208 protein-coding genes, 2 tRNA genes and 4 pseudogenes are annotated in these 225989 nt (G+C 74.0%); 91 read left to right on the forward strand and 123 right to left on the reverse strand.

What is annotated here, in order from left to right; translation table 11 throughout:
* Positions 1–81 precede the first annotated feature (81 nt).
* From OG989_RS01215 to OG989_RS01230, 4 genes are all read right to left on the reverse strand, one after another.
* On the reverse strand, positions 82–2313 hold the full coding sequence (locus OG989_RS01215) for an outer membrane protein assembly factor BamB family protein (RefSeq protein ID WP_327029454.1): 2232 nt from the start codon (positions 2311–2313) through the stop codon (positions 82–84).
* Positions 2314–2464: 151 nt separating this feature from the next.
* Complete coding sequence (locus OG989_RS01220; protein ID WP_327029455.1) at positions 2465–3016, reverse strand: DUF1772 domain-containing protein; 552 nt, start codon at positions 3014–3016, stop codon at positions 2465–2467.
* 392 nt (positions 3017–3408) lie between these two features.
* A complete protein-coding gene (gene ligD, locus OG989_RS01225) occupies positions 3409–4368 on the reverse strand; it encodes a non-homologous end-joining DNA ligase (RefSeq protein WP_327029456.1) in 960 nt (319 codons plus the stop codon).
* A gap of 31 nt (positions 4369–4399) precedes the next feature.
* Positions 4400–5197 (reverse strand): isocitrate lyase/PEP mutase family protein, encoded by a 798-nt coding sequence (locus tag OG989_RS01230; protein ID WP_327029457.1) that lies wholly within the window; start codon positions 5195–5197, stop codon positions 4400–4402.
* 155 nt (positions 5198–5352) lie between these two features.
* Here OG989_RS01230 and OG989_RS01235 point away from each other — a divergent pair, with 155 nt between their 5' ends.
* The 3 genes from OG989_RS01235 to OG989_RS01245 all read left to right on the forward strand — a co-directional run bounded on the left by OG989_RS01235 (position 5353) and on the right by OG989_RS01245 (position 8692).
* On the forward strand, positions 5353–5805 hold the full coding sequence (locus OG989_RS01235; protein WP_442791902.1) for a winged helix-turn-helix transcriptional regulator: 453 nt from the start codon (positions 5353–5355) through the stop codon (positions 5803–5805).
* Between the two features lie 98 nt (positions 5806–5903).
* Positions 5904–6449 carry a TetR/AcrR family transcriptional regulator gene (locus OG989_RS01240; protein WP_151452909.1) on the forward strand — a complete coding sequence of 182 codons (546 nt, stop codon included), beginning with the start codon at positions 5904–5906 and terminating at the stop codon, positions 6447–6449.
* Between the two features lie 38 nt (positions 6450–6487).
* On the forward strand, positions 6488–8692 hold the full coding sequence (locus OG989_RS01245; RefSeq protein WP_327029458.1) for an MMPL family transporter: 2205 nt from the start codon (positions 6488–6490) through the stop codon (positions 8690–8692).
* A 109-nt stretch (positions 8693–8801) separates the two neighbouring features.
* Here OG989_RS01245 and OG989_RS01250 read toward each other — a convergent pair whose 3' ends face one another.
* The gene (locus OG989_RS01250) at positions 8802–10058 is read right to left on the reverse strand and encodes an erythromycin esterase family protein (RefSeq protein WP_327029459.1); all 1257 of its coding nucleotides are present in this window, start codon (positions 10056–10058) and stop codon (positions 8802–8804) included.
* Between the two features lie 90 nt (positions 10059–10148).
* On the opposite strand from OG989_RS01250, the gene OG989_RS01255 reads away from it, so the two are divergent.
* The gene (locus OG989_RS01255) at positions 10149–10340 is read left to right on the forward strand and encodes a DUF2795 domain-containing protein (protein ID WP_132231166.1); all 192 of its coding nucleotides are present in this window, start codon (positions 10149–10151) and stop codon (positions 10338–10340) included.
* Between the two features lie 4 nt (positions 10341–10344).
* Here OG989_RS01255 and erm read toward each other — a convergent pair whose 3' ends face one another.
* From erm to OG989_RS01275, 4 genes are all read right to left on the reverse strand, one after another.
* Positions 10345–11142 carry an ErmE/ErmH/ErmO/ErmR family 23S rRNA (adenine(2058)-N(6))-methyltransferase gene (gene erm, locus OG989_RS01260; protein WP_327029460.1) on the reverse strand — a complete coding sequence of 266 codons (798 nt, stop codon included), beginning with the start codon at positions 11140–11142 and terminating at the stop codon, positions 10345–10347.
* A gap of 446 nt (positions 11143–11588) precedes the next feature.
* Positions 11589–12494, reverse strand: coding sequence for a Gfo/Idh/MocA family protein (locus OG989_RS01265; protein ID WP_327029461.1), 906 nt, complete (start codon positions 12492–12494; stop codon positions 11589–11591).
* A gap of 215 nt (positions 12495–12709) precedes the next feature.
* Positions 12710–13936, reverse strand: a complete 1227-nt coding sequence (locus tag OG989_RS01270) for a glycosyltransferase (RefSeq protein WP_327029462.1) — start codon at positions 13934–13936, stop codon at positions 12710–12712.
* Between the two features lie 90 nt (positions 13937–14026).
* On the reverse strand, positions 14027–15436 hold the full coding sequence (locus OG989_RS01275; RefSeq protein WP_327029463.1) for a glycosyltransferase family 2 protein: 1410 nt from the start codon (positions 15434–15436) through the stop codon (positions 14027–14029).
* 302 nt (positions 15437–15738) lie between these two features.
* On the opposite strand from OG989_RS01275, the gene OG989_RS01280 reads away from it, so the two are divergent.
* On the forward strand, positions 15739–16134 hold the full coding sequence (locus OG989_RS01280) for a hypothetical protein (protein ID WP_327029464.1): 396 nt from the start codon (positions 15739–15741) through the stop codon (positions 16132–16134).
* Positions 16127–16616, forward strand: a pseudogene (locus OG989_RS01285) (hypothetical protein). Before OG989_RS01280 ends, OG989_RS01285 begins: the two are co-directional and overlap by 8 nt.
* Here the strand turns inward: OG989_RS01285 and fabG are convergent.
* The gene (fabG, locus tag OG989_RS01290; protein WP_151456211.1) at positions 16589–17347 is read right to left on the reverse strand and encodes a 3-oxoacyl-ACP reductase FabG; all 759 of its coding nucleotides are present in this window, start codon (positions 17345–17347) and stop codon (positions 16589–16591) included. The pseudogene OG989_RS01285 and the gene fabG overlap by 28 nt on opposite strands.
* A 121-nt stretch (positions 17348–17468) precedes the next feature.
* On the opposite strand from fabG, the gene OG989_RS01295 reads away from it, so the two are divergent.
* Entirely contained in the window at positions 17469–19043 is a 1575-nt protein-coding gene (locus tag OG989_RS01295) for a DUF4139 domain-containing protein (protein ID WP_442791937.1), read from the forward strand.
* 49 nt (positions 19044–19092) lie between these two features.
* Here the strand turns inward: OG989_RS01295 and OG989_RS01300 are convergent, their stop codons facing one another.
* From OG989_RS01300 to OG989_RS01310, 3 genes are all read right to left on the reverse strand, one after another.
* Positions 19093–20745, reverse strand: a complete 1653-nt coding sequence (locus OG989_RS01300) for an alpha-amylase family protein (RefSeq protein WP_327029466.1) — start codon at positions 20743–20745, stop codon at positions 19093–19095.
* A gap of 152 nt (positions 20746–20897) precedes the next feature.
* On the reverse strand, positions 20898–22235 hold the full coding sequence (locus tag OG989_RS01305; protein ID WP_327029467.1) for a M23 family metallopeptidase: 1338 nt from the start codon (positions 22233–22235) through the stop codon (positions 20898–20900).
* A gap of 118 nt (positions 22236–22353) precedes the next feature.
* A complete protein-coding gene (locus OG989_RS01310) occupies positions 22354–23946 on the reverse strand; it encodes a class I SAM-dependent methyltransferase (RefSeq protein ID WP_327029468.1) in 1593 nt (530 codons plus the stop codon).
* Positions 23947–24149: 203 nt separating this feature from the next.
* On the opposite strand from OG989_RS01310, the gene OG989_RS01315 reads away from it, so the two are divergent.
* The 3 genes from OG989_RS01315 to OG989_RS01325 all read left to right on the forward strand — a co-directional run bounded on the left by OG989_RS01315 (position 24150) and on the right by OG989_RS01325 (position 26153).
* Positions 24150–24704, forward strand: coding sequence for a hypothetical protein (locus OG989_RS01315; protein ID WP_327029469.1), 555 nt, complete (start codon positions 24150–24152; stop codon positions 24702–24704).
* Positions 24705–24808: 104 nt separating this feature from the next.
* Positions 24809–25411 (forward strand): DUF1349 domain-containing protein, encoded by a 603-nt coding sequence (locus OG989_RS01320; RefSeq protein ID WP_327029470.1) that lies wholly within the window; start codon positions 24809–24811, stop codon positions 25409–25411.
* Positions 25412–25496: 85 nt separating this feature from the next.
* On the forward strand, positions 25497–26153 hold the full coding sequence (locus OG989_RS01325) for a DedA family protein (RefSeq protein WP_311412091.1): 657 nt from the start codon (positions 25497–25499) through the stop codon (positions 26151–26153).
* Positions 26154–26346: 193 nt separating this feature from the next.
* Here the strand turns inward: OG989_RS01325 and OG989_RS01330 are convergent, their stop codons facing one another.
* The 5 genes and pseudogenes from OG989_RS01330 to OG989_RS01350 form a co-directional block, all read right to left on the reverse strand.
* Positions 26347–27750, reverse strand: a complete 1404-nt coding sequence (locus OG989_RS01330; protein WP_327031090.1) for a chitinase — start codon at positions 27748–27750, stop codon at positions 26347–26349.
* 219 nt (positions 27751–27969) lie between these two features.
* Positions 27970–29394 (reverse strand): carbohydrate-binding protein, encoded by a 1425-nt coding sequence (locus OG989_RS01335; protein WP_327029471.1) that lies wholly within the window; start codon positions 29392–29394, stop codon positions 27970–27972.
* A 73-nt stretch (positions 29395–29467) separates the two neighbouring features.
* The gene (locus OG989_RS01340; protein ID WP_327031290.1) at positions 29468–29809 is read right to left on the reverse strand and encodes a hypothetical protein; all 342 of its coding nucleotides are present in this window, start codon (positions 29807–29809) and stop codon (positions 29468–29470) included.
* Between the two features lie 100 nt (positions 29810–29909).
* Positions 29910–30215 (reverse strand): annotated as a pseudogene (locus tag OG989_RS01345) (YidC/Oxa1 family membrane protein insertase); the annotation flags it as partial.
* 93 nt (positions 30216–30308) lie between these two features.
* The gene (locus OG989_RS01350; protein WP_311413083.1) at positions 30309–30602 is read right to left on the reverse strand and encodes a DUF6412 domain-containing protein; all 294 of its coding nucleotides are present in this window, start codon (positions 30600–30602) and stop codon (positions 30309–30311) included.
* Positions 30603–30918: 316 nt separating this feature from the next.
* Here OG989_RS01350 and OG989_RS01355 point away from each other — a divergent pair, with 316 nt between their 5' ends.
* From OG989_RS01355 to OG989_RS01380, 6 genes are all read left to right on the forward strand, one after another.
* Positions 30919–31389: a hypothetical protein gene (locus OG989_RS01355; protein ID WP_225852466.1), complete on the forward strand. Its 471-nt coding sequence runs from the start codon at positions 30919–30921 to the stop codon at positions 31387–31389.
* Between the two features lie 38 nt (positions 31390–31427).
* Positions 31428–31775, forward strand: coding sequence for a hypothetical protein (locus OG989_RS01360; RefSeq protein WP_192581567.1), 348 nt, complete (start codon positions 31428–31430; stop codon positions 31773–31775).
* A gap of 149 nt (positions 31776–31924) precedes the next feature.
* On the forward strand, positions 31925–33073 hold the full coding sequence (locus OG989_RS01365) for a carboxylate-amine ligase (RefSeq protein ID WP_327029472.1): 1149 nt from the start codon (positions 31925–31927) through the stop codon (positions 33071–33073).
* Positions 33074–33086: 13 nt separating this feature from the next.
* Entirely contained in the window at positions 33087–34466 is a 1380-nt protein-coding gene (locus tag OG989_RS01370; RefSeq protein WP_327029473.1) for an FAD-dependent oxidoreductase, read from the forward strand.
* A gap of 153 nt (positions 34467–34619) precedes the next feature.
* Positions 34620–36038 (forward strand): WGR domain-containing protein, encoded by a 1419-nt coding sequence (locus tag OG989_RS01375; protein WP_327029474.1) that lies wholly within the window; start codon positions 34620–34622, stop codon positions 36036–36038.
* A 178-nt stretch (positions 36039–36216) separates the two neighbouring features.
* Positions 36217–37101 carry an aminoglycoside phosphotransferase family protein gene (locus OG989_RS01380; RefSeq protein ID WP_327029475.1) on the forward strand — a complete coding sequence of 295 codons (885 nt, stop codon included), beginning with the start codon at positions 36217–36219 and terminating at the stop codon, positions 37099–37101.
* A 24-nt stretch (positions 37102–37125) separates the two neighbouring features.
* Here the strand turns inward: OG989_RS01380 and OG989_RS01385 are convergent, their stop codons facing one another.
* Positions 37126–37935: an Fpg/Nei family DNA glycosylase gene (locus OG989_RS01385; protein WP_327029476.1), complete on the reverse strand. Its 810-nt coding sequence runs from the start codon at positions 37933–37935 to the stop codon at positions 37126–37128.
* A 252-nt stretch (positions 37936–38187) separates the two neighbouring features.
* Between OG989_RS01385 and OG989_RS01390 the strand changes: the two genes are divergently transcribed.
* The 4 genes from OG989_RS01390 to rocD all read left to right on the forward strand — a co-directional run bounded on the left by OG989_RS01390 (position 38188) and on the right by rocD (position 43488).
* Positions 38188–40110 (forward strand): lectin, encoded by a 1923-nt coding sequence (locus OG989_RS01390; RefSeq protein ID WP_327029477.1) that lies wholly within the window; start codon positions 38188–38190, stop codon positions 40108–40110.
* Positions 40111–40286: 176 nt separating this feature from the next.
* Positions 40287–41120 (forward strand): UbiA family prenyltransferase, encoded by an 834-nt coding sequence (locus tag OG989_RS01395; RefSeq protein WP_327029478.1) that lies wholly within the window; start codon positions 40287–40289, stop codon positions 41118–41120.
* Between the two features lie 341 nt (positions 41121–41461).
* Positions 41462–42277: a dimethylargininase gene (ddaH, locus tag OG989_RS01400; protein WP_207913845.1), complete on the forward strand. Its 816-nt coding sequence runs from the start codon at positions 41462–41464 to the stop codon at positions 42275–42277.
* Positions 42274–43488 (forward strand): ornithine--oxo-acid transaminase, encoded by a 1215-nt coding sequence (rocD, locus tag OG989_RS01405; protein ID WP_327029479.1) that lies wholly within the window; start codon positions 42274–42276, stop codon positions 43486–43488. The genes ddaH and rocD overlap by 4 nt, the downstream gene beginning before the upstream one ends.
* A 65-nt stretch (positions 43489–43553) precedes the next feature.
* On the opposite strand, the gene OG989_RS01410 is transcribed toward rocD, so the two are convergent.
* A complete protein-coding gene (locus tag OG989_RS01410; RefSeq protein WP_151455680.1) occupies positions 43554–44705 on the reverse strand; it encodes an FHA domain-containing protein in 1152 nt (383 codons plus the stop codon).
* Positions 44702–44995, reverse strand: a complete 294-nt coding sequence (locus OG989_RS01415) for a 4a-hydroxytetrahydrobiopterin dehydratase (RefSeq protein WP_151455679.1) — start codon at positions 44993–44995, stop codon at positions 44702–44704. Before OG989_RS01415 ends, OG989_RS01410 begins: the two co-directional genes overlap by 4 nt.
* A gap of 199 nt (positions 44996–45194) precedes the next feature.
* Between OG989_RS01415 and OG989_RS01420 the strand changes: the two genes are divergently transcribed.
* Positions 45195–45968 carry a hypothetical protein gene (locus OG989_RS01420; protein WP_151455678.1) on the forward strand — a complete coding sequence of 258 codons (774 nt, stop codon included), beginning with the start codon at positions 45195–45197 and terminating at the stop codon, positions 45966–45968.
* A gap of 58 nt (positions 45969–46026) precedes the next feature.
* Here OG989_RS01420 and OG989_RS01425 read toward each other — a convergent pair whose 3' ends face one another.
* From OG989_RS01425 to OG989_RS01445, 5 genes are all read right to left on the reverse strand, one after another.
* The gene (locus OG989_RS01425) at positions 46027–47076 is read right to left on the reverse strand and encodes a fatty acid desaturase family protein (protein WP_151455677.1); all 1050 of its coding nucleotides are present in this window, start codon (positions 47074–47076) and stop codon (positions 46027–46029) included.
* A gap of 152 nt (positions 47077–47228) precedes the next feature.
* Positions 47229–50897: an SCO7613 C-terminal domain-containing membrane protein gene (locus OG989_RS01430; protein ID WP_327029480.1), complete on the reverse strand. Its 3669-nt coding sequence runs from the start codon at positions 50895–50897 to the stop codon at positions 47229–47231.
* A 47-nt stretch (positions 50898–50944) separates the two neighbouring features.
* Positions 50945–51265, reverse strand: coding sequence for a divalent-cation tolerance protein CutA (cutA, locus tag OG989_RS01435; protein ID WP_151455675.1), 321 nt, complete (start codon positions 51263–51265; stop codon positions 50945–50947).
* 9 nt (positions 51266–51274) lie between these two features.
* A complete protein-coding gene (locus OG989_RS01440) occupies positions 51275–52291 on the reverse strand; it encodes a 1-acyl-sn-glycerol-3-phosphate acyltransferase (RefSeq protein WP_132231133.1) in 1017 nt (338 codons plus the stop codon).
* On the reverse strand, positions 52291–53124 hold the full coding sequence (locus tag OG989_RS01445; protein WP_132231132.1) for a patatin-like phospholipase family protein: 834 nt from the start codon (positions 53122–53124) through the stop codon (positions 52291–52293). Before OG989_RS01445 ends, OG989_RS01440 begins: the two co-directional genes overlap by 1 nt.
* A gap of 224 nt (positions 53125–53348) precedes the next feature.
* Between OG989_RS01445 and OG989_RS01450 the strand changes: the two genes are divergently transcribed.
* Entirely contained in the window at positions 53349–54917 is a 1569-nt protein-coding gene (locus tag OG989_RS01450; RefSeq protein WP_327029481.1) for a serine/threonine-protein kinase, read from the forward strand.
* Between the two features lie 10 nt (positions 54918–54927).
* On the opposite strand, the gene OG989_RS01455 is transcribed toward OG989_RS01450, so the two are convergent.
* The 8 genes from OG989_RS01455 to OG989_RS01490 all read right to left on the reverse strand — a co-directional run bounded on the left by OG989_RS01455 (position 54928) and on the right by OG989_RS01490 (position 63163).
* The gene (locus tag OG989_RS01455; RefSeq protein ID WP_151457652.1) at positions 54928–55989 is read right to left on the reverse strand and encodes a glycosyltransferase family 4 protein; all 1062 of its coding nucleotides are present in this window, start codon (positions 55987–55989) and stop codon (positions 54928–54930) included.
* A 186-nt stretch (positions 55990–56175) separates the two neighbouring features.
* Complete coding sequence (locus tag OG989_RS01460) at positions 56176–56847, reverse strand: BON domain-containing protein (RefSeq protein ID WP_151457651.1); 672 nt, start codon at positions 56845–56847, stop codon at positions 56176–56178.
* 175 nt (positions 56848–57022) lie between these two features.
* Positions 57023–58828 (reverse strand): trypsin-like peptidase domain-containing protein, encoded by a 1806-nt coding sequence (locus OG989_RS01465; RefSeq protein WP_327029482.1) that lies wholly within the window; start codon positions 58826–58828, stop codon positions 57023–57025.
* Between the two features lie 62 nt (positions 58829–58890).
* Entirely contained in the window at positions 58891–60447 is a 1557-nt protein-coding gene (locus tag OG989_RS01470; protein WP_327029483.1) for a HAMP domain-containing sensor histidine kinase, read from the reverse strand.
* Complete coding sequence (locus OG989_RS01475; protein WP_151457730.1) at positions 60444–61145, reverse strand: response regulator transcription factor; 702 nt, start codon at positions 61143–61145, stop codon at positions 60444–60446. The genes OG989_RS01470 and OG989_RS01475 overlap by 4 nt, the downstream gene beginning before the upstream one ends.
* 75 nt (positions 61146–61220) lie before the next feature.
* Positions 61221–61901 carry a PadR family transcriptional regulator gene (locus OG989_RS01480; RefSeq protein ID WP_327029484.1) on the reverse strand — a complete coding sequence of 227 codons (681 nt, stop codon included), beginning with the start codon at positions 61899–61901 and terminating at the stop codon, positions 61221–61223.
* Positions 61898–62728, reverse strand: a complete 831-nt coding sequence (locus tag OG989_RS01485) for a DUF4097 family beta strand repeat-containing protein (RefSeq protein ID WP_327029485.1) — start codon at positions 62726–62728, stop codon at positions 61898–61900. Before OG989_RS01485 ends, OG989_RS01480 begins: the two co-directional genes overlap by 4 nt.
* Positions 62729–62824: 96 nt before the next feature.
* A complete protein-coding gene (locus tag OG989_RS01490) occupies positions 62825–63163 on the reverse strand; it encodes a hypothetical protein (protein ID WP_151457816.1) in 339 nt (112 codons plus the stop codon).
* 522 nt (positions 63164–63685) lie between these two features.
* On the opposite strand from OG989_RS01490, the gene OG989_RS01495 reads away from it, so the two are divergent.
* Together OG989_RS01495 and OG989_RS01500 are read left to right on the forward strand one after the other, a co-directional pair.
* Entirely contained in the window at positions 63686–64483 is a 798-nt protein-coding gene (locus OG989_RS01495; protein ID WP_151456608.1) for a helix-turn-helix domain-containing protein, read from the forward strand.
* Positions 64474–64674, forward strand: a complete 201-nt coding sequence (locus OG989_RS01500; protein ID WP_225852412.1) for a DUF397 domain-containing protein — start codon at positions 64474–64476, stop codon at positions 64672–64674. The genes OG989_RS01495 and OG989_RS01500 overlap by 10 nt, the downstream gene beginning before the upstream one ends.
* A 19-nt stretch (positions 64675–64693) precedes the next feature.
* Here the strand turns inward: OG989_RS01500 and OG989_RS01505 are convergent, their stop codons facing one another.
* The 3 genes from OG989_RS01505 to OG989_RS01515 all read right to left on the reverse strand — a co-directional run bounded on the left by OG989_RS01505 (position 64694) and on the right by OG989_RS01515 (position 66953).
* The gene (locus OG989_RS01505) at positions 64694–65560 is read right to left on the reverse strand and encodes a lysophospholipid acyltransferase family protein (RefSeq protein WP_327029486.1); all 867 of its coding nucleotides are present in this window, start codon (positions 65558–65560) and stop codon (positions 64694–64696) included.
* Positions 65557–66336, reverse strand: a complete 780-nt coding sequence (locus OG989_RS01510; protein ID WP_327029487.1) for a GNAT family N-acetyltransferase — start codon at positions 66334–66336, stop codon at positions 65557–65559. The genes OG989_RS01505 and OG989_RS01510 overlap by 4 nt, the downstream gene beginning before the upstream one ends.
* 110 nt (positions 66337–66446) lie before the next feature.
* Positions 66447–66953, reverse strand: coding sequence for a hypothetical protein (locus OG989_RS01515; RefSeq protein ID WP_225852411.1), 507 nt, complete (start codon positions 66951–66953; stop codon positions 66447–66449).
* 105 nt (positions 66954–67058) lie between these two features.
* On the opposite strand from OG989_RS01515, the gene OG989_RS01520 reads away from it, so the two are divergent.
* The 6 genes from OG989_RS01520 (at position 67059) to OG989_RS01545 (ending at position 75019) form a co-directional block, all read left to right on the forward strand.
* Positions 67059–67718 carry a hypothetical protein gene (locus OG989_RS01520; RefSeq protein WP_327029488.1) on the forward strand — a complete coding sequence of 220 codons (660 nt, stop codon included), beginning with the start codon at positions 67059–67061 and terminating at the stop codon, positions 67716–67718.
* 131 nt (positions 67719–67849) lie between these two features.
* The gene (locus OG989_RS01525; protein WP_151456604.1) at positions 67850–68785 is read left to right on the forward strand and encodes an ABC transporter ATP-binding protein; all 936 of its coding nucleotides are present in this window, start codon (positions 67850–67852) and stop codon (positions 68783–68785) included.
* On the forward strand, positions 68782–69594 hold the full coding sequence (locus OG989_RS01530) for an ABC transporter permease (protein WP_151456603.1): 813 nt from the start codon (positions 68782–68784) through the stop codon (positions 69592–69594). Before OG989_RS01525 ends, OG989_RS01530 begins: the two co-directional genes overlap by 4 nt.
* Positions 69595–69874: 280 nt before the next feature.
* Entirely contained in the window at positions 69875–73624 is a 3750-nt protein-coding gene (locus tag OG989_RS01535; RefSeq protein WP_151456602.1) for a multifunctional oxoglutarate decarboxylase/oxoglutarate dehydrogenase thiamine pyrophosphate-binding subunit/dihydrolipoyllysine-residue succinyltransferase subunit, read from the forward strand.
* 136 nt (positions 73625–73760) lie between these two features.
* Complete coding sequence (locus OG989_RS01540; protein ID WP_151456601.1) at positions 73761–73940, forward strand: DUF6104 family protein; 180 nt, start codon at positions 73761–73763, stop codon at positions 73938–73940.
* A gap of 32 nt (positions 73941–73972) precedes the next feature.
* Positions 73973–75019 (forward strand): glycoside hydrolase family 6 protein, encoded by a 1047-nt coding sequence (locus OG989_RS01545; RefSeq protein ID WP_327029489.1) that lies wholly within the window; start codon positions 73973–73975, stop codon positions 75017–75019.
* Between the two features lie 84 nt (positions 75020–75103).
* Here the strand turns inward: OG989_RS01545 and OG989_RS01550 are convergent, their stop codons facing one another.
* Together OG989_RS01550 and OG989_RS01555 are read right to left on the reverse strand one after the other, a co-directional pair.
* Positions 75104–77299: a bifunctional polysaccharide deacetylase/glycosyltransferase family 2 protein gene (locus OG989_RS01550; protein WP_327029490.1), complete on the reverse strand. Its 2196-nt coding sequence runs from the start codon at positions 77297–77299 to the stop codon at positions 75104–75106.
* On the reverse strand, positions 77292–78005 hold the full coding sequence (locus tag OG989_RS01555; RefSeq protein ID WP_327029491.1) for a hypothetical protein: 714 nt from the start codon (positions 78003–78005) through the stop codon (positions 77292–77294). The genes OG989_RS01550 and OG989_RS01555 overlap by 8 nt, the downstream gene beginning before the upstream one ends.
* A gap of 124 nt (positions 78006–78129) precedes the next feature.
* On the opposite strand from OG989_RS01555, the gene pta reads away from it, so the two are divergent.
* Both pta and OG989_RS01565 read left to right on the forward strand, forming a co-directional pair.
* Positions 78130–80202 (forward strand): phosphate acetyltransferase, encoded by a 2073-nt coding sequence (gene pta / locus OG989_RS01560; protein WP_327029492.1) that lies wholly within the window; start codon positions 78130–78132, stop codon positions 80200–80202.
* Positions 80199–81350: an acetate/propionate family kinase gene (locus tag OG989_RS01565; protein WP_327029493.1), complete on the forward strand. Its 1152-nt coding sequence runs from the start codon at positions 80199–80201 to the stop codon at positions 81348–81350. The genes pta and OG989_RS01565 overlap by 4 nt, the downstream gene beginning before the upstream one ends.
* Positions 81351–81376: 26 nt before the next feature.
* Here the strand turns inward: OG989_RS01565 and OG989_RS01570 are convergent, their stop codons facing one another.
* Positions 81377–81895 (reverse strand): hypothetical protein, encoded by a 519-nt coding sequence (locus tag OG989_RS01570; protein ID WP_327029494.1) that lies wholly within the window; start codon positions 81893–81895, stop codon positions 81377–81379.
* A 194-nt stretch (positions 81896–82089) separates the two neighbouring features.
* Positions 82090–82260 carry a hypothetical protein gene (locus OG989_RS01575; protein ID WP_192581597.1) on the reverse strand — a complete coding sequence of 57 codons (171 nt, stop codon included), beginning with the start codon at positions 82258–82260 and terminating at the stop codon, positions 82090–82092.
* A gap of 158 nt (positions 82261–82418) precedes the next feature.
* On the opposite strand from OG989_RS01575, the gene OG989_RS01580 reads away from it, so the two are divergent.
* Entirely contained in the window at positions 82419–83309 is an 891-nt protein-coding gene (locus tag OG989_RS01580; RefSeq protein WP_327029495.1) for an alpha/beta hydrolase family protein, read from the forward strand.
* Positions 83310–83678: 369 nt separating this feature from the next.
* Positions 83679–84674, forward strand: a complete 996-nt coding sequence (locus OG989_RS01585) for an alpha/beta hydrolase family protein (protein WP_327029496.1) — start codon at positions 83679–83681, stop codon at positions 84672–84674.
* 117 nt (positions 84675–84791) lie between these two features.
* On the opposite strand, the gene OG989_RS01590 is transcribed toward OG989_RS01585, so the two are convergent.
* The 3 genes from OG989_RS01590 to OG989_RS01600 form a co-directional block, all read right to left on the reverse strand.
* Complete coding sequence (locus OG989_RS01590) at positions 84792–85754, reverse strand: zinc-binding dehydrogenase (protein WP_327029497.1); 963 nt, start codon at positions 85752–85754, stop codon at positions 84792–84794.
* A gap of 95 nt (positions 85755–85849) precedes the next feature.
* Positions 85850–87025: an NAD(P)-dependent malic enzyme gene (locus tag OG989_RS01595; RefSeq protein WP_151457053.1), complete on the reverse strand. Its 1176-nt coding sequence runs from the start codon at positions 87023–87025 to the stop codon at positions 85850–85852.
* 140 nt (positions 87026–87165) lie between these two features.
* Positions 87166–87516 carry a S24 family peptidase gene (locus OG989_RS01600; protein WP_151457052.1) on the reverse strand — a complete coding sequence of 117 codons (351 nt, stop codon included), beginning with the start codon at positions 87514–87516 and terminating at the stop codon, positions 87166–87168.
* Positions 87517–87602: 86 nt separating this feature from the next.
* Between OG989_RS01600 and sodN the strand changes: the two genes are divergently transcribed.
* On the forward strand, positions 87603–88007 hold the full coding sequence (gene sodN / locus OG989_RS01605; protein WP_088998581.1) for a superoxide dismutase, Ni: 405 nt from the start codon (positions 87603–87605) through the stop codon (positions 88005–88007).
* A gap of 188 nt (positions 88008–88195) precedes the next feature.
* The gene (locus OG989_RS01610) at positions 88196–88603 is read left to right on the forward strand and encodes an ATP-binding protein (RefSeq protein WP_132231108.1); all 408 of its coding nucleotides are present in this window, start codon (positions 88196–88198) and stop codon (positions 88601–88603) included.
* Positions 88604–88645: 42 nt separating this feature from the next.
* On the opposite strand, the gene OG989_RS01615 is transcribed toward OG989_RS01610, so the two are convergent.
* Complete coding sequence (locus OG989_RS01615; protein WP_442791903.1) at positions 88646–89080, reverse strand: hypothetical protein; 435 nt, start codon at positions 89078–89080, stop codon at positions 88646–88648.
* Here OG989_RS01615 and OG989_RS01620 point away from each other — a divergent pair.
* Both OG989_RS01620 and OG989_RS01625 read left to right on the forward strand, forming a co-directional pair.
* Positions 89079–90029 (forward strand): diacylglycerol/lipid kinase family protein, encoded by a 951-nt coding sequence (locus OG989_RS01620; RefSeq protein WP_327029499.1) that lies wholly within the window; start codon positions 89079–89081, stop codon positions 90027–90029. The two genes, OG989_RS01615 and OG989_RS01620, sit on opposite strands and share 2 nt — an antisense overlap.
* 451 nt (positions 90030–90480) lie before the next feature.
* The gene (locus OG989_RS01625; protein WP_007072794.1) at positions 90481–90738 is read left to right on the forward strand and encodes a WhiB family transcriptional regulator; all 258 of its coding nucleotides are present in this window, start codon (positions 90481–90483) and stop codon (positions 90736–90738) included.
* Positions 90739–90827: 89 nt separating this feature from the next.
* On the opposite strand, the gene OG989_RS01630 is transcribed toward OG989_RS01625, so the two are convergent.
* The 4 genes from OG989_RS01630 to OG989_RS01645 form a co-directional block, all read right to left on the reverse strand.
* On the reverse strand, positions 90828–91589 hold the full coding sequence (locus tag OG989_RS01630) for a sirohydrochlorin chelatase (protein ID WP_327031091.1): 762 nt from the start codon (positions 91587–91589) through the stop codon (positions 90828–90830).
* A gap of 77 nt (positions 91590–91666) precedes the next feature.
* A complete protein-coding gene (locus OG989_RS01635) occupies positions 91667–92452 on the reverse strand; it encodes a phosphoadenylyl-sulfate reductase (RefSeq protein ID WP_151457354.1) in 786 nt (261 codons plus the stop codon).
* Positions 92449–92607: an IS1 family transposase gene (locus OG989_RS01640; protein ID WP_121399684.1), complete on the reverse strand. Its 159-nt coding sequence runs from the start codon at positions 92605–92607 to the stop codon at positions 92449–92451. Before OG989_RS01640 ends, OG989_RS01635 begins: the two co-directional genes overlap by 4 nt.
* Before the next feature lie 70 nt (positions 92608–92677).
* Positions 92678–94393, reverse strand: coding sequence for a nitrite/sulfite reductase (locus tag OG989_RS01645; protein WP_151457355.1), 1716 nt, complete (start codon positions 94391–94393; stop codon positions 92678–92680).
* A 431-nt stretch (positions 94394–94824) separates the two neighbouring features.
* On the opposite strand from OG989_RS01645, the gene OG989_RS01650 reads away from it, so the two are divergent.
* Entirely contained in the window at positions 94825–96249 is a 1425-nt protein-coding gene (locus OG989_RS01650) for a glycosyltransferase family 39 protein (RefSeq protein ID WP_327031092.1), read from the forward strand.
* 156 nt (positions 96250–96405) lie between these two features.
* On the opposite strand, the gene OG989_RS01655 is transcribed toward OG989_RS01650, so the two are convergent.
* Positions 96406–98013 carry a histidine kinase N-terminal domain-containing protein gene (locus OG989_RS01655; RefSeq protein ID WP_327029500.1) on the reverse strand — a complete coding sequence of 536 codons (1608 nt, stop codon included), beginning with the start codon at positions 98011–98013 and terminating at the stop codon, positions 96406–96408.
* A 25-nt stretch (positions 98014–98038) separates the two neighbouring features.
* Positions 98039–99070, reverse strand: coding sequence for an SIS domain-containing protein (locus OG989_RS01660; protein WP_132231368.1), 1032 nt, complete (start codon positions 99068–99070; stop codon positions 98039–98041).
* Positions 99071–99315: 245 nt separating this feature from the next.
* Between OG989_RS01660 and OG989_RS01665 the strand changes: the two genes are divergently transcribed.
* On the forward strand, positions 99316–101067 hold the full coding sequence (locus OG989_RS01665; protein ID WP_327031093.1) for a tetratricopeptide repeat protein: 1752 nt from the start codon (positions 99316–99318) through the stop codon (positions 101065–101067).
* Positions 101068–101085: 18 nt separating this feature from the next.
* Here the strand turns inward: OG989_RS01665 and OG989_RS01670 are convergent, their stop codons facing one another.
* Positions 101086–101595 carry a GNAT family N-acetyltransferase gene (locus tag OG989_RS01670; RefSeq protein ID WP_327029501.1) on the reverse strand — a complete coding sequence of 170 codons (510 nt, stop codon included), beginning with the start codon at positions 101593–101595 and terminating at the stop codon, positions 101086–101088.
* On the reverse strand, positions 101592–101807 hold the full coding sequence (locus OG989_RS01675) for a biotin/lipoyl-binding carrier protein (protein WP_088973021.1): 216 nt from the start codon (positions 101805–101807) through the stop codon (positions 101592–101594). The genes OG989_RS01670 and OG989_RS01675 overlap by 4 nt, the downstream gene beginning before the upstream one ends.
* A 277-nt stretch (positions 101808–102084) precedes the next feature.
* Between OG989_RS01675 and OG989_RS31895 the strand changes: the two genes are divergently transcribed.
* On the forward strand, positions 102085–102159 hold the full coding sequence (locus OG989_RS31895; protein WP_369700219.1) for a 50S ribosomal protein bL37: 75 nt from the start codon (positions 102085–102087) through the stop codon (positions 102157–102159).
* Positions 102160–102297: 138 nt separating this feature from the next.
* Here OG989_RS31895 and rsrA read toward each other — a convergent pair whose 3' ends face one another.
* The 5 genes from rsrA to OG989_RS01705 all read right to left on the reverse strand — a co-directional run bounded on the left by rsrA (position 102298) and on the right by OG989_RS01705 (position 105665).
* Positions 102298–102585: a mycothiol system anti-sigma-R factor gene (gene rsrA / locus OG989_RS01685; RefSeq protein WP_151457066.1), complete on the reverse strand. Its 288-nt coding sequence runs from the start codon at positions 102583–102585 to the stop codon at positions 102298–102300.
* A gap of 1 nt (position 102586) precedes the next feature.
* Entirely contained in the window at positions 102587–103426 is an 840-nt protein-coding gene (locus tag OG989_RS01690) for a sigma-70 family RNA polymerase sigma factor (RefSeq protein WP_327029502.1), read from the reverse strand.
* A 246-nt stretch (positions 103427–103672) separates the two neighbouring features.
* On the reverse strand, positions 103673–104287 hold the full coding sequence (locus OG989_RS01695; RefSeq protein WP_327029503.1) for an alpha/beta hydrolase family protein: 615 nt from the start codon (positions 104285–104287) through the stop codon (positions 103673–103675).
* A gap of 83 nt (positions 104288–104370) precedes the next feature.
* Positions 104371–104763, reverse strand: coding sequence for a WhiB family transcriptional regulator (locus OG989_RS01700; RefSeq protein ID WP_121399693.1), 393 nt, complete (start codon positions 104761–104763; stop codon positions 104371–104373).
* Positions 104764–104957: 194 nt separating this feature from the next.
* On the reverse strand, positions 104958–105665 hold the full coding sequence (locus tag OG989_RS01705) for an SOS response-associated peptidase (protein ID WP_151455369.1): 708 nt from the start codon (positions 105663–105665) through the stop codon (positions 104958–104960).
* 102 nt (positions 105666–105767) lie between these two features.
* Here OG989_RS01705 and aroA point away from each other — a divergent pair, with 102 nt between their 5' ends.
* The 4 genes and pseudogenes from aroA to OG989_RS01725 all read left to right on the forward strand — a co-directional run bounded on the left by aroA (position 105768) and on the right by OG989_RS01725 (position 110045).
* Positions 105768–107069, forward strand: a complete 1302-nt coding sequence (aroA, locus tag OG989_RS01710; RefSeq protein ID WP_151455368.1) for a 3-phosphoshikimate 1-carboxyvinyltransferase — start codon at positions 105768–105770, stop codon at positions 107067–107069.
* 165 nt (positions 107070–107234) lie between these two features.
* Positions 107235–108179, forward strand: a complete 945-nt coding sequence (gene rsgA / locus OG989_RS01715) for a ribosome small subunit-dependent GTPase A (protein ID WP_151455372.1) — start codon at positions 107235–107237, stop codon at positions 108177–108179.
* 24 nt (positions 108180–108203) lie between these two features.
* Positions 108204–109022 carry a histidinol-phosphatase gene (hisN, locus tag OG989_RS01720; protein WP_151455367.1) on the forward strand — a complete coding sequence of 273 codons (819 nt, stop codon included), beginning with the start codon at positions 108204–108206 and terminating at the stop codon, positions 109020–109022.
* Between the two features lie 26 nt (positions 109023–109048).
* Positions 109049–110045: pseudogene (locus tag OG989_RS01725) on the forward strand (hypothetical protein).
* On the opposite strand, the gene OG989_RS01730 reads toward OG989_RS01725, so the two are convergent.
* Complete coding sequence (locus OG989_RS01730) at positions 110000–111202, reverse strand: glycosyltransferase (RefSeq protein WP_327029504.1); 1203 nt, start codon at positions 111200–111202, stop codon at positions 110000–110002. The pseudogene OG989_RS01725 and the gene OG989_RS01730 overlap by 46 nt on opposite strands.
* Before the next feature lie 216 nt (positions 111203–111418).
* Between OG989_RS01730 and OG989_RS01735 the strand changes: the two genes are divergently transcribed.
* The 3 genes from OG989_RS01735 (at position 111419) to OG989_RS01745 (ending at position 113910) form a co-directional block, all read left to right on the forward strand.
* Positions 111419–112417 (forward strand): SDR family oxidoreductase, encoded by a 999-nt coding sequence (locus tag OG989_RS01735; protein ID WP_151455364.1) that lies wholly within the window; start codon positions 111419–111421, stop codon positions 112415–112417.
* An 86-nt stretch (positions 112418–112503) separates the two neighbouring features.
* The gene (locus OG989_RS01740; protein WP_327029505.1) at positions 112504–113232 is read left to right on the forward strand and encodes an ATP-binding protein; all 729 of its coding nucleotides are present in this window, start codon (positions 112504–112506) and stop codon (positions 113230–113232) included.
* A 105-nt stretch (positions 113233–113337) separates the two neighbouring features.
* Entirely contained in the window at positions 113338–113910 is a 573-nt protein-coding gene (locus tag OG989_RS01745) for a DUF5709 domain-containing protein (protein ID WP_151455362.1), read from the forward strand.
* Positions 113911–113964: 54 nt separating this feature from the next.
* Here the strand turns inward: OG989_RS01745 and OG989_RS01750 are convergent, their stop codons facing one another.
* Both OG989_RS01750 and macS read right to left on the reverse strand, forming a co-directional pair.
* Positions 113965–114627: a response regulator gene (locus tag OG989_RS01750; RefSeq protein WP_151455371.1), complete on the reverse strand. Its 663-nt coding sequence runs from the start codon at positions 114625–114627 to the stop codon at positions 113965–113967.
* Positions 114628–114641: 14 nt separating this feature from the next.
* Positions 114642–115772 (reverse strand): MacS family sensor histidine kinase, encoded by a 1131-nt coding sequence (gene macS, locus OG989_RS01755; protein ID WP_327029506.1) that lies wholly within the window; start codon positions 115770–115772, stop codon positions 114642–114644.
* A 120-nt stretch (positions 115773–115892) separates the two neighbouring features.
* Between macS and OG989_RS01760 the strand changes: the two genes are divergently transcribed.
* Positions 115893–116360 (forward strand): ATP-binding protein, encoded by a 468-nt coding sequence (locus tag OG989_RS01760; protein ID WP_151455360.1) that lies wholly within the window; start codon positions 115893–115895, stop codon positions 116358–116360.
* A gap of 29 nt (positions 116361–116389) precedes the next feature.
* Here the strand turns inward: OG989_RS01760 and OG989_RS01765 are convergent, their stop codons facing one another.
* A complete protein-coding gene (locus tag OG989_RS01765; protein WP_327029507.1) occupies positions 116390–117328 on the reverse strand; it encodes a ribose-phosphate diphosphokinase in 939 nt (312 codons plus the stop codon).
* Between the two features lie 93 nt (positions 117329–117421).
* Here OG989_RS01765 and glpK point away from each other — a divergent pair, with 93 nt between their 5' ends.
* Positions 117422–118906, forward strand: coding sequence for a glycerol kinase GlpK (gene glpK, locus OG989_RS01770; RefSeq protein WP_327029508.1), 1485 nt, complete (start codon positions 117422–117424; stop codon positions 118904–118906).
* A gap of 63 nt (positions 118907–118969) precedes the next feature.
* Here glpK and OG989_RS01775 read toward each other — a convergent pair whose 3' ends face one another.
* Positions 118970–119803 (reverse strand): phosphoribosylaminoimidazolesuccinocarboxamide synthase, encoded by an 834-nt coding sequence (locus OG989_RS01775; RefSeq protein WP_151455357.1) that lies wholly within the window; start codon positions 119801–119803, stop codon positions 118970–118972.
* Between the two features lie 166 nt (positions 119804–119969).
* On the opposite strand from OG989_RS01775, the gene OG989_RS01780 reads away from it, so the two are divergent.
* Positions 119970–121301, forward strand: coding sequence for an ABC transporter substrate-binding protein (locus tag OG989_RS01780; protein ID WP_225852276.1), 1332 nt, complete (start codon positions 119970–119972; stop codon positions 121299–121301).
* Positions 121302–121436: 135 nt separating this feature from the next.
* On the opposite strand, the gene OG989_RS01785 is transcribed toward OG989_RS01780, so the two are convergent.
* From OG989_RS01785 to OG989_RS01805, 5 genes are all read right to left on the reverse strand, one after another.
* A complete protein-coding gene (locus tag OG989_RS01785) occupies positions 121437–121688 on the reverse strand; it encodes a hypothetical protein (RefSeq protein ID WP_151455355.1) in 252 nt (83 codons plus the stop codon).
* Between the two features lie 293 nt (positions 121689–121981).
* A tRNA-Met gene (locus tag OG989_RS01790) sits at positions 121982–122058 on the reverse strand.
* A 746-nt stretch (positions 122059–122804) separates the two neighbouring features.
* Positions 122805–122881: transfer RNA gene (locus OG989_RS01795), tRNA-Met, on the reverse strand.
* A 622-nt stretch (positions 122882–123503) separates the two neighbouring features.
* A complete protein-coding gene (locus OG989_RS01800; RefSeq protein ID WP_327029509.1) occupies positions 123504–126551 on the reverse strand; it encodes a UPF0182 family membrane protein in 3048 nt (1015 codons plus the stop codon).
* Positions 126552–126729: 178 nt separating this feature from the next.
* The gene (locus OG989_RS01805) at positions 126730–127743 is read right to left on the reverse strand and encodes a YlbL family protein (protein ID WP_151456066.1); all 1014 of its coding nucleotides are present in this window, start codon (positions 127741–127743) and stop codon (positions 126730–126732) included.
* Positions 127744–127925: 182 nt separating this feature from the next.
* On the opposite strand from OG989_RS01805, the gene OG989_RS01810 reads away from it, so the two are divergent.
* On the forward strand, positions 127926–129164 hold the full coding sequence (locus OG989_RS01810) for a zinc-dependent metalloprotease (protein WP_132231360.1): 1239 nt from the start codon (positions 127926–127928) through the stop codon (positions 129162–129164).
* Positions 129165–129557: 393 nt separating this feature from the next.
* On the opposite strand, the gene OG989_RS01815 is transcribed toward OG989_RS01810, so the two are convergent.
* Positions 129558–130172 (reverse strand): hypothetical protein, encoded by a 615-nt coding sequence (locus OG989_RS01815; protein WP_327029510.1) that lies wholly within the window; start codon positions 130170–130172, stop codon positions 129558–129560.
* 489 nt (positions 130173–130661) lie between these two features.
* Positions 130662–131192: a M48 metallopeptidase family protein gene (locus OG989_RS01820; protein ID WP_132231076.1), complete on the reverse strand. Its 531-nt coding sequence runs from the start codon at positions 131190–131192 to the stop codon at positions 130662–130664.
* 547 nt (positions 131193–131739) lie between these two features.
* Between OG989_RS01820 and OG989_RS01825 the strand changes: the two genes are divergently transcribed.
* The 3 genes from OG989_RS01825 (at position 131740) to OG989_RS01835 (ending at position 134625) form a co-directional block, all read left to right on the forward strand.
* Entirely contained in the window at positions 131740–131907 is a 168-nt protein-coding gene (locus OG989_RS01825) for a DUF5679 domain-containing protein (protein ID WP_012014940.1), read from the forward strand.
* 219 nt (positions 131908–132126) lie between these two features.
* On the forward strand, positions 132127–133179 hold the full coding sequence (locus tag OG989_RS01830) for a TOMM precursor leader peptide-binding protein (RefSeq protein ID WP_327031094.1): 1053 nt from the start codon (positions 132127–132129) through the stop codon (positions 133177–133179).
* 78 nt (positions 133180–133257) lie between these two features.
* Positions 133258–134625, forward strand: coding sequence for an ABC1 kinase family protein (locus tag OG989_RS01835; protein WP_151456064.1), 1368 nt, complete (start codon positions 133258–133260; stop codon positions 134623–134625).
* 378 nt (positions 134626–135003) lie between these two features.
* Here OG989_RS01835 and OG989_RS01840 read toward each other — a convergent pair whose 3' ends face one another.
* The 3 genes from OG989_RS01840 to OG989_RS01850 all read right to left on the reverse strand — a co-directional run bounded on the left by OG989_RS01840 (position 135004) and on the right by OG989_RS01850 (position 138045).
* Entirely contained in the window at positions 135004–135369 is a 366-nt protein-coding gene (locus OG989_RS01840) for a WhiB family transcriptional regulator (protein ID WP_088998544.1), read from the reverse strand.
* Between the two features lie 128 nt (positions 135370–135497).
* Positions 135498–135755 carry a hypothetical protein gene (locus OG989_RS01845; RefSeq protein ID WP_327029511.1) on the reverse strand — a complete coding sequence of 86 codons (258 nt, stop codon included), beginning with the start codon at positions 135753–135755 and terminating at the stop codon, positions 135498–135500.
* 127 nt (positions 135756–135882) lie between these two features.
* The gene (locus tag OG989_RS01850) at positions 135883–138045 is read right to left on the reverse strand and encodes an ATP-dependent DNA helicase UvrD2 (protein ID WP_151456062.1); all 2163 of its coding nucleotides are present in this window, start codon (positions 138043–138045) and stop codon (positions 135883–135885) included.
* A 92-nt stretch (positions 138046–138137) separates the two neighbouring features.
* Here OG989_RS01850 and OG989_RS01855 point away from each other — a divergent pair, with 92 nt between their 5' ends.
* The gene (locus OG989_RS01855; protein WP_151456061.1) at positions 138138–138380 is read left to right on the forward strand and encodes a mycoredoxin; all 243 of its coding nucleotides are present in this window, start codon (positions 138138–138140) and stop codon (positions 138378–138380) included.
* An 84-nt stretch (positions 138381–138464) separates the two neighbouring features.
* Here OG989_RS01855 and OG989_RS01860 read toward each other — a convergent pair whose 3' ends face one another.
* On the reverse strand, positions 138465–139757 hold the full coding sequence (locus OG989_RS01860) for an MFS transporter (protein ID WP_442791904.1): 1293 nt from the start codon (positions 139755–139757) through the stop codon (positions 138465–138467).
* 226 nt (positions 139758–139983) lie between these two features.
* Between OG989_RS01860 and OG989_RS01865 the strand changes: the two genes are divergently transcribed.
* The 3 genes from OG989_RS01865 (at position 139984) to OG989_RS01875 (ending at position 141763) form a co-directional block, all read left to right on the forward strand.
* Positions 139984–140964, forward strand: coding sequence for a helix-turn-helix domain-containing protein (locus OG989_RS01865; RefSeq protein ID WP_327029513.1), 981 nt, complete (start codon positions 139984–139986; stop codon positions 140962–140964).
* A gap of 72 nt (positions 140965–141036) precedes the next feature.
* Positions 141037–141273 (forward strand): DUF397 domain-containing protein, encoded by a 237-nt coding sequence (locus OG989_RS01870; protein WP_132231069.1) that lies wholly within the window; start codon positions 141037–141039, stop codon positions 141271–141273.
* 214 nt (positions 141274–141487) lie between these two features.
* Positions 141488–141763 carry a hypothetical protein gene (locus OG989_RS01875; RefSeq protein WP_132231358.1) on the forward strand — a complete coding sequence of 92 codons (276 nt, stop codon included), beginning with the start codon at positions 141488–141490 and terminating at the stop codon, positions 141761–141763.
* Positions 141764–141934: 171 nt separating this feature from the next.
* Here the strand turns inward: OG989_RS01875 and nudC are convergent, their stop codons facing one another.
* The 3 genes from nudC to OG989_RS01890 all read right to left on the reverse strand — a co-directional run bounded on the left by nudC (position 141935) and on the right by OG989_RS01890 (position 145639).
* Complete coding sequence (gene nudC / locus OG989_RS01880; RefSeq protein ID WP_151456613.1) at positions 141935–142873, reverse strand: NAD(+) diphosphatase; 939 nt, start codon at positions 142871–142873, stop codon at positions 141935–141937.
* A complete protein-coding gene (locus tag OG989_RS01885; RefSeq protein ID WP_327029514.1) occupies positions 142870–144213 on the reverse strand; it encodes a M16 family metallopeptidase in 1344 nt (447 codons plus the stop codon). Before OG989_RS01885 ends, nudC begins: the two co-directional genes overlap by 4 nt.
* Before the next feature lie 115 nt (positions 144214–144328).
* Positions 144329–145639, reverse strand: coding sequence for a M16 family metallopeptidase (locus OG989_RS01890; protein ID WP_327029515.1), 1311 nt, complete (start codon positions 145637–145639; stop codon positions 144329–144331).
* A 263-nt stretch (positions 145640–145902) separates the two neighbouring features.
* Between OG989_RS01890 and OG989_RS01895 the strand changes: the two genes are divergently transcribed.
* Genes OG989_RS01895 through OG989_RS01910 form a run of 4 tightly spaced genes read left to right on the forward strand, consistent with a single transcriptional unit; the run spans position 145903 to position 149068 of the window.
* Positions 145903–146967 carry an ABC transporter substrate-binding protein gene (locus OG989_RS01895; protein WP_151456616.1) on the forward strand — a complete coding sequence of 355 codons (1065 nt, stop codon included), beginning with the start codon at positions 145903–145905 and terminating at the stop codon, positions 146965–146967.
* Entirely contained in the window at positions 146964–147743 is a 780-nt protein-coding gene (locus tag OG989_RS01900) for an ABC transporter ATP-binding protein (RefSeq protein ID WP_327029516.1), read from the forward strand. The genes OG989_RS01895 and OG989_RS01900 overlap by 4 nt, the downstream gene beginning before the upstream one ends.
* On the forward strand, positions 147733–148617 hold the full coding sequence (locus OG989_RS01905; RefSeq protein ID WP_151456617.1) for an ABC transporter permease: 885 nt from the start codon (positions 147733–147735) through the stop codon (positions 148615–148617). Before OG989_RS01900 ends, OG989_RS01905 begins: the two co-directional genes overlap by 11 nt.
* 1 nt (position 148618) lies before the next feature.
* Entirely contained in the window at positions 148619–149068 is a 450-nt protein-coding gene (locus tag OG989_RS01910; protein WP_151456618.1) for an RrF2 family transcriptional regulator, read from the forward strand.
* Between the two features lie 45 nt (positions 149069–149113).
* Here OG989_RS01910 and OG989_RS01915 read toward each other — a convergent pair whose 3' ends face one another.
* The 7 genes from OG989_RS01915 to OG989_RS01945 all read right to left on the reverse strand — a co-directional run bounded on the left by OG989_RS01915 (position 149114) and on the right by OG989_RS01945 (position 159932).
* Positions 149114–149302, reverse strand: coding sequence for a hypothetical protein (locus OG989_RS01915; protein ID WP_132231061.1), 189 nt, complete (start codon positions 149300–149302; stop codon positions 149114–149116).
* A gap of 178 nt (positions 149303–149480) precedes the next feature.
* A complete protein-coding gene (locus OG989_RS01920; RefSeq protein ID WP_327029517.1) occupies positions 149481–150812 on the reverse strand; it encodes a DEAD/DEAH box helicase in 1332 nt (443 codons plus the stop codon).
* A gap of 221 nt (positions 150813–151033) precedes the next feature.
* Positions 151034–151237, reverse strand: coding sequence for a transcription antiterminator/RNA stability regulator CspE (gene cspE / locus OG989_RS01925; protein ID WP_007464836.1), 204 nt, complete (start codon positions 151235–151237; stop codon positions 151034–151036).
* A 205-nt stretch (positions 151238–151442) separates the two neighbouring features.
* Positions 151443–154919: an ATP-dependent helicase gene (locus OG989_RS01930; protein ID WP_327029518.1), complete on the reverse strand. Its 3477-nt coding sequence runs from the start codon at positions 154917–154919 to the stop codon at positions 151443–151445.
* Entirely contained in the window at positions 154916–158452 is a 3537-nt protein-coding gene (locus tag OG989_RS01935; RefSeq protein WP_442791905.1) for a PD-(D/E)XK nuclease family protein, read from the reverse strand. The genes OG989_RS01930 and OG989_RS01935 overlap by 4 nt, the downstream gene beginning before the upstream one ends.
* Before the next feature lie 72 nt (positions 158453–158524).
* Positions 158525–159070, reverse strand: a complete 546-nt coding sequence (locus OG989_RS01940) for a TIGR00730 family Rossman fold protein (protein ID WP_132231057.1) — start codon at positions 159068–159070, stop codon at positions 158525–158527.
* 1 nt (position 159071) lies between these two features.
* Positions 159072–159932: a TIGR00730 family Rossman fold protein gene (locus OG989_RS01945; protein ID WP_151456227.1), complete on the reverse strand. Its 861-nt coding sequence runs from the start codon at positions 159930–159932 to the stop codon at positions 159072–159074.
* A 309-nt stretch (positions 159933–160241) separates the two neighbouring features.
* Here OG989_RS01945 and OG989_RS01950 point away from each other — a divergent pair, with 309 nt between their 5' ends.
* Positions 160242–160403, forward strand: coding sequence for a hypothetical protein (locus OG989_RS01950; protein WP_192581507.1), 162 nt, complete (start codon positions 160242–160244; stop codon positions 160401–160403).
* Between the two features lie 86 nt (positions 160404–160489).
* Here OG989_RS01950 and dapE read toward each other — a convergent pair whose 3' ends face one another.
* On the reverse strand, positions 160490–161563 hold the full coding sequence (dapE, locus tag OG989_RS01955; RefSeq protein ID WP_151456226.1) for a succinyl-diaminopimelate desuccinylase: 1074 nt from the start codon (positions 161561–161563) through the stop codon (positions 160490–160492).
* Between the two features lie 118 nt (positions 161564–161681).
* On the opposite strand from dapE, the gene dapD reads away from it, so the two are divergent.
* Positions 161682–162638: a 2,3,4,5-tetrahydropyridine-2,6-dicarboxylate N-succinyltransferase gene (dapD, locus tag OG989_RS01960; protein ID WP_327029519.1), complete on the forward strand. Its 957-nt coding sequence runs from the start codon at positions 161682–161684 to the stop codon at positions 162636–162638.
* Between the two features lie 51 nt (positions 162639–162689).
* Here dapD and OG989_RS01965 read toward each other — a convergent pair whose 3' ends face one another.
* Positions 162690–166055, reverse strand: a complete 3366-nt coding sequence (locus OG989_RS01965) for a S8 family serine peptidase (protein ID WP_327029520.1) — start codon at positions 166053–166055, stop codon at positions 162690–162692.
* Between the two features lie 98 nt (positions 166056–166153).
* On the opposite strand from OG989_RS01965, the gene OG989_RS01970 reads away from it, so the two are divergent.
* Positions 166154–166711: a sugar O-acetyltransferase gene (locus OG989_RS01970; protein WP_151456224.1), complete on the forward strand. Its 558-nt coding sequence runs from the start codon at positions 166154–166156 to the stop codon at positions 166709–166711.
* Between the two features lie 40 nt (positions 166712–166751).
* On the opposite strand, the gene OG989_RS01975 is transcribed toward OG989_RS01970, so the two are convergent.
* From OG989_RS01975 to fdxA, 5 genes are all read right to left on the reverse strand, one after another.
* A complete protein-coding gene (locus OG989_RS01975) occupies positions 166752–167399 on the reverse strand; it encodes a nucleoside/nucleotide kinase family protein (RefSeq protein WP_151456223.1) in 648 nt (215 codons plus the stop codon).
* Entirely contained in the window at positions 167399–168046 is a 648-nt protein-coding gene (locus OG989_RS01980; RefSeq protein ID WP_121399738.1) for an SIMPL domain-containing protein, read from the reverse strand. The genes OG989_RS01975 and OG989_RS01980 overlap by 1 nt, the downstream gene beginning before the upstream one ends.
* A 102-nt stretch (positions 168047–168148) precedes the next feature.
* Positions 168149–169174 (reverse strand): prephenate dehydrogenase, encoded by a 1026-nt coding sequence (locus OG989_RS01985; protein ID WP_327029521.1) that lies wholly within the window; start codon positions 169172–169174, stop codon positions 168149–168151.
* A gap of 19 nt (positions 169175–169193) precedes the next feature.
* Complete coding sequence (dapC, locus tag OG989_RS01990; RefSeq protein ID WP_327031096.1) at positions 169194–170300, reverse strand: succinyldiaminopimelate transaminase; 1107 nt, start codon at positions 170298–170300, stop codon at positions 169194–169196.
* Positions 170297–170623: a ferredoxin gene (fdxA, locus tag OG989_RS01995; protein WP_091422126.1), complete on the reverse strand. Its 327-nt coding sequence runs from the start codon at positions 170621–170623 to the stop codon at positions 170297–170299. Before fdxA ends, dapC begins: the two co-directional genes overlap by 4 nt.
* A gap of 79 nt (positions 170624–170702) precedes the next feature.
* On the opposite strand from fdxA, the gene OG989_RS02000 reads away from it, so the two are divergent.
* On the forward strand, positions 170703–171662 hold the full coding sequence (locus OG989_RS02000; RefSeq protein WP_327029522.1) for a GNAT family N-acetyltransferase: 960 nt from the start codon (positions 170703–170705) through the stop codon (positions 171660–171662).
* A 162-nt stretch (positions 171663–171824) separates the two neighbouring features.
* On the opposite strand, the gene OG989_RS02005 is transcribed toward OG989_RS02000, so the two are convergent.
* The 3 genes from OG989_RS02005 to mshB form a co-directional block, all read right to left on the reverse strand.
* Positions 171825–172292 carry a hypothetical protein gene (locus OG989_RS02005; protein ID WP_151455016.1) on the reverse strand — a complete coding sequence of 156 codons (468 nt, stop codon included), beginning with the start codon at positions 172290–172292 and terminating at the stop codon, positions 171825–171827.
* 78 nt (positions 172293–172370) lie between these two features.
* Complete coding sequence (locus tag OG989_RS02010; protein WP_327031097.1) at positions 172371–172808, reverse strand: hypothetical protein; 438 nt, start codon at positions 172806–172808, stop codon at positions 172371–172373.
* Between the two features lie 17 nt (positions 172809–172825).
* Entirely contained in the window at positions 172826–173752 is a 927-nt protein-coding gene (gene mshB / locus OG989_RS02015) for an N-acetyl-1-D-myo-inositol-2-amino-2-deoxy-alpha-D-glucopyranoside deacetylase (RefSeq protein ID WP_151455017.1), read from the reverse strand.
* A gap of 87 nt (positions 173753–173839) precedes the next feature.
* Here mshB and OG989_RS02020 point away from each other — a divergent pair, with 87 nt between their 5' ends.
* Positions 173840–175981, forward strand: coding sequence for a S9 family peptidase (locus tag OG989_RS02020; RefSeq protein WP_327029523.1), 2142 nt, complete (start codon positions 173840–173842; stop codon positions 175979–175981).
* A gap of 239 nt (positions 175982–176220) precedes the next feature.
* On the opposite strand, the gene OG989_RS02025 is transcribed toward OG989_RS02020, so the two are convergent.
* The 5 genes from OG989_RS02025 to OG989_RS02045 all read right to left on the reverse strand — a co-directional run bounded on the left by OG989_RS02025 (position 176221) and on the right by OG989_RS02045 (position 182332).
* On the reverse strand, positions 176221–177966 hold the full coding sequence (locus OG989_RS02025; RefSeq protein WP_327029524.1) for an ABC transporter substrate-binding protein: 1746 nt from the start codon (positions 177964–177966) through the stop codon (positions 176221–176223).
* A 109-nt stretch (positions 177967–178075) separates the two neighbouring features.
* Complete coding sequence (locus OG989_RS02030; RefSeq protein WP_151455020.1) at positions 178076–179062, reverse strand: ABC transporter permease; 987 nt, start codon at positions 179060–179062, stop codon at positions 178076–178078.
* A gap of 12 nt (positions 179063–179074) precedes the next feature.
* A complete protein-coding gene (locus OG989_RS02035) occupies positions 179075–180076 on the reverse strand; it encodes an ABC transporter permease (protein WP_151455021.1) in 1002 nt (333 codons plus the stop codon).
* Positions 180073–181161 carry an ABC transporter ATP-binding protein gene (locus OG989_RS02040; protein ID WP_151455022.1) on the reverse strand — a complete coding sequence of 363 codons (1089 nt, stop codon included), beginning with the start codon at positions 181159–181161 and terminating at the stop codon, positions 180073–180075. The genes OG989_RS02035 and OG989_RS02040 overlap by 4 nt, the downstream gene beginning before the upstream one ends.
* Before the next feature lie 115 nt (positions 181162–181276).
* Positions 181277–182332 (reverse strand): ABC transporter ATP-binding protein, encoded by a 1056-nt coding sequence (locus OG989_RS02045; protein ID WP_327031098.1) that lies wholly within the window; start codon positions 182330–182332, stop codon positions 181277–181279.
* Between the two features lie 275 nt (positions 182333–182607).
* On the opposite strand from OG989_RS02045, the gene OG989_RS02050 reads away from it, so the two are divergent.
* The 4 genes from OG989_RS02050 (at position 182608) to OG989_RS02065 (ending at position 187311) form a co-directional block, all read left to right on the forward strand.
* Positions 182608–183156 carry a Uma2 family endonuclease gene (locus tag OG989_RS02050; RefSeq protein WP_327029525.1) on the forward strand — a complete coding sequence of 183 codons (549 nt, stop codon included), beginning with the start codon at positions 182608–182610 and terminating at the stop codon, positions 183154–183156.
* A gap of 306 nt (positions 183157–183462) precedes the next feature.
* Complete coding sequence (locus OG989_RS02055) at positions 183463–184269, forward strand: hypothetical protein (protein ID WP_151455025.1); 807 nt, start codon at positions 183463–183465, stop codon at positions 184267–184269.
* 12 nt (positions 184270–184281) lie between these two features.
* Complete coding sequence (locus OG989_RS02060; protein WP_151455026.1) at positions 184282–186210, forward strand: fumarate reductase/succinate dehydrogenase flavoprotein subunit; 1929 nt, start codon at positions 184282–184284, stop codon at positions 186208–186210.
* A 3-nt stretch (positions 186211–186213) separates the two neighbouring features.
* Positions 186214–187311, forward strand: a complete 1098-nt coding sequence (locus OG989_RS02065) for a succinate dehydrogenase/fumarate reductase iron-sulfur subunit (RefSeq protein WP_151455027.1) — start codon at positions 186214–186216, stop codon at positions 187309–187311.
* 77 nt (positions 187312–187388) lie between these two features.
* Here the strand turns inward: OG989_RS02065 and OG989_RS02070 are convergent, their stop codons facing one another.
* Positions 187389–187829, reverse strand: a complete 441-nt coding sequence (locus OG989_RS02070; protein WP_327029526.1) for a (deoxy)nucleoside triphosphate pyrophosphohydrolase — start codon at positions 187827–187829, stop codon at positions 187389–187391.
* 183 nt (positions 187830–188012) lie between these two features.
* Here OG989_RS02070 and OG989_RS02075 point away from each other — a divergent pair, with 183 nt between their 5' ends.
* Positions 188013–188318, forward strand: coding sequence for a 4a-hydroxytetrahydrobiopterin dehydratase (locus tag OG989_RS02075; RefSeq protein ID WP_151455029.1), 306 nt, complete (start codon positions 188013–188015; stop codon positions 188316–188318).
* Between the two features lie 40 nt (positions 188319–188358).
* On the opposite strand, the gene OG989_RS02080 is transcribed toward OG989_RS02075, so the two are convergent.
* On the reverse strand, positions 188359–188751 hold the full coding sequence (locus OG989_RS02080) for a VOC family protein (RefSeq protein WP_327029527.1): 393 nt from the start codon (positions 188749–188751) through the stop codon (positions 188359–188361).
* On the reverse strand, positions 188748–189110 hold the full coding sequence (locus OG989_RS02085; RefSeq protein WP_327029528.1) for a DUF1801 domain-containing protein: 363 nt from the start codon (positions 189108–189110) through the stop codon (positions 188748–188750). The genes OG989_RS02080 and OG989_RS02085 overlap by 4 nt, the downstream gene beginning before the upstream one ends.
* Before the next feature lie 86 nt (positions 189111–189196).
* On the opposite strand from OG989_RS02085, the gene OG989_RS02090 reads away from it, so the two are divergent.
* The 3 genes from OG989_RS02090 to OG989_RS02100 are packed head-to-tail and all read left to right on the forward strand — an operon-like array spanning position 189197 to position 191249.
* Positions 189197–190081 carry a LysR family transcriptional regulator gene (locus OG989_RS02090; RefSeq protein WP_327029529.1) on the forward strand — a complete coding sequence of 295 codons (885 nt, stop codon included), beginning with the start codon at positions 189197–189199 and terminating at the stop codon, positions 190079–190081.
* 33 nt (positions 190082–190114) lie between these two features.
* A complete protein-coding gene (locus OG989_RS02095; protein WP_327029530.1) occupies positions 190115–190852 on the forward strand; it encodes a class I SAM-dependent methyltransferase in 738 nt (245 codons plus the stop codon).
* Between the two features lie 34 nt (positions 190853–190886).
* On the forward strand, positions 190887–191249 hold the full coding sequence (locus OG989_RS02100; protein WP_088998502.1) for a PH domain-containing protein: 363 nt from the start codon (positions 190887–190889) through the stop codon (positions 191247–191249).
* Here the strand turns inward: OG989_RS02100 and OG989_RS02105 are convergent.
* From OG989_RS02105 to OG989_RS02115, 3 genes are all read right to left on the reverse strand, one after another.
* Complete coding sequence (locus tag OG989_RS02105; protein WP_327029531.1) at positions 191242–192477, reverse strand: RNA polymerase sigma factor; 1236 nt, start codon at positions 192475–192477, stop codon at positions 191242–191244. The genes OG989_RS02100 and OG989_RS02105 overlap by 8 nt on opposite strands.
* Positions 192470–192805 (reverse strand): YciI family protein, encoded by a 336-nt coding sequence (locus OG989_RS02110; protein WP_132231031.1) that lies wholly within the window; start codon positions 192803–192805, stop codon positions 192470–192472. Before OG989_RS02110 ends, OG989_RS02105 begins: the two co-directional genes overlap by 8 nt.
* Before the next feature lie 76 nt (positions 192806–192881).
* Positions 192882–193145: a hypothetical protein gene (locus OG989_RS02115; RefSeq protein WP_311410715.1), complete on the reverse strand. Its 264-nt coding sequence runs from the start codon at positions 193143–193145 to the stop codon at positions 192882–192884.
* A gap of 189 nt (positions 193146–193334) precedes the next feature.
* Here OG989_RS02115 and OG989_RS02120 point away from each other — a divergent pair, with 189 nt between their 5' ends.
* A complete protein-coding gene (locus OG989_RS02120; protein ID WP_327029532.1) occupies positions 193335–193745 on the forward strand; it encodes a winged helix-turn-helix domain-containing protein in 411 nt (136 codons plus the stop codon).
* Between the two features lie 247 nt (positions 193746–193992).
* Here OG989_RS02120 and OG989_RS02125 read toward each other — a convergent pair whose 3' ends face one another.
* The 4 genes from OG989_RS02125 to OG989_RS02140 all read right to left on the reverse strand — a co-directional run bounded on the left by OG989_RS02125 (position 193993) and on the right by OG989_RS02140 (position 196483).
* The gene (locus OG989_RS02125) at positions 193993–195018 is read right to left on the reverse strand and encodes a hypothetical protein (RefSeq protein WP_327029533.1); all 1026 of its coding nucleotides are present in this window, start codon (positions 195016–195018) and stop codon (positions 193993–193995) included.
* Between the two features lie 31 nt (positions 195019–195049).
* Positions 195050–195463, reverse strand: a complete 414-nt coding sequence (locus tag OG989_RS02130) for a cupin domain-containing protein (RefSeq protein WP_327029534.1) — start codon at positions 195461–195463, stop codon at positions 195050–195052.
* 65 nt (positions 195464–195528) lie between these two features.
* Positions 195529–196035: a DUF3995 domain-containing protein gene (locus OG989_RS02135; RefSeq protein ID WP_327029535.1), complete on the reverse strand. Its 507-nt coding sequence runs from the start codon at positions 196033–196035 to the stop codon at positions 195529–195531.
* The gene (locus OG989_RS02140; protein ID WP_327029536.1) at positions 196022–196483 is read right to left on the reverse strand and encodes a hypothetical protein; all 462 of its coding nucleotides are present in this window, start codon (positions 196481–196483) and stop codon (positions 196022–196024) included. Before OG989_RS02140 ends, OG989_RS02135 begins: the two co-directional genes overlap by 14 nt.
* 323 nt (positions 196484–196806) lie before the next feature.
* Between OG989_RS02140 and OG989_RS02145 the strand changes: the two genes are divergently transcribed.
* Positions 196807–197433: a superoxide dismutase gene (locus OG989_RS02145; protein ID WP_151456643.1), complete on the forward strand. Its 627-nt coding sequence runs from the start codon at positions 196807–196809 to the stop codon at positions 197431–197433.
* Between the two features lie 46 nt (positions 197434–197479).
* Entirely contained in the window at positions 197480–197815 is a 336-nt protein-coding gene (locus tag OG989_RS02150) for a YnfA family protein (RefSeq protein ID WP_151456642.1), read from the forward strand.
* Between the two features lie 94 nt (positions 197816–197909).
* Here the strand turns inward: OG989_RS02150 and OG989_RS02155 are convergent, their stop codons facing one another.
* Positions 197910–198413: a hypothetical protein gene (locus OG989_RS02155; RefSeq protein ID WP_327029537.1), complete on the reverse strand. Its 504-nt coding sequence runs from the start codon at positions 198411–198413 to the stop codon at positions 197910–197912.
* 121 nt (positions 198414–198534) lie between these two features.
* Positions 198535–198990, reverse strand: a complete 456-nt coding sequence (locus OG989_RS02160; protein WP_151456641.1) for an Rv0361 family membrane protein — start codon at positions 198988–198990, stop codon at positions 198535–198537.
* 5 nt (positions 198991–198995) lie between these two features.
* Here OG989_RS02160 and OG989_RS02165 point away from each other — a divergent pair, with 5 nt between their 5' ends.
* Positions 198996–199496: a Uma2 family endonuclease gene (locus OG989_RS02165; protein ID WP_327029538.1), complete on the forward strand. Its 501-nt coding sequence runs from the start codon at positions 198996–198998 to the stop codon at positions 199494–199496.
* Positions 199497–199536: 40 nt separating this feature from the next.
* On the opposite strand, the gene ychF is transcribed toward OG989_RS02165, so the two are convergent.
* From ychF to OG989_RS02180, 3 genes are all read right to left on the reverse strand, one after another.
* Positions 199537–200622 (reverse strand): redox-regulated ATPase YchF, encoded by a 1086-nt coding sequence (gene ychF, locus OG989_RS02170; RefSeq protein ID WP_327029539.1) that lies wholly within the window; start codon positions 200620–200622, stop codon positions 199537–199539.
* A 162-nt stretch (positions 200623–200784) separates the two neighbouring features.
* Entirely contained in the window at positions 200785–201519 is a 735-nt protein-coding gene (locus OG989_RS02175) for a peptidase E (protein ID WP_327029540.1), read from the reverse strand.
* Positions 201520–201655: 136 nt separating this feature from the next.
* Positions 201656–202159 (reverse strand): MarR family winged helix-turn-helix transcriptional regulator, encoded by a 504-nt coding sequence (locus tag OG989_RS02180; protein WP_311410725.1) that lies wholly within the window; start codon positions 202157–202159, stop codon positions 201656–201658.
* Positions 202160–202252: 93 nt separating this feature from the next.
* Here OG989_RS02180 and OG989_RS02185 point away from each other — a divergent pair.
* Positions 202253–203020 (forward strand): annotated as a pseudogene (locus OG989_RS02185) (EamA family transporter); the annotation flags it as partial.
* Between the two features lie 170 nt (positions 203021–203190).
* Here OG989_RS02185 and OG989_RS02190 read toward each other — a convergent pair.
* Positions 203191–203673 (reverse strand): hypothetical protein, encoded by a 483-nt coding sequence (locus OG989_RS02190; RefSeq protein WP_225852416.1) that lies wholly within the window; start codon positions 203671–203673, stop codon positions 203191–203193.
* 141 nt (positions 203674–203814) lie between these two features.
* Here OG989_RS02190 and OG989_RS02195 point away from each other — a divergent pair, with 141 nt between their 5' ends.
* The 5 genes from OG989_RS02195 to valS all read left to right on the forward strand — a co-directional run bounded on the left by OG989_RS02195 (position 203815) and on the right by valS (position 212276).
* Positions 203815–205353, forward strand: a complete 1539-nt coding sequence (locus OG989_RS02195; RefSeq protein ID WP_327029541.1) for a DNA-3-methyladenine glycosylase 2 family protein — start codon at positions 203815–203817, stop codon at positions 205351–205353.
* Positions 205350–205850: a methylated-DNA--[protein]-cysteine S-methyltransferase gene (locus tag OG989_RS02200; protein WP_311410727.1), complete on the forward strand. Its 501-nt coding sequence runs from the start codon at positions 205350–205352 to the stop codon at positions 205848–205850. Before OG989_RS02195 ends, OG989_RS02200 begins: the two co-directional genes overlap by 4 nt.
* A 48-nt stretch (positions 205851–205898) precedes the next feature.
* Entirely contained in the window at positions 205899–207716 is a 1818-nt protein-coding gene (locus OG989_RS02205) for an ABC transporter ATP-binding protein (protein WP_151456324.1), read from the forward strand.
* A complete protein-coding gene (locus tag OG989_RS02210; protein ID WP_327029542.1) occupies positions 207713–209584 on the forward strand; it encodes an ABC transporter ATP-binding protein in 1872 nt (623 codons plus the stop codon). Before OG989_RS02205 ends, OG989_RS02210 begins: the two co-directional genes overlap by 4 nt.
* A 76-nt stretch (positions 209585–209660) precedes the next feature.
* Positions 209661–212276, forward strand: a complete 2616-nt coding sequence (valS, locus tag OG989_RS02215) for a valine--tRNA ligase (protein WP_327029543.1) — start codon at positions 209661–209663, stop codon at positions 212274–212276.
* A gap of 148 nt (positions 212277–212424) precedes the next feature.
* Here valS and OG989_RS02220 read toward each other — a convergent pair whose 3' ends face one another.
* From OG989_RS02220 to OG989_RS02240, 5 genes are all read right to left on the reverse strand, one after another.
* The gene (locus OG989_RS02220; RefSeq protein WP_225852385.1) at positions 212425–213075 is read right to left on the reverse strand and encodes a hypothetical protein; all 651 of its coding nucleotides are present in this window, start codon (positions 213073–213075) and stop codon (positions 212425–212427) included.
* Between the two features lie 126 nt (positions 213076–213201).
* Positions 213202–213912 carry an ABC transporter permease gene (locus OG989_RS02225; protein ID WP_151456321.1) on the reverse strand — a complete coding sequence of 237 codons (711 nt, stop codon included), beginning with the start codon at positions 213910–213912 and terminating at the stop codon, positions 213202–213204.
* A gap of 4 nt (positions 213913–213916) precedes the next feature.
* A complete protein-coding gene (locus OG989_RS02230) occupies positions 213917–214876 on the reverse strand; it encodes an ABC transporter ATP-binding protein (protein WP_121399775.1) in 960 nt (319 codons plus the stop codon).
* Positions 214873–215754 (reverse strand): ABC transporter permease, encoded by an 882-nt coding sequence (locus OG989_RS02235; RefSeq protein WP_151456320.1) that lies wholly within the window; start codon positions 215752–215754, stop codon positions 214873–214875. Before OG989_RS02235 ends, OG989_RS02230 begins: the two co-directional genes overlap by 4 nt.
* Positions 215747–216661, reverse strand: coding sequence for an ABC transporter ATP-binding protein (locus tag OG989_RS02240; protein WP_132231009.1), 915 nt, complete (start codon positions 216659–216661; stop codon positions 215747–215749). The genes OG989_RS02235 and OG989_RS02240 overlap by 8 nt, the downstream gene beginning before the upstream one ends.
* 200 nt (positions 216662–216861) lie before the next feature.
* Between OG989_RS02240 and OG989_RS02245 the strand changes: the two genes are divergently transcribed.
* The 4 genes from OG989_RS02245 to galT all read left to right on the forward strand — a co-directional run bounded on the left by OG989_RS02245 (position 216862) and on the right by galT (position 221053).
* Positions 216862–217413 (forward strand): DM13 domain-containing protein, encoded by a 552-nt coding sequence (locus OG989_RS02245; RefSeq protein ID WP_327029544.1) that lies wholly within the window; start codon positions 216862–216864, stop codon positions 217411–217413.
* Positions 217414–217521: 108 nt separating this feature from the next.
* A complete protein-coding gene (gene cysC, locus OG989_RS02250) occupies positions 217522–219051 on the forward strand; it encodes an adenylyl-sulfate kinase (RefSeq protein ID WP_151456050.1) in 1530 nt (509 codons plus the stop codon).
* A 104-nt stretch (positions 219052–219155) separates the two neighbouring features.
* On the forward strand, positions 219156–219980 hold the full coding sequence (locus OG989_RS02255; RefSeq protein ID WP_151456051.1) for a DeoR/GlpR family DNA-binding transcription regulator: 825 nt from the start codon (positions 219156–219158) through the stop codon (positions 219978–219980).
* On the forward strand, positions 219977–221053 hold the full coding sequence (gene galT, locus OG989_RS02260) for a galactose-1-phosphate uridylyltransferase (protein ID WP_327029545.1): 1077 nt from the start codon (positions 219977–219979) through the stop codon (positions 221051–221053). The genes OG989_RS02255 and galT overlap by 4 nt, the downstream gene beginning before the upstream one ends.
* Positions 221054–221553: 500 nt before the next feature.
* Here galT and OG989_RS02265 read toward each other — a convergent pair whose 3' ends face one another.
* Positions 221554–222771 (reverse strand): NADP-dependent isocitrate dehydrogenase, encoded by a 1218-nt coding sequence (locus tag OG989_RS02265; protein ID WP_101412708.1) that lies wholly within the window; start codon positions 222769–222771, stop codon positions 221554–221556.
* A gap of 138 nt (positions 222772–222909) precedes the next feature.
* Here OG989_RS02265 and OG989_RS02270 point away from each other — a divergent pair, with 138 nt between their 5' ends.
* Entirely contained in the window at positions 222910–223716 is an 807-nt protein-coding gene (locus tag OG989_RS02270) for an MBL fold metallo-hydrolase (RefSeq protein WP_327029546.1), read from the forward strand.
* Between the two features lie 58 nt (positions 223717–223774).
* Here the strand turns inward: OG989_RS02270 and mdh are convergent, their stop codons facing one another.
* Positions 223775–224725, reverse strand: a complete 951-nt coding sequence (mdh, locus tag OG989_RS02275; protein ID WP_327029547.1) for a malate dehydrogenase — start codon at positions 224723–224725, stop codon at positions 223775–223777.
* Between the two features lie 140 nt (positions 224726–224865).
* Positions 224866–225726, reverse strand: coding sequence for a bifunctional methylenetetrahydrofolate dehydrogenase/methenyltetrahydrofolate cyclohydrolase (locus OG989_RS02280; RefSeq protein WP_151456055.1), 861 nt, complete (start codon positions 225724–225726; stop codon positions 224866–224868).
* Positions 225727–225989: the final 263 nt, after the last annotated feature.

The raw sequence follows: 225989 nt of genomic DNA on the forward strand, positions 1-225989 counted from the left end.
CCAACTGGAAGCCGGGCACGGACCGGGTGCGGGCGGGCGGCACCGCGTCGAACAGGCGGCGGTGCCGCACCGCCACGGGGGTCAGTCGGCGGCGAGGCCGTGCAGGAAACCGTCCTGGTCGCCGACCAGCAGCAGGTCGCCGATGACGACCGGCGGGCTGTAGCAGTAGGCGCTGGTCGTCAGTTGCAACCGGGAGCGGACGGCCCCGGTGGCCACGTCGAGCCCGACCAGCAGTCCCGTGGTGGTCGGGGTCCACGCGACGCCGTCGTGGATCGCCGCGCCGGTGCTGACCGGGCGGGCGCCCAGCCCGGCTGTCCAGCGGGCCTGGCCGGTGGCCGGGTCCACCCGGGAGGCGGTACGACCGCCGTCGTCGAACATCAGCACGTCGCCGCCGTCCAGCACGAGCTTCGGGGCGTAGACGTAGGAGCCAGCCACCGACCAGCGGGGTTCTCCGGTCGCGGGGTCCAGCGCGAACGCGCTGGCCACGGTGGACACCAGGACCAGCCCGTTGGGCAGCACCTCCAGGTTGTCCGCCCAGGGGCCGTAGATGAGGCGGCTGTAGGCGGTGGTGCGGGTGGTGGTGGAGAACGACCAGAGCACGGCACCGGTGCGGGCGTCGTGGGCGTAGACGTTGCCGTCGCCGGCGCCGGCGTAGACCCGGGTGCCGTCGCTCGCGGCGCGCCCGGCGAACATGCCCTTCCCGGCCACCCGCCACACCGGGTCGCCCGTGCGCGCGTCGACGGCCTGCCGGGTCTCGCCGGCGGAGATCACCACGACGGTACGGCCGTCGACCGTGGTGACCAGCGGGCTGCCGAGCACCGGGGCACCGGCGTCGTGGGTGAACCGGCGCCGGCCGGTGGCCGCGTCGAGGGCGTGGAGGCGGTGGTCGTCGGAGGGGACGTAGACGGTCCCGCCGTCGGGGGCGAACGCCGGCCGGCCGTGCACCGCGCCGATCCGCGTCTGCCAGCGCCGGGACAGTCCCCGGCGGGTGGGCCGGGCGCCGACGACGTTCCCGCCGGTGGTCGCCGCGATCAGCAGGCCGTCCCGGGCCGCCAGGCCGGCCTGCACCGGCGCGCCGAGCTGCTCGCTCCAGCGCAGCCGCCGGGCGGTGTCGGGAAGGGCGAAGGTGCGGGTCTGCTCGTGCCAGGCGCCGTCGGCGTCGGTGACCCGTACGGTCATCCGGTGCTCGCCGGGCGGGAGCGACGTGAGGTCCAGCCCGCCGGTGTAGCGGCGGCCGGCCCCGTCGGGGGCCAGGTTGCGCCACTGGCCGTCGTCCTTGAGCCCGTAGGTGTGCTGCGGATAGAGCTGGGCCTTCACGTTGGCGGTGCGGGCGTGCGGGGCGAGCCGCACGGACACCGCCAGCGCGGCGCCCGCCGGGTCGAGCGAGATCGCCTGGGGTCGCTGCGCGGCGGCGGTACGCGGGCCGGCGATCGGGATGTCCAGCACCGCCCGGGACTCGGCGCTGCCGTCGGCAGCCCGCTGCACGGCCGTGACCTTCAGCACCTCGCCGTCGGGCCCGTCGGTGCGCTGCACCCAGTAGTAGATCGCCGAGCCGCGGGTGTCGTCGACCGCCAACTGGGTCACCCCGTTGAAGCGCTGCACCTGCTCGGCGTGCACGTGCCCGGCGAACATGGCCCGTACGTCGTAGCGGTCGAGCAGCCGCAGCAGCCGCTCCTGGTCGGAGACGTAGTAGTTGTCGCCGCCGAACGGGAAGTGGCAGAGCATGACGATCGGCACGCCGCGCGGCACCCGGTCCAGGTCGCGGGTCAGCCACCGGATGCCGGACTCGCCGAACCCGCCCGGCTCCTGGAGCAGGTGGCTCGGGTCCAGCGCGACGAAGTGCAGGCCGTCGTGGTCGAACGAGTACCGGCTCGGCCCGAACAACGACCCGTACCGTTCACCGGCCGTGCTGTCCCAGCGCCAGTCGTGGTTGCCCGGCACGTGCCGGATCCGGGGTCGCAGCGCCGCCGGGATGGTGTCGAGGTAGGTGTCGTACTCGGCCACGGAGCCGTGCTCGACGATGTCCCCGACGTGGCACACGACCTCCGGGTTCCGGGCGGCGATCTGCTCGTACGTCCAGCGCACGCCCTCGGTCCGCTCGGGCAGGTCCACGTCGATCTGCGTGTCGCCCAGCAGCGCGAACCCCGGCGACCAGGGCCCGCCGGGGCGGGGTGCGGGCCGGCCGGCGGTCGCGGGCGCGGCGCCGACCGTCGCGCCGGTCGCCGCTGCGGTGACCGCGCCGACGCCCAGGCCGAGCAGACGGCGGCGGTCCATCGGGAGACGGGCGGGTTCGTTGGCGGTCGGCGATGGCATGGGTGCGGTCCTTCCGACGGGCGCGGGAAATGCCGGGAAGTGTGGCATGGGCCACGACCGCCGAACCAGCGATCTCCTGCACATCTCGCCGAGATCCGCAGGAGATCGTCAACATCGCCGGAGAAATGTTCGTTTCCTTGCAGGATCAGGGTCACGCCGCCTGGTCGGCCGGGTCCGTGGCGCGCCGTCCCGCCTGGTCGGCCGGGTCCGCGCCGGGCCGCCCTGCCCAACGCAGCAGCGCGACGAACGCCAGCGCGGCGGTCACCGCCCCGCCCACCAGGCGCACCCGGTGCCCGGCGACGAACTCGGCCGCGACCTGACGCAGGTACTCCGGTGAGTGTGTGCCGACCGGGTCGACGAACATGATCTCGTTGCGCGGCCAGAAGAAGAACACGGAGAACAGGAACTCGCAGGCGACGAAGACCACGGCCGCGCCGGCGATCCACCAGCGCAGCCGGCGGTCGCGCCAGGTCAGCACCGCCGCGGCGAGGCAGGCGAGCACGACGGTCGCGCCGAGCGGCGGAAAGTAGTCACTCGGGCCGCCCGCCACCAGGAACTCGCGGGCCCGGTCCAGCGACGCCGGCGGGTCCCCGAAGATGTTCGGGTAGAGCATCACGGTCTCGGCGGCGACGCCGCCGAACGACATCATCGCCGTCCACACCAGAACGACGAGCACCGTCCAGGTGAGCCTGTCGCGGGTCATGTCTCCTCCTGCCGATCCGTCGACGCCGTCCCGGCGCCGTCGGCCGGGTCGTCCCGGCGCCGTCCGCTGGGTCGTCGTCGACGCTAGGTCGGCCGCCACGGCCCGTCTGCCGCCCGACGGCGTGAAGGCGGGGTCGCCTGTGGACGTACGGCGGCGCAGGCCGGTCGCCCGTCCGCGCGGCCGGGCGTCGCCTCCCGACGTAGCCCGGGGCGGGCGACGGGCGACGGACGACGGAACGAGCGACGGCGGCGGGCAACGGGCGACAGGCGACGGGGCCGAGCGACGGCGGCGGTGCCGGGCACTGGCAGGGCCGCCGGTGGCCGACACCAGCAGCGCCGACGGTGGCGGACGCCGGCAGGGCCGCCGGTGACGGGCGGGGCTGTCCGCGTACGTCAGCCGGCGGCGCGGCGGGCGCGGGCCCGGCGCTTGCCCTCGTGCATGGCCTGCACCCGGGCGACCGGGATGGTGTGCCCCTCCGCGACCAGGTCCGCCGGGAGCTGCTGCGGCGCGGGCAGCCGCTCGGCCCAGGGGTCGCGTCCGGCGATCAGCGCCGGGGCCGTGCGGATGGTGAAGTCGGCCGGGGTCACGTCGCCCAGGTCGGACCAGTCGACCGGGAAGGAGACCGGCACGCCCGGCCGCAGCCGGGGGCTGTAGGCGGCCACCACTGTCGCCCCGCCGGCCCGGGTCGAGTCGACGAACACCTTGCCGCCCCGGTCCTCGCGGATGAAGGCGGTGGTGGCCAGCGCCGGGTCGAGCCGTTCGGCGCGGGCCGCCACCGCCCGGGTCGCGGCGGCCATGTCCTCCACCGTGGCGCCCTCCGCGACCGGTACGAAGACGTGCACGCCCTTGGCCCCGCTGGTCTTGACCGCGCCGGCGAGCCCCGCGTCGGCGAGCGCCTGCCGGACCAGCCGTGCCGCGGCGACCGCCAGCGCGAAGGAGTCCCCCTCCGGCGGATCGAGGTCCAGCACCAGGTGGGTGGGGCGGTGCAGGTCGTCGACCGTGGCCAGGGTGGGGTGGTACTCCACCGCGCGCTGGTTGGCGAACCAGAGCAGGGTGCGCCGGTCGTCGCAGAGCGCGTACGAGATCTCGCGGTGCGACGCCTCGGCCCAGACCGGCGTGCGGGCCACCCAGTCCGGCGTGTACTTCGGCAGGTTCTTCTGCATGAACGGCGGCTGCCCCGGCCGGACCCGGATCACCGACAGCGGCCGGCCGCGCAGTTGCGGCAGGATCCGCTCGTGCACCGCGTCGAGGTAGTCGACCAGGTCCCGCTTGGTCGCGTCGGCGCCGTCGAACAACGGCTGGTCGAGGTTGGTCAGCGACACCCCGTCCCGGGTCTCGTCAGCGCCACTCATCCGACCACCTTCGCGGCCCGGGGGCCGACGGTCAACCGGACGCGGCGGGGCGAACCGCCGCGAACGGATCGCCGCCGGCCCGGACGACGTCGAGCATCCGCTGCGTGTGCCCGCGGGCGGCGGCGTACAGGCCACCGCCGTAGCTGACCCGGGCCACGCCGAGCGCGGCCAGCTCCGGCACCGTGGGGGCGCCGGGGCGGGCGAGCGCGTTCACCGCCCCGGGCACGGCGGCCACCAGCTCGGACAGGATCGCCGGGTCGGCGAGCAGGATCGGGTAGACGCAGTCCGCGCCGGCGGCGAGGTAGCGGGTGGCCCGGCTGACCGCCTCCGGGAGCAGGGCGGCGGGGTCGCCGCCGCCGGCGAGGAAGACGTCGATGCGGGCGTTGAGCACCACCGGCACCCCGGCCGCGTCGGCCGCCGCCCGGACCTCGGCGAGCAGGTCGGCCTGCGCCCCGGCGTCGACCGACCGGCCGGTACGCGGGTCGGAGTCCTCCAGGTTGAGCCCGACCGCACCGGCGTCGAGCAGGCGCCCCACCAGCTCGACGGGGCGCAGCCCGTACCCCCGCTCCAGGTCGGCGGTGACGGGGACGGCGACGGCGCGGGCGAGGCGGGCCACGGCGGCGAACATCTCCCCCGGCGGGGTGGCCTCGCCGTCGGCGTGGCCGAGCGCCTCGGCGACGGCGCTGCTGCTGGTGGCCACGGCCGGGAAGCCGGCGGCGGCGATCTGGCGGGCAGAGCTGGCGTCCCAGGCGTTGGGCAGGATCAGCGGGTCACCGGGCCGGTGCAGCGTGCGCAGCGCCGCCGCCCGGGCGGCGAGATCGTCGGTCATACGCCGATTCTCGGCGGACCGGCGCCCGGGACGCAGCCCCGATTCCGTGTCGATGGACCTTGCCGCTTCCGCCGCCGGCGGCGCACGGGCGACGCGGTTTGTCGTCGGGGAACACCCTCTGTGACCATAAGGGCGGAGCGTGAGGAGGCATGGGCGTGTCGCAGGGGAACAGCGATGTCACCGCCGGGCGGGCGTCCGAGGCGTGCGGGGCGGTCGACGGGTCCTTCGCCCCCGGCCAGGCCACGGCGTGCACGGTCCGCGAGGTGCTCGACCGGGTGGGCGGCAAGTGGAGCATCGGCATCCTCGTGGCCGCCGCCCAGGGCCCGGTGCGCTTCACGGAGCTGGAACGCCGCGTGGAGGGGATCAGCCGGCGGATGCTCACCCTCACCCTGCGCAACCTCGAGCGCGACGGGCTGCTGCACCGGAAGGTCCATCCGACCGTCCCGCCGAAGGTGGAGTACACCGCCACCCCGATCGCGCTTGAACTCCACGAGTCGCTGGTGGCCCTGACCCACTGGGCGGAACGGCACCGCAGCGCGATCGCCGACGCCCGGGCCAGGTACGACCGGGCGCACGGCGGGGACCTCCCGCCCGTTCCGGAGGGGTAAACCTCGGCCGCGTGTGGGGAACGCCACGCCCTCCATCTGACCGATCGGTCAGGGTCTGACCGATCGGTCAGGCATGCTGGTCGGGGAGGTGGGCCGGCATGGCGCGGATGGTTCCGGAGACGCACGACGAGATCCTTTCGGCGGCGGCCCGACGCTTCGCGACGACCGGCTACCGGGGCACCTCGTTGCAGGACATCGCCCGCGAGGTGGGCTGCTCCAAGGCGGCGGTGCTCTACCACTTCGCCAACAAGGAGGCCATCCTCACCGAGCTGATGGCCCCGGCGATCGACGTCCTCCAGGCGCTCGACGAGCGGATCCGCGCACATCGCGGCGCGGACGCCCAACGGGTCGCCGCCGAGGGCTTCGTCGACCTCGCGGTCCGTTTCCGCCGCGAGATCGCCCTGCTCCGGGGCGAGTTCCCGGAGCTGCTCAAGCAGCCCGCCTTCGCGCACATCCAGCGGATGTCCGAGCGCCTGGTCGACGCGCTCGCCGGGCACCCGGAACGCCCGTCCGCCCGGATCGTGGCGCTGGTGCTGCTCGCCGGCATCTCCGAGACCTGCGGGGAGTTCGCCGACGTACCCGACGAGGAACTGCGCGCCGCCCTGCTGGCGCTCGCCCGGCGGGCACTGGAGCCCGTCGACTGATCCGTACCAAACCATCCACGACCGAGGACAAGGAACTCATGGCCACCCTGCTCTACCGGCTCGGCCGGGGCTCGATGCGCCGGCGGCGACTCGTCGCGGCGATCTGGCTCGTCGTACTCGTCGGTCTCGGCCTCGCCGCCGCGACCCTGCGCGGCCCGATAGCCGACAACTTCACCATGCCCGGCACCGAGTCGCAGCGCGCCCTGGACCTGCTCGCCGAGCAGTTCCCGGCGGCGAGCGGCGCGACCGGCACGATCGCGGTCAGGGCGCCGGCCGACGGCGCGCTCGCCAGCCCGCAGGGGCAGGCCGTGGTGAAGGAACTCACCCAGGAGGCCGCCACGCTGCCCGGCGTCGTCGGCGCCGTCGATCCGTTCCAGGTGGGGGCGGTCTCCCCCGACGGCCGGTACGCGCTGGTCCAGGTCCAGTTCGCCACCGGCGCCGACGAGGTGACCGACGCCCAGCGCGACGCGTACGAGAAGGTCGGCGAGCGGGCCGAGGCCCAGGGCTGGGAGGTCGCACCCGGCGGCGAGGTGCTCAGCAGCGTGCCGGAGGTCGGCTCGACCGAGGTCATCGGCGTGGCGGTCGCCGCGATCGTCCTGGTGGTCACCTTCGGTTCGCTGGTGGCGGCCGGGATGACGATGCTCAACGCGCTGATCGGCGTGGGCGTCGGCATGGCGGGTCTGTTCGCGATCAGCAGCGTGGTCGACCTGAGCAGCACCGCGCCGATCCTCGCCCTGATGCTCGGCCTCGCGGTCGGCATCGACTACTCGCTCTTCATCACCTCCCGCTACCGGCAGAACCTGATGGAGGGGCTGCCACCGGACGAGGCGGTGGGCCGCGCGGTCGGCACCGCCGGCTCGGCCGTGGTCTTCGCCGGCGCCACCGTCGTCATCGCGCTGGCCGGGCTGGCCGTGGTGAACATCCCGTTCCTGACGGTGATGGGTCTGGCCGCCGCCGGCACGGTCACCGTCGCGGTGCTGGTCGCGATCACTCTCCAGCCGGCCCTGCTCGGCTTCGCCGGTCGCCGGGTGCTGCCCCGCAAGCTGCGCTCGACGGTGCCGGCCGGGGACCGGGCGGCCGACGCCGCCGACGCGGGTACCCCGCCCGCCGAGGACCGGTCGGGCTTCGGGTTCCGCTGGGCGCGCCTCGTCACCCGGTTCCGGGTTCCGGTCATCCTGGTCGGGCTGATCGGGCTGGGGCTGCTCGCCCTGCCCGCGCCCGACATGCGGCTGGCGCTGCCCGATGCGGGCACCGCGCCGGTCGGCTCGGCCGCCCGGGAGTCGAACGACGTGATCACCGAGGGCTTCGGGCCCGGCTTCACCGGCCGGCTCGCGGTGGTGGTCGCCGGTGACACCCCGCAGGCGACCTCGGCCGCCATTCCGCAGGTCACCGCGCTGATCCAGCGCACCGAGAACGTCCTCGCGGTGGCCCCGCCGCAGCTCAGCCCGGACGGCCGCACCGCGCTGCTCGGGGTGGTGCCGAAGACCGGCCCGACCGACGAGGCCACCGAGACCCTGGTCAACGACGTCCGTGCGGAGGTGGGCGGGTTCCCCGACGTCGACGTGCTGCTGACCGGGGCGACCGCGATCGGCATCGACGTCTCCGAGAAGCTCTCCGACGCCCTGCCGGTGTACCTGCTGCTGGTGGTGGGCCTGTCGGTGCTGCTGCTGATGCTGGTCTTCCGCTCGCTGCTGGTGCCGGTGAAGGCCGCGCTGGGCTTCCTGCTCACCGTCGCCGCCACCTTCGGCATCACCGTGGCGGTGTTCCAGCAGGGCCACCTCGCCGACCTGGTCGGTTTGGACACGCCCGGCCCGCTGGTCAGCTTCCTGCCGATCCTGCTGATCGGCATCCTGTTCGGCCTGGCGATGGACTACGAGGTCTTCCTGGTCTCCCGGATGCGGGAGGACTTCGTGCACGGCGACACCGCCCAGCAGGCGACCATCAACGGGATGGGGCACGGCGCCCGGGTGGTGACCGCCGCCGCGCTGATCATGATCTCGGTGTTCGGCGGCTTCGTCTTCCTCGACGACCCGGTCATCAAGTCGATGGGCTTCGCGCTCGCCATCGGCGTCGCCATCGACGCGTTCGTGGTCCGGATGACCATCGTGCCGGCCGTGATGTCGCTGCTCGGCAAGCGGGCCTGGTGGCTCCCCCGTTGGCTGGACAAGATCCTGCCCAACGTCGACATCGAGGGCGAGGGCCTCCGCGCCCACCTGGACGAAAAGTCCCCCGCCCACCCCTGACCCACCAACGCCTGGTCGATCATGCAGTCGTGGTGCCCCGCACAACCGGCGAACCCGGCTGGAACGGGCACCACGACTGCATGATCGCCGGGACCTGGGTGGGCCCGGGTCAGACGCCGGCCGGATAGGTCTCCATCTCGCCCGGGCTGGTCAGGGCCGGGAGGGGGTGCAGGGCCGTGGTCTCGTCGCACCAGATCAAGGCGTCGTAGCGCTCCCCCAGCCGGGTCGGCACGTAGTTGCCCCACGACTCGAAGGACGGGTCGTAGACCACCCCGATCGCCCGGTGGTCGGCGGTTCCGGTGACCCAACCGGGCTGGTCGTCGCCGCCGAAGACCAGCACGGCCCGCTCGGGCATCAGCTCGTGCAGCCGGTGCTCGACCGAGCCGGGACGGGCCGGCGGCACCACCATCGCCTCGGCCGGTGAACCCCAGCGGGGCGCGGCGATCACCGTGCCCCGGTAGCCGCCGAAGCCGACCAGGACCACCTCGTCGGCGCCGTGCCGTTCGCGGGCCAACTGGCCGATGTTGACCATCCCGTCGGCGGCCATGTCGGTGGCCCGGGCGTCGCCGACGTGCGTGTTGTGCGCCCAGACGACGCCCCGCGCGCCCGGGCCGTAACGCTCCAGCAGCCGGTCCAGGGTGTCCGTCATGTGCGTGTCCCGGATGTTCCACGACTCCGGCCCGCCGCCCACCATCGCCCGGTAGTAGCGCTCCGCGCCGGCCACCACCTCCGCGTTCTGCCAGGCCGAGAAGCTGTCCGGGCCGTCCGCGGCGGCCTGTTCGCGGGTACGCGCCAGCAGGCGCACGACCTCCTCCTCGCAGCGGGCGGAGACGAACCGGCTCGCCATGCCGTACTCCTCGACCCGCTTGCCGTACGGCTCGAAGCAGCGGTACGCGTCCTGCGCCGCCTCCAGCGATCCCGGGTCCTCCTCGCCGAGGTAGTCGAAGATCGCCTGCATGGACTCCCACAGGCTGTAGACGTCCAGGCCGTGGAAGCCGGCCCGGGCGTCCTGGGGCCGCTCCACGTTCCACGCCCGCAACCAGGAGCAGAAGCGGGCCACCTCGGCGTTCGCCCACATCCAGGTCGGCCAGCGCTCGAAGCGCTCCAGCGCGACGCGCGGGTCGGCGGCCCCGCCCGGGGCGGCGGTCACCGAGCGGTGCACCCGGTCGCAGTCGGGCCAGTCCCCCTCCACGGCCACGAAGGAGAACCCGCACTCGGCGATCAGCCGGCGGGTGAGCTGTTCGCGCAGGCGGTAGTAGTCGTAGTTGCCGTGCGTCGCCTCGCCGATCATCACGATCCGGGCGTCCCGGACGCGCTCCAGCAACGGGTCGAAGTCGCTCGGCGCGCCGAGCCGCTGAACCAGCATGTCGGCGGCTACCCGGCGCGCCACCGGGGCAAACCGCCGGACGTCGATCGGCGGGCGTGTGCCGGCGGGCTGAGCGGGTAGGCCGCCGGCATGACCGTCACCGGCGTGCAGTTGCAGGAGTACCTGGCCGGGCTCGACTACCCGGTCTCCCGGGAGGACCTCGTCCGCTGGGGCCAGGAGAACGGGGTCAGCACGGCGATGCTCCAGACGCTCCGGGCCCTGCCGGCGGAGGAGTTCGACTCCCCCGCCGAGCTGAGCGAGGCCCTCAACACGCTGGCCTGAGTCGTCAGCGGGCGTGCAGCAGCCGGAACAGCACCAGCCACTGCTCGGGCCAGACGTGCCCGACCGGGGTGGCCGGGTCGAGCCGGATCGCCCGCAGCGCCGCCGCCAGCCGCGCCCGCGGGTGGTGCCGGGCCAACGAGGCCGCGCGCGAGCCGCCGACCCCGTCGAAGCCGATCTCCACCATCCGGCGGTACGCGGGCAGCGCCGACGCGGCCAGCAGCGGCTCCGGCCGCCGCTCGACGCGCAGGATGCCGGCGTCCACCCCCGGCACCGGGCGGAACGCGGTGCGGGGCACCCGCCCGGCGAGCCGCCAGCCGAACTCCGGCCAGGTCAGCACGGTCAGCCTGGACCACCGGCCGTAGTCGCCGCTGCGCCGGCGGGCGTACTCCACCTGGGTGAGCAGGGTGGCCGCGCGCAGGTTGGGCGCGGCCAGGCACCAGCGCACCACGGCCGAGGTCAGCGACCAGGGAATGTTGCCGACCACGTCGAACTCCTCCGGCGGTGGGGTGACGGTGAGGAAGTCGACCTGCCGGTGCGTCACGTTCGGCAGAGCCGCGCAGACCCTCGCCAGCTCGGCGCCGGCGGCCGGGTCCACCTCGTACGCCGTCAGGTGCCGGCAGCGGGCCGCGAGCGGCCGGGTGAGCTGGCCCCGGCCCGCGCCCACCTCGAGCAGGAGCCGGTCGGGCCGGGGGCGGGCGGCGTGCACCATCCGGGCGATCGCGGCCGGGTCGGCGAGGAAGTTCTGGGAGAGTACGCGACGGGACCGGTCGCGTTCGGTTGCTCGGGTACGGCGGGGCGCCACGGGTCGTCGTCCTGTCTGTCGCCGTGCGGCGACGGAACGGACAGGCAGCCGCGAACGGGGCCTGTCCGAGGGTTCGGGGACTCGGACGGCCCTGGGCGTGACGCGGAACGCGGGATCGGCGGCGCACGGCGAAGCGCCACGTCGGAGCGGACGACCGGGGTGGTGCCGACGGGCGGCACTCAGCCCCGGGACGGCACCCGGATGCGTGGCGGGGACGGCGTCTCGCCCGGGGATGCCCAGGCGGTGGCGCCGCGGGTGCGGGGCGGGGTCAGTCGCGGGTCGCGCCGGCCAGGACCGGACGCCGGACTCGCAGACGGGCCGCCGGAAGCGACCCGAGGACGGCCGGCGTGCCGGCCCTCTCGATCAGAGCGTGTGCGGACATCCGGCGACCCTAGCCGCTCCCGTCCCCGGGAGGCGACCGCTTTTCCGCCTCCGCGATGCGGTCCTCAGCTCGGCAGGTCGACGGTGCGGCCCTCGGCGCGGGCGGTCTCGGCGGCGGCGAGCACGGCCACGACCTCGCGGCCGAAGCGCACGTCGCAGCGGTGGTCCCGGGTGCCCGAGCCGATCTCCTCCAGCAGCTGGTCGATCGCCACCCCGAGGGCGGTCGCCGAGTCGCCCTCGCCGGCCGGAACGGTCTCCACGCCGTTCTCGCCGTAGAAGACGAACTCCTGGCTCACCGCCTCCTGCGGGGCGTCCAGGGTCAGCGACACCGTGCTGGTCGCGCCCCCGTCGTGGGTGAGGAGCAGGTGGACGAGCCCACGCGGCCCGTCCATCGCGGCGACGCGGGTGACCCGGCCGAGCACCGGCAGGACGAGCGACAGCGCGTGCGGGCCGATGTCCCACAGCGCGCCGTGCTCCCGGCGCCATGGCGAGGCCCCGTAGGGGCTGCCGGGCTGGAAGATGGAGCCGAACCGGATCGCCTTGGCGGTGTGCCACCCGCCGACGGCGGCCGTCGAGGCGAGGAAGGCGGCGATGTTCGTCCGGTAGCGGCCGGTGAAGAAGACCACCGAGGCGACGCCCGCCGCCTGTGCGGCGTCGACCACCCGGTCGGCGTCGGCGACGCTCAACGCGAGCGGCTTGTCCAGCAGCAGGTGCCGGCCGGCGGTGGCCGCGCGGACCGCGATGCCGGCCTGGACGTCCGGCGGGAGGGCCACGGCGACCGCGTCGCAGGCGTCGATGAGCGCGTCGACGTCGTCGAACGCCGGCACTCCGTAGCGCTCGGCCAGGGCCGCGGCCTTGCGCGGGTCCCGGCCCCACACGCCGGCGAAGGCGACCCCCGGGTGCGCGTGCAGCGCCGCGGCGTGCGTCTCGGCCGCCCAGTGACCGGTGCCGAACAACCCGAACCGCACCACGAGCTACCTCCACCGTCGTCGCGTCACACCACGGTACCCGCGGCCGTGCGCCCCGCCGGACCCTGTGCCGGGTGTCGTCGGCGCGCCCGCGCTCGGGGATCGGTGGTCAGGGTGGCGGCTGGTTCGGCCGCCACCCTGACCACTCCCCGATGCCGCCCGGACGGCAGTGCCCACCCCGCCGGCGGTCGTCGCGGCTGACCCGCCGGTGACCGGGCTCAGCTCCGCAGGGCGGTGGTCAACCGCTCCGCGGCGAGCTGGGCTCCGTCGGTGCTGATGGTGGCGGCGAAAGCCCGGGCGCGGGCGGCCACCTCGGGCCGCAGTGCGGCGCTGAGAGCCGCGGTCAGCGACTCGACGGTCGGTACCGCGCCGGAGTGCCCGCCGCCGATGCCGAGCGCGGACACGCGGCGCGCGAAGTAGTGCTGGTCGTAGACCTGCGGGATGACGACCTGCGGCGTCCCGGCCCGCGCGGCCGTGGTCGTGGTGCCCGAGCCGCCGTGGTGGACCACCGCGGCCACCCGCTTGAACAGCTCCTGCTGGTTCACCTCGCCGACGACCAGGCAGTCGGGCGCCCGGACGGCCAGCGAGAGCGGCGCCCAGCCCCGGGAGACGACCAGGCGGCAGCCGACCGCGCGCACCGCCTGGACGGCCGTCTCCAGCAGGCCCGGGGGTGCGGCGACACTGCCGAATCCGACGTAGACACACGGCTCGTCGCTGGCGTCCAGGAAGGCCGTCAACTCGGGCGGCAGCGCCCGCTCGTCCGGCAGGAGCCAGGCGCCCGGTTGGTAGACGGTCCGGTCGGCGGCGTCCGGCCAGGGCGCCAGCGTCCGGTCGACCGCCAGCCACGGCTGGTCGGTGTGGATGTGGGCGCTGACGTCGTCGACCGGAACCAGTCCGATCGTCGCCCGGAGCGCGTTGAGCGGCGCGCCGAAGGTGTCGTTGACGTGCCGCTGGTTGGCGGCCCACAGTTCGCGGTTGTCGGCCGACGCGGGCGCGGGCACCACCCCGAGGGCTGGCAGCGGTAGCGGAGGGTGGTGCGGCGAGGGAAGTGCCGCCGGGCAGAACGCCGTGAAGACGTACGGTATGCCCCGCTTCTCCGCCACGGTGCGGGCGGCGATCTGGAGGCCGGTCGACGCGACGACGGCGTCGCAGTCCCGGGCCGCCGCCGACAACACCTCGAACTGGATGCCGACGGAGGACTCCGCCAGTTGACGCACCTGCGCCGGCGACGGGCGGGGTACGGCGGCCCGCGGCCTGGGCGCCGCCGACCTGCGCCAGGGCGGACCGACGGGCACGAAGGGAATCCTGAAGGTGGCCACCCACCGGGCGAAGTCCGGTGGGGCGCAGAGGCGAACCTGCAGACCGAGAGCTTTCAACCGTGATGCCAGCGCCACCAGTGGTTGGACGTCGCCGCGTGACCCGAGGGTCGACAACAGTACGCGCATGATGCTCGCCTTTCCGGCTGTAGCGACGGATCCGGGCACGGTGCAGCGAGCCGGGACCCGCACGTCGGGCCCGGCCGCACCGTCGATCTGCTACCTCGCCGGGGGACGCCCCGGCGCCAGTGCCGTGGGTCGTGTCCTGGCGGGAACCTGGCCGGGCACCCGGCGCGCGGCGCCGGTCACGGGCTGGCGGGCCCGCAGCGTCAGCACGTCACCGAGCCCCTCGACCGCGCGCAGTTCGGCCACGTACTCGGCGGCCTGCGCCTGGCGCAGGTAGTCCAGCGTCTGCGGGTCGGCGGCGCACATCCCCGGCGTCGCGGCGGCGGTGGCGACCAGGTGGACCTCGCCGGCCAGCTGCACCGAGGCGGAGATGAACTGGCAGAGTTCCGGCCACAGCAGGTACCGCCAGAAGTCGACGCTGACCACCGCGTCCATGCTGCCCGCCGGCATGGGTGGGGCCACGCCGAGCAGGTGGAAGTTGGCCGGCCCGACGGGAGCGGAGTAGTCGTAGGTCAGCGCCGAGGCGGGCAGCCTCGCCTCGGCGCGGCCGGTGCCGATCCAGAGCGCCTTGGGTCCCCGCAACTTGCCGGCGAGGCGCGCGACGGCGGGCCCGATGGCGCAGGCCGAGCGCTCGACGCACTCGTCGACGAGCGACCGGTAGTACAGGATCCGCCGGATCGCCTCGTACCCCATGACCGCGGTGAGGAACTCCCACTCGAGGCAGGGGTACAACCTGGCCGCCTGCTGGAAGTTGGCCTTCATCTCCATCCAGTTGCGGGTGATGTTCTTGTGGTGCGGCAGGTGGACGACCCGGGCATCGTCGTCGTAGCCGAAGTTGACGCCGTCCGGCAGGCTCCGGTCCACGCGGTAGAACAGCTCGACGTCCTCCACGCCGTAGCTGAGACCGAACGCCTCGCGGTAGCCACCGACCTTCGTGAACAGCGAGGTGGAGAGCGAGATGTTGTGCGTGTAGGCGATCACCCAGCCGGCCCGCAGCCAGTCGCCGCCATCGTCCGGGAGTCCCGTCGCGAACCGCAGGTCGCCACCGTGCGGGAAGGCACGCGCGATCGTGTCCGACTCGCCGGCCAGCACGGCCGGGAGGTCCGCGAGGCCGATCTCGTCCCGCCGGCCGATCAGCACCGCCGCATTGCCGGGCGTGCCGTGCCACGCCAGGTGCCTCTCCAACAGGTCGGGCACCGCCCACGAGTCGGCGTCGAGGAAGACGAGCAGGGGTGCGGTGGCAGACCGCGCACCCTCGTTGCGGGCGGTGGAGCGGCCCTTGCGCCGAGGGAGTTCCACCACGCGCAGGCGGAGGCCGGCACCTTCGGCGAGGGCCTCGGCGTACCCGTCGGAGGATCCACCGTCCCGGACCACGATCACTTCGAAGCGCTCCGGCGGCAGCGTCTGCCGGGTCAGCGCCCGCAGGGTCAGCGCGAGGCACTGCGGATCCTGGTAGGTCGGCATCACCACGCTCAGCGCCGGGGGGATGGTGGGCAGCGACATGGCGATCCTCTCCGTCAGACGAACGTGCCGTCGGAGTGTGGCGACGTGGCCCGAGAATAACGGTCCGCGACGTTCCGCTTACCCGTGAGTAGGGGTCAATAGGGGTACCCCACTGTCCTCTGACGACATTCGTCGCCGCCTCGGCGGAACACGCTCCCACGCCCGCCGGCCCGACGCCGCCGGACCACCGGGAGCCGGGACGGACGGACGGCGGACCCCTGACAGGAGGCGGCGGGTGACGGGGTGTACTACGCGGGTTAGTAGGCTGTGCCGGTGACCGAGACACACCCCGGACGACCCCGATGACCAGCGCGGCGTCGGCGGGTTCGCCGGTGGACGGGCTCCTCGCGACCGCCTCGATCGTGCTGTCGCTCCTCGTCGCCGCGTGGGCGCTGGTGGCGACGCTGCGGCACCGCGCGCCGGACCGGGTGCAGTTCGCCGGCCTGGCCGTGCTGGAGGTGGCGCTGCTCGCGCTCGCGGCGGTGGCGCTGGTGGCCATCGGCGGCGGCGAGCGGCCGGGCGAGCCGGGGGCCTTCTTCGGGTACGTCGTCACGGTGGTCTGCCTGCCGCCGCTGGCCTGGGTGCTGGCCCGGATGGAGCCGACGCGCTGGGGCTCGGCGATCGTCTGCGCGGTCTGCCTGGTCACGCCGGTGGTCGTCGTACGGCTCCAGCAGACCTGGGAGGTGCTGGGTGGCTGACGTACGCGCCCCGGAGGCGAAGCGCACCAACGCCGGCCCGGGGCGGCTGCTGATCGCGGTCTACCTGCTCTTCGCGATCGCCGCGACGAGCCGCGCGGGCCTCCAGATAGCCACGAAGTTCGACGAGGCGCCCGTGGCGTACCTGCTCTCGGCCCTCGCCGCGGCCATCTACATCGTCGCGGCGGTGGGGCTGGCCCGCGCCGGTGCCGCCGGCCGGCGCGTCGCCCTCGCGTGCTGCGCCGTGGAGCTGGTCGGGGTGCTCGGCGTGGGGGCCCTCAGCCTCGCCGACCCGGAGCTCTTCCCCGACGAGACGGTCTGGTCGCAGTTCGGCAGCGGGTACGGCTACATCCCGCTGGTCCTGCCGGTGCTCGGCCTGCTCTGGCTCTGGCGCACCCGCCCCGCCCCGGCGGCCTGATCCCCGGCGGGCGGGTGCCCGCCGGGGCGTACGCGGAGGTCAGTCCTTGGGGCCGCCGGCCACGTAGATCACCTGGCCGGAGACGAAGGAGGCGCCCTCGCTGGCCAGGAACGAGATGGTGTGCGCGACGTCCTCGGGGCGGCCGACCCGGCGTACCGCGATCTCCGACTCGGCGTGCTTCTGGAGCGCCTCGAAGTCGACCTTCATCCGGGCGGCGGTGGCGGCGGTCATGTCGGTGACGATGAAGCCGGGCGCGACCGCGTTGACGGTCACCCCGAACGGGCCCAGCTCGATGGCGAGGGTCTTGGTGAAGCCCTGGAGGCCGGCCTTCGCGGCGGCGTAGTTCGCCTGGCCCCGGTTGCCCAGCGCCGAGGTGCTGGAGAGGTTGACGATCCGGCCCCACTTCGCCTCGACCATGTGCTTCTGGGCGGCCTGGCTGAACAGGAACGCGCCGCGCAGGTGCACCCCCATGACCGTGTCCCAGTCGGCGTCGGTCATCTTGAACAGCAGGTTGTCGCGGAGCACGCCGGCGTTGTTGACCAGCACCGTCGGGGCGCCCAGCTCGGCGGCGACCCGCGCCACGGCCGCCTCGACCTGGGCCCGGTCGGACACGTCCGCGCCGACGCCGAGCGCCCGGCCGCCGGCCGCCACGATCGCGTCCACGGTCTCCTTCGTCGCCGACTCCTCGATGTCGACCACGGCGACCGCGAGGCCGTCGGCCGCCAGCCGCCGGGCGGTGGCCGCCCCGATCCCCCGCGCCGCGCCCGTGACGACGGCGACCCGCTGCTCCTCCGACATGCCTACCTCCCGGTAACTTACGCTCGATCGAAGGAGCTTAACCCAGCCGTACGCCGACGCCGGCCCCGCGCGGGACACCGCTCACGAGCATCGCCCGGCTACTCTCGCCGCCGTGAAGGCAGTGGAGATCGCAGCACCCGTCGTCGGTGTCACCGTCTACCCGGACCGCGCCCGGGTCACCCGCCGGGGCAGCACCCGGTTGACCGCCGGTGAGCACCGCGTACGCGTCGCACCGTTGCCGATGGGCCTGCGGCGGGACTCGCTGCGGGTCGGTGGGCGGGGCGCCGCCACCGTGCTCGGCGTGGACGTCACGACGTGGCGGCAGCCGCGCAGCACCGACGGGCAGGTCCGCGAGCTGGAGCAGCGGACCCGGGAACTGGCCGACGCGCTGGCCGAGGTCGACGACGCGAGCGAGGTCGAGACGCAGCGGGGGCAGTTCCTCACCCGGCTGGCCGACCGGGCCGGCGGCACGTACGCCCGCGCGCTGGCCTCCGGCGACGCCGCCCCGACCGACGTGGCCACCTTCGCCGACTCGGTCGCCGGTCAGCTCGCCGATTCCCAGCGCCGCCGTCGCGCGCTGGCCCGGCAGCGTACCGACCTGACCGAGGAGCTGGCGGCCGTCGAGCGGCAACTGGACGCCACGCGCGGCAAGCGGAGACCGGACCAGCTGGTCGCCGAGGTGACAGTGTCGGTCGACGCCGACGACGACGAGCTGGACCTGGAGCTGAGCTACCTGATCGACGGGGCCCGCTGGCAGCCCTCCTACGACCTGCGGCTGGTCGACGACACCATGACCGTCACCTGGTTCGGGCTGGTCAGCCAGGACACCGGCGAGGACTGGCCGGAGTGCGTGCTCGAACTCTCGACGGCCCGGCCGGCGGCGGCGACCCGCGTACCCGAACTGACGCCCTGGTATCTCGACCGGCTGCGGCCGGTGCCGCCGCCGATGCCGAAGGCGGCCAGCTTCGGCGCGATGCCGGCCCCCGCGGCGCCCGCCGGTCCGCCCGCCGGGGCCGTGGCCCGGTCCGGCGCGCCGCGCCCCGAGATGCGCGAGAGCGTGGCCACCGTCGAGCAGGGGGTCACGGCGGCCACCTACCGGCCGGCCCGCCCGGTCGCGGTGCCGGCGGACGGCAGCGCCCACCGGGCCACCATCGCCGTGCTGGAGCTGCCGGCCCGGCTGGACCACGTGACCGTGCCGGTCCGCGCGACCGAGGCGCACCTGCGTGCGACGATCCGCAACACCTCGGCGCACACGCTGCTCCCCGGGCCGGCGGCGGTCTTCCACGGCGCCGACTTCGTCGCGGCCACCCGGCTGCCGGTGTGGGCGCCCGGTGAGGAGACCGAGCTGGCGCTCGGCGTGGACGACCGGGTCCGGGTGGAACGGAAGCTGGGCCGGCGCGCCGACACCCGGGCCACGCTCGGCTCGACCCGGCGGCGGGACGTGGAGTACCGGATCAGCGTGGCAAACCACACGCCCCGGCCGGCGAGCGTCGAGGTGCGCGACCAGCTGCCGGTGTCCCGGGACGAGGCGGTGGTCGTGCGGGAGTCCACCCTCGTCCCGCCCCCGGCCGAGCGCACCGAGTTGGGCGAGCTGACCTGGCGGCTCCGGCTCGGGCCGGGCGAGAGCGGCGAGATCGCCATGGGTTTCCGGGTCGAGATCGCCAAGGGGGTCGAGCTGGCCGGCTGGCGGGAGTGACCGGCCGTCCGCCGGGGCGCGGCGGACGGCCGTCGACGTGGCGGCCGGGTCAGAGGCCGCGACCCCGGCAGAGGCGGATCCACCGGTAGCCGTGGCCGGCCACCTTGAGCCGGTCCAGCTTGCCCACGTCGCCGTAGTTGCGGTCGGCGAGGACGTCGATGGGCAGGTCCGCCTCCGGCTCCAGCATGCTCAGGTCCACCTCGGCGTCGGTGGTGCCGAGGTTGTGCACGAAGACCATCGTGCCGGTGCGCCCGTCGGCCCGGTGCGCCAGCACGCCCGGCGGCATCGCCACGTCGATGTGGGTGGTCGAGCCCGAGCCCACCTCGGGGGCCTCGCGCAGCGTACGGATCATCCGCTCGAACCAGGCGAGCAGCGACTTCTGGTCGCTGCGCTGGACGGTCACGTTGACCTTCTCGTAGCTGTACTCGCCCTTGTCGATCACCGGTCGGACGAGCTTCTCCGGGTCGGCCGTGGAGAAGCCGGCGTTCGGCTGGTACGACCACTGCATCGGGGTGCGGATCGCCTCCCGGCCGGGCAGCGACAGGTCCTCCCCCATGCCGATCTCCTCGCCGTAGCGCAGCACCGGCGTGCCGCGCAGCGAGAACTGCAACGCGTACGCCAGCTCGATGCGGCGGCGGTCGTTGCCGAGCATCGGGGCGAGCCGGCGGCGGATGCCCCGGTCGTAGATGCGCATGTTCTCGTCGGGGCCGAACTCCGCGTACACCTGGTTGCGCTGCTCGGCGGTGAGCCGGGAGAGGTCGATCTCGTCGTGGTTACGCAGGAAGGTGGCCCACTGGCCGCCCTCGGGCAGCGCCGGGGTGTCCCGCAGCGCCTCGATGATCGGCTCCGGGTCCTGCCGCGCCAGGGCCAGCATCAGGCGCCCGTTGAGCATGAAGTCGAAGAGCATGTGCAGGCGGTTGCCCGAGCCGCCGCTGTCGGCGAAGAAGGTCGGCAGCTGGTCGGGCTCGACGTTGGCCTCGGCGAGCAGGACGGCGTCGCCCCGGCGCCACTGCACGTGCTGGCGCAGCTCGGTGAGGAACTCGAAGTCCTTCGGCGAGTTCGGGTTGCCCGGCTCGGTCAGCTCGATGATGAACGGCACCGCGTCCATCCGGAAGCCGGAGACGCCGAGCTGGAGCCAGAACGAGACGATCTTCTTGATCTCCTCGCGGACCGCGGGGTTCGTGAAGTTCAGGTCCGGCTGGAACTTGTAGAACCGGTGGTAGTACCAGGCCTTGGCGGTCCGGTCGTAGCTCCACGTCTCGTGCTGCTCGCCGGGGAAGACCATGCCCTGGTGCCGGTCGGCCGGCTCGTGGTCGGCCCAGACGTACCAGTCCCGGTACGGCGAGTCCGGCGAGGAGCGGGCGGACTGGAACCACGGGTGCTCGTTCGACGTGTGGTTGACCACCAGGTCGATGATGATCCGGATGCCGCGGTTCTGCGCCTGGTGCAGCAGTTCCGCGAAGTCGCCGAGGGTGCCGAAGCGCGGGTCGATGTTGTAGAAGTCGGTCGCGTCGTACCCGTCGTCGCGGTTGGGCGACGGGTGGATGGGATGCAGCCAGAGGCAGGTCACGCCCAGCCGGGCGAGGTAGTCCAGCCGGCCGATGAGCCCCCGGATGTCACCGACCCCGTCGCCGTCGGAGTCCGCGTACGTGTCGATGTCGAGGCAGTAGACGACCGCCTCCGAGTACCACCTGTCAGCCATGCCGGGCTAATGTCTCCGATCCCGGCTGCCCGCAAACACCGGGGCCCGGCGCTCCGAGTTCCTCGGTGGGCCGGCCGGAGGGTCGGCGGCGCGCCGGCCGGGCGGTGCGGGCACGACCTCGCCCGCGGCGCCCGGCCGGCGGGCGCGGCCCGTCAGGTGGCGATGTCGACGTCGCCGACCTGCCCGCCGCCGGCCATCGTCAGCCACCCGGCGTGGATGCCCTGCTTGGCGAAGAAGTTCCCGCCGCCGACGAACGCGAACCAGTCGTCGCCGCCGACCGCGACGTCGCTGACCTGTCCACCCTCGGCCAGGGTGAGCCACCCGCCCTGGATGCCGTCCTTGGCGTAGAAGTTGCCGCCCTGCACCCAACCGATCCGGTTACCGGACAGCACCACCCTCGTCGCCCCACCCGAGTTCACCGCCTGCCACGACGAGTACGCGCCATCCTTCGCGTACAGCACCCCCGCCGAGTTCACGAACGCAAACCGGTCACCACTGACCGCGATGTCCCGCACCTGCCCGCCCCCAGCCAGCGTCAACCACTGCCCGTAGACACCCTCCTTGACGTAGAAGTTGCCGCCCTGCACCCAACCGATCCGGTTACCGGACAGCACCACCCTCGTCGCCCCACCCGAGTTCACCGCCTGCCACGACGAGTACGCGCCATCCTTCGCGTACAGCACCCCCGCCGAGTTCACGAACGCAAACCGGTCACCACTGACCGCGATGTCCCGCACCTGCCCGCCCCCAGCCAGCGTCAACCACTGCCCGTACACACCGTCCTTGACGTAGAAGTTGCCGCCCTGCACCCAACCGATCCAGTTGCCGGAGAGCACCACCTTCGTCGCCCCACCCGAGTTGACCGCCTGCCACGACGAGTACGCGCCATCCTTCGCGAACAGCACCCCCGCCGAGTTCACGAACGCGAACCGGTCGGGAGCGGCCCCGGCCGGCGTCAGGTCCGGGAACGGAAGGTTGATCGGCGCGCCCTTGGTCACCGTGGCGCCGCAGGCGTACGCCGGGGCGATGTTGTGGACCGCGCCGTTGCGGCGGATCTCGAAGTGCAGGTGCGGGCCGGTCGAGTTGCCGGTGCTGCCGACGTACCCGAGCACCTGCCCCTGCCCGACCTGCTGCCCGAGCGCGACCGCGGCCGGCTGCGCCATGTGCAGGTAGCGGGTCTGGTAGCCGCTGGCGTGCGAGAGCGTCACCATGTTGCCCCCGCCGGAGGTCCAACCGGCGAACGCGACCGTGCCCGGATAGGCGGCCCCGATCGCCGTCCCACCGTTCCCCGCGACGTCCACCCCGTAGTGGTCGCTGTCGGTGGCGCCGCACCTGTTCGACAACACCCCCGTGACCCGCCCACCCACCGGCTGGATCATGGCCCCGGTCTGCGCGGCCGCCGGCTGCGCCGGCACGAGCACAAGTCCGCACAGGACCGCCGCGGCCACCGTGAGCGCCCGCAGCCGCCTACCCGCTGTCTCCTTGGTCACGCCATGCCTCGCGATCTCATCGGCATCGATACAACTGCGGAGACAAGATAGACGAGGCAGTCGTCGGCGTCCTCCCCGCGCCCGTGCTGCGACGGCGAGGACGCCCGGGCCGGGGCCGTCAGGTGTTGACCGGACGGCGGGCGATCAGGCGTACGTGGGTGACGGGCCAGTCCAGCGGTTCGCCGGCCGGGGTGCTGAGGGCGGCCACCGGGGCGAGGCGGTTGGTGACGATCCAGTCGTTGCGGGACGTCGCGCTCGCTGGGTCGATCTCGAACCCGACGTCGGTGAGCAACGACTTCCAGTCGGCGTACTCCAGGCCGCAGAACTGTTCCTGGGTCTCCGACAGCCAGTTGTCGGTGTAGTCCTTGCGGGTGAGGAAGTCCATCGCCGCGCCGAGGGTCAGCTCGACCACGCCGTCCGCCCCGTCCACCGGGCGGTACGCGAACGGGAACCGGTAGTCGACCGCGAACTGGTCCAGCCGGGCCCGGGTCGACAGCGCGTCGACGTACGCCGTCACCTCACCGGGCGGCAGGGCCGCCAGGTCGGTACGCGGCGCGGGCGGGTTGACGCCGTCCGTCGTGGTCAGGCGCAGGTGCACCGTCCGGTCCCGGCCGTCCGGCCCGCACACGTCGCTGTTGATCCACACCCCGCCCGGCACGGTGTGGTCGTAGAGGGCCTGCACGAACCGGCGCAGCGAGGCCATCCGCTCGCCGTACGACCAGATCTCGTGGGTCAGCGCGAAGGTCATCGTGGTGTCCACCGAGCGCGGCGCGAACACCGCCCCGCCGAGCACGTTGCGCCGGTAGAAGAAGACGTTCGGGTTGGCGAAGACGCCCTGCGCCTTCTTGTGGACGCACTCCTCGAACAGGTGCCGGGCCACCTCGACGCCGATCAGGTCACTCTCCCGCAGGGCCGGCTCCCGGTCGGCCAGCTCCAGGACGGCGCCCGCGCCGCAGCCGACGTCGACGATCCGCCCCGGTCGCACGTGCTCGCGCACCGCGTCCCACTTGCGCTGCGCGGCGTCGCTGAACGCCTCGGCGTACGTCCGGTAGTCGCGGGTGGCGGTCAGTCCGCCCTCGTCGCCGACCACCGGGTCGTTCACCACGGAGCGGACCAGGTCGTCGAGCCGGTAGCGGCGGTACACGTCGACGGTGGCCGGATGGGTGAGGTCCCGCCACGACGGGTCGTCGTCGGCCAGGCGCAGCAGGACGTCCCACGGCCGGACCGGTGTCGGCTCGACGTCGGCCTCCACCCCGGCGATCCGGAAACCGAGCCGTTCGTACATCGCGGCGACCTCCGGCGTCGAGCAGGCGACCACCGTGTCCGCCGGGGTCAGCTCCAACCCGGTGGACGCCGCGACGGTCTTCAGGGTCACCTCGGCGAACCTGTCGGTCGGTACGGTGTCGAACACCGGCACCACCACCGACCGGAGCCCGGCGAGCACGCTGAACCGTTCGATCGCCGCCTCCCGCCGGTGGTACGGGACCGGGTTGCGCCGGGTGTTCTCGTGGTTGGCCGAGGTGACCGCCCACACCACGGTCGCGCCGCCGGCGTCGTCGCTTCCGGTCGTGCCGCCCGCGTCCTCGCTCCCGGTCGCGCCGTCACCGTCGGCGAGGGGGTCGTCGCCCCGCGCCGCGAGCTGGCGGAGGTACCCGGCCTGGAAGCGGGTCAACAGGTGGTGGCGGCCGGGAAAGAGCAGGTAGCGGGGCATGGCACGTTCCTAGCCGATGCCCCGCGTGCGGTGCGCGGCAGGGGTGGGTGGCGCCGACCGGCGGGGGGGCCGGGAGCCGTCGGCGAAGAACGGGGACCGCCCCCGGACCGGCCCGCCGCTACATTGGAGACATCAGCAGTCAACGATCTGGGCGCAGCCCGTCCGGAGCCGGCTCCGCGTCGCGCAGCCCGGACTGGGCCGCGGTGGGCGCGATCGCCGGTGTGGTGGCCACCGTGCTCACCCTGCTCACGTACGTGCTGCCACGGGAGCCCTCCGTGCCGCCGCCGGCCTCGGGAGCCGGAGCGGGGCCGTCACCGGGGCCCGACCCGACCACGCCCGACCGGGCCAGGCCCGACCGGACCCCGCCGGACCAGACGACCACGCCCACGGCGGACGCCACGAAGGACCACCCCGTCACCAGGACGCCGCGGCCGCCCGCCCCGGGTCGACTGCCGTCGCTGGCGCCGCTGCAACCGGCCGGCTGCGAGGAGGCGCTCGCCGTCGTCGACCGGTTCTACCGGACCTCGGGTTCGACCAGGCAGAGCCGGCAGGCCGCCGCCACGACCGCGTACCAGGGCATGATGGGCGCGAGCCTCCAGGCCGAGGGCGGCGTCCACCAGGCCACGGTGGCACTGTCGCAGGACTTCTCCGAGCTGCGCTTCATCCTGTCGGGCATGGTCGCGAGCGACTACGAGGTGGTGCAGGCCAGGACGGACCGCGACGCCCAGCACCTCCGGGACGTGTGTGACGCCGGCTGACGGCACCGCCACGCGGCCCCGGACGGTCGCCCCGGCCGGCAGCCACCCGACGCGACCGGGCCCGTGCCGGCATCCGGGTGGGCCACGGCGGTACGGTCGCCGGCATGGGTGACGCGGAGCGACCGGTCGACTGGGCCGAGGGTGAGTGGTGGAACGAGCCGGTGCGGGTCGAGAACGGGCCGGCGGGCGAGTTGCTGGTGCAGCCGGCCGAGGGCAGCGACCTGTGGCGGCACACCTCGTACGGCTTCGTCCACGATGACGCCCCGGCGCTGCTCGCGCCGCTGCCCGCCGGCGAGGCGATGGAGGTGACCTTCGTGCTCGACTACGGCGAGCAGTTCGACCAGGCCGGCGTGCTGGTGCGGGTGGACGACCGGAACTGGATCAAGGCCGGGGTGGAGGTCAGCGACGGCGAGCCGCAGGTGGGTGCCGTGGTGACCCGGGAAGTCTCCGACTGGTCGGTCGCCGGCGTGCCGAGGTGGGCCGGGCGGGAGGTGACCGTCCGGGTCAGCCGCGACGGGGACGCGCTCACCGTACGGGCCCGCGCCGACGACGAGCCGTGGCGGCTGGTCCGGCTCGCACCGCTGGCCCCGGACGCGGTGGCGACGGCCGGGCCGTACTGCTGCTCCCCCACCCGGGCGGGCCTGCGGATCCGGTTCACCGGCTGGCGACGCGGGCTGGCCGACGCCGCGCTGCACCCGGAGGAATGAACCCGGGTGGCCCTACTCACGGGCAGGTGTGACGGCCGGGCCGCAGGGTAGATGTCTCTGATCGGACCCGGCCGAAAGGATCGCGATGGCACTCGCCGAGAACGTCGACCCGACCGAACTCGGCGGCCTGACCGGGTGGGTGGCGGGGGTGATCGACGCCGCCGGCGCCGTCGGGGTGGCCCTGCTGGTCGCCCTGGAGAGCATCATCCCGCCGATCCCGAGCGAGATCGTGCTGGCGATGGCCGGCTACCTGGCCAGCGAGGGACGGTTCAACGTCGTCCTGGTGGGGCTCGCCGCCACCGCCGGCTCCCTGGGCGGGGCACTGGTCCTCTACTGGCTGGGCGCGGCTGCCGGCGAGGACCGGCTCAAGCGCTGGCTCGACCGGCTGCCCCTGGTCGACCTGGACGACCTGGAGAAGGCCGACCGCTGGTTCGAGCGACACGGCCGGTGGGCGGTGCTCTTCGGCCGGATGATGCCGGTGGTCCGCAGCCTGATCTCCATCCCCGCCGGGGCCAACCGGATGCCGCTGCCGGAGTTCATCGTGTTCACCACGCTGGGCAGCGGCATCTGGAACGCGCTCTTCGTCGGCCTGGGCTACGCGCTCGGCTCCCGCTGGCAGCAGATCGAGCAGTACAGCAAGTGGTTCGACTACGGCATCATCGCCGTCTTCGTCGTGATGATCGCCTGGTGGGTGATCAAGAAGACCCGTCGCCGCCGCGCCCACGCCGACGCCACCCCCTGACTCCCACCCACCCACCTCGCCCCGCCCCGCCCCGCCGCGCTCCGCCGCGCCCCGCCGATCATGCAGTTGTGGTGCCGGAAGTGACCACATACGCGGCTTATACGGACCACCACAACTGCATGATCGACCCTGTCGGGCGGTTCACGCGGGTGGAGGGGCGGGGAGGGGCGGGGTCAGGAGGGGCGGGGAGGGGTCAGGGGAGGGTGTCCAGGTGGGGGGCCACCGTGCGGGCGAAGGTGTTGCCGTTGCTCACGTCCCAGTTGACCGACCAGGTCATCGCGCCGCGGATGCCCGGGTAGGTGCGCGGCGGGCGGAAGCTGCCGCAGTTGGTGCCCCGGGCCAGGCAGTCCAGCGCCGCGTTGACCACGCTGGGCGCGACGATGCCGCCGCCGGCCGCCCCGGGACCGGCCGGCAGCCCGAGGCCGACCTGGTCCGGGCGCAGGCCGGCCTCCAGTTGGATGCAGGCCAGCGCGACGATGAAGTTCACCGTCCCCTGGGCGTACGCGGCGTTGCGGTCGCAGCCCAGCATCGCCCCCGAGTTGTAGAACTGGGTGTTCACGACGGTGAGGATGTCCTTGATGTCGAGCGCCAGCTTGAAGTAGCTGCTGGCCGGGGACTGCATGTCGATGGTCTGCGGGGCCATCGCGATGATCAGTCCGGCGCCCACCTTGGCCCGCAGCGAGCGCAGCGCCTGGGCCATGTAGGTCGGGTTGAGCCCGTTCTCCAGGTCGATGTCGACGCCGTCGAAGCCGTACCGCTGGATCAGCGCGTGGACGCTGTCGCTGAACGCGGCGGCGGAGGCGGCGTCGTTGACCGCCACCCGGCCGGTCTCGCCGCCGACGGAGATGATCACCTTCTTGCCCCGGGACTGGAGGGTCCGCACGTCGGCGGAGAAGTCGGCGTCGGTGTAGCCGCCGAGGGCGGTGGACAGGCCGGGGTCGATGGCGAAGGCGACCGCGCCGGGGGTGGCGGTGGCATCGGCGAAGGCGACCGCGACGACGTCGTACTCGGCCGGCACGTCACGCAGCCGCAGCTCGACGGCCGGGTTGTCGAAGTTGTGCCAGTACCCGGTGAGGATGTGCTTCGGCAGGCCGGTGTTCGGCGGCGAGCTCGTCGGGGGCGGGGTGGTCGGCGGCGGGGTGGTCGGGGGTGCCGTCGTCGGCGGTGCGGTGGTGGGCGGCGCGGTGGTGGGGCTGGTGCCGCCACCGCACGCCGTGCCGTTGAGCTGGCAGTTGGTGGGCGAGCCCGGCCCGGCGCCCAGGAAGCCGAACGAGACCGAGGCGCCCGGGGCGAGGCGACCGTTCCAGGACCGGTTGGTGAAGGTGTGCCGCTGACCCGACGAGGTCAGCAGCGCGTCCCAGTAGCTGCCGAGAGTGGTGCCGGCCGGCAGGTCGAAGGCGACGGTCCAGCCGTCGACCGTGGACCCGCCGCCGTTCGTGATCGTGTACTTCCCCTCCCAGCCCGATCCCCAGTCGGACGTCTTGACGAAGCTCGCGGTCACCCCGGCGGCGAAGGCGGGCATCGCCACCCACACCGCGCCAAGCGCCGCCACCACCGCTGTGACCAGCGAGAACACCAGAGATCTAGATCTTTTCACGACACCCTCCACGCCCGGACGCCATCCACCGGCATCGACATTGACGCCTATTATTAGGAGTGTTAACTGTTTCTGTCCAGAGCAGGCCGACGGGAGCCCCCGGCAACGGCCGGGGGCTCCACGGGACTCAGCGGACAGGAGCAGGCTCAGCGGGCTCGGGGAAGCAGCGGGATCAGCGAGCTCCAGCAAGCCCAGCCGGCCCCAGCGGGCCGAGCAGGCTCAGCGGCGGAAGGTGAACCAGTTGACGTTGACGAAGTCGGCGGGCTGCCCGCTGCTGAAGGTCAGGTAGACCGTCCGGCGACCGGTCGGGCCGGCGACGTTGCCGGGAACCGAACGCCAGCTCTGCCAGCCGCCGGTGTTCCCGATCGCGAAGCTGCCGATCGTCGGGCCGGTCGGGCTGTCCAGCCGCACCTCCACCAGGCCGCTGACCCCGCCCGCCGCGCCGGACGCGACCCGGGCGACGAAGTCGCGTGGCGGGCTGGCCCCGAACTCGACGTTGTCGAACCGCACCCAGTCGCCGTTGCGCAGCGCGCCGATGTTCTGCCCGCCCTCGGCGCACGCCTCGACGAGCACCCCGTTCTGCCCGTTGAACGACTCCGCCTGGATCGTCGCGTACGCGTCGCGCACCCCACCGGGCGGCGGCGTCGTCGGCGGCGGGGTCGTGGGCGGAGGCGTGGTGCCGCCACCCCGGCTGTACACCGCCACGTAGTCGACAAGCATCGGACGGCCGGGGACGGTGGCGGCGGTCGGCGTGGCGCCACCGGCCACCCCGTTCGGGAAGGCCCCGCCCATCGCCACGTTGAGCAGCAGGAAGTAGCCGGCGTGGCTGGTCATCTGCGACCAGTACGGCTCGCCGACCCGGGACTGGCTGACCGAGTGGTAGAGCTGGCCGTCGACGTACCAGCGCAGCTGCTGCGGGCTGGCCGAGGCGTCCCACTCGAACCGGTAGGTGTGGAAGGCCGACTGGCAGGTGCTGCCGGGGCAGGCCCGGGACGCGCCGATGCCGTTGAACTCGTCGCACGGCCCGCCGGGGGCCACGCCGCAGTGCAGTACGCCCCAGACCGAGTTGAGGCCGTTGACGTTCTCCATCACGTCGAACTCGCCGATGCCCGGCCAGTTCTGGTAGTTGCCCCGGTACGGCGAGCCGAGCGCCCAGAACGCCGGCCAGTAGCCGGACGCCTGGGCCCCGGTGACGTTGGGCATCTGGATGCGGCCCTCGATGGCCAGCACGCCGCCGGACGGCGGCTTGAAGTTGCTGCGCACGGTCTCGATCCGGGCTGAGGTCCAGCGCCCCGAGGCGTCGCGCAGCGGGGTGATCCGCAGATTGCCGCCGCCGTCGTGACTGACGTTGGCGGTGCTGTTGGTGTACGTCTGGATCTCCCCGGTGCCCCAGTTCGGCGGGCCGCCTGGATAGCTGGTGCCGGTGTCGATGATCCAGTTGCCGGCGGACGGCAGGGTGCCGGCCGCACCGGTGAAGTCGTCGCTCCACACCAGGCTCCAGCCGGGCGCGGGCGCCGGGACGGCGGCGTTCGCCGTCACGGTCGTGCCGACCAGTGCGGTCGCGGCGGCGGTGAGGAGGGTCAACGCCAGGGTCAGCCGGCGTCGCGGGGGCAGGGCGGCGGGCGCCGCCGGGGCAGGTGTCATTTGACGTGCCTCTCTGCGGGGAACGGGCGAGAGAGCGCTCTCTCAGGAGTTCTACGTGCCGGCTCCGCAGATGTCAACGCCCATCGATGCGGGCTGGCTCGGGGCGCGGGCGGCGCAGCACCGCCTGCTCCCCCGCCGACCAGGCGGTGGTGGTGACCAGGTAGATCACCGCCGCCAGCGGCAGCACCAGCGCCACCAGCACCGTCGTGTACGGCAGCAGCGGCAGCAGCCGGCCGAGCACGGCCGCGCCCGGCCCCTCGGTCGGCGTACCGGCCACCGTTCCCGTCGCCGCCGCCGCGCGCCGCATCCGCCGCGACGTCCACCAGGCGAGCACGAGCAGGGCCGCCAGCAGGGCGCCGAACAGCGGCAGCGCGCCGCCGACCGCCCCGTCGCCGAGGTGGTGGCCCAGCGGCACCGGCCAGGCGCTCGGCCAGCAGCCCGGTGCCGCCCTCGGCGGTGGTGAAGAGCCGGTACATCACCAGCAGGAACGGGGCCTGGAGCAGCAGCGGCAGGCAGCCGGACACCGGGCTGGCGCCGTTGGCCCGGTAGAGCGCGAACAGTTCGCCCTGCAACCGGGTGGGGTCGTCCGCGTACCGCCGCTGAAGCTCGCGGACGTCGGGGGCGAGCGCCGCGCGGCGCCGCTCCCCGCGGACCTGCATGAGGGTCAGCGGCGAGATCAGCAGCCGGACGACGACGGTGAGGGCGACGATGGCGGCGGCCGTGGCCGCGTCGCCGGCCAGCGGTTCCAGCAGGGTGGTGAACCAGGTGAGCGCGCGGCCGGCGGCGCCGACGGCGTCGTGCAGAGGTGCGAAGGCGAGCATGGGTGACCCCTCGGTCCGATTCCGGGTGCCGGTCCGGCGGGAAGGCGGGTCGCCGGACGGGCGGATGGCGGCGGAATCGGCCGCGCGGCGGTGCTACGCGGCCGAGGGGAACGGCCCGGGCGCGCGGGGACGGGGACGCCCGGCGGCGTCCGGGTCGACCTGTCGCGGCACCCGGCGGCGGCGGGCCCGGGCGCGCAGGGCGGCGGCGCGGCCGGCCCGGGGCGTGTCGACGACGCCGGCCGCGTGCGCCGCGAGCGCGACGGCGAGCAGCGCCACCGCGGCGAGCGCGGCCCCGGCGAGCAACCCGGCCGGGCGGTCGGCGAGCAGGGTCAGGTGGGCGAGGGCGTACGCCCACGTCCCCAGCACGATCCCCAGCAGCCCCGGCACGCCGACCAGCCTAGGACCCGCTGTCACGTCACCCGGCCCAGTTCCCGCAACCGGCCTCCCGCACCCGCTCTGACCTGCGCTTATGCGACAGGTCCGGGGTGGACGGAGGCGCGGCGGAAGTGGTACGACTTGGGTGCGTCGACAGCCGACGTCGGTGTGTCGTCCTTCTCGGTCGCCGGTGTGCTTCCGCGTCGTCGGGATGCCCGCGCCGACCCGGGCGGTGGGAGCGGGTCCTCCCGGTACACCGTCGGCACCGGGCGCCCGCCCGGCCGACGGGCCACCTCGACGAGGTGGCGGGCCATTCTGAGGAGCTGCCGTGCCCCACAACCGAATCCGATCGAGGCACCAGCCCTTCGAGATCGCCATCATGGCGACCGCCCCCGTGTGCGGCGTCCTCCTGATCGTCCTCGACGTCCGGCCGCAGTCGGTGGAGATGGCCATGCCGGGGCCCATCCAGGCGGGGTGGGAGTCGGGCCTCATCGTGGCCGGCGTCGCCGGGCTGCTGGGCGTGCTCTGGCCGGGCCGGCTCTCCACCGGCCTCGGGATCGAACTCGCGTCGGTGCTCGCGCTGGGCACGATCACCGGCATGTACGCCGTCGCCCTGGCGGTGGTCGCCGGCGCGCAGGGGGTCGCGGCGATGTCGTTCGTCGTCGCGGTGGCCGTCGGCTCCGGGTGGCGCGCCGTCCAGATCGCGCTCGACCTGCGCCGGCTGGCCCTGGCCGGCCAGGCCACCCAGTTCGCCGGGGTGGCCGTCGGTGGCACCTTCTCCGCCAGGGGTGGGACGTGAACGCCACGGCGCCGGCCGCCCCGCACTGGGTGCAGGTCCTGCTCTCCGTCCTCGGCGTGCTCGGGGGGACCGGCGGCCTCGCCGTCATCGCCACCGTCATCGTGCAGCGGGGCAAGTTCAAGGCGGACGCCGCCGACACCCTCACCGACGCCGCCCTCACGCTGGTGCAGCCGCTGCGCACCCGGGTCGCCGAGTTGGAGGAGGCCGCGCTGCTCACCCGGGCGCAGCTCGACTCGGCCCGCGAGCAGGAACGGCAGCTGCGGGCGACGGTCTGGGACCTGCGCCAGACCCTGGACCGGTGGCGGGAGGCCATCCTGGCCCCGGACGCCACGCTGCGCCGCGTCCGCGCCCTGGTGCGCGACGGCGAGGACCGCTGGCCACGGTGACCTGCGGGTCGCGCACGGCGTAATCCCCTCTGCGGGCGCGCGGCGGGCGACACGCCGGGGCCGCGTTTCTCCGCCTCCGCACGGTGGGTAACCACTGACCGACCCCGCGCGGACGGACCGCTGCCGGGCGCGAACGGACGGTGGTGACGATGACCGGCCAGGTGGCGGAGGCTCCGAGCGGTACGGCCGAGGGGACCGACCTGCTCACGGTGGGTGTCGAGGAGGAGTTCCTGCTCGTCGACCCGCACACCGGGGCCGCGGTGCCCGCTGTCGACCTCGTCATGGAGCAGGTGCCGCCCGAGCTGCGCGGTCAGGTGGAGCTGGAGTTCCAGACCAGCCAGATCGAGATCGGCAGCCCGCCCGGCCTGGAACTCTCCTCGATCCGGCACTCCCTCGGCGTGCTGCGGGCCGCGCTCGCCGACGCGGCCGAGCGGGCCGGCGTACGGCTGCTCGCCATCGGCACCGGGCCGGTCGACGGTCCGGTGCCCCCGGTGGTCGACAAGCCCCGCTTCGACCGGATGATCGAGCGGTTCCGCCTGTTGGTTCCCGGCCCCGGCAACAACGGCATGCACGTGCACGTCGGGGTGCCCGACCCGGAGACCGGCGTGCAGGTGCTCAACCACGTCCGGCCCTGGCTGCCGGTGCTGCACGCGGTCACCACCAACTCCCCCTTCGCCAGGGGCGAGGACACCGGGTACGCGAGCTGGCGGTCGGTGGAGTGGGAGCGCTGGCCGTCGGTGGCGCCCACCCCGTACCTGGAGTCCCACGAGCACTACGAACGGCTGATCCGGCAGTTGATCGCCAGCGGCGTGATGCTCGACGAGGGGATGCTCTACTGGTACGCCCGCCTGTCGGCCAAGTACCCGACGGTGGAGATCCGCATCGGTGACGTCTGCCCGTCGGTGGACGACGCGGTGCTCGTCGCCGCGCTGGTCCGGGCCATGGTGGCGACCGCGATGGACGACATCGCCGCCGGGCGGCCGGCCCTGCGCACCGACCACCACCTGCTGGTCGCCGCGCACTGGCGGGCGGCCCACGACGGGTTGGAGGGGGACGGCGTCGACCTGACCGACGGCGAGCTGCGGCCGGCCTGGGAGCTGTTCGACCAGCTGATCGAGCGGCTGAGCCCGGCGCTGGAACGGCACGGCGACCTCGACGAGGTGACCGGGCTCGTCGCCGGGCTGCGCCGCCACGGCAGCGGGGCGGCCCGGCAGCGGGCCGTCTTCGCGCGTACCGGCAGGCTCGTGGACGTGGTGGAGGACGTCGCGCGGCAGACCCGTGGCGCGGGCCGCTCGTGACAGGATGGTGAACGTGGCGCAACGGCTGATCGTCATCGGTGGGGACGCCGCGGGAATGGCGGCGGCGTCGCAGGCTCGACGCCGGCGGGACTGCGGCGACCTGGAGATCGTCGCCTTCGAGCGGGGGCACTTCACGTCGTACTCGGCGTGCGGCATCCCGTACTGGATCAGCGGGCTGGTGCCCGAACGGGACCAGTTGATCGCCCGCGCCCCCGAGACGTTCCGGGAGAAGTTCGACATCGACGTCCGGCTCCGGCACGAGGTGACCGCCATCGACCTCGACCGGCGCGAGGTCACCGCCCGGGACCTCGACGGCGGCGGCGAGGTCCGGGAGCGTTTCGACACCCTGATGTACGCCACCGGGGCCGTGCCCAAGAAGCCCGACTGGGCGGACACCGACGCCGGCGGGGTCTTCGGGATGCAGACCCTCGACGACGGCGCCGCGCTGCGCGACTGGCTGGACGCCGAGCCCCGGCCGCGCCGGGCGGTGGTGATCGGCGGCGGCTACATCGGCGTGGAGATGGCCGAGGCGCTGATCCAGCGCGGGCTCGCCGTCACCCTGGTCGAGCAGGCCGAGCAGCCGATGGCCACCGTGGACCCGGACATGGCCGAGCTGGTCACGGACGCGATGCGGGGCATCGGCGTCACCATCCGCACCGGCCTCGGCGTGACCGGCCTGGAGGAGACCGACGGCCGGGTGTCCGCGGTGGTCACCGCCGAGGGGCCCATCCCCACCGACGTGGTCGTCCTCGGTCTGGGCGTACGCCCCAACACGGCGCTCGCGGAGGCCGCCGGCCTGCCGCTGGGCGTCACCGGCGGGATCCGGGTCGACCGCCGGATGCGGGTGCAGGGGGTGCCGGACGTCTGGGCGGCCGGTGACTGCGTGGAGACCGTGCACCGGGTGACCGGGCTGCCGGTGCACGTGCCACTGGGCACCCACGCCAACAAGCAGGGCCGGGTCGCCGGCATCAACATCGGCGGCGGGTACGCCACCTTCGCCGGGGTGATCGGCACCGCCGTCACGAAGGTCTGCGACCTGGAGGTCGGGCGCACCGGGTTGCGCGAGAAGGACGCCGCGGCGGCGGGGTTCGAGTTCGTCTCGGTGATCGCCGAGTCGACCAACCGCGCCGGCTACTACCCGGGCGCCCGGCCGATGACGGTGAAGCTGATCGCGGAGAAGCCCAGCGGGCGGCTGCTCGGGGCGCAGATCGTGGGCTGGTCCGAGGCGGCCAAGCGAATCGACACCCTCGCGGTGGCGCTGTGGAACGGCATGACGGTGGACGACATGACCGCGCTCGACCTGGGCTACGCCCCGCCGTACGCCCCGGTCTGGGACCCGGTGCTGATCGCCGCCCGCAAGGCCGTCGACGCCCTGGCTGCCGTCGGCCGCTGAGCGTCAGGTGTGCGGAAGGGGCCCTTCCTGTCGCGCAGGCGACAGGAAGGGCCCCTTCCTTGCGTGCGGCTGTCGGGGGTGGGGGTTAGCGTGTGCCCGCTCGCGCCCCACCGGTCACGCCAGGCCGGTCGCTGACCCCCCTCGGAGGCCCCCATGCCGCAGGAGACGACCTACCTCGAACTGTCCGAAGCGGATGGTGCGCACAAGTTCTACGAGGTCGTCGTCGACGACGCCGCGTTGACCGTCCGCTACGGCCGGATCGGCGACCAGGGCCAGGTCAAGACCACGGCCTACGCCGACAACGCCAAGGCCCGCGCGGCGGCGGCGAAGAAGATCGGCGAGAAGGTCCGCAAGGGGTACGCCCCGGCCGTGCGCGGCGTGCGGCAGAAGCGCGCCGTCTCCCGGCGGCAGATCGTCAGCACCCGCTCCACCGCCCGTACCGCCCCGGTGCTGTGGCGCTACGACTCCGGCGCCCCCGCCTTCGGCATCTTCGTCGACGGGCAGAGCTGCATGGTCGGCAACGAGCGCGGGGTCATCACCACGCTCGGCCACGACGCCCGGGTGCTCGACCAGGTCCGCCTCCCCGACGGGGTGAAGTGCATCGTCGCCGACGACGCCTGGATCTACGCGGGCTGCGACGACGGCAACGTCTACGACCTGTCCGGCAAGGTGCCCCGGGTGGCCTACGAGATCGCGCCGGAGATCGACATCTACTGGTTGGACATCCACGACGGGGTGCTGGGCGTCTCCGACGCGGGCGGCGGCATCGTCGCCGTCGACCACGAGGACGAGTTCCTCTGGCGCCGGCAGGGTCGCGGCCGGTCGGCGTGGATGGTGCGCTGCGATGCCGACGCGCTCTACCACGGCCACTCCCAGGGGGTGACCAGCTACGACTGGCGGACGGGCCAGGAGCGGTGGCACACCCGTACCGGATCGGTGCTCTTCGGTTGGCAGGAGCGCGACGCGGTCTTCGCGGGCACCGGCACCCGGGAGGTGGTGCGGCTGGCGAAGGACGGCCGCGCCGAGCGCACCTACCGCTGTGACGCCCCGGTCTTCTCCTGCGCCACGGCCGAGGGCGGCCGGTTCGTCTTCGCCGGCGACAGCCAGTCCTCGATCTACTGCTTCGACGCGGCCGGCAACCGGCTGTGGAAGCTCGGCACCGGCTGCGGCTCGGCCTACTCGATGCAGTACCACGAGGATCGGCTCTACGTCGTCACCACCAGCGGCCACCTGGCCTGCATCGACGCCAGCGAGCCGGCGATCCGGGCGGCGGAGGCCGGCAGCGTGCCGGAGGTGGTCGACGTCAAGGCCCCGCCCCGGATGCCGGAGCCGGCGGCCTGGACGACGGTCGAGGTGACCAGCGACGTCGACGGCGGCGTGGTCGTGCAGTGCGTCGAGGACCGGGGACGGCTGCGGGTGCACGTGGTCTCCCCCGGTTTCCACCGGGACTGGTCCGTGCAGTTCCCGAAGGGCATCCGCGAGCCGGGCGCGCGCTACCTGGTCACCCAGGTCCGCGAGTCCGGCCGGGGCGGCTTCTACCGCGCCCACGGCGACATCCGCCGGTTGCGCTGACCGCGCTCCCTCCCCCGCCCCCTCCCCTCCGCCGCCCGCCCCTTCCCCGACGCGGTGATCAAGAGGTTTGCGTCCGGTTCGATCTCCGTTGCGGACCCGAACCTCTTGATCACCACCACCGGCGGTGGGCGGGGAATCGGTGGTGCGGGGTGGGCGGGCGCTGGTGAAGGATGGCCGGGTGGATTCCGAACTCCTGCTCCCCGACGGGCTGGGCTGGGTGCGGGGCACGCCGGCCGGGCGGGAGTGGCTGGCGGCGCTGCCGGACAGGCTGGCCGCCTGCACGGCGCGCTGGTCGCTGCGGCTCGGGCCGCCCTTCCCGTACGCCTTCGCCTCGCTGGCCCTGCCGGCGGAGCTGCCCGACGGCACCCCGGCGGTGCTGAAGCTCCAGTACCCGGACCCCGACAGCGTCCACGAGGCGACGGCGCTGGAGCGCTGGGCCGGGGTGGGGGCGGCCCGGTTGCTCGCCCACGACCCGCAGCGGCGGGCGCTGCTGGTCGAGCGGTGCGTGCCCGGCACGCCGCTGCACGAGTTGCCCGCCGATGCGGCGCTGGACGCGGCGGTGGAGTTGCTGCCCCGGGTCTGGCGCCCGGCCGGTGCGCCGTTCACCCCACTCGCCGAGGAGGCAGCCGGCTGGGCGGAACGGTTGCCGGCCAACTGGGAGCGGGCCGGCCGGCCGTACGAGCGGCGGCTGATCGACACGGCGCTCGGGCTGCTGGCCGACCTCGTCGACAGCCAGGGCGAGCAGGTGCTCGTCAACCAGGACCTGCACGCCGGCAACGTGCTGCGGGCGACCCGGGAGCCGTGGCTGGTCATCGACCCGAAGCCGCTGACCGGCGAGCGCGAGTTCGGGGTGGTGCCGCTGGTGCGAGGCGCGGAGCTGGGGCACTCGCCGGACGCCGTCCGGCACCGGCTGGACCGGCTCAGCGCGGAGCTGGGCCTGGACCGGGAGCGGGTGTGGGGCTGGACGATCGGACAGACGCTGGCCTGGAGCTTCGGCGAGGGACAGGTCTTCCCCAACCAGGTCGAGGTGGTCCGCTGGCTGCTCGCCGCGCCTCCCCGGTGAGACCGACGTCGGCGTGGGCGGCGGTCAGGCCGGTTGGCAGGTGGGGCACCAGTAGAGGTTGCGGCCGGCCAGTTCGCCCCGGCTGACCGGCGTGGCGCAGACGTGGCAGGGGTCGCCGGGGCGGCGGTAGACGTACACCTCGCCGCCGTGCCGGTCGACGCGGGCGGGGCGGCCCATCGCCTCGGGCAGGTGCGTATCGCGGACGGTGTCGATGCGGCCGCGCGTGACGGCGAGCCGCATCAGCGCCACCAGGTCGGCCCAGAGCGCGTCCCAGCCGGCGCGGGTCAGCCGCCGGCCGGGCAGCGTCGGCGGCAGCCCGGCCCGGAACAGCGCCTCGGTGACGAAGATCAGCCCGGTGCCGGCCACCACCGACTGGTCGAGCAGCAGCGCGGCCAGCGGCGTGGGGCTGCGGGAGATCCGGGCGTACGCCCGCTCGGGGTCGGCGTCGGCGCGCAGCGGGTCGGGGCCGAGCCGGGCCCGCAGCGCCGCGACCTCGGGCGGGGTGAGCAGCTCGCAGGCGGTGGGGCCGCGCAGGTCGAGCCAGTGCCGGTCGCTGGTCAGCCGCAGCCGCACCTGGCCGACGGGCTCCGGCGGCTCCCCGGCGCCGTCGGCGAACCTGCCGTAGAGCCCGAGGTGCACGTGCAGGGTCAGCTCCTCGGCGTGGTGGTGCAGCAGGTGCTTGCCGTACGCCTCGGTGCTCTCCAGGGCGGTGCCGGAGAGTCGGGCCGCGCCCTCGGCGAAGCGGCCCTGCGGGCTGGCGGCGTGCAGCTTGTCCCCGCCGAACAGCTCGGCGTGCCGCGCCGCCAGGCGGTGGATGGTGTGTCCCTCTGGCACGGGTGCCAAGGATAGCCAGCGCGCCGGGGACGAAGGTCGGCGCGGGACCGGGTGGATCCCTGCTGCCGCACGCGTGCAGCGCGCCGGACAGACAGTCGGGCAGATTCATTGACTTCTATTACGAAGGAATATTAACTGGGTCTCACGGAGGTTCGGACAGGTCCGGGCAATCCGTGACATAAACGCGCCCGTTACCGGCCGGTTCGTGCGTTCGCACATCGCCATCACCGCCGCGCGAGAGGAAGACACCCGATGTCCACCACTCCCGTACCCGCCACGGCGGGTCACCGCCGGCGAGCCCGGCGCCGAGTCGCGTCCGCAGGCGCCGGCCTGCTCGCGCTCGTCACCGCCATGGCCGCCGCCACGGTCACGCTGCCGGCGCCGGCGTCCGCCGCCAACGAGCCGGTGAACGTCTGGCTGACCACCACGACCGACCCGGGTGGCCGCCAGGTGAGCCGGGGCCTCCAGCAGCAGGCCCCGCTCGCCTTCGCCTCCTCCAGCGGCGGCGCGACGCACACCGTCACCGTCAACGAGAACACCCGCTACCAGCAGTTCGAGGGCGGTGGTGCGTCGATCACGGACACCACCGCGTACCTGTTCCGGGGCGGGCCGATCAGCGCGGCCACCCGCGACGCCGTGATGCGCAAGCTCTTCTCCCCGACCGACGGCATCGGGCTCTCCTTCGTCCGCAACCCCATCGGCGCCTCGGACCTCTCCCGCCCGGGCAACGTCTCCCTCGACGACACCTGCTGCGACCTCAACGACTTCTACAGCAACGGCTACGACACCAACGTGCGGCTGCTCACCGCCCAGGCCCGGTCGCTCAACCCGGAGCTGCGGGTGAAGGGGGTGCCGTGGAGCGCCCCCGGCTGGATGAAGGACAACGGCCGGATGGACCAGATGGGCTGGCTCAAGTGGGAGTACTACCCGATGTACGCCCAGTACCTGGTCAGGTACGTGCAGACCTACCAGGCCGCCGGCATTCCGGTGAACTACCTGTCGGTGCAGAACGAGCCGAACTGCTGCAAGCCCGCCGCGCCGACCGAGATGAACTACCCGGGCATGAGCTGGAACGGGCCAGGGCTGGTCGAGTTCACCAAGAACCACCTCTACCCCGCGCTGCGCGCCGCCGGCCTCGGCACCAAGGTCCTCGTGCACGACTGGAACTACGGCGACCACCCCAACTTCGGGGCGGTGCTGCTGGCCGACCCGGGCATCCGCAACGACCCGCTCTTCGGCGGCATCGCCTGGCACGGCTACTTCGGTGAGCCGTCCGTCGGCACCCAGGTGCGCAACCAGTACCCGTCGGTGCGCCAGTTCAGCACCGAGCACTCGGGCGGCACCTGGATCGGCAACCAGCACAACGAGGACCTGGCCGACATCGTCAACTACGCCCGCAACTACAGCAGCAGCCTGGTCAAGTGGAGCCTCGCCCTGAACCAGAACATGGGCCCGCACAACGGCGGCTGCGACATCTGCACCGGCCTGGTCACCGTGCAGGAGGGCGGCCCCCGCGCAGGCCAGGTCGACTACACCGTCGAGTACTACACCACCGGGCACCTGACGAAGTTCGTCAAGCCCGGCGCGTACCGGATCGACTCGACCGCCAACGGCACGGTGCAGAACGTGGCGTATGCGAACCCGGACGGGTCCAAGGCGCTCATCGCGCACAACGGCGGCACCGGCGCCCAGTCGGTCAAGGTCGTCTGGGGCGGGCAGTCCTTCACGTACTCGCTGCCGGCCCGGACCACGGCCACGTTCACCTGGTCGGGCAGCCAGTCCGGCGGCGGGCGGACCGGCCCGATCGTCGGCCTGGCCGGCAGGTGCCTCGACGTCGCCGGGGCCAACAGCGCCGACGGCACCGCCGTCCAGCTGTACGACTGCAACGGCAGCGCCGCGCAGCAGTGGACGCTCGGCGCCGACGGCACCGTACGGGCGCTGGGCAAGTGCCTGGACGTCCGGGACAACGCCACCGCCGACGGCACCCGGACCCAGTTGTGGACCTGCACCGGCGCCGCGAACCAGCGGTGGACCGCGACGGCGGCCCGCGACCTGGTCAGCGCCAGCGCGAACAAGTGCCTGGACGTGGTGGACAACAGCTCGGCCAACGCGACACCGACCCAGGTCTGGACGTGCACCGGGGGCGCGAACCAGAAGTGGACGGTGCCCGCCTGACACGCCTCGACCCGGCGTGGGGTGCCCGCCCGGCGGCCTGCCGGGCGGGCACCCCTCGGAGAACGGCCGGCCGGGTATCCGTGTCGGAGAACGACCACCTGGGTATTGCGGACGTGTACCGCGTGGGCGGCAAGTCTTTGCATCGGCCACCACGCATTCACGAGGAGGTGTGTGTGGTGAAGATTCCCTCGCTGTCCCGCAGGTCGGAAGAGGCGCCGACACGGGACGAGAACCTCGACGGCCGCGTCGACGACCGTGACGCTCCCGCCGGCACCGGCCGGGACGGCGCGCTGCGGGCCGACGCGGACGGCGGCAGCGGGCCCAGCCGTCCGATGGTCACCGACCGCGACGGCGAGCAGACGACCTACCGCAGCAGCGCCGCGCCCGACGGCGCCGGGCGGGACGGCGCCGCCGAGCGGCGGGCGGCCGAGCGGGCGGCCGTCGCCCGGGCGGCCACGGCCCGACCCATCGACGACGACCGACGCGCCCCCCGGAGCACCGAGCCCGACCCGGCGCTCGAACGGACCCTCGACGGTCGGACGACCGACCTGGACCGGAACGCGGCGCTGGGCGCCCGGACGGACCGGGACCGCGCGGTCGACGGGGACACCGTGGAGCGGCCCGTCGACCGCGACGGCGACGGCGTCCCCGACCGCGAGCCGGAGCGGCCGGTGGTCGCCGGCCCGAAGCCCCGAGCCAGCATCCTCGCCACGCTGGGGCTGATCGTCGGCGTGGCCGGGGCGCTCTTCGTGCTCACCGGCAGCCTCGCCGGGTACGGCATCGCCCTCGGCGCCCTCGGCGCGGTCCTCGCGGTGCTGGGCCTGATGGCCACCCGTCGCCGGCACATCGCCGGCAAGACCGACGCGCTGCTCGGCGTCGCGCTGGGCCTCGGCGCGGTGGTGCTGGGCGTGCTGGCGATGACCGGCCAGTTCGACTGGCCGACCACCGACGGGGACTGGGTGCAGCGGTTCCGCGAGTGGCTCGACTCACAGTTTGTGGACCGCTTCTAGCGGGCACTGTTCGGCTCGCCGGCGATGCGCCGGCAGCGCCGGTGGTTCACCGGCGACGCCCGACCAGCCTGGTGGTTCACCAGCCGGGCAACCCTTTTTCGGGGGCGGCGGTTCGCCGCCCCCGAAGTGTTTTCCGGGCCCGCATTTCGGCCGGGCACACCGACAGGGCCCGATACGCAACGAACCATCGTTCAGCACTCCCCAGACGCAACGTTCCGTCGGCCTGCGCAACTTCCAGCGGTGGATTCCACCATCAGCGCCGCATAACGTTGAGCAACGGCGCCAGCCCGTGGGCCGAAGGTGGCCGGGCGCGCCCGACCCCTGGGAGCAGGACAATGACGATGGACGCCACCAGCCAGCGCTTCCTGATGTGCCGGCCGACGTACTTCGCCGTCGACTACGCCATCAACCCGTGGATGGACCCGACCGCGCCGGTCGACGCCGACCTCGCCGTCCGGCAGTGGGAGCAGCTGCGCCAGATCTACCGGGACCTGGGCCACACCGTCGAGGAGATCGCTCCGGTGCCCGGCCTGCCCGACATGGTGTTCGCCGCCAACGGCGGCACGGTGATCGACGGCAAGGCGATGGCCGTGCAGTTCCGCGACCCGCAGCGCGCCGACGAGGCCCCCGCCTACCGCGCCTGGTTCGAGGCCGCCGGCTTCGAGATGCACGACCCGAAGCACGTCAACGAGGGCGAGGGCGACATCCTGCTGGCCGGCGACTTCCTGCTGGCCGGCACCGGCTTCCGCACCGCGCACGCCTCGCACGCGCAGCTCCAGGAGGTCTTCGGCTACCCCGTGGTGACCATGCAGCTGGTCGACCCGCGCTTCTACCACCTGGACACCGCGCTCACCGTGCTCGACGAGCGGACGGTGGCGTACCTGCCGGAGGCGTTCTCGCCGGGCAGCCGGGCGGTGCTGCGCCGGCTCTTCCCCGACGCGGTGCACGCCACCCTCGCCGACGCCGAGGTCTTCGGGCTGAACGCGGTCAGCGACGGCCGGCACGTGGTGCTGCCGGAGCAGGCCACCGGCCTGGCCGCGAAGCTGCGCGACCGGGGCTACGAGACGATCGGTGTCGACCTCTCCGAGCTGCGCAAGGCCGGCGGCGGACCGAAGTGCTGCACGTTGCGACTCCGTCAGGGAAAGGCGAGCCAGTGATCGACGACATGCTGCGGACGCCGGAGGCGATCCGCGACGCGGAGCGGTGGACCGCGCACAACTACCACCCGCTGCCGGTGGTCATCTCCTCCGCCGAGGGCTCCTGGCTGACCGACGTGGACGGCCGCCGCTACCTCGACTGCCTGGCCGGCTACTCGGCGCTGAACTTCGGCCACCGCCACCCGACGCTGATCGCCGCCGCGCACGCGCAGCTCGACCGGCTGACGCTCACCAGCCGGGCGTTCGTCCACGACCAGTTCGCCGACTTCTGCCGCGAGCTGGCCGAGCTGTGCCGCAAGGACCTCGTGCTGCCGATGAACACCGGCGCCGAGGCCGTGGAGACCGGCATCAAGGTCGCCCGCAAGTGGGGCTACCAGGTCAAGGGCGTCGCGCCGGGGCAGGCCAACATCGTGGTGGCCGAGGGGAACTTCCACGGCCGGACGACCACCATCGTCAGCTTCTCCACCGACGAGGACGCCCGGGCCGACTTCGGGCCGTACACCCCGGGGTTCACGGTCGTCCCCTACGGCGACCTGGCGGCGCTGACCGCCGCCATCGACGAGAACACCGTCGCGGTGCTGATCGAGCCGATCCAGGGCGAGCAGGGCGTCGTCGTGCCGCCGGAGGGCTACCTGCCGGGCGTACGCCGGGTCTGCACGGAGCAGAACGTGCTCTTCATCGCCGACGAGATCCAGTCCGGCCTCGGCCGGACCGGGGACACCTTCGCCTGCGACCACGAGGGCGTCACGCCCGACATGTACCTGCTGGGCAAGGCGCTCGGCGGCGGCATCGTGCCGGTCTCCGCGGTGGCCGCGAACGCCGACGTGCTCGGCGTGCTCCGGCCGGGCCAGCACGGCTCCACCTTCGGCGGCAACCCGCTGGCCTGCGCCGTCGCGACCGAGGTCGTCCGGCTGCTGGCCACCGGCGAGTTCCAGCGCCGCTCGACCGAGCTGGGCGCCCGGCTGCACGCCGGTCTCCGCTCGCTGGTCGGCAGGGGCCTCGTCGCGGTGCGGGGCCGGGGCCTGTGGGCCGGCCTCGACATCGACCCGACGCTGATGAGCGGCCGGGAGGCGTGCGAGCGGCTCGCCGAGCGCGGGGTGCTCGCCAAGGACACCCACGGTGCCACCATCCGGCTCGCCCCGCCGCTGGTGATCACCGAGGAGGAGATCGACCACGCGGTCGCCCAGCTCGCCGCGGTGTTGGCCGGCTGAGCCCCGTACGACACGGGCGGGCGTCGGGACCACGGTCCCGGCGCCCGCCGTCGTCTCCCGGCGGCTCAGCGGGGCAGGCGCATCGCCATCGTTGGTGCCTCGGCCATGACCGACGTGGGCGTGTAGGGGGCTCCGGTGGGAAGCTCGTCGGGCCGGCCGATCTGCACCCCGGGGTAGAGCTCCACCATGTCGCCCTCCGCCAGCACCCGGGACTGCTGCGGCGCCAGCGGGACCCGGTCGCCCTCCGCCATCGACCCGCCGGGGCGGATGCCCGAGCCGTTGGTGCTCACGTCGGTCACGATCACCTCGCCGACCCGCAGCTCGAACCGGACGTGGCTGCGGCTGATCCAGCGGCGCGCCTCGTCGTTGAGCCACTGCCCGAGCGTGATCCCGCCGGCCTGGTCGGGGGCACGGCCGACCACCGCCGGCTCCTCCTCGGTGAGCACGAAGCGTCGGCGGATCAGCCCACCCACCCGCACGGCCAGGACGGCGCTCCGCGGTCGCGGACCGGCGTCGCCGAGCCGGGTGCCGTGCCGGGGGCAGGTCGGCACGCCGCCGCGCAGCGTGGGCGGCGGCTGGCCGGCCGGGCTGCGCTCCACCACCCGGGACAGGTCGGCGAAGGCCCCGCCGCCCCCACCACCGCCGAAGAGCGCGCAACCGGGCTCCGCGCAGCGCCAGCGCCGGGCGAGCAGCTTCACGCCGGCCGGTGACCGGTCACCGGCGACGGGCGTGTGCCCGCCGCCGACGTGGGCGACGAAGGCCGGCCCGCCGGCGCCGGGCACCGGGGCGAGCACCCGGCCGGCCTGCTCGACCAGCCACGGGTAGCGCCCGCGCAGGCCGTCGGCCCGCACCCGGGTGAGCACGGGCAGCCCGAGCAGGTCCGCCACCTCCAGCATCCGGTCGCCCGGGTTGTCGAGCACCTCGACCAGCCCGTCGTCGGCCCACCGGCGGACCACCATGCGCTCGTTGGAGGTGAGGTCGGCGTCGGAGAGCAGGGCCCGGTGGACCACCGCGTAGACCGGGACGCTGTCCTCCTCCATCTCCCGGGCGAGGGCGTCGATCACCATGCCGAGGCGGAGCAGGCTCGCCGGCCGGCCGCCGTCGAGATCCTGGTAGCGGATCACCTCGGCCAGGTCGACGACGGCCCGGGCCAGCGACGGGTCGGTGCTGACCCGGCCCTCGATGGCGTCCAGCACCTTGCTAATCTCGAATCTCATCCGACGCTCCCCACGATCTCGTCGATCCGCCGAGCCAGTTCCAGGTCACGCCGCGTGACCCCGCCCGCCGAGTGCGTGACGCACCGGAAGGTCAGGGCCCGCCAGCGGATGTCGATGTCGGGGTGGTGGTCCAGTTCCTCCGCCGTCACGGCGACCCGGTCGACCACCGCGATGGCCGCCGGGAAGCTGGCCAGCTCCACGGTGCGGGTGATCCCGGCGGGGTCTCCCGACCAGCCCGCCAGCCCACCCAGCTCGTCTCGCACCGCCTCGGCGGTGAGCACGTCTGCCATGGGGAGACCCTACCGGGACCGGTCGCGACGACGCCGACCAGCGGCGGGAGGTGTGGCCCACCCCGGCGGCGCGGCGGTCCGAAGATCGCCACGGCATAGATGAGCGGCTGTGGACCGGCGGGGTTAGGCTGACCGGCGGCCCGGCCGGGCCCGCGACCGGCGTCGCCCCCGGCCCACCCTGCGTGAGGAGATTTCCACGATGAACACTCGACGGCTGGCGACCACGGGGGTCGCGCTCGTCGCCGCGCTCGCCCTCGGTCTCACCGGGTGCGGTACGGGGACGGACACGGCTGCTCCGGCCGGCGACGGTGGCACCACCGGCGCGGCACCGGCCAGCAGCGCCCCCGCCGACGCCCGCGCCGAGCTGGCCGCCGCCGCGAAGAAGCTGAACCAACAGACCGTCAAGATGCGGCTCACGTCGCCGGTCATCAACGGCAGCGGCGTGATGGACCCGGCCACCAAGACCGGCGACATGACGCTGAAGATGGGCGCGGAAGGCACCTTCCGGATCCTGATGCTCGGCAACGACGTCTACCTGAAGGTCACCGGCATGCAGGGGATGCCGAAGAAGTGGATGCACATGGACGCCACCAAGCTCGGCAAGAGCGGTCAGCTCAACCTGATGCCCGACGGCGACCCGGGCGGCGCGAAGCAGATGGTCGACAGCGTGGTGGACGTCGAGAGGACCGCCCCGGGCAGCTACTCCGGCACCCTCGACTACACCCGCACCAAGCCCGACGACAAGGCCATCCAGGCCCTCGGTGACAAGGCCAAGGCCGTCCCGTTCACCGCCAGGGTGGACGACCAGGGCCGGCTCGTCGAGTTCGCCATCGACACCCAGGTGCTGCACGAGTCGCTGGGCACCATGATCACCAACTACTCGGACTTCGGCGCCCCGGTCACCGTCAAGAAGCCCCCCGCGGGCGACACGCAGGAGGCCCCGCAGGAGCTGATCGAGTCCATGGGCTCCTGAGCCCTACCGCACACGGAACGGGGGCGGCGCCGGTCGGCGCCGCCCCCGTTCGCGCGTGTCAGCCGCGCAGCGGCCGGCCCACCTCGTGCAGGTGCGCGAGCGCCTGACGGTACGACTCGACCAGCCCCGTCTCGGCGTACGGGATGCCCTGCTCGGCGCAGAAGGCGCGGACGATCGGCCGGGCCCGGCGCAGGTTGGCCCGGGGCATGTTCGGGAACAGGTGGTGCTCGATCTGGTAGTTGAGCCCGCCCAGGGCGACGTCGACGAGCCGACTGCCCCGCACGTTGCGGGAGGTGAGCACCTGCTTACGCAGGAAGTCCAGGTCGTCGTCGGCGGTGGGCATCGGCATGCCCTTGTGGTTGGGGGCGAACGAGCAGCCCATGTAGAAGCCCCACAGCCCCTGGTGGACGGCGACGAAGAGCAGCGCCTTCACCGGCGACATCACCAGCAGCAGCGCACCGAGGTAGCCCACGGCGTGCAGGACCAGCAGCAGCGCCTCGACGCGGCGGTGCCGCATCGGGGTGCGGAACCCGCCGTCGGAGTCCCGCCCCACGATCGCCTGCACGCTCGCCACGTGCAGGGCGAGCCCCTCCAGCAGCAGCATCGGGAAGAACAGCCACGCCTGCCGGCGGGCCAGCCGGCGACCGAACCCGCGCGTCGCGGCGGCCTGCTCGTACGTCCAGACCAGCGCGCCGGCCCCGACGTCGGGGTCCTCGTCCTCGTGGTTGGGGTTGGCGTGGTGCCGGTTGTGCTTGTCGACCCACCAGCCGTAGCTCAGCCCGACCGCCAGGTTGCCGGTGAGCAGGCCGATGGCCTCGCTCGGCCCGCGCCGCCGGAACATCTGCCGGTGGCCGGCGTCGTGGCCGAGGAACGCGACCTGGGTGGTGGCGACAGCGAGGAAGACGGCGACCAGGAGCTGCGCCCACGAGTCGCCGACCAGCCCGACGGCCGCCCAGCCCGCCGCGAAGACGCCCAGCGTGAGCACGATCCGGGTCACGTACCGTCCCGGGCGTCGCTCCAGCAGGCCCGCCCCGCTGATCCGCCGGGACAACTGCGCGTAGTCACTGCCCCGCCGTACCGGCGGGTCCGCCACCGCTCCGAGCACCATCGCGGCTCCCGTTCCCGTTCCTCGATCCCGGAGCGCGCCGGCCGGCGCGTCCCGCTCCCAGTCTCCGGCGAACGGTTGCGCTGAGTAACCCTGCCCACCCCCGGTTCGGGGGTAGGGCGAGCCCTACCCCCGGCACCCGTGACCGGGCCTGATCAGCCCATCCGGCCGACGGCGGCCCGGAGCCGGGCCAGGTCCCGGCGGCGCCGCTCGTAGGTCGTGGCGAGCCCGATCAGCGCGAACCCGCCGACGGCCAGGAAGATCCACCGGGGCAGCAGGTCCCAGCCACGGACCAGCTCGTGCAGCGCGAGCAGTGCCAGGGTCACCCCACCCAGCAGCACCGGCGCCTGCCAGCGGCGGGTCGCCCCGGCGAGCACCGCGGCGAGCGCGGCGACGCCCAGCAGCAGCCGCCGCCACGGCTGGGGGTCCGCAGCCACCAGCACGGACACCAGGCTCGGCAGCAGCCCGGCCGCGAGCCCCGGACCCAGCGCCAGCCAGCTGTTCAACCCTGGCCGGGTACGCAGCGCCACCACGCCCGCCACGAGAGCCAGCGCCGCCGCCGGCACCGTGTACGCCTCCAGCACCGCCACGTCGCCTGCGGCCAGCAGCAGCCAGCCGCCGAGCAGCTCACTGCCGCCCGCGATGCCCGCGAAGGCCCACCGCCGGCCCGCCGACTCGCCCCGGGGCAGCACCCGCAGCGCGACGGCGGCGCCCCACAGCACGCAGACCGCCGCGGCGTGGCGGAGCGAGCCCACCGCGAGCAGCAGCGCGACCAGCGCCACCGCCTGGGCCGCCGCGTCCAACGCCGCCGCCGTGGCCCGTCCCCGGCGGGCCGGACCGGCCCCGACCTGACCGAGCACCGCCGCGGCGGCCAGGGTGAGTGCCGCGACGGCGAGCACGCTGAAGGTGGCCGCCCGTACCGGCAGCCCGCCGGCCAGCGGCGCGACGACCGCGAGGCTGGTCGCGGCGGCCACCGCGACCAGGGCACCACCCAGCCGGGCGTCGTCGCGGCGGGCCGCCACCCCGACCACCGCCGCCGCGACGACGAGCACGCCGAGGCCGACGATCGTGCCCGTCCGGGTGGCCAGCAGCCCGAGCAGCCCGGACGCCACCAGCACCAGACCCACCGGCAACCCGACCGGGGCGAGCAGCGGACGCGGTGCGGCCAGGGCGGCGAGCAGCACCAGGGCCACCCCGCCGAGCAGCGTGCCTACCGGCAGCACCGGCCACGGCACGCCTGCGGCCACCAGCAGCACGGGCAGCGCGGCCGCGGCGAACGGCACCGCGACCAGCGCGCCCCGCCACCAACCGGCGCCCGCCGACGCGACCGCGCCCGCCGATGGGACGGCGTCCGCCGACGGAACGGCGTCCGCGCCGGTGGGGCCGGTCCGCACGGCAGCCCGGTACCGCCGGCCGGCCAGCACCCCGGCCACCGCCAGCACGGCCAACGCCAGGCCCACCGGGAGCGCCCCCGGGTCGGCCCGGACCGTGGGCGCCCCGGACCAGGGCGACACCTCGCCGTACGGGGCGACGAGCGCCGTCAACGCCACCGGCAGGGCGGCGGCGGCCGAGACCACGAGCAGCCCGATGCCGGCCACCCGCAGGACGACGTCGGAGCGCACCGCACCGCCCAGCATCGCCAGCAGGACCGCCACGGCGGCGTAGAGCGTCACCGGTTCGTCGGCCGGTACGACCAGCGGCGCCAACCCGACCGCCGTGACCGCCACGGCGACCCCGCCGGAGGCGTACGCCCGCAGGTCGGGCCAGTGCCGGCGGACCGCGAGCAGCCCGACGGGCAGCAGCGCGACGGCGGCGAGCGCCGCCCGCGCCTGCCACCAGGCCGGCGCACCGGCGGCGAGGAGGGCGACGACCGCGCCGGCCGGCACCGCGACCGGCACGACGGCCGACGCCGCCCCGGCCACCCGGCGCTGCACGGCCGTGCCGCGCCGGCCGGCCGCCGCCACGGCGGTCCCGGCGACCAGCACCACCGCTAGCGCCGCACCCGCACCCGCCGTCGCGGCGAACCCGACGACCAGTCCGTGCCCGAGCAGGAGGGTCCCTGCCACCCCCGAGGCCAGGACCGTCCAGGACCGGACGCCCGGACGCCCCACCGCGACGGCCAGCAGGCCCACCGCCGCCACCAGGTCCAGCGCCACCACCGCCGGCCAGGGCGACGGCCAGCCGGCCGGCACCGCCAGCACGACGACCGCCGCACCGATCGCGGCCAGCGCCGGCCGGGCGGCCCTCGGCAGCAACAGCCCGAAGGCGGCCACGGTCAGCGCGATCGCCACCGGAAGCTGCCACCCCCCGTCGGCGTCGGGCCCGGCGGCGGCCCCCTGCCACGGCGGCAGCGACCGGCCGGCGGTGGCGCCGGCGAGCGCGACGGCCAGCAGCACGACGAACTGCGCCGTCCCGCCGGCCACCAGCAGCGCGCCGGCCCGGGGGCCGGTCCGCCACCCGGCGGGCAGCAGCCGTACCGCGCCGGCCACCGCCACCACGACCAGCGCCGTGAGCAGCAGCGACAGGTCCAGCTCGGCGATCGGGCGGATCACCGCGCCGGCCAGCACCGGCACCAGCAGCGCGGCGGCCACGGCGCGGAACACCGCCCCGCCCGTGAGCAGCGCGGTGCCGAGCAGGGTCAGCGCCACCAGCAGCAGCGGCGCACCGGCCAGCAGCGGAACGCCGGCGGCCCGGCCGAGGGCCAGCGGTACGAGCGCGCAGCACGCGGCCACGAACAGCGCGCCCGCGTGCCCCACCCAGGCGAGGACGCGCCCGGCGAGGACCGCCGGACGCTCGCCGGACGGCGCGGACGCCGCAGCGGCCGGGGCCACGGCACCGGCGACGGGGCCACCAACGGTCGGGCCCTCGGCGGCCGGCGGCCCGACGGCCACGGCACCGGCCGCCGGGGCGCCCCGGCGGCGCAGCGCGACCAGCACCGCCAGGTCGAGCAGCGCCACCCCCAGGAAGGTCATCGCCCAGCCGGCGGCGTCCGGCCGGGCGTCGACGACGAGCAGGGGCAGCACCGGCTGCGCGGTCAGCAGGGCCGCGAACCACGGCACGGTCAGACCGCTGAGCCGGGCGTACCCGGCGGCGACCGCCGCGCCGGCCCCCCCGACCAGCGCGGCGTACCGGGTGGCGGGCCAGTCCGCCACCCCGACCAGGTCCACCGACCAGGCGGCGTAGCCGTCCAGCAGCACCAGCAGCAGCCCCACGGCGGCGAAGGTCTCCGCGGTGCCGCGCAGCCCGCGCCGCACCGCCACCAGCGGCGCGGCCAGGGCGAGGGCGGTGAACGCGAACAGGATCAGGGCCCGGCCGGCGACCCCCACCGACGCCCAGGCGACCGCCGTGAAGACCACCGCGGCGGTGCCCAGCAGCAGCCCACCGAGGACGAAGAGCAGGCCCTGCACCGTACGGGTGGAGGTCTCCGCCCCGCCGACGCCCGCACCCGCCGGCGCGGGGACCGGAGCGACCGGCCCCCGGCCCGGCCACGCCGGCACCGGGGTCACGGCCGGCGGCGGGGTCACGCCCGGCGCCGGGCGGGCCGGCCCCGGAGTCGCGGGAGCCGCCGGGCGCGACAGGGGGAACTCCGCCCGGACCGCGGCGGCCAGCGCCGCCCGACGGTGCCGGGCCGCGTTCAGCCGGCCGGCGAGTCCCTGGTACGCCGCGCGGGCCCGCTCGACCTGGCCGCCGAGCGCGACGATCTCCCGGTCGAGCCGGACCACCTCGGCGGCGGCCGGGTGCGGCGGTCGGCCGCAACCGGAGCAGCCGGAGCCGAGGTCGGCCGGCGCGCCGCAGGCGGGACAGGGATAACCGGTGTTCTGCACCCGGCCATCATGGTGGCCGGGAGATCACCTGACCAGAGTGCGGGTACTCAGGGCCGGGTGTGCTCGTGCACCCAGGTGGCGTAGGCGGGGTCGCCGCTCTCCACCCGGGTCACCAGGATCTCCGGCACCTCGTACGGGTGGCTGGCCCGGATCTGCTCCACCAGCGCGGCGGCCCGGTCCGGCGCGGTCTTGAACTGCACCGACCACTCGGTGCTCGTGTCCACCCCGGAACGCCACCAGTAGGTGCTGTCCACCTGGCCGCCCACCTGGGCGCAGGCGGCGAGCCGACCGGCGACGGCCGCCGCCGCCATCACGTCCGCGACCGAACGGGCGTCCACCACCGTCGTCACCACGCAGATCTGGTCCACCAGCGCACCCTACGCGGCACCGTCCCGATTGGCCGCGATCCACTCGTCGATCCGCGCCCACCAGTCGAAAAGCCAGTCGATCCGCTCCTGGCGGCCGGTCGGCACCTCCTCCGGCGGCACCGACCAGAAGCGCATGATGATCCGCTTGTCCATCGGCAGTTCCCGCCACACGTCGCCGACGCTCAGCATCCGGTCCAGGCCGGTGTGCGCCACGAAGATCACCCCGGCGTCGGGCGCGGCGTCCAGCGCCGCGAGCAGCCCGCCCGGCTGCGGGGCGAGCACGTGCCGCAACCGCTCCGCGCGCCGCGCCATCCGTTCGAGGCCGAGGCCGCGCAGCTTCTCGATGGCCCGCAGCCGGCGGCCGGGGGTGAAGTTGCCCCCCTCCGGGAAGATCACGAACGCGTCGTCGTCGTCCAGGCCGTGGGCCAGGTGCCCGATCTGCTCGGTCACCGACCCCCGGCGGTCCGGCCCCGGCGCGAGGAAGCGGTTCGGCAGCCGGTTGAGCAGCACGTCGACCGCCGGGTCCCACTGGAGGCTGTCCTTCAGCACGATCCGCGGCTCGCGGTTGAACCAGTTGACCAGGGCGTGGATCAGGATGAACGAGTCGCCCGGGCCGGCGTGCCGGCAGAGCACCAGCTCGGGCCGGCCCGGCAGGGCCGTGTCCGGGTCGGTGCCCACCACGTCGATGCTCAGGTGCAGCGCCCAGCGGGCGTGCCAGAAGAGTGCCCGCAGGAACCAGCCGGCGAGCACGTAGTGCGCCCGCTGGAAGCCGGGCGAGCGGACCCGCCAGCCGAAGCCGGAGGCGACCCAGAGCACGAAGAGCGCGAGCAGCGCCGTCGCGTCCCAGACCAGGTAGACGCAGCCGAGCCAGAGCAGGCGCAGCGGCCGCAGCCGGCCCGGGACCAGCGGCGAGGCGGCCGCCGCGAGCAGCGCCCAGACCGGCAGGGTCGTCACGACCAGGAAGGCCAGCAGCACCACGCCGGGGGCCAGGAGCAGCCGGCGTACCCACCGTGGCGGTAGGGGCATCAGTGCTCCAACTGCGTCGCCAGGTAGCGCCGGGAGGCCGTGTAGGCGCGGCTGATCCGCCGCCCCACCGCCGCCATGTCCCGGTACGCCCACGGCGTGTCGTCGCGCGGCTCCAGCCCGCCGGTGGGCAGCACGTGCACCTCCACCCCGTCGGGCAGGGCCGCCATCTCCCGGGCGAACCGGTGCCGCCGGGCGATCTCGAACGCGACCTGGGCGATCTCCCAGGGTCGCCGGGGCGGGGTCAGCGCCCGCTCGATCCGGCCCACCTGGAGTACGAAGATCCGCGTGGCGCCCACGGCGACCGCCTCGCCGATCGGGATGGAGTTCACGATCCCGCCGTCGATGTAGTGCTGGTCGTCGATCCGGGCCGGCGGCAGGAGCCCCGGGACCGAGGCGGAGGCGAGCACTGCCGGCACCAGCGGCCCGCTGTCGAACCAGTGCTCGGCGGCCCGCTCGATGTTGGCCGCGCAGCAGCGGAAGGGCACCTTGAGGTCGGCGAAGGTGGTCTCCGCACCCAGCTCGGCCTCCAGCAGCTTGCGCAGCGGGCGGGGCGAGTGCAGGTGGGTACGGGCGGCGAACCGGCGCAGTTGGCGGGCCACCGAGTCGCCGTACACCTCACTCGCCTCCGGGGAGGCCCAGAGCCGGACCAGCCGGTCGGTGACCGCCTCGGACGGTTCGGCGGCGACCAGCGCGCCGTTGACCGCCCCGATCGAGGTGCCGAGCACCACGTCGGGCCGGATGCCGGCCCGGAACAGCGCCCGCAGCATGCCCACCTCGACCGCCCCGAGGACTCCCCCGCCCCCGAGCACGAACGCCACCGGTCCCTGCGACATGCGTTCCATCCTGGCACGGGCGGAAAAGTGGCCGCCCGGTGCCGGCCCGGCGGCGGCCGAGGGGCGGCCCGGCGGCGGCCGAGGGGCGGCCCGGCGGCGGCCGAGGGCGGCCCCGGCACGGGCACGGCCGACGCGGCCCCGGTCCCGGAAGGTAGTCGACCGTTGACAGGCCCGACACATTCGCGCAACCTGATAGCGCTCCCACAGCGAGGCAGGTGCGTTCCGTGAAGCCAGCACTGCACCCCGGCCGGTTGCTGGCCCGCCGGTACCGGCTCGTCGACCAGATCGGCGCCGGCGGGATGTCGGTGATCTGGCGGGCGCGCGACGAGGTGCTCGACCGGATCGTGGCGCTGAAGGTGCTCGCCCCGTCGCTCGCCGCCGACGCCCGCTTCCGCGACATGGTGCGCGAGGAGGCCCGCGCCGCCGCCCAGCTCGTCCACCCGCACGTCACCTCGGTGCACGACTACGGCGAGACCGTCGCGCCCGACGGGTCGATCACGTCGTTCGTGGTGATGGAGCTGCTGGCCGGCGAGGAGCTGGAGGTCCGGCTCACCGAGGGGCCGCTGCCGTGGGCCGAGGCGGTCGAGGTCGCCGCCCAGGTCGCGGACGCGCTCGCCGCCGCGCACCGGCTCGGCATCGTGCACCGGGACATCACCCCGGCCAACGTGATGATGACCCGGGCGGGGGTCAAGGTGCTCGACTTCGGCATCGCCACCCGGATCGGCGCGCCGGACGACGACGAGGACGGGGGCACCTTCGGCACGCCCGCGTACGTGGCGCCGGAACGGCTCGACGGGGCACCCGCCCAGCCGGCCACCGACGTGTACTCCCTCGGCGTGCTGCTCTACGAGGCGCTGACCGGTCGGGTGCCGTACCCGGCGGACACCTGGGAGCAGCTCAGCGAGGCGCTCGCCGGGGAGGGCCCGCCCTCGCTGGCCGACCTGCCGGGCCTGCCGACGGAGGTCGCCCGCACCTGCCTGCGCTGCCTGGAGCGGGACCCGCTGGCGCGGCCCACCGCCCGCCAGGTCGCCACCCTCCTGCGCGACCAACTGCTCCCCGCCGATCCGCAGGCCGCCACCATGCTCGCGCCGACGGTCACCCTCCCGACCCTGCCCGCCCAGCCGGCCACCCCGACCCCGGGGGGCGGGACGGTGCCGGGTGACGGAGCGGTGCCGGGTGACGGAGCGGTGCCGGGCACGGAAGGACCGGGCGCGGAAGGGCCGGGCGGTGGGTCCGAGCCGCGCAGCGCCCGGCACGCCCGGGAGCGCCGTCGGCGCCGCCTGCCGCGCCCGGTGCTGATCGTGCCGGTCGTACTGCTCGTGGGGGTGGCCCTGGCCGTGCCCGCGATCCGTCAGGATGAGTCGAGCCCGCCCCGGGCGCTGCCCAGCACCGGCCCGTCCGACCCGCCGCCCTCCCCCACGCCCACGCCCACGGTCGACGCCGCACCACCCCCGGCGGCCTCCCCGACCCCGACGTCCGCGCCGCCGGCCGCGCCCCGGCCGACCCCGACGGCCCCGGAGCGCGGCGACCTCATCGAGGCGGCCAACCGGGTCGACGGGCTGATCGGCGCCGGTCTCGACGACGGGGGGATCCGCCCCGACGTCGGCCTCGACTTCCGCAACGAGCTGCGTAACCTGACCGACGCGGCCCGCGCCCGCTCGGGCGACCTGGGCGAGCGGATCGCCCGGCTCCGCGAGAAGGTCGCGATCCGGCGCGGCGAGGGCGCCCTCACCGACGCGTACGCCCGCCGGCTGGACAGCGCGATCACCGCGCTCGGGGCGGCGCAGGTCTGACCGCCGGCGGTCAGCGGGCCCGCGCCCGGACCGGCGCCCGGGCCGCCTCGGGCGACGCCGCCTCCGCGATGAAGCGGCGGTACACCTCCTCGTAGCCGGTGGCCATCCGCCCGGTGGAGAAGTTCTCCGCCACGTGCGCGACGCAGGCCGCCGGGTCGATGCCCGTCGCCGCGCGCAGGGCGCTCGGCAGCTCGTCCACGTGCTCGCAGATCAGGCCGGTCCTTCCCGGTCGGACGAGTTCCGGCACCGCCCCCCGGTCCAGCGCCACCACCGGTGTCCCGGTCGCCATCGCCTCCACCATCACCATGCCGAACGGTTCGTCCCACCGGATCGGCATGATCAGGCACCGGGCCTCGACCAGCAGCCGCAGCGCCTCGGCCCGGTCGGCGTCGAGCACCACCCGGACGTCCTCGCCGAGCAGGGGCCGGACCACCTGGTCGTAGTAGCGGCGCTCGGCCGGCTCGTTGCACTTGCCGGCCAGCACCAGCGGCAGGCCGGCGGCCCGGCAGGCCCGGATGGCGACGTCCGGGCCCTTGTCGGGGCTGAACCGGGCCAGCCAGAGCACCGGCCCCCGCCCGGGGGCGGTCTTGTGCGGGATGCCCCGGACGTCCATCGCGTTGTGCACCGTACCGACCCAGTGCAGCGGCGGGTTGAGCCGGCGCTGGGCATGCGAGATGGCCACCAGCCCGACCCCCCTGTCGGTCTCGCTGAGCACGTCGCCGTACTCGCCGACGGGGTTGCCGTGCACGGTGGCGACGGTGGGCACGGCCCGGTGGCCGGCGATCAGCGGGCCGATGGTGGTGTGGTCGTGGACGATGTCGAAGTCGCCTGCGTGGACCCGGTGGTTGACCCGGGCCAGGTGGGCCAGCTCGGGCAGCGCCTCGCCGAGCCGGTCGAACTGGAGTTCGGGCACCGTGGAGACGAACGCCGCCGCGGTCCCGTGCTCCCGGCCCGCCCCGAACACGGTGACCGCGTGACCCCGGTCGACCAGCGTCTCCACCAGGCCGGTCACCACCTGTTCCAGCCCGCCGTAGCCGGGCGGCGGCACCGACAGCCACGGCGGCACCACCATCGCGATCCGCAACGGCCGCGGTGCCGATCGGTCGGGCGACGGATGGTTCACGGCCACGGATTCCTCCCCCTCGGTCACTGCTGTGGCATCACCGGACCGGCCCCGCCGCGACCGGTGCCCGCTGGGCGGGCGGGATCGACGACGGGTTCCCGGCGGCGGCGCCACTAAACGGGACGATCCGGGCGGTCACCCGCCCACGAGGAGCTGCTCCCGCACCGCCCGTACCCCCTCGCCGGACCAGGCCACCCGCTCCGCCTCGTCCCTTTCCCACCAGGAGCGCACCACCCCGGTCAGCACGACCGTGTCCCCGTCCACCTGGACGGTCACCCGCTCCGTGCCGATGCCGCGCCCCAGCGCCCGCTGGAGGTCGCGCCGGAGCCGCTCGCTGTCGGTACGGGCGACGGGGCGCACCTCGACCAGGTTGGTCACCCCGCGTACGCCCCGCAGCCGGCGCAACTCCCGCTCGGCGGTACGCCGCTGCCAGCCGAACTCCACCTCGCCACGGAGCATCACCCAGCCGTTGGCCACGGTGACGTCCAGCCGCTCGGCGGGGACGAAGCTGTCCCACTCCAGCGCCCGGCCCGCCGCGATCGCGATCTCGGCGTCCGTACGCCCCGGCTCGCCGGGCAGGCGCACCTCGACGTCATCGGCGACCGCCCGCACCCCCCGTACGCGCTGCGCGCAGCGCCGCGCCGCCCACTTCCGCGCGTACCCGTCGACCCAGCCGGTCAGGGTGACCACGCCGTCGTGGACGGTCACCCCGATCTCGTTCGGCTGCGCCTGGGCGTCCCAGCCCAGTTCGTCGAGCACGTCCCGCTGGATCCGCTCGTCGGTCCGAACGGCCGCTGCCGTGGTCATCGCACCCTCCGTACGCCTCGCCGGTCCTGACTACCGACGATTCCGGCGCGACGGGTGACGGCGGCTCACCCGCACCGGGTGAACCGCCGTCAGAGGGAGCGACGGGTGACGGAGCCAACCCCCTTGGCCCCGCCACCCGCCGCCCGGAGGGAGGAGGAATGTCTTCGGTTGCCGGTTACGACGTCTCGGCGAGCGTCACGGTCGCCCGGGATTCGGTGCCGTTGCGCTTGTAGGTCACCTCGACCCGGTCGCCGACCTTGCCGGCCTGCACGGCGCCGACCAGGTCGTCCGAGTCGTTGACGGCCTTGTCGCCGAACCGGGTGACCACGTCGCCGCGCTGCAGGCCGGCCTTCTCGGCGGGGCTGCCCGGCGTGACGGCGGCGACCAGGGCCCCGCCGCCCTCGGCGGGGGTCACGCTGACCCCGAGCGACGGGTGGCTGACCTTCTCGCCCCGCTGGAGCTTGCCGGCCACGTCCTTGGCCTTGTTGCTGGGGATGGCGAAGCCGACGCCGATGTTGCCGCTGCTGCCCTGCCCGGCGGTGGCGATCGCGGTGTTGATGCCGATCACCTCGCCCCTGGTGTTGACCAGTGCGCCGCCGGAGTTGCCCGGGTTGATCGGCGCGTCGGTCTGGAGCAGCCCCGCGATCGAGCTGGCCCCCTGCGCCGGGTCCTGCCGCTGCTGCCCACTGCCCGCCTGGATGGTGCGGTCCCGGGCGCTGAGGATGCCGGCGGTGACCGAGCCCTGGAGGCCCAGCGGGCTGCCGAGGGCGAGCACCTGGTCGCCGACCTGCATGGCGTCGCTGTCTCCGAAGGTGGCGGCCTTGAGGCCGCTGACGCCGTTGGCCTTGACCACCGCAAGGTCGGTCTTCGGGTCGGTGCCGACGATCTTGGCCTCGGCGGTCTTGCCGTCGGCGAAGGTCACCACGGCCTTGCCGTCGGTGGCGGAGGCGACCACGTGGTTGTTGGTGAGCACGAAGCCGTCGGCGGTGAGGATCACGCCGGAGCCCTCGCCGTTGTCCGTGCCGATCGAGACGACGCTGGGCTGCACGGCGGCGGCGATCCGGGGCAGGTCGGCGCCGTTGATGATCGGCGCGGCGGAGTAGGTGCGGGTGATGCCCGAGTCGCCGTCGACGGCGAGCGCGAGCGCCCCGCCGGCGACGCCCGAGCCGAGCATCAGCGCGAAGACCGCCACCCCGGCGCCGGCGAACTTGGCGATCCGGCTTGGCCGGGGGCCCGCCGTCTGCGGGGCCGCCCAGGGCGGGACGGGCTGGCCGGAGGGGTGCGGCTGGTGACCGTACGGCTGTCCCGGCTGTCCCCCGCCGCTCCAGCCGGACTGCTGGCCGTACCAGGGCGCGCCGGGAGCCTGCGGGTAGCCGGACTGCGGGTGACCTGGCTGCCCGGCGGCCTGGGGGTAGCCGGGCTGACCCGCCGCGTGCGGGTAGCCGGACTGGCCCGCGGCCTGCGGGTAACCGGACTGGCCCGCCGCGTGCGGGTGACCGGGCTGGCCGGCGGCCTGCGGATGAGCCGGCTGGGGCTGGCCGGCGGCCGGGTGCTGCGCAACGGCCGGGGCGGGCGCGAAGGGGCCGGGCGGGGTGGGTCGGTCGAGCGGACCGGCACCGTCGGGGGCGCGGGCCGGCTCGGCGGCGCGCGGGCCGCCGTCGCCGGCCGGCGGGCCGTCGGCGGCCGGGCCCGACCCGGCGGTACGCGGCGCCTCGCCGCCAAGTGGGGCGGAGCCACCGGCGGCCGGGCCGGTGTCGCCGCCGGGCGCAGTGCCGAACCTGACGGTCGGGGTGGAGTCACCGGCGGCCGGGGCGGGGTCGCCGCCGGGCACGGTGGTCAGGCCGACCGTCGGGGCGGAGTCACCGGCGGGGGCGGAGTCGGACTGCGCGCGCTCGGCGCGCGGCAGCTCGGCGGTGGGGTGCGACGGCTCGGCGTCGGGGTGGGCCGGCCGGCGCTGCGGGTCGGACTCGTGCTCGGTCATGTCTCCACCTTGACGCGCACCACTGCGATCCGCCTGGAACGCACCTGAATGTTGGCTGAAAGTCACTCGCCATCGCCCTCGTCGTCCGGCACGAGCGGGAGCCGGACCCGGAAGGTCGCTCCCCCGCCGGGGGTCTCGGCCACCTCGACGGTGCCGTGGTGGGCGCGCACCAGCGCCGCCACGATGGCCAGGCCGAGGCCGGTGCCGGTGTTGCCACCGGCCCGCCGGGTACGCGCCGCGTCCACCCGGTAGAAGCGCTCGAAGACCCGCTCCGCCTGCTCCGGGGTGAGCCCGGGACCGGTGTCCGCCACCTCCACCACGGCCAGGTTCCCGGGCTCGGCGCGCAGCCGCAGGGTCACCGAGGCCTCCGGCGGGGTGTGCGTGAGCGCATTGGTCATCAGGTTGCCGATGATCTGGCGCAGCCGGGCGTCGTCGCCGTAGACGACCAGCGGACCGGAGCCGGGGGTGACCTCCAGCTCGATCCGGCGCTCCGGCGCCACCGCCCGGGCAGCCTCGACCGCCTCGCTCGCCAGCACGGGCAGCTCCACCGGGGCGAGGGAGAGCGGTCGCTCCCGGTCCAGCCGGGCGAGCAGCAGCAGGTCCTCCACCAGCAGGCCCATCCGGGCCGCCTCCTGCTCGATGCGGCGCAGCAGGTCGGCGGTCTGCTCCGGCGCGCTCGCCGCGCCCTGCCGGTACAGCTCGGAGAAGCCCCGGATGGTGGTCAGCGGCGTCCGCAGCTCGTGCGAGGCGTCCGCGACGAACTGCCGCATCCGCTCCTCGGAGCGGCGGGCCCGCGCCTCGGAGGCCCGCGCCGAGCCGGCCGCCTCCCGGGCGGCGGCCTCGGCGGACCGGGCGGCCAGCTCCGAGGCGGCCCGCGCGGTGAAGGCGACCTCGATCTGGTTCAGCATGGCGTTCAACGCCCGGGAGAGCCGCCCCAGCTCGGACGTGGGGACGGGCTGCCCCTGCTCCGGGTCGGGCACCCGCCGGGTGAGGTCGCCACCGGCGATGGCGGCGGCCGTACGTTCTATCTCCACCAGCGGCTTCAGGCTGGTCCGGACGATCGCCGCGCCGATGGAGGCAAGCAGGACCAGCACCGCGCCGCCGACCAGCAGGTCTATCCAGACCAGCTGCTTCACGGCGCGATCCACCTGGGTGAGCGGCTGGCCCACGGCCAGCACCGAGCCGTCCTTCTGTCCCGCGTAGACCACCCGCCAGCGGGTACGACCGTCCTGGGACACGACAGTGCGGGGCTCGCCCACCCGCGCCGCGAACCCGCTCCAGTCCGTGGGGAAGTCGGGCAGTTGCTCGGGGTCGAGGCTGAGGTCGTCGTAGCGCGTCGGGTACACCTGATTCTCGTCGGCGATCGAAACGACGTAGCTGCTGGGCAGCATCGCCTCGACCCTGCCGCTGCGGAGCCCGGGCAGCAGTTGCCCGAGCCCCTGGCTGGCCGACTTGATCTGGCCGTCCACCTGGCCGACCAGGTAGTTGCGGAGAAAGAAGGTGGTCAGGGAGCTGATCACCAGGAGCGCGGCGGCGACCAGGGCCAGCACCGCGGCGACCAGCTTGACCCGCAGCGGGACGCTGCGCAGCCGCGCCTTGCCCTGGTCGAGGGGGTTCACGCCGCCGGCTTGCGCAGGACGTAGCCGACGCCTCGGAGGGTGTGGATCAGCCGGGGCTGGGTGTTGTCCACCTTGCGGCGCAGGTACGAGATGTAGGACTCGACGATGTTGTCGTCGCCCCGGAAGTCGTAGTTCCACACGTGGTCGAGGATCTGCGCCTTGGACAGCACCCGGTTGGCGTTCAGCATCAGGTAGCGCAGCAGCTTGAACTCGGTCGGTGAGAGCTGCACCCGCTGGCCGGCCCGGTGCACCTCGTGGGTCTCCTCGTCCAGCTCCAGGTCGGCGAAGGTGAGCCGGGAGGGCGTCTGCTCGCCGCTGCTGGTCCGCCGCAGCACCGCCCGGATCCGGGCGGTCAGCTCCTCCAGGCTGAACGGCTTGGTGACGTAGTCGTCCCCGCCCAGGGTCAGCCCCCGGATCTTGTCGTCGGTCGCGTCACGGGCGGTGAGGAAGACCACCGGCGTACGGGTGCCGCCCTCGCGCAGCATCCGGATGACCTCGAAGCCGTCCAGGTCGGGCAGCATCACGTCGAGCACCACCAGGTCGGGCCGGTGGTCCTTGGCGGCGTTGAGAGCGGCGCTGCCGCTCGTCGCGGTGGCCACGTCGAAGCCCGCGAAGCGCAGACTCGCGGAGAGCAGTTCGAGGATGTTGGGATCGTCCTCGACGACGAGCAGTCGCGCCTCGGTCTGGGTAGCGGCCATGCCGCCCATCATCCGCGCTCTCGCTGCGTCCGCGCTGGGCACTCGCTGGAAAGTAGCTGTGAGGCGGCGTCGGGCTCAGCGCAGCAGCCGGCGCAGCCCGTCCAGCGCGCCGTCGAGCAGCCGGATGGCCGTACGCAGCTGCGAGTCGCTGAGCCGGCGGGCCCGGACCAGGGCGCCCACCTCGACGGCGAAGGTCGCCAGCCGCTGGTCGAACTCGGCCAGCGTGGCGGTGGACGCGGACGCCGGCCCAGCTTCCGACGGCGCGCCGAACGCGGGCGACGGGCCGGCGGGGGGTACGGGCGACGGGCCGGGGGCGGGGGCGGGCGTCGGGCCGGCGCCGGGGGGCACCCAGCGGGGACGGCGGGTCTGCCGGGCCGCCTCGCGCAGCTCCCGCTTCAGGTCGCGGACAGAGCCGCGTACCTCGTTCTGGATCTCTCCGGCCAGGGCGGACAGGTCCTCCACGGAGGCGGCGATGTCCGACTCCAGGGCGGTCAGCTCGCCGGCCCGCTGCCGCAGCTCGGCCCGGCCCGCCTCGGTGATCTCGTAGACCTTCCGGCCGCCGGCGGCGGTGTGGGTGACCAGGCCGTCGGCCTCCAGCCGCTGCAACCGGGGATAGATGGTGCCGGCGCTGGGCGCGTAGAGGCCGAGGAAGCGCTCCTCCAGCAGGCGGATGAGCTCGTAGCCGTGCTTCGGGCCGTCGTCGAGGAGCTTGAGCAGGTAGAGCCGGAGCCGCCCGTGACTGAACACGGCGGTCACGGCAGTTCCTCCTCGTCGTCGTCCACCGGGCGGGCGAGCAGCGCGATGCTGCCCGACGTGGCGGACGCGGAGAGCCTACCCTCACCCGCGCCGAGCACGCCCTCGCTGTCCACCACGGACCCGGGGACGGCGCTGCCCCGCACCTCGGGGAAGCCGCTGGTGATCCGGCCTGACGTGGTGTGCAGGCGGACGGCCAGGTCGCTGTCCGCGCGGACCCGGACGGTGATGCTGCCGGAGACCGTGCTGAGCCGGATGTCGCTGCGCCGGGGGTTGTCCAGGTCGCAGGTGATTGCCCCGGAGACGGTGTGCGCACGGACCCGCCCGGCCGCGCTGTCGGCGAGGGTCACCTCTCCCGCGACGGTCTCCAGGTCCAGGTCGCCGGCCACCCCCAGCGCCTCGACCGGGCCCGCCATGGTCTTCGCCGACGTCCGGCCGTGCAGGCCCATCAGGGCGATCCGGCCGGAGGTCACCTCCACCCGGGTCTCGCCGCGCAGGCCCGACGCGACCAGCGAACCCTCCACCAACTCCAGGTCGGCCAGCACGTCGGCCGGGACCGCGACGGAGACGTCGACCCGGGGCAGCCGGGACAGCGGGCCCAGCCAGAAGATGTGGTCCGCGAGCCGCCAGCGTCGCTGCTGGCGTACGGAGAGCCGGCCGTCGCGATACTCCACCAGGACCGGCCGGCGGCCGACCCGGGTGATGTCGACCCGGGGCGGCCCATCGGTGGCGACCACGTTGAGGCGACCGCTGAGCAGGTGGACGTCGAGTCGGCCGACGGGCCCGTCCAGGGTGATCCGCTGCGGGGCGTGCACGGTCCAGTCGGTCATCGGTCCTCCCTTCACGGCGTGCCGCGTCGCCGGCACGTCGGATGGCAGGACACTAACGCGATACATCGCGACATGACAAGCGCCGGCGTGACGGCCTCACGGCACCGGTTCCACGAGCGGCCGACGGTACGGGCCCCAGGCCACGAAGCGGTCGAACATGGCCCGAGGGGTGGGGCCGCCGCGGGGGTCGAGGTGGTAGAGGTCGCGCATCGCCTCGTACATGAGGCCGGCCAGGTAGATCGTGAGGCTCTGCTGCGCGCCCTCGTGCTCGGCCTTGAGCAACAGTCGCGCGGTCGCGCAGGGCCACGGCTGGCCGCACGAGCGACAACCCCAGTGCGGTCGCAGCGGCGTGTGCGGCGGCCGGCCCTCGATCCGGTGGCGGGGTCGCTCGGGGCGCGGTCCGGGGCCGGGCTGCGGGAGCCGGGTGGAGAGCACGGGCCTCACCAGCGCCCTCCGTTCATCCGGCGCGCCCGCCCGGCGGCGGCGAGATCGGCCGCGCCGTACCACAGGATCTCGGTCGCGTCGTTCGCCCTCGGCCGGACCGGAGGCGGCACGAAGGGCCCGATGGGGCCGGGGATGTACGGAGCCGGCCTGCCCGGGCGGGGCGGCGGGTGCGGTGCCGGAGCGGGCTTCGGCCGCCGGCTCCGGATCTCCCGCCGCTCCGCGCAGTTCGGGCAGGCGCAGTGCCGTCCGCACCGACTCCGGTGCCAGCCTCCACGGTGACCCACTTTCTCCCCCACCCCGCTGTCGAGGTGGGCCGCCCCGCCACGGGAGAGCGGGGCGGCCCCGGCAGGACCCGCCCACGTCCTCGACGACGGCGAACGGGCCCGCGTGGTGACAGTCTGGTGAGGACACCACTACCGTCGACACATGCTCGCCGCATCCGCGCAGGTCAACGAGCCGGTCGAGCGGGCACGGGAGACACGCCGACGGGACCGAGCAGAATGTGGGGAATCGATGGGCACCGCCACCAACTACGTGCTGGGTGAGCTACGCACGTTCCGCGCTCAGCTCGGCCTGAGCCAGGACGACTTCGGCAGGACGATCGGCTACTCCGGGTCGCACGTCAGCTCCGTCGAGACGGGCGGTCGCCCGCCGACCCGGGAGTACATGAAGGCGATCGACGACCAGCACGACACGGGCGAGCGGTTCGGCCGGATGCTCCGTGAGCTGGCCCGGCTGGACGCCACGCCGGCCTGGCTGCGGGAGTGGATCGAGTTCGAGCGGGAGGCGGCGACGTTGCGCTGGTTCGAGCTGGCGTACGTGCCGGGCCTGCTCCAGACCGAACGCTACGCCCGCGCCACGCTGGCGGGGGGCCGGTTCACGGCCGACGAGGTCGAGCGGATCGTCGCGTCCAGGCTGGAGCGTCAGGCGATCCTCGGCCGGGAGCGGCCACCCCAGCTCATCGCCGTCGTCGACGAGGCCGTGCTGCGCCGGCCGGTGCTCGACCAGCCGGGGCTCATGGCCGAGCAGCTCGATCACCTGGTGGCCCTCGCGACGCAGGAACACGTGCAGCTCCACGTCGTCCCGGCCGACGCCGGCATGTATCTCGGACTGGCCGGCCAGTTCATCATCGCCGAGCTGCCGGACGGCACCCGCGTGGCCCACGCGGACAACCAGCTCAGCGCGCAGATCGTCGACGCATCCACCGACATTGCTAGGCTGGCCAGGACGTGGGAGATCGTGCGGAACGAGGCCCTCCCCCGCCGGCAGTCGACCGTGCTGATCAAGGAGGTGGCGAAGTCATGGACGTGATGACCCCGCGGTGGCGTAAGTCGACGAGATCCGGCGGCAACGGCGGTTCCTGCGTCGAGGTCGCGGACAACCTGCCGGGCGTCGTGCTGGTACGCGACACCAAGGACCGCGAGGGCGGCACCCTCCACTTCGACTCCCGGGCGTGGCAGTCGTTCGTCGGCCTGGCCAGGCGGATCGGCCCGGTCGGCTGATCCGCTCCTCCCCCCGTCTTCATGCCGCGTATCCCGCCGGCGCCCTCCCGACCGCGGCAGCGGGGACGTGCACGACCGACTCGGCCGCCCGGGCGAGCAGCCGCCGGTCGGCGTCCCGGGCGGGATGCAGGGCGGCGGAGACGCTCACCCGCACCTCCAGGTCCCGGGCGGCGAGCACCCGGCCCACCGAGCGCAGCAGGTCGTCGTCCCCGACGAATGCGGCGGCCGTGGTCGGCACGCCGGTCGCGGCCCACCGGTAGCCGATCCGCAGCGGCACCACCGGCGCCCCGGCGTCGATCGCCGCCTGGAACAGCGCCGGACGGAACCCCCGGCCGGGGCGGCAGCCGATCGCGTCGGCGGTGCCGCACCAGGTCGTACCCTCCGGAAAGACCGCCACCGGGCTGCCGGCGCGCAGCGCGGCGGTGACCCGGGCCACCGTCGCGGGCAGGGCGCGGGGGCGGGCCCGGTCGACCAGGACGGTGCCGGCCGCCGCCGCGAGCAGCCCGACCAGCGGCCAGGACCGGACCTCCCGCTTGGCCACCATCCGGGCCGGCGCGACGGCCAGCAGCGCGAGCACGTCCAGCCAGGAGGCATGGTTGGCGACCAGCAGCGCCGGCCGCCGGGGCGGCCGGCCGCGCACCACGAGGCGCACGCCGAACGCGCGCAGCGTCCACCGGGCCCAACCACGCAGGGCCGCCGCCCGGTCCCCGGCCGGCAGCACCGGCAGCAGCACCGCCAGCACCGTCCCCGCCGACAGCGTCCCGAGGACGGCGAGGGTGCGGCCCGCCCGCCGGACGGGCGACACGGCCGGCGCCTCGCCGGCCGCCGGAAGGCAGGTGGGCCCGCACCCCGAGGCGGGCAGCCAGAGGCGTCCGGCGATGCTCACCGCTCGGCCCCGCCGAGGAAGTGCCGCAGGTAACGGGGGTTCATCCGGTCCAGGGAGAAGAGCACGTAGAAGTCGGCCACCCCGAAGTCCGGGTCGTACGCCGGCTCGCCGCAGACCCAGGCCCCGAGGCGCAGGTAGCCGCGCAGCAGCGGCGGAACGGTGGCCCGCGCGGCCGGGCCGTCGGCCGCCGCCGGCCCGACGAGCCCGTCCGGCTCGGCGAACCAGGGGCGCCTCGGCCGTACGCGCAGCCGCGGCGGGGCCAGGTGCCGGGCCGCGACCTCGTCCCACACCCGCGCGACGGTCCCGCCCCCGTCGGCAACGGGCACCGACGCGCAGCCGCCGAGCCAGCGCGACCCGCGCAGGTGCAGGTAGCGGACGATGCCGGCCCACATGAGGTTGATCACCGCGCCGGAGCGGTGATCGGGGTGTACGCAGGACCGGCCGGCCTCGACCAGGTCGTCGCGGAGCGGGTCGAGCCCGGTGAGGTCGAACTCGGTCGCGGCGTACCGCCGGTCGGTGCGGCCCGGCGGGAGCAGCCGGTACGTGCCGACCACCTCGCCGGTGCCCTCCTGACGGACGATCAGGTGGTCGCAGTACGCGTCGAAGTCGTCGACGTCGAGCCCGGCGGCCCCCGGGCGCAGGGTGGCGCCGAGTTGGGTGGCGAACACCTCGTGACGGAGGCGTTGCGCGGCCGCGACCTCGCTCGGGTCGTCGGCGATCAGCAGGGTGTAACCGCTGGTCGTCAGGGGTGCGCCAGCGGCGTGCAGAACGGCCATGGGACCTGTGTAGGCGGCCCGGGTTGCCGGCCGGCGGGGTGAGGGGTGTCGATGAGGTGAACGGCCCGTGCCGGTGTCGGGCGACGACCGCGGCGAGGTCGGCGCTCGTCTCAGCGGTTGGCGCGCAGGTCCCGGGCGAGATGCGAGCGCCGGAACCCCACCGTGACCAGGCGCCGCAGGTCGGCCCGGTTGTCGTGCATGAGCTGCACGTGGAAGTAGTTGACGTACTCGAGCGCGGCGAAGAGCCCGAAGGCCAGCCCCGGGTACGACCGCGCGCCGGGCGTCCGCACGGCGGCCACGGCACAGGCGATGATCACGACGGCCAGGAGGATCGGCAGGGCGGCGCGGGCGGTGCCGAAGTGGCGCCGGCCGGGCAGGCGCGGCTCCCCGCGGCGCAACTGCCGGAGCTTGAGCGCCCAGTAGGCCGCGCCCACCACGAGCAGGGCCGCGAACGCCCCGAAGCCGGCGAGGTTCGCCGCCGTCGGCGGCAGGCCCACCAGCTGGAACCACACCCACGCCTGTAGGGGAACGTTCAGCAGCTCCCAGCCGGCGAGTGAGCGGAGCCGGCGCCGGGCCGCCTCGCGGGTCGGGCCGGCCGGCAGGTGAGGACTGGGCACGGCCCCACAGTGGCACAGCACCGGACGAACACCGGGGTCGACGGCGTGCGAGGCTGCCGGGGGCGCACCGGCGACGGGGCCGGGCGTCGCGGTCGGAGGTGTCTCATGATCATCGAGTCGCGTTTCAACGGGCCGCCCGGCTCGGGCAACGGCGGCTGGAGCGCCGGGGTCCTCGCCGGCGCCGCCGGCCCCGGGCCGGTCGAGGTGACGTTGCGTCGCCCTCCCCCGCTGGAGACCCCGCTCACTCTCGTCGACGGCGAGGTCCGCGACCCGCAGGGCAACCTCGTCGCCCAGGTCCGCCCCACGGAGGACCCCCGGGCGGTGGTGCCTCCGGTGGACCTGCCGGCCGCGCGGGCCGCCTCGGCGGCGTACCCCGGGCTGGTCGACCACCCCTTCCCGGGCTGCTACGTCTGCGGCCCGAACCGCGCCGACGGGCTGCGGATCTTTCCGGGGCGGCTGCCGGACGGCCGCACCGCCGCGCCGTTCCGGGTGCCCGCGTCGGTCACGACCGCCACCGTCTGGGCCGCGCTGGACTGCCCCGGCGGCTGGGCCGTGATCGCCCCCGGCCGGCCGTACGTCCTGGGCCGGATCGCGGCGGTGGTAGCGGCGCTGCCGGAGCCGGGCGACGAGTGCGTGGTGACCGGCGTCATGGTCGGCGGCGAGGGCCGCAAGGCGCTCGTGCACACCAGCCTGTACGCACCCGACGGCGCTCTCCTGGCCTGGGCCCGGGCAACCTGGATCGCCGTGGCCGACGACATCGGATAATCGTTCCTGGGGATGAGGGCCTCCTGCCTGAGGCGGAGGTGGATCTCGGAAGTGCGCCTGATTGACCTGGTTGCGCCCGCCCGCCACGCTGTGTCACGGCGTACCCCGACGCCACCGCACGAAGGAGAGCAATGACTGACGGGCAGAGAAGCCCCACCGGTGACGGTCAGATCGTGGTGTCCGGCCTGACGAAGCAGTACAAGAACGTCCGGGCCGTCAACGATCTGTCGTTCACCGTCGAACCGGGGCGGGTGACCGGCTTCCTCGGCCCCAACGGCGCCGGCAAGACGACCACGCTGCGGATGCTGCTGAACCTGGTCACGCCGACCAGCGGGACGGCGACCATCAGCGGGCGGCGCTACGCCGACCTGACCGACCCGCTGCGGCACGTCGGCGCCGTGCTGGAGGCGTCCAGCGCGCACAAGGGCCGCACCGGCATCAACCACCTGCGGGTGATCGCCGCGGCGGCCGGCCTGCCGAAGCACCGGGCCGACGAGGCGCTGGCGCAGGTCGGGCTCACTCCGGCGGCGAAGCGCAAGTTCAAGGGCTACTCGCTCGGCATGAAGCAGCGGCTCGGCATCGCCGCCGGGATGCTCGGCGACCCCCGCGTGCTGATCCTCGACGAGCCCGCCAACGGGCTCGACCCGGAGGGCATCCGGTGGATGCGCGGCTTCCTCAAGAACCTCGCGCACGAGGGCCGCACGGTGCTGGTCTCCAGCCACCTGCTGTCGGAGATGCAGCTGCTCGCCGACGACGTGGTGATCATCGCCGCCGGGCAGCTGGTCCGCCAGGGCACGGTCGAGCAGGTCATGGGCTCGATGGCGCAGGGCGTACGGGTCCGCGTCCGCACCCCGCAGGCCGACGCGCTGACCGCCGCCCTCAAGGAGGGTCCGGCGACGGTCGACGTCGACGAGCACGGCGTCCTGCTGGTGGGCGGGGTGGACGCCCCGACCGTGGGCCGGGTCGCCCTGACGGCCGGCGTCGAACTGCACGAACTGACCACGGAACGGCCCGACCTCGAACGGGTCTTCCTGGAGCTGACGGCCGGAAAGGCGGGCATCCGATGAACCTCGTCCGGTCCGAGCTTCTCAAGATCCGCACCACCAGCACCTGGTGGTGGCTGGCCATCGCCGCGTTCCTGTCGATCGCGCTGGCCTTCGCCTTCAACGCCTGGGTCGCCAACGAGACGTTGAACGGCAACGCCGAGGAACTGGGCGTCACCGGCGACCAGGCCTCCGCGGCGGCGCAGGCCGCGAACCTGTACACCTCCGGGCAGTACCTGGGCCTGATGTTCGTGATGCTGATCGGCATCCTGATGGTCACCAACGAGTTCTTCCACCAGACGGCGACCACCACGTTCCTGGCCACACCGCGGCGCACGTCGGTGATCCTCAGCAAGCTGGTCGCGGCCAGCCTGCTGGGCATCGGTTTCTGGCTGGTGACCACGCTGATCGACCTGGCCGCCGGGGCGGTGTTCCTGTCGGCCAACGGCCACGGCACCCTGCTCGGCGAGTGGGCCGTGCAGCGGGCGCTGCTGCTCAACCTGCTGGCGTACGCGATCTGGACGGTCCTCGGCATCGGCATCGGCACGCTGATCACCAACCAGCTCGGCGCGGTGATCACCGCCGCGGTGCTCTACCTCGTCGGCACGCAGGTGGTGGGGCTGCTGTTCATGCTGCTGTCGAACCTGCTCAACAGCGAGGCCGTGGTCAAGTGGCAGGTGATCTGGCCCGCCATCGCCTCGACCGTCATGGTCAGCGAGGGCCAGACCGACTTCACCCCCGCCTGGTGGGTCGGCGCGCTCGTGCTGATCGGCTACGCGGTGGTGAGCGGGGTCGTCGGCGTGCTCATCACCCGGCGGCGCGACATCTCCTGACGCGTCCGGGCATTGGCGGCGGGGGTGGTGCCCGGCACCACCCCCGCCGCCGTACGACATGGGGCCGACCACCACATCGGGCCTTACCAGCAGCCGGCCGCACACGCAGCGTTTGGTGAACTTCTGGCATCTTCTGTGAAACGGGCCACGGGTCGGAGGCGGAAATGCCTGTGGCGACCGTACGGCGTAGCCTGGGAGCCGTCTCGTGCGCGCTCGAAGGCAGGGCGACACCGGACACCGCGTGACACACAAACCCGCGTGAAAGAGGCGATTACCGGCCGTGTCGACCCAGCAGACTTCGCAGGAGAACCCACTGGCGGGTTTCGGTCCGAACGAGTGGATCGTCGAGGAGATGTACCAGCGCTACCTCGCCGACCCCACCAGCGTCGATTCGGCCTGGCACGACTTCTTCGCGGACTACCGCCCGGCGCCCGGCGCCGGGAAGCCGCGCGGAACTGAGCAGGCCCCGAAGCCGGCCGCCAAGCCGGAGCCCGCCGGCCAGCAGGAGGCGGCCACCGCGGTCGCGCAGCCGACGGAGAAGAAGCCGGCGGAGAAGAAGCCCGAGACCAAGCCGGAGACCAAGCCGGAGAAGCCCGCCGCCAAGGCCGCCCCGGCCAAGCCGGCGCCCGCGAAGGCGGCTCCCGCCAAGCCCGCGGCTACCAAGCCGACCGCCACCGGCCCGCAGACCACCCCGCTGCGCGGCGTGGCCGCGAAGATCGTCCAGAACATGGACGCCTCGCTGGCCGTGCCGACCGCCACCAGCGTGCGCGCCGTCCCGGCCAAGCTCCTGGTCGACAACCGCATCGTGATCAACAACCACCTCACCCGTGGGCGCGGTGGCAAGGTCAGCTTCACCCACCTCATCGGCTACGCGATGGTCCGGGCCCTGGTCGCCCACCCGGAGATGAACAACTCCTTCGCCGAGGTCGACGGCAAGCCGGTCATGGTCCGGCCGGAGCACGTCAACCTGGGCATCGCGATCGACCTGGCCAAGCCGGACGGCAGCCGCAACCTGGTGGTCCCCTCCATCAAGGCGTGCGAGCAGATGGACTTCCGGCAGTTCTGGCAGGCGTACGAGGACGTGGTCCGGCGTGCCCGCCGCAACGAGCTGACCATGGACGACTACTCCGGCACCACGATCTCGCTGACCAACCCCGGCGGCATCGGCACCGTGCACTCGATGCCGCGCCTCATGCAGGGGCAGAGCGCCATCATCGGCGTCGGCGCGATGGAGTACCCGGCCCCCTACCAGGGCATGTCCGAGGCCACCCTGGCCGAGCTGGCCGTCAGCAAGGTCATCACCCTCACCAGCACGTACGACCACCGGATCATCCAGGGCGCCCAGTCCGGCGAGTTCCTGAAGGTCATGCACGAGCTGCTGCTCGGTGAGCACGGCTTCTACGACCAGATCTTCACCTCGCTGCGCATCCCGTACGAGCCGGTGCGCTGGATGCGCGACGTCGCGGTCAACAACGAGGGCCAGATCAACAAGACCGCCCGGGTGCACGAGCTGATCCACGCGTACCGCGTGCGCGGCCACCTGATGGCCGACACCGACCCGCTCGAGTTCAAGATCCGCAAGCACCCCGACCTGGACGTGCTCCAGCACGGGCTGACCCTCTGGGACCTCGACCGCGAGTTCCCGGTCAACGGCTTCGCCGGCAAGCAGCGGATGAAGCTGCGCGCCGTCCTCGGCGTGCTGCGCGACTCGTACTGCCGGCGCGTCGGCATCGAGTACATGCACATCCAGGACCCGGAGGAGCGGCGCTGGATCCAGGAACGGATCGAGCGCAAGTACGAGAAGCCGTCGGCCGACGAGCAGAAGCACGTGCTCAACCGGCTCAACGCCGCCGAGGCGTTCGAGACCTTCCTCCAGACCAAGTACGTCGGGCAGAAGCGCTTCTCGCTGGAGGGCGGCGAGTCGCTGATCCCGCTGCTCGGCGAGGTGCTGGAGGCCTCCGCCGAGGGCGGGCTGGACGAGGTCGTCATCGGCATGGCCCACCGTGGCCGGCTGAACGTGCTGGCCAACATCGTCGGCAAGCCGTACGAGAAGATCTTCTCGGAGTTCGAGGGGCACCTGGACCCGCGTTCCACCCAGGGCTCCGGCGACGTGAAGTACCACCTGGGCCAGAACGGCAAGTTCACCACGCCCGACGGCGACCACGCGGTCAAGGTCTCGGTGGTGGCGAACCCGTCGCACCTGGAGGCCGTCGACCCGGTGCTGGAGGGCATCGTCCGGGCCAAGCAGGACCGGATAGACCTCAAGCTGGAGGGCTACACCGTGCTGCCGCTGGCGGTGCACGGTGACGCCGCCTTCGCCGGCCAGGGCGTGGTCGCCGAGACCCTCAACCTCTCGCAGCTGCGCGGCTACCGCACGGGCGGCACCGTCCACGTGGTGGTCAACAACCAGGTCGGCTTCACCACCGCCCCGGAGTACAGCCGCTCCAGCCTCTACAGCACGGACGTCGCCCGGATGATCCAGGCGCCGATCTTCCACGTCAACGGCGACGACCCCGAGGCCGTGGTCCGGGTCGCCCGGCTGGCCTTCGAGTACCGGCAGGCGTTCAACAAGGACGTCGTCATCGACATGGTCTGCTACCGCCGGCGCGGGCACAACGAGGGCGACGACCCGTCGATGTCCAACCCGCAGATGTACAAGATCATCGACTCGAAGCGGTCCGTCCGGAAGCTCTACACCGAGGAGCTGATCGGGCGCGGCGACATCACCGTGGAGGACGCGGAGGAGCTGCTGCGCGACTACCAGTCGCAGCTGGAGCGGGTCTTCAAGGCCACCCGCGACGCGGCCACCACGCCGCGGCAGCTCAGCCGCCCGAAGCGGGAGGACGAGCCGGAGCCGCAGGTGGAGACCGCCACCGACGCGGCCGTCGTCAAGGCCGTCGGCGAGGCGCACGTCAACCTGCCGGAGGGCTTCACCCCGCACAAGCGGATCCAGCAGCTGCTCGACCGGCGGGCCAAGATGTCCGTCGAGGGCAACATCGACTGGGGCTTCGGCGAGATCATCGCGTTCGGCTCGCTGCTGCACGACGGGGTCACCGTCCGGCTCGCCGGGCAGGACTCCCGCCGGGGCACCTTCGTCCAGCGGCACGCCTCCGTGGTCGACGCCCAGACCGGCGACGACTACCTGCCGTTGCAGTCGCTGACCGGCGACGGCGAGCGGTCCCGGTTCTTCGTGCACGACTCCCTGCTGAGCGAGTACGCGGCGATGGGCTTCGAGTACGGCTACTCGGTGGAGAACATCAACGCGCTGGTCGCCTGGGAGGCGCAGTTCGGCGACTTCGTCAACGGCGCCCAGTCGGTGATCGACGAGTTCATCTCCTCCGGCGAGGTGAAGTGGGGCCAGCGCTCCGCCGTCACCCTGCTGCTGCCGCACGGCCACGAGGGCCAGGGCCCGGACCACACCTCCGGTCGCCCGGAGCGGTTCCTCCAGATGTGCGCCGAGGACAACATGCGGGTGTCGATCCCGACCACCCCGGCGAACTACTTCCACCTGCTGCGCCGCCAGGCGCTCTCGCCGAAGCGCAAGCCGCTGGTGGTGTTCACGCCGAAGTCGCTGCTGCGGCACAAGCTCTGCGTCTCCCCGGTCGAGGACTTCACCACCGGCACCTTCCAGCCGGTGCTGCCCGACTCGGGCTCTCCGGCGCCGGAGCAGGTGAAGCGGGTGCTGCTCTGCTCGGGCAAGGTCTACTACGACCTGTTCCAGGCCCGCGCCGAGCGGGGCGTCACCGACACCGCGATCATCCGGATCGAGCAGCTCTACCCGATGCCGGTCGAGGAGATCCGGGCCGCCCTCGCGGCGTACCCGAACGCGGAGGACTTCGCCTGGGTGCAGGAGGAGCCGGCCAACCAGGGCGCCTGGTCGTTCGTCGCGCTCAACCTGCTGGAGCACCTGTCGGACGTACGGCTGCGCCGGATCTCCCGCCCGGCCGCCGCCGCCCCGGCCGTCGGCTCGGCGAAGATGCACGAGGTCGAGCAGACCGCGCTGATCGAGGCGGCCCTGCCCCGCCCGTGACCTGACAGCACCGCCGACCGGGGCAGGGACCGTCACGACGACGGCTCTGCCCCGGTCGGCGTCCCGGCTCACGCCGCCGGCAGGCCCCGGCGGCACCACGGCCCACCCAGCACAGCGACGAAGAGGGACCGACAGCATGTACTTCACCGACCGTGGAATCGAGGAGCTCGTCGAGCGCCGGGGCGGCGAACAGGTCAGCATGGAGTGGCTCGGCGAGCGCCTACGCGACTTCGTGGACCTGAACCCCGAGTTCGAGACCCCGATCGAGCGCTTCGCCACCTGGCTCGCCCGCCTGGACGACGAGGACGAGGACTGAGCCGGACCGCCCCGGAGGAACGGACGTCCCCGGTGCCGCCACCGAACCGCTCCCGCCGCTCGCCCGTACGCCGGTCGGCCCTGGCGGCGGGCGCCGCCGTGGCGCTGCTGCTCTCGGGCTGCGGCGCGGAACCCCGACGCCGCCCCGGGCCGGTGCCGGGGAGCGCCGCCGGGTCCCCGGCGGCGGCCCCGCCCCCGGTCTTCTACGTCGCCCCGGGGAACCCGGCGGCGGCGGAGGCGGACCGGCGGGAGGCGCTGGGCCGGACCGCCGACGCGGCGGCGCTGCGCCGGATCGGCGCGCGGCCCAGCGCGAAGTGGCTGACCGGCGGGCCGGCGGTCCGCGACGAGGTCGACGCGTACCTGGGGCAGGCGGCGCTCGCCGGCCAGACGCCGGTGCTGGTCGTGCACAACATCCCGGACCGCGACTGCGCCCGCCAGGGCACCGGCGGGGCCAGCGGCCCGGCGGAGTACCAGCGCTGGATCCGCGACCTCACGGCGGGCGTCGGGGGCCGGCCGGTCACCGTGGTCCTCGAACCCGGGGCGGTGCCGGACGCCGTACGGGGCTGCGTCCGCGACCCCGACGGGCGGCTCACGCTGCTGCGGGACGCCGTCACCGTGCTCCGCAGCACCGGCAGCGCCCGGGTCTACGTGGACGCGGGGCACCCCGGCTGGATCTCCGACGTCGCCGCGCTCACGGCGGCGCTCGACCGGGCGGGGGTCGGCGAGGCCGACGGCTTCGCGCTCAACGTGGCCAACTTCTTCGGCACCGCGCAGAACGTCCGCTACGGCCACCGCATCTCCGACGCCCTCGGCGGCGGCACCCGCTTCGTCGTCGACACCAGCCGCAACGGCAACGGCCCCCACGCGGGTGCCACGGTGGACGGCGCGCCGAGCTGGTGCAATCCGCCGGGACGGGCGCTCGGTCAGGAGCCGACGGCCGATCCCGGCCTGCCCCGGGTGGACGCGCTGCTCTGGGTCAAGTACCCGGGCGAGTCCGACGGCGCCTGCCGGCCCGGGGAGCCGGACAGCGGCGTCTGGTGGCCCGAGTACGCCCTCGGCCTGGCCCGGCGCGCCGGCTGACCCGACCGGCCTGGGCGGGCCGGCCAGCCCCGCCGCCCGCCCGCTCAGCCCCGCCAGGCCGGTCGGCCCGGCCGGCGGACCCGGTCAGGCCGTGCCGCCGCGTTCGGCCGGGGCCAGGCCGGTGCGCCGCAGCTTCTGCCAGCCCAGCCGGCCGCCGGTCAACGCGGTGACCACCGACTGGAGCATCACCAGGTACATCAGTTGCCGGTAGACGAACTGCTGGAGCGGCAGCACCCACAGCACGCCCAGCTTCTCCCGGTCCAGCCGGAACGCCACCACGGCGGTCAGCGTCTGCAACCCGAGCATGGCCAGCCAGGCCACGGCCGTGGCGGTGCGGTCCAGGAAGAACAACCCGTACAGGGCCAGCAGGTCGATCACCGGCGCCAGCAGGGGCAGCAGCACCCCGAAGAGGCTGAGGAAGGCCAGGCAGCGGCGGGTGAACCGGCCGGACGCGCCCCGGTCGAGCAGGGACCGCCGGTGCTTCCACATCGCCTGCATGGTGCCGTAGCTCCACCGGTAGCGCTGCTTCCACAGCTGCCCCATCGTCGCCGGCGCCTCGGTCCAGGCGCGCGCCGTCTCCTCGTACACCACCTTCCAGCCGGCCCGCCCCAGCGCCATGGTGATGTCGGTGTCCTCGGCCAGGGTGTCGTCGGTCATCCCGCCGGCGTACACCAGCGCCTGCCGCCGGAAGCCGCCGATCGCCCCCGGCACCGTCGACATGCAGCGCATCGACTCGTAGAGGCGACGGTCGAGGTTGAAGCCGATCACGTACTCGATGTGCTGCCACTTGGCGATCAGGCTGTCCCGGTTGCCCACCTTGACGTTGCCGGCCACCGCGCCGACCTGCGGGTCCGCGAACGGCTGCACCAGCCGTCGGACGGCGTCCGGTTCGAGGACGGTGTCGCCGTCGACCATCACGATCAGGTCGTGCCGGGCCAGCGCGACGCCGGTGTTCAACGCGCTCGGCTTGCCGCCGTTGGGCTTGCGGACCACCCGGACGTTCGGCAGGCCGAGCCCTTCGGCGATGTCGGCGGTGCCGTCGGTGGAGCCGTCGTCGACGACGACGACCTCGATCCCCCCGGGATGGTCGCCGGTGGCCAGCGACCGGACCGCCGCCGCGATCCCCTCCTTCTCGTTGTACGCCGGGACGATCACCGACACCGGGTCGGTGACCGGCGGCCCCCAGGTCCAGTCGCGGGCCCGCCGCCGCCGGGCGTGCCGCCCGGCGAGCAGGAAGAGCAGCGCGGTACGCCCGACCGTGAGCACCCCGACGGCGACGAAGATCAGCCCGAAGCCGCTCATCGTCCGGTCCGCGCCCCGCACCGCCCAGACCAGCACCCGCCCCCGCAACCGCTCCCCGGCGGAGGCGGTCGGATTGCCGGTCACCTCGTGCCGCACCCCCGCGTCGGCCAACGCCTGGTTGAGCCCGCCGGTGACCGTGGCGAACTGGTACCCGCGCGCCTTCATCAACGGGATGAACCGGTCCAGCGCCTCGACGGTCTGCGAGCGGTCGCCGCCGGCGTCGTGCCACAGCGTGATCGCGCCCGCGTACCCGGACGGCGTGACGTTCTCGACGATCCGCTCGACGCCCGGCAGCGCCCAGTCCCGGCTGTCGGTGTCGTTGAGCACCGTCAGGTAGCCCAGGTCGCCGGCCTCGGTGACCAGCGGCCAGTCCCGGTCGTTCAGCGCGTCGGCGTGCGACGAGTACGGGAACCGCACCAGCGAGCTGCGGATCCCCGCCGCGCCGGCGACCGCGAGCTGGGTCTGGGCGTACTCCATGCGGCGCCGCCAGCCCGGCATGGTGGTCAGGTCGGGATGGGTGAAGGTGTGCACCCCGATCTCGTGCCCGGCTGCCGACATCTCCCGCACCAGCTCGGGATGCCGGGCGACCTGCGCCCCCAGCACGAAGAAGGTGGCGCTGACCTGGTGGGCGTCCAGCACCCGGAGCACCTCGCGGGTCCAGTTCGGATCCGGGCCGTCGTCGAAGGTCAGCGAGAGGGTGCGGGGCGGCAGCCGGTAGGAACGGGTCCGCTCGTCCCCGACGCTGATGATCGGTCCCCCGTTCACCACCTCGTCGGGCACCCGGTCCTGGCCGGCGCCGGCCGGCTGGCGCTCGGGCACGAAGGCGGCGTCCGCGTACGCCCCGACGAAGAGCACGCCGGCCAGGACGACGAGCAGCATGCCGAGCACGGTCCAACTGGGCGGCGGCGCGACCCGCCGGACCCGGCCGTGGCGGCGGGCGGTCGTCCGGGGCCGGCGCGGACGGAAGCGGTCAGGCATCGTCGTCCGGTTCCCCGGGAGCGGGCGACAGCGGCAGGTCGACGTCCGGGGACGGTTCCACGGGTGGCGGCTCGGAGGCCGGCGGGGCGGGCGGGGTGGTGGTCGCGGGTGGCCGTGAGACCGGCGGCGGGGTGGTGCGGCCGGGGGCGGGTGGCGTGCTGGCGGGTGCTGGCGCCGGGGGCGGGGACGACCGGGGCGCCGACGGGGTGACCGGGCCCGGGGTCGGCCGGTCACCGGGCACGACTGGCGCGGGCCGCCCGACGGTCGGCTCAGGGGTGGCGGGCGTGCTGGCGGGCGCCGGAGGCGGGGTCCAGGGTCGTCGGGTGGACTCGACGAAGGGCAGGACGTTCTCCGGGCTCACCGGTCCCCCGGCGAAGCTCGCCCCGACCAGGACGGTGTATGCCACGCCGACCGACCCGAGGGCGTACGCGAGCCGCTGCCAGCGCCGCCGGCGTCGCCCGCTCGGGTCGACGAAGACCGGCGCGAGCGGAGGCGCGACGGCGTGGACGGCGGTCGGGGCGTCGGCCGCCGGGCCGACCGCCGGAGCGTCCACCGCCGACAGCGGCGCCGTCGGTGCCTCGACCGGTGCCTGGGCGACCGTCGGGGCGTCGGCACCGGCCGGCACGACGGCTGGCCCGACAGCCGTCGCCTGGACGACGGTCGGGCTGTCAGAGGCCGCCTGAGCTGCGGCGGAACGGTCGGGCATGGGTAGCGAGTCTAGGAACGTCGGCGTCGGTACCGGCCACCCCGCCGACGGAGTGAGACGAGGATCCTGCCTGCTCAGGGTTTGGATCTCGGCGGGTATCTGCACGATCTTGTAGCGTGGGGGCGTGGCCCGGAGCGTGTACGTGACCAGCGTGGGTTCGGGCGGCGGGAAGTCGACCATCGCCCTCGGCCTGGCCGAGCTGTTGTCCCGGCAGGTCGAGCGGATCGGCGCGTTCCGGCCGCTGGTGCGCGGGGACGGTCCCGACCCGATCCTCGCCCTGCTCAGTGACCGCTACCGGATCGAGCTTCCGCTGGCCGACCTGAGCGGCACCAGCTACGCCGAGGCGACCGCGCTGGTCGCCGACGGGCGGCGGGAGCAGCTCATCGCCGGCATCGTCGAGCGCTACCGGGAGGTCGAGCGGCGCTGCCCCGCCGTGGTCGTGGTCGGCAGCGACTTCGCCGACGGCGGCGACGGGGCCGGCCCCCGCGAGCTGGCCTTCAACGCCCGGCTGGCCACCGAGTTCGGCAGCGTGGTGGTGCCCGTCGTCGACGGCTTCGGGCAGGAGCCGGCGGCGATCGCGGCCGCCGCGCGCGGGGCGTACCACGATCTGGAGGACCTGGGGGCGACGGTGCTGGCGGTGATCGCCAACCGGGTTCCCGGCCCGATGACGCTGCCCGAGCTGCCCGTGCCCACGTACGCCATCCCGGAGGTGCCGACCGTGTCGGCGCCGACGGTGGCCGAGGTGGCGGCGGCGCTCGGCGCCACCCTGCTCGCCGGTGACGACGACGCGCTCAGCCGCGACGTGCTCGACTACGTGGTGGGCGCGGCGCACGTGCCGACGCTGCTGGACCACCTGACCGAGGGCGCCCTGGTGATCACCCCCGGCGACCGGGCCGACCTGCTGGTGGCGGCGAGCGCCGCGCACGTGGCCGGGCAGGTCTCCGTCTCGGGGCTGGTGCTGACCCTCGGCGAGCAGCCCGACCCGCGCGCGATGCGGCTGGTCGAGGGCCTCAACACCGGGCTCGCGGTGCTCTCCGTGCCCAGCGACAGCTACGACACCGTGGCCGCCTCCAGCCGGATCGAGGGGCGACCCAGCGCGGCCAACCCGCGCAAGGTGGAGGCCGCGCTCGGCGCGTTCGAGCGCTGCGTGGACACCGACGACCTGGCCCGCCGGCTGCGGGTCAGCCGCTCCGAGCGGGTCACCCCGCTGATGTTCGAGTACGACCTGATCGACCGCGCCCGGGCCCGGCGCCGGCACCTCGTGCTGCCGGAGGGGGCGGAGGAACGGATCCTGCGGGCCACGGAGATCCTGCTGCGCCGGGGCGTCGCCGACATCACCCTGCTCGGCCGCCCCGACGACGTCGCCCGGCGCACCCGCGAGCTGGGCATCGACATCACCGGCGCCCAGGTGGTCGACCCCGTCGCCAGCGAGTGGCGCGACGAGTTCGCCGCCACGTACGCCGAGCTTCGCGCGCACCGCGGCATGACCCCCGACCTGGCCCACGACATCGTCGCCCAGCCGAACTACTTCGGCACGCTGATGGTCCAGACGGGGCACGCCGACGGGATGGTCTCCGGCGCGACGCACACCACCGCCGCCACCATCCGTCCCGCGTTCGAGATCATCCGAAACGTGCCGGGCGTCTCGGTGGCCTCCAGCGTCTTCTTCATGCTGCTCGCCGACCGGGTGCTGGTCTACGGCGACTGCGCCGTCAACCCCGACCCGGACGCCGCCCAGCTCGCCGACATCGCCATCTCCTCGGCCGACACCGCCGCCCGGTTCGGCATCGAGCCCCGGGTCGCGATGCTCTCCTACTCCACCGGCAGCTCGGGGGCGGGCGCCGACGTGGAGAAGGTCGCGGCGGCCACCAAGCTGGTCCGCGAGCGCCGGCCCGACCTGCTCGTCGAGGGGCCCATCCAGTACGACGCGGCCATCGACCCGGCCGTGGCGGCGACGAAGCTGCCCGGCAGCGACGTCGCCGGCCGGGCCACGGTCTTCATCTTCCCGGACCTCAACACCGGCAACAACACGTACAAGGCGGTGCAGCGCTCCGCCGGGGCGGTGGCCGTCGGGCCGGTGATGCAGGGCCTGCGCCGGCCGGTCAACGACCTGTCCCGGGGCGCCACCGTGCCGGACATCGTCAACACCGTGGCGATCACCGCCATCCAGGCCGCGGCCACCGAGGAGTCGTCATGAGCGGTCCCGCCGCCCCGCAGGAGCGCCCGGCCGGTCGCGTCCTCGTCCTCAACTGCGGGTCGTCGTCGGTGAAGTACCGGCTCTTCGACGGCGACCGGGTGGTCGACAAGGGCACCGTGGAGCGGGTCGGCGAGGCCGGCGGCGGTCCGGCCGACCACGAGACTGCCGTCCGGGGCATCCTCGACGGGCTGGACCTCACCGGGCTGGCCGCCGTCGGGCACCGGGTCGTGCACGGCGGGAAGCGGTTCGGCGAGCCGGTGCTGATCGACGACGAGGTGCTGGCCGCGATCCGCGACCTGGTCCCGCTCGCGCCGCTGCACAACCCCGCCAACCTGGCCGGCATCGAGGTCGCCCGGGCGGCGCTGCCGGACGTGCCGCAGGTCGCCGTCTTCGACACCGCGTTCCACACCACCCTGCCCGAGGCCGCCGCGACCTATGCGATCGAGCGGGACACCGCCGAGCGGTACGGCATCCGGCGCTACGGGTTCCACGGCACCTCGCACGCGTACGTGTCGCGGCGCACCGCCGAGCTGCTCGGCCGCCCGTACGCCGACGTGAACACGATCACCCTGCACCTCGGCAACGGCGCGAGCGCCTGCGCGGTGGCCGGCGGCCGGAGCGTGGCGACCTCGATGGGGATGTCCCCGCTGGAGGGCCTCGTGATGGGCACCCGCAGCGGCGACCTGGACCCGACCGTGATCTTCCACCTGCGCCGCGAGGGCGGGCTCTCCGTCGACGAGATCGACGACCTGCTCAACCACCGCAGCGGCCTGCTCGGGCTGACCGGCGCCAACGACATGCGCGAGGTGCTCGCCCGCCGGGCGGACGGCGACCCGGCGGCGGCGCTCGCCTTCGACGTCTACTGCCGGCGGATCACCGGCTACGTGGGGGCGTACTACGCACTGCTCGGCCGGGTGGACGCCGTCACCTTCACCGCCGGCGTCGGCGAGCACGCCGCCCCGGTCCGCGCCGCCGCCCTGGCCGGCCTGGACCGGCTCGGCATCGCGGTGGACCCCGAGCGCAACGCCGGCTCCGGCGACCGGGTCGTCTCGCCGGAGGGCGCCGAGGTGACCGTCTGCGTCGTCGGCACCGACGAGGAACGCGAGATCGCCCTCCAGGCCCGCGCCGTCATCGAGACCGCTGGCTGACCGCTCGGACCGTCACCCACGCCGGCTCAGCGGCGGGCCTTTCCGCGTCGCCTGGCGGCCCGGGTGCGCCGGACGCGGTCGCGCCCTCGGCCCCGCCGGGGTGGTGCGGGGGCGGGCCGGTCGAACATCCCCGTCGGAACGAGGGCCGCGAAGAGGAAACCCCCGCCCAACGCCGCGCCCAGCAGCCCGAACGGGATGCCGCCCCAGGAGTTGAGGAAGAAGACCGAGTCGTCGGTGTTGCCGTTGGCGGCCACGAACTCCGCCGGCCGCTCCGGATCGACCCAGAGCATCATCTCCTCCGGAGGCTCCTCGACACAGCCGCCGGCCGAGCCGCAGAGGATGCGCTCGTTGTGCTGGACGCCGCCGTACTCGTACCAGACCTGGACGGTGTCGGTGCCGCCGCCGCGTCCGACGGTGTCGCGGCGGTCGCTCACGGTCGCCAGTACCGGGACGCCGTCCGCCCGCAGCCGCTCCGCCTTGGTGTGCAGGTGCCACTTGTACGTCCCAATGGCCACCGCGTACGTCAGCCCCGCGAGCAGCAGCACCAGGCCGAGGGCGGCACTGCCCCGGTGGATGCCGCGAAGACCGGAGCGGAGCCTCCGCCACCGCCCCGGAACGCGCCCCGGGCCCGCCGCCGACTCCGGGCTTCCCGTCGGCGGCTCCCCCACGCCCGGCTTCGGGCCTCCCGTCCGCGGCTCCCCCGCGCCCGGCTCCGGGCCTCCAGGCGGCTCCACGCCGGTCAGCCCAGCGCGAGCCAGACGAGGAGGGCGACCAGCACGACCGCGACCGCCGCCGCGCCGACGAGCAGCGGCGTCCGGGACGCGCCGGCCGGGGCCTCGGGCTCGGCGGTGTGGGCGTAGGCGCGGAACGCCTCGGTGTTGCCGCTCGGGTCTGTGCGGTTCTCAGGCATGGCGGTGACCCTAGCGACACCGGTTGCCCGCCGCCGTCCCCGGCGCGCGTCCCGGGGTCAGGTCGAGCCGGCCGGTGGAGACGATCCGGCCGGGTGGTGAGGGCGTCCGGTCCGGACGGCGGGACCGCTGCGGGCCGCCGGGCACCTACCGTGAATCCGTGGGGACAAAGCGGCTGGTCGCCGCACTGATGACGACGCTGCTGGCCGGTTGCGCCCCGGCGGGTGCCGCCGCGCCCGGCACACCGCCGCCGGCCCGTCCGGCGCCCGTGGCCGCCTACGCCGTCGGCGTACGCACGTTCACCGTCGACCCGACCTCGGCGCGCCCCCTGCCGGTGACCGTCTGGTACCCGGCGGAGGGCGACGCCGTGGCCGCCGGGCGCTTCCCCGTGGTGGTCTACAGCCACGGGCTGCACAGCCTGCCCGAGCTGCACGCCGGGCTGACCGCGCGCTGGGCCGCCGCCGGGTTCGTGGTCGCCGCCCCGGCCTACCCGCACACCCGGCGCGGCGCGGCCCGGTTCAGCCGTGCCGACGTACGCCACCAGCCGGCCGACGGCTGGCGGCTGATCCGGCACCTGACGCGGCTCGACGCCCGGGCCGGAGACCCGCTCGCCGGGCACCTCGACGTCACCCGGGTCGCCGCCGCCGGCCACTCGGCGGGCGGCTTCACCACGGCCGGCATGTTCACCTCCGGACGCTCGGGGCGGCTGCGCGCCGGCATCGTGATCGCCGGCGGCGGAACGGCCGGCAGCTTCGCCGGGCCGGCGGCCCCACTGCTCTTCGTGCACGGTACGGCGGACAAGATCGTGCCGGCGACGGTCGGCCGCGCCGCATACCAGCGCACGACCGGCCCGACCGCCTTCCTGAGCCTGCTCGGGCAGGGCCACGGCGAGTACCTGAACCCGGGGCGGCCCGGCTTCGACCAGGTCCTGGCCACCACCACCGACTTCCTCCGCTGGACGCTCTACGGCGACCCGGCCGCCGGCCGCCGGCTGCCCGGCGACGCCCGCCGCCCCGGCGTGACGCTCTACGAGACCCGCCCCGCCCGCTGACCCTCCCGAGCGGACGCCCGGCGCCCGGCCGGTCCCCGTCTGGAGCCCCAGCGGCCCCGGCGGGCGAAGGACGCCGCCGGTCTCGCCCGCCTGAGTGCCACCGAGCGGCAGTCGGGATCGGTCGACGCTCCGCCGGCCTCCGAGCCGCCGCCCGCCCAGGCCGATGGAAACTACTCATCAGGAGAGCGGGCTGGTGCGCCAACCAACGGTGATCAGGACGCCATGGACCCTAAAACCACCGGATAACGTCCATGGCGTCCTGATCACCGGGGCACCACCAGCGGCCCGGGCGCGGGCAGCGCAGCGGATGGCGGCGTACTGCGGCGGTCTGCGGCGGAGCGGGGCGCGCCGCGAGGCACAATCGTTCCCATGCCGCGACGTGTCACCCCCGCCCTGCTCGCCTCCGCACTGCTCACCGCCGGTCTGGTCGGCTGCTCCGACGACGCCGGGCCGGCCCCGCAGGCGGCAGGCTCCCAGGCGGCTCCGCAGGTGACGGCCTCGGCGCCGCCCGCACAGGCGGCCGGCCCCACCCCGCAGGTGCCCGTCGGCACCGCACCCGAGAAGGCCTTCGCCGTCGGCGTACGGCAGCTGAAGCTGAACCGCGACGGGAAGCGCCCACTGCCGGTGACCGTCTGGTACCCGGCCGCCGGAAAGCCCGGCGGGCAGCCGGAGCGGTCGGCGGACGCCGCCACGGGGAAGTTTCCCGTGGTGATGTTCAGCCACGGGTTGAGCGCCCGACCGGCCGACTACGAGACGCTGCTCACCCGCTGGACGGCGGCCGGGTTCGTGGTGGCCGCGCCGACCTTCCCGCACACCGCGCGGGGTGGCGACGGCAACGTGCTCGACGTGCTCAACCAGCCGGCCGACGTGTCGTACGTGCTGACCCAGGTCCTCGCCCTCGACGGCAAGGACGGCGACCCGCTGCGCGGCCGGCTGGCCACGGACCGGGTGGCGGCGGCCGGGCACTCGGCCGGCGGGGTGACCACCATCGGCCTGTTCACCGCCGGCCGGGACGAACGGCTGGACGCCGGGGTCGTGTTCGCCGGCACGGCGCTCGGCGTCGGCACCGCCTTCGCGGGCGCCGCCGCCCCGCAGCTCTTCGTGCACGGCGAGGCCGACGAGGTGGTCGAGTACGCCGCCGGCAAGGCCGCCTACGACAGGGTGCCCTGGCCGAAGGCGATGCTGAGCCTGCCGAAGGGCGACCACGGTCGGGCGCTGCTCAGCGACGGCGCCACGCTGCGGGTGGTCTCGGACACCACGGTCGAGTTCCTGCGCTGGTCGCTCTACGGCGACCAGGCCGCCAAGGGCCGCATCCCCACCGACGCCGCCCGCGACGACGTCGCCACCCTCGACAACCGCCTCTGACCGACGGTGGCCTCCCTGGCCGGGAAGGCCACCGGACCCGGCGACACCGACGGTGGCCTCCCGACCGGGGAGGCCACCAGGGCCCGCTCGTCGCGGGCCCCACGGCGACGGCGGGCCTCAGGCGGTGTGGTCGACGACGACCTTGCCGAAGACGTCGCCGGAGTGCAGGCGGGCGAAGGCGTCGGCGACCTCGCCGAACGGGAGCACGGAGTCCACCACCGGGCGCACGCCGCGCTCGGCGCAGAACGCGAGCAGGGCGGCCAGCTCGTCGGGGGTGCCCATCGAGGTGCCCAGGATCTCCAGCTGCATGGCGAAGACCCGGCGCAGGTTGACCTTCGGCTCGTGTCCCGAGGTGGCGCCGGAGACCACGATCCGGGCCATCGGCGCGGCGGACTTCAGCGAGTGGTCGAAGGTGGCCGCGCCGACCGTCTCGATCACCACGTCGACCCGTTCCGGCAGCCGGGCGCCGGGCTCAACGGCGGTGGCGCCCAGCTCGGCGATCCGTTCCCGCTTGGCGGCGTCCCGGCTGGTCGCGTACACCCGCTTGCCCATCGCGGCGGCGAGCGCGACGGCCGCGGTGGCCACGCCCCCGCCGGCACCCTGGACCAGCACGGCGTCGGCGTCGTCGACCCGGCCCACGGTGGTCAGCATCCGCCACGCGGTCAGCCAGGCCGTCGGCAGGCAGGCCGCGTCCGTCGCCGCCAGGCCCGCCGGCAGGGCCAGCAGGTTCGACCGGGGTACGGCGACCCGCTCGGCCAGCGTGCCGGGGAAGTGCTCCGAGAGGATGGAGATGCCGCGCGGGTCGCCCGGGGTGGGGATGACCGGGTAGACGACGACCTCGTTGCCGTCCGGGTCCACCCCGACGGCGTCGCAGCCGAGGATCATGGGCAGCTGCTCGGCGCGCAGCCCCACCCCCCGCAGGGACCAGAGGTCGTGGTGGTTGAGGGAGCTGGCCCGCACCTGCACGGTCACCCAGTCGTCGGCCGGGTGGGTCGGCTCGGGCTGCTCGCCGACGGTGAGCGCGGCGAGCGGGTTGGCGTCGTCGAAACGGGAGACGAAGGCGGCACGCATGATCGGCACGGTAACAAGCCGAGCCCCCGGCAAGAAGGGCACCGACGCGAGGAAGGGCTCCTTCCTGTCGCCTGAGCGATAGGAAGGAGCCCTTCCTCACACGTTCAGCGGGTGACGCCGTCGCGGCGGGCGGCCTCGGCGACCGCCTCGGCCACCGCGGGGGCGACCCGGGGATCGAGCGGGGACGGGACGATCGCCTCGGCGGTGAGCGACTCGGCCACCACGCCGGCGATCGCGTCGGCGGCGGCGACCTTCATGCCCTCGGTGATCCGGGTGGCCTTGGCGTCCAGCGCGCCCCGGAACACACCCGGGAAGGCCAGCACGTTGTTGATCTGGTTGGGGTAGTCGCTGCGGCCGGTGGCGACGACCGCCACGTGCCGGGCGGCCACCTCCGGGTGCACCTCGGGCGTCGGGTTCGCCAGGGCGAAGACGATGCCGCCGGGGGCCATGCCGGCGACCGCCGCCTCGGGGATCTGCCCGCCCGAGACGCCGATCAGCACGTCCGCGTCGCGCAGCGCCTCGGTGATGTCGCCCTCGCGACCGTCGGCGTTGGTGGCCGCCGCCAGCTCGGCCTTGGTGCCGGTCAGTTCGGGCCGGTGCCGGCCGATGATCCCCTTGGAGTCGCAGACGACCACCTGGTCGGGGTTCACGCCGCCGGCGATCAGCATCTTCGTCACCGCGACCCCGGCCGCGCCGGCGCCGCTGACCGTCACCCGCAGGTCGCCGAGCTTGCGGTCGAGCAGCCTGGCGGCGTTGCGCAGGGCGGCGAGCACGACGATCGCGGTGCCGTGCTGGTCGTCGTGGAAGACCGGGATGTCCAGGGCCTCGTCGAGGCGGCGCTCCACCTCGAAGCAGCGCGGGGCGCTGATGTCCTCCAGGTTGATCCCGCCGAACGACGGGGCCAGCGCCCGCACCACGGCCACGATCTCGTCGACGTCCTGGGTGTCCAGGCAGACCGGCACCGCGTCGACGCCGCCGAACTGCTTGAACAGCACCGCCTTGCCCTCCATCACCGGCAGCGAGGCGCGCGGGCCGATGTTGCCGAGCCCGAGTACGGCCGAGCCGTCGGTGACGACCGCGACGGTGTGCGACGCCCAGGTGTAGTCGTCGGCGAGCGTCGGGTCGGCGGCGATCGCCTCGCAGACCCGGGCCACACCCGGGGTGTACGCGAGGGAGAGGTCCTCGCGGCTGGTCAGCGGGACGGTCGAGGCGACGGCCATCTTGCCGCCCCGGTGCAGTCGGAAGACGGGATCAGCGGGGTCCACGGTGGACGATGACATGGTGACTCCAGGATCTGTCGAGCAGACGGGGCGGCCGGCGCGGACGCGAGGTGAGGCGCCGAGCGGCGGCACGCGGTGCGGGGGTCACCCGGGCACGTCTGGAGCATAGTGTCGCCACCGTCACACCGGTGTGAGCGGGGTCATATCCGCTGTGGGCGCACCCGCGCGGGCCGGGGCCAGTAGCGGGCCACCACGCGGCCCCGCACGTCGGCCACCCCGTACGCCCGGGAGTCGTCGGTGACCAGGTCGTTGTCGCCGCGCAGCCACCACCCGCCGTCCTGGGCGCGGATCGCGCGCTTGACCACGAGCAGGTCGGGGCGGCTGCGGAAGACCGCGACGACGACGTCACCGGGGCGGACCGCCCGGCCGCCGGGGCGGACCAGCACCGCGTCGCCGTGCCGCAGCGTGGGCGACATGGACGGACCGGTCACCAGCACGGCGGTCAGCGGCCACCGCAGCCGGGGGGCCACCGTCGGGTGATCGGTCCCCATTGGTTTCCCCTCCACCCGGCCTCCCCGGAGCGCGTCCAGGAGTAATGTCGTCTTGGATCATCGCAAACTTCCCATGGAGGATCCTGATGCGACTTCCGCGCATCCTTACGCCCCGCGTGACCGCCAGCGCCCACTGCGACCTGCCCTGCGGCGTCTACGACCCGGCCCAGGCCCGGATCGAGGCCGAGTCGGTGAAGGCGATCTGCGAGAAGTACCAGGCCAACACCGACCCCGAGTTCCGCACCCGCGCCATCCTGATCAAGGAGCAGCGCGCCGATCTGGTGAAGCACCACCTGTGGGTGCTGTGGACCGACTACTTCAAGCCGGCCCACTTCGAGAAGTACCCGCACCTGCACCAGCTGTTCAACGAGGCCACCAAGCTGGCCGGCGCCGCCGGCGCGAAGGGCGGCACCGACCCGTCCAAGGCCGACGAGCTGCTCCAGAAGATCGACGAGATCTCCAAGATCTTCTGGGAGACCAAGCAGGCGTGACCCTCACCGGTCCGCCGACGATCCGGCCGGCACGTCCCGAGGACGTGCCGGCCGTCGTCGTCATGGCGCAGGAGTGGGTTCCCCGCCAGCTCAGCGGGGCCGCCCCCGATCGCTCCCGCGGCACACGTGGCGGTCCCCACACGTTCGGGCGACCGAGCGGGTAGAGTCCCCGACCGGGGGGATGAGTGGTGACTCAACTGACCGGGCAGCCGACGACCGACGACGACGTCGTGCACCTCACCGTGCCCGCGGACGGGGGCTACCTCGGGGTGCTACGTACCGCCACCGCGGGGCTCGCGGCGCGGCTGCAGTTCGCCCTCGACGAGATCGAGGACCTGCGCATCGCCGTCGACGAGGCGTGCGCGATGCTGCTCGCCATCGCCACCCGCGACGCGGAGCTCGACTGCCGCTTCGCAGTCACGGACGACGCGCTCACCGTGGAGGTGACCGTGCCGACCGTCCGCGGCGCGACGCTCCCCGCCGAGTCGTCCTTCGCCTGGAAGGTGCTCACGGCGCTGACCACGGCGGCGGCCGCGACGGCCTCCGACGGCCGGGCCACCATCTCGCTGCTCACCCGCCGCGCCTCCGGCTACTGACCGGCCGCCCACCCGGCGCCGGGCCGCGCGGGCCCGGCGGGGTCACTCGAAGCCGAGGGCCCGGGTGGTGGGGGTGCTCACCAGCAGAGCGGTCATCCCGAGGCCGAGCGCCATCAGCGGTACGCCGAGCCACCCCATCCCGCCCTGGACCATGAACCAGCCGATGGGCAGCAGCATCAACTGGAGCACGATCGCCGGTGCCCGGGCTCCCGCCTTCCGGCGCGCCAACGCGCCGCCCAGCGCCCAGAGGGCCGCCGCCGCGCCGATGGCGAACGCGGTCACGAGCAACGCCGACGTGAGGTCGGTGGTCGTGGCGGTGAGATCGGCCCAGAGCAGCCACGCGGCGACCAGTCCCACGGCGACCGCCTCGGCCCGCAGCAGCCGGACCGCCCAACTGAGGGTGGCGGGGGTCGGGTCGGAGTCGATGGTCACGCGCGCCACGATACCCGTGGTGGCGCGCGGTACAGTGCCGCCCATGCGGGCCGTCCTGGTGGTCAATCCGAAGGCCACCACCACCAGCGAGCGCAGCCGGGACGTCCTGGTCCGGGCACTGCGCAGCGAAGTCGACCTCTCCGTGCGCTACACCCGGCGACGGGGGCACGCGACCGACCTGGCGCGCGAGGCGGCCGAGGAGGGCGTCGACGTCGTCGTGACGCTCGGTGGCGACGGCACGGTCAACGAGGTCGTCAACGGCCTGATGGCGGCGCAGCCGCCGACCATACCCGCCAGCACCACGCCGGCCGAGCGGCTGCCCGCCCTGGCGACCGTGCCGGGGGGCTCGACCAACGTCTTCGCGCGGGCACTGGGCCTGCCCCGGGACTGGCCGGACGGGACCAGCATGATCCTGGAGGGCCTACGGCTGGGCCGCTACCGGACGATCGGGCTCGGCCGGGCCGACGACCGCTACTTCACCTTCTGCGCGGGCTTCGGCCTCGACGCGGCCGTCATCCACCGGGTGGAGCAGGCCCGCCGGCGGGGCCGGGTCTCGACGCCCTCGCTCTACTTCCGGTCCACCGCGGCCCAGTACTTCCTCAACTCCGACCGTCGCCATCCGGCGATCAGCCTGGAGCGCCCGGACGAGTTGGCGGAGGGCGAGCTGGCAACGGTCATCATCCAGAACACCGCGCCGTGGACGTACCTGGGCGACCGCGAGGTCAACCCGAACCCGGAGGCGTCGTTCGATCTGGGCCTGGACGTGCTCGCCCTGCGGCAGCTCCGGGTGGCCAGTACGACACGCACGGTGACGCAGTTCTTCTCCCGGACCCCGGATCCACACGGCCGCCAGGTGCTGCGGCTGCACGATGTCGCGGAGTTCACCCTGGTCTCGGCCCGTCCGCAGGCGTTCCAGCTCGACGGCGACTACCTTGGCGAGCGGGAAAAAGTCAGATTCACATCCATTCCCGCCGCACTGAGAGTAATCTGCTAGGTCTCGGGTACTGCCCTAGGTCGACGCGGCCGCGACACCGGACCGATGCGACGGCCGCCACACCGAGGGGCTGTGCCGGAAATGTCAGCAATGTCACGCGGACTGTACTATATTGATCCTCGACAGTGGTACGCCGGGTAACCAGGAAGGCGCTGGAATCCGGACAAAGGGGTTGTGGGCTTGCTCACCGCCCGGAGTTTTTCCGAGCGTCACCCTTGACATCCCGGGCGTTCGTGAAAGTATTCACAAGCGAACTTGAGTTACCGGGACATTGTTTGGATAGGCTCGTCAGGTTGAGCTGTTCCAGCAGGTCCGCGGGGCCGACACAGCCTGCTCACGCACTGCCGAATAGGCGTACGCGAACCGTCACCATTCGGCGCTGCGGATGCATATAGGAAAAGCAACAGAAAGCAATCTCTGCCACCCACCCAGAATGAGGAGTGTTGCCGCCATGGACTGGCGTCACCATGCTGTCTGCCGCGACGAGGACCCGGAACTGTTCTTCCCGATCGGGACGTCCGGGCCGGCTCTCCTGCAGGTCGAGCAGGCCAAGGCCGTCTGCCGGCGCTGCTCCGTGACCGACCAGTGCCTGCAGTGGGCGCTGGAGTCCGGTCAGGACGCTGGCGTCTGGGGCGGGATGAGCGAGGAGGAGCGGCGGGCTGTCAAGCGCCGCGGTGGCCTCCGGGTGCTGCGCGCTCACTCCGCCTGATCCCCCACGCACCAGTCAGTACGCCCCGGCCGGGTACGCCCGCCGGGGCGTACTGCTGTCCGAGCCTGTATTCGTGATCCGGATTCCGATCACGACCCGGCCGTGATCCCGGCCAACCGGCTCGCCGCGTCCACGCGCCGCAGGACCAGATCGGCCAGCTCCGGCGCGTCGGTCAGCGGGGCGGACACCGCCACCGCACCGGCGCCCCGCGCCGCCGTGGCGACGGCGTCGTGGAACAGGCCCGGAGCCAGGAAGTACGCCGACACCGCCACCCGCCCGGCGCCCCGCGCCCGCAGCCGCGCCACCGCCGCCGCGACGGCCGGCGGGGCCGCCGAGGCGTACGACACGCGGGTGGGCACGCCGAGACCGGCGCGCAGCGCGGCAGCCACCCGGCCCACCGACCCGCGCGCCCGGGCGTCCCTGGTGCCGGCCGCAGCCAGCACCAGCCCGTCGAAGCGCCCCGCCCCCGCCTCACCCAACCGCCGGTGCAGGCCCGCCAGCAGACCGGCGTCCACCGCCCCGTCGGCCGGGCCGAGCACGTCGGTCACCCGTACCGCGATCGGTGGCCCCGCCTCCCGGGCGGCCGCGACCGCCGCCGGGACGTCCACCCGCCGGTGGTACGCCGCCGTGAGCAGCAGCGGCACCAGCACGGCCCGGGGGTGCCCGGCGGCGGCCAGGTTCCGCAGCACGGCCGCCGGTCCCGGCTCGGTGTGGTCCAGCCAGCTCGCCAGCACCGGCGTGCCCGGCCGGGCGGCCGACACGGCCCGGGCCAGCGCCCGGGTCGCCTCGGCGGCCCTCGGGTCCCGGCTGCCGTGGGCGACCAGGACCACCGGGTCGGCCACCTCCGACAGCCCGACCGGCCGCCACGACCCGGGCGCCCCTGACGGCCCGGGCGCCCCCGACGCGGGAGAGCCCGGGATCGGCCCGGTCAGACGTGCAGGCCGCACTCGGTCTTCTCGAACATCGCCCAGCGGCCGGCCCGGGGGTCCTCCCCCGCCTTCGTGCGGCGGGTGCAGGGCCAGCAGCCGATCGAGCCGTAGCCCTGCTTGAACAGCTCGTTGACCGGCACGTTCCAGCGGGCGACGTAGGCGTCCACGTCGGCCTGCCGCCAGGCCGCGATCGGGTTGACCTTGACCTTGCCCCGGCGCGCGTCGAAGGTCACCACCGGCGTGTTCGCCCTGGTCGGCGACTCGTCCCGGCGGAGCCCGGCGGCCCAGGCGTCGTAGCCGGCGAGCGCCCGCTCCAGCGGCTCCACCTTGCGCAGCTGGCAGCAGTCGTCCGGAGCCTTGTTGAACAGGCGCGGGCCGTACTGGCCGTCCTGCTGGCCCACGGTCAGGCGCGGCCGGATCGAGCGCACGTTCACCGGCAGCGTCCGGGCCACCTCGTCGCGGACCCGGAGCGTCTCCGGAAAGTGCAGTCCGGTGTCGAGGAAGACCACGTCCACCCCCGGGGCGACCCGGGAGACCAGATGGGCCAGCACGGCGTCGGCCATCGAGCTGGTGACGCAGAACCGGGCGCCGAAGGTCTCGGCCGCCCAGCGCGCGATCTCCAGCGCCGGCGCGCCCTCCAGGTCCCGGCCGGCCGCCTCGGCCAGCGCGCGCAGCTCGTCGGGGCCGCGCCGGGCCGCGTCGGCCGGAGCCGGGGCGCCCAGGCCGACCAGGCCCAGGCCCGTCGCCGAGACGAGACCGGGCCGGTCGCCCGTGCCCCCGCTCACCGGGCCACCGCCCGGCCGAGCAGGCCGGTGAACTTCACCGTGAACACCCGGGCGCACGCGTGACACTCCCAGGCGCCGTGGCCGGCCTCACTCGGCCGCAGGTCCTCCTCGCCGCAGTACGGGCAGTACAGCGGCGCGGAACGGGTCTCGCTCATCGCGTCACCTCGCTTCGCTCGGCACCGCGACGAGGCCCCACGGCACCCCTGGTTCGCTCGCTTCGATCGCTCATCGGAGTTCCTCCTCGTCGACCCTGATCACCCAGTTGGCGAACGTCTCGCCCGTCTCCCGGCCGGCCAGGTAGCGCCGGGCCAGCCGCTCCACGTACGCCGGAAGCTCCTCGGCGGTGGTCTTCAGACCGCGCAGCTTGCGGCCGAACCCGGCCGTCTGTCCCTCGGCCATGCCGAGCCCGCCGCCGAGGTGGACCTGGAAGCCCTCCACCTGGCGGCCGTCCGGGCCGACGACGAGCTGGCCCTTGAGGCCGATGTCGGCGACCTGCGTGCGGGCGCAGGCGTTGGGGCAGCCGTTGAGGTGGATGGAGATGTCGGCGTCGAAGTCGCGCAGCCGCTCCTCCAGCCGGGCCACCAGCTCCTCGCCGCGCGCCTTGGTCTCGACGATGGCCAGCTTGCAGTACTCGATGCCGGTGCAGGCCATCGTGCCGCGCCGCCAGGCCGACGGCTGCGCCTCCAGGCCGATCCCGCGCAGCTCGCGCACCAGCGAGTCGGTCCGCTCCGGCGCCACGTCCAGCACCAGCAGCTTCTGGTACGGGGTGAGCCGCACCCGCCCGCTGCCGTGCGCCTCGACCACGTCGGCCAGGCGGGCGAGCTGCCCGCCGGATACCCGGCCCACCACCGGGGCAGCCCCGACGTAGTTGCGCCCGTCGCGCTGCGGGTGCACCCCGATGTGGTCCACCGGCCTGTCGGGCAGCTGCGGGGCCGGGCCGTCGAGCAACGCCCGACCCAGGTACTCCTTCTCCAGCACCTCGCGGAACTTCTCCACGCCCCAGTCGGCGACCAGGAACTTCAGCCGGGCGCGGTTGCGCAACCGGCGGTAGCCGTAGTCGCGGAAGATGCCGACCACGCCCGCCCAGACGTCCGGCACCTCCTCCAGCGACACCCAGACGCCGAGCCGCTTGGCCAGCATCGGGTTCGTGGACAGGCCGCCGCCGACCCAGACGTCGAAGCCCGGCCCGTGGTCCGGGTGGTCCACCCCGAGGAAGGAGATGTCGTTCGCCTCGTACGGGGTGTCGACCAGCCAGGAGATGGAGGTCTTGAACTTGCGCGGCAGGTTGGAGTACGCCTTGTCGCCCACGTAGCGGCGGACGATCTCGTCGACCGCCGGCGTCGGGTCGAGCAGTTCGTCGCGGGCCACCCCGGCGACCGGGCTGCCCAGCACCACCCGGGGGCAGTCGCCGCACGCCTCGGTGGTCTGCAGGCCGACGGACTCCAGGCGGCGCCAGATCTCCGGCATGTCCTCGACCCGGATCCAGTGGTACTGGATGTTCTGCCGGTCGGTGATGTCGGCGGTGTCCCGGGCGAACTCGCGGGAGATGTCCGCGACCACCCGCAGCTGCGCCAGGCTCAGCTCGCCCCCGTCCACCCGGACCCGGAGCATGAAGAACTCGTCCTCCAGCTCGTGCGGCTCCAGCACGGCCGTACGGCCGCCGTCGATGCCCGCCTTGCGCTGGGTGTAGAGGCCCCACCAGCGGAAGCGGCCACGGAGGTCCTGCGGATCGATCGAGGCGAACCCCTGGTGGGCGTAGATGTTCTCGATCCGGGCCCGTACGTTCAGCGGGTCGTCGTCCTTCTTGATCCGCTCGTTGGGGTTGAGCGGCTCGCGGTGACCGAGCGCCCACTGACCTTCACCTCGGGGCCGGCGGGGAGTCCGGGCCGGTCGGGGGGACGTCGGGTCCCCGGCCCGGGCCGGGATGCTGCTGACCGCCATGGCGGCGTCCTCCGTTGTCTGCGGTGCCTCGGGAACACGCAAGGCGCGCGGCCGACCCGTCGGAACGGGCTGGCGACAACGGTGTCGGAACAGCCGGCGCGCGGCGCGCCCGAGACAGAGTGGTCGGGCGTCGTCAGTGGGCCGGACAGATCGCGCTGCGCACGCGGCCGTAGTCGACGTGGCGACGAGCCACGAAGCGGCGGACGACAGCGGCGGTCATGGAGGTCATGCTGCCACACCCGACGGGGGCCGGCCAACGAGTGCGTGCGGGATCCCACATCACGGGCCACACGTCGCGGGCGCGCCGAGACCGCTGACGCCGCGCCCGATCGGCGGATCCGCGCACCGGACGGCCGGACTGTGTGACGCTGCGGTATGTGACCGGTTCCGCTGACCCGCCCGGCGACCGCGTCCCGCCGGTGCGCGAGGCGGTGAGCGGGCCGGATCGCACGGGTCGGCTGATCTGGATCGGGCCGAGCCTGGCCACGCTGGCCGTGGTACTGACCGGGATCGACCACGCGCAGCCGTGGCGCGACGAGTTGGCCACCTGGAGCGCGGCGAGCCGGTCCCCCGGGGACCTCGTCCGGCTCGCCGGCACCATCGACGCCGCCACCAGCCCCTACTACCTGTTCATGCACGCCTGGGTGGCCGTCTTCGGCGACTCGGTGACCGCGCTGCGGCTGCCCGCCGCACTGGCCATGGCCGCCACGGCCGGGCTGACCGCGCTCCTCGGGCAGCGCCTGCTCGGTGCCCGGGCCGGGCTGCTCGCCGGGCTGCTCCTCGCGGTGCTCCCGGGCACCTCGCGGTACGGCCAGGAGGCCCGCCCGTACGCGCTGGCCACCTTCCTGGCGGTGCTGGCGACTCTGCTGCTGGTCGAGGCGACGGCCCGACCCCGGTGGACGCGCTGGGCCGGGTACGCCGTCGCCGTGGCCGCGCTCGGGCTCACCCACCTGGTCGCGCTCACCCTGCTCGCCGCGCACGCGGTGGTGGTGCTCGCCACCCGCCGTACGGGGCCGCCGAACCGCCCGCTGCGCTGGGCGCTCGCCCTGCTGCCCACCGTGCTGCTGCTGACCCCGCTGGTGCTGCTCGCCAGGGAACAGCGCTCCCGGCAGCTCGGCTGGGTGGACGCCGTCCGCCCCGACGACCTGGCCGCGCTCGCGGGCGGGGTGGCGCAGAGCGGGGTGGTGGGCGGGGTCCTGGTGGGCCTCGCAGCGCTCGGCGCGGCACGCCTGGGCCGGCGCGCCCTGCTGCCCGGGCTCGCCGTGCTGCTGCCCGTGCTGCTGCTCTTCGCCGCGGGGCTGGTCGTACCGCTCTGGGTGCCCCGGTACCTCGTCTTCGTGGTGCCCTTCGCCTGCCTGCTCGCGGGCGCGGCGCTGGCGACGGTGCCGCTGCCGCCCGCGTTGGCCGTCGTCGCCCTGGCCGGGCTGCTCGGGCTGCCCGACCAGGCGGCGCTACGGCGTACCCACGAGTGGCCGCGCAGCGCGACGGTGGACTACCGGGGCGCGGCCCGGATCGTCGCCGACGGCCAGCGGCCGGGCGACGCGGTCGTCTACTCCCCCCGGCAGAGCTGGCTCTTCCTCGACCTGGGTCTCGCGTACCACCTGGGCGACCGTCGGCCCCGCGACGTGCTGGTGACGCAGGACCAGGCCCGCAGGGGGGACCTGTGGGCCGCCGAGTGCACCCGGCCGGCCGGGTGCCTGGCCGGCACGGAACGGGTCTGGCTGGTCGTGGCCGGCCGCCGCGACGATCCGCTGGCCACCGTCCCCGGCGCCAAGGGCGACGCGCTGCGCGCCGGCTACACCGTCGAGCGGGTCTGGCCGCGCCCGGGACTCACCGTCGCCCTGCTGACCCGCTGACCCACCCACCCCACCCCACCCCGCCCCGCCCCGGCTCCGGCGACCGGCTTGATCGGTTGACGGGGAGCCGGGGTCGTGGGGCCTCCGGGGCCGGTTTCCGATCAACTGATCGTGGCCGCCCCCGGCACCCCCGGCCCTCGCGCCGGGGTGGGTGGGTCAGCCGGCGGGACGGCCCTCGGGGGCGTTGCGCACCAGCGGGACGACGAGCGTCGCCTCGGTGCCGCCCTTCGCGCCGTCGCGCAGCTCGATGGTGCCGCGCAGCTCGCCGGTGACCAGCGCGCGGACGATCTGCAAGCCGAGGTTGCCGCTCCGCTCGGCGTCGAAGTCGGGCGGCAGCCCACGCCCGTTGTCGGTGACCGAGACGTGCAGCATCTTCCGGAACCGGTGCGCCGACAGCACCACCTCCGGCTCGACCGGACCAGCCGCCTCCGCCACGGGCGCCCCCGGGGCTGGCGCGGCCGGGGCGGGGGTGCCGGGACCGGTCGGGACGACGGGCGTCTCGGCGGCCGGCGGGAAGCCGTGCTCGACGGCGTTGAGCAGCAACTCGTTGAGCACCATCACCAGCGACGTGGCGACCTCGGCGGGCAGCACGCCGAAGCTGCCCTCGCGGCGCATGCCGACCGTGGCCTCCGTCGCGGCCACCTCCGTGGCGGCGCTGGCCACCCGGTCGACGATGCCGTCGAACTCGACCGCCTCGTCGCTGGACATGGAGAGGGTCTCGTGCACCAGCGCGATGGAGGCGACCCGGCGTACCGACTCCTCCAGGGCCACCCGGGCCTCCGGCATGGACACCCGGCGGGCCTGGAGCCGCAGCAGCGCGGCGACGGTCTGGAGGTTGTTCTTCACCCGGTGGTGGATCTCCCGGATGGTGGCGTCCTTGGTGATCAGGGCGCGGTCGCGGCGGCGTACCTCGGTGATGTCGCGGACCAGCACCAGCGCGCCGATCGGCACCCCGGCGGGCATCAGCGGCAGCGCCCGGGTGAGCATCGTCGCGCCCCGCGCGTCGATCTCCCGGCGGGGCGGCGCCTCGCCGCGCAGCGCCGCGAGGATGCCGTTCGCCGCGTCCGTGCCCTCCAGCGGATCGCTCGCCAGCCGGCGGTGCAGCGCCGCCAGGTCCTCGCCCACCAGGTGGGAGGCGTAGCCCAGCCGCCGGTACGCCGACTGCGCGTTCGGGCTCGCGTAGGTGACCTTGCCGCCGGCGTCGAGCCGGACCAGCCCGTCGCCGACGCGCGGGGCCGACGTGGTCTCCCCGGGATGGCGCGGCGGCGGGAAGGTCCCGTCGGCGATCATCTGGGCCAGGTCGTCGGCGGTGGTGAGGTAGTTCAGCTCCAGCTGGCTCGGGGTGCGCGCGGTGGAGAGGTTGGTGTCCCGCCCCACCACGGCGATCACCTCGCCGGCCTCCCCGTCGGTGGTGCGCAACCGGACCGGGATCGCCTCGTGCCGGGCCGGCACGTCGCCGTACCAGACCGGGTCGCTCTCCCGCCAGATCCGGCCCTGCCGGTGGGCCACCTCCAGGTGGGCCACCTCGGGCCCGCCGACGATCCGCCCCACCTGGTCGTCCAGGTACGCGGTGGGCGCGGTCGTCGGCCGGACCTGGGCGACGCAGAGGAACGCGCCGTCACCGTCCACGGGCACCCAGAGCAGCAGGTCGGCGAAGGACAGATCGGACAGCAACTGCCAGTCGCCGGCGATCCGGTGCAGGTGGTCGATGTCGGCCGGGCGGAGGCGGGTGTGCTCCTCGGCGAGGTTGCGCAGCGTGGACACGTCGACCAGCGTGCCACGACGGGCGTCACATCGTCGCGGTGACCTTCTTCAGCCCGCGCGGCGCGTCCGGGTCCTCGCCCCGGGCGAGCGCCAGCGCCAGCGCCAGGCGCTGCAACGGCAGGATGTCCAGCAGCGGCGCGTACCGCTCGTCGACCTCGGGGACGGCCATCCGGGTGGCGCCCTCGACGTCGGCGGAGCCGACCACCACCACGTCGGCGCGGCGCTCGCCGAGGCGGGGCAGCACCTCGCCCATCGACCGGCCGCCCGGCCCGGAGCCGACCACGGCGAGCACCGGCACGTCCGGGTCGGTCATGGCGAGGGGGCCGTGCAGCAGGTCGGCGCCGGAGAACGCGAGCGCCGGCAGGTACGAGGTCTCCATCAGCTTCAGCGCGGCCTCGCGGGCGGTCGGGTACGCGTACCCCCGGCCGGTGGTGACGAGCTGGCCGGCAAACCGGTAGCGGGGCGCGAGCTGGGTGGGGGTGGTGTCCTCCAGGGTGCGCGCGGCCAGCTCGGGCAGGGCGGCGAGCGCCTCGCGTTCGTCGGCGGGCAGCGCGCCGTCGCCGGCCCGGACGCCCTCGACGAGCATCAGCAGGGCGAGCAGCTCGGCGGTGTAGGTCTTGGTGGCGGCCACCGCGCGCTCGTGCCCGGCGGCGATGTCGACGCTGAGCTCGGCGACGCCGGCCAGCCGGGAGTCGGGCGCGTTGGTGACCGCGAGGGTCAGCGCGCCGGAGGCACGGGCGGTGCGCAGCACCTCGGCGAGGTCGGGCGAGCCGCCGCTCTGGCTGACGCCGACGACCAGCGCGTCGGAGAGGTCCGGCTTCGCGCCGTAGAGGGTGACGACGCTGGGCGAGGCGAGGCCGGCGGGCAGGCCGAGCCGGATCTCGGTCAGGTACGCCCCGTAGAGGGCCGCGTGGTCGGAGGTGCCCCGGGCGGTGAAGACCACGTGCCGCGGGCGGCGCTCCGCGATGACCGCCGCCACCCGGGCGATCGCCCCGGCGTGCTCGGCGGAGAGCAGCCGCTCGTAGCCCGCCGGCTGCTCGTCGATGTCGGCCGCCATGCCGGCCCCTGCACGCGTCACGAAAACTCCTCCCACTGCGCGATTGCCGCGCGTTTCCTGCTCAGTCTTGCACGTTTGAGCTGGCCTGAGCAATCGAACGAACAGTAGTGCGCAGATGATCACCATCTCGACGCAACATCACCTAGGCTTGCCCGGCCCCACCGACCGACGAGCGAGAGGACGACGTGCCCGAGGACGACCGGTCGCTGTCCGTGGCGGAGGAACTTGCCCTGGCTCGTCTGGCCATGGACGACAACGACCTGGCGCACGCCGCCGGTCACGTCGCCGCCGCGCTGGCCCAGGCCCCGACCCTGCCCGAGGTGCACGAGACCCTCGCCCGGCTCGCCGCCACCGACGGCGCGGGCGGCGTCGACCTCTTCCCGCTCCAGGGCCACGCCTTCGTCGGCGCCGTCGTGGCCCGCGCGCACCTGCTCGCCGCCGCCGGCCGGCCCGCCGAAGGGCTGGACCTGCTGGTCGCGGCGACCAGCCACGCGCCGGGGACGGACTGGGCCGGGGTGCCGTGGGTGACCACCCCGGAACTCGCCGAGCGCCTCGAACCGGACCGGGCCGCCCGGATCCTGATGCAGGTCTGCGCCGCCGTGCCCGACCCGGTGCCCCGGGCCGGCCGGACCGCCCTGGCCCCCTACCTGGCGCTGGCCCGCAACGCGGTCACCGTCCACCCCGAGCACGGCCTGCTGCTCGGCGCGGCGTCCGCGCTGGCCAGGCGCGTCGGCGAGGTCGACCTGGCGATCCGCTGGGCCGCCCGGGGCGTACGCGCGGAGCCGTCGAAGATCGGCGAGGTGTGGCTCGGGTACGCGTACCGCAGCGCCGGGCGCACCCGGGAGGCGCTGGCGGCACTCGGCCGGGCCGTCGCGCACGACCCCGACGACCTCACCGTCTACGCCGACATCGCCGGCACGCTCGCCGACAACGGGCGGCTCGACGAGGCGCTCGACTGGATCGACCGGGCGCTGGCCCGGGACCCCTCCTTCGAGTGCGCCGTGCACACCGCGCACCGGCTGCGGCACCAGCGCGACGGCGACGTGGCGCACCTGGTCGCGCTCGCCGACTTCGTCCGGGACCATCCCGACGACACGCACGAGCACGGCGACCTGGCCGAGAGCTGCCGGGGCCGGCCCTGGCTCGGGCAGGTCACCCCGGCGACCGGGCCCGTGGTGGACGCGCTGCGTCAGGCCGTCACCGACGAGCGCGTCGGCCTCGGCGCCGTACGGCTGGACCAGCCCCCGCCGCCCAGCGCGCTGCGTGCCGCCGCGACGGCCGCGCCCGGGCTGCGGATCGAGGTGGCCGGCGTGCCCGACCCGGACCCGCGCGAGCCCCGGCGGGCGACCGCCCGGCAGCTCTGGCGGCCCGACGGGACGACGGTCGTGCCCGCCGTGCCGGCGCCCACGCCGGAGGCGGCGGCGCGGCTGCGGCAGCTCGCCCACCCGGCGTGGCCACACCCGCCGGCGGCGTACGACGCGGCGGTGGGCCTGGCCACCCTGGAACTGGACGACCTGCTCGGCCTGCTGGCGCACCCGCCGGAGGCGCCGCCGACCGCGTTGGGCCGGGTACTCGGGCAGGACCCCTCGCTCTGGGTGCGCTGCGTCCAGGTGTGGGCGTGCCTGGGCCTGCTGCACCACCGCACCGACGAGCCGTGGGCGGAGTCGACCCGGCGCCGGGTGCTGCTGGACCTGGTCTGGGGGGTCGAGGACTGGGTCACCGAGGCGGCCCTGTTCGCCCTGGTCACCGCCGCCTGGGTCGACCCGGACGTGCGCGCCGACGTGGCCCGGGTGGTGACCGAGCGGCTGGCCGACGTGGCAGCGGTCGCCCGGACCCGCCCGGCGCCGATCGCGCCGTCGCTGGCGCACCTGGCCCTGGCCAGCCCGGCCCTGGATCCGGAGACGGCGGCCCTGGCCACCGCGCTTACGGCCACCGCGCCGGTCCCCCGGCCGCGTTCCCGCCTGCGCCGCCTCTGGGGGCTCCTCAGGCGCCGGTGAGCCGTCGTCGCCAGCGGCTCACGCGCCGGTCAGCTCCAGCCGCAGGCCGAGCAGGTGCACCCCGTCCACGGGCGCCCAGTCCAGCTCCGGCACCCGCACGAAGCCGCGTCGCCGGTAGAGCCGCTGGGCGGAGGCGGCGAAGCCGTCGCGGACGCAGATGACGACGGCGGAGCAGCCCAGCGCGGTCGCCCGCGACACGCAGGTCTCGACCAGCGCCGCGCCGACGCCCCGCCCCTGCGCGGCCGGGTCCACCGCCAGCATCCGGAACTCCGCCTCACCCGCCCGGGACAGCTCGGCGTAGCGGGTGCCGGGCAGGACGAGGGTCACCGAGCCGAGCAGCTCGCCGGTGGCGTCGTCGACGGCGACGAGCACCTCGCCGTCCCGGGCCCGGGACGCCACGTCGGCGAGTACGGCGGCGTAGCCGTGCTCGTTCTTCAGCTGGCCGTCCGCCTCGTACGCGGCCACCGTCAGCCGGGCCACCGCCGCGAAGTCGGCCGGCCCGGCCCGGCGTACCGAGAGGCCGGTCAATCGATCACCGCGATCAGGTCACCGTCCTGCACGACGTCGCCCTCGTTGACCGCGAGCTGCTTGACGACACCGTCGGACTCGGCGACGACCGGGATCTCCATCTTCATCGACTCCAGGATCACCAGGGTGTCCCCCTCGGACACGGTGTCCCCGGCCGACGCGACGACCTTCCAGACGTTCGCCACCATCTCGGCGCGGATCTCCTCGGCCATCTTCGGGCCCTCCCTCTCGCGGTTGCCTGCCGACGTATCCAATCATGCGGGCGACCTCCGGCGGGCGTGGAGCGGCGCGGGCCGGGTCGATGATCGACTCAGGGGCGGTCCGCCGGCGGGTCGTGCGGCGTGGCGCGGCGTCGGCGGCCCCGGCGGACGACGGCGGGTGCCGGCCGCACTAGCATCAGCGGGTCGGACCCGGCGCCGGGAGGACCGGTGCGTGCACCGGCGCCGAGATCGTGCGCAGGCGGGATCCGACCATCACGAGGAGGTCACCATGGCGAAGAAGGCCCGCAAGAAGAAGGCCCGCAAGAAGAGCGGCGCGAACCACGGCAAGCGCCCCAACTCCTGACCGGCGGGCCGGGCCCCACGGCCCGGCGTCGACCAGTCGGCGCGGACGCCGGTGGCCCGGGTCGTCACGACCCGGGCCACCGGCGTCTGCTGTCTCCGGGGGCACCGACCTCGGTCGGCTGCCGCGCCCGGCCCGACCTCAGTCGGCAAGCTCCTTCGACTCGGTGGTCTCGAAGACGACCAGCTCGGTGAGGCGCAGCCGCAGCCGCTCCCGCAGCTGGTCGGGCGCGGTCTCGTTGCCGCAGCAGCGGGCCACCAGCGCCCGCACCTCCTGCTCGATGCCGTACTCGCGCAGGCACGGGCCGCACTCGTCGAGGTGGTGCCGGATCAGCGTGCGCCGCTCCTCGGCGCACTCCAGATCCAGGTAGAGGTAGACCTCCGCGATGACCTCGCGGCAATCCGTCTCGTGCGGATCTCCACAGCTCATGTCAGACCTCCCGGCCGGCGGAAGCGGTCGAGCCCTTCTTCGACGCCGCGGCGCTGAAGCCCCGCTCTGCGGCGTACTGTTCGAGCAGCTTGCGCAGGTTACGCCGGCCCCGGTGCAGACGCGACATGACCGTGCCGATCGGCGTGCCCATGATGTCGGCGACCTCCTTGTAGGAGAAGCCCTCGACGTCGGTGAGGTAGACGGCCAGGCGGAACTCCTCCGGCAACTGCTGGAGGGCCTCCTTGACGTCGCTGTCCGGCAGCCGGTCCAGCGCCTCGGTCTCGGCCGAACGCAGCCCGCTGGAGGTGTGCGACTCGGCCTCGGCGAGCTGCCAGTCGGTGATCTCGTCGGTCGGCGCCTGGATGGGCTGGCGCTGCCGCTTGCGGTAGGAGTTGATGTAGGTGTTGGTCAGGATCCGGTAGAGCCAGGCCTTCAGGTTCGTGCCCTGCTCGAACTGGTGGAAGGCGGCGTACGCCTTCAGGTAGGTCTCCTGGACCAGGTCCTCGGCATCCGCCGGGTTGCGGGTCATCCGCAGCCCGGCAGCGTAGAGCTGATCGACGAAGGGCATCGCGTCCCGCTCGAAGCGGGCCCTGCGCTCGTCCGTCTTCTCGGTCGTCAACCGCACATCCCCTCGCGTCGGATGCTTTCCCGCCGAGGATACGCGTACGGACGTGCCCGCAGATTCACTTCCGGCGGGTGTGCTCGTACTCACCGTTTGCGTGCTCACCGCGGCCGGGCCGACCGGCGGCACCACCGCGGGCCAGTCCGGGCCGCCCAGCAGCCGTCGCAACTGCCGCGCTCCCCGCTCGTCCCGTTCCCGGACCCGCGTCTCGGTCGGCACCGGTCTCCCCCCTCGCCAGAAATGTCGTCCCGGGGGGTGCAACGCCCCCGACGGGGCGGGGCATTCCGCTCACCTCCCCCGTTCCTGGTCCCGGCGCCGGCGGAGGCCGACGCTGGGACCAGGAAGGGCCTGGGAGGACCGGCGCCGCCCGCCCGAACCGGGCGTCCGGCGCCATCCGATGCAACGACCCGCCGCGGCAGGCGGACACGGCCCGCCGGAGCGCCCGGCGGGGCGGCGGGGGTGGGTTCAGCCTCGCGCCCAGCCCCGCCCGCGCAGCCAGTCGCGCACCACGGCGGCCGTGCCGGCCGGGTCCCCCCGCAGGTCGTGCCGCTCCCCCGGGCGGGTCACCACGTGCACCCCCGACCCCGGCTCCGGCACCCCGAACGGGTCACGGTCGCCGTTGACCACGAGGGTCGGCAGGCCGGTCGCCAGCTCCGCCGCCCGCGACCGCTCCGGGCGGCCGGGCGGATGCAGCGGGAACGCGAGCGCGACGACCCCGGCGGCGCCCACCGCGGGCGCGGTGCGGCACGCCACCCGCGCGCCGCTGGACCGGCCGCCCACCAGCAGGGGTACGCCGGGATGCCGCTGCCGCAGCACGGCGAGCACGGCGGTCCACGCCTCGTCGAGGTGCCCCGCCGGTGCCGGCGCACGGCGTCCGGCGAGGCGGTACGGCTGGGTCACCCGGGCCACCACCAGCCCGGCGTCGACCGCCGCGTCCCGGAGCGCACGCAGGTCGGGAGCGTCGACGTCGCCGCCCGCGCCGTGCCCGAGCACCAGCAGGGCGCTCGGCGCACCCGCCGGCAGGTCGGTGTCGACCCGGGCGGGCCCGCGCGGGGTGGGTACGTCGTCGTCCTCGGCCATCGGCCCATTCTGCGGCGTCCGGGGCACGACAGGCAGCCGGCCCGCCGAGGTGGCGGGCCGGCTGCGACCGGTTCAGTCGACGGTCAGCTCAGCGGCACCAGGGTGAGCAGCCGGTCCCGGACCGGCGGACCCGCCTCGCGGGCGGCGTCCGGATCCGGTTGCACCTCGTCGCGCCAGGCGACCAGCATCGCCCGCCGTTCGCGCGGTGTGGTGCCGCCCCAGACGCCGTGGCAGTCACCCACGTCCAGCGCCCAGGCCAGGCAGGATCCCTGCACGTCACAGCTGCGGCAGAGCGCGACGGCCGCGTCGGCCGGCTCGTTCGGCGCCGGAAAGAACGTTTCCGGGTCGACGTTCTGGCAGGTTCCCCTGGTGCGCCACGCCTCGTCCTGTCGCCGCTCCCGCAACGCCCGCAACAGCCGCGGATCCCGTCGTGCGGTGGCCACCTCGTGCGGCCGGGGCATACGTGCCCGTGTCATCCACCCACCTCCCCCGTGGGACCGGCAAGATCGGTGTGCGTCGTCCGCCCCGTGCGAGTCGCGCCCACTACCGGCGCTGTGTTGTATCGCACTTCCGGACACCGGGACAAGACTTCACGGCGAATATGGGTGAACGTCGGGGCGACGATTCGCCCGCAACTCTGGCAAATCACGCCCGACAATGTGTCGGACTGTCAGAAGAGCGTCATTTCCTCCGGCGCGGCGGCCCGGGCGAGCGGCACCCTCTCGGTCAACTGCGGCCCGTCGTTACGCACGTCGCCCACCGCCGTGCCCACCGGGCGGATCTCCAGCGCCGCGAGCCAGTCGGGCGGGGGCGGCGCGAGCAGGCCCTCCGGCTCGTCGGTCGACAGCCACGCCCCCCAGCGGTCACGGGGCAGCAGCAGCGGCATCCGGTCGTGCACCTCGGCCAACTCGCCCAGCGCGGCGGTGGTGAGCACGCTGAAGGTCAGCAGCGGGCCGCCGGAGCCGTCCCAGACCGACCAGATGCCGGCGAAGGCGAGCACCGAGCCGTCCGACGGGGTCATGTAGTAGGGCTGCTTGCGCCCGTCGGCCGCGCGGACCCACTCGTACCAGCCGTCGGCGGGGACGAGGCAGCGGCGGCGGGCGAAGGCCCCGGCGTACGCCCGGCTGGTGGCGACCGTCTCGGCGCGGGCGTTGATCATGCGGGCGGCGCCCGCGGGCGACCTGGACCAGGACGGCACCAGGCCCCAGCGGCCGACCGACAACGCGCGGTGGCCCTCCGGGCTGACCCGCACCAGCGGCACCGGATCGGTGGGCGCGACGTTGTGGTCGGGGCCTACCCCGTCGCCGGTCTCGTCCTGGGACTCGAACAGCGCGCTCAGGTCGCCCGCGCTCCGGGTCGTCGCGTACCTCCCGCACATGCCGCACACGCTAACCCGCCGCGCGCCGCCCGGCTGTCCCGCTGACCGGGAGGACGCGTGCCGGCCGGCGCCACCCGCCGTCGGACGCGGCAGAATGTAACCGTGGGGAACCTGATCGCGACCCGGCCGCCGCAGCCGTGGACCGCTCCGACCGCCTCCGACCCGGTCGCGGCGACGCTGCGCCTGCCCGGGTCCAAGTCGATGACCGCGCGCGCCCTGGTGCTGAGCGCGCTGGCCGGGGGACCGTCGACCCTGGCCGGGCCGCTGCGCGCGCGGGACACCGAGCTGATGGCCGCCGGGCTGCGCGCGATGGGCGCGCACATGTCGATCAGCGACGACGAGCGCTGGCTGGTCCGCCCCCACCCGCTGGTCGGCCCCGCGCACGTCGACGTCGGCCTGGCCGGCACCGTGATGCGCTTCGTCCCGCCCGTGGCGGGCCTGGCCGACGGGCGGATCACCTTCGACGGCGACCCGCAGGCGCGCACCCGGCCCCTCGGCCCGCTGATCGGGGCGCTGCGCTCCCTCGGCGCGCGCGTGGACGCGCCCGCCACCGGCAGCCTGCCGCTGACCGTGCTCGGCGCCGGGCGGGTGGCCGGCGGCGAGGTGGTGATCGACGCGTCCGCCTCCAGCCAGCTGGTCTCCGGGCTGCTGCTGGCCGCGCCGCGCTTCGACCGGGGCGTGGTGGTCCGGCACGTGGGCCCGCCGGTGCCCTCCGCGCCGCACCTGCGGATGACGGTGCAGATGCTCCGGGCCGCCGGCGCGGCGGTCGACGACGGCACCCCCGACGTGTGGGTGGTCGAGCCGGGCCCGCTGACGGGGCGCGGCTGGGAGATCGAGCCGGATCTCTCGGGTGCCGTGCCGTTCTTCGCCGCCGCCCTGGTGACCGGCGGCGAGGTGACCCTCCAGGGCTGGCCGCGCAGCAGCGCCCAGCCCGTCGAGCAGCTCCGCTCGCTGCTCCAGCGGATGGGCGGCGAGGTGACCCTCTCCACCGACGGGCTGACGGTCCGGGGCACCGGCGCGGTGCACGGCATCGAGGCCGACCTCTCCGACGTCAGCGAGCTGACCCCGGCGCTCACCGCGCTGGCCATGCTCGCCGACTCGCCGTCGGTGTTCACCGGCGTCGGCCACATCCGCGGCCACGAGACCGACCGGCTGACCGCGCTGGCGCGGGAGTTCGCCGCCCTGGGCGCCGACATCACCGAGTCCCCCGACGGGCTCGAGATCCGGCCCCGGCCGCTGCACGGCGGGGTGTTCGAGACCTACCACGACCACCGGATGGCGCACGCCGCCGCCGTGGCCGGCCTGGCCGTCCCCGGCATCGAGTTGAGCGACGTGGCATGCACCTCGAAGACCATGCCCGAGTTTCCGGCACTATGGTCGGCGTTGGTGACCGGCAAGAGCTGACACGACGGGGGGCGGGTCCTGGCGACCAGACGGCGGGAGTACGACGAGGACGACGTCCGGGTGCGGCCCGGCAAGTCGTCGCGCCCGCGTACCCGCACCCGACCCCGGCACTCCGACGCGGTGGACGGCTTCGTGATCGCCGTCGACCGGGGCCGCTACACGTGCGTGCCGCCCGACGCCGAGCCGGACGCGCCCCTGGTCACCGCGATGCGGGCCCGGGAGCTGGGGCGCAAGTCGGTGGTGGTCGGCGACCGCGTCGGCCTGGTCGGGGACACCTCCGGCGCGGCCGGGGCGCTGGCCCGGATCGTCCGGATCGCCGAACGGACGTCGGTGCTGCGGCGCACCGCCGACGACGACGAGACCACCGCCGAGGGACGCCTGGAACGGGTGGTCGTCGCCAACGCCGACCAGCTGGTCATCGTGAGCGCGCTGGCCGACCCGCCGCCGCGCACCGGCTTCATCGACCGGTGCCTGGTGGCCGCGTACGACGCCGGCATCGAGCCGCTGCTCTGCCTCACCAAGGCCGACCTGGCCGGCCCCGAGGCGGTGCTCGACTACTACGCCGAGCTGGAGCTGCCGTACGTGCTGATCCGCCCGGACTCCGACCTCGACGCCCTGCGCGACCTGCTCGCCGGGCGGATCTCGGTCATGGTCGGGCACTCCGGGGTGGGCAAGTCGACGCTGGTCAACCGCCTCGTGCCGGACGCCGCCCGGGCGGTCGGCACGGTCAGCGCGATCGGCCGGGGCCGGCACACCTCCACGAGCGCGGTGGCGCTGCGACTGCCCCGGGACCCGGCGCACGGCGGGAACGCCCCCGCCGGCTGGATCGTCGACACCCCGGGGGTACGCAGCTTCGGGCTCGCGCACGTCTCCGCCGACAGCCTGCTGCACGGCTTCCCCGACCTGGTCGAGGGGACGGTCGACTGCCCCGCCAACTGCCCGCACACGCCGGACGAGACCGCCTGCGGGCTGGACGCCTGGATCGCCGCCGGCAAGGCCGACGCGCGGCGGCTGGCCTCGTACCGCCGGCTGCTGGCCTCCCGGTCGGGCGAGGGCGACGCGCGCGAACCCGACCAGCGGAATCCCGGCGACCCGCTCGCGGGGTCCTGACCCGGTCGCCGCTACCGTTTGGGCATGCCCGGGTACGCCGACGACCTCGCCCTCGCCCACCTGCTCGCCGACGCCGCCGACGCCGTCTCCACGGCCCGGTTCCGCGCGCTCGACCTGCGGGTCGAGGCGAAACCCGACCTGACCCCGGTCTCCGACGCGGACACCGCGGTGGAGCGGGAGATCCGGGCGCTGCTGGCCGTGCACCGGCCGGCCGACGGTCTGCTGGGCGAGGAGTACGGCGAGGAGCCCGCCAGCGGCCCGGACGGTCGCCGCTGGGTGGTCGACCCGATCGACGGCACGAAGAACTTCATCCGGGGCGTGCCCGTGTGGGCCACCCTGATCGCGCTGCTGGAGGGGGACCGCCCGGTCGCCGGACTGGTCTCCGCGCCGGCGCTCGGCCGCCGCTGGTGGGGCGCGCTCGGCGAGGGCGCGTACGCGGGGCCGGACGCCGCCGGTGGCACGCCGATCCGGGTCTCCGCGGTACGGGACCTCGCGGACGCGAGCTTCTGCTACTCGTCGCTGACGGGGTGGGAGTCCGCCGGGCGGCTGGACGCGATGCTCCAGCTCATGCGGGACACCTGGCGCAGCCGGGCGTACGGCGACTTCTACGGCTACATGCTGCTGGCCGAGGGTGCGCTGGACGTGATGGTGGAGCCGGAGCTGTCGCTGTGGGACGTCGCCGCGCTCGTGCCGATCGTCACCGAGGCGGGCGGGACGTTCACCGACCTGGCCGGCCGGCCCGCCCCCTCCGGCGACGCCGGCACCGAGAGCAGCGCCGTTGCCAGCAACGGCGCGCTGCACGCCGACATCCTCGCCCGGCTGGGTCGGCCAACCGAGCACTGACCTCCGGCAGCCTCTATCCTCGCCAGGTGGTCTCCTCCGGTTGGTGCTTCCTCGCGGCCATGATCGTCGCGTACGGCGTCGCCAACCTGCTCCAGTCGGTGGCCGCCGCCCGCACCACCGTGCACCACTCCTTCGACCCGGGACTGCTGCTGCGGCTGGCGGGGCACCGCACGTACCTGGTCGGGCTCGGCTGCCAGGTCGCCGGGTTCGTGCTGGCCCTGCTCGCCCGCCGGGACCTGCCGCTGTTCCTGGTCCAGTCCAGCGTCGCCGCCGGGCTCGGGGTCACCGCCCTGCTCGGCGTGCTGGTGCTGAAGTGGCGGCTGCCGGCCGCCGAGGTGGCCCTGCTGGTGCTGCTGTTCGCCGGCATCACCGCGCTGGTGCTCTCCGCCGAGCCCGCGCCGGCCAAGCCGCTCGGCACCGCCGGCCTGATCGCCCTGGCGGTGGCGCTCGGCGTGATCGCCGTGATCGGCTTCTTCGCCGTACGCCTGCACGGGGCGCCCGGCTCGGTGGCGCTCGGCGCGCTGGCCGGGCTGGCGTTCTCCGCCGCCGCGGTGGCCGCCCGGCCCCTCGCCTCCGCCCCGACGCCGGAGGCGTTCGTCCAGGATCCGCTGCTCTACCTGCTGATCGTCCACTCGGTCGTCGGCCAGCTGCTGCTCGGCCTGGCCATGCAACGCGGCTCGACCACGGCCGCCGTGGCGGCGATGGACGCCGCCGGGGCGGTGCCCGCCGCGATCGTCGGCCTGCTCCTGCTCAACGACAAGATCTGGCCCGGGCGGGAGTGGCTCGCCGCGGTCGGGTTCCTGGTCACCCTCGCGGCGGTCATCGGTCTCACCCGGTACGCCGAACCCCAGCACCACCACGCGGTGGCCGGGGAACGCGACCGGCGCATGGTGGGCGTCGGAGCGCCCGGTCGCCCGCTCTGAACGGGCCCGGGAGCGGCCGGCCCGGGTCAGGCCGCCTCGGACCGCCGGCCCCGGTCAGGCCGCCTCGACCGGCTTGCGGCGGCTCACCACCCGCTCGTAGAGGCGCTCCAGCGCGCCCGCCGTCCGCTCCCAGGTGTAGCTGCACCGCACCCGGTCGACGGCGGCGTGCCCGTACGCGAACCGCCCGGCGTTGTCGGCGAGCAGCCGGCGCAGCGTCACGCCCAGCGCGCGGACGTCGCCCGGCGGCACCAACCGGCCGGTGACCTCGTCGACCACGGCGTCGGCGATCCCGCCCATCGAGTAGCCGACGACCGGCACCCCGCAGGCCATCGCCTCCAGCGACACCCGGCCGGCGGACGAGTAGTGCGGGGTGCAGGCGACCACGTCCGCCGAGCGGTACCAGGTGGCCATCTGTTCGTGCGGCACCGCGCCCACCAGCTTCACCTGGTCGGCCACCCCGCTGCGCTCGGCCAGCTCGCGCAGCCGCCGGGCCTCGGCGTGGTTGGCGAGCTGCCCGACGGGCGGGCCGCCGGCGATCACCAGCTCGGCGTCGCCGACCAGTCGCATGGCCCGGATCAGGTCCTCCTGGCCGTGCCCGGCCGAGAGCCCGCCGACGGAGAGGATCCGGGCCCGCTGGTCGCGGGGCGCGGCCTCGCCGTCGGGGTGGAACTGCGCGGTGTCGACGCCGGCCGGCACCATCGCCACGGAGGCGCGTTGCAACCCCATCCGGGTCAGCTCGTCGACCTCGTCGTTGCACTGGGCGACCGCGATGTCCACCGCCCGGGTCAGCGCCCGCTCCAGCGGGATCCGCTCCCCCGGCCCGTCGTACTGCCGGCCGAGGTGGCGCAGCTGCTCGACGCCGAGGGAATGGAACGTCTGCACCACCGGGACGTCCGTCTCGCGGACCGCGTGCGCGGCGGCCAACCCGCCGACCCAGTAGTGCCCGTGCACCACCTCGGGATCCCAGTCGCCCGTCCACCTCTCGGCCAGCCAGGCGCCGAACGCCGACACGTGCGGCACCAGTTCGGCGGTGGGCAGCGGGGCGGCCGGGCCGATCGGCACCCGCTCCACCCGGTAGCCGTCGACCGTCGCCGTCTCCGGCAGGGCCGGGTCGTCGCGGCGTTCGTACACCCGAACGTCGTGGCCCCGCGCGGCGAGTTCGGCGGCGACCCGGGCGATGTGCTGGTGGGTGCCGACGGTCAGGCCGTCGGTGCCCCTGGCTGGGCCGGCGTGCGCGCAGACGAGGCCGACGCGCATGGGTCACCTCCATGCGATCTTCTCAAGCGGTGGTCCTCGGTCAGAGGGTCCCATTAACCGAACCCCCGGGAGCCGAAACCTGGCAGATCGGGAAGAGCCCGGCGGGTGCTTGCGCGACGGCAACTGTTGCGGGGCGGGCGACACCCCGACCCGGGGCCGCGAGTATCCGACCGGCGCCGGCCGCATGACCCCTGCCGACGGGGGTACGGGCGAGGAATGCCTCTCACCCGCAGCCTCGCCGACGCCACCGTCGTGCTCACCGGCGCCTCCAGCGGCATCGGTACGGCCACCGCGTACGCCCTCGCCCGGCGCGGCACCGCCGTGGTGCTGGCCGCCCGCAGCGAAGCGGCGCTGGAGGAGGTCGCCGTGCGGTGCCGGGAGCTGGGCGGGCGGGCCCTGGCGGTGCCGACCGACGTGACCGACCCGGCGGCCGTCGAACGGCTCGCCGCCCGCGCGGTCGCCGAGTTCGGCCGGATCGACGGCTGGATCAACAACGCCGCGGTCGGCGCGGTCGGGCTCTTCGACGAGATCCCCGTGGCGGAGTTCCGCCGGGTGCTGGAGGTCAACCTGCTGGGCGCCGCGTACGGCACCAGGGCCGCCCTGCCCCACCTGAGCGCGGCGGGTGGCGGGGTGCTGGTCAACAACGCCTCCGTGCTGGCCGAGGTGGCGATGCCCTACCAGTCGGCGTACAACGCCACGAAGCACGGCATCCGCGGGCTGGCCGACACGGTCCGCCAGGAGATGCGGGTCACCGGGCGGGGCAACATCTCCATCTGCACGGTGCTGCCGGCCACCATCGACACCCCGTTCTTCCGGCACGCCGCCAACCACAGCGGCCGGGAACTGGTGCCGCCGCCCCCGGTCTACCCGCCCGAGGTGGTGGCCGAGACGATCGTCCGGCTGCTGCGCCGCCCGAGGCGCGAGGCGTACGCCGGCGGCGCCGCCCGGCTGATCGGCCTCCAGTGGCGGCTCGCCCCGGCGTTCGCCGAGCGGGTCCTCGGCTGGTACGCGCACCGCACCCAGTTCGGGCCCGCGCCACGGCCGGAGAGCACCGGCAACGTCTTCCACGCCGACGCGGCGGCGCAGCGCGAGGGCGGCTGGCACGGCCGGCGGCGGCACCTGGTGCGGATGACCGCCGCCTTCGGGCTGGCCGCGGCGGGGACGGCCGTCGGGACGGTGGCCGCGATGACCCGCCGCGCGGGAACGAGACGCTGATGCCGGGGGCCGAGCGGTCGGGTGCGCGGTCCGGGCGGACGGTGCACGGTGCGCTGCCTGGCCCGCAAGGCGGGACGGAGCCGATCATGTCCACCGACGCGGGCTGCCGGGTGGAGGCGGACGGGGCGTCCGGCGTGCTCCGGCTGACCGGGACACTCGACCGGTCCGGCGTCGGCGTGGTGCGCGACGGCCTGCTCGCTCAGTTCTGTTGCCGACCCGGCCCGGTCCTCGCCGACCTCACCGCCCTGCGGGTGACCGACCCGGCCGCCCGGGACGTCTTCGCCGAGGTGTGCCGGGAGGTACGCGACTGGCCCGCCGCCGACCTGCTGCTCTGCGATCCGACCGGCGCCGTCGAGGGGGTGCCCGCCTGGCCGACCCTGGCCGGGGCGCTGGCCGGGCTGGCCGCCGCGCCGCTGGCCGCAGTGGCCGAGACCGACCTTCCCCCCGCCGTCGGGGCGGCCCGGCAGGCCCGGCAGCTCGTGACGGAGGGCTGCGGGCGCTGGGACCTGCCCGAGCTGATCGAGCCGGCCGGCATCGCGGTCACCGAGATGGTGAACAACGTGGTCGCCCACGCGCACACCCCGATGACGGTCCGCCTGGCACCCCGGGGCGGCGCGCTGCACCTGGCGGTACGCGACCACTCGCCGCGTCAGCCGGCGTTCACCGGACAGCCGCCGCTGGACACCGCGGGCGGGCGCGGCCTGCTGCTGATCGACACCGTCGCCCGCAGCTGGGGCAGCAGCCGGGTGCCGGACGGCAAGGTCGTCTGGTGCGTGCTGCACGCCGACGACGAGACCACCGCCCACCCCGGCTGACCGCCGCCCCGATTCCTGCCCCGGCGTCCCCCGACGTGCCCCTTCCGCCCGGATGGCCACGGGCGGCACCGGTTATGCCGGGAGGGCAGTGGGTAGTGATCAGCCATGCGCGACGACGAGTACCCGACCCCCGTGTCCGACCCCGAGGCGGAGGGCCTGCCCGACACCGCCGACGACGACTCGACCGCCAACGACGACGTCCTGACCGGGCGCGAGGCGGACGGCCCGGAGCCCGCCCAGCTGCCGGGCGACCGGACGCCGGTCGCGGTGGACCGGTACGGGAACACCGCCGAGGAGCAGCTCGACGGCGAGTCGCTGGACTACAAGCTCGACCGGGAGCAGCACGAACGCCCGGCCGACGACCCGCTCGCCGGCCCCGTCGACCCGGACATCGCCGCCGAGGCCGACAGCCAGGAGGCGGCGGCGCAGGCCCAGCTCGACGCGGACGTCATCGATCCCGGCCCCACCTCCGACCCGGACTCGCCGGTGTCGCTCTACGACCACGGCAAGCTGGGCAGTGTCAGCGACGGCCAGGTCGGCCGGCTCGTCGAACCGGACGAGGGGGCGCACACCGACCAGGAGACCGACTCGGTGGCGTACGACGCCGGTTCGGCCGGCGGCGGCGCGAGCGCCGAGGAGCTGGCCATCCACGAGACGCGTCCACCGCACTCGGTCTGAACCGGCCCGGGGGGCCGTCGGGGAACCCTTCGGGGGCGGTTCCCCGGCGGCCCCTCAGTCGTCGAGGCCCCGTTCGATCGCGTACCGGGTCAGCTCGACCCGGTTGTGCAGTTGGAGCTTGCCGAGCGTGTTCTGCACGTGGTTCTGCACGGTGCGGTGGGCCAGCCCGAGCCGCTCGGCGATCTGCTTGTAGGACATCCCCTTGGCGACCAGGCGCAGCACCTCGGTCTCCCGGTCGGTCAGGCGGGGCGCCGGGCCGGCACCCCGGGCGTCGCGCCCGCCGGCGTGTCCGGCGCCGTCCGGGTCGGCCGCGAGCCGGCGGTACTCGCCGAGGACCAGCCCGGCCAGGCCGGGCGTGAAGACGGGCTCCCCCGCCGCCGTCCGGCGCACCGCCTCCAGGAACTCCGCCGGGGCGGCCGACTTGACCAGGTAGCCGGTGGCGCCCGCCTTCACCGCGTCGAGCACGCTCTGCTGCTCGCCGCTGGCCGAGAGCATCAGCACCCGCACCTCCGGCAGCACGGCGCGCAGCCCGCGGACCACCTCCACCCCCGAGACGTCCGGCAGTTGCAGGTCGAGGATCACCACGTCCGGCCGGGCGGCGGCGGCCACCCGCAGCGCCTGCCGACCCTCTCCACTGGCGGCGACGACGACGTGGCCGGCCTCGGTGAGGTCCCGGGCCACCCCCTCCCGCCACATCGGGTGGTCGTCGACCACCATCACCCGTACGCCTGTCACGGTTGTCCCTCCCTCGGAACGGTCAGTTCCAGCTCGGTGCCGGCGCCCGGCGCGGAGGTGATCCGCACCGTGCCCCCGAGGTCCGCGAGGCGGCCCCGGATCGACCGGGCGACGCCGAGCCGGCCCTCGGCGGCGGCCTCCTCCAGCCGGCCGTCCGGGAACCCCGGCCCCTCGTCGCGGATCGACACGGTCACCGTCGCCCCCTCGTCCTCGACGAGCACCCAGGCCCGCCCGTCGGTGTGCCGGGCCACGTTGTCGAGGGCGGCGGCGGTCGCGGCGGCCAGTTCGTGGGCGACCCGCCCGGGCAAGGGCACCGGGGTGGCCGGCGCGGACAGCGAGACCGTCGCCGAGGCGTACCGGCCGAGCAGCCCACGCAGGTCCACCGGCCCGCCGTGGGCGGTGGGCGCGACCGGCGTGGCGCCGCCGATCAGGGCGCGCAGCGCGGCCTCCTGTTCCCCGGCGAGCCGGGCCAGTTCCCCTGCCTCGCCGTCCAGGTGGGCGCCGCGCCGCTGCACCAGCGCCAGCACCTGGAGCACGCCGTCGTGGATGTCCCGGGCCAGCCGCTCCCGCTCCCGGGTGGCGGCCTCCAGCTCCACCGCCCGGTGCAGCCGCTCCTCGGCGGTCACCGCCAGCCGGGCGACGTGCCCGACCACCACGCCGGCGAGCAGCAGCAGGATCGTCCCGGTGAGCGACGACTGGCCGATCCGTTCGCGGGTGGCGAGGTCCACCGCGCCGAGCGCCAGCGCGGCGACCGTGCCCCGGCGCCGGCCGCCGGAGACCGCCCAGGCCAGCACCGGTCCGGCCAGCCAGGCCACGGTGAGGCTGGGCACGCCGGCGGCGAGCGCCGCCCGCCCGATCACCCACGGGGTGGCCAGCATGATGCCGACGACGACCCCCAGGTCCGCCAGGAGCAGCGGCCAGCCTCGGCGGGCCGGGTGGGCGTAGTTGACGGCGGTCACGCCGGTCCAGGCCGCCATCAGCAGGACCAGGCCGCCGGCCGCGAGCGGATGGGCGTACCGGTCGGCGTCCCGGAGCGCCAGCACGCAGACGTACGCCAGGGAGGCCACCCGGAACACGGCGATGGCGCGCCAGAGCGGGACCTCGAAACCACCGGGCGGCGTCGACACGCCCGTCACGATGCCACAGCCGCCAGGACGGTCCTGTGGGCCGTCGGATGCGGCCGGAGAAACCCTGACGTACGGTGGAAATGCCGCGAAACATCCACGATCCGCTGTCGGGACGGGGCCATGACGAATGCGGAACCCGGAGCACAGCGTACGGTTGTGCCCATCGAACCTTCCCTCCTCATCGCCGAGGCCTTCGACCAAGCCCAGGTGACCGAGCTTCGCCACTCGGTCACCTCCTGCGCGCACGCGGCGGGGCTGAGCGGGCAGCGGCTGGACGACTTCGTGCTCGCGGTCAACGAGTTGATCACCAACGCGGTCCGGCACGGCGGCGGCCGGGGCTGGCTGCGGCTGTGGCGGGAGTCGGGCCACCTGTTCTGCGAGGTCGCCGACCACGGGCAGGGAATCAGCACGCAGCGGCTGGGCGACCGGAGCCGCCCCGCCGCCGACACCGCCGGCGGATGGGGTCTCTGGCTGGCCCGGGAGCTGAGCGACAGCATGGACGTGGAGACCGGCGCCCGCGGCACGACGGTCCGCATCAGCACCGCCGTCGCGGCCCCCCAGCACACCGGCCGCCACCGCCGCGACTGACCCCGGCGGGACCTGCGGCCCGGGGCGGGTCAGGCGAAGAGGGCGCTTACCGATTCGCCGTTGTGGATCCGGCGCATCGCCTCGGCCAGGGCCGGCGCCACGGACAGGATCTCCAGCTTCGGCACCCGCTTGTCGGCGGGGATCGGCACCGTGTTCGTGCAGACGATCTCCAGCACGCCCTCCTGCTCACTCAGCCGCTGCAACGCGCCGCTGGAGAAGAGGCCGTGGGTGCAGGCCAGCCGGATCGAGCGGACCCGGAGCTCGCGCAGGTGCTCCATCAGCTCGATCACCGTACTGCCCTTGGCGATCTCGTCGTCCAGCACGATCACGTCCCGGTCGGTCACGTCGCCGATCACCGCGCTGATCTTGACCCGGTCGTCGCTGAACCGCTGCTTCGCCCCGGCGGCCACCGGGGTGCCGAGCCGCCGCGCGAACGCCGCCGCCTCCTTGGCGTTGCCGAGGTCCGGCGAGACCACCACCGTGTTGCTCAGGTCGTAGCGGGTGAAGTGGTCGGCCAGCTCGCGCAGCGCGTGCAGGTGGTCGACCGGCACGCTGAAGAAGCCGTGCACCTGGGGCGAGTGCAGGGTCATCGCCAGCACCCGGTCCGCGCCCGCCGAGGTGAGCAGGTCGGCGACGAGCCGCCCGCCGATCGAGATGCGCGGCGCGTCCTTCTTGTCGGAGCGCGCGTACGCGTAGTGCGGCAGCACCACGGTGATCCGGCCGGCCGAGGCACCCCGGGCCGCGTCGATCATGAGCAGCAGCTCGACCAGGTTCTCCTGCACGGGCGGCACCAACGGCTGGATCAGGAAGACGTCCCGCTCCCGGCAGTTGGCCTGCAACTGCACTTCCAGGCAGTCGTTGGCGAACCGGGAGACCCGCACCGGGTGCAGCGGCACGTCGAGATGGGTGCAGATCTCGGCGGCGAGTTCGGGGTGGGCGGTACCACTGAAGACGGCGATGTCACGCACGTCCGCACATCGTACGGACGTGATCGGGACCCGTTCCGCGGCGGGGCCCGCCGCCGGCCGGCGAAGATCGGTCGGGCCGGGTACGGTGCTGCCGTGACCCCCCAGTACGTCGCCGCCATCGACCAGGGCACCACCTCCTCGCGGTGCATCGTCTTCGACCGGGCCGGGGAGATCGTCTCCGTCGCCCAGCGGGAGCACCGGCAGATCTTCCCCCGGCCGGGCTGGGTGGAGCACGACGCCGAGGAGATCTGGGACAACGTCCAGCGGGTGGTCCGGGAGGCGCTGCACGCCGCCGGCACCGACGCCGCCGGGCTCGCCGCCGTGGGCATCACCAACCAGCGGGAGACCACGCTCGTCTGGGACCGGGCCACCGGGCGGCCGGTGGCCAACGCGATCGTCTGGCAGGACACCCGCACCGCGCCGCTGCTGCGTGAGCTCGACCAGGCGTACGGCGAGGAGCGGTTCCGCTCCCGCACCGGCCTGCCGCTGGCCACCTACTTCGCCGGGCCGAAGCTGCGGTGGCTGCTGGATCACGTCGACGGGCTGCGCGGGCGCGCCGAGGCCGGCGAGGTGCTCTTCGGCACGATGGACAGCTGGCTGATCTGGAAGCTCACCGGCCGGCACGTCACCGACGTGACAAACGCCAGCCGCACCCTGCTGATGGACCTGAGCACCCTCGACTGGGACCCGGAGCTGCTCGACGCGATGGGGGTGCCGGCCGCGATGCTGCCGGAGATCCGCAGCTCCGCCGAGGTCTACGGGGAGGCCACCGGCGTCCTGGCCGGGGTGCCGGTCGCCAGCGCGCTCGGCGACCAGCAGGCCGCCCTGTTCGGGCAGACCTGCTTCCAGCCGGGCGAGGCCAAGTGCACCTACGGCACCGGCAGCTTCCTGCTGCTCAACACCGGTGCCAGCCCGGTCCCCTCCACCCACGGCCTGCTCACCACGGTCGCCTACCGCATCCAGGGCCAGCCCGCCGCGTACGCGCTGGAGGGGGCGATCGCGGTCACCGGCTCGCTGGTGCAGTGGCTGCGTGACAACCTCGGGCTGATCTCCACCGCGCCCGAGGTGGAGGAGTTGGCCCGCACCGTCGACGACAACGGCGGCTGCTACGTCGTGCCGGCCTTCTCCGGGCTGTTCGCCCCGCACTGGCGCAGCGACGCGCGCGGGATCATCGCCGGGCTGACCGGCTACATCACCAAGGGCCACCTGGCCCGGGCCGCGCTGGAGGCGTCCGCCTGGCAGACCCGCGAGGTGGTCGACGCGATGAACGCCGACTCCGACGTGGCGCTGCGCCGGCTGCGGGTCGACGGCGGGATGACCGCCAACGGGCTGCTGATGCAGTTCCTCGCCGACGTGCTCGACGTGCCGGTGGTCCGGTCCCGGATCACCGAGACCACCTGCCTCGGCGCGGCGTACGCGGCCGGCCTGGCGGTCGGCTTCTGGCCGGACCTGGCGACGCTGCGTGGCCAGTGGCGCTCCGACGCGCAGTGGGAGTCGACGATGGAACCGGCGCACCGGGAGCGGGAGCTGCGCAACTGGCGCAAGGCCGTCCAGCGCACCCTCGACTGGGTGGACTGACCGCCGCGCCGCCCGGAACCTCGTCGAGGCCGCCCGGTCCATCGGGCACCGGCGGCCCCCCGCTCAGTCCCAGCGGTTGCCGGTCAGCTTCTCGTAGACGTCGACGTAGCGGGCCCGGGTCGCCTCGACCACCTCGGCCGGCACCTCGGGCGCCGGGCCCTGCCGGTCCCAGCCGCTCTCCACCGCCCAGTCCCGGACGTACTGCTTGTCGTAGGAGAACTGCGCCCGGCCCGGCTGGTACGACTCCGCCGGCCAGAACCGGGACGAGTCGGAGGTGAGCAGCTCGTCGCCGACGGTCAGCGTGCCGTCCGGCGCCCAGCCCAGCTCGATCTTGGTGTCGGCGACCAGGATGCCCCGGTCGGCGGCCAGCTCGGCCCCCCGGCGGTAGACGTCGAGCGTGATCCGGCGCAGCCGCTCGGCGGTCTCGGCGCCGACCTTGTCCACCACCTCGGCGAAGGTGATTGGCTCGTCGTGCTCGCCCACCGGCGCCTTGGTCGACGGGGTGAAGATCGGCTCGGGCAGGATGGACGCCTCGACCAGCCCGCGCGGCAGCTCGACGCCGGAGACCGCGCCGGTGCGCTGGTACTCCTTCAGGCCGCCGCCGGTCAGGTAGCCCCGGGCGACGCACTCCACCGCGACCATCTCCAGCCGCCGGCAGCGGATCGCCCGACCGGCGAACTCCGCCGGCACGTCGGTGGCGGAGATGACGTGGTTCGGCACCAGGTCGGCGAGCTGCTCGAACCACCACAGCGAGAGCGCGGTGAGCAGCTTGCCCTTGTCGGGGATCGGCGTCGGCAGCACCACGTCGTAGATCGAGATGCGGTCGGAGGCGACCAGGATCAGGTCCTCGCCGTCGGCGTAGACATCCCTCACCTTGCCCGAGTGCAGAAGTTCCACGCGCCCTAGTACACCATGCGGGCCGGCCACGGCCTCCGCCGGTGGCTGCGGGCATCGATGCGTACGCCTGGGATGTGGTGGTGTGGCCGGACGTACGTTGACACCCTCGCGCGCGCCTGCGTGAATGATCCGGCCGCCCGCCCCACCGGTCCGCCAGGAGTTCTTCGTGCCCGTTGCCCGATCCCCGCTGCCCCGCGCCGAAGCGGATCCGGGCCGACGTCGGGTGCTCGCCGCGATGCTGGGTGCGCCGGTGCTCGCGACCGGCGGGCTCACCGGGTGCACCGAGGGCCGGACGGCCCCCGAGGAGACCGGGCCCGTCGAGCTGTCGGTCTTCTGGTACGGCGGGGCGAAGCGGGCCGAACTCACCGAGCGGGTGCTGCGGCTCTACACCGACCGCAATCCCCGCGTCGGTTTCCGGATCACCTGGCAGGGCGCCGGCGGCTACTACGACCGGCTGGCCACCCAGGCCGCGGGCGGCAACGTGCCCGACCTGATCCAGCTCGACGACAGCATGCTCGCCGAGTACGCCCGCCGCGAGATCGTCCTGGACCTCAGCGGGTACGTCGCCGACCACCGCCTGGACCTGCGCACCCTGCCCCAGGGCCTGGTCCGGTACGGGCAGGTCGACGGCCGTACGGTCGGCGTCGCAGCGGCACAGACCGCCGCCGCCGTGGTCTACGACCGCACGCTGCTGCGCCGGCTGCGGCTGCCCGAGCCGAACACGGGAATGTCCTGGGCGGAGTACGTCGCCTGGGCGCGACGGGTCACCCGGGCGAGCGACGGCCGGGTGGCCGGCACGATGGACCCGTCCGGCGACTACCGGGCGCTCTGGCTCTGGCTGCGCGGCCAGGGCGGTGAGTTCTACCGCGGTCGACAGCTCGGCTTCGACGCCGACGCGCTGATCGAATGGTTCGACCTGTGGCGGCGTGCCCGCTCCAGCCGGGCCACCCCGAGCGCCGCACTCGTGGAGCAGGCCGACGGCGGCGAACCCATCCAGCAGCTCGTGGTCACCGGCGCGACGGCCGCCTCGTTCGCCTGGTCGCACCAGCTACCGGAACTCCAACGCCTCACCGACGCCGAGCTGGGCCTGGCCGCCATGCCGGGTCCCCCGGAGGCCCAGTGGCACCGGGCGTCGATGTACTGGGCGGCCTTCCGCGGCACCCGGCACCCCGACCTGGTCGCCGACGTGATCAACTTCCTGACCGGCAACGGCGAGGCGGGCAGCGTGCTCGGTCACGAGCGCGGGCTCAGCCCCAGCCTCGCCGTGCGCAGCTACGTCGAGGGCAGCATCACCGAGCCGGCGCAGCGGCGCGCGGCCGCCCTCGGCACCGCACTGGCCGCCCGGCTGGGACCGGCGCCCAGCCCACCGCCGCAGGGCCACCCCCGGGTGCGGGCGCTGCTGCTGGAGGCCGCCGAGAGCATTCGCGGCGGCCGGACCGGCCCTCGGGCGGCGACGACCCGCTTCATGGCCCGGGCGGACGCGGCGCTGGCCGGATAGGGCCGGTCACCACGAGGCCGCCACCGGCGGGGGTGCCGGGTCGGATGTCCTGCCTCGGCCGAGGCAGGGCAGGGCACCGTCGCGCTGCCGGAACACCGGCGCGCCAGCGGGCCGCCTCAGCGCGGCGGACCCGCCTCAGCGCGGCGGACCGCCTCGGCGGTTGCGCATCATGCGCATCAGGAGGAAGACGACGCCGGCCACCACGACCAGGCAGCAGAGCAGGCCGATGAAGCCGAAGCCGCCACCACCGCGCCGCCGCCGCGCGGCCTCCACCACGAGCTCACCCGTGCCGGTGGACGCCCAGGCCGCAACGGGCACGAACACCGACAACACGACCGCACCGAAAACGGCGGTCAACCGGCCCCACCACTTACCGAAAGAAGACATGCCCACATCTTCGCCGACAACCGCAACCTCGGCACGTCGGTCAACAGGAACGCGCGCCGCGCCCGGGCACGCCTGGCACCGTTCCGTTGGTCGGCCCGCGCCCCGCACCGCGAGCACCCGGAGCACGGAGTCGTGGATGTCCCAGGCTCGCCACTCCCGCCGGCCGGCCCGCATGTCGGCGGGTGCGTCGTAGTCCGTGGGTGACGAAGCCCGTCGTCGACCGATGCGACACGTCGACGCCGGAGGCAAGATGCGAAGAGGCCCCGGAGAGAATCTCCGGGGCCTCTTCGACGTGGTAGCGGGGACAGGATTTGAACCTGCGACCTCTGGGTTATGAGCCCAGCGAGCTACCGAGCTGCTCCACCCCGCGTCGGCTCGTTAACTCTAGCGCACCCGACGGGCGATGATCAGCGGACCCCCGATCCTGCGGTAAACCCTGCCCTGACCAGCGCAAACCGGCGCCGGAGGCCGGCACGAGGCACCCGACGCCCCAGCCCGACTCACGCCGCGCCCGGCCGCAGTGGCGGTAATGGCACATCTCGGTCCGCTTCCGGGCTCCCGGCCACCTCCGGGCTCCGGCCCGCCTCCGGGCTGCCTCCTTTGGTGCGCACGCTGCCTTCTCGCGCGAGAATCCGGTGATCAGGACGCCATGGACGTTATCCGGGCTTTTTAAGGTCCATGGAGTCCTGATCACGCCGCCGCACGCCCGCCTGTCCGGTCGTTCGGCCGTGCGTCCGTCGCCAGTGGTGGCCGTTGGCGTTCCTGCGCGACCGGTCGCGGTTCTCGCCGCCGTGTTGTCGCCCCCGCCGATGTCCGCCGACGGATCGCGTGACGTCAGTCACTCCGCCTCCGCACTGACGCAATGCACAACCGCCGGTCCAGCCAACGGGCAGCGGGCAGCGGGCAGGCATGCAGCAAACAGGTGGGCAGCGGCAGGCGACGGCAGGCAGGCATGCAGCGGCGAGCGGCGGCGGCAGCCGACGGTGGGCGGCAGGCGGCGGGCGGCACGGAGCCGGAGCCGGAGCCGGAGCCGGAGCCGGAGCCGCGTGATCGTCGGGCAGCGGTGGCCCGGAAATGCGGAACGGCCCCGGATTGAAGTCCGGGGCCGTTCCGACGTGGTAGCGGGGACAGGATTTGAACCTGCGACCTCTGGGTTATGAGCCCAGCGAGCTACCGAGCTGCTCCACCCCGCGTCGGTTCGTATACCGTATCCCACCGACCCCCGTCGCCGCAAAACGACCCCGGGGACACTCCACGACAACCACGACTTGACGGTGTCTGCGGGCACCTACGTCTCCCGGGCGATGGGGCGGCAACGACGACTGGCTGCTCGCGGAGCGCCCCCGCACTGGTACTGACCGCACCGACATGTCGAGGCGGTAGTACAGGGCGAGCGCCTGCCGCTGGGCGTCCGGCAACCGGCGCAGCGCGCCCGCCAGCAGCACGCCGTCCTCGTTCGGCGGCGGCACCGGTTCAGGCGGCCCGGTGGGTGCGGCTCAACGCCACGTGTGGCGCGCGCCCGCCCCACGCCCCACGCCCCACGCCACGCGCCACGCGCCACGCGCCACGCGCCAACGCTGCAATCGCGCCACCGGTCTTGGGCAGCCGGGCGACCACCAGCCGCAGCCACGCCTCCGGCGCCGGGTGGGCGGCCGGTCCGGCCCACAGTGCCGCCAGGTCCGGGCGTACGCCTCCTCCACGGCGACGTGGGACGGCGGGTTGCGGTGCCCGGCCGGTGGTCGCGAACGCGACAGCGCCCCCGGTGTCGGGACCGGAACGGTCCGTCGGCCGGGGGCGCTGTGAGGGCGGTGCGGGTCAGCCGCCCGGGGTGGGTGAGGCGCTGCCACCCGGTGCCGGGGACGCCGGGGCGCTGGGCGTCGGGGACGCGGGAGCGCTGGCGCCGGGTGCCGGGGACGCCGGGGTGCTGGCGGCCTGCTGGGCCCGCTGGAAGGCGGTGAGCGCCTCGTCGAGCGCCTTCAACGCGCGCCCGTACCGCTCGAAGTCGCCCGAGGTCTGCGCGGCCCGGACCTCCGCGATGGCGGTCTGTACGCGGTTCGCCGCCTCGGCCAGCTCGCCGGTCAGCGGAGGTGCGGTCCCACCCGGCGGCGTGCCCCCGGCCGGGGGCGGGGTGCCGCCGGCGGGCGGCGGGGTGCCCGGGGCGGCGGCCTGCTTGCCCTGCTCGACGAGCTGCTTGATGCCGTCGGTCACGTTGTTGGCCAGCACCACGTAGGAGCCGCCGTCGCCGTACGACATCAGCACCCGCTGCAACAGCGGCGGCGCGTTCTGCGCGGCGGTCTTCACGTAGACCGGCTCGATGTAGAGCATGCCGTCGCCGAACGGCAGGGAGAGCAGGTTGCCGTACTGCACCTGGGCCTGCTGGGACTGGAGCAGGTTGAGCTGCTGCCGGATGTTCGCGTTGTTGGTCATCGACTGGTGCACCTGCACCGGGCCGGAGACCCGGGTCTGGTCGGGCAGGTCGAGCACCTCCAGTCTCGGCTGCCCGTCCACGTACGACCCGGAGATCAGCGCGGCGAGGTTCTCCCGGCCGTTCGGGGTGACCGCCGAGGTGAGCTGGAAGCGCGCCGACTCCTGGCCGGGGAACTGCGTGTAGAGGTAGTAGGGCGGCTGCTTCTGGCCGGTGTCGGGGGCGTCCGGCACGTTCGGCACCTGCCAGAAGTCCGTCTCGGAGTAGAAGGCGCCGGGGTCGGTCACGTGGAACCGGGTCAGCAGGTTGCGCTGCACCTTGAACAGGTCGGCCGGGTAGCGGAAGTGCTCGGCCAGCTCGGCCGGGATCTCCGACTTCGGCAGCACCAGGTCACCGCCGAACGCCTTGTTCCACGCCTTGAGCACCGGGTCGGTCTCGTCGAACTCGTAGAGCCGGACCGTGCCGTCGTACGCGTCGACGGTGGCCTTCACGGAGTTGCGGATGTAGTTGACGTTCTCCCGGGCGAGCTGGAAGGTGCCCCGCCCGGTCAGCTCGTCGGCCGTCTGCTCCTGGAGGTTGACGCGCTCGGCGTACGGGTAGGTCGCCGCCGTGGTGTAACCGTCGATGATCCACTGGATCCGGCCGTCGACCACCGCCGGGTACGGGTCGCCGTCGAGGGTGAGGAACGGGGCGACCTTCTCCACCCGGTCGCGGGGGTTGCGCACGTAGAGCAGCTTCGAGTTGTCGTTGACCGCGTCGGAGAGCAGGAAGTTCGACTCCTGCTCCTTGATCGCGTAAAGCAGCCGCCGGGTGAACGAGCCGATCTCGACGCCGCCCTCACCGGTGTAGGTGTAGGACTCGCCGCCCTCGCCGACCGGGCGGTCGAACTCCGCCTTCCGCGCCGGGTCGCTCTGGCCGACGATCGCGTAGTCGCTGGCGTCCATCCGCTCGCCGTAGTAGACGCGGGGCTGCTTCGCCGCGATCTGCTCGGTCTGCGAGGCACACTGCTCGCTCGTCTGCTGGCCCTGCTCCTTCTGCTGCTCCTGCGGGTCGCCGAGGAAGCCGGAGACGAAGAAGGGCTGACCGCCGCAGACCACCCGGTTGCCGGGCGCCGCCACGAGCCCGTAGCCGTGGGTGTAGACGGTGTGCCGGTTGATCCAGGTGTTCTGCTGGGGGGTCAACTGCCGGTAGTTGACCTCGCGCAGGCCCACCACGTAGTCCTGCACCTTGCCGTTGACGCCGTACCGGTCGACGTCCAACTTCTCGCCGAAGTCGTAGAACTGCCGGACCTGCTGGCGCTGGGTGTACGTCTCGGAGACCAGTTGCGGGTCGAGCAGCCGGATGTTCGGCACCACGGAGGTGTCCGTGGCGAGGGTCGCCGGCGGGGTCAGGTTGCTCGCCGCGTACGGCGTGGTGGTGGCCGCCTCCAGGCCGAACGCCGAGCGGGTGGCCTTGATGCTCCGCTCGATGTACGGCGCCTCCTTCTCCTTCGCGCTGGGCTTGACCTCGAAGGTCTGCACCGCCCAGGGGTAGACGCCGCCGATGGCGACGGCGGAGACGCCCAGCAGGGCGAGCGAGATGCCCGGCCAGACCAGGTTCCGCATCCAGGCGTTGGAGAAGACGATGATCGCGATCGCCACGACGATGGAGATGTAGGCGAGGATCTCCTTGGCCGGCAGCAGCGCGTTGACGTCGGCGTAGCCGGCGCCGTAGACGGGGCCGTTGCCGTACTCCAGCAGCATCGCGCGCCGGTCCAGCACGTACGCGAGCGCCTTGAGCAGGACGAAGACCGCGACGAGCGTGCTCAGGTGGGCCCGGGCGGCGTTGGTCATCCGGTCGCCGACGCCTTGGAGGCGGACGCCGCCGAAGACGTAGTGCACGGCGAGCGCGCCGATCACGGAGAGCACCACGGCGGTGAAGCCCACGCCGAGCAGGTAGCGCAGGAACGGCAACTGGAAGACGTAGAAGCCGACGTCGATGCCGAACTCCGGGTCCTTCACGCCGAAGTCCCCGCCGTTGCGGAAGAGCAGCCACTGGTTCCACCGGCTCTGCGCCGACAGCCCGGCGAAGAGGCCGACCACGGTGGCGACCAGCGTGATCCACAGGCCTAGCCGGGGGCCCAGCAGCATCCGGTAACGCTCCAGGGTGGCCTGCTCCGGCGAGTGCGGGCGCATCCGGGGGCGCAGCCGCTGGGCCAGCCAGAGGTTGCCGCCGACTATCAGCGCCATGCCGAGGCCGACGGCGAAGAAGAGCAGCAGCCGGGTCGTCAGCACCCCCGTGAAGACCCCGGTGTAGCGGACCTCGTCGAACCACAGCCAGTCCGTCCACGCCCGGACACCCCAGCCGAGCAGGGTGAAGAGCACGAACACCCCGACCAGGACACCGATCGTGACGCGTCCGCGTCGGCTCATCCTCGGCAGGGGGCTGCTGCTCTTCATGACCACTGTTGGCTCCGCACGCTCGATGTGATCGGCTCCGACCAGGCACCCAGAGTACGGGGTGTTCCTGAACGTGTCGGTCCAAGGTCACACGGCGTCGCGCCGCGCGGCGGAGGCGTCGACGGACGGGCGGCCGGTGCGGGCCCGTCACGTACGCCGGGAACGCCCGCGCCCATAGTCAGCAACGGGTCGGCTGACCCCCGGCGCGCAGCGTCTCCAGCGCGGTCAGTGCCTCGTCCAGCGAGCCGACCTTCAGCAGCGGCAACCCGGGCTGCGGGTTGCGTACGGCCTCGGCGCAGTTCGCCGCCGGCACCAGGAACGCCACCGCGCCGGCCTCCTTCGCGCCCACCAGCTTCTGGGCGATGCCGCCGATCGGCCCGACCCGGCCGGCGTCGTCGATCGTGCCGGTGCCGGCGATGACCTTCCCGCCGGTCAGGTCCTCCGGGGTCAGCTTGTCCACGATGCCGAGGGCGAACATCAGGCCGGCGCTCGGCCCGCCGATGTCCTCCAGGTCGATGCTCAGGGTGAACGGGTGCGGCTGCTGCTGCTCGATCTCCACCCCGATGCGGGGTCGCCCGTCCTGCTCCCGGCTGGTGACCGCCGCCGTCGCGGCGGCGCCCTCGCGGGTGTAGCCGATCCTCAGCGCGGTCCCGGCCGGCTTCGCCCTGATCAGGTCCGTGAGGCGCGTGGCCAACGGGACCGGTTCCCCGTCCACCGAGGTCAGCACGTCGCCGGGCTTGAGTACGCCGGCCGCCGGACCGTCGGCGGCGACGGTCTTGACCACCACCTGCACCGGGAAGCCCAGCTCCCGCAGCGCCGCGGTCTCCGCGCTGGTCTGCGAGACCCGGAAGTCCTCCGCGTTGCGCTCCTCGACCTGCTTGCGGCTCTCCCCCGGCGGGTACACCAGCTCGCGGGGCACCACCGCCTCGTCGTCGGAGAACCAGCCCTGGATCGCCGAGCGCAGCTTGACCGAGGGCTGTACCCCGACCGTGGTCAGCCGGAGCTGGCCGGCGGAGGTGGACGTCTCCCGGCCGGTGACCTGGATGACCTCCTTGCCGTTCTCCTTGCCGAGCGTGTTGACCGTCGGCCCCGGGCCGAGCACCACGTACGGGATGGGCGCGCCGAGCACGCCGATGCTGAGCAGAGCGGTGAGCAGAGCACCGAGCAGGACGGTCACGCCGCGACGTCTCATGCGGCAGAGCGTACCGACCAGGATCGGGGCCTCCGGCGGGTGAATCGCGACTTCGCCCTCAGCGCAACGCCAGCGGCAGCTACCTGGGGCGCGGCGCGCGTACCGTAGACGTCGTGCCTGATATTCCGTTCGGTTTCGCGCTCCCGGGTGGGCAACCACCAGACCCCAACGATCCCGCGCAGATGCAGCAGTTCATGTCGCAGTTGCAGCACCTGCTCTCCGCGTCGGGCAGCGGGCCGGTCAACTGGGACCTGGCCCGGCAGGTGGCCGCCAGCCAACTCGCCGCCGCGGGCGACCCGGCGGTGTCGCCCTTCGAGCGCAACGCGGTGGAGGAGGCGTTGCGGCTCGCGGACCTGTGGCTGGAGCCGGCCTCCGCCCTGCCCTCGGGCATCCAGACCTCGCTGGCCTGGAACCGCAACGAGTGGATCTACAAGACGCTCGACGTCTGGCGCAAGCTCTGCGACCCGGTCGCCAGCCGGATGGTCGGCGCGATGGGCGACCTGGTGCCGCCGGAGGCGCGCGCCCAGCTCGGCCCGATGCAGTCGATGGTCGCCACCCTCGGTGGCGCGCTCTTCGGCGGCCAGCTCGGCCAGGCACTCGGCTCGCTCGCCGCGGAGGTGCTCTCCGCCGGCGACATCGGGCTGCCGCTCGGCCCGGCCGGCACGGCCGCGCTGATCCCGGCCAACATCCGGGCGTACGGCGAGGGCCTGGAGCTGCCCGAGGACGAGGTGCGCCTCTACGTCGCCCTGCGCGAGGCCGCCCACCAGCGGCTCTTCCAGCACGTGCCGTGGCTGCGCGGGCACGTGCTCAACGCCGTCGAGATGTACGCGGCCGGCATCCGGGTCAACCGGGAGGCGATCGAGGAGGCGATGGGCCGGGTCGACCCGACCGACCCGGAGTCGATGCAGGCGATCGCGCTGGAGGGCATCTTCACGCCGGAGGACAGCCCGGCGCAGAAGGCGTCGCTGGCCCGGCTCGAGACCGCCCTGGCCCTGGTCGAGGGCTGGGTGTGCCACGTGGTCGACAGCGCGGCGAGCGGCCGGCTGCCCAACGTGGTGAGCCTCGGCGAGGCGTTCCGCCGCCGCCGGGCCGCCGGTGGCCCAGCCGAGCAGACCTTCGCGGCGCTGGTCGGCCTGGAGCTGCGTCCGCGCCGGCTGCGCGAGGCGGCGGCGCTCTGGGCGGCACTGACCGAGCACCGGGGCATCGCCGGCCGGGACGCCCTGTGGGGCCACCCCGACCTGCTCCCCTCCGACGACGACTTCGCCGACCCCGTGGCCTTCGCGATGTCCGAGTGGGACCTCGGTGAGTTGGAGAGCTTCGACTTCAGCGCGCCGGGCGGCCCGGAGGAGAAGGCCCCGGGCGAGCCGGAGCAGCGGCGCCCGGACGACGACCCCGAGGGCGGCGACGCCAGCCGCCCCTGACCGCGTCGACGACGAGGGCCGCCCGACCCCTGGTGGGTCGGGCGGCCCTCATCGCACGGTCGGGCGGCCCTCGCCGCGGTCAAGCAGCCCACGTTGCGCGGTCGGGCCACATCGCGGAGTCGGCCCACGTCGCACGGTCGGCCCACGTCGCACGGTCGGGCCACGTCGCGAGGTCGGGCCACATCGCGAAGTTGGGCAGCCCGCGTCGCGGGGTCGGGCGGCTCACGTCGCACGGTCGGGTCGCGCCGCAAGGTCGGGCGGCCGCCCGTCTTCGCGCGCGGCCCTCGTCGCGGGGTCGGGCTGCCGTCGCGGGGTCGGGCTGCGTCGCGGGGTCGGGGGCCCGGCCGTGGTCCGGAGCAGGTCAGCGCGAGTCGCTTCCGGCCCGCGGTCGGCTCAGCGGGGCTGCGCGGTGCCGGAGAGCAGGGCGCGGGTGGTCTCCCAGCCCTCCACGGCCGGGTCGAGGAACGCCAGGTCGCCCGGCCCACGCAGACGCCGCCAGGCCGGGGTCACCGCCAGGTCGCCGGGTCGCGGCGCCGCCGCGCGCACGGCCGTGGGTCGCGCGGTGTCCAGGTCCAGCGCCGGCAGCCACGCCGGTACGGGCAGCCGGGTGGCCACGCCGAGCAGCCCCGGTCCACCGCCCTCGACCGGGGCGACCGCGACCGGCCGGGTGGTGAGTGGGCGCAGCAGCTTGCCGATGGTCAGGCCCGGCACGTCAGGCGCGTCGCCGGCGATCACGGCCACCTGGTCGTAGCCGGTGTCGGCGAGAGCGGCGAAGACGGCGTTCGGGGTCGCCTCGGGGACCTCGTACACGGTCGTGCCCGGCCAGACCACCGCGTCGGCCAACTCCCGGTCCGCCGGGGTGACGGCAACGGCCGTCTCCACCTCGTTGAGCGTGGCGAGCAGGTCGACCACGTCCTCGGCGAGCGCGGCCCGCCAGTCCACCGGGTCGGTGCCGGGCGGCGCCCAGGTCACCGGTCCGAGCAACGCCACCACCACACGTCGGGCCACCCCACGACCCTAGCCGGGCACGCCACGAGCCACGACCCACGGGCACGGGGAAGCGGCGTCCACCCGCTCGGCGACGTCCGACATGAGCAGCCGGCTGCCCGAGTCGCGTCGAGATCTTGGCAGGAACGTGCCCCTGGAGGGGCCGTCGCGTACCAAGATCTCGCCGGCTCCGTCCGCCCCGAAGCCGGCGCGGCAGCGCGGACGAAGCCGGCGCGGCAGCGCGGACGAAGCCGGCGCGGCAGCGCGGACGAAGCCGGCGCGGCAGCGCGGACGAAGCCGGCGCGGCAGCGCGGACGAAGCCGGCGCGGCAGCGCGGACGAAGCCGGCGCGGCAGCGCGGACGAAGCCGGCGCGGCAGCGCGGACGAAGCCGGCGCGGCAGCGCGGACGAAGCCGGCGCGGCAGCGCGGACAGCGCGGATTAAACCGGCGCGGGCAGCAGGCGTTGACGGAGGTCGGGACGGCGGGTGGCCGGCGGCGGCGCTGACGGGGTCAGTCGGTCAGCGGGGTGCCCGAGGCCGCCGCGACGCCCTCCAGGTAGCCGCGCGCCCGCTCGGACTTCGGGTAGCGCGCGACGAGCGCCCAGAACCGCGCGTTGTGACTGGGCACGATGAGGTGCGCGAGCTCGTGCAGGAGCACGTAGTCGATCACCCAGTCCGGCAGCCCCTGGACGCGGTGCGAGATGCGGATCGTGCCGTCGTCCGGGGTGCAGGATCCCCACCGGCCGTTCTGGTTGGTGACCCAGCGGACGCTCGTCGGTACGGCCTGCGCGCCGTGTTCGGCGAGGTAGAGCTTGATCAGCCGGGTGGCCCGGGCGAGCAGCTCGGCGTCGGACCGGGCGAGGCGCCCCTCCCGGGCGGCGAGCCGGGCGAGCATCCGGTCGACCCACTCGCTCTCCTCGGCGCGGGAGAACTGGTCCGGGATGAGGACGACGACCCGTTCACCGTCGCGATACGCGGACACCGTGCGTCGCCGACGCTGGCTGCGCCGCACTTCGACGACCGGCTTCCGCGCCCCTGCCATCAGCGGGCCGCGCAGCCTCGGATTCCTGTCACGAAGGAAAGCTAATGCGTACTGACCAGGGGTCCGCAAGGGTCAACACCCCGACACCCGCCCGGAAAATGGTGATTGGTCGGCAGGAGTCCCAAAAAATCTTTTGCCGGGCCACGGTGAATCGTCGCCGTCACCCTTCGTGGCGGCCGTCCGCGGGTGCGGAGGTGTCGCACCGCTGGCCTCCGCCGGGGTGCGGCGGGCACACCCCCACGTTAGGTGATCTCCGTGGCAGGCGCAGCTCGGGGTCCCCGCACGGGGCATCTGGCCGGGTTCGGTCGGCGTGTCCCCGCCAAACTGACTTATCCGACGTAATTCGCCATGCACACTCTCGACGTCGACTTGCTCACAGTGACGAAGCACAGCTGACATGGAACCGCCCACACCTGGGTAGGGTCCGCGGACCAGCGGTCACGAGCGTGGCCGTGGGAGAACGACCCAGCGCCGGTGCCCGAGTGGCCCGCCGCCGGGAACCCCCGCCGGGACGGCATCGGCCGGCGGACGAGACGAGGAGGGCACCGTGGCCGACCAGGCCCAGACCTACAACGGTTACTGCGTCAAGTGCAAGGAGAAGCGGGACTTCGAGGGCCGCGTCGAGGTCTCGAAGACCGGGATGAACATGGCCAAGGGCAAGTGTCCGGTATGCGGCACAACAGTGAACCGCATCCTGGGCAAGGCGAAGGTCTGACCCGTACGGATGCGTCGGAGGGGGCGGCCGTCGGCCGCCCCCTCCGGCATGACCGCGCCTCATCCGCCGGCGCACCCGGTCGCGCACTGTCGGCTCGCCGACATGGTTACCGGCGGGTTGTGGATATCCCGGCATTTCCTGTGGACAGCCCTGGACAGGGCACCGCGCACCTGTGGACAACGATCGACGGTGAGCACGGACACGGTCACGATCGGTGTCATGCGCCGAGCCACGCTGCCCCGTCCCGTCCTGCTGCCGGGCCTCACCAGACTCTGGCGGGACCGTCACACCCTCCAACTCGGCGTCGAGCCGGGCCGCGCCGTGCTGCTGGAGATCGCCGACCCCCGGGCCGCCCGCCTGCTCGACCTGCTCGACGGCACCCGTAGCGAACGGCTGGTCCTGGCGCACGCCGTCGCCGCCGAGGTGGCCCCCGACGAGGCCCGCGCCCTGCTCGACGCGCTGCGGGCCGCGGGCCTGGTCGTACCCGCGCACACCCTGCTGCCGAAAGACCTGGCCGGCCCGCCCCGGGCCCGGCTCACCGCCGAGGCGGAGGCGCTCGCCCTGGCCTCGGCGCGGCTGCCCGGAACGCCCGCCCAGGTGCTGCGCCGGCGGCTGGCCGCCCGGGTGGTGGTCAGCGGCACCGGCCGCCTCGGCGCCCCGGTCGCCCTGGCGCTGGCCCAGGCCGGGGTGGGGCACGTGCACCCGGACCTGGCCGGGCCGGTGCGGCCGGCGGACCTGGTCGGCACGGGCATCCCGGCCGCCGCGCTCGGCCATCCGCTCGCCCGGGCGGTACGCGACGCCGTCGAGCGGGCCGCCCCCGGCACGGGCACGGGCCCGCTCCGGCGGGGCCGGGTCGACCTGGTCGTCCAGCTCGGTACGGACCGACCGGCCGCCCTGCTCGCCGCCGGTCACGCCCAGCGCCGCCAGCCGCACCTGCTGCTCGGCCTCCGGGAGGGCGTGCCCGTGGTCGGCCCGCTCGTCCGCCCGCCCGCCGGCCCCTGCCTGAACTGCCTCGACCTGCACCGGGCGGACCGGGACCCGGACTGGCCGGCGCTGGCCGCCCAGCTCGCCACGGGCGCGGGCGAGCAGGCGTGTGCCACCGCGACCCTCCTGGCGGCCGGGGCGTACGCGGCGGCCGAGGCGCTGGCGCAGCTCGACGGGGGCACCCCGGAGACCCTGGGCTGCGCGGTGGAGATCACCGGGGCGGGGCGGTTCCGCCGCCGGATGTGGCCGCCGCACCCCTCCTGCGGATGTTCGCGACGGCGCCGGTGACGCCCCCGAAGGCGGGGACGGGCACCCAGCCCGGCGGCAGAGCAGCCGCGGGCCCCCGGAGTCGGTAACAATGGCCGGGTGACCGACATCCCGCGCCGGGCCGTGTCCCGGACCGCCAAGCTCGCCGCTCTGCCGCTCGGCTTCGCCGGTCGGACCGTCCTCGGCATGGGTAAGCGCGTCACGGGGCTCGCCTCCGACGTGATCTCCGCGGAGATCCAGCAACGCACCGCCGAGCAGCTCTTCAGCGTGTTGGGGCAGCTCAAGGGCGGTGCGATGAAGTTCGGGCAGGCGCTGTCGGTCTTCGAGGCCGCCCTGCCCGAGGAGATCGCCGCCCCCTACCGGCAGGCGCTGACCAAGCTCCAGGAGGCGGCGCCGCCGCTGCCGGCGGCCAGCGTGCACAAGGTGCTCGCCGAGCAGCTCGGCCCGGACTGGCGGGACCGGTTCGTGGAGTTCGACGACACCCCCGCCGCCGCGGCCAGCATCGGCCAGGTGCACCGGGCGGTGTGGCGGGAACCGGGCTACGGGCCGTCCGGCGCGCCGCAGACCCGCGACGTGGCTGTCAAGATCCAGTATCCGGGCGCCGGCGACGCCCTGCTCGCCGACCTCAAGCAGCTCTCCCGCCTCGGTGGGATGTTCCGGGCGATCCAGCCCGGGCTCGACGTCAAGCCGCTCCTGGCGGAGCTGCGGGAACGGATCACCGAGGAACTCGACTACGAGCTGGAGGCCGAGTCGCAGCGCGCCTTCGCCGCCGCGTACGCGGACGATCCGGAGATCCACATCCCGGCGGTGGTCTCGGCGTCGCCCCGGGTCCTGGTCACCGAGTGGGTCGAGGGCACCCCACTGGCGGAGATCATCCGCGAGGGCACGGAGGAGCAGCGCGACGAGGCCGGCCGGCTGATGGCCATCCTGCACCTGTCCGCGCCGCAGCGGGCCGGGCTGTTGCACGCCGATCCGCACCCGGGCAACTTCCGGCTGCTGGCGGACGGCCGGCTCGGCGTGATCGACTTCGGCGCGGTGGCCCGGATGCCGGAGGGCACGCCCGAGCCGATCGGCCGCATCGCCGCGCTGGCGCTGCGGGGCGACGCCGATGAGGTGGTCGCGGGCCTGCGCTCGGAGGGCTTCATCGGTTCCACCGAGGAGATCGACGCCGAGGCGGTACTCGACTTCCTCCGTCCGATGCTGGAGCCCATCGCCGCCGAGGAGTTCCGGTTCACCCGGGCCTGGCTGCGCACGGAGGCGACCCGGTTGGCCAGCCCCCGCTCCCCCGCGTACCAGTTGAGCCGGCAGCTCAACCTGCCGCCGTCGTACCTGCTCATCCACCGGGTGACGCTCGGCTCGATCGGCGTGCTCTGCCAACTGGAGGCGAAGGCGCCCTACCGGGGCATCCTGGAGCGCTGGCTGCCCGGCTTCGCCCCGTCGGCCGGCCAGCCCTCGGCGGGCGGCTGAACGACGGCCGCGCAACCGGACGCGGCGCGCGGCGCGAAGAAGACGGCGCAGCGCGCGGAAGACGACACGGGGCGGGGGAACGCGACGAGGGGCGGTGGCCGGATTCCGGCCACCGCCCCTCGTCTATCGGTGGGGTACTAGAGAACGCCCAGGTCGCGCGCCGCTCGGTTGCGGCTGTTCATGGCGACGGTACGGGCGGAAAGGGTTGCCTCAGTGCTCGTGGTGGTACGACCGGCCTGAGGCCGGCGCATTCGAGCCCGGGACAACGCTTCGTGAAGTAGTTGCATCTCGGCGACTCCGTCAAGAACGTTCAGCATGGTGGTCAGCTCTCTCGTCGCCGGCGTGACACCGGCGTGGGTGGGTTGGATCGGGTGCATGTCAGGCCGCCAGCCGGACCGTGGTGCGCGACTCGGACAGCCCACTGGCCGCCAGTCGTGCCTCGGCCTCGACCCGGAGCGCCGCGTCGCGGGCGAGGTCCTCCTTGCGCGGACGGCCACGGGGCCGCTTGCGCGGGACGACCGCGCCACGCTCGAAGATCTCGCCGCCCCAGACGCCCCAGGGCTCGGCCCGCTCCACCGCCCCGGCCAGGCACTCGACGCGCAGCGGGCAGTCCCCGCAGAGCGACTTGGCCAGCTCGAGCTCGGCGGGCGAGTCGGAGAACCACAGGTCGGGGTCGAACTTCCGGCAGGGCAGGTTCGCCTCCACCTCGACGCTCACGTCGAGTGGGGCCAACGCCAGACTCATCGCCCGGTCACCTCTCTCTCACTTCGATCTCGTGGATCGCATTTCCGACGTACTTGGCGGGCAAAAAACTGAGGCCGCGGATCCCGGTAGCGGGTTCCGCGGCCTCGAGGTGAGCCGGTGTCTGAGAATCAGACCGGTCTACCTCGAGGTGGAACTCCGCGGGCGCCCATGTAACGCTTGACAGCATCGACGCCCTTGCCCGTGAAGCCACTGGTCCCCTGGTTTCCGTTTGGCGCGGTGGCGAGAATCAGCTCGGCCTGAGCCTCGACACGGTGCACCTGGGAAACCGACGGTCGCGCAGTGGCGAGGGCCACCCGGACAGCCGACAACGGAGCGACGACAGCGGGCAGCGCCGCCGGACGCTCGTTGATGTAGACGATCTCCATCGGGACCACCTCCTCTGACGTTCACTCGTGCCGATACGGTCTCTACCCCTCGTGAGCAGCCCGAATGGCGCCGCTCGCGAGGTGTGTCATGAGGCTATTCCTCGCCACGGGGCGAGGGCAAACGAATTTACGGCGAGATTTCGAAAGTTTTCTCCGGGCAGACGTCGTCGACCGCCGCGCCCGCCACCAGCGCCAGGACCGCCTCCCCGTAGAGGCCGAGTTTCCGGGGCCCGATGCCGGCGATGGCGATCAGTTCCTCCGCCCGGCCGGGCCGCCGCTCCGCGAGCGCGACCAGAGTGGCGTCGGTGAAGACCACATAGGCCGGTACCCGCTGCCCGCCGGCCACCCGCTGGCGCCACTCGTGCAGCCGTTCGTGCAGCTCCTCGTCGATGTCCGAGGGGCAGGTGGGGCAGCGGCCGAGCTTGCGGTCCGGCCCCGCGAGCAGGGTGGCGCCGCAGATCCGGCAGGAGACGATCTGGGTCCGGCGGCGCTCGGGCCGACGCGCCGCCGGAGCGGCCCCGGCCCGCTCCGTCCCGCCCGAGCGGTCGAGCTGCGGCAGGAACCGCGAGGGCCGCCGGGCCCGCCCGCCCGGCGAGCGGGCCGAGGCGTACGACAGCCAGAGCCACTCGCGCGCCCGGGTGACGCCGACGTAGAGCAACCGGCGTTCCTCCTCGACCTGTTCGACGGTCTTGGCGTACGTGGTGGGCAGGGTGCCCTCGGAGAGGCCGACCAGGAAGACCGCGTCCCACTCCAGGCCCTTGGCGGAGTGCAGCGAGGCCAGGGTCACCCCGTCGACCGTCGGCACGTGCTGTGCGGCGGCGCGACGGGCCAGCTCGTCGTTGAAGTCGGCCAGGGTGACGGGGCGCTCGACCGAGGCGGCGGGCCCGATCGGCACCACCTCCGGGGTGGCGGCGTACTCCTCGGCGAGTTGCACCAGCGCGGCGAGCGCCTCCCACCGCTCGCGGGCGGCGCCACCGGCCGGGGCGGCGTCGGGGGCCCAGCCGACCGCGGTGAGCGCCTCCACCACGGCGGCGGGCAGCGGGGTCTCCCCGGGGATCGACCGGGTGGCGGCCCGCAGGGCGACCATCGCCTGCCGCACCTCGGCCCGCTCGAAGAACCGCTCCGCCCCCTGCACCACGTACGGCACCTGCGCCTCGGTCAGCGCCTTCTCGTACGCCTCGGACTGCGCGTTGGTCCGGAACAGCACGGCGATCTCCTTCGCCGGGGTGCCGGCGTCGACCAGGGCGCGGCAGCGGGCAGCCACCGCGTTGGCCTCGGCCGGCTCGTCGGTGAAGATCCGCAGCTCCGGTTCGGGGCCGGGCGGGCGCTGGCCGACCAGCTCCAGGCGCAGCCGGGCCTCGGTGCCCCGCGCCTGGGAGATGACCGCGTTGGCCAGCCCGACGACCTGCGGGGTGGAGCGGTAGTCGCGGACCAGCCGGACCACCGTCGCGCCCCGGTACCGGCGCGGGAAGTCGACCAGGTACGACGAGGTGGCCCCGGTGAACGAGTAGATCGTCTGGCTGGCGTCGCCGACCACGGTCAGGTCGTCCCGCCCGCCCAGCCACGCCTGGAGCAGCCGCTGCTGGAGGGGGTTGACGTCCTGGTACTCGTCGACGACGAAGTGCCGGTACTGGGCGCGGACCTGCTCGGCGACGTCCCGGTGCTCCTCGATGCCCCAGACCGCGGCGCGCAGCATGTCCTCGAAGTCGATCACCCCGTTGGACCGCTTGAGCCGCTCGTACGCCGCGAAGACCTCGGCGACGCGGGCCGGCTCGTGCGGGGTGTCCCGCATCGCCTTCGCCGCCGCGACGACGTATTCCCCCGGTTCCACCAGCGACGACTTCGCCCACTCGATCTCGCCGGCGAGGTCCCGGGCGGCCGCCCGGTCGGTACGCAGGCCGGCCTTGGCCGCGGCGAGGGTGACCAGCCGGACCTTGCTGTCCAGCAGCTCGGGCATGGCCCGCCCCTGGAGCAGCCGGGGCGCGAAGTAGCGCACCTGGCGCAGCGCCGCCGCGTGGAAGGTGCGCGCCTGGACGCCACCCACCCCGAGCGCGGTGAGCCGGGCGCGCATCTCGGCGGCGGCGCGGGCCGTGAAGGTCACCGCGAGCACGTGCCGGGCGGAGATCTCCCCGGAGAGCGCCCGGTGGGCGATCCGGGAGGTGACCGCGCGGGTCTTGCCGGTGCCGGCGCCGGCCAGGATGCAGACGGGGCCGGCGGGGGCGGTCACCGCCGAGCGCTGCTCGGGGTCGAGCCCGGCGAGCACGCGTTCGGATGCTGAGTGAACCACCACAGCGAGGAATTGTCTCAGCTCCGCCAGACGTTGCAGCGGTTAGCCTGGGCTTGATCGGCAAGCCGCCACGCGGACCGTTGGAGGATCTGACCATGCTGACGATGTACTCGACCCCCTGGTGCGGCTACTGCCACCGGCTGAAGTCGCAGCTCGACCGGGAGGGCATCGGCTACGAGGTGGTCGACATCGAGCAGGACGCGAAGGCCGCGGAGTTCGTGATGAGCGTCAACGGCGGCAACCAGACCGTCCCGACGCTGCGTTTCGCCGACGGCAGCGCCCTGACCAACCCCTCGATCATCCAGGTCAAGCAGCACCTGGCCACGATCGACGCCTGACCGGACGCAGCACCGCCGACGAGCGGCCGCCCACCCGGGCGGCCGCTCGTCGCGTACCACGGGGGGTCCTGACGACGCGGCGGCTCAGCGCGCCGGGCCCGGTGGGGTCGTGCCGACCACCTCCTGGCTCGCGGCGGCCGGGTCGACGGCGGCGGCCCCTTCGGCAGGCCGGCGGGGGGCGGGGATCCGGACGGGTGGCGGTGGGCTGAGCGTGCGGCCGTGCCAGAGGTAGCCGCCGGCGAGCAGGGTGGCCACCCCGATCAGGGCGAACAGGACGCGGTAGTCCAGCACCCCTACGAGCAGCGCCCCCGCGCCGATCGAGAGCGCCTGCGGGCCGCTGACCACGGCCTCCGAGGCCGCGGCGACCCGGCCGAGCAGCGCTTGCGGGGTACGCCGTTGGATCAGCGTGTGCAGCCCGACCATCGTCAGCGGCAGCGACACCCCGGCCAGCAGTACCGCGACGAAGCCGAGCCAGAGGTTCGGGTACACCAGCGCCAGCGAGGCCGGCCCGAAGAACGCCACCCCGGCGGCGAGCGTGCCCACCTCGCCGGCGCGGCGCACCACGGCCGGGGAGAGCAGCCCGCCGACCAGTCCGCCGATGCCCTGCACGGTGACCAGCACGCCGACGAACGCGGCGTCCCGGCGCAGCCCCTGGTCGACGTACGCGAAGATCAACGACTCGCTGAAGCCCATCGCCAGCGATCCCAGCCCGTAGCCGAGCAGCGCCCGGCGCAGCGCCGGCTCCCCGGCCAGGTGACGCAGCCCGGCGCTCACCTCGGCCGGCCAGCGCAGCCCGGGCCCGGCGGGCGGCGTCTCCGTCGTGCGGAGCAGGCCCACCACGACGGCCGCCGACAGGAAGCCGACCATCCCGATCACGGCCAGCATCCAACCGCCGACGGCGGCGTAGAGCCCGGCGCCGGCCAGCGGGCCGACCAGCCGCAGCCCCTGGCGTACGGTCTGGAGCACGCCGTTGGCCTCGGCCAGCAGTTCCACCGGCACGAGCTGGCGGATCAGGCCGCTGAGCACCGCGCTGAGGGTGATGTACGACAGGCCGTAGAGGGCCGCCACCACGTAGATGATCCACACGTCGGTCCGGTCCCGCACCACGAGGAGCGGGGTGAGCAGCACGGCCGTCACCAGGTTCGCCGCCACGAAGAACGGGCGCCGGGGGTAGCGGTCGACGATCCACCCCACCAGTGGGGCCAGGGTCATCGGGGCGATGACCGCGAAGATGGTGGCGCCGGCCAGCCCGTCCGACCCGGTCAGGTCCTTCACCCAGATGGCGAGGGCCAGCAACAGGATCGACTCGGCGGCCATGCTGGCGAGCAGGCCGCCGAAGAGCAGGCGGAAATCCGGGCGGCGCAGGACGGTGCGCATGGGGTCCCTCCGGCGGGGGTGGTGCGCGGCGTGGCGCGGTCTGGGGTGGCACGGTCGGGCCGACGGCGTCGTACCGGACGCCGTGCCCTTCCACGGTCCTCTTTTCTGCGAGACACGCCCCCACCGGGACCTCCGGCGGGAGGCGCGCCGTCCATACTGACCGTGGGGGGCGAATTTCATACAGTTACCGTCGCGTCTGCGGCGGTCCACGGGAAAAGAGGACGTCGTGCCTCCTGCCTCACCCAGCCCGATCCTGCGCCGCCGCAGGTTGGGCACCGAGCTGCGCCGGCTGCGCGAGGCCGCGGGTCTCACGGGAGACCAGGTCATCGAGCGGATCGGCTGGGCGTCCGCGTCCAAGTTGTCCCGGCTGGAGAACGGCCGCAGCCGCCCGGACCCGGACGACGTACGCGTGCTGCTGGATCTCTACGGCGCCGACGAGGCGCTGCGGCGGGAACTCCTCGGTATCACCGAGGAGGCCGGCGACATCCGCGGCTGGCTGCGCAACTACCCGGTGATGACCCAGCAGCAGCGCAGCTTCGCCGAGCTGGAGGCGGGCTGCGCGGAAATCTCGGAATACAACCCCGTCCTGGTGCCGGGCCTGCTCCAGACGCCGGACTACGCGTCGGTGCGGATCGCCTCGGCCCGGCAGGTCGACGAGGAGGCCGGCGACCCGGAGGCCGGTGAGGACATCGACACCGAGGTGCGGGCCCGGCTGGCCCGGCAGTCGCTGCTCACCCGCTCGACCGACGCGCCCCGCTACACGGCGGTGCTGGAGGAGGCGGCGCTCGGCGGCCGGACCGGGCCGCCGGAGGTGCTGCGCGCGCAGCTGGTGCAGCTCTGCGAACTGGCGATGCTGCCGAACGTCACGCTGCACGTCCTGCCGCGTGACACCCAGATCGGCGACTGGTACCTCCCGCCGACCGCGTTCTCGGTCTACCGGTTCGCGGATCCGCTCGATCCGGAGACCCTGGCCATCGAAGGGGGGTTCACCGACGTCATGTCGACCGAGGTAAACGCCCTAAATCGCTATAAAGTGGTGTTCGAGTGGCTATGCACGGCGGCGCTCTCCGAATCGGACACCCTCTCCTGGCTGATCGAGGCGACGGGGCGGCTGCCCGGCACGGCGACCGCGTCCACGGTGGCGTACGGGCCGGCAACGGCGCCGACCCAACGCCGCCGGCATTCCGGGCGCCTGACGGACCGGTGAGCACGGGGGCCCACCGTCGGGTCGTGCGGCGCCACTCGTTCCATCGGAGCAGTTCACCTCAGGAGTGGCACGATGAACGAGATCCGCAACACGCCGTCCGTACTCGCCCAGCTCGCCGACGCCCCGTGGCGTAAGAGCACGCGCAGCCAGACCTCGAACTGCGTCGAGGTCGCACCACTGAGGACCGGGCCGGTCGCGGTGGCCCTGCGCGACAGCAAGGACCAGGGCGGTCCGGTGCTGCTGTTCAACCGGGCCGGCTGGCTGGGCTTCATCGCCGGCGCGAAGAACGGACAGTTCGATCTGAACTGATCCGTCGACCGTCGCGGGGCCGCCGGCAGCGTGCCGGCGGCCCCGCCGCGTCTGCGCCCTGCCACCCCGCCGACCAGGCATCCGCTGATCGGATGAGCCTCCGGACCAATCGTCGCGTTTCACTTGATGAGACGACCGCGCGGCGTAACATGACGACAGAGTGACGTGGAACTTCCACCCGTTCCCCACCCTCGCGATTCATCCGGAGACCCGCATGCGGTTCCTGATCGTTCGCACCGACATCCGCGCAGCCGCCGACGTGGACATCGCCGCCGCCTGGGCGTGCGGTGACCGACTCCGCGACGAGACCACCACGCCCGAGCCGCGCCGCCAGATCGTGCACGCCGAGGAGCGCGACGCCGCGCTGCTGCTGGCCCGGGCCCTCGCCACGGTCGGCGCGGTCCGCTCCGGGAAGCAGCGGGTCAAGGTGCTCCCGCTCGACGAGCCGGGCCGCGGACGGCGGGCCGCACCCGACGACCGAGGCAGCTGACCCGCACCCAGACGTCCGTCGTGGTCGGACCGGCTCCCCCGCCGTGCTCCTTTGCCCCAGCCGACCACGGCGGCCCGTGTTCCCGGTCCGTGACCGCCGCGGCAACGGCGGCCACGGGCCGGGACCGCACGGCCCCCGGCCACCGGCGCGCCCGCGCGCGGCGGGACCGGCTCAGCAGTGCCCGTCGAGCCAGCGGTGGATCAGGAAGAGCGCGATCGACGACGGCGGCGGCAGCACCAGGCGGGCCCCGCCGACCTCCACCGGCCGTCCCGCCAGGGCCGCGCCGATCTCCCGGCGGGAGAACCACCGGGCGAACGCGATCTCCGTCGGATCCACCTGCACCGGATGCTCCGGATCCGCCGTGGCGAGGAAGCCGAGCATCAGGGAGCCGGGAAACGGCCACGCCTGACTGCCCGCGTACGCGATGTCGTCGACCGGGACGCCGACCTCCTCGCGGACCTCGCGCAGCACCGCGGCCTCGGCCGACTCCCCCGGCTCGACGTAGCCGGCGAGGCAGGAGAACCGGCGCTCGCCGGCGGTGTGCGGCCAGGTGGCGTTGTTGCCGAGCAGGCACCGCCCGTCCAGGCCCGGAACGCCGTCGTGCACCAGCACGATCATCGCGGGATCGGTACGCGGCCAGATCCGCTCCCCGGCCGGGTCGACCCGGGACCAGCCGGCCTCGTCCACCTCCGTCGGGTGCCCGGTGGCCGACGAGTAGCGGTGCCGCAGGTGCCAGTTGACCAGCGCCAGCGCGGTGGTGAACAGCCCGGCGTCGCGGTCGCCGAGCAGGTGCCCGACCTCGCGCAGGTGCGCCGCCCGGGCCCCGGACACCGCCGGCAGCGGGGCGTCCACGGCGAAGACCGGCACCCCGTCCGGCTCGACGCCGAGGAACATCGGCGACGTCGGCTCGGGCAGCCCGGCCGGGTCGACCAGCACCAGCTTCGGTGGCGACGTGTCGGTACGCACCAGCGCCCGGCCGCCGTCGGCGGAGTCGAGCACCAGCACCCGGGCCCGGCTCCACGCCTGCGCCAGCCACCCGGGGTCGGTGCGCCGGTGGGCCGCCCGGTCCAGGGTGGAACGGGCCAGCGGCGGCGCGGGCTCACCGCTCACGGTCGTGCCGGCTCGGTGGTGACCGGGGCCAGCGCCGCCACCTGCGGCCCGATCCGTTCGGCGTCGCCCAGCACCACGGTGACCGCCTGCGCCGGGGCGAGGTAGCGGGCCGCCGCCTCGGCCACGTCGGCCACGGTCGCCTTCGCCAGCCGGGCGGCGTGCTCGGCCAGGAACTCCAGGCGCAGCCCGCTGCCGGCGTACGCGCTGGTCAGCGAGGCGAGCCCGGCCTGGGTGGACATCCCGAGCTGGAGGGTGCCGAGGGCGTACTGGCGGGCCTGCTCCAGCTCGTCCTCGCGGGGCGGGAGGGAGGCCAGCCGGCCGAGTTCGTACGTCGTCTCCAGCAGCGCCGGCCCGGTGACCTCGGTGGCCACGTCGACGGCGGCGACCAGCACCGACCCGGCCACCGAGTGCTCGACGAGGGAGTGCCCTCCGTACGTGTAGCCCTTGTCCTCGCGGATGTTCTCCACCCAGCGGGAGGAGAAGTAGCCGCCGAAGATCAGATTGGCCAGTTGCAGCGCGGCGTGGTCCGGGTGGGTGCGGGGCACCGCCGGCAACGCGATCCGCAGCGAGGACTGCACCGCCCCCGGGCGGTCGACCAGCAGCAGCGGCCCGGGCTCCAGCGGCGGGGCGGGCGGCAGGTCGGCGGTGTGCCCGGCGCCGGTCCACCCGGACAGTGCCTTCTCGGCGGCGTCCAGCGCCCGGTCCGGCTGCACGTCACCGACCAGCACCAGCACGGCGTCGGCGGGGTGCACCCGCTGGGCGTGCAGGGCCCGCAGCGCTCCCGGCCGGACCGCCCGGACCGCCTCCGGTTCGGGGGTCTGCACCGCGTACGGGTGGCTGCCGTAGACCCGCCGGAGCAGGGCGGTGCGGGCCAGGTGCGCCGGCTGGCTCCGCGCCACGTGGATCCGGTCCACCAGCCGGTCCCGCTCCGTGGCGACGTCGTCGTTCGGGTAGGCCGCGTCGGTCAGCACCTCGGCGAGGATCTCCAGCATCCGGTCCAGCCCGGTGACCAGCCCGGCGCCGGAGAGCATCAGCCGGTCCGGGTCGATCCCGGCGGAGAGCCCGCCGCCGACCTTCTGCAACTCGGCCGCGATCTGCACGCTGGACATGGTCCCCGTGCCGGAGAGCAGGGTCTGCGCGAGCACGGCGCCCCGGGCGAGGTGGGCGCGGCCGAACGGCATCCACAGCCGCACCTCCACCAGCGGCACCGCCGGCCGGCGTACGGCGATCACGGTCAGCCCGTTGCCCAGCGTGCGCTCGGCCTGCTTCGGCAGCTTGAGCCTGCGGTTCGGGCCGAGCGGCGGCAGCGCCCGGGGCGCGGCCGGTGCGGTCACGCTCACTGTGTCTTCTCCGTTCGCGACTGCGGGGCTCGCAAGACCGGCTCACTCCTCGCGCTCACCGAATCCACCTTCGTTCGCGACTGCGGGGCTCGCAAGACCGGCTCACTCCTCGCGCTCACCGGGCCCCTCCTGGGATGACCTCGATGGACGCGCGGCGCTCGGGCCGCAGGGTGGCCGCGGCGGCGCGGACCTGCTCGTCGGTGACCTCGCCGACGAGCCGGGGCAGGTCGTTGAGCAGCCCCGGCTCGCCGCGCTGCTGCTCCAGCACGGCCATCTGCAACGCCCGGCCGAGCACCGCGTCGGTGTCGCGCAGCAGGTGGGTCGCCATCCGGGCCTGGGTGCGGGCCAGTTCCCCCTCGGCCACGCCGTCGGTGGCCAGCCGGTCCAGCTCCTCGTCGATGGTGCGCAGCACCTTGTCCACGTCCCCGCCGGGCGGCAGGTGCGCCTGGAGCAGCAGCGCCGTCGGGTCCCGCACGTCGAACGGGTCGCCCATGAAGCCGACGTAGCCGCCGAGGCTGGTCACCGCCCGGTCCCGCTGGACCAGCCGCTCGACCAGCCGGGACGCGTCGCCGTCGGTGAGCACCTCGGCCAGCACGACGTACGGCAGGTAGGCGGCGAAGTCGGTGATCGGGTCGGGCACCCGCCAGGCGCCTGCCACCGCCGGCAGCGGGGCCAACTCGTCGGTGTACGAGGTGCGCCGCTCCTCGGTCAGGTCGGGCTCGGTGAAGTCGGGCCGCTTCGGGGCGGGACGCGCCGGCACGTCGCCGAAGTGCCGCTCGATCAGCGTGGTCGCCTCGGCTACGTCGATGTCGCCGCTGACCGCCAGCACCGCGTTGCCGCTCGCGTAGTAGCGGCGGAAGAAGTCGGCGGCGTCGGGGACGGTGGCCGACTCCAGGTCGACGAAGGATCCGTAGCCGTCGTGCGCGTTCGGGAAGGTGTCGAACATGACCGGCGGCAGGGTCAGCCAGGGAAAGCCGCCGTACGGGCGGTTGAGGACGTTGACCCGGATCTCCTCCTTGACCACGTCGACCTGGTTGCGCAGGTTCTCCTCGGTCAGCCGGGGGCCGCGCATCCGGTCGGCCTCCAGGAACAGCGCCCGCTCCAGGGCGTTGCTCGGCAGGGTCTCGAAGTAGTCGGTGTAGTCCAGGTGGGTGGAGCCGTTGAAGGTGCCGCCCGCCCCCTGCACGTGCCGGAAGTGCGCCAGCTTCTCCAGGTTCTCGGAGCCCTGGAACATGAGGTGCTCGAAGAGGTGGGCGAAGCCGGTACGCCCCTCGGGTTCGGAGCGGATGCCGACGTCGTAGACGACCGCCACCCCGATCACCGGGGCGCTGCGGTCGGGGGTCAGGACCACCCGCAGGCCGTTGTCGAGCGTGAACCGCTCTACCGGGTACTTCGTCGCTGGAATTCTCGATCTCCGCGCCGCCACGGGATCGACCCTAGCGCGTCGGCACCCCCGCCACCGGCGACCTCTCGCCTGCCGCCCCGACCAGCGCCCGGGGCGTCGCACGCAGCCGCCCCGGCGGCCGGCGACGGCGCCGGGAACACCGGCCGCAAAGCACATTCAATCAGTAGAGATTGCCGCTTTTTCTGGGACGCATATCCCGGCATGTGGTTGGCCCTTGACGCCAGTTCACCGCCTGCCCCAGTCTTCCTACCAACTAAGTAGGAATACTGCGGATTGGATGGACGATGAGACGGCTCCCCATGCGTCGGTGGGTCTCCCTGGCCACCCTCGCCGTCGTCGGCGTGGCGACCCTGGGCACCGCCGCCGCCTGCGGCGACGACAGCGAGGGCGCAGGCGGCGGCTCCGGCCCGACGACGCTGCGGCTCGGCTACTTCCCCAACATCACCCACGCGCCGGCCGTGGTCGGCGTGGAGAAGGGCATCTTCGCCGAGAAACTCGGCGGCGACGTCAAGCTGGAGACGAAGACCTTCAACGCCGGCCCCGCCGCCATCGAGGCGATCTTCTCCGGCGCGCTCGACGCGACGTACATCGGCCCGAACCCCACCGTGAACGCCTTCTCGAAGTCGAAGGGCGAGGCCGTCCGGGTCATCTCCGGCGCGGCCTCCGGCGGCGTCGCGCTCGTGGTCAAGCCCGAGATCACCTCGGTGGAGCAGCTCCGGGGCAAGAAGATCTCCACCCCGCAGCTGGGCAACACCCAGGACGTGGCCATCCGCTACTGGCTCAAGGAGAAGGGCCTCACGACGACCAAGGAGGGCGGCGGCGACGTCAAGATCGTCCCGCAGGAGAACGCCCAGACGGTGGAGACCTTCAACAGCGGGGCCATCGACGGCGCCTGGGTGCCCGAGCCGTTCGTGTCCCGGCTGGTCAACGCGGGCGGCAAGGTGCTCGTCGACGAGCGCGACCTCTGGCCGGACCGGAAGTTCGTGATCACCAACCTGATCGTCAGCACCAAGTTCCTCAAGGAACACCCGGACGTGGTCAAGAAGCTGGTCGAGGGTCAGGTGGCGGCCAACGAGTTCGTCAACACCAAGCCCGACGAGACGCACCAGGCCATCTCCGACCACATCGGAAAGATCAGCGGCAAGCCGCTCGACCTCAAGCTGATCAAGCAGGCCTGGCCGACGCTGGAGTTCACCAACGACCCGATCGCCACGTCGCTGAAGACCGGGCTCGACCACGCCGTCGCGGTCGGGCTGACCCAGCCGGTCAGCCTCGACGGTCTCTACGACCTCACCCACCTGAACGAGGTGCTCAAGGGCCAGGGCAAGCCCGAGGTCGTCCAACCATGACGTCGACCACGACGATGCCACGCAGCGCGACCGGCTCGGTCGCGCTGCACGGCGTCACCAAGGTGTACGGGCGTGGGGCGAACGCCGTCGTCGCCCTGGACGGGGTCTCCCTCGACGTCGCGCCCGGCGAGTTCGTCTGCCTGGTCGGGGCCTCCGGCTGCGGCAAGAGCACCCTGCTCAACCTGGTCGCCGGCCTCGACCGGCCCAGCGGCGGGCGGATCACCCTCGACGAGGGCGTCGACCCGGGACTGATGTTCCAGGAGCCCGCCCTCTTCCCCTGGCTCACCGTCGAGGGCAACGTCGAGGTGCCGCTGAAGCTGCGCGGGCTGCCCCGGGCGGCGCGGCGGGACCGGGTCGCCGAGCTGCTCGGCACGGTCCACCTGGCCGACTTCGGCCGCAAGCGCCCGCACGAACTGTCCGGCGGCATGCGCCAGCGGGTGGCGCTGGCCCGCACCCTCGCCCTGGACACGCCGGTGCTGCTGATGGACGAGCCGTTCGGCGCGCTCGACGCGATGACCCGGGACATCCTGCACGACGAGCTGGAACGGATCTGGACCGAGCGGCGACTCACCGTGATCTTCGTGACGCACAACGTCCGCGAGGCGGCCCGGCTCGCCGACCGGATCATCCTGCTCTCCAGCCGGCCCGGCCGGATCATCTGGTCCACCCCGGTCGACGTGCCCCGGCCGCGCCGCATCGACTCCCCCGAGGTCGCCGCGATCGCCGCCGAGGTCACCGGCCGCCTGCGTACGGAGGTGGGCCGCCATGGCCGGTGACACCCTCGCCGCCGTCCCGCGTACCGACGCGGAGATCTCCGGGCTGGACGCCCTGGAGCTGGCCGGTCGGGAGAAGAGCCGCACGCGGGCCAGCCGGTTCTGGGCGGCGACCTGGCCGAAGCTGGCCGCGCTCGTCCTCGCCGTCGGCGCCTGGCAGGTCGTGGTCTGGACCGGCTGGAAGCCCGAGTACTCGTTGCCGGGCCCGGTGGCCGTGGGTCAGGAGCTGCTCCGGCAGGTCAGCGGCGTCCAGCTCTGGGAGGGGCTGGTCACCACCCTGCGCCGGGCGGCCCTCGGCTACGTCTTCTCGGTCGCCGTCGGCCTGCTGCTCGGCCTCGCGGTGGCCCGGTCGCGGATCCTGCGGGCCGCGATCGGCTCGATGATCACCGCGTTGCAGACGATGCCGTCGATCGCCTGGTTCCCGCTGGCGATCCTGCTGTTCGAGCTGAGCGAGAAGGCCATCTTCTTCGTGGTGGTGCTCGGCGCCGCGCCGTCCATCGCCAACGGCGTGATCGCCGGTGTGGACTACGTGCCGCCGCTGCTGCTGCGCGCCGGCCGCAACCTCGGCGCCCGAGGGCTCAACCTGTACCGGTACGTCATCGCGCCCGCCGCGCTGCCGGCCATCGTGGCCGGCCTCAAGCAGGGCTGGGCGTTCTCCTGGCGCAGCCTGATGGCCGGCGAGCTGATCGTGGTCGGCATCTCGCAGACCTCGCTGGGCGCGCAGCTGACCTACTCGCGGGAACTCTCCGACTCGCCCTGGCTGATCTCCACGATGATCGTGATCCTGGTGCTGGGCCTGGCGGTGGACGCCGCGTTCGGGGCGGCGGACAAGGCGATCCGGCGTCGGTGGGGCGTGTTGGACCAGGCGGGTCAGTGACGTGTACGTCTCCGCGCGCAGTGACTACGCGCTCCGGGCCATGCTCGCCGTCGCCGCCGCGGCTCCGGTCGGCGGCGGCGAGCTGGTCAAGGCGGGGACGCTGGCCGACAGCCAGGGCATCCCGCTGAGCTTTCTCCAGGGCATCCTGGTCGACCTGCGCCGGGCCGGCCTGCTGGTGAGCCACCGGGGCACCGAGGGCGGGTACGCCCTGGCCCGTCCCGCGGTGGAGATCAGCGTCGGCGACGTGCTCCGCGCGATCGGCGGCTCCCTGACGACCGTCCGCGGCCTGCCGGCCGAGCGGGCCGGCTACGTGGGTGTGGCGACCGGCCTGCGGGACGTCTGGCTGGCCGTGCACGGCGCGATCGCCCTGGTGGTCGACCGGACCACCCTCGCCGACCTGCTGGGGGCGGAACATTCTGCGGCCGGCGCCGGGGAGACCCGCGCCCGCTGACCGCGCACCGGCTCCTCCGGCGACGGGCAGGCGGGCCAGCGACGGTCAGCCGACTGTGGGCACCGGCCGCTCCGTCGGGCTGCGAAGCTCGACCGGAGCGGCTGGCGCGGCCCCGTCCGGGGTGGCGTGCCACGGCGTGAACACCGCGACCACGGCGAGCAGCAGCCCGGCCAGCGCCACCGCGAGCACCAGCAACAGTTCCCGCGCCGCGCCCGAGCCGGCGTCGCCCGCCATGGTCACCCCTCCCATGCCGGGCGGTCCCGCCCGGATCTTCCCCCGCCCCCAGCTTTCACCACCCCCGGCGGCGGAAACAGTCGCCGATCGGACGTAACGTTCGCTGATTCCAGACTCAGCCGTCGGCTCCGGGCACGGGTGCCCGGAGCCGACGGAGAGCGGAACGCGGAGGGGTTGGTCAGGAGGCGTGCGGGGTGCGGGGGCGCCGCGAGCGGCGGGGCCGCCCCGAGGCGCGGTGCGGAGCCCGGCCGCCCTCACCGGCGCGGCCGACCGACCGGCCGCCGGCAGACCCGGCGGAGGCGGCCTGCGGCGCGGGCGGCGCGATCGTCACCGGCACGCCGGACGGCTCCCGGGCGCCGGTCACCCGGGCCAGGGCCTCGTCGCCGGAGCGCACCTGGACGGACTCGGGACGGATGCCGGCGGTCGACATCAGCCGGGACACGTCCCGGCGCTGCTCCGGCAGGACCAGGGTGACGACCGTGCCGGACTCCCCCGCCCGGGCGGTACGCCCACCACGGTGCAGGTAGTCCTTCGCCTCGGCTGGCGGGTCCACGTTGACCACCATGTCGAGCCCGTCGACGTGGATGCCCCGGGCCGCCACGTCGGTGGCGACCAGCGCCGTCACCTGCCCGGTGCGGAACTGCTCCAGGATCCGGGTGCGCTGCGGCTGCGACTTGCCGCCGTGCAGCGCGGCCGCGCGTACCCCCTTGGCCAGCAACTGGCGGGCGAGCCGGTCGGCGCGGTGCTTGGTGCCCATGAACAGGATGGTGCGGCCCTCGCGGGCGGCGATCCAGGTCAGCGCGGTGGGCTTGTCCACCGCGTCGACGTGCAGCACGTGGTGGGTCATCGCGGTCACCGTGGCGGTGCCCGGGTCGACCGAGTGCGAGACCGGGTTGCTGAGGAAGCGGCGCACCAGCTTGTCCACGCCGCCGTCCAGGGTGGCCGAGAAGAGCATCCGCTGCCCGTTCGGGGCGACCTGCTCCAGCAGCTTGGTGACCTGCGGCAGGAAGCCCATGTCGGCCATCTGGTCGGCCTCGTCGAGCACGGTGATGCCGACCTGGTCCAGCCGGGCGTCGCCGCGGTTGATCAGGTCGTGCAGCCGGCCGGGGGTGGCCACGACCAGTTCGGCGCCGGTGCGCAGGGCGTCCGCCTGGCGTTGCAGCGAGAGCCCGCCGACGACGGTGGCGCAGCGCAGCCCGACGGCGCGGGCGTACGGGTCGAGCGCGGTGGTGACCTGCTGGGCCAGCTCGCGGGTGGGCACCAGCACCAGGGCCAGCGGTCGGCCCGGGCGGGCCCGGCGGCCGGCGGTGCGGGACAGCAGGGGAAGCCCGAAGGCGAGCGTCTTGCCGGAGCCGGTGCGGCCCCGACCGAGCACGTCCCGGCCGGCGAGCGAGTCCGGCAGGGTCGCCGACTGGATCGGGAACGGCTCGGTGATGCCCTGGGCGGTCAGCTCGGCGAGCAGCGCCGGGGCCAGCCCGGTGAGGGCGAAAGAGGGTACGACAGTGGTCATGCGGAAGCCTTCCTCGACGCGGCACGTGTCGAGGGAGGGCGCCGGAGGCGGCGCTGTCACCGGCGGACCAGGCCGCGGGTGACTCACAAGCACGAACCGAAAGGGGTACGGGCCCCGGCCCGCCGCCGTTCGCCGCCTGCTCACGCAGGTCGACGGTGCGGCGGGCCGGTCCCGTCACCGCACCCGGAGGGCGCGATGGGTGTTACTGGAAGATCCGAAGATCAGAGCGGGCGGATGTTCTCCGCCTGCGGGCCCTTCTGGCCCTGGGTCACCTCGAACTCGACCCGCTGGTTCTCGTCCAGGCTCCGGTAGCCGGAGGACTGGATCGCCGAGAAGTGGGCGAAGACGTCGGCGCCGCCGCCGTCCGGGGTGATGAAGCCGAAGCCCTTGTCAGCGTTGAACCACTTGACGGTGCCAATAGCCATTTTTGTTTCGTCTCCTTGACGGAACGTCGAACCCGCACTTGTTGCGGGCTCGAAGAGGAGCGCGCCACGCGGAACTGCCTGGCTCGCTTGTCGCTTCTGGTCGCCCCGCCCGGAGAACTCCGGACACAACAAAGAGCGCCTGGGCCACAATCCTCCAGGCGCACACAGAGTCTCTGGGAACCATAACTGCAACGCGACCAACCTATCATGGATTCGTCCCGGCACCACCGTCTGCCGGAATTTCCGGTACGGAGGCGATCAGCGCGGTCAGCCCGTCCGCGTCGAGCAGGTCCGCCGGCCGGACCGTGACCCCGTCCCGCACGTAGTGGAACGCCGCGCCGACCCGCTCCACCGGCACGCCGGCCAGCTCCGCCCAGGCCAGCCGGTAGACCGCGAGCTGCACGGCGGCCACCTCGGCGGCTACGCCGGCGGGCTGCCGGCCGGTCTTCCAGTCGACCACGTCGAACCGCCCGCCCGGCCGGGCGAAGACGGCGTCCATCCGCCCCCGGACCACCACTCCGGCGATCACTGTGGCGAAGGGCACCTCCACCTCGACCGGCACCCGGTCGGCCCACTCGCTGGCCAGGAAGCGCTCCTGGAGCTCGGCCAACGCCTCGTCCGGCGCCGCGTCCGCGTCCGCCGCACCCGGCAGCTCGTCCAGGTCGAGCAGCCGGTCGGCGCCGAACCGCTGCTCCAGCCACGTGTGGAAGGCGGTGCCCCGGCGGGCGTACGGATTGGGTTCGGTGGGCACCGGGCGGCGCAGCGCGCGGGCCAGCGCCGCCGGATCCCGGCGCAGCGCCACCAACTGGGTCACCGACAGCTGGCCGGGCAGGGCCACCTCGACGGCACCGGACTGCCGGGTCAGCTCGGCCCGCTCGGCGAGCAGCAGGTCGGCCTCCCGCCGCCACCGCGCCACGTCCGCGTCGTCGGCCGACGGGTCCGCGCCCACCCCGGCGGTGTCGTCGCCGCCGGACGGCGTCCGTTCGGCCGTCTCGCCGCCGGGCAGCGGGCGGGCAGCCGCGTCCCCGTCGGACAGTGGGCGGGCCGCCGGGTCGCCGTCGGCGAGGAAGCGGCGGACCAGGGCTGCCGCCTCGGCCAGCGCCGGCCGGCGGGCGCCCAGCGGGTCGGCCGGCCACTCGGCGCGCAGCACCACCTCGGTCGTCGGGTTGACCGCGTCGCCCGGCGGCTCCGGCGCCCACTCGTCCACCAGGTGCCCGGCGCGGGCGTCCAGGCAGGCGTCGTGCACCTCCCGCAGCAGCACCGACGGGCCGCGCGGCCGTTTGGTGCCCTCCCCCCACCAGTAGCCGGAGCAGAGCAGCAGCCGCCGGGGCCGGGTCACCGCCACGTACGCCAGCCGGCGCTCCTCCCGCTCGTCGTGCGCCCGCCAGGCGTCGGTGAAGTCCTCCAGCGCCCGGGCCACCCCCCGCTGGTCCTCGGCCTCGGCCAGGCCCAGCTCCGGCAGCCCGTCGGCGTCGCCGCGCAACGGGAACGGCAGCACGCCCAGCCCGCCGAGCCAGTGGTCGGAGTTGCGCACCGGCCCCGGCCAGACGCCCCGGCTCAGGCCGGCCACCGCGACCACGTCCCACTCCAGGCCCTTCGCGGCGTGCGCGGTGAGGATCTGCACCGCGCCCTCGACCACCTCCACCTCGCCCGGCGTGAGGCCGCGTTCCTCGTCCTCGGCGGCGGCCAGGTAGGCCAGGAACCCCGACAGGGTGGCGCCCGGCGTCTCCCCGCTGAAGCGGGCGGCGACGTCGCCGAGCGCGTCCAGGTGGCCCCGCGCCAGGCCGGCGTCCCCGGCCCCGTCCCGGCCGGCCCGCACCGCCACCTCCACGTCCAGGCCGATCGTCCGCTCGATGTCCGCGATCAGCTCCGGCAGGGACTGGTCCAGCCGGTAGCGCAGCAGGCCCAGCTCCCGGGCGTACGCCCGCAGCCGCGCGTAGCCCTCCGCCGAGTACGCCTGCGCCGGGCCCAGGTCGGCCAGCGCCTCCACCAGGGTCGCCTCGTCGAGCAGGTCCGGGCTGATCTCCGGGGTGCCGTCGTCGGCGAGCCTGCGCCGAGCCGCCGCGATGGACTTCGCCCGGCGGTGCAGGGCCACCAGGTCACGGGGCCCGATCCGCCAGCGCGCGCCGGTCAGCAGCCGCAGCAGCGCGGCCCCGTCCGTCGGGTCGGCCAGCACCCGCAGCGTGCACACCACGTCCCGCACCTCGGGGGTGTCCAGCAGGCCACCCAGGCCCACCACCTCGACCGGCAGGCCGCGCTCGCGCAGCGCCGACTCGATCGCCGGAATCTGGCTGCGCAGCCGTACGAGCACGGCGGTCGTGGGCCGCAGCGGCACCGGGATGTGCTCGGGCAGCACGCCGGGCATTCCGGCCGCGCCGCGCCAGGCGTGCAGCACGCTGTCGGCGATCCAGTCGGCCTCGTCGGCGTACGTCCGCAGCAGCGCGCAGTGGACGGTGCCGCCGGCGGCGCCGCGGGCGCTGCGGTGCGGGACCGGCTCCTTGACGCTCATCGCCGCGCGCAGCTCCGGCACCCGGGCGCCGGCGGCCCGCAGCGGGGTGGCCAACGCGTTGGCGACACCGAGGATCTCGGGCCGGTTGCGCCAGCTCGTGGTGAGGCTGAGCACCTCGGCCGGCGCACCGCCTGCGCGGGCGAACTCCGTGGGGAAGCGGTCCAGGGTGCCGGCGCTCGCCCCGCGCCAGCCGTAGATCGACTGGCAGGGGTCGCCGACCGCCGTCACCGGGTGCCCGCCGCCGAAGAGCGCGTTGAGCAGCACCACCTGGGCATGGCTGGTGTCCTGGTACTCGTCGAGCAGCACCACCCGGAACCGGTCCCGCTCGATCTCGCCGACGCCCGGGTGGTCGCGGGCGACCCGGGCCGCCCGCGCGAGCTGGTCGGCGAAGTCCATCGCCTCGAAGTCCTCCTTGCGCCGGGCGTACGCGCGCACCAGCGGGAGCAGCTTCAGCCGGATCTGCTGGAGTTGCAGCGCCTTGCGCACGTCGGCGTAGACCCGGCCGGGGCGCACCTGCACCTCGGCGAAGAACCGGCCCGTCCACGCGGCCAGCGCGTCCGGGTCGACCAGGTGCTCGTCGAGCTCGCCGGCCAGCGCCAGCACCGCGTCGGTGATCGTGCTCGGCATCCGGTCCACGCCGGACATGTCGCCGTCGTAGTTGCGCACGAGCAGGTCGACCAGCTGCCAGCGGGACGCCTCGGTGAGCAGCCGGGTGGACGGCTCGTAGCCCGCCCGCAGCCCGTGCTCGGTGACGATCCGGCCCGCGTACGAGTGGTAGGTGGAGACGGTCGGCTCCCCGGCCAGCGGGTCGTCGAGCGGGTCGCGCCCCCGCCGCCCGAGCCGCCGCACCAACTGGTCGAGCCGCGTACGCACCCGGTGCGCCAGCTCCCCGGCGGCCTTGCGGGTGAAGGTGAGCCCGAGCACCTGCTCCGGCCGCACGTACGAGTTGGCGACCAGCCAGACCACCCGGGCGGCCATCGTCTCCGTCTTGCCCGACCCGGCGCCCGCCACCACCAGCAGCGGCTCGACGGGGGCGGCGATGATCGCGGCCTGTTCCCGGGTCGGCGCGGGCAGCCGCAGCAGCTTCGCCAGCTCCACCGGCGTGTAGCGGGGGCCGGCGTCGGCGACCCGGGGCGCAGGGGTCGCGCTGCTGAAGAGGGCGGGCTGCGTCAAGGCGTCTCCGGACGACGGGTGGTCGGCGGCTCGACCACCTGGCGGCCCTGCCCGGACACCGGGCAGCTCGTACGCACCGGGCAGACCCGGCACTTGGAGTTGGCGACCGCGGCGAAGGTGGCGGCGGCCATCGTATCCGCGGTACGCCGCACCAGCGCGGTCGCCCAGCCGGCCTCCGGGCCCTCCCCCGCCGGCGCCTGGCTCTGCTCCTTCGCGTCCTTCGCGCCGGTGCCGAGCTGCACCAGGGCCGCGCCGCCGGACTCCTCGCCGAAGTCGGCGAAGGCCCCCGCCTCCACCGCCGCCTGGTAGGCGCCGAGCTGTGGGTGCTCGGCGAGGTCGTTGGCCGTGACGGCGGTGGACTTGCCGGTCTTCAGGTCGATGACGACCAGCCGGCCGTCCTCGTCGACCTCCAGCCGGTCGACCCGGCCGACCAGCTCGACCGGCCGGTGCGGGCCGTCGAGGCGCACCGCGAACTCGTGCTCGATGGCGAGCAGCCGGCGCGGATTCGCGGCCAGCCAGCGGAGCAGCTTGTCCACCATCGCCTCGGCGCGGCTGTGCTCCGGACCGACCATCCAGCGGGCGGCCAGCTCGATGACGTCGAACCGGGCGGCGACGTAGTCCAGCAGCGCCCCCCGGTCGGCGCTGGCGTCCTCGGCGAGCATCGCGGCGGCGTGCACCAGGTTGCCGACGCCCTGGGCGGCGCTGGCCGGCGGGCTGCCGCCGTGCCGCTCCAGCAGCCAGCGCAGGCTGCACCGCAGCGCGCTCTCCATCGCCGACGGGGTGACCCGGACCGGCTCCCCCTCGTCGACCAGCGGGCGGTCGTCGGAGAGCTGCCGCAGCCCCCACCAGTCGTCCGGGTGCGCGCCGGCCACCCCGGCGGCGGCGAGCCGGGCCAGCTCGGCAGCCGCCGCCTGCCGCCGGGCGTAGGTCACGGCCGGGTCGCTGACGGCGGTACGCAGCTCCGCCACCAGCGCCGGCAGGGTCAGCGCCCGGGGCGGCCGGCTCACCGGCAACGCCCCCGGTCGATCCGGCTCCTCCTGGTCGGTGGGATCCGTCGGGCCGGTCGGATCCGGCGGATCGGTGGGATCCGTCGGGGCGGACGGGTCGGTCGGGTCGGTGGGGTCGGTGGGGTCGGTGGGGTCGGTCGGGTCGCTGGGGCCCAGCTCGTAGAGGAAGCGGCTCGGCTGCTCCTCGTGGTCGTCGCCGCCCACCGCGGCGGAGGCGACCGCGCTGACCAGCAGCCGTCGCCGGGCCCGGGTGACCGCGACGTGGAACAGCCGGCGCTCCTCGTCGAGCAGCGCCGAGGTCTGCCCGACCAGGGCCGCCACCACGCCCGCGCCGGCCGTCCGGCCGGCGAGCACGTCGACCAGGCGCTCCGAGCCGAGCAGGCTGCCACGCAGGCGCAGGTCGGGCCAGACGCCCTCCTGCACCCCGGCGACCGCCACGAGATCCCACTCCAGCCCCTTCGCGGCGTGGGCGGTGAGCAGCCGCACCGTCTCCCCCCGGTCGGCGGTCGGGGCGAGGGTGTCGGCCGGCAGGTCCTGACCGAGGACGTGGTCGAGGAAGACCTCCGTACGCGCGCCGGGCAGCCGGTCGGTGAACCGGGCCGCCGCGTCGAAGAGGACCATCACGGCGTCGAGGTCGCGGTCGGCCGCCTCGGCGCGGCGGCGCCGCGCGACGTCGCCCTCGCCGGTCACCGTCTGGCCGCGGCCGGTCGCCGCGGACCACAGCTCGGCGAGCCCGGTGGCCCGCCACACCGCCCAGAGCACGTCCTCCGCCGTGGCGCCGGGCCGCGCGGCGGACTCCCGGGCCACGGCCAGCAGACCGGCCACGGTCTGCGCCGGCTCCGCCCAGTGCCGCTCGATCCCGGCCAACCCGGCCGGGTCGCGCAGCGCCTCCACGATCAGTTCGCCCGAGGGCCGGCGGTCGCCGCCGGCCAGCGCCAGGGCGCGCAGCCCCTGCCGCAGCCGCCGCTCGGCCAGCGGATCGGCGCCGCCGAGCGACGAGTGCAGCAGCGCCACGGCGGCCTCCTCGTCGAGCCGCTCGGGCTCCAGGGCGCAGCGCAGCAGGAGCAGCAGCGGCGCGACCGCCGGTTGCAGGTGCAGCGGCAGGTCCTCGCCGTGCACGACGGTGGGCACCCCGGCGGCGTGCAGGGCACGTTGCAGCGAGGGCAGCTGCCGCCCGGTGGAGCGCACCAGCACGGCCATCTCCGACCAGGGCACGCCGCCGAGCAGGTGTGCCTCGCGCAGGGCGTGCGCCAGCCAGGCCGCCTCGCTGGTGGCCGAGCGGAAGGTGCGTACCTCGACCGCGCCGGGGGGCGCGTCGGGCAGCGGGTGCAGCCGGCGGTGCGCAGCCGGACCGCGCAGCCGTCGCGCCAGCCGGCCGGACGCGGCGAGCAGGCGGGCACCGGCCCGGTAGGAGGTGGTGAGCACCACCTGTGCCGCGGGCGCTCCCGAGGCGGTGCGGAAGCGGTGCGGAAACGTGGCCACCCCCGCCGGGTCGGCGCCCCGGAACGCGTACGTGGAGGAATCCGGGTCGGCGAACGCGACCAGGGGCTTGCCGCCTCCGGCCACCGTCGCGAGCAGGTCCTGCTGGGCCGGGTCGGTGTCGGCCAGCTCGTCGACGTAGACGTACGCCAGCCGCCGGCGCTCGGCCGCGAGCAGCTCGGGGTCGTCGAGCAGCATTCCGGTGGCGGCCCGGACCAGCTCGGCCGGGTCGTACGCGACGGAGCCGCGGTTGCTGACGTCGCGCAGGGCGAGCACGGCCACGTACTCCCGCAGGAACCGCGCGGCGGCGGGCCAGTCGGCGCGGCCGAGCTTCTCGCCCAGCCGGGCCAGCTCGACGGGACCGACGCCCCGCTCGGCGGCGCGCATCAGCAGGTCGCGCAGCTGCGCCGCGAAGGCCCGGGTGCGCAACGCGGGGCGCAGGTCCTCCGGCCAGCCGACCGGGTCGTCGTCGGGCGCCTCGCCGACCACGTCGAGCAGCTCGCGGATGATCAGATCCTGCTCCGGCCCGGTGAGCAGCCGGGGGGACGGCTCGCCGCGCTCGGCCGCCGCCCGCCGCAGCAGCCCGAAGGCGTACGCCGGGAGGGTGCGCACCAGCGGCTCGCGCAGCACGCGGTGCCCGCCCTCGGCGACGCGGGCCTCGATCCGCTGGCGCAGCGCGGTGGCGCCCCGGCGGCCGAAGGTGAGCACCAGGATCCGCTCCGGGTCGACGCCCTCGGCCACCCGCGCGGCGACGGCCTCGACCAGCGTGGCGGTCTTGCCCGTGCCGGGACCGCCGAGCACCAGCATCGGCCCGTCGGTGTGCGCCACGATCTCGACCTGGCGCGGATCGGCCAGCCGCGCCGCCCCACGGTGCGCGTCCCCGTCGGCCGGCCCCCCGGACCGCCGCTCACCCTCCGTCGGCCCTCCGGACCGCCGCTCACCCCCGGTCGGCCCCCCGGACCGACCGTCCCCCCGGGCCGGCCCGCCGGGCCGGTGGTCCCCCCGGACCGCCTCCGCAGGCCGGCGCACCAGCCGGTACGCCTGCATCCGTCCATCCCACCACGCCGGTACGACACCCCCACCCCGCCACCCCGCCGGGGACCAACCCGCACTCCCCCGTCAGAGGAGCTGGAGTTCCAGGGTGTCCAGGGCGGCGGGGACCGTGTCGGTCACGGTGAGCAGGCCCAGGCCGGCGGGCTTGAGGAAGGTCTGGTCGGCCAGCGCGCCCAGCCAGTCGAGCACCGGGCGGTAGAAGCCGTCGGTGTCGACCAGCACCATCGGCTTGGCGTGCAGGGCCAGGGTGGCGGTCGTCCAGACCTCGAACAGCTCGTCGAGGGTGCCGAGCCCGCCCGGCAGGGTGAGGAACGCGTCCGACTTGTCGATCATGAGGGTCTTGCGGCTGGCCATCGAGTCGGTGACGAGCAACTCGTCCGACGCCAGGTCGGCAACCTCCAGGTCGACCAGCGACTGCGGGATCACCCCGACCGTCCGGCCGCCGGCGGCCCGCGCCCCGTCGGCCAGCGCGCCCATCATGCCGACGCACCCGCCGCCGCTGACGAGGGTGTGCCCGCGCCGGGCGATCTCCGCGCCCGTCTCGGCCGCGAGGTCCAGCCAGCGCTGGTCGAGGGTACGGGAGGAGGCGCAGAACACGCAGATCGCCGCCATGTCAGCGCTTCCGGTTCTCGTCGCCCGCCTCGGCGGCGGCCTGCTGGTCGGCGGCGGTGACGGCGACGGCCTCCTCGCGGACCGCCTCCTGCTCGACGTTGAGGGCGGCCTCGGCCTCCACGATGTGCCGGACCGCCGCGTCGACGTCGTCGGTCACGCAGATCAGCTCCAGGTCGACGGGGCCGATCTTGCCGTCGGCGGCCATCGTGTCGCGCAGCCAGTCGAGCAGGCCGCTCCAGTAGTCGGCGCCCATCAGCACCACGGGGAACCGGGTCACCTTGCCGGTCTGCACCAGGGTGAGCGCCTCGAAGAGCTCGTCCATGGTGCCGAACCCGCCGGGCAGCACGACGAACGCCTGGGCGTACTTGACGAACATGGTCTTGCGGGCAAAGAAGTAGCGGAAGTCGATGGCCAGGTCGACCCAGTCGTTGAGCCCCTGTTCGAAGGGGAGCTCGATGCCGAGGCCGACCGACAGCCCACCGGCCTCGCTGGCGCCCCGGTTGGCCGCCTCCATCACGCCCGGCCCGCCGCCGGTGATCACCGCGTAGCCGGCCCGGGCCAGGGCAGCGCCCAGCGCCTCGGCCAGCTGGCACTCGGGGCTATCCGGGTGGCTGCGGGCGGAACCGAACACGCTGACCGCCGAGGGCAGGTCGGCGAGGGTGTCGAAGCCCTCGACGAACTCGGAGAGGATGCGCAGCGCCCGCCAGGCGTCCTTGGTCTTCCAGTCCTCACGCCCCCGCGAATCGAGCAGGCGCTGGTCGGCGGTGCTGCCCGTCATCGCCTGCCGCCGCAGCGTCACGGCCCCCCGGTGCCGTTCCTGTCCCGGCTCGCGGCCGGCCTCCCGCCCGTTGCTCTGACCCATGGGAGCAACCGTAGTGGAGCCGCACCCGCCAGGTGCGCGCACCGTGAGCCGGGCCGCCGCAGGTGACGGGCGAGGCGACAAACGACGCCACCCCCGGGCGCCGGAGGACGCGGCCTCGGACGTCGACGGCACGGCCCCCGGCGACGGACGACGCGACCTCGGCGGCCACCTCGGGCGACGGGCGGGGCCGGGCCGGGCGACGATCGGAAATATTTTTCCGGATCTTGGGCAACTAATTCGGTCGCACGGGCGTCTTACTATTCACATACCGGGTATGCCCCGGCGCGCGCCTTCGGGGGAGGAGTCAGCGTGATCAGCAACAGCGAGATGATCCGGATCCGGCGGCAGATGCAGCGCCGCATCCGCGACGTGGTGGCCGAGCGCCGCCGCGCCCGCCTGATGGAACCGTCCACCGACCAGGGCGGCCAGACCGACGCCCGGCCCTCCGCCGACGCGTCCACCACCGTCTGACCGCACCGACGACACCGTGCACGGAAGGTCCGCGTCCTTCGACGCGGACCTTCCGTCCATCCGGGGCACGCCCCGCGCGGGGAGCTTCAGGAAGAGGCGAGCCAGCGGCGCAGGGTGACGGCGCCCTCCCGGATCTTGCTGATCTCCACGTGCTCGTCGGGATGGTGGGCCAGGTTGGGGTCGCCGGGGCCGAAGTTCAGCGCCGGGATGCCCATCGCGGCGAACCGGGCCACGTCCGTCCAGCCCAGCTTGCCGATCGGCGCGGCACCGACCGCGGCGAGGAACTCCTTGGCGGGTGCCGCCTCCAGCCCGGGCGGGGCGCCGGCGGCCGAATCCGTGACCCGCACGTCGAAGCCGGCGAAGACCTCGCGCAGGTGCGCCTCGGCCTCGGCCGGGGTCCGGTCCGGCGCGAACCGGTAGTTGACCTCGACCTCGCACCGGTCGGGCACCACGTTGCCGGCCACGCCGCCGTGGATGCGGACCGCGTTCATGCCCTCCCGGTAGTCGCAGCCGTCGATGGTCACCCGCCGCGCCTCGTAGTTGGTCAGCCGGTCGAGCACCTCGCCGGCCGCGTGGATCGCGTTCACCCCGTGCCAGGAACGGGCCGAGTGGGCGCGTACGCCGGTGGTGGTGACGACCCCGCGCATGGTGCCCTGGCACCCCGCCTCGACGATGCCGTGCGTCGGCTCCAGCAGCAGCGCGAAGTCGGCCTCCAGCCACTCCGGGTACGCGTCGGCGACCAGGAAGAGGCCGTTGTACTTCGACTCGATCTCCTCGGCCTCGTAGAAGAAGTACGTCACGTCGTAGCGCGGGTCCGGCAGGCTCACCGCCAGGTTCAGCGCGAACGCCACCCCGGACTTCATGTCCGAGGTGCCGCAGCCGTACATCAGGTCGCCGCGCGTGGTCGACGGGAAGTTGTTGTTCAGCGGCACCGTGTCCAGGTGACCGGCGAGCACCACCCGCTGGTCACGGCCCAGGTCCGTCCGCGCCATCACCGTGTTGCCGTGCCGGTACGTGGTCAGGTGCGGTACGCCCCTCAGCACCTCCTCCACGCAGTCGGCGATCGCCTTCTCGTTGAGGGACACGGACTCCATGTCGACCAGCGCGCGGGTCAGCGCCACCGGATCGGCCAGGACCTCGGGGGTCAGCGGGTTCTCCATGGTTCGCACGGTACCGTCAGATCCGGCGAGCGCGTGGAGCGAGCGTTCCGGGGCGGCCCGCGCGGGAGGCGGGGCGCGGAGGGCTCGCCGGCCCGCAGCACGAACGAGAGGTGAATCAGTGACGTCCGAATCCGCCTGGGGCATCGGCCTGGCCACCGTTACCGCTGACGACCAGGTGCTCGACACCTGGTATCCGACGGGCAAGCTGGGCCTCGGCGAGCTGCCGCTGGTCGCCGGCGAGGACGAGGCGGACGTGCTGGACCTGCCCCCGGGGGCGGTCGGCGACCGGGCGCTGCCCGGGCTGCGTACCGTCCAGGTGGTCACCGTGATCGGCTCGCTGGACGAGCCGATCAAGGACGCCGCCGACGCGTACCTTCGGCTGCACCTGCTCTCCCACCGCCTGGTGCGACCCAACGAGCTCAACCTCGACGGCATCTTCGGCAAGCTGGCGAACGTGGCCTGGACCTCCGCCGGGCCCTGCCCCCCGGAGCGGGTCGACGAGCTGCGGGTCATCGAGCGGTCCGCCGGCCGCCACCTGGCCGTGTACGGGGTGGACAAGTTCCCCAGGATGACCGACTACGTGGTGCCGTCGGGCGTGCGGATCGCCGACGCCGACCGGGTGCGCCTCGGCGCGCACCTGGCGGCCGGCACCACCGTCATGCACGAGGGCTTCGTCAACTTCAACGCCGGCACCCTGGGCACCTCGATGGTCGAGGGCCGGATCGTGCAGGGCGTGGTGGTCGGCGACGGCTCCGACATCGGCGGCGGCGCCTCGATCATGGGCACCCTCTCCGGCGGCGGCACCGACCGGGTCCGCATCGGCGAGCGCAGCCTGGTCGGCGCGAACGCCGGCGTGGGCATCTCGCTCGGCGACGACTGCGTGGTGGAGGCCGGCTGCTACATCACCGCCGCCTCCAAGATCACCCTGCCGGACGGCCGGGTGGTCAAGGCCCGCGAGCTGTCCGGGGTGGACAACCTGCTGTTCTGGCGCAACTCGGTGACCGGTGCGCTGGAGGCGAAGCAGCGCAGCGGCAGGGGCATCGAGCTGAACGCCGCGCTGCACGCCAACGACTGACGGTCGCCCCGCCGGGCCCGCGGTCGGCCGCGGACCCGGCGGGGGTACGCCTCAGCGCAGGCGGTACGCCTGGATGACGCGCTGGGTGACCGTGTTGCCGGCGGTGTCCCGGGCGGTGGCCCGCAGCGAGACGTGTCCGGTGCCGGCCGGGTGCCGCACGGTGGCCGTCCAGCCGTCCCCGCCGCCACGGATCCGGGCCCGCTGCCAGGTCTTCCCGCCGTCGTAGGAGACGTCGACGGTCAGCGCGGCGACCCGGGCCGAGGGCGCGCCCGGCTGCCGCTGCACCGTCACCGGGATCACGAAGCTCCGGCCCGCCGGGGCGGCGTTGTCCCGGTCCAGTCGGGGCGTGAACCGGATCGCCGACGCCGGCAGCGCGGCCGGGTCGTCCCCGGCGACGTGCCGGGACCGGAACGTCCAGGTGGCCGACACCTCGGTCGAGAGGTCGGTGAAGCTCCGCTTCGACGACGTCTCCAGCCGGTAGTCGGCCGCGCCCGGCGGCACGTCGAACCCGCCGTACGCCGGCTCCTCGTTCTCCCCTACCAGCGTCCCGTTGCGGTAGAGGGCGGTGCGGGCGGTGTCGGCGACCGAGCCGCCGGCGTGCCCCTCGGCGTCACTGTGCAGCGGCAGGCCCACCTCGATGCGGTCGCCCCGGCGGACGATCCCCGCCTCCGGGAACGACGGCCCGTACGGCGCGCTGTTCCAGCTCTCCCGGTAGTGCCGCCCGGCGCGCAGGCTCCGCTCCTCGGAGAACAGGATCGCCTTGGTGTCGAGCCAGCCGTCGTCGGTCGGCACCCCGAAGTCCAGCTCGGAGGACCAGCGCACGCCCCGGGTGTTGTAGTGCTCGACCCGTTGCCCGGGAGTGGCGGTGGGCAGCCCGACCGCCCAGCCGCCGAGGTCGGGATCCCGGTGCGGGAAGACCAGGCGCATCGCGGCCAGCCCCGGGCTGCCGCCGTTGAACCGGTGGGTGACGGTGGCCAGGTCGCTCGCCCGGTAGTGCCGGACGAAGCCGGTCGGCATCCGGCCCGGCACGGCCTCGTTGAGGGCGTAGAGGTAGGGGCTGCTCGCTGCCTTCAGGTCGGCCCACTGGCCGCTGACCGTGGCGACGAACCGCTCTGCGGGCACCGGCTTCCCGAGCCCTGCGGTGAAGAGACCGTCGAAGTCGGAGTCCAGCAGGCCGAAGGTGTAGCTGCCGTTCTCGGCGAGGAAGCCGGCCTCGGTGACGGCTAGCGCCGGGGTGGCCGAGCGCTGCGGGACGCTCATCCTGACCGGCTTGCCCCGTCGGGCGTCGAGGGTGATCCGCGTGTCCCCGCCGACCACCAGCTCCGGCTGGACGAGCTGGGTGGCCCCGGTGAGCTCGTCGCCGTCCACCTCGAACACGTAACTGACCAGCCCGTACCGGCCCTTGGGGACCCGCAGCTCGGCGGTGCCGTCCGGGTCGTACAGGTCGTACGGGTGCAGCTCGTCCAGGGAGACCAGCGTGGTGCTGTGCTCGCCGGAGAGCGCGCCGGCGCGGTTCAGGTGCCGGGCGGTCACCGTGTAGCTCTCCACCTCCCGGTGCACCGCCAGCGGGATGCCCGCCGGGAAGTTGTCGCCGCGGACCACGATCCGGCCGGTGTAGTGGCCGTCCGGGCCGTCGACACGGGTGTTGGCGGTGACGGTGGTGCTCGCCGTGCCGCCGGCCGGCACGCTGATCCGGGTCGCGCCGAGAGTGAACATGCCGGCCGGGGCCGGCCTGCCGTCCGGGCCGGTCGCCTCGACGGCCAACTCCAGGTCGGTCGCGGTCCCGCTGTCGTTGCGCCAGGTCACCGTGCGGGTGACCGGGGCGTCGTCGCCGTGCGGCCAGAGCGTCCGCCCGAACGACACGCTCGGCGGGTCGTTGGTCAGCGACTGCCAGGTCGCCTTGGCCAGGTCGACCCGCCCGGCTCCCTGCTCGTATGCGGTCAGCTCGGGATTCGGCTTCGCCGAGGACATCAGGAGTGCCTTGATCTCGCCGGCCTTCGAGCCGGGCCGCATCTGGGCCATCAGCGCCGCCGCGCCGCTGACGTGCGGGGCCGCCATCGAGGTGCCCGACATCGCCACGTACCCGGTCCCGGCCGGGTCGCCGATCACTCCGTCCCGGCTGCGCGCCGCCACGATCCCCACCCCCGGAGCGGTGATGTCCGGCTTCAGCGCGTCGTCACCGGTGCGGGGACCACGGCTGGAGAAGTCGGCGAGGCTGTCGTCCCGGTCGACGGCGCCCACCGAGAGGGCGGCGTCGGCCGTGCTGGGGGAACTGACCGGCGCGAACCGGCCGGAGTTGCCGGCGCTGATCACGAACAGGGCGCCGGTCTGCGCGGTGAGCGTGTTGACGGCCGCCTCCAGCGGGTCGACCTCCGGGGTGTCGAAGCCGCCGAGACTGAGGTTGATCACGTGGGCCCGCTGCTCGACCGCCGCCCACTGCATGCCGGCGAGGATCGCCGATTCCGGGCAGCCGTACGTCTCGCAGACCTTGCCGTCGAGAAGTGTCGCGTCCGGGGCCACGCCCTGCATCCGGCCGCCGGAGGCGGCGCCGCTGCCGGCGATGGTCGAGGCGACGTGGGTGCCGTGCCCGACGACGTCGCCCGGCGCGGACTCCTCGGTGAAGTTGCGCGTCTGCGCCACCCGGCCGGCCAGGTCCGGGTGCGTGGCGTCGATCCCGGTGTCCAGCACGGCGACCCGGATGCCCCGGCCGGTCCAGCCGTTCCGGTGCGCCTCCGGTGCGCCGATCTGCGGCACGCTGCGGTCGAGCGTGAGCTGCCGCCGGCCGTCGAGCCAGATCCGGTCGGCACCCCCTGCCGCGCCGACCCTCGCACCGGCGGCGGTGACCGCCGCCCAGACCTCGGCGGCCCGCCGCTTGCTCGCCGTGGCGGCGAGCCCGCCGGCGGCGGGCAGCTCACGGGTGACCGTCACCCCGGCGGGCACGGCGGAGCGCCGGGCCGCGCCGGCACTGCCGGTGATCAGCAGGGGCAGGTCGTCGCGCCGGGCGTCGTCGTAGCCGGCGGCGACCAGTTCGGTGACGTCGAACAGCCGCCGGTCGATCCGCCCGTCCCGGATGGGCGCCACGGCGTCCTCGGGTACGACGGAGACGTGCCCCCGCTCCCGTCGGGTCAGGAAGCGGACGTCCTCGCGCCCGGGTGCGGGTCGCACACTGGCCCGGGTCCCGCTGACGGTGACCCGGTCGCCGGTGAGCAGGGTGACGGTGACCGGGCGGCTGGCGTCACCCACCCGGGACGGCGGGGTCGCGTCGGGACGGACGGTCGGTTGGGCGGGCTTCTGGGCGACGGCCATGCCGGGGGTGCCGAGCACCATGCCGAGCACCAGACCGAGACCGACCAGTTTTCTTCTTCGCTGCAACGGATCCTCCTCGTCGGGCGTTACTACCTGTAGGGAGAGACGCATTGACAGTCATCAGAGTTGCATACCGAGTATGCAAAGTGAAGACACAAAGATGACGGAGCAGCCAACGAACAGGACCGATCCTCGGAGATGATCGACCGGTGACATCCATGAAGGAACGCATGCTGGCCGGCGAGCCGTACATCGCCGACGATCCGGAGATCGCCGCCGACCTGGACCGGGCCACGCGGCTGATGGAAGCCTTCAACACCAGTCCGGCCGCCGACCCCGAGGCCCGGCTCGCGGCCCTGCGCGCCCTGCTCGGCGAGGTCGGCGAGGGGACCTACGTCCGACCGCCGCTCTACGTCGACTACGGCTGGCAGGTCCGGATCGGGCCGCGCAGCTTCGTCAACTTCAACGCGGTCCTCCTCGACGTCGCCCCGATCACCATCGGCGCCGACGTCCAGATCGGACCGAACGTGCAGCTGCTCACCCCCACCCATCCCGTCGAACCCGGGCCCCGCCGCGACAAGTGGGAGGGGGCCAAGCCGATCACCATCGGCGACAACGTCTGGCTCGGCGGTGGGGCCATCGTGCTCGCCGGCGTCACCGTCGGGGAGAACACGGTCGTCGGCGCAGGCGCCGTGGTGACGAAGGACCTGCCGGCGAACGTGGTCGCCGTGGGCAACCCGGCCCGCGTCGTACGCCAGCTCGACTGACAGCGTCAGTCCGCCGGACAGCCTCCCGAGGGCCGACCCGTCAGAGCGGCGGCGGCTCGGCGAGCCGGACGACCAGGTCGGCGCGGTGCGCGGTGCCGGCCACCAGGGCGGCGTTGGCCTCGTCGCTGCCCGTCGCCCACGCCCGGGCCTGCTCCGCCGACCGCCCGTACGACTCGTGCCGGGCGGTCAGCCGGCGCAGCCGCAGCTCGGCGTCCAGGTCGAGGAACCACGCCTCGTGCAGCAGCGGCCGCACCTCGTCCCAGGGCGTCCCGGTCAGCAGCAGGTAGTTGCCCTCGGTGACCACCAGCCGCACCGACGGCGGCACCTCGATCGAGCCGGCCACCGGCTCCTCCAGGTCCCGGCGGAACGCCGGCGCGTAGACCGCCGTCGGCTCCAGCCGGTGCAGGCGACGCAGCAGCGAGACGTAGCCGTTGGCGTCGAAGGTGTCGACGGCGCCCTTGCGCTCCGCGCGGCCCAACCGGCACAGCTCGGCCTGCGCGAGGTGGAAGCCGTCCATCGGCACCAGCCGGGCGGTGGGGCCGACCGCCTCGACGATCTGCTCCGCCAGCGTCGACTTGCCCGCGCCGGGCGCCCCGGCGATGCCGAGCAGCTGCCGCGGGCCGGCCCCGGCGAGGGCCCGCGCCCGCGCCACCAGCTCGTCGGTGCCGACGACCCGGGCGCCGGCCATCAGCCGAGTACCGGCTCGCTGATCGCGAACCGCGCCTGCACCGCGGCGTGCACGGTCTGCGGCTGCGGGTCGAGTTCCAGCTCCGGCGGGCCGCTCTCCGCGCCGTCGCCCATCGCGTACGCCATCCGGCTCATCATCGGCTGCTCCGCCGCGCCCGCGTCGGCCAGCTCGATCAGGGCGGTCACGCGGGCGCCGAGGGCCTCCGCGTACTCGCGGGCACGCAGCAGGGCGTCGGCGAGCGCGGCGTGCCGGGCCTCACGGTGGGCCGGGCTGTCCGGCCGCAGCGACCACCACGGCCCGGCCACCTCGATCTGGTCCTGGTCGGCGAGGCGCAGCATCAGCTCGCCGAGCGCGGTGAAGTCGCTGACCGTCACGGTGGTGGTCACGCTGCCGCTGTACGCCACCACCCGCTCGCCGGAGCGCCGGGTCTCCGGCCTGACCTGGAGCTCGCCGGTCTCCCGCCGGTCGATGCCGGGGCCCTCGCCGTCGAGCAGCACCCGGACGGCGGCGGCCCGTTCGGCCAGCCGTGTCAGGGTGGCCTCGCGGTCCCGGTCGCGCGCCCTGGCCGTCACCGCGAACCGGGCGATCTCCGGAGCCACCTCCCGGTACGCCTCGCCGCGCACCGCCACCACCGGCCCGTCCACCATGCCCTCACCCTAACCGCGCGCCCGCCGGCCCGCCCGCCGTCCGACCGCACGTCGACCGGGGTGCGGTCGGCGGCCCGGTGCGCACGCCCCGGCCGGTCCGGATCAGGCCGAGTGGGCCGTCGCCGGGAGGTGGCCCGTGTAGGCGACCCGGTCGCCGTCGACCCGGCACTCGGTGAGGTAACCGCCGGCGGCCCCCAGCTCCAGCAGGAACTCCACCTCGGCGCGGTGGTCGCCGTCGGCGGGGAACTCCTGCCGGTGGGCGAGCAGGTCACGGTCGAACAGGACGGTACGCAAGTCCCGCGCCCCCTCGAAGTGACCGACCAGGGCGTCGATGTCCTGCTCGCGCAACGCGGTGGCGAGCCCGTCGAGGAACGCGGCGACCTGGCCGAGCTGTCGCACCACCTGCTCGCGGTTGTCGAAGAGCATGTCGGCCGTACGCCGGGCCGGGGTGCCGGCGACCCGGGTGCCGTCCCGGAAGCTGCCCGCGGCGAGGCCCAGCACGGCGTCCCGGAGGTCCGACTTCGCCACCGCGCCGGCGAGGCTGCCGGCGAGCAGGTGGGGGATGTGCGACGAGAGCGCCACCACCGAGTCGTGCACCGCCGGCGACATCGGCACCACCCGGGCGGCGAAGACGTCCACGATGAGGTTGGACAGCATCCGGAACGGCCGGATCCCCTCGGCCGCCGGGCAGAGCACCCACGCGGCCCCCTCGAACAGCGCCGGCACGGCGGCGGCGAGCCCGGAGCGTTCGGTGCCCGCCATCGGATGGCCCGGTACGAACCGGTCGGTCAACCCGTTGGCCGTGGCGAAGGCGGCCACCGCGCCCTTCGTGCTGCCCACGTCGGTGAGGACGCAGCCGTCCCCGGCGTGCTTGGCGACGGTGAGCAGGGTCTCCGGCAGCCTCGGCAGCGGGCCGCAGAGGAACACGACGTCACGGTCGCGGACGGCCCCGCCCAGGTCGTCGGGGAAGGTCATCCCGCGTGCGCGCCCGTCCGCCCGGGTGGCCCGGTCCGGGTCCCAGCCGGCGACGTCCAGCCCCGCCTCGTGCAGCCGCAGCAGGACCGAACCGCCGATGAGGCCGGTGCCCACCACGGCGACCCGGGGTCGCCCTCGCGAACTGTCCACCATCACGCGCCTCGGCGGTCACTCAGGCGCGCAGCCGGCCGGCAACCGCCGCCACGTGCTCGTCGGACTCGGTCAGCGCCACCCGGACGTGCTGCCGGCCGCCCGGGCCGTAGAAGACGCCCGCAGCCGCGAGGATGCCCCGCCGGGCCAGCCAGTCGATCGTCTCCCAGCAGTCCTCGCCCCGGGTCAGCCAGAGGTAGAGCCCGGCCTCGGAGTGCTCGACGGTGAAGCCGGCGTCGGTGAACGCGGCGTGCAGGGTGTCCCGCCGGGCCCGGTAGCGCTCCCGCTGCTCGTCGGCGTGCCGCTCGTCGCGCAGCGCGGCCACCATCGCCGCCTGTACCGGCGCCGGCACGATCATCCCGGCGTGCTTGCGGACCTTGAGCAGCTCCGCCACCAGTGCCGGGTCGCCCGCCACGAATCCCGCCCGGTAGCCGGCCAGGTTGGACCGCTTGGAGAGCGAGTGGACGGCCAGCACCCCGTCGTACGACCCGCCGCAGACCTCGGGCGAGAGCACCGAGACGGGCTCGGCGGCCCAGCCCAGCGGCAGGTAGCACTCGTCGCTGGCGACCACCGCGCCGCGCTCCCGGGCCCAGTCGACCACCTTGCGCAGGTGGGCCGCCGGCAGCACCCGGCCGGTCGGGTTGCCCGGCGAGTTGACCCAGACCAGGCGCACCCGGGAGGTGGGGCCGACGGCGGTCAGCGAGTCGGCGCGCACGACGGTGGCGCCGGCGAGCCGGACCCCGTCCTCGTACGTCGGGTAGGCGATCGAGGGCACCACGACGACGTCGCCGGGACCGATCCCGAGCAGGGTCGGCAGCCAGGCGACGAGTTCCTTGGAGCCGATCGTCGGCAGCACGCCGAGGCCGTCGACGCCGGCGCCGCAGGCCCGCGCCACCCAGGCCGCGATCGTCTCGCGCAGCAGCGGCGTGCCAGCGGTCAGCGGATAGCCCGGCGCGTTGGACGCGTCGGCCAGCGCCCGCCGGATCACCTCGGGCACCGGGTCGACCGGCGTACCCATGGAGAGGTTGATCAGGCCCTCAGGGTGCGCCGCGGCCAGTGTGGCCGCGGCGTCCAGGGTGTCCCAGGTGAACTCCGGCAGCCGTGACGAGACCGGCGCGGGCCGGTTCAGTGGCCCTCGCCGCGCGGCGGCTGCGCGGCGACGAAGGTCGCGTCCTTCTCCACCTTGCCGATCTTCGAGGCGCCGCCGGGCGAGCCCAGCTCCTCGAAGAACTCGTAGTTGGCGCCGGTGTAGTCCTTCCACTGCTCCGGGACGTCGTCCTCGTAGAAGATCGCCTCGACCGGGCAGACCGGCTCACAGGCCCCACAGTCGACGCACTCGTCGGGGTGGATGTAGAGCATCCGGTTGCCCTCGTAAATGCAGTCGACCGGGCATTCCTCGATGCAAGCCTTGTCGAGCACATCCACGCACGGCTCGGCGATGATGTAGGTCACCGGTCTTCTCCTCCGCAAGACACGCCGCGATCACCCGCGACGGTTAGAGCCTAGTATCTCGCCGGGGAGGGGGTCGATCGTGCTCCGACAGCAGGATGTGGGACACCGGATCGTGGTTCGCCGAATCGTGGGGATTCGCGAAGGTCGGCCGCTCTTCTCGGACGCCCTCGGCGAGCTGGTCGAGCTGAGCGAAACCCATCTCACACTCGCCACCGCGCAGGGCCGGCTCCGGATCCCCGTGGCCGAGGTGCACCGGGCCAAGCGGGTGCCGCCGGCCCGTCGCCCCACCGCGGCGGCCGTGGTCGAGCTGGAACTGGCCGCCGACGAGGCGTGGCCCGCCGCCGTGCGGGGACGGCTCGGCGACTGGCGGCTGCGCGCGGCCGACGGCTGGACCGGTCGGGCCAACTCGGCGCTGCCCGTGGGCGACCCGGACCGGCCCCTGCCCGCCGCGCTCGACGCGGTGGAGCGCTGGTACGCCGACCTCGGTCAACCGCCGATGGTCAACACCCCGCTGCCGCTCGCCGCCCCGGTGGGCGCGGAGCTGGACGCCCGGGGCTGGGTCGGCAGGCCGCCCGTGCTGGTACAGACCGTGCCGCTGGCGGGGCTGCCGCCGGCCGCGCCGGAGCCCGCCGGAGCGCCGCCGGTCGAGCTGACCGCCGAGCCGTCGGACGACTGGCTCGCCGTCGCCGCCGGCCGCAAGGGCGGCCTGCCGGACGCCGCCCGGCACGTGCTCACCGCCGTGGACCAGGTCCGCTTCGCCCACGTGTACGCCGACGGCACGCTGCTCGCCATCGGCCGGGGCACGGTCACCGGGCAGGGCCGCTGGCTCGGGCTCAGCCTCGTCGAGGTGCTGCCCGAGGCCAGGCGACAGGGTCTGGCCGGCCGGATCATCCGCGCGCTGGCCGACTGGGGCGCCGCGACCGGCGCCTCGCGCGCCTTCCTCCAGGTCGAGCAGCGCAACACCCCGGCGGTGACCCTCTACCGCACCCTGGGCTTCACCACCCACCACACCTACCTGACCCGTACCCCACCCCCCTGACCGCGCCGTCCGCCCCCTCCGCCGTCCCCTCCGCACGGCGCCGTCGTCCGCCGCAGCGTTGATCATGAAGTTGTTGCCAGCGGAAAGCGCTTACAGCGGCAATAACTTCATGATCAACGAGGTCAGGGGGTGGAGTGGGGGGGTGGGTGGGGTCGGGGTGGGTTAGCGGCGGACTACTCGGCGGGGCTTGGTGGCCCTCAGTTCGGCGTAGCGCTTGAGGGACTGCGAGCGGTGGTCCAGGCCCAGCGCCGTGAGGAGCAGGTAGCCGAGCAGCACACCCACGCCGGCTGCCGCGAGGTAGAGCCAGATCTGGGCGAAGAAGGTGCCCGCACCCCCGCCGAACGGGTCGTTGCCGACCAGCAGCGGCCCGACCAGCACCGTCAGCAGCAGCGCGATGCCGACCGCGGCGGCCAGGTCCGCGCTCCAGGCCGAGACGGGGCGACGCCTGCCCCACACGAAGGCGACCGCCGCCAGGACCAGCCCGATCACCACGAACATCCCCAGCGACACCCGGTCGGCGGCGGCCGTGTCGTCGCCGTCGAAACCGAACCGGGTGACCAGCCGGGCGACCACGTTGACCGCGAACAGCGCGACCGCGAGAACCCCGATCGCGCGCCACCGCTCACTCATCGCACGCCTCCCGCCGTACCGCCCGCCGAAGCGGCGGGCCTCCTGGCAGGAATGTCTACCACCGGAACCTGTGCTCCGTCAGTCCCCCGACCGGACCGGTGGCGGTGCCAGGATCTGCCGGAAACCCATCACCGCGAAGGTCATCGCGCCGGCCACGATCATCGCCAGGCCGACCCAGTTGTCGCCGGTGACGAGCAGGTCCCCCTCCGCGGTGCGGACCGCCGCCACCGACATCAGGACGAACCAGGGCGTCGCGGGCAGCACCACGGCCCACCGGCGACCGACGGCCTCGTGCGCGAACCAGCTCAGCGCGATGTTCGCGGCGATCGCGACGAGCACCGAGACGCCGATCAGGTGCCCGCCGACCCGGAGCGTGGCCAGCAGCAGCTCCAGCACCGCGGTGAGCGTCCCGGCGAGGACGGCGACCAGTCCGCCGGCGATCCGCAGGGCGAGGTCGAGCAGCCGCCGGGACGGCCCGGACGGCGGCGGGACGGTCTCCTGCGGGGCGGTCGACATCGACGCGACGGGCAGGGTCACCGGTTACCGGCCGCCGAGACCGGGGACCGGTCCGGAGCGTCGGCGACGTCCAGCCCGGCGAAGAGGTCGTCCTCCCAGCCGTACGGGCCGCTGCCGGGTCCCCTCCCGCCCACCGCGAGGGTGTAGTACTCCACGCCCATGAACTCGCTGCCGAAGTTGCCGGCGATCGAGTAGAGCCAGGAGGCGTCGGGGATCTGGGTGGCGTGCGCGCGCATCGCCGCCTCCTTGGCGGCGTGCTGGTCCGTGGCGTCGATCCGGGCGGCGATCTGCGCGTCGGGGGTGCCGAAGGGCAGCTCCGAGATGTCCTGGATGCCGGCGAACGGGTTGTCCGCCGACTCGGCGAAGTGGGTCAGGCCGGCCTCCAGCACGCTGAGCGGCATCGCCGTCCAGTAGACCTTCGCCGGGGCGAAGCCCTCCGCGTCGGCCAGCTCGTACGCGCGCATCGCCACCCGGTGCGCCTGGATGTGGTCCGGGTGCCCGTAGAAGCCGTTGTCGTCGTACGTGACCATGACCTGCGGGCGTACCTCCCGCATGATCTCCACCAGGTGCCCGGCGGCCTCGTCGAGGTCGGCCTGCCAGAAGGCGCGGGGGTGCTCGTTGGTGGCGAGGCCCATCATGCCGGAGTCGCGGTAACGGCCGGCGCCGCCGAGGAAGCGGTGGTCGGTGACGCCGAGCGCGGCGCAGGCGGCGGTCAACTCGGCGATCCGCCAACCGCCGAGCTGGTCGGCCTCGGCCGCGGCGAGCTGGGCGAGCGCCGGCACGTGGATCTCGCCCTCCTCGCCGAGGGTGCAGGTCACCAGGGTGACGTGAGCGCCGGCGGCGGCGTAGTGCGCCATCGTCGAGCCGGTGCCGATGGACTCGTCGTCGGGGTGCGCGTGGACCAGCAGGAGGCGGCGGTCAGGCAGCGTCGTCACGCCGGTCACTCTATCCGGCGGTTCTCCTCCGCCGACCCCGACGCGTCCGCGCAGGTCGGCCACATCACCCCCGGTCCCCGCTCTACGATCTGGACTGTGGACTTTCCGGAGCTGGCCGCCCGCACCCGCCGGTTCAGCCGCGGAGCGCCGCGGGCGGTCACCGTGGCCGACGACGGCTCCCGGGTGGTCTTCCTGCGCTCGGCCGGCCCGGAGGACCCGGCCGACGCGCTCTGGCAGCTCGACGTGGCGACCGGCGAGGAGCGGCTCGTCGCCGACCCGGCGGCGCTGCTCGGGGCCGACGCCGACGCCGACGCGCTGAGCCCGGGCGAGCGCGCGCTGCGCGAGCGGCTGCGGCTGAGCGCCTCCGGCATCGGCTCCTACACGCTCGACGGCGCCGGCCGGGTGGCGGTCTTCGCGCTGGCCGGGCGGCTGTTCCGGGCCGACCTGGTGCACGGCGACGTGGTCGAGGTGGCCACCGTCGGCCCGGTGCTCGACCCCCGGCCCGATCCCACAGGGCAGCGCCTGGCGTACGTCACCGACGCCGCCGAGGGGGTCCGGCGGGGGCAGCTGCGGGTGGTCGAGCACGACGGCACGGACACCCTGCTGGCCGGCGAGGACTCCGGGGTGACCTGGGGGCTGGCCGAGCACATCGCGGCCGAGGAGTTCGACCGCTATCGCGGCTACTGGTGGGCGCCGGACGGTCGTGCGGTGCTGGCCGCCCGGGTGGACGAGTCCCGCGTGGAGCGCTGGCACCTGCACGACCCGGCCGACCCGGCGAGCCCGCCGACCACCGTCGCGTACCCCCGGGCGGGCACCGCGAACGCCGAGGTCAGCCTGCACCTGCTGGATCTCGACGACGGCTGGGTCGACGTGCACTGGGACCGGGAGACCTACCCGTACCTGACGGCCGTGCACTGGGCCGACGGGGGCCCGCTGATCACCGTGCTGCGCCGGTCCCAGCAGCACGGCCTGGTGCTCGCCGTGGACCCGCGCACCGGCGAGACCCAGGTGCACGCCGAGCTGGCCGATCCGCGCTGGGTGGAGCCGATCCCGGGCACCCCGGCGCACCTGCCGGACGGCCGGGTGCTCGTCGGCGGCGAGCTCGCCCACGACGGGTACGACGCCCGCTGCCTCTTCGCCGACGGCACCCTGCTCACCCCGCCCTCGCTCTACGTGCGGCGGGTGGTGGGGCGGCTGCCCGGCGGCAGCGGCCCGGCCGACCTGCTGGTGGAGGCGAGCGACGGCGAGCCGAGCGAACGGCACCTGTTCCGGGTGCGCACCACCATCGGCGGCGGCGTGGACGCCCGCCGGATCACCACCGACCCGGGCTGGCACACCGCCGCCGTGGGCGGGGACGTGCTGGTGGTGGGCACCGCCTCGCTCGACCACGCGGGCGTCCGCTGGACGGTGCGCCGGGGCGAGCAGGAGGTGGCCGTGCTGCGCTCGCTCGCCGCCACCCCGCCGTACGCGCCGCTGCCGCTGCTGGAGCGGGTCACCGACCGGCGGCTGCCGACGGCCGTGCTCTACCCGGACAACTACGTCACCGGCCGGCGGCTGCCGGTGCTGCTGGACGTCTACGGCGGGCCGGGGCACCAGGAGGTGCTCGCGGCCCGCGCGGCGTGGCTGGAGCGGCAGTGGTGGGCCGACGCCGGCTTCGCGGTCGTCACCATCGACAACCGGGGTACGCCGGGGGTGGCCCCCTCCTTCGAGAAGGCGATCCACCGCCGGGTGGCCGACGTCGTCCTGCTCGACCAGGTGGACGCGCTCACCGCGTTGGCCGGCAAGCACCCCGACCTGGACCTGGAGCGGGTGGCGGTGCGGGGCTGGTCGTTCGGCGGCTGGCTGGCCGGGCTGGCGGTGCTGCGGCACCCGGAGCTGTTCCGGTGCGGCATCGTCGGAGCGCCGGTCACCGACTGGGCGCTGTACGACACGGCCTACACGGAGCGCTACCTGGGCCTGCCGGACGACGGCACGGACATCTACGCGCACCACTCGCTGGTGGAACTGGCCGGCGAGCCCGTGCCGGCCGGGGAGGCGGCCCGGCCGCTGCTGCTGGTGCACGGCCTGGTCGACGACAACGTGGTGGCCGCGCACACGCTGCGGCTGTCGGCGGCGCTGCTGGCGACCGGCCGGCCGCACTCCGTGCTCCCGCTGACCGGGGCCACCCACATGGCCGCCGGCGGCATCGCCGAGCGCCTGCTCAGGCTGGAACTCGACTTCGTCCGCCGGCACCTCTAGCCGCTCCGACGTGGCCGTCGCCACCGCGGGCCGGCGGAGAACTTCCTGGAGTTGGCGCAGGCGTGGACGGCCAACTCGGGCCGGGAGCGTACCCGCGTGGGCTCCCGCTGGGCGGTGGCGCCGCGGGGCAGGTCGCGGGTGGGACGTGCGGACACGGCGACCCCCGGCCGACGACGTTGTCGACCGGGGGTCGGTCCGTGCGGTGTCACCGCTGGGGTGTCACCGCCTCACGGGCGTTGTCACTGCTTGACGTACGCGTCCACGAAGCTCGGCCAGCCGAAGATGCTGCCGATGAAGACGCCGCCGGCCTTCTCGCCGTGCGCGACGGAGACCACCTCGACGTAGAGCGGCACCGCCGGCGCCGTCTCCTTCATGAGCCGCTCGTCGATCTTGCTCCACTCGTCGGCCTGCTTGGCCGGGTCGAGCGCGAGGATCCGGTCGAACTCCGTGTTGAGCGCCTCGTTGTTGAGCTGCGAGGTGTTGCTGTTGCCCTCGGCCTTGATGCCACGGCCGTCGAAGAGCACCGGCAGGATCGACGCGCCGCTGGGCCAGTCGGCCGCCCACGAGTCGACCCAGATGTCGTACGGGTTGTCCTTCTTCTTCACCGTGTCGAGGTAGCCGTCCTCGGGGATCGTCTTGATCGTGACGGTGAAGCCGGCCTTCTCCAGCGCGTTCTTGATCTGGGTGGCCCGCTCCTGGGAGCTGGTCACGTCGGAGGTGAGCAGCACCAGGTTCTGCGTCTTGCCGGCGAGCAGCTCCTTGGCCTTCTCCGGGTTGCCGCCGTCGCCGGCCGGGTACGCGTCGAACTGCTTGTAGCCGAGCGTGGTGGGCGGCAGCAGCGTGGTCATCGGCACGGCGCCGTAGGGACCGCCGAGGTTCTTGGTGATGCTGGTGCGGTCGATCGCGTGGTTGATCGCCTGCCGCACCGACAGGTCGGTGACCCGGGCGGTGTTGATGCTCAGGCGGTACGCGTTCGGCGTGGCCGCGACGATCATCCGCTCCTTGAGCTTGGGGTCGCCGGTGACCTTGGCGAGCAGCTCCGACGGGACACCGCCGGTGGCGACCGCCGCGGCGTCGTTGCCGGTGCCGGCGAGCACCCGGTTGGTCTGGGCGGCCTGGTCCGCGCCCAGCGACCAGACGAACTTGTCCGGGTACTGGTGGCGCACGGCGTCGGTGGCCGCGTCCCAGTGCTCGTTGCGCTCGAGCACGATCTCGACGCCCGGGGTGTGCTTGGTGAACTTGTACGGGCCCGAGGAGAACGGCTGGTTGTCCAGGTTGACGCCGGTGTCCTTGTCGGCCGGCAGCGGCGCGGTGGCCGGCAGCGAAACGGCGAACGGCAGGTCACAGCGGGGCTTGTTGAACTCGAAGCGCAGGGTCTTCTCGTCGGGCGTGGTCAGCCCCGGCGGCAGCGAGGTCTTGTTGGCCTTGAAGTCCCACTTGGTGTCGTACTGCGGGCTGTCGACCAGCCACTCCTGGAGGTAGGTCGGGCCGCCGGTGAGGTCCGGGTCGAAGGACCGGGCGATGCCGTACGCGATCTCCTTGCTGGTGATCGGCCGGCCGTCCTCGAACTTCACCCCCTGCTTGACCTTGAACTCCCAGACCTTGCAGTCGTTGTTGACGTTGGTGCCGGGGGTCTCGGCCAGGTCGCCGACCAGGGTGACGTTGCCCTTGCCGTCGTCCTTGAAGGTGGTGAGGAAGCGGGCGTAGAGCTGGCTTCCCATCAGGCCGGCGAACGAGTAGATCCGCTGGGGGTCCATGTGGGAGATCTTGTTCTCCCGCAGGATGTAGAACGTGCCGCCCTTGGCCGCGCCGGGCACCTCCGGCGCCGGGCCGAGAGAGTCCTTGGGGTCGGTCGCGATGGCACCGGTGCGCGGCTTGGTGGTGTCCACCCCGCCGGTGTCGTCACCGGTGTTCTCGCTGCACGCACCGAGGGAAACCATCAGTGCGATCGCACCGCCCAGGGCGGTGACGCGTCTTGCTCGCATACTCACTCCTCCGGATCGCCGATGAAGGAAAGCTTCGCCTAGCCTTCAATGACGGTAAATTTCGAGCAGATAACGGGGCTACAACGATCGGCACCCGGCACGCCTCGGGTCAGCCGAGGCGCACCCGGGGGTCGATGAACGCATAGAGCAGGTCGACGAGCATGTTGGCGACGACCACGAACAGCGCGGCGATCAGCACCGTCCCCATGATGGTCGGCAGGTCCCCCTGGCTGACCGCCTCCACCGCCGTACGCCCCAGCCCCTGGATGCCGAAGGTGGTCTCGGTGATCACCGTGCCGCCGAGCGCCGTGCCCACGTCGAGACCGGCGATGGTGACGATCGGCGTGATCGCCGCCCGCAGCGCGTGTTTGCCGTACACCTGCCGCTTCGGCATGCCCTTGGCCCGGGCGGTACGCACGTAGTCCTCGGAGAGCGTCTCCAGCATCTGGGCCCGGGACAGCCGGGCGTAGATCGCGGAGAAGAGCAGCGCCAGGGTGACCCAGGCCAGCACCAGTCCCCGCGCCCACTCCACGGGATTCTCGAACAGCGACGTGTACCGCGGCGTGGGCAGGATCCGCAGGGTGTAGACGAAGATCAGCAACAGGACCGCGCCGACGAAGTAGAGCTGGAGCGAGGCGAAGGTCAGGGTGAGGCCGATCGAGATCCGGTCCAGCAGCGAGCCGCGCCGCAGGGCCGAGACCATGCCGAGCCCGACCCCGATGGCGAGCCACAGCACCGCCGCGGGCAGGACGATGCTCAACGTCACCGGCAGCACCCGGGCGAAGGTGTCGGTGACCGCCTCGCTGTTGACGTACGAGTAGCCGAGGCAGGGCGCCGCGCACTCGCCGCCCTGGGCGCTGCCCAGGTCACGGCCGACGAAGATGCCCTTCATGTAGTCGGCGTACTGCTGCACCTTCGGCTCGTTGAGCCCCAACTCCGTCCGCACCCGCTCCAGACGCTCGGCGTTGCAGTTCTTCGGGCACATGCCGGTCACCGGGTCGGCGGGCAGCGCGAAGAACAGCAGGAAGCTGACCACACTCACCGCGAACAGCACCGAGATCGCCAGCAGCACCCGCTTCACCAGGAAGCGCACCATGCGCAGTACCCCTTACCGTGACGACTTCGGGTCGAGCGCGTCACGCAACGCGTCGCCGAAGAGGTTGAACGCCAGCACGAGCGCGAAGATCGTGATGCCGGGGAAGAAGACGTAGGCCGGGTCGGTCTGCAGGTAGTCGATGCTCCGGTAGATCATCCGGCCGAAGCTGGGCACCGACTCGGGCAGCCCGACGCCGAGGAAGGACAGCGCCGCCTCACTGGTCACGTACGACGGCACCAGCAGCGAGAACGACACCAGGATCGGGGCCCAGATGTTCGGCAGCAGCTGCCGGAAGAGCATGTGCCCCAGCCCCGCGCCGCTGGCCTTGGCCGCCTCCACGAACTCGCGTTCGCGCAGCGACACCACCTGGCCGCGTACCAGCCGCGCGGTGCTGGTCCAGCCGAACGCGGTGAAGACCACGATCAGCGTGGTGACCGCGAACCAGGTCGGCACCTCGTCGCGCGGGCCGTAGAAGCGCAGCGAGAACGTCGGCACCACGGCCAGCGCGAAGATCAGGAACGGCATCGCCAGCGCCACGTCGGTGATCCAGCTGATCACCGCGTCCACCACCCCGCCGAGGTAGCCGGCGAGGATCCCGAGGACCACGCCGATCGTGGTGGTGATCAGGGCCGCGCCGAGCGCGATCAGCAGCGAGGTGCGGATGCCGTAGATCATCCGCATGAAGATGTCCCGGCCCAGGCCGGGCTCCAGACCGAACCAGTGGTCGCCGCTGATCCCGCCGACGTATCCCAGCGGCATCCCCGTGCTGTCCAGCAGCTCGCCGAACTGCTCGTTCGGGGTCACCCCGTAGAGCCGCTGGACCAGGGGCGCGCCCACCGCCAGCAGCACGAAGAAGACCAGCACCACGCCGCTCACCAGGGCCGTACGGTCGCTGCGCAGCCGGCTGCGGACGAGCTGACCCGGCGAGCGGCCGACCAGCGTCTTCCCCTCGCCGGCGTCGCCGCCGGATTCGATCTCGGCCAGCGCCGTGCCCTCGACCGGGGACAAGCTCACTTCGCCACCTCCTCGGCGGTCGTGCCGACCCCGGCCGACCCGGGGTCCACCGGCCGCGCGTCGTCGCCGGCCGGTCCCGTGGTGGCGCCGACCGGCCCCGTCTCGGGGAAGTGGCAGGCGATGGCCTGGGCGCCGCCGTCGCGCGACACCAGCGCCGGCTCCTCGGTGGCGCACCGCTCCTGCGCCTTCCAGCACCGGGTGCGGAAGCGGCAACCCGACGGCGGGTCCAGCGGCGTCGGGACGTCCCCGGAGAGCCGGATCCGGCCCGCCGCGCCGAGCTGGGTGACGTCGGGGATGGCCGAGAGCAGGGCCCGGGTGTACGGGTGCTGCGGCCGTTCGTAGATGTCGTCCCGGTCGCCGATCTCGACGACCTTGCCGAGGTACATGACGGCGACCCGCTGGCAGAAGTGCCGCACCACGGCCAGGTCGTGGGCGATGAAGACGAACGCCAGACCGAGGTCGCGTTGCAGGTCGCGCAGCAGGTTGACCACCTGCGCCTGGATCGACACGTCCAGGGCGGAGACCGGCTCGTCGGCGACGATCAGCTTGGGTTGCAGGGCGAGCGCGCGGGCGATGCCGATGCGCTGCCGCTGGCCGCCGGAGAACTCGTGCGGGTAGCGGTTGTAGTGCTCCGGGTTCAGCCCGACCAGTTCCAGCAGCTCCTGGACCCGCTTCTTCACCCCGCCCGGCGGGGTGATCCCGTTGACCTGCAACGGCATCGCCACGATCCGGCCCACGGTGTGCCGGGGGTTCAGCGACGCGTACGGGTCCTGGAAGATGATCTGGAGGTCCTGCCGCAGCGCCCGCAGCTCGCGGCGGCCCGCGTGGGTGATGTCCCGCCCGGCGAACTCGATGCTGCCCGCCGTGGGCTCCAGCAGGCGCACCAGCATCCGACCGGTGGTCGTCTTGCCGCAGCCGGACTCGCCCACCAGGCCGAGCGTCTCGCCCGGGCGCACGTCGAAGTCCAGCCCGTCCACGGCCCGGACCAGGCCGCTACGCCGAAGCCCGTTGCGCACCGGGAAGTGCTTGGCCAGCCCGCGCACCCGCAGCAGCGGCTCCACCGGCTCCTTGATCTCCACGTTCATCGGAGCCAACCTCCGTTCGCGACTGCGGGACTCCGCTGCGCTGCGTTCCTCGCGCTCACCGGGGCCCACCTTCCGTTCGCGACTGCGGGACTCCGCTGCGCTGCGTTCCTCGCGCTCACCGGGCCACTCCCACCTGGGCGATGTCCTCCGCGTACAGCCGGGTCCGGTCGTCGGCGGAGAGGTGGCAGGCCACCAGGTGGCCGGGCGCGCCCGCCGGGCGCAGCTCCGGGACCTCGGTGCGGGACCGGTCGCCGTTGCGGTCGGCGTAGCGGCAGCGCGGGTGGAAGGCGCAGCCGGACGGCAGGTTGATCAGGCTCGGCGGGTTGCCCTTGATCGGCACCAGGTCCGCGTCCGCGTCGCCGTGCAGCGAGGGCACGCTGGAGAGCAGACCCCAGGTGTACGGGTGCTGCGGCCGGCGGAGCACCTGCTCGACGCTGCCGTGCTCGACGGCCCGCCCGCCGTACATGACCAGCACCTCGTCCGCGACCTGGCTGACCACGCCCAGGTCGTGGGTGATCAGGATGATCGCGGAGTTGAACTCGGCCTGGAGGTCGGCCAGCAGGTCGAGGATCTGCGCCTGCACCGTCACGTCCAGGGCGGTGGTCGGCTCGTCGGCGATCAGCAGGTCCGGGTCGTTGACCAGCGCCATGGCGATCATCGCCCGCTGCCGCATGCCCCCGGAGAACTCGTGCGGGTACTGGTCGAAGCGGCGGGCCGGCTGCGGGATGCCGACCCGGCCCAGCATGTCCACCGCGCGCTGGCGGGCCTCGCGCCTGCCGGCCTTCGGGTGGTGCACCCGGTACGCCTCGGCGATCTGCCGGCCCACCGTGTAGTACGGGTGCAGCGCGGACAGCGGATCCTGGAAGATCATCGCAATGTCCCGGCCGCGCAGCCGGCGTACCTCCTCGTCCGGCAGGCCGACGAGCTGGCGGCCGCCGACGGAGATCTCCCCGGTGATGCTGGTCCGCTTGGCGCTGTGCAGCCCGAGGATGGCCAGCGAGGTGACGCTCTTGCCCGAGCCGGACTCACCGACGATGCCGAGGGTGCGTCCCCGGGCCACCTCGAACGACACCCCGTCGACGGCGCGCACCACGCCGTCCTCGGTGTCGAACCGGACCCGCAGGTCGCTCACCCGCAGGTAGGGGTCCTGGCCGGAGCGCTGCTCCGGCACGTTGGGGCGGTCCGGTTTCCCGGACGGCGCCGACTCCGGCCTGTCCACGACCGCCTCCCTCAGCGACGAAGAGAACTTACAGGAAAGCACTGAGGGTGAAAATAAGCTACATAACCGGAGCTGTCAGCGGGCCACAGCGTAACGACTCTGCAACGGGCGTGAACAGCCCTCACCTCGGCATTCACCGGCGTTGACCTCACGCCCCCGGACAGCGGGTGCGACGATGGGCGCGGCAGTCCCGCAAGGATGTCCCCCGGCACGAGGTGGAGGTGACGATGACCGCGGCGGTGTTCGGCCACGACGGCCCGTGGAGTGAAGAGGAGTACCTCGCCCTCGGCGAGACGCAGCAGCGCGTCGAACTCTTCGACGGGAGCCTTCACGTGACCCCAGCCCCCACGCCCCGCCACCAGAACATCTCCGGTGAGCTGCGGGCCGCCTTGCGAGGACCAACGCGGGAAGCCGGCCTCCGCGTCCTGGAAGCGGTGAACGTCCGGCTCCGGCCGGGGCGCATCCCCATCCCGGACCTCGTCGTCACGGCCCCGATCGACCTCGACGACCCCTGGATCGAGGCGGCCGACGTGAAGCTGGTCTGCGAGATCATCTCGCCGGGCAACGCGGCCACCGACAAGGTGCTCAAGATGCACTACTACGCGGCGGCCGGTATCGAGTGGTATCTCCTGGTGGAGCAGGAGACGCTGAGCGTGCACGTCTACCAGCGGCAGGGCGCCCACTACGTCGAGCGGTCGGTGACCAAGGCCGGCGAGACGCTGGAGCTGACCGAGCCGGTCCGGGCCACGATCCGGCCGGCGGACCTGCTCGCCTGACGGGCCACCGCCGCGGGACGCTTTTCGGGTGAGCCGCTCCGGTACGCCGGACAGGCGCCGGGTGAGGTTCTTAACATCCGGACATCGATCATCGTGCGGGGCTTTCCACCGGCCGGGACACACGGGACACTGCCTTGCGCGGACGGCTCGCGAAGATCGGCGTAACGTGTGTCACTTAGCTGCGCCGTATCACCGGCGCGGTCGTTGGTGTGCGCATGACGTGGCAAGCGGGTGCGGGTCTGCCGGTCCGCGTTGCCGACCGGAACTTGATCCGCCCGTGAGGGTCCTGTCAGGGAGACGACTCTAATGACATCAACGGCAACGAGGCCGCGGGGAGCGCGGGCGCGCGCCGCCATCGCGGCGAAGACGTTGCGAACCGACCGCTGGTGGCTCGCCCCGCTGATCACCGTGATCGGGCTCAGCGCGTGGGTGGCGTACGCGACGGTCCGGGTCTTCATGCACAAGTGGTACTGGGTCGAGGACTTCCACTACCTGACCCCGTTCTACTCGCCCTGCGTGACCGAGCGGTGCGTGGAGGGCGCCTCCCACTTCGGACGGTTCCTGCCCGGCTGGTGGATCATCCCGGACGCGGCGCTGACGCTGCCGTTCCTGCTGCTGTTCCGGCTCACCTGCTACTACTACCGCAAGGCCTACTACCGGTCGTTCTGGCTGTCGCCGCCCGCCTGCGCGGTCCCCGACGGGCACAAGTCCTACGGCGGCGAGACCCGGTTCCCGCTGCTGGGCCAGAACCTGCACCGCTACTTCTTCTACGCCGCCGCGATCATCTCGCTGATCAACACCTGGGACGCGGTCCTGGCCTTCCACTCCCCCAAGGGCTTCGGGTTCGGGCTGGGCAACATCGTCCTGCTCCTGAACGTGGTCATGCTGTGGGCGTACACGATCTCCTGCCACTCGTGCCGGCACATCATCGGCGGGCGGCTCAAGCACTTCTCCAAGCACCCGGTGCGCTACCGGGCCTGGAGCTTCGTCTCCGCCCTGAACGTCCGGCACATGCAGCTCGCCTGGATCACCCTCGGCACGCTGGCCCTGACGGACTTCTACGTCATGGCGGTCGCGGCCGGCTGGTTCAACGACCTGCGGTTCATCAACTAGAGGGCCCCTGACATGACCAACACAACGCGAATCGAACGACACCACTACGACGTCGTCGTGATCGGGGCCGGCGGCGCCGGCCTGCGCGCGGCGATCGAGGCCCGCCTCGCCGGCAAGAAGACCGCGATCATCTCCAAGTCGCTCTTCGGCAAGGCACACACGGTGATGGCCGAGGGCGGCGCCGCCGCCGCGATGGGGAACGTGAACAGCCGGGACAACTGGCAGGTGCACTTCCGCGACACGATGCGCGGCGGCAAGTTCCTCAACAACTTCCGGATGGCCGAGCTGCACGCGAAGGAGTCGCCGCAGCGGATCTGGGAGCTGGAGACGTACGGTGCGCTCTTCGACCGCACCAAGGACGGGAAGATCTCGCAGCGCAACTTCGGTGGCCACGAGTACCCCCGCCTGGCGCACGTCGGCGACCGGACCGGCCTGGAGCTGATCCGCACCCTCCAGCAGAAGATCGTGTCGCTCCAGCAGGAGGACAAGCGCGACCACGGCTCGTACGACGCCCGGATCAAGGTCTTCTCCGAGACCACGATCACCGAGCTGCTGCTCGACGGCGACCGGGTCGCCGGCGCGTTCGGCTACTACCGGGAGTCCGGCGAGTTCGTCCTCTTCGAGGCGCCCGCGGTGGTGCTGGCGACCGGCGGCGTCGGCCGCTCCTACAAGGTCACCTCGAACTCCTGGGAGTACACGGGTGACGGGCACGCGCTCGCGCTGCGGGCCGGCGCGACGCTGATCAACATGGAGTTCCTCCAGTTCCACCCGACCGGCATGGTCTGGCCGCCCTCGGTGAAGGGCATCCTGGTCACCGAGTCGGTGCGCGGCGACGGCGGCGTGCTGAAGAACTCCGACGGCAAGCGGTTCATGTTCGACTACGTCCCCGACGTCTTCCGCAAGCAGTACGCGGAGACCGAGGAGGAGGCGGACCGCTGGTACACCGACCCGGACAACAACCGGCGACCGCCGGAGCTGCTGCCGCGCGACGAGGTGGCCCGGGCGATCAACAGCGAGGTCAAGGCCGGGCGGGGCACGCCGGCGGGCGGCGTCTACCTGGACATCGCCTCCCGCAAGCCGGCGGAGGAGATCCGCCGCCGCCTGCCGTCGATGTACCACCAGTTCAAGGAGCTGGCCGACGTCGACATCACCAAGGAGCCGATGGAGGTCGGGCCGACCTGTCACTACGTGATGGGCGGTGTCGAGGTCGACCCGGACAGCGGGGCCGCGTTCGGCCACGTGCGGGGGCTCTTCGCCGCGGGCGAGGTGTCCGGCGGCATGCACGGCTCCAACCGGCTCGGCGGCAACTCCCTGTCCGACCTGCTGGTGTTCGGCAAGCGCGCGGGCGGCCACGCCGCCACGTACGCCGACAGCCTCCCCGCGCGCCCGAAGGTGGGCGTCGCCGCCGTGGAGGCCGCGGTGGAGACGGCCCTGGCCCCGTTGCAGCGGGACACCGGCGAGAGCCCGTACACCCTCCAGCAGGACCTCCAGGCGGTGATGGGCGACCTGGTCGGCATCATCCGGCGCGAGGGCGAGCTGGTCGACGCGCTGGGCAGGCTGGCGGAGCTGCGGGAGCGGGTGGCGAAGGTCAGCGCGAGCGGCGGCCGGCGCTACAACCCGGGCTGGCACCTGGCGCTCGACCTGCGCAACATGCTGGTGGTCTCGGAGTGCACCGCGAAGGCGGCGCTGGAGCGGCGCGAGTCGCGCGGCGGGCACACCCGGGAGGACCACCCGGCGATGGATCCGGCGTGGCGTCGGGTCAACCTGGTCTGCTCCCTCGACGGCGACGCGGTGCGCCTGGAGCGCAAGCCGCTGCCGAGGATGCGCCCGGAGCTGATCGGCCTCTTCGACCGCGCGGAGCTGGCCAAGTACCTCACGGACGAGGAACTCGCCGAGTTCGACGCCCAGGTCGCCGACGTCGAGACCGAGAAGGAGCGCTGACGCATGGGTAACCAGAACCCCCAGGGGCCCGGGAAGCCGGGCGCGAAGCGCCAGTTCCGCATCTGGCGCGGCGACGAGAACGGCGGCGACCTCCAGGACTACATGGTGGAGGTCAACGAGGGCGAGGTGGTCCTCGACGTCATCCACCGGCTCCAGGCGACCGACGCCCCCGACCTGGCCTGCCGCTGGAACTGCAAGGCCGGCAAGTGCGGCTCCTGCTCGATGGAGATCAACGGCAAGCCGCGGCTGAGCTGCATGACCCGGATGTCCACCTTCACGGAGGACGAGACGGTCACGGTCACCCCGCTGCGCACCTTCCCGGTGATCCGGGACCTGGTCACCGACGTCTCGTTCAACTACGAGAAGGCGCGGGAGACGCCGGCGTTCGCGCCGCCGGCCGACCTGGCGCCCGGCGAGTACCGGATGCAGCAGGTCGACGTGGAGCGCTCGCAGGAGTTCCGCAAGTGCATCGAGTGCTTCCTGTGCCAGAACGTCTGCCACGTGATCCGGGACCACGAGGAGAACAAGCAGGCGTTCTCGGGGCCGCGGTACTTCATCCGGGCGGCCGAGCTGGACATGCACCCGCTGGACGCGAAGAGCGACCGCAAGGAGTACGCGCAGGCCGAGCAGGGTCTCGGATTCTGCAACATCACCAAGTGCTGCACCGAGGTCTGCCCCGAGCACATCAAGATCACCGACAACGGGATCATCCCCATGAAGGAACGGGTCGTCGACCGCAGGTACGATCCCCTCGTGTGGCTTGGTAGCAAGATCTTCCGGAGGGGTCAGGTGCCTCAGACCATCGTGACCAGCGAACACGCCAGCGGCGCGGTCCGCGGCAGCGCCGCCCACGGGGGCGTGCACTCGCACGCGGGCGGCTCCCACGACCCGCGGGCCGAGGTGCAGGCGCAGCGCGGCGTCAACTGGGACCGCGAGGTGCCGAGGCCGACCGCGCCCGCCGTCGACGACCACGGCAGGCTGCCGCTGACGGAGCTCACCTTCGACCGGGCGGCGGCGCCGTCGCCGTTCGGCGACGACGTGACCTTCCCGCTGCCGCCGGAGCACCTGAACTTCGCCCACCCGGAGCAGGACAAGCACTGACGTGCGCTGACGACGACGGGGGCCGCGGCTGATGCCGCCGGCCCCCGTCCTCTTTCGGCCCGGATGTCCGCTTCCGCTCAGGCGGCGGCCAGGATGGGCCGGAGGGCCGCGACGATGGGTGCGTCGGCCGGGAGCCAGGTGACGGTGTCCAACTCGTCGGCGGAGAGCCAGCGCAGCGCCGAGTGTTCGAGGGCCTGCGGCTGGTCGTCGTGCAGCAGGCGGGCCGCGTACACCTTGAGCACCGAGCGGCCGTGGGCCATCCGGACGTTGCGGCCCACCCGGTCGCCGATCTCCACGCGTACGGCCAACTCCTCGGCGCACTCGCGGGCGAGCGCGGCGGTCTCGCTCTCGCCCGGCTCCACCTTGCCGCCGGGAAACTCCCACATGCCCGCCACCTCGGGCGGGGCGGAGCGGGCGCAGGCGAGCACCCGGCCGTCCCTGATGATCGCCGCCCCGACGATCACCCTGAGGTCCCGTCGCTCGGCCTGCCCGCCGCCATTCGCCCGTTCGGTCCGCACGGGCGTCCAGCGTGCCAGATCAATCGGCGGTTTGGGTAGCGTGGCCGACCGTCAGGGCAGGAGAACCCGGAAGTGTGGGCGTGGACACACCCAGCATGCGAGGACAGACTAGAAGGCACCGACAAGACACGGGACGGCGACGATTTGGCCACAAGCCGGCAACGGCGCCTGGGAGGTGCGGTGATGCGCGCGCTGTTCAGCAGTCGATCCAAGCACGACTACCTCGACGACGCTCTCACCCTGCTCCCCGGCTGGATCCGCGAGGGTGAGCAGATCCGACGCACCCTCGTCATCGACGACTCGCAGCACGCCGCCCTCACCGAGCGGGTGAAGGTGGTCGCCGACGCGCTGCACCTGCGTCCGGAGATCAGCCGCCTGGCCGACCAGACCCGCATCCGGGTGGGACACGGCAACGCGCCGCTGACCGAGGGGGAGGTCCTGCTGGCCGCCCGCATCGAGGACGCCTACCGCGCGGTCACCCAGCCCTGACCCCGTTCCGCCCGGGGCGTCGGCCCGGGGCGTCGGCCGCTCAGGCGGCGTCCTGGGGATACCAGCGCAGCTCGACGGAGTTGCCGTCCGGATCCCGCACGTAGAGCGAGGTGGCGCTGCCCCGCGCGCCGAACCGGCCCACCGGCCCCTCGATCACCGCGAAGGCACCCGACGCGACGACCTCCGCCCAGTCCAGCGGCTCCACCACCAGACAGAAGTGGTCGACGTTGGATTCGCCCCGGTCCCGGCGCACGAGGTCGATGATGGTCCCCGCGTCGACCCGTACCGAGGGGAACGGGACCGCGCCGGCCCGCCACTGGTCGACCCGCACCGGGGCCAGGCCGAGCAGCCCGCAGTAGAAGTCCAGCGCGCGCTCCACGTCGGTCACGTTGAGCACCAGGTGGTCGAAGCCCGTGACCCGTACCGCGCTCACCTGACCTCCAGAGCGTGGGCCTGGCGCAGCCAGTCGGTGAACAGGGCGGGGTCGACGTCGGCGAGGGTGCGCAGCTTGACGGAGGCCATCTGCCGGGCGCCGGCGACCAGCCGCCCCGACGGGTCGGTGACCTCGCCACCACGCCACAGCCCGAAGGTGACGTACGAGCCGTACGCCTTCACGAGGCAGACGGGGCGCCGACCCGGCCGGTCGCCGAGGCCCCAGACCGGGTGTCCGTGCCACACCGCCCCGTTCGCCCCCGGCAGGGCCGCCTCGATGACGGGGCGTAGCTTCTCGCCGATCTCCCGCAGCGGGGCGTCGAGATCGGCCAGGTAGTCGGTGACTGTCGTCGTTTCCATGCCCCTCACGATCCGCCGGCCGGCGACGCCGACCAAGACGCGATCGCACTACCATCGTTGAGCCGGAGTCAACGATGGGGCGGGACGTGCTGGAACGACACGAGCTGGAGACCTTCCTGACCCTCGCCGAGGAGTTGCACTTCGGCCGGACGGCGGAGCGCCTGCGGGTGACCACCGGGCGGATCAGCCAGGTGGTCAGGAAGTTGGAACGCCGCGTCGGCGCCCCGCTCTTCACCCGTACCAGCCGGGTCGTCCAGCTCACCCCGATCGGGCGGCAACTCGCCGAGGACCTGGCGCCGCTGGTCGCCGGCATCGACGACGCCGTACGCCGGGCCGTCGACGCGGGACGGGGCGTGACCGGGCGGCTGCGGGTCGCCTTCCTCGGCGAGTGGACCGCCCCGACGCTGCTCAAGGCCGTCGCCCTGTTCTCGCAGCGCCACCCAGACTGCCAGGTCGAGGTGCGGGAGGTGCAGCTCTTCAACTCCCGGCAGAGCCTGCTCGACGGTTCCGTCGACGTCCTGATGGCCGCGTATCCCTTCGACGGGATGGCCTGCGGTCCGGCGCTGCTGGAGGAGCGACGGTTGCTCGCGGTGACCGCCGGGCACCCGTTGACCCGGGAGGCGTCGGTCTCCCTGGAGACGCTCGGCGACCACCCGGTGGTGCAGTACCCGGCCGTGACCTCGGCGGAGTTCAAGCGCGACCGCACCCCCGAGCGGACCCCGTCGGGGCGGCCGGTGCCGAAGGGGCCGGCGGGCAACACGTTCTCGGAGATGCTGACGCTGGTCGCGATGGGGCGGGGGGTGCTGCCGGTGGGCGAGCACACGCGCCGCTACTACCCGCGCCCCGACGTGGCGTACGTACCGATCCGGGACGCGCCACCGATCCGGCGGGGCCTGGTCTGGCGGGAGAGCAACGGCACGGCCCGGGTCCACGAGTTCGTGCGGGCCGCGACCGACGCGAACACGACCTGACGGGGCCCGCCCGGACTGGCATGATCGACGCCGATGAGGCACGGAGAGTTCCGCCATCCACGGCTGGTCGAGGTCTACGACGCCGAGTGCCCCTGGTCGCGCGACGACGACTGGTTCCTCGCCGTCGTCGGCGAGACGCCCGGCGTACGGGTCATCGACCTGGGCTGCGGCACCGGGCGGCTCACCCTCGCCCTGGCCGAGGCCGGCCACACCGTCACCGGCGTCGACCCGGCCGGCGCGTCGCTGGACGCCGCCCGCGCCAAGCCGGGCGCCGAGCGGGTGACCTGGGTCGAGGGCACCTCGGCCGTACTGCCGGACCGGTCGTCCGACGTGGCGGTGCTGACCAGCCATGTCGCGCAGTTCCTCGTGGACGACGACGAGTGGGCGCGTACGCTCGCCGACCTGGCCCGGGCGCTGGTGCCCGGCGGCCGGCTGGCGTTCGACTCGCGCGACCCGGCGGACCGGCGGTGGGAACGCTGGAACCCGGTCGACTCGCGGCGACGGATCACGCTGCCCGGCGGCGAGGTGGTCCGGGCGTGGACGGAGGTCCACACGGTGGCCGGCGGGCGGGTCGACTTCACCCACCACTACCTCTTCGGCGACGGCGAGGAGTTGCTCAGCTCGGCCACCCTGCGTTTCCGCACGGAGGAGGAGCTGCGCGGTTCGCTGCGGACCGCCGGCTTCGCCGTGGACCGGATCCACGGCGGCTGGGGCGGGGAGCCGGTGGGCCGGGGTGACGGCGAGTTCCTCGTCCTCGCCCGCCGGCAGTGATCTTCGGTTGGCGCGCGCGGCCTACCGTGGGGGCATGGCGAACGCGACGTACGACCGCAAGGAGCAGTTCCAGCAGATCCAGAGCGGCCTGCTCCACGGAGAACAGATCATCGCCGTCTACGACGCCGTCGGCACCGGCACCGGCTTCATCGGCCTGACCGATCGGCGCGTCATCATCCAGGACCGCTCCTTCGTCGGTAAGCGGTACGCCATCACCAGCATCCCGTACTCGAAGATCACCAGCGTCAGCGTGGTCAGCAACAAGTCGTGGGGCGGCTCGTTCTTCTCCACCGGGGCCATCGCGATCCACGTCGGCACGCACACCTACGAGGTGGAGTTCCGGGGCGCCGACAAGAGCCACCACGTGCACAACGTGATCCTGCACCACATCAGCTGAGCTGGTCGGCGCGCTCCAGCAGGGCGCGGCGCTCCGCCCCGCGGTGGGCGTCGGCGGCCCGCCGGAACAGCGCGGCGGCCCGCTCGCGGTCGCCCTGCCGGGCGGTCAGCTCCGCCTCCGCGGCGACGGCGAGCGGGTAGCCGTCCAGCGCCCCGCCGGCCCGGGCGGCGGCCAGCAGCGCCAGCCCCGCCGCCGGCCCGTACGCGTAACCGTGCGCGACGGCGCGGTTCAGCTCGACCACCGGCGACGGCTGCCACCCGGCGAGCCGGTCGTATGCCTCGGCGATCGCGCCCCAGTCGGTGGCCTCGGCGGACGCGGCGGTGGCGTGGCAGGCGGCGATCCGGGCCTGGAGGGCGTACGGGCCGTCCGCCGGGACCCGCGCGAGGATGCCGACGCCCTCGGCGATCGCGGCGTGGTCCCAGCGGGCGCGGTCCTGCCGGTCGAGGGTGAGCAGGTTGCCGTCGCGGTCGCGGCGGGCGGCGCGCCGGGAGTGCTGGAGGAGGAAGAGGGCCAGCTGGGCGGCCACCTCGGGCTGGCCCGGCATCAGCCGGTCGAGCAGCCGGGCCAGGCGGATCGCCTCGTCGGCGAAGGCGGGCTCGCCGTCGGCGTCGTAGCCCCGGGTGAAGAGCAGGTACAGCACGGCGAGGACGCCGGGGAGCCGCTCCGCGAGCATCGGGCCGGTCGGCACCCGGTACGGGATGCCGGCGGCGGCGATCTTCGCCTTGGCCCGGGTGAGCCGCCGGGTCATGGTCGACTCGGTGACCAGGAAGGCCCGCGCGATGTCGGCGGTCGACACCCCGCAGACCGTACGCAGCGTCAGGGCGACCCGCGCCTCCAGCGCCAGGGCCGGGTGGCAGCAGGTGAAGACGAGCCGCAGCCGGTCGTCCACGATCTCCCCCTCCCCCGCCGTTCCCGGCTCGGGCTCCGCTCCGGTCAGCGTGAGGACTGCCAGCTCACGCAGCTTGCGCCGCTCGACCGAGGAGCGCCGGAGCACGTCGATCGCGCGGTTGCGGGCCGCCGTCATCAGCCAGCCGCCCGGGTTGGCGGGCACGCCCTCCACCGGCCATCGGGCCAGCGCGAGCGCCGACGCCTCCTGGGCGCAGTCCTCGGCCAGGGTCCAGTCGCCGGTGACCCGGATCAGCGTCGCGACGATCCGGGCGTACGACCCGGTGCTCGCGGTGGCGACGGCGTCGGCCACCGCGAGCCGGTCGGTGGGGCCGTCAGCCACCCAGGCTGACGATCGGACGTAGTTCGAGCCGGCCCTCGCGCGCCATCGGGTGGGCGCGCGCCACCTCGATCGCCTCGTCCAGGTCGGCGCACTCCAGCAGGTCGAAGCCCACGATGACCTCCTTCGTCTCGGCGAACGGGCCGTCGGAGACCAGCAACTCCCCGTTGCGGACGCGGACCGTGGTGGCCGCCGTCGTCTCCGCGAGGGCGTCGCCCGTCAGCCGCCGGCCCCGGGCGTCGTTCTCCGCCACCCACGCCTCGATGTCCGGCCAGTCGGCCCGGTCGGTGTCCGGCTCGCTGTCGGTGCAGACGAACATCAGGTATTTCATGTCGCTCCTCGATGTCGGGTACTCACCAGGGTGACGAACGGGCGACCCGGTTCCGGACGACGTGCGACCGGCGGTCTCAGAATCTCGCGGGGCGGCGGGTGCACGGACCGTCGTGGTCGGCCCGCAGCAGGCAGCGCCGGCCCTCGGGCAGCAGCGTGTCACAGAAGACCCGGTGCCGCAGGTGCTGCGCGTCCTCGGCGGAGACCGTCGTCTCGCCGGGGTCGGTCTGCGCGAGCACGCTCGCCCACCGCGCCACGACCCGAGCCAGGCGTACGGCGGAGAGCAGGTCCCTCGTGACGACCGGCAGGTGGATGACGAAACGCTCCCGGGCGGCTCTCATCGGCAACGACTTCCGATCGACGGGTAGGTGGGGCACATGGCGGCCTGCCTCTCTGCCGGAGGGAACCAGAGCGTTTCCGTCCGGGCACGGACGGTGACAGCGAGACTAGCGAAGCAACGACCGTCCATCAAGGGCATGTAGCCATATAGCCACAAGTTGTCATGGCGACGAGGGCACAAGGCTTGGGGCATGACCATCGATCCGCGTTCGCACACGCCGGTCTACGTCCAGCTGGCCGACCTGTTGCGTCACCAGATCGAGTCGGGACAGCTACCCACCGGCTCCATCCTGAGCAGCGAGGCCAGGCTCACCCAGGAGCACGGCATCGGGCGTGACGCCGTCCGCATGGCGATCGGCATCCTGCGGTCCGAAGGACTGGTCAGCACGAGCCGACGCGGCACCCGGGTGCGGGAGACCCCACGACGCGAACCCGTGGAACTCGCTCCCGGCGCAACGGTGGTCGCGCGGATGCCCACGGGCGAGGAGCGGCGGAGCATGCAACTCGACGAGGGCGTGCCGGTGCTGGAGGTTCGCCACCCGGAGGGCACCACGGAGGTGCTGGCCGGCGACCAGGTCAAACTGACCCGCCCCACCGGCTGACCCACCAACCCCCGACGCGCGGCCGCGCGTCCTGCCACGCCGGCCGGGACGTCCCGCAGCGCCGCGACGCCGAGCAGCGAGTGGAACACCACGTGCGTCAAAGCGCCTGTTTGACACCCATGGGTTCCACTCGTCCCGGCGGCGTTGGGCTATCGGGGCAGTCGGCAACGTCGTGGGCGTTGGCTCGGGCACCGGCCGAACCCCGACCGGCACCTGGCGCCGCGGAGCGGGTCGGTGGCGGCAGCGGTCACTGCTGGTCTAGCAGGAACGGTGTGTCCGGGCAGCTCAGGCACACGAAGATGCGCAGCGCGCCGTGCCGGCCGACGACGACCTCGGTCGGCTCGTACGGGTCGTGGTCGGGCTGGCCGTCCGTCCGCATCGGCTGCCACCGGCCGGCGCCCCGCTCCGAGGAGGCGACGACGAGGGCCAGCGTGGTGGGGCCGGCGCAGCGGGGGCACGGCGTCGGGCGCAGGTCGGTGAGGCTCCAGTCGGCGTAGCCGCCGACCTTCCAGCCGGGTGCCATGAGGGTGTCGACGTAGTTGTCGTCGTCGTACTCGCCCTCCTTGTCCTGCTCGTCGACCAGTGTCCGCAGGGCCTCCGGCAGTTCCTGCGGGTACGGGTACTCGACGACCTGCTCCGGGTGCAGCCGGCACGGCCGGGGCACGTACTCGTCGTTCCCGATCTCGCCGCGCGGCGGCTGGCCGAGGAGATCGGTCAGGTCCGCCTCCCGCCGCCAGCGCAGCTCCACCGTCGGCCCCCACGGGCCCTCGGCGTGCTCGAACGGGCACCACAACACCTGTAACAGGTCCGCCCCGCCGGGGCGCGGCAGGTCGGGGACGTCCTGCGCGCGCAGTTGCGCCAGTGGGACCATCGGGTTCGGCGCGGGGTGCGGTCGTGGCACGTACCGGTAGCCGACGACCGGGCCGCCATCGCGCGAGCCCCAGCCGGTGAAGCCCGGGCCGACCAGGGTGGCGATCTCCCGGTGCAGCTCGACCTCGCCCTCGGCCAGGACGTGCGACTGCGTGCGCCGACGCTCCGCCGCCCGCATCCGCTCCACCAGCTCGGCCGGGACCGGCACCTCCTCGTGCACCATGTGCGGCGCCTCGCAGGTGGGCCAGGGCTCGTCGGCCGGCCAGAGCAGCGGCCCGCCGACGTGGCTCCCGGCGGCCGTGACCGCCCCGGGGCGCGGGTGCAGGCGGGTCGCCGTGCGGCCCCACTTCTCCAGGCCGGGGTAGCGGGCGAGCACGTCGGGCGGGAGGGGCGGGGTGATCATGGCGAGATCGTAGGCGGTCGACGGTTCCCGATCAGCCGCCGCCGACGACGTCGCAGGGGTGGGTGTCGCCCGGGTCGTACGGCGTGTCCGCCAACTCGACGGCCTGGGAGTGCTCCAGGGCGAAGTAGACGTGGGCGCAGCGCGACTCCACCGTGACCGCGTCGCCCGCCTCGATCGTCAGCTCGGTCCGCTCGCCGGAGTCCAGGTCGCGGAACACCGCCCGGAGCCGCCCGCTGATCACGTACAGCGTCTCCGTCTTGTGGGCGTGGTAGTGGTTGCCGCGCGGCCGGGCGGCATCCGGCCGGAACTCCAGGTACGCCAGGAAGCGGTAGGTGCCGCCGTTGACGATCTGGGCCAGCTCGCCGGCCGGCGACTGGATCCGACCGCCACCTTCCGGGATCGGCGGTGACGTCACCGGAAGCCGGCGGAGGCGTACCTTCTGCACCGCCCGATCGTAGGTCCGACCCGGCGCCGCCCGGCCCGCGACGCGCGCAACCCGCACCGGCGGCGTCAGCGGTGCCGCCTGCCCAGCCGCCAGCCCGCCGCCGTCCAGCACGCCCCCCAGAGCAGGAAGAACGGCGACCACAGCAGCAGGTCCCACCACGCCAGGTCGCGTGCCAGGGCGGCGTGCCCGACCGGCGGCGGCCGGACGCCGGTCAGCAGCAGCGCGTCACCGATGAGGCCGTGCCCCAGCACCCCGACCGACCGGGCGATCATCAGGATGCCGAGCGTCCAGGTGACCGCCAGCAGCAGCCGGCGCGGCAGGGTGGCCCGCCAGGGGCGCAGGGTGGCCAGCGCGACCACGACGCCGACGACCGCGGCGGCGGCCAGCACCCAGTGGCTCGCCACGAACAGCGGATCACGGGCGAGGAGCCGTTCGCGCAGCTCCGGCGGGAGCGGATCCTTGTCGGCCAGCGCGTTTGCCCCCAGCGCCTGCGCGAGCTTCATCGCCCCGTAGGCCGACGCGCATGCCGCCGCGCCGTACGCGCCCACCCGCGCCCGGTCAGTGCGCGACACGTCTCGTCACCACCACGTAGGACCGGATCATCGCCACGAGCAGCCCGATCACGACGAGCCCGAGGACCCCGTGGTACCACTGCCAGCCCACCCCGAGGCCCACGAACCCGTCCACGATCATGATCGTCGCGCCGGCCCCGACAGCCAGCAGCATGCCCGCCAGCGCCAGCAGCATCAGGGGCCTCGGCACCCGGCGCCCCGACGCCGTGACCGTGGCGAGGGCCAGGCAGGCGCCCGCCACCCCCGACGCGGTCGCCGACCACTGCGCGGTCGCCACCCCCATCACGTCGCGGGCGTAGCGTTCGTGCTCGGCGGCCGGGACGACCGGGCCGCCCGGGAAACCGAGCCGGGATTCGAGGGCGAAGGCGGCCTTGCCCACGGCGTACGCGAGGAAGAGCACCGCCACCGCGTAGGCCGGCCATCGCCGCGCACCGGGAGAAGCATTCATGCTCCCGACGCTAGGCCCGGCGGACCGCGCGCCGACTCCCGAGCGCGAGGGGACGCCCTCCCCCGTGGGAGGGAGCGCGGACGGCCGCGCGGCCGCTGCGGCGGTGACGGCAGGGGCGGCGGTGACGTGCAGGGGCTGGCCGGTGGCACGTGCGGGCGCGCCTCCACCGGTGATCATCGCGGCGTGGAGGCGCGCCCTACCGACAGCGTCGGCCGTGGAGCGAATCCCGTGCGACCCGCTCCAGTTGCCAATATTCCGCAGTTGCCAAGACTTTGCAATAAGGCATACTGACCGGAAGAGCGTCCACTCGCGAAAGGGTCCTCATGGCCGTCTACAAGCTCCCCGACATGCCCTACGACTACGGAGCGCTGGAACCCGCCATGAGCGGTCAGATCCTGGAGCTGCACCACAGCAAGCACCACGCGGCGTACGTCAAGGGCAGCAACGACGCCCTCGACCAGCTCGCCGAGGCCCGCGACAAGGGCGACTACTCGGCGCTGGTCGGCCTGGAGAAGACCCTGGCCTTCAACCTCTCCGGGCATGTCCTGCACTCGATCTTCTGGAACAACCTCTCCCCCGATGGCGGCGACCGCCCGGACGGCGAGCTGGCCGCCGCCATCGGCGAACACTTCGGCTCGTTCGACGGCTTCGCCGGCCAGCTCTCCGCCGCCACGAAGAGCGTGCAGGGTTCCGGGTGGGGCGTCCTGGCGTGGGAGCCGCTGGCGCAGCGCCTCATCGTCGAGCAGGTCTACGACCACCACGGCAACGTCGGGCACGGCTCCACGCCGATCCTGGTCTTCGACGCCTGGGAACACGCCTACTACCTTCAGTACAGGAACGTGCGCCCGGACTACGTCGACCGCCTCTGGGACCTGGTCGACTGGGCCGACGTCACCCGACGCTTCGACGCCGCGCGCGCCGCCGGCAACCCGCTCACCGTGACGCCCTGATCCGGCCGACCGCTGACCGGGTCGTGCTCCCGCTACCGTTCCCACCATGACGGTGGTGCGCTCGATCCTGCTGTTCCTGCTCGCCGCGCTCGCCGAGATCGGCGGGGCCTGGCTCGTGTGGCAGGGCTGGCGCGAGCACCGGGGGCTGCTGTGGGTGGCGGCGGGGGTCGTCGCCCTCGGCCTCTACGGCTTCGTCGCCACCTTCCAGCCCGACCCGAACTTCGGCCGGATCCTGGCCGCCTACGGCGGCGTCTTCGTCGCCGGCTCCCTCGCCTGGGGCATGGTTGTCGACAAGTTCCGCCCCGACCGCTACGACGTCGTCGGCGCGGCCATCTGCCTGGTCGGGGTCGCCATCATCATGTACGCCCCACGCAGCGGCTGACCGGCGACCGGTCGCAGGGATGACGGTGACTGCCACCTTCGGCGACGCGCCCGCAACATGGATGACGGCGGTCGCGGGAACGTCGCGCTCGCCCTCAGGCCGGTGACCGGGTCTCCGGAACCCGGGGAGGGCAGTCGACGGTCACCGGGGTGATCTCTCGGGGCCCGCTCCTCTCCCGAGTGACGTCGAAACGGACGCAGATGTTGTAGTGCGTCTCCTCGCCGAGCCAGGTGTCCGAGGCGGCGCCCACCATCGCCACCTCCACCCTGGCCAGTAGGCCCGCGCCATGATCGTCAGGATCGTGGACCGACGAGGCGAGCTGCTCGCCCCCGGTCAGGGCGACGAGCCGGTCGAGCACCGACTCGTTGCTCGCCCAGCCGCTCAGGCTGTGCGAGTCGGTCGCCCACGCCTCGGTCTCGTGGGCGATCTGCCCGGCCCTCTCCAGGACGCGGTCCCGGGCCGCGTCGTGGCCCGAGCGGGCGCAGCCGACGCAGGACAGTGCGACGAGGCAGGCCAGCAGACCACCGCGCCCGACGTTGCCTGTCGCCCGCCGCAGGGCCGAACCGAATGCCTGTCGACCACCGCTGTGCCGTGACATGACGTAAGGAGATCAGCGATCCCGTCGTCAGGCATCCGTCCGGGTACTCAGAAGAAGCAGCGTCCCGCCATGCGCGACCCCACGGTCGGCATCCGGCCCGGCGGCAACGGCGTGCGCGTCCTCAGTACGGCTGGCCGCACACCTTCCAGGCCCCGTCCTCCTTCACCAGCCTGAACGTGTGCTGGTTGGTGAAGCCGCTGCCCAGCGTCAGGGCCATGTTCACCGTCGCCGACGTGCGGCCGTTGACGCTCGACACGTTGACGCCGTTGACCTTGTGACTGTGGATCCTCGGCTGCTGGGCGACACCCTGGGCGAACGCCTCCCTCGTGTACCCGCCGCGCGTGTCGCCGCACAACAGCTCGTACGCCGCATCCGGATCGCCGGCCTCCAGGTGGCTCACGAACGACTCGGCGGCCTGCCGCGCCGGGTCCGTCGCGCCCTTGGCCCCCTTGTACAGGAAGAAGCCGCCGATGCCGGCGCCGCCGCAGCACAGCACGACGACCACGCCGACGACGATCAGGACGGTGCGCAGCGTGCGCCGCTTCGGCGGTTGGGGCACCTGGTACGGGTGGGTCATGGTTCATGACGGTAGGGGATGCGAGCAATGGAGCACTCGTCTTCATGAGGTCTCCCCAGCGGGTCTGGCACGCCCGGATGGTCACCGCGCTGGTGAACCGACTGACGGATCAGGCACCGCCTGGCATCGAGGTCGACAGGGAGATCACGATTCGACTCGACAGATGGAATCGTCCCGAGCCCGATCTCCTGGCCACGACGGCACCTTACGATCCGTCCCGAACCTTCTACACGCCTGAGGAGACTCTTCTGGTCGTGGAGGTGGTCTCTCCGGAGTCGGCCCACCGCGGTCGGACGGTCAAGCTGCGCACGTACGCGGAAGCCGGCATCGCCAACTACTGGCGCATCGAGGAGGAGGATGGATCACCGGTGATCCACGCCTACGAACTCGACGGTCCCACTCGGTCCTATGTGCCGACCGCAATTCATCGACACGAGCTGCGCACCACGACGCCGTTCACGATCGAGCTCGATCTGAATGGGCTGGTGCCCGGCCGCAAGAGCTGAGCCGGGCACCGACTCCGTCAGAGCTTGGGTCGGATCGTCACTACACGTTGAAGCGGAACTCCACGACGTCGCCGTCCTGCATGACGTACTCCTTGCCCTCGATCCGGACCTTGCCGGCGGCCTTGGCCGCCGCCATCGAACCGGCCGCGACCAGGTCGCCGAAGGAGACCACCTCGGCCTTGATGAAGCCGCGCTGGAAGTCGGAGTGGATGACGCCCGCGGCCTCCGGCGCGGTCGCGCCGACCGGGATGGTCCAGGCGCGCGCCTCCTTGGGGCCGGCGGTGAGGTACGTCTGGAGCCCGAGCGTGCGGAACCCGACGCGGACGAGTTGGTTCAGGCCCGGCTCGTTCTGCCCGATCGACTCCAGCAGCTCGCGGGCCTCCTCGTCGGGCAGGTCCACCAGCTCGGACTCGATCTTGGCGTCCATGAAGACGGCCTCGGCCGGGGCGACCAGGGCGCGCAGCTCGTCGAGGAACTCGGCGTTGCCCAGCTCGGCCTCGTCGACGTTGAAGACGTACAGGAAGGGCTTGGTGGTGAGCAGGTGCAGCTCGCGCAGGTGCTCCAGCTCGATGCCCGCGTCCTTGGCGCCCGAGTAGAGGGTGACGCCGGTGTCGAGCAGCTCGACGGCCTGCTTGGCGGCGGTGACGGCGGCGGCCCGGTCCTTGCGGAGCTTGGCCTCCTTCTCCAGCCGGGGCAGGGCCTTCTCCAGGGTCTGGAGGTCGGCGAGGATCAGCTCGGTGTTGATCGTCTCGATGTCGTCGGCCGGGGAGACCTTGCCGTCGACGTGCACCACGTTCGGGTCGGAGAAGGCCCGGACGACCTGGCAGATCGCCGAGGCGTCGCGGATGTTCGCCAGGAACGCGTTGCCCCGGCCCTGCCCCTTGGAGGCGCCGCGCACCAGGCCGGCGATGTCGACGAACGACACGGGGGCGGGCAGCACCTTCTGCGAGCTGAAGATCTCGGCGAGCGTGTGCAGCCGCTCGTCCGGCAGCCCGACGACGCCGACGTTGGGCTCGATGGTGGCGAACGGGTAGTTCGCCGCGAGCACGTCGTTCTTGGTCAGCGCGTTGAACAGGGTGCTCTTGCCGACGTTGGGCAGGCCGACGATCCCGATGGTGAGACTCACGACGGGCCAGCTTACGCCGATGCCCCACACCCCCGACGAGGCAGGCCGCCACGCCCGACTGATCTTGGTACGGAACGGCCCCTCCAGGGGCGCTCCCGTACCAAGATCGACACGGAGGGCCGGGCCGGCCCGGAGGGTCGGGCCGGGGTCGGGTGAGGCGGGTCAGGCGAGCAGGCGGGGGGTGATCCGGGTTTCCCGGGCGGTGCCGTCGTCGGCGCGGCTGACCTCGTACGCCGAGGGGCCCTCGCGGTCCGCGACCGCCTCGACCAGGCGGGTGCCCCGGTAGAGCAGGCCGGTGCCGTCGTCGGTGCAGTGCGCAGTCGGCAGCACGCCGTCGGCGACCAGCTTGTGCATCAGCGGCCGGCGCTGCTCCTCGCTGTCGTAGTGCACGCCGTTGCCGTAGGGCAGCCAGCCCAGCCCGTCGGTGAAGCCGCGCAGGGTGGTGCCGAAGCTGTCGGTGGCCCCGCCGGCGTGCCAGCAGATCGAGCCGGCGGAGACGCCGCCGAGCACCACGCCGGCCTCCCAGCACTCGCGCAGGATCTCGCCGAGGCCGTGCACCCGCCAGACCGCGCAAAGGTTGGCGACGCTGCCGCCGCCGACCCAGATCACGTCCTGGGCGAGCAGGTGGGCGCGGACGTCGTCGACGTTCGGCATCGGGAAGAGCGCCAGGTGCGTCATCCGGAACCGGCTGCCGGCGAACGCCTCGTAGACCCGGGCGAGCGTGGTCGGCTGGTCCCCCTCGGCCTGGTTGAGGAAGCAGATCCTGGGCTCCGGCCCGGCCCCGGCCAGCTCGGCGGCGAGGTCGAAGACGGGGTTGACCCGCCGGGGCCCGCCGTCGCGGCGCGGCGCGTAGATGCCCATGCTGGTGGCGAGGATGGTCGGTTCACTGGCGGGCACGGTCGTCCTTCCGTCGGGGTCGACTGTGCCCATCCTGCCCGAGGCCGCTCCCCTGCCGCCCAGCGCCCGCCACGCGGGCCCGCCACGGACGGTCGCCGGCCCGGGCCGCCCGTCGCCGCCAGGTCCGCGCCGCCGGTCAGCGTCCGCCGTCGGTGACCGCGCCCAGCAGCGTACGCAGCAGGTCGGCGAGGCGCCGCTGGTCCTCGGCGGGCAGCGCGTCGAGCAGGCGGCGCTGGACGGCCAGCCCCGCCTCGGCGGCCTCCTCCACCAGTTCGAGGCCGGCCGGGGTGAGCGTGACCTGGAGCCCGCGCCGGTCCGCCGGGTCGGGTGCGCGGCGGAGCAGTCCGGCGCGTTCCAGCCGGTCGAGTCGGCCGGTCATCCCGCCGGAGGTGAGCATCAGCGAGGCGGTGAGCGCCTTCGGTGCCAGCGTGTAGGGGGTGCCGGCGCGGCGCAGGGCGGCGAGCACGTCGAACTCGCCCCGGCTGATCGACCAGCGGGCGTAGGTGCGCTCCTGCTCGTCGCCGACGAGCCGGGCCAGCCGGTAGATCCGGCCGAAGACCGCCATCGGCTCGGGGCGCATTCCGGGCCGCTCGCGCTGCCACTGCTCGACGATGCCGTCGACGTCGTCCCGCTCGGTCACCCCCGGATTGTGCCGCACCTCGCACTCCCGCTTTCACTCGCCACGAAGTAGCTTAGTAGCAAGATACTTAGCAACAAGAGTTAGCGAGGAACCGTGGACCGACGCCGGCTCGACATCCTGCTCACCGCCGCCGCGCCGACCGCGTGGGGCACGACGTACCTGGTCACCAGCGAACTGCTGCCGCCCGACCGGCCGCTCTGGTCCGGCGTGATCCGGGCCCTCCCCGCCGGCCTGCTGCTGCTCGCGCTGACCCGGCACCGCCCGCACGGCGCCTGGTGGTGGCGCGCGGCCGTACTTGGCGCGCTGAACATCGGGGCGTTCTTCCCGCTGCTCTTCTTCGCCGCGTACCACCTGCCCGGCGGCGCCGCCGCGGTGCTCGGCGCCACTCAGCCGCTGCTGGTGGCGGGGCTGACGGTGCTCGTGCTGCACGAACGGCCCCACCCCCGGGCGCTGGCCGCCGCGCTCGCGGCACTCGCCGGGGTCACCCTGGTCGTGCTGCGCCCCGACGCGGGCCTCGACCCGACGGGCGTCGCCGCCGGGCTGACCGCCACCGCCGCGATGGGCGCGGGCCTGGTGCTGACCCGTCGCTGGGGCCGCCCGCCGGGCGTCGGCACGCTCACCGCCACCGGCTGGCAGCTCACCGCCGGCGGGCTGATGGTGGTGCCGGCGGCCCTGCTGGTCGAGGGGACGCCGCCCGTGCCCGACCCGCCGGCACTGGCCGGCTACGCGTGGCTGACGCTGGTCGGGACGGCGCTGGCGTACGCGCTGTGGTTCCGGGGCGCGGCCCGGCTGCCGGTCACCCAGGTGTCGCTGCTCGGGGCGCTCAGCCCGCTGACGGCCGCCGTGCTCGGCTGGGCCGTGCTCGGGCAGGCGATGACCGGCTGGCAGCTCGCCGGCTTCGCCGTGGCGGTCGGCGCCACCGTGGCCGGGCAGCTGCCGGGACGCCGGCCCGGCCCGGCGGGCACCGCGCCCGGCGGGCCGGCCTGGCGTCGGTCGCGGGGACCGGCGGGTCAGTCGCCCGGGCCGGTGGGTCAGTCGCGGGGACCGGCCTGGCGGGGAACCACGGCCTCGATCGGCAGGGCGCCGGGAGCCAACTCCCCGGCGGCAGCCAGCGGCAGGGTGAAGCGGGCCTCGGCGGCGGGACCGGCCGCGTACGACTCGCGGAGCATCCAGCGCACCTCGTCGGCCGTCCAGCCCAGCCCGGCGCGGCCGGCGATCTCCCGGACCAGGCGCAGCGCCACCCGGGTGTCGTCGTCGTAGAACCGCATGCACCAGTGGTGCACCCACATGCCCAGCGCGCGGAGGCCGTCGGCGTCGAGCGAGCGCACCAGCCGGCCGCAGGCGGTGTCACCGAACGCCCGCCCCGGGTCGCCGGCCCGGTCCCGTTCGATCGCGCCGACGGCGGCCGGGGCGACCGCGCGCATCCGCTCGTAGAAGCGCTGCACCACCGCGCCGTCCAGCGGAGGGTGCCCGTCCCGTGTCGACGCCGCCCGCCGACCCGCCACGCTCGCCATCGCCGCACCCCTTCTTGAGTTGGTGGCCGGACGGTACCGACCACAACCGACACTTTCGGCGCCGGGCGTCCGGTTCAGGCCCGCACGGCCACGTCCGATTCCCGCGAGCCAGGGGCGCCTGGCAGGGGCATCATCGGTGACGTGGAGTTGGACTTCGAGCGGTGCTACCGGGCGGTCGACAGCCGCGACCAGCGGTTCGACGGCTGGTTCTACACCGGCGTCACGTCGACCGGGATCTACTGCCGGCCGTCCTGCCCGGCGACGACGCCGAAGCGGCAGAACGTCCGGTTCTTCCCCTCGGCCGCCGCCGCCCAGACGGCGGGGCTGCGCGCCTGCCGCCGCTGCCGGCCGGACGCCGCCCCGGGCTCCCCGCAGTGGGACGTACGGGCTGACGTCGTCGGTCGGGCCATGCGGCTGATCGCCGACGGGGTGGTGGACCGCGACGGCATCCCGGGGCTGGCCGCCCGGCTCGGCTACACGGAACGGCACCTGCACCGGATGCTGCGGGCCGAGATGGGCGCCGGTCCCCTGGCCCTGGCCCGGGCGCAACGCGCGCAGACCGCCCGCACGCTGATCGAGACCACCGGGCTGGGCATGGCGGAGGTCGCGTTCGCCGCCGGGTTCGGCAGCGTGCGGCAGTTCAACGACACGGTCCGGGAGGTGTTCGGGGCGGCCCCGTTCGAGCTGCGCACCGCCGGCCGCCGGTGCCCCGCGCCGGGCGGGGCGGGCACGATCACGCTGCGGCTCGCGTACCGCCCGCCGCTGCACGCGGAGGCGCTGCTGGACTTCCTCGCGCTGCGCGCGCTGCCCGGCGTCGAGGAGGTGCGCGACGGGACGTACCGGCGGGGCCTGCGGCTGCCGCACGGCGCGGGTGAGGCGGCCCTGACCCCGGCGGACGGGCACGTGACGGCGACGCTGCGGCTGACCGACATGCGCGACCTCGCCCCCGCCGTGGCCCGCTGCCGTCGCCTGCTCGACCTCGACGCCGACCCGACCGCCGTCGACGGCACGCTCGCCACCGACCCGGCGCTGGCCGGGGTGGTCGCCGCCGAGCCGGGCATCCGGCTCCCCCGCTCGGTCGACGGCTTCGAGATGGCCGTGCGCGCGGTCGTCGGCCAGCAGGTCTCCGTCCGCTCGGCCCGCACCACCCTCACCCGCCTCCTGGCACACCTCCGCCCGCCCGCCCGCCACACCCACACCCCCGGCCCCGCCGGCGTTGATCAAGAGGTTTCGACAGCCGGGGCGCGCTCTCGGGAGCCGAAACCTCTTGATCAACTAGCCGAGGGGGCGGGGAGGGCGTGGCTGTCCGGTTTCCCCACCGCCGAGGAGGTGCTCGGGGTGCCGGACGAGGTGTTCGGGATGCCGGCAGGGAGGCGGGAGACGATTCGCGGGCTGGCCCGCGCCGTCGCCGACGGGTCGCTGGACCTGGCGCCGGGCGGGGACCGCGAGGAGACCGTCCGGCGGCTGCTGGCGCTGCCCGGGGTCGGGCCCTGGACGGCGGGCTACGTGGCCATGCGCGCCCTCGGCGACCCGGACGTCCTGCTCCCCACCGACCTCGCCGTACGCCGGGGCGCCGCCGCCCTCGGCCTCCCCGACGCCCCCACGACCCTCGACCCGTACGCCGACCGCTGGCGCCCCTGGCGCTCGTACGCGGTGATCCGACTCTGGAGAGCAGCATGAGCATGAACGACAGCACCGTCATCGACACCCCCGCCGGGCCGCTCAGCATCGTGGCCGGCCCGGACGGCGCGGTCCGGGCGGCGGGCTTCACCGGCGACCCGGAGAGCCTGCTCCCCCTGATGCACCCGGCCCTGCGGGCGCCGCTGCGGCACCGGGCCGACCTCGGCCCGGTCAGCGTCGCCGTGGCGTCCTACCTGGACGGCGAGCTGGCCGCGATCGACGCCGTGCCGGTCCAGCAGCACACGGGGGGCGCGTTCATGGCACACGCCTGGCAGGTGCTGCGCGAGGTGAAGCCGGGCGACCCGGTAACCTACACCGGTTTCGCCGGGCTGGCCGGCCGCCCCGCCGCCGTACGGGCCGCCGCCGCAGCCTGCGCCCGTAACGCCGCCGCCCTGTTCGTCCCCTGCCACCGGGTGCTGCGCACCGACGGGACGCTCGGGGGCTACCGCTGGGGGCTGGACGTGAAGAAGTGGCTTCTCGGGCACGAGCGGCCATGACGGGAAGCCGACACCTGCGCCGGCCCCGTTTGAGGCTACCGTCGGGTAGTGCCTGCGGAAGGTGACGGCGACCCGGCCTGCCCGGTCGATGCCGGCCGGCACCCGCTGCACAGCCTCTGGCGGCTGCGCCACTACCTGCGCCCGCACGCGGCCGAGTTCGGCTGGCTGCTGCTCGCCGGCCTCGCCGCCACCGGGGCCGGCATCGCCGTACCGCTGGTCGCGCAGCGGGTGGTGGACGGCCCGGTGGCCCGGCAGGACCCGGCCGGGCTGTTCCGGCTGGCCGGGCTGGCGCTGCTGCTCGGCCTGGTCGAGGCGCTGCTGATCTTCATCCGGCGCTGGGTGCAGTCGTCGTCCTCGATGCGGATCGAGGCGGCCATCCGCGAGGACGTCTACGCCCACCTGCAACGGCTGCCGACCAGCTTCCACGACCGTTGGCAGTCCGGCCAACTGCTCTCCCGGGTCACCAGCGACCTGTCGGTGCTGCGCCGGTTCCTCTCCTTCGGCCTCTTCTTCCTGATCCTCAACCTGGTGACCTACCTGGCCGTGGTGACGCTGCTGATCCGGCTGCACCCCGCGCTGGGGCTGCTGGTGGCGGCGAGCGCGGTGCCGCTGTTCCTGATCAGCCGCCGCTTCGCGCGGCACTACCACGCGGCCTCGCGGCGGATGCAGGACCAGCAGGGCGACCTGGCCACGCTGGTCGAGGAGACCGCGCAGGGGCTGCGCACGATGAAGGCGTACGGGCGGGGGCCGGAACTCGCCGCCCGCTTCGCGACCGGTGCGCGGGCGCTGCACGACACGGGGGTCGGCAAGGGCCGGCTGCTGGCCCGCACCTCCGCCCTGCTCGACCTGGTGCCCAACCTGACCCTCGGCGTGGTGCTGGTCGCCGGCGCGGCGGCCGCCGCCAGCGGGGTGCTGACCATCGGCGAACTGGTCGCCTTCGTCAGCCTCCAGCTCATGCTGATCTGGCCGGTGCAGTCGCTGGGCTGGATCATCGCCAACGGGCAGGAGGCCGCCACCGCCGCCGACCGGGTGCGCGAGGTGCTGGACACTCCGCCGGCCATCGTGGACGCCCCGCACGCGCTCGCCCTGCGCCGCGCCGACGTACGCGGGCGGCTCCGCTTCGAGCGGGTCTCGTTCCGTTACCCGGGCACCGCCGCGCCGGTGCTGCGGGAGATCGACCTGACCGTCGAGCCGGGCGAGACCGTGGCCCTGGTCGGGGCGACCGGCTGCGGCAAGAGCACCCTGCTCTCCCTGGTGCCCCGGCTGCACGAGGCGACCGGCGGGCGGATCACGCTGGACGGGCACGACCTGCGCGAGCTGCGGCTGTCCGCCCTGCGCCGGCTGGTCGGGGTCGCCTTCGAGGAGCCGACGCTGTTCTCCATGTCGGTGTGGGAGAACCTCACGCTCGGCCGGCCGGAGGCCGGCGAGGACGAGGTCCGGGCCGCGCTGGCCCTCGCCCAGGCCGACTTCGCGTACGAGCTGCCGTGGGGGTTGGCCACCCGGGTCGGCGAGCAGGGGCTGTCACTCTCCGGCGGGCAGCGGCAGCGGCTGGCGCTGGCCCGGGCGGTGCTCGGCCGACCCGCGCTGCTCGTGCTCGACGACCCGCTGTCGGCCCTGGACGTGCACACCGAGGCGCTCGTCGAGACCGCGCTGAAGCGGGTGCTCCGCACCACCACCGCCCTGCTGGTCGTGCACCGGCCCTCGACGATCGCCCTCGCCGACCGGGTGGCGCTGCTGGAGCACGGCCGGATCACCGCCGTCGGGCGGCACTCGGAGCTGCTCGCCGCCGTGCCGGCGTACCGCGCGGTGCTCTCCGCCGAGCCCACCCCCGCGCCGCCCGGCGACCGTGGCCTGGTGCGTTCGTGACCGGCGACACCGCCGGCCCCACGAGCGGGGCGGACCTCGCCCGGTGGCGCGGCGTCGCCACCGACCCGGACGCGGACCGCAGCCGCGCCGAGGACACCGACCCCGAGGCGGTGGCCCGGCTCCGGGCCCGCAGCCGGGTGCTGCTGCGCGACCTGCTGCGCCCGCACCGGCGCCGCCTCGCGCTGGCCGTCGCGCTGCTGCTCGGCCAGAACGCCGCCGCGATGGCCGGGCCGTACCTGGTGATGCTCGGCATCGACCGGGCGATCGCGCCGCTGCGGGCCGGCGAGCCCGGCCCGCTGCTGGTCGTCGCCGCCGGGTTCGCCGCCGCCACCGCCGTCGAGTACACCGCCCGCCGGGGCTTCCTCACCCTCTCCGCGCGGATCGGCCAGGCCGTCCTGCTCGACCTCCGCCAGCGGGTGTACGCGCACTTCCTGCGCCTGTCGGTGGCGTTCCACGAGCGGTACACCTCCGGCCGGATGGTGTCCCGGCTCACCAGCGACCTGGACTCGATCGGCGAACTGGTCGGCGGCGGCATCGACGGCCTGGTGCTGGCCGTGCTGTCGATCCTGTCGGTCGCCGGCATCCTGCTCTGGCTGGACGTGCCGCTGGCCGCGGTGACGCTGCTCGCGTTCCCGTTCCTGATCCTGCTGAGCCGCTGGTTCGCGCGGGCGTCGGCGGACGCGTGGCGGCGCACCCGGGAGACGGTGGCGCTGGTCATCGTCCACTTCGTCGAGTCGATGCGCGGCATCCGGGCGGTGCAGGCGTTCCGGCGGGAGCCGCGCAACCAGCAGATCTTCGGGGCGGTCAGCGACGACTACCGGCGGGCCAGCCGGGACGCGTTCCGGCTGATCGCGACGTACTCGCCGGGGATCAAGGTGATCGGCAACGTCACCGTGGCGGTGGTGCTCTGCTACGGCGGCTGGCGGGTGCTGGGCGGGGCGACCGGGATCGGCGTGCTGGCGGCGTTCCTGCTCTACCTGCGGCGGTTCTTCGAGCCGATGCAGGAACTGAGCCAGTTCTACAACTCGCTCCAGTCGGCCACGGCGGCGCTGGAGAAGCTCGCCGGGGTGCTCGACGAACGGCCGTCGGTGGCGGAGCCGGCGCGGCCCGTGCCGCTGCCCGCCGGGCCGGGGCGCGGGGCGGTCGCCTTCCGGGCGGTCACCTTCGGCTACCGGCCGGACGCGCCGATCGTCGCCGGGCTGGACCTCGCCGTCCCGGCCGGCCAGACCGTGGCGCTGGTCGGGGCTACCGGCGCCGGCAAGTCGACCGTCGCCAAGCTGCTCGCCCGGTTCCACGACCCGTTCTCGGGCGCGGTCACCCTCGACGGGGTCGACCTGCGCGAGGTCGCCGACGCGGAGCTGCGGCGGGCCGTGGTCCTGGTCACCCAGGAGACGCACCTGTTCGGCGGCACGGTCGCGGAGAACATCCGGTTCGGCCGTCCCGGCGCCGACGACGCCGCCGTGGAGGCCGCCGCGCGGGAGATCGGCGCGCACGACTTCATCGCCGCCCTCCCCGACGGGTACGCCACCGACGTGCAGCGGCGCGGCGGCCGGCTCTCCGCCGGGCAGCGGCAACTTGTCGCGTTCGCCCGGGCGTTCCTGGCCGATCCGACGGTGCTGATCCTGGACGAGGCCACCTCGTCGCTGGACGTGCCCACCGAGCGGATGGTGCAGCACGCCCTCGGCACCATCCTGGCCGACCGCACCGCGCTGGTGATCGCGCACCGGCTCTCCACCGTGGAGACGGCCGACCGGGTGCTGGTGCTCGACGCCGGGCGGATCGTCGAGGACGGCCCGCCCGGCCGGCTCGCCGTCGCCGGTGGCCGGTACGCCGCCCTGCACCGGCAGTGGCGCGACTCCCTGCTCTGAGCGCGCCGGCGGGACGCGTCCGGGCACGGGGCGAAACCACGTGGTCCGGCCCCCGGCCACTGCCTACCATCGACGGATGACCGACACGGAGCGGACGGCCCGCGCCGGCGTCCCCGAACGTCCGAGCCTGGACGGCATCGAGGAGACCTGGGCGCGCCGCTGGCAGGAGGACGGCACGTACGCGTTCGACCGCGCGAAGGCGACCGTTCGGGGGCGCAGCGCGGCGTCAGACGCGCCGAGCCCGAACGGTCGCAGCGCCGACGTGTACGCGATCGACACCCCGCCGCCGACCGTATCGGGCGAGCTGCACATGGGGCACGTCTTCTCGTACACGCACACCGACGTGGTGGCCCGGTTCCAGCGGATGCGCGGGCGCACGGTCTTCTACCCGATGGGCTGGGACGACAACGGCCTGCCCACCGAGCGCCGGGTGCAGAACGTGTACGGCGTGCGCTGCGATCCGGCGCTGCCGTACGACCCGGACCGGCAGGCCCCCGACACCCCGGTGAGCGAGGCCGCCCGCAAGGACCCGACCCCGGTCTCCCGGCGCAACTTCATCGAGCTGTGCGAGCGGCTGACCGTCGCCGACGAGCAGGTCTTCGAGGCGCTCTGGCGGCGGCTCGGGCTCTCCGTGGACTGGTCGTTGACGTACACGACGATCGGCTCGGCGGCCCGGGCGGCCTCGCAGCGGGCGTTCCTGCGCAACCTGGCCCGGGGCGAGGCGTACCAGGCGGAGGCGCCGACGCTCTGGGACGTCGGCTTCGCCACCGCCGTCGCCCAGGCGGAGCTGGAGGACCGGGAGCGGCCCGGGGCGTACCACCGGCTGCGATTCGCCGGGCCGGGCGGACGGGAGGTGCTCATCGACACCACCCGACCGGAGCTGCTGCCGGCCTGCGTGGCACTGGTCTGCCACCCCGACGACGAGCGGTACGCCGACCTGGTCGGCGGCACCGCGCGTACGCCGGTCTTCGGAGTGGATGTGCCGGTGCGGGCGCACCCGCTGGCGGACCCGGCCAAGGGCACGGGCATTGCGATGGTCTGCACCTTCGGCGACCTGACCGACGTGACCTGGTGGCGGGAGCTGCGGCTGGACACCCGCGTGGTGATCGGCCGGGACGGCCGGCTGCTGCCCGAGCCGCCGGCCGGCGTGCCGGGGCAGCCGTACGCGGCGCTGGCCGGGCAGACCGTCAACGGCGCCCGGCGGACGCTGGTGGAGCTGCTGGCCGACGCCGGCGACCTGGTCGGCGAGCCGCGACCCGTCACCCACCCGGTGAAGTTCTACGAGCGCGGCGACCGGCCGCTGGAGATCGTCTCGACCCGGCAGTGGTACCTGCGCAACGGCGGACGCGACGCGGGCCTGCGCGACGAACTGCTGGCCCGGGGCGGGGAGCTGCGCTGGGTGCCGGAGCACATGCGGCACCGCTACGCGCACTGGGTGGGCGGCCTGACCGGCGACTGGCTGGTCAGCCGGCAACGCTTCTTCGGCGTGCCGGTGCCGGTGTGGTACCGGCTCGACGACGCTGGCGAGCCGGACTGGTCCCAGCCTCTCACGCCGGCGGAGTCCGCGCTGCCGATCGACCCGTCCATCGACGCCCCGCCGGGGTTCGAGGAGTCGCAGCGGGGCCGCCCGGGCGGCTTCGTCGGCGACCCGGACGTGCTCGACACGTGGGCCACCTCGTCGCTGACCCCGCAGATCGCCGGCGGGTGGGAGACCGACCCGGACCTGTTCGCCCGGGTCTTCCCGATGGACCTGCGCCCGCAGGGTCAGGAGATCATCCGCACCTGGCTCTTCTCCACGGTGGTCCGCTCCCACCTGGAGCACGGGGTGCTGCCCTGGCGGGACACGGTGCTCTCCGGCTGGATCCTCGACCCCGACCGGAAGAAGATGTCCAAGTCCAAGGGGAACGTGGTCACCCCGATGGCGCTGCTGGAGCAGCACGGCTCCGACGCGGTGCGGTACTGGGCGGCGAACGGCAAGCCGGGCATGGATCTCGCCTTCGACCCGGCCCAGATCAAGGTCGGCCGGCGGCTGGCGACCAAGCTGCTGAACGCGTCGAAGTTCGCCCTCGGGCTGGGCGCCGCCGACGCGCTGCGGGCGCCGGCCACCGAGCCGCTGGACCGCGCCATGCTCGCCGAACTCTCCGGCGTGGTCGCCGCCGCGACGTCGGCGCTGGAGGCGTACGACCACACGGCGGCGTTGCAGGTCGCGGAGGGCTTCTTCTGGCGGTTCTGCGACGACTACATCGAGTTGGTGAAGGAGCGCGCCTACGGCTCCGGGCCGGGTGCGGACTCGGCCCGGGCGGCGCTGGCCACCGCGCTCTCGGTGCAGCTGCGGCTCTTCGCCCCGGTGCTGCCGTACGTGACCGAGGAGGTGTGGTCGTGGTGGCGCTACGGCTCGGTGCACCGCGCGACCTGGCCCACCACGTACGAGGTGGACCGGGCGATCGAGGGCACCGGCCAGCCGGAGCTGCTGCGGCTGGCCGCCGACGCGCTCGGCCAGGTGCGCCGGGCCAAGTCGGAGCGGAAACTGTCGATGAAGGCGGAGGTGCCGCTGGCCGAGGCGCTCGGCCCGGCGGCCCTGCTGGAACAGCTGACCGTGATCGCCGACGACGTCCGGGCCGCCGGCCGCATCGCCAAGCTGGACCTGCTCCCCGACCGCACCCCGGAACTCGTCATCGCCTGCGCGTTCTGACCGGCCGGCCCCGCCGCGCTCTCACCGGGCGCGGCGGGGCCGGTGGGCCCAGCGGCGCGGCGGGGCCGGTGGGCCCAGCGGCGCGGCGGGGCCGGTTGGCTCAGCCGGCGCGGCGGGGGCCGGTTGGCTCAGCCGGCGTGGGCGGGGCTCACCAGCCGCGCAGGAGGCGCAGGCCGAGCAGGAAGGCGACGACGGCGGGGCCGACCAGCAGGGTGATGGCCTGAAGGCGGTACGGCATCCGGTGCCGGGTCAGCTCCACCGCGTTGCCCAGCACGATCACCCCCGCCAGCATCAGGAACGCGCCCCACATCGGCGCGGCATGGACGCCGACCAGGTCGACGCGGGTCAGTTGCAGCGTCCCACCGAGCAGCACGGCGCCGGCCAGCGCCAGCAGGGAGACCGCCCGGTGCAGCCCCCGGGCCAACGGATGGACCAGCCGCCAGCGGTAGGTGCCGGCGACCGCCAGGCACGGCAGGATGACCATCAGGGGCCAGCCCCGCCCGAACACGCCGAACATCAGCAGCGCCCCGACCGCGAACACCAGCGCGCCCAGGCAGGCGACCACGTAGCCGGCGAAGGCCCGCCCGCCGCCCCTGGCCAGCAGCGGCCCGCCGGTGGCGGCGATCAGCGCGCCGGGGATCAGCACGAACCCCGCCCACCAGTGGAAGTGCCCGGTGGCCTGCGCTGCCGTGGTGGTCGCCGCCGCCGCCAGCCCGGCCACCGCCAGGCTCACCATCCAGTGCCGGCCGGCACCCGGATAGGACCCCCGCGACATCACCAGCCCCGTCTCCGCGCTCACGCCGTCAGCCTCGCCCAGCCGCCCGGCCCGGTCCATCCGGGCAGCCCTACCATCGCCGGGTCGGGCTGCCCGGAGGCCGTCAGGTCGCGTCCCGGTTCCCGGCGGGACGGCCCGGCCTGTCGGGGATCAGCTCGTCTCGCCGGCCACGCTGAAGGAGCGGAGCCGGTCGATGGCGAGCAGCGTGAAGCCCGCGCTGATCAACGCGGCCATCACCGCCGCCACCGGCACCGAGACGCCGGCCTCCAGCAGCCCGGTGGGGGCCATCCGGTCGGCGAGGGCGATCACGTACTGCTGGATGGAGAGCACCTTGGTGCCGCTGACGACGTTGCCGAGCAGCCCCTCCCAGATCAGCACGTAGACCAGGCCGAGCAGCACCGGACGCCGGGTGAGCAGGCTGAGCGCCACGAACAGCGCCGAGTACGCCAGCGCGCCGACCGCCGACGCGGCGGCGAGCGCCAGGCCGAGTCGTACGGAGTGGGCCAGCACGCCCGCCACGTAGATCGGCACGGCGACGGTGACCGCGGTGACGCCGGCGGCCACCGCCAGCTTGGGCAGCACGATCTGCCAGCGCGGCAACGGCTTGGTCAGGATGTGCACGACGGTGCCGTCGTCGATCTCGGCCCCCAGCACGCCGGTGCCGACGATCAGGGCGACCACCGGGAGCACCACGGCCAGGCCGAGGCCGACCAGCACCGGCGGGCCCCACTCGCCCGGGTCCACCCCGAGCGAACGGGAGAGCACGGCGAGCAGCACCAGCACCACGGGCAGCGGCAGCAGCAGGAGGAACCGGCGACGCCCGAACAGCCCCCGCACGGTGATCCAGGAAACGGTAGACATGGGTTCAGGCCTCCACGAGGTAGGAGAAGACGCTCTCCAGGGATTCGTCCTCGGGCACCAACTGCCGCACCCGGATGCCCTCCGCCAGAGCGATCTTCGGCAGGACGCGGGTGAACGCGCCGTAGTCGCCGGCCCGCACGGTCAGCCCGGCGCGGCCCAGCTCGACCCCCGTCACCGACGCCTCGGCCATCAGCGCGACGGCCAGCGCCCGATCGTCGGTGGAGTGCACGGCGAAGACGTGCGGCCGGTTGGTCATCAGCCGGCGGATGGTACGGAAGTCGCCGGAGGCGGCCAGCCGGCCGGCGACCATCACCTGGACGGTGCCGGAGACCTGCTCGACCTCCTCCAGGATGTGCGAGCTGAACAGGATGGTGCGGCCGGCGTCGCCGAGGCGGTGCAGCAGCTCCATCATGTGCAGCCGCTGGCGCGGGTCCATCCCGTTGAACGGCTCGTCGAGCAGCAGCACCTGCGGCTCGTGCACCAGCGCCGCGGCCACCCGGGCACGCTGCCGCATGCCCTTCGAGTACGTGCCGATCCGGCGGTCCTGCGCGCCCTCCATCTCCACCAGGGCGATCGCCCGGCGGGCCGCCTCCGCCGGGTCCGGCAGCCGGTGCAGCTTCGCGCTGGCCAGCACGAACTCGTACGCGGTGAGGAAGGTGTGCACCGCCTCGCGCTCGCTGACCAGGCCGAGCCGGCGGTAGACCTCGGGGTTGCGCCAGGTGGGCCGGCCGTCCAGGCTCACCGCCCCGCGCGACGGGGCCAGGAAGCCCGCCATCATGTGCAGCAGGGTGGTCTTGCCTGCGCCGTTCGGGCCGAGCAGCCCGGTGACGCCGGGGCCGAGGCTCATGCTGACGTCGTTGACGGCCACCACGTTGCCGTACCAGCGGGAGACACCCGCGAGGTCGAGGGTGCTGGCGGCGGCGGTCGGCGTCCCCGCCGCCTGGTCGACGCTGATCGTGGTCATCGGGCGGCCACCTTCCGGTATCGCAGCATGAGCAGGGCGACGCAGCCGGCCACGAGCAGCACGGCGGCGACCGCGTAGACCGGGCCGAAGTCGCCGATCGGCACTCCGCCCTCCCCCTCGAACAGCAGCAGGTCGCCGAGCGCCCAGGTGCCCACTCCGCCCACCAGCGTCGAGGGCGAGGCGAGGAAGGCCAGTTCGTTGACCGCCTGGGAGGGCATGATCGACAGGGTGCCGACGATCGGGGTGGTCATCAGGAACACGGCCACGATCCCGCCGGCCGCGAACGCCCGCTTGCCGGTGGACGAGGCGACCAGCAGCCCGACCGAGGCGAAGACCGCCGCCCAGAGCCCGGCGTAGAGCAGGCTGGGCAGCAGGTCGAGCAGCTCGTTCCAGACCCCGCGCATGCCGTCGCCGGTGGTGAACGCGGCGCCCAGGAACATCACCAGCTGCGGCCCGCCGAGCAGCAGCCAGAGCGCGGTGGCCAGCGCCAGCAGCTTGGCCAGCGGGTAGTCCGACCTCGGCAGCGGCCGGGAGAAGTAGAGCGGCAGCACCCCGCTGCGCAGGTCCCGCGAGACCAGCTCGGGGGCGACCGCCGCGACGAAGAAGATGACCAGCCAGCTCATGTTGTCGGCGAACTGGGCGTACGTCATCACCGACTCGCCGACCTGGCTGCGTACCGCGGCGAGCCCGGCGGCCACCACGGTGACGATGGCGACCACCAGCCAGGGGAAGATCTTGGCCTTCGCGCTGCGGCCCAGCCCGAACGCCGTCCGCAGGCCGTGCAGGTAGAGCGCGCCGAAGACGGCCCGGCGGCCCAGCCGGGGACCGGTGTAGCGCTGGTAGCCGATGTCGTGGATGACGCCGGTCGGCTCAGGCATGGCTGGGCTCCCTCGTGGCGAAGAGTTCGGCCACCCGGTGCCGGCGCTGGTCCAGCCGGTGCAGCGGCAGGTCCAGCTCGGCGACCGCGCCGAGGATCAGGTCGTAGGTGGCGTCGTCGGCGAGCTCGACGAGCAGCAGCCGGCCGTCCCGGCGTACCGGCAGGTCGAGCGCGGCCAGCCGGGCGGCCAGCTCGTCGGTGCCCTCGCTGACCTCGACGGCGAGCACGTCGGTGGCCGAGGTCATGGCGGAGATGTGGTCGGCGCGCAGCAGCCGCCCGCCGTCGATGGCGACGAGGGTGTCACAGATCCGCTCCACCTCGCCCAGCAGGTGCGAGCAGACCAGCACGGAGATGCCGAACTCGGTGCCGATGCGGTGCACCAGCGCCAGCATGGCGTCGCGGCCGGCCGGGTCGAGCCCGTTGGTCGGCTCGTCGAGCAGCAGCAGGTCGGGGTCGTGCACCAGGGCCTGGGCGAGCTTGACCCGCTGCTTCATGCCGGTGGAGTAACCGCCGACCGGGCGGTAGCGCTCCTCGTAGAGCCCGACGTGCCGCAGCGCCTCGGAGGCCCGCTCCCGGGCGACCGTACGCGGCAGGCCGCTGACCCGGCCGAGGTGGGTGACCAGCTCGGCGGCGGAGAGGTCCGGCGGCAGGGCGTCGTGCTCGGGCATGTAGCCGACCCGGGCGCGGACCTGGGCGGAGTCGGTGGTCGGGTCGAGGCCGAGGACCCGGACCCGGCCGCTGGTCGGGGCGAGGAGGCCGAGCAGGATCTTGATCAGGGTGGACTTGCCGGCGCCGTTCGCGCCGACCAACCCGATGATCCCCGGCTCGACCGCGACGGTCAGGTCGGCCAGCGCGGTGACCCCACCCCCGTACGTCTTGGTCAGCGAGTCGGTCGCGATGAGTGTCACGTCGTACAGCGTAGGAGGCGAGGACCCCTGTGGGCAGCGGCTCGCCCCCGGGCGCTCCCCTGATCCTGGCGGCCCGCGTCCCCTAGGGTCCGGCGCGGTCCCCGGCGGTGGCGGGCGTGTCGGCACCGCCGGCACGTGTCGGCCTCCGCCACGTCCGTACGGGGCAGACAGGACGCGGCCCGGGCCGACACACTGTGGGCATGACCCGACTGTTCCGCGCGCCGCTGACGTGGGTGGTGGTCGCCGTCCTCGCCGCCGGCTCGGCGTTCGGGCTCTACTGGTTCCAGCCCTGGAAGCTGGTCACCGACGCCGAGGTCGACGAGGCACTCTCGAGCGTGGCGGCCACGCCGGCGCCGACGGTCTCCGCCACGGGCGCGGCGCCCTCCCCCGCCGGGCCGGTCCTCGTCGGGCAGGGCGACTTCGTGACCCACGAGCACGACACGTCGGGCAGCGCGCGGATCGTCCGCGCCCCCGACGGGCGGCACCGGCTGGAACTCGTGGGCCTGGCCACCTCCAACGGCCCGGACCTGCGGGTCTGGCTCAGCGACCAGCCGGTGCGCAGCGGCACCGCCGGGTGGCGGGTCTTCGACGACGGCCGGTGGGTCGAGCTGGGCCGACTCAAGGGCAACCGGGGCGACCAGGGTTACGACATCCCGGCCGACGTCGACCTGACGGGCCTGACCAGCGTCTCCATCTGGTGCAAGCGGTTCGCCGTCTCCTTCGGGGCCGCGCCCCTGGCCCCGCCCCGCTGACCCGCCGGCCGCCACCCCCTACCTTCGCGTGCGGGGTGGAGTGGCGCTCTCGACCGATCGCCGGGCGGCTGAGAAACTGTGTGCCGGTCAGTGTCGTTTGGGGGATGGATGAGCAACAGCTGGGTGCTGCCCGACGAGGTGCTCCGGGACGCGCCGGCGTACACGCCACGCCCCGGCGAGCTGGCTGACCTGGAGCTGCTGCTGATCGGGGCGTACGCCCCGCTGGCCGGCTTCATGACCCGCGCCGACCTGGTCTCGGTGAGTCGGCGGGGCCGGCTCGCCGACGGCTCACCGTGGCCGGTGCCGGTGACCCTCCAGGTGCCGACGGCGCTCGCCCAGGGTCTCGACCCGCGCGACGAGGCACGCCGCACCCTGGTGCTCACCGACGGGGAGGGCGCGCCGGTCGCGGCGCTGGACGTCGCCGACGCGTGGCAGGTCCGCGACGGGGTGGCCGGCGTCGGGGGCACGGTCCGCCGGCTCGGCGACGGCGGTCACGGCCCCTTCCAGCGGCTGCGCCGCACCCCCGAGGAGGTACGTCCGCTGCTGCCGTCCGGTCGGGTGCTCGGGGTGATCGCCGACCGCCCGCTGCACCGGCCGCAGCTCGCCCAGATCGCCCACGCGGTCCGCACGCTCGGCGCCCACCTGCTGGTGATGATCCCGGTCGGCGAGGACGGCCTCGGCGGGTTGCCGCCGGAGTCGCTCGTACGCAGCGTCTTCGCCGCCCGCGACCGGATGCCGCCGGCCACGCTCGTCGCCGTCCCGTTGTCCCGCCGGCGCGACGAGATCAGCGACGCGCTGCTGCGGGCCCGGGTGTCGGCGGCGTACGGCGTCACGCACCTGCTCTCCACCGGCGAGATGCTCTCCGGCGCCGGCCTGCGGGTGCTGGTGCCGCGCGAGCTGGCCTACGACAACCGCGACGGGCAGTGGCGCTGGCGGGAGGACATCCCGCCCCGCAACCGACGCCTGGCGCTGACCCAGCCGGAGATCGACGACCTGCTGGACCGGGGTTTCCCGCTCCCCGAGTGGCACACCCCGCCCGCGGTGGCGAAGGAGCTGGCCCGGGCCCGGCCGCCGCGGCGGCACCGGGGCCTGGTCGTCTTCCTGACCGGGCTCTCGGGCTCCGGCAAGTCGACGATCGCCCGGGGCCTGGCCGACGTGCTGCGCGAGCAGGGCGACCGGAGCATCACGCTGCTCGACGGCGACGTGGTGCGCCGCGAGCTCTCCGCCGGGCTGGGCTTCAGCAAGGCCGACCGGGACCTCAACGTGCGCCGGATCGGCTGGGTGGCGGCGGAGATCGCCCGGCACCACGGCGTCGGCATCTGCTGCCCGATCGCCCCGTACGCCCAGGCCCGCGCGACCGCCCGGGAGATGGCGCTGGCCGCCGGTGCGGGCTTCGTGCTGGTGCACGTGGCGACCCCGCTGGAGGTCTGCGAGCAGCGCGACCGCAAGGGCCTCTACGCCCGGGCCCGGGCCGGCCTGCTCACCGGGATGACCGGCATCGACGACCCCTACGAGGAGCCGACCGACGCGGACCTGGTGGTCGACACCAGCGACATGACGATCGACGAGGCGGTCGAGGCCGTCCTGCACCACCTGAACGAGACGGGTTGGGTCGAACCCCGGCTCCAGTCCATCTGATCGGCCCTCCGCCTACCGGTGGTCTCCCCTTCGCGCTAGTGTTCACCTTTGTTCGAACACGTTCGACCGCGTGAGGGCGCGCGGCTGGCACGGAGGTACGGCTGATGCTCGCTCAGCAACGGCAGGCGGCCATCCTGGACCGGGTCCGCGCCACCGGCGGCGTACGGGTCACCGAGCTGGCCGCCGAGTACGGCGTCTCGGACATGACCATCCGGCGCGACCTGGAGGCGCTGCACGAGCGCGGCCTGCTGGCCAAGGTGCACGGCGGCGCCACGGTGGCCGGCCCTGGCTCGACCGACGAACCGGGCTTCCGGGCCAAGTCGGTGCGGCAACTGGCCGAGAAGGCGGCCATCGCCGGCCGCGCCGCCGAGCTGGTCCGCCCCGGGGCGGCGGTCGCCCTCTCCGCCGGCACCACCACCGCCGAGCTGGCCCGTCGACTGGTCGACGTGCCGGGCCTGACCGTCGTCACCAACTCGCTGCCGGTGGCCGAGATCCTGCACGCCGGCGGCCGGTCCGACCAGACCGTGGTGCTCACCGGCGGGGTGCGTACGCCGTCGGACGCGCTGGTCGGGCCGCTGGCCGTCGCCGCCATCCGGTCGCTGCACCTGGACCTGCTCTTCCTCGGCGTGCACGGGATCACCGAGCGGGCGGGGTTCACCACCCCGAACCTGATGGAGGCGGAGACCGACCGCGCCCTGGTGGCCGCCGCCGACCGACTGGTCGTGCTCGCCGACCACACCAAGTGGGGCACCGTCGGCATCTCCTCGATCGTTGAGCTTTCCGCCGCCCACGTGCTGGTCACCGACGACCGGCTGTCCCCCGACGCGCGGCGGGCGCTCGACGACCGGGTGGGCGAACTGGTGGTCGTGCCCCCCGCCACGGGCGCGGGACGGACGGCCACGACGACAGATGAGGGGATGGCGAGGTGAAGCGCACCGCGATCGCGCTGGCCGACGGCCGGGAGCTGATCTACTTCGACGAACGGGACGACGCCGTCCGCGACCAGCCGGACCGGCGCGAGCTGCCCCCGCCACCGCCCGCGTCGCAGCTGCGCCTGGACCCGCTGACCGACGAGTGGGTGGCCGTCGCCGTGCACCGGCAGACGCGCACCTTCCTCCCGCCAGCCGACCAGTGCCCGCTCTGCCCCAGCACCGACGGCCGGCAGAGCGAGATCCCGGCGCCCGACTACGACGTCGCCGTCTTCGAGAACCGGTTCCCCTCCCTCAGCGGCCGGGTGGCCGAGGAGCCCGCCGAGATCACCCCGTTCACCCCGGTCCGCCCGGGTCGGGGCCGCTGCGAGGTGGTCTGCTTCACCGACGACCACAACGCGTCCTTCGCGTCCCTCCCGCCACGCCGGGTGCGTACCGTCCTCGACGCGCTCGCAGACCGCACGTCGGCGCTCGCGGAGCTGCCCGGGGTGGAGCAGGTGTTCTGCTTCGAGAACCGGGGCGTGGAGATCGGCGTGACCCTGCACCACCCGCACGGCCAGATCTACGCGTACCCCTTCGTGACCCCGCGGACCCGGGCGCTGCTGGCCGCCGCCCGCCGGCACGCGGAACGCACCGGCGGGCGCAACCTCTACGCCGACGTGCTCGCCGCCGAGCGGGCCGGCGGCGACCGGGTGGTCGCCGCCAACGAGCACTGGACGGCGTACGTCCCGGCGGCGGCCCGCTGGCCGTTCGAGGTGCACGTGGCCCCGCACCGGCCGGTGCCGGACATCCCCGCTCTCGACGACGCCGAGCGGGACGCCTTCGGGCCGCTCTACCTGGACCTGCTGCGCCGCTTCGACGGGCTGTTCGACGTGCCGATGCCCTACATCGCCGCCTGGCACCAGGCGCCGGTACGCGTCGACCGCGAGCTGGGCCACCTGCACCTGCAGCTGTTCAGCATCCGGCGCGCGAAGGACAAGCTGAAGTACCTGGCGGGCTCGGAGTCCGCGATGGGCGTCTTCATCAACGACATCGCCCCGGAGCGCGCCGCCGAACTCCTCCGCGCCGCCTGAGCCCCGGCACCGCGCCCGATGGGGCGCGCAGTGACGGGGTGGGCCGGCGCGCAGTGAGAGGGTGGGCCGGTGGCGGGGTGGAGACAGGGCGCGGGGGGCCCGGGACAGGGCCCCCCGCAGGGAAGGGACGGCTGGCTGTGCGCGACAGCCGGGAAGGCTGGCTGATCGGCACGCTTGCCGCGAGGCGACCGCGGTCAACCTTCCTGGACGCGACTGGCATCTCGTCCACCCAGGTCAACGAGGCGCGCCGACGTAGGTGACGCCGAACGGCGCGTCACCCGCCGACACGCCGCAAGCCGATCCGCGGGCGTCGCCGGATCCGGGCGAGCCGAGTAGATCTTGGCAGGAATGGGCCCCTGGAGGGGCCGTTTCTCACCAAGATCTCAGGCGCTCGCCTGGCGACCACCGCCCGAGACCACGGAGCCCGCCGGCGGGTGCCGGCGGGCTCCTGGTGATGCGGCGGCAGCACCGTCAGGTGCCGCCGGATGGCGCGGAGAGGATCAGGCGGAGAGCTTGCGCGCCAGGTTCTCGTCGAGCGCGTTCATGAACTCGTCGGTGGTCAGCCACGGGGCGTCCCGCGAGATGAGCAGCGAGAGGTCCTTGGTCATCTGGCCGCCCTCGACGGTGTCGACGATGACCTGCTCCAGGGTGTTGGCGAACTCGGTGACCGCCGGGGTGCCGTCCAGCTTGCCCCGGTGGGCCAGGCCCCGGGTCCAGGCGTAGATCGACGCGATCGGGTTGGTCGAGGTCTTCTCGCCCTTCTGCCACTGCCGGTAGTGCCGGGTGACCGTGCCGTGCGCGGCCTCGGCCTCGACCGTACGGCCGTCCGGGGAGAGCAGCACCGAGGTCATCAGGCCCAGCGAGCCGAAGCCCTGCGCGACGGTGTCGGACTGCACGTCACCGTCGTAGTTCTTGCAGGCCCAGACGTAGCCGCCCTCCCACTTGAGCGCGGCGGCGACCATGTCGTCGATGAGCCGGTGCTCGTAGGTGATGCCGGCGGCGTCGAACTCGGCCTTGAACTCGTTCTCGAACACCTCGGCGAAGATGTCCTTGAACCGGCCGTCGTACGCCTTGAGGATGGTGTTCTTGGTGGACAGGTAGACCGGGTAGTTGCGGTCCAGGCCGTACCGGAACGAGGCGCGGGCGAAGTCCCGGATCGACTCGTCGTAGTTGTACATGCCCATGGCGATGCCGCCGCCGGGGAAGTTGGCGACCTCCATCTCCATCGGGGCGCCGCCGTCGGCCGGGGTGTAGGTGACGGTCACCTTGCCCGGGCCCGGGACGACGAAGTCGGTGGCCTTGTACTGGTCACCGTGGGCGTGCCGGCCGATGATGATCGGCTTGGTCCAGCCGGGGACCAGCCGCGGCACGTTGGACATGATGATCGGCTCGCGGAAGACGACGCCGCCGAGGATGTTGCGGATCGTGCCGTTCGGCGACCGCCACATCTTCTTCAGGCCGAACTCCTCCACCCGGGCCTCGTCCGGGGTGATGGTCGCGCACTTGACGCCGACGCCGTGCTCCTTGATGGCGTTGGCGGCGTCGACGGTGACCTGGTCGTCGGTCTCGTCGCGGTGCTGGATCGACAGGTCGTAGTAGTGCAGGTCGACGTCGAGGTAGGGCAGGATCAGCTGCTCCCGGATCTGCTTCCAGATGATCCGGGTCATCTCGTCGCCGTCGAGCTCAACGACCGGGTTGTTTACCTTGATCTTCGCCATCGGCCGGCGCTCCTCTCGGGGGACTCGTGCTCAAGCAGTACGAGCGTACTGGAAACTGATCGGCAGTCCCCAGCCGGCCTCGGTCGGGCCGGAACAAACGACGTGCACGGCGCACGGGACCGCTGGCATGATCGCCGGATGCCACCGAGCCGCATCCTCGGGTCTATCACGGTCACCGCACTCACCGACGGCGAGGGACCGTTCTTCCAGCCCCGCGCGGAGGCGTTCCCGGACGCCACGCCGGAGCACTGGCGCGCGGCCGACCTGCGGGACCCGGCCACGGTGACCGCCGACGGACGGTGGTGGCTGCCGTTCCGCAGCTTCGCCATCCGCGCCGGCGACGGGCCGGTGACCCTGGTCGACGCGGGGATCGGCCCGGCCGGCTCGCCCGCCGCGAGCTGGGCGCCGGTGCCCGGCCGGCTGCCGGCCGAACTCGCCGCCGCCGGCATCGACCCGGCCGACGTACGCACGGTGGTGCTCACCCACCTGCACAGCGACCACGTCGGCTGGGCGGTCACCGGCTCGCCGGGGACGCCGTACTTCCCGAACGCCGACTACGTGCTCCAGCGGGCCGAGCTGGCCGCCGTGGGGCAGCTCGCCCCGGGGCTGTCGGCCGGCCTGGTCGCGCCGTTGCGCGCCGCCGGCCAGCTCCGGGTGGTCGACGGCGAGGAGAGGCTGGATCCGACGGTACGGCTGCTGCCGACCCCGGGGCACACGCCCGGGCACCAGTCGGTGCTGCTGGAGGTGGGCGACGAGCGGCTGCTGCTCACCGGCGACCTGCTGGTGCACGCCGTGCAACTGGTCGACCCCGAGCTGGCGTACGCCCACGAGGAGGACGCCCCCGCGGCGCGTGCCTCGCGGGTGGGGCTGCTGCGCGACCTGGCCGCGCGCGGGCCCACGGTGCTCGCCACCCCGCACCTGGGCGAGGCGTTCATGATGCTGTAGGGCGGTACGACGAGGGGGCACGCCGGCGGACCGGCGTGCCCCCTCGACGGGTGGTGGGTCACATGGAGGCGACGTCGCCCTGCTTGGCGCGGACGGCCTCGGCGGCCTCCTTCAGGCTGGCCAGCTCGTCGGCGTCCAGGTCCGTCTCGACGACCCGCTTGACGCCCTCGGCGCCGATCGCGGCCTCGACACCCAGGTAGACGCCGGAGATGCCGTACTCGCCGTCGACCCAGGCGCAGACCGGCATGACCTCGCCCGAGTCCTCCGCGACGGCCTTGGCCATCCGCGCGGCGGCGGCCGACGGCGCGTAGTACGCCGAACCGGTCTTGAGCAGCGCGACCACCTCGGCGCCGCCGTTGCGGGTCTTGACGACCAGCTCCTCGATCTGCTCGGCCGGCATCGCCTCACGCAGCGGCTTGCCGTCGACCGTGCTCTGCGACGGCACCGGCACCATCGTGTCGCCGTGCGAGCCGAGGGTCAGCGTCTTCACCGACTTCACCGGTACGCCCAGCGCCTCGGCCACGAAGTTGGTGAACCGGGCGGTGTCCAGCATGCCGGCCTGGCCGAGGACCCGGTTCTTCGGGAACTGGGTGGCGAGCTGGGCCAGCGCGGTCATCTCGTCGAGCGGGTTGGACACGACGATGACGACGGCGTTCGGGGCGTACTTGGCGACGTTCTCGGAGACCTGGCGGACGATCTTCGCGTTCGTCTCGAGCAGGTCCATGCGGCTCATGCCCGGCTTGCGCGGCAGGCCGGCGGTGATCACGACGACGTCCGAGCCCTCGATCGCCTCGTAGCCCTCGCCGTTCGGACCGGTGGTCGCGCCGATCACCTTGGTCTCGAAGCCCTCGACGGCGCGCGACTGGTTGAGGTCCAGGGCGAGACCTGCGGGCTTGCCCTCCACGATGTCGGTGATCACGACGGTGTCGAAGACGTCGTACTCGGCCAGGCGCTGTGCGGTGGTGGAGCCGTAGAAGCCGGCCCCGACGACAGTGACCTTCTTACCCATGGTCGTCCCACTCCCTGCTACCAGTCGGTTTTCCGGACCGTATCAGTCATCCTGGCACCGATCAGGTCAGGGGAGGCGACCATCGCCGGGATGGGGCGAACGTCACGGCCGTCCGGCTCCGGGCGGGGCCCGGCGGGCGCTCAGTCGCGCTCGGCGCGCTCCACGACGTTGGTCAGCAGCATCGCGCGGGTCATCGGGCCGACGCCGCCCGGCATGGGCACCAGCTTGCCGGCCACCTCCGCCGCGTCACCGGCGACGTCGCCGGTGTAGCGGCCCTTGCCGTCCGGGCCGATGACCCGGGTGATGCCGACGTCGACCACGACCGCGCCCGGCGTGAGCATGTCGGCGGTGAGCAGGCCCGGTACGCCGGCGGCCACGATGACGATGTCGGCGGCCCGGGTGTGCGAGGCCAGGTCGAGGGTGCCGGTGTGGCAGAGGGTCACGGTGGCGTTCTCGCTGCGGCGGGTGAGCAGCAGGCCGAGCGGGCGGCCGACGGTGTTGCCGCGGCCGACCACGGCGACATTGGCGCCGCGCAGCGGCACGTCGTGCCGGCGGAGCAGCTCGACGATGCCGCGCGGGGTGCAGGGCAGCGGGGCGTCGTAGCCCAGGACGAGCCGGCCGAGGTTGACCGGGTGCAGGCCGTCGGCGTCCTTGTCGGGGTCGATCAGTTCCAGCACCCGCTGGGTGTCGAGGTGGCCCGGCAGCGGCAGCTGGACGATGTAGCCGTGGCAGGCCGGGTCGGCGTTCAGCTCGGCGAGCACGGCGTCGACCTGCGCCTGGGTCGCGTCGGCCGGCAGCTCGCGGCGGATCGAGGCGACCCCCACCTCGGCGCAGTCGCGGTGCTTGCCGTTGACGTACGCCTGGGAGCCGGGGTCCGCACCCACCAGGACGGTGCCGAGCCCGGGGGTGATGCCGCGTTCCGCCAGTGCCTTGACCCGTGTCCGCAGCTCGTCCTTGATCTCGGCCGCGGTCGCCTTGCCGTCCAGAAGCGTCGCCGTCACGCCCAGATCGTCTCACGGTCGGCGGCCGGCGATCCGACGACCCGCGCCAAGCCCGCAATGTGACCACTAAGAGTGACGTGCGGTTAATCACTCTGAGTGACGCGCGGGCCGGCGACGCCCCGGCTGGAACCGGACTCCCGGGCGATCGGGGCGACGGACGGGCACGCCCGGACCGGGACGGCGCGAACGGGCGGAGCGGGCGCGACGAGCACCGACCGCGTCGAGAGTCCGCGCTGCCCAGCGCCGTATTCGCGGCGGCACGG

The organism is Micromonospora sp. NBC_01740, from assembly GCF_035920365.1.
GTDB lineage: Bacteria > Actinomycetota > Actinomycetes > Mycobacteriales > Micromonosporaceae > Micromonospora > Micromonospora reichwaldensis.

Coding starts and splice junctions, on each gene's coding strand:
- OG989_RS01215 (WP_327029454.1), bottom strand. CDS start 2,313: ATGCCATCGCCGACCGCCAACGAACCCGCCCGTCTCCCGATGGACCGC.
- OG989_RS01220 (WP_327029455.1), bottom strand. CDS start 3,016: ATGACCCGCGACAGGCTCACCTGGACGGTGCTCGTCGTTCTGGTGTGG.
- ligD (WP_327029456.1), bottom strand. CDS start 4,368: ATGAGTGGCGCTGACGAGACCCGGGACGGGGTGTCGCTGACCAACCTC.
- OG989_RS01230 (WP_327029457.1), bottom strand. CDS start 5,197: ATGACCGACGATCTCGCCGCCCGGGCGGCGGCGCTGCGCACGCTGCAC.
- OG989_RS01240 (WP_151452909.1), top strand. CDS start 5,904: ATGGCGCGGATGGTTCCGGAGACGCACGACGAGATCCTTTCGGCGGCG.
- OG989_RS01245 (WP_327029458.1), top strand. CDS start 6,488: ATGGCCACCCTGCTCTACCGGCTCGGCCGGGGCTCGATGCGCCGGCGG.
- OG989_RS01250 (WP_327029459.1), bottom strand. CDS start 10,058: ATGCTGGTTCAGCGGCTCGGCGCGCCGAGCGACTTCGACCCGTTGCTG.
- OG989_RS01255 (WP_132231166.1), top strand. CDS start 10,149: ATGACCGTCACCGGCGTGCAGTTGCAGGAGTACCTGGCCGGGCTCGAC.
- OG989_RS01270 (WP_327029462.1), bottom strand. CDS start 13,936: ATGCGCGTACTGTTGTCGACCCTCGGGTCACGCGGCGACGTCCAACCA.
- OG989_RS01275 (WP_327029463.1), bottom strand. CDS start 15,436: ATGTCGCTGCCCACCATCCCCCCGGCGCTGAGCGTGGTGATGCCGACC.
- OG989_RS01280 (WP_327029464.1), top strand. CDS start 15,739: ATGACCAGCGCGGCGTCGGCGGGTTCGCCGGTGGACGGGCTCCTCGCG.
- fabG (WP_151456211.1), bottom strand. CDS start 17,347: ATGTCGGAGGAGCAGCGGGTCGCCGTCGTCACGGGCGCGGCGCGGGGG.
- OG989_RS01300 (WP_327029466.1), bottom strand. CDS start 20,745: ATGGCTGACAGGTGGTACTCGGAGGCGGTCGTCTACTGCCTCGACATC.
- OG989_RS01310 (WP_327029468.1), bottom strand. CDS start 23,946: ATGCCCCGCTACCTGCTCTTTCCCGGCCGCCACCACCTGTTGACCCGC.
- OG989_RS01320 (WP_327029470.1), top strand. CDS start 24,809: ATGGGTGACGCGGAGCGACCGGTCGACTGGGCCGAGGGTGAGTGGTGG.
- OG989_RS01325 (WP_311412091.1), top strand. CDS start 25,497: ATGGCACTCGCCGAGAACGTCGACCCGACCGAACTCGGCGGCCTGACC.
- OG989_RS01335 (WP_327029471.1), bottom strand. CDS start 29,394: ATGACACCTGCCCCGGCGGCGCCCGCCGCCCTGCCCCCGCGACGCCGG.
- OG989_RS01365 (WP_327029472.1), top strand. CDS start 31,925: ATGACCGGCCAGGTGGCGGAGGCTCCGAGCGGTACGGCCGAGGGGACC.
- OG989_RS01375 (WP_327029474.1), top strand. CDS start 34,620: ATGCCGCAGGAGACGACCTACCTCGAACTGTCCGAAGCGGATGGTGCG.
- OG989_RS01390 (WP_327029477.1), top strand. CDS start 38,188: ATGTCCACCACTCCCGTACCCGCCACGGCGGGTCACCGCCGGCGAGCC.
- ddaH (WP_207913845.1), top strand. CDS start 41,462: ATGGACGCCACCAGCCAGCGCTTCCTGATGTGCCGGCCGACGTACTTC.
- OG989_RS01410 (WP_151455680.1), bottom strand. CDS start 44,705: ATGAGATTCGAGATTAGCAAGGTGCTGGACGCCATCGAGGGCCGGGTC.
- OG989_RS01415 (WP_151455679.1), bottom strand. CDS start 44,995: ATGGCAGACGTGCTCACCGCCGAGGCGGTGCGAGACGAGCTGGGTGGG.
- OG989_RS01420 (WP_151455678.1), top strand. CDS start 45,195: ATGAACACTCGACGGCTGGCGACCACGGGGGTCGCGCTCGTCGCCGCG.
- OG989_RS01425 (WP_151455677.1), bottom strand. CDS start 47,076: ATGGTGCTCGGAGCGGTGGCGGACCCGCCGGTACGGCGGGGCAGTGAC.
- OG989_RS01440 (WP_132231133.1), bottom strand. CDS start 52,291: ATGCCCCTACCGCCACGGTGGGTACGCCGGCTGCTCCTGGCCCCCGGC.
- OG989_RS01445 (WP_132231132.1), bottom strand. CDS start 53,124: ATGTCGCAGGGACCGGTGGCGTTCGTGCTCGGGGGCGGGGGAGTCCTC.
- OG989_RS01455 (WP_151457652.1), bottom strand. CDS start 55,989: ATGGTGGTGCCGCCGTGGCTGTCGGTGCCGCCGCCCGGCTACGGCGGG.
- OG989_RS01460 (WP_151457651.1), bottom strand. CDS start 56,847: ATGACCACGGCAGCGGCCGTTCGGACCGACGAGCGGATCCAGCGGGAC.
- OG989_RS01465 (WP_327029482.1), bottom strand. CDS start 58,828: ATGACCGAGCACGAGTCCGACCCGCAGCGCCGGCCGGCCCACCCCGAC.
- OG989_RS01475 (WP_151457730.1), bottom strand. CDS start 61,145: ATGGCCGCTACCCAGACCGAGGCGCGACTGCTCGTCGTCGAGGACGAT.
- OG989_RS01485 (WP_327029485.1), bottom strand. CDS start 62,728: ATGACCGACTGGACCGTGCACGCCCCGCAGCGGATCACCCTGGACGGG.
- OG989_RS01495 (WP_151456608.1), top strand. CDS start 63,686: ATGGGCACCGCCACCAACTACGTGCTGGGTGAGCTACGCACGTTCCGC.
- OG989_RS01500 (WP_225852412.1), top strand. CDS start 64,474: ATGGACGTGATGACCCCGCGGTGGCGTAAGTCGACGAGATCCGGCGGC.
- OG989_RS01510 (WP_327029487.1), bottom strand. CDS start 66,336: ATGGCCGTTCTGCACGCCGCTGGCGCACCCCTGACGACCAGCGGTTAC.
- OG989_RS01520 (WP_327029488.1), top strand. CDS start 67,059: ATGATCATCGAGTCGCGTTTCAACGGGCCGCCCGGCTCGGGCAACGGC.
- OG989_RS01525 (WP_151456604.1), top strand. CDS start 67,850: ATGACTGACGGGCAGAGAAGCCCCACCGGTGACGGTCAGATCGTGGTG.
- OG989_RS01530 (WP_151456603.1), top strand. CDS start 68,782: ATGAACCTCGTCCGGTCCGAGCTTCTCAAGATCCGCACCACCAGCACC.
- OG989_RS01540 (WP_151456601.1), top strand. CDS start 73,761: ATGTACTTCACCGACCGTGGAATCGAGGAGCTCGTCGAGCGCCGGGGC.
- OG989_RS01550 (WP_327029490.1), bottom strand. CDS start 77,299: ATGCCTGACCGCTTCCGTCCGCGCCGGCCCCGGACGACCGCCCGCCGC.
- OG989_RS01555 (WP_327029491.1), bottom strand. CDS start 78,005: ATGCCCGACCGTTCCGCCGCAGCTCAGGCGGCCTCTGACAGCCCGACC.
- OG989_RS01565 (WP_327029493.1), top strand. CDS start 80,199: ATGAGCGGTCCCGCCGCCCCGCAGGAGCGCCCGGCCGGTCGCGTCCTC.
- OG989_RS01575 (WP_192581597.1), bottom strand. CDS start 82,260: ATGCCTGAGAACCGCACAGACCCGAGCGGCAACACCGAGGCGTTCCGC.
- OG989_RS01585 (WP_327029496.1), top strand. CDS start 83,679: ATGCCGCGACGTGTCACCCCCGCCCTGCTCGCCTCCGCACTGCTCACC.
- OG989_RS01595 (WP_151457053.1), bottom strand. CDS start 87,025: ATGTCATCGTCCACCGTGGACCCCGCTGATCCCGTCTTCCGACTGCAC.
- OG989_RS01600 (WP_151457052.1), bottom strand. CDS start 87,516: ATGGGGACCGATCACCCGACGGTGGCCCCCCGGCTGCGGTGGCCGCTG.
- sodN (WP_088998581.1), top strand. CDS start 87,603: ATGCGACTTCCGCGCATCCTTACGCCCCGCGTGACCGCCAGCGCCCAC.
- OG989_RS01620 (WP_327029499.1), top strand. CDS start 89,079: ATGCGGGCCGTCCTGGTGGTCAATCCGAAGGCCACCACCACCAGCGAG.
- OG989_RS01615 (WP_442791903.1), bottom strand. CDS start 89,080: ATGGGCGGCACTGTACCGCGCGCCACCACGGGTATCGTGGCGCGCGTG.
- OG989_RS01625 (WP_007072794.1), top strand. CDS start 90,481: ATGGACTGGCGTCACCATGCTGTCTGCCGCGACGAGGACCCGGAACTG.
- OG989_RS01640 (WP_121399684.1), bottom strand. CDS start 92,607: ATGAGCGAGACCCGTTCCGCGCCGCTGTACTGCCCGTACTGCGGCGAG.
- OG989_RS01645 (WP_151457355.1), bottom strand. CDS start 94,393: ATGGCGGTCAGCAGCATCCCGGCCCGGGCCGGGGACCCGACGTCCCCC.
- OG989_RS01660 (WP_132231368.1), bottom strand. CDS start 99,070: ATGGCGGCCGACATCGACGAGCAGCCGGCGGGCTACGAGCGGCTGCTC.
- OG989_RS01665 (WP_327031093.1), top strand. CDS start 99,316: ATGGACGACAACGACCTGGCGCACGCCGCCGGTCACGTCGCCGCCGCG.
- OG989_RS01675 (WP_088973021.1), bottom strand. CDS start 101,807: ATGGCCGAGGAGATCCGCGCCGAGATGGTGGCGAACGTCTGGAAGGTC.
- rsrA (WP_151457066.1), bottom strand. CDS start 102,585: ATGAGCTGTGGAGATCCGCACGAGACGGATTGCCGCGAGGTCATCGCG.
- OG989_RS01695 (WP_327029503.1), bottom strand. CDS start 104,287: ATGGCCGAGGACGACGACGTACCCACCCCGCGCGGGCCCGCCCGGGTC.
- OG989_RS01700 (WP_121399693.1), bottom strand. CDS start 104,763: ATGACACGGGCACGTATGCCCCGGCCGCACGAGGTGGCCACCGCACGA.
- OG989_RS01705 (WP_151455369.1), bottom strand. CDS start 105,665: ATGTGCGGGAGGTACGCGACGACCCGGAGCGCGGGCGACCTGAGCGCG.
- hisN (WP_151455367.1), top strand. CDS start 108,204: ATGCCCGGGTACGCCGACGACCTCGCCCTCGCCCACCTGCTCGCCGAC.
- OG989_RS01730 (WP_327029504.1), bottom strand. CDS start 111,202: ATGCGCGTCGGCCTCGTCTGCGCGCACGCCGGCCCAGCCAGGGGCACC.
- OG989_RS01735 (WP_151455364.1), top strand. CDS start 111,419: ATGCCTCTCACCCGCAGCCTCGCCGACGCCACCGTCGTGCTCACCGGC.
- OG989_RS01740 (WP_327029505.1), top strand. CDS start 112,504: ATGTCCACCGACGCGGGCTGCCGGGTGGAGGCGGACGGGGCGTCCGGC.
- OG989_RS01745 (WP_151455362.1), top strand. CDS start 113,338: ATGCGCGACGACGAGTACCCGACCCCCGTGTCCGACCCCGAGGCGGAG.
- OG989_RS01750 (WP_151455371.1), bottom strand. CDS start 114,627: ATGGTGGTCGACGACCACCCGATGTGGCGGGAGGGGGTGGCCCGGGAC.
- OG989_RS01760 (WP_151455360.1), top strand. CDS start 115,893: ATGACGAATGCGGAACCCGGAGCACAGCGTACGGTTGTGCCCATCGAA.
- OG989_RS01785 (WP_151455355.1), bottom strand. CDS start 121,688: ATGTCTTCTTTCGGTAAGTGGTGGGGCCGGTTGACCGCCGTTTTCGGT.
- OG989_RS01800 (WP_327029509.1), bottom strand. CDS start 126,551: ATGAAGAGCAGCAGCCCCCTGCCGAGGATGAGCCGACGCGGACGCGTC.
- OG989_RS01805 (WP_151456066.1), bottom strand. CDS start 127,743: ATGAGACGTCGCGGCGTGACCGTCCTGCTCGGTGCTCTGCTCACCGCT.
- OG989_RS01810 (WP_132231360.1), top strand. CDS start 127,926: ATGCAGCAGTTCATGTCGCAGTTGCAGCACCTGCTCTCCGCGTCGGGC.
- OG989_RS01820 (WP_132231076.1), bottom strand. CDS start 131,192: ATGGCAGGGGCGCGGAAGCCGGTCGTCGAAGTGCGGCGCAGCCAGCGT.
- OG989_RS01830 (WP_327031094.1), top strand. CDS start 132,127: ATGCGCCGAGCCACGCTGCCCCGTCCCGTCCTGCTGCCGGGCCTCACC.
- OG989_RS01840 (WP_088998544.1), bottom strand. CDS start 135,369: ATGAGTCTGGCGTTGGCCCCACTCGACGTGAGCGTCGAGGTGGAGGCG.
- OG989_RS01845 (WP_327029511.1), bottom strand. CDS start 135,755: ATGGAGATCGTCTACATCAACGAGCGTCCGGCGGCGCTGCCCGCTGTC.
- OG989_RS01855 (WP_151456061.1), top strand. CDS start 138,138: ATGCTGACGATGTACTCGACCCCCTGGTGCGGCTACTGCCACCGGCTG.
- OG989_RS01860 (WP_442791904.1), bottom strand. CDS start 139,757: ATGCGCACCGTCCTGCGCCGCCCGGATTTCCGCCTGCTCTTCGGCGGC.
- OG989_RS01870 (WP_132231069.1), top strand. CDS start 141,037: ATGAACGAGATCCGCAACACGCCGTCCGTACTCGCCCAGCTCGCCGAC.
- OG989_RS01875 (WP_132231358.1), top strand. CDS start 141,488: ATGCGGTTCCTGATCGTTCGCACCGACATCCGCGCAGCCGCCGACGTG.
- OG989_RS01895 (WP_151456616.1), top strand. CDS start 145,903: ATGAGACGGCTCCCCATGCGTCGGTGGGTCTCCCTGGCCACCCTCGCC.
- OG989_RS01900 (WP_327029516.1), top strand. CDS start 146,964: ATGACGTCGACCACGACGATGCCACGCAGCGCGACCGGCTCGGTCGCG.
- OG989_RS01905 (WP_151456617.1), top strand. CDS start 147,733: ATGGCCGGTGACACCCTCGCCGCCGTCCCGCGTACCGACGCGGAGATC.
- OG989_RS01915 (WP_132231061.1), bottom strand. CDS start 149,302: ATGGCGGGCGACGCCGGCTCGGGCGCGGCGCGGGAACTGTTGCTGGTG.
- OG989_RS01920 (WP_327029517.1), bottom strand. CDS start 150,812: ATGACCACTGTCGTACCCTCTTTCGCCCTCACCGGGCTGGCCCCGGCG.
- cspE (WP_007464836.1), bottom strand. CDS start 151,237: ATGGCTATTGGCACCGTCAAGTGGTTCAACGCTGACAAGGGCTTCGGC.
- OG989_RS01935 (WP_442791905.1), bottom strand. CDS start 158,452: ATGCAGGCGTACCGGCTGGTGCGCCGGCCTGCGGAGGCGGTCCGGGGG.
- OG989_RS01940 (WP_132231057.1), bottom strand. CDS start 159,070: ATGGCGGCGATCTGCGTGTTCTGCGCCTCCTCCCGTACCCTCGACCAG.
- OG989_RS01945 (WP_151456227.1), bottom strand. CDS start 159,932: ATGGGTCAGAGCAACGGGCGGGAGGCCGGCCGCGAGCCGGGACAGGAA.
- dapE (WP_151456226.1), bottom strand. CDS start 161,563: ATGGAGAACCCGCTGACCCCCGAGGTCCTGGCCGATCCGGTGGCGCTG.
- OG989_RS01965 (WP_327029520.1), bottom strand. CDS start 166,055: ATGCGTCTCTCCCTACAGGTAGTAACGCCCGACGAGGAGGATCCGTTG.
- OG989_RS01975 (WP_151456223.1), bottom strand. CDS start 167,399: ATGGCCGGCGCCCGGGTCGTCGGCACCGACGAGCTGGTGGCGCGGGCG.
- OG989_RS01980 (WP_121399738.1), bottom strand. CDS start 168,046: ATGGTGGACGGGCCGGTGGTGGCGGTGCGCGGCGAGGCGTACCGGGAG.
- OG989_RS01985 (WP_327029521.1), bottom strand. CDS start 169,174: ATGGTGGACAGTTCGCGAGGGCGACCCCGGGTCGCCGTGGTGGGCACC.
- OG989_RS02005 (WP_151455016.1), bottom strand. CDS start 172,292: ATGAGTGAGCGGTGGCGCGCGATCGGGGTTCTCGCGGTCGCGCTGTTC.
- OG989_RS02010 (WP_327031097.1), bottom strand. CDS start 172,808: ATGTCGACCGCCCCGCAGGAGACCGTCCCGCCGCCGTCCGGGCCGTCC.
- OG989_RS02025 (WP_327029524.1), bottom strand. CDS start 177,966: ATGCGAGCAAGACGCGTCACCGCCCTGGGCGGTGCGATCGCACTGATG.
- OG989_RS02030 (WP_151455020.1), bottom strand. CDS start 179,062: ATGGTGCGCTTCCTGGTGAAGCGGGTGCTGCTGGCGATCTCGGTGCTG.
- OG989_RS02040 (WP_151455022.1), bottom strand. CDS start 181,161: ATGAACGTGGAGATCAAGGAGCCGGTGGAGCCGCTGCTGCGGGTGCGC.
- OG989_RS02050 (WP_327029525.1), top strand. CDS start 182,608: ATGACCGCGGCGGTGTTCGGCCACGACGGCCCGTGGAGTGAAGAGGAG.
- OG989_RS02055 (WP_151455025.1), top strand. CDS start 183,463: ATGACATCAACGGCAACGAGGCCGCGGGGAGCGCGGGCGCGCGCCGCC.
- OG989_RS02060 (WP_151455026.1), top strand. CDS start 184,282: ATGACCAACACAACGCGAATCGAACGACACCACTACGACGTCGTCGTG.
- OG989_RS02065 (WP_151455027.1), top strand. CDS start 186,214: ATGGGTAACCAGAACCCCCAGGGGCCCGGGAAGCCGGGCGCGAAGCGC.
- OG989_RS02075 (WP_151455029.1), top strand. CDS start 188,013: ATGCGCGCGCTGTTCAGCAGTCGATCCAAGCACGACTACCTCGACGAC.
- OG989_RS02085 (WP_327029528.1), bottom strand. CDS start 189,110: ATGGAAACGACGACAGTCACCGACTACCTGGCCGATCTCGACGCCCCG.
- OG989_RS02095 (WP_327029530.1), top strand. CDS start 190,115: ATGAGGCACGGAGAGTTCCGCCATCCACGGCTGGTCGAGGTCTACGAC.
- OG989_RS02100 (WP_088998502.1), top strand. CDS start 190,887: ATGGCGAACGCGACGTACGACCGCAAGGAGCAGTTCCAGCAGATCCAG.
- OG989_RS02110 (WP_132231031.1), bottom strand. CDS start 192,805: ATGAAATACCTGATGTTCGTCTGCACCGACAGCGAGCCGGACACCGAC.
- OG989_RS02115 (WP_311410715.1), bottom strand. CDS start 193,145: ATGAGAGCCGCCCGGGAGCGTTTCGTCATCCACCTGCCGGTCGTCACG.
- OG989_RS02120 (WP_327029532.1), top strand. CDS start 193,335: ATGACCATCGATCCGCGTTCGCACACGCCGGTCTACGTCCAGCTGGCC.
- OG989_RS02125 (WP_327029533.1), bottom strand. CDS start 195,018: ATGATCACCCCGCCCCTCCCGCCCGACGTGCTCGCCCGCTACCCCGGC.
- OG989_RS02140 (WP_327029536.1), bottom strand. CDS start 196,483: ATGAATGCTTCTCCCGGTGCGCGGCGATGGCCGGCCTACGCGGTGGCG.
- OG989_RS02145 (WP_151456643.1), top strand. CDS start 196,807: ATGGCCGTCTACAAGCTCCCCGACATGCCCTACGACTACGGAGCGCTG.
- OG989_RS02150 (WP_151456642.1), top strand. CDS start 197,480: ATGACGGTGGTGCGCTCGATCCTGCTGTTCCTGCTCGCCGCGCTCGCC.
- OG989_RS02155 (WP_327029537.1), bottom strand. CDS start 198,413: ATGTCACGGCACAGCGGTGGTCGACAGGCATTCGGTTCGGCCCTGCGG.
- OG989_RS02160 (WP_151456641.1), bottom strand. CDS start 198,990: ATGACCCACCCGTACCAGGTGCCCCAACCGCCGAAGCGGCGCACGCTG.
- OG989_RS02165 (WP_327029538.1), top strand. CDS start 198,996: ATGACGGTAGGGGATGCGAGCAATGGAGCACTCGTCTTCATGAGGTCT.
- OG989_RS02190 (WP_225852416.1), bottom strand. CDS start 203,673: ATGGCGAGCGTGGCGGGTCGGCGGGCGGCGTCGACACGGGACGGGCAC.
- OG989_RS02200 (WP_311410727.1), top strand. CDS start 205,350: ATGAGCATGAACGACAGCACCGTCATCGACACCCCCGCCGGGCCGCTC.
- valS (WP_327029543.1), top strand. CDS start 209,661: ATGACCGACACGGAGCGGACGGCCCGCGCCGGCGTCCCCGAACGTCCG.
- OG989_RS02225 (WP_151456321.1), bottom strand. CDS start 213,912: ATGTCTACCGTTTCCTGGATCACCGTGCGGGGGCTGTTCGGGCGTCGC.
- OG989_RS02230 (WP_121399775.1), bottom strand. CDS start 214,876: ATGACCACGATCAGCGTCGACCAGGCGGCGGGGACGCCGACCGCCGCC.
- OG989_RS02235 (WP_151456320.1), bottom strand. CDS start 215,754: ATGCCTGAGCCGACCGGCGTCATCCACGACATCGGCTACCAGCGCTAC.
- OG989_RS02245 (WP_327029544.1), top strand. CDS start 216,862: ATGACCCGACTGTTCCGCGCGCCGCTGACGTGGGTGGTGGTCGCCGTC.
- cysC (WP_151456050.1), top strand. CDS start 217,522: ATGAGCAACAGCTGGGTGCTGCCCGACGAGGTGCTCCGGGACGCGCCG.
- OG989_RS02255 (WP_151456051.1), top strand. CDS start 219,156: ATGCTCGCTCAGCAACGGCAGGCGGCCATCCTGGACCGGGTCCGCGCC.
- OG989_RS02265 (WP_101412708.1), bottom strand. CDS start 222,771: ATGGCGAAGATCAAGGTAAACAACCCGGTCGTTGAGCTCGACGGCGAC.
- OG989_RS02270 (WP_327029546.1), top strand. CDS start 222,910: ATGCCACCGAGCCGCATCCTCGGGTCTATCACGGTCACCGCACTCACC.
- mdh (WP_327029547.1), bottom strand. CDS start 224,725: ATGGGTAAGAAGGTCACTGTCGTCGGGGCCGGCTTCTACGGCTCCACC.